Source organism: Kribbella endophytica (assembly GCF_054781295.1).
Genome location: NZ_BAAGUR010000001.1, coordinates 3,487,617 through 3,715,464 on the forward strand (window position 1 = coordinate 3,487,617; position 227,848 = coordinate 3,715,464).

204 protein-coding genes, 3 tRNA genes and 2 riboswitches (2 of these 209 only partly in view) are annotated in these 227,848 nt (G+C 68.9%); of the genes, 113 read left to right on the top strand and 94 right to left on the bottom strand.

Annotation, left to right across the window (positions count from 1 at the left end):
- From ACYVIO_RS16700 to ACYVIO_RS16715, 4 genes are all read right to left on the bottom strand, one after another.
- A protein-coding gene (locus ACYVIO_RS16700; RefSeq protein ID WP_460651684.1) for a DUF4139 domain-containing protein crosses the window boundary here: on the bottom strand, positions 1-1,442 show its 5' portion. 124 nt of this gene lie to the left of the window's left edge; the window shows 1,442 of its 1,566 coding nt (coding positions 1-1,442); it begins with the start codon at positions 1,440-1,442; its stop codon lies off the left edge, out of view.
- A 183-nt stretch (positions 1,443-1,625) separates the two neighbouring features.
- Positions 1,626-4,973: a S8 family serine peptidase gene (locus ACYVIO_RS16705; RefSeq protein ID WP_460651685.1), complete on the bottom strand. Its 3,348-nt coding sequence runs from the start codon at positions 4,971-4,973 to the stop codon at positions 1,626-1,628.
- A gap of 256 nt (positions 4,974-5,229) precedes the next feature.
- The gene (locus ACYVIO_RS16710) at positions 5,230-5,829 is read right to left on the bottom strand and encodes a hypothetical protein (RefSeq protein ID WP_460651686.1); all 600 of its coding nucleotides are present in this window, start codon (positions 5,827-5,829) and stop codon (positions 5,230-5,232) included.
- A 60-nt stretch (positions 5,830-5,889) separates the two neighbouring features.
- Positions 5,890-6,879 (bottom strand): YihY/virulence factor BrkB family protein, encoded by a 990-nt coding sequence (locus ACYVIO_RS16715; protein WP_460651687.1) that lies wholly within the window; start codon positions 6,877-6,879, stop codon positions 5,890-5,892.
- 61 nt (positions 6,880-6,940) lie between these two features.
- Here ACYVIO_RS16715 and ACYVIO_RS16720 point away from each other — a divergent pair, with 61 nt between their 5' ends.
- Entirely contained in the window at positions 6,941-7,765 is an 825-nt protein-coding gene (locus ACYVIO_RS16720; RefSeq protein ID WP_460651688.1) for a M55 family metallopeptidase, read from the top strand.
- On the opposite strand, the gene ACYVIO_RS16725 is transcribed toward ACYVIO_RS16720, so the two are convergent.
- The gene (locus ACYVIO_RS16725; protein WP_460651689.1) at positions 7,766-8,083 is read right to left on the bottom strand and encodes a hypothetical protein; all 318 of its coding nucleotides are present in this window, start codon (positions 8,081-8,083) and stop codon (positions 7,766-7,768) included.
- A gap of 117 nt (positions 8,084-8,200) precedes the next feature.
- On the opposite strand from ACYVIO_RS16725, the gene ACYVIO_RS16730 reads away from it, so the two are divergent.
- Positions 8,201-8,644, top strand: coding sequence for a ribonuclease H family protein (locus ACYVIO_RS16730; protein ID WP_460651690.1), 444 nt, complete (start codon positions 8,201-8,203; stop codon positions 8,642-8,644).
- A gap of 39 nt (positions 8,645-8,683) precedes the next feature.
- Here the strand turns inward: ACYVIO_RS16730 and ACYVIO_RS16735 are convergent, their stop codons facing one another.
- The 4 genes from ACYVIO_RS16735 to ACYVIO_RS16750 are packed head-to-tail and all read right to left on the bottom strand — an operon-like array spanning position 8,684 to position 12,175.
- Entirely contained in the window at positions 8,684-9,313 is a 630-nt protein-coding gene (locus ACYVIO_RS16735) for a response regulator (protein WP_460651691.1), read from the bottom strand.
- Positions 9,306-10,532 carry a sensor histidine kinase gene (locus tag ACYVIO_RS16740; RefSeq protein WP_460651692.1) on the bottom strand — a complete coding sequence of 409 codons (1,227 nt, stop codon included), beginning with the start codon at positions 10,530-10,532 and terminating at the stop codon, positions 9,306-9,308. Before ACYVIO_RS16740 ends, ACYVIO_RS16735 begins: the two co-directional genes overlap by 8 nt.
- Before the next feature lie 12 nt (positions 10,533-10,544).
- Positions 10,545-11,285 (bottom strand): ABC transporter permease, encoded by a 741-nt coding sequence (locus tag ACYVIO_RS16745; RefSeq protein ID WP_460651693.1) that lies wholly within the window; start codon positions 11,283-11,285, stop codon positions 10,545-10,547.
- A complete protein-coding gene (locus ACYVIO_RS16750; protein ID WP_460651694.1) occupies positions 11,282-12,175 on the bottom strand; it encodes an ABC transporter ATP-binding protein in 894 nt (297 codons plus the stop codon). The genes ACYVIO_RS16745 and ACYVIO_RS16750 overlap by 4 nt, the downstream gene beginning before the upstream one ends.
- A 102-nt stretch (positions 12,176-12,277) precedes the next feature.
- Here ACYVIO_RS16750 and ACYVIO_RS16755 point away from each other — a divergent pair, with 102 nt between their 5' ends.
- Positions 12,278-12,967: a hypothetical protein gene (locus ACYVIO_RS16755; RefSeq protein WP_460651695.1), complete on the top strand. Its 690-nt coding sequence runs from the start codon at positions 12,278-12,280 to the stop codon at positions 12,965-12,967.
- A 1-nt stretch (position 12,968) separates the two neighbouring features.
- On the opposite strand, the gene groL is transcribed toward ACYVIO_RS16755, so the two are convergent.
- From groL to ACYVIO_RS16800, 9 genes are all read right to left on the bottom strand, one after another.
- Positions 12,969-14,660 (bottom strand): chaperonin GroEL, encoded by a 1,692-nt coding sequence (groL, locus tag ACYVIO_RS16760; protein ID WP_460651696.1) that lies wholly within the window; start codon positions 14,658-14,660, stop codon positions 12,969-12,971.
- Positions 14,661-14,711: 51 nt separating this feature from the next.
- Complete coding sequence (locus ACYVIO_RS16765) at positions 14,712-15,737, bottom strand: NAD(P)-dependent alcohol dehydrogenase (protein ID WP_460651697.1); 1,026 nt, start codon at positions 15,735-15,737, stop codon at positions 14,712-14,714.
- Entirely contained in the window at positions 15,734-16,417 is a 684-nt protein-coding gene (locus ACYVIO_RS16770) for an iron-sulfur cluster assembly protein (protein ID WP_460651698.1), read from the bottom strand. Before ACYVIO_RS16770 ends, ACYVIO_RS16765 begins: the two co-directional genes overlap by 4 nt.
- Before the next feature lie 26 nt (positions 16,418-16,443).
- Positions 16,444-17,487 carry an amidohydrolase family protein gene (locus tag ACYVIO_RS16775; RefSeq protein ID WP_460651699.1) on the bottom strand — a complete coding sequence of 348 codons (1,044 nt, stop codon included), beginning with the start codon at positions 17,485-17,487 and terminating at the stop codon, positions 16,444-16,446.
- A gap of 19 nt (positions 17,488-17,506) precedes the next feature.
- Positions 17,507-17,878 carry a propane 2-monooxygenase effector subunit MimD gene (gene mimD, locus ACYVIO_RS16780; protein ID WP_460651700.1) on the bottom strand — a complete coding sequence of 124 codons (372 nt, stop codon included), beginning with the start codon at positions 17,876-17,878 and terminating at the stop codon, positions 17,507-17,509.
- Positions 17,875-19,059, bottom strand: a complete 1,185-nt coding sequence (locus ACYVIO_RS16785; RefSeq protein WP_460651701.1) for a ferritin family protein — start codon at positions 19,057-19,059, stop codon at positions 17,875-17,877. Before ACYVIO_RS16785 ends, mimD begins: the two co-directional genes overlap by 4 nt.
- Complete coding sequence (locus tag ACYVIO_RS16790) at positions 19,056-20,129, bottom strand: FAD-binding oxidoreductase (RefSeq protein WP_460651702.1); 1,074 nt, start codon at positions 20,127-20,129, stop codon at positions 19,056-19,058. Before ACYVIO_RS16790 ends, ACYVIO_RS16785 begins: the two co-directional genes overlap by 4 nt.
- Positions 20,130-20,212: 83 nt before the next feature.
- Positions 20,213-21,862: a ferritin family protein gene (locus ACYVIO_RS16795; protein ID WP_460651703.1), complete on the bottom strand. Its 1,650-nt coding sequence runs from the start codon at positions 21,860-21,862 to the stop codon at positions 20,213-20,215.
- Between the two features lie 158 nt (positions 21,863-22,020).
- Positions 22,021-22,266 carry a hypothetical protein gene (locus tag ACYVIO_RS16800; RefSeq protein WP_460651704.1) on the bottom strand — a complete coding sequence of 82 codons (246 nt, stop codon included), beginning with the start codon at positions 22,264-22,266 and terminating at the stop codon, positions 22,021-22,023.
- 132 nt (positions 22,267-22,398) lie between these two features.
- Between ACYVIO_RS16800 and ACYVIO_RS16805 the strand changes: the two genes are divergently transcribed.
- Positions 22,399-24,189 carry a sigma-54-dependent Fis family transcriptional regulator gene (locus ACYVIO_RS16805; protein WP_460651705.1) on the top strand — a complete coding sequence of 597 codons (1,791 nt, stop codon included), beginning with the start codon at positions 22,399-22,401 and terminating at the stop codon, positions 24,187-24,189.
- Positions 24,190-24,362: 173 nt separating this feature from the next.
- Here ACYVIO_RS16805 and ACYVIO_RS16810 read toward each other — a convergent pair whose 3' ends face one another.
- Positions 24,363-25,151, bottom strand: a complete 789-nt coding sequence (locus tag ACYVIO_RS16810) for an SDR family NAD(P)-dependent oxidoreductase (protein WP_460651706.1) — start codon at positions 25,149-25,151, stop codon at positions 24,363-24,365.
- A gap of 136 nt (positions 25,152-25,287) precedes the next feature.
- The gene (locus tag ACYVIO_RS16815) at positions 25,288-25,851 is read right to left on the bottom strand and encodes a TetR family transcriptional regulator (protein ID WP_460651707.1); all 564 of its coding nucleotides are present in this window, start codon (positions 25,849-25,851) and stop codon (positions 25,288-25,290) included.
- Between the two features lie 178 nt (positions 25,852-26,029).
- Here ACYVIO_RS16815 and ACYVIO_RS16820 point away from each other — a divergent pair, with 178 nt between their 5' ends.
- Together ACYVIO_RS16820 and ACYVIO_RS16825 are read left to right on the top strand one after the other, a co-directional pair.
- A complete protein-coding gene (locus tag ACYVIO_RS16820; RefSeq protein ID WP_460651708.1) occupies positions 26,030-27,187 on the top strand; it encodes an epoxide hydrolase family protein in 1,158 nt (385 codons plus the stop codon).
- Between the two features lie 555 nt (positions 27,188-27,742).
- The gene (locus tag ACYVIO_RS16825) at positions 27,743-28,273 is read left to right on the top strand and encodes a hypothetical protein (protein WP_460651709.1); all 531 of its coding nucleotides are present in this window, start codon (positions 27,743-27,745) and stop codon (positions 28,271-28,273) included.
- Positions 28,274-28,358: 85 nt separating this feature from the next.
- Here the strand turns inward: ACYVIO_RS16825 and ACYVIO_RS16830 are convergent, their stop codons facing one another.
- Both ACYVIO_RS16830 and ACYVIO_RS16835 read right to left on the bottom strand, forming a co-directional pair.
- Positions 28,359-29,099 (bottom strand): class I SAM-dependent methyltransferase, encoded by a 741-nt coding sequence (locus tag ACYVIO_RS16830; protein WP_460651710.1) that lies wholly within the window; start codon positions 29,097-29,099, stop codon positions 28,359-28,361.
- Positions 29,086-30,582, bottom strand: coding sequence for a hypothetical protein (locus tag ACYVIO_RS16835; protein WP_460651711.1), 1,497 nt, complete (start codon positions 30,580-30,582; stop codon positions 29,086-29,088). The genes ACYVIO_RS16830 and ACYVIO_RS16835 overlap by 14 nt, the downstream gene beginning before the upstream one ends.
- 319 nt (positions 30,583-30,901) lie before the next feature.
- On the opposite strand from ACYVIO_RS16835, the gene ACYVIO_RS16840 reads away from it, so the two are divergent.
- From ACYVIO_RS16840 to ACYVIO_RS16850, 3 genes are read left to right on the top strand one after another with little or no spacing between them, the layout of a single operon-like run.
- Positions 30,902-31,831, top strand: a complete 930-nt coding sequence (locus ACYVIO_RS16840) for a hypothetical protein (protein WP_460651712.1) — start codon at positions 30,902-30,904, stop codon at positions 31,829-31,831.
- Positions 31,818-32,513, top strand: coding sequence for a RibD family protein (locus ACYVIO_RS16845; RefSeq protein WP_460651713.1), 696 nt, complete (start codon positions 31,818-31,820; stop codon positions 32,511-32,513). The genes ACYVIO_RS16840 and ACYVIO_RS16845 overlap by 14 nt, the downstream gene beginning before the upstream one ends.
- Positions 32,506-32,964, top strand: coding sequence for a deaminase (locus tag ACYVIO_RS16850; protein WP_460651714.1), 459 nt, complete (start codon positions 32,506-32,508; stop codon positions 32,962-32,964). Before ACYVIO_RS16845 ends, ACYVIO_RS16850 begins: the two co-directional genes overlap by 8 nt.
- A gap of 167 nt (positions 32,965-33,131) precedes the next feature.
- On the opposite strand, the gene ACYVIO_RS16855 is transcribed toward ACYVIO_RS16850, so the two are convergent.
- The 3 genes from ACYVIO_RS16855 to bcp all read right to left on the bottom strand — a co-directional run bounded on the left by ACYVIO_RS16855 (position 33,132) and on the right by bcp (position 35,684).
- Positions 33,132-33,212: transfer RNA gene (locus tag ACYVIO_RS16855), tRNA-Leu, on the bottom strand.
- 42 nt (positions 33,213-33,254) lie between these two features.
- A complete protein-coding gene (locus ACYVIO_RS16860) occupies positions 33,255-34,856 on the bottom strand; it encodes a VWA domain-containing protein (RefSeq protein WP_460651715.1) in 1,602 nt (533 codons plus the stop codon).
- A 360-nt stretch (positions 34,857-35,216) separates the two neighbouring features.
- Entirely contained in the window at positions 35,217-35,684 is a 468-nt protein-coding gene (gene bcp / locus ACYVIO_RS16865) for a thioredoxin-dependent thiol peroxidase (protein ID WP_460651716.1), read from the bottom strand.
- A 175-nt stretch (positions 35,685-35,859) separates the two neighbouring features.
- Between bcp and ACYVIO_RS16870 the strand changes: the two genes are divergently transcribed.
- Genes ACYVIO_RS16870 through ACYVIO_RS16880 form a run of 3 tightly spaced genes read left to right on the top strand, consistent with a single transcriptional unit; the run spans position 35,860 to position 37,547 of the window.
- Complete coding sequence (locus tag ACYVIO_RS16870; protein ID WP_460651717.1) at positions 35,860-36,903, top strand: glucose 1-dehydrogenase; 1,044 nt, start codon at positions 35,860-35,862, stop codon at positions 36,901-36,903.
- A 45-nt stretch (positions 36,904-36,948) separates the two neighbouring features.
- Positions 36,949-37,212 (top strand): DUF3618 domain-containing protein, encoded by a 264-nt coding sequence (locus ACYVIO_RS16875; RefSeq protein WP_184804799.1) that lies wholly within the window; start codon positions 36,949-36,951, stop codon positions 37,210-37,212.
- Positions 37,209-37,547 carry a GroES family chaperonin gene (locus ACYVIO_RS16880; protein WP_460651718.1) on the top strand — a complete coding sequence of 113 codons (339 nt, stop codon included), beginning with the start codon at positions 37,209-37,211 and terminating at the stop codon, positions 37,545-37,547. Before ACYVIO_RS16875 ends, ACYVIO_RS16880 begins: the two co-directional genes overlap by 4 nt.
- 7 nt (positions 37,548-37,554) lie before the next feature.
- On the opposite strand, the gene ACYVIO_RS16885 is transcribed toward ACYVIO_RS16880, so the two are convergent.
- Entirely contained in the window at positions 37,555-37,932 is a 378-nt protein-coding gene (locus tag ACYVIO_RS16885; RefSeq protein WP_460651719.1) for a DoxX family protein, read from the bottom strand.
- Between the two features lie 85 nt (positions 37,933-38,017).
- Here ACYVIO_RS16885 and ACYVIO_RS16890 point away from each other — a divergent pair, with 85 nt between their 5' ends.
- The 9 genes from ACYVIO_RS16890 (at position 38,018) to ACYVIO_RS16930 (ending at position 46,719) form a co-directional block, all read left to right on the top strand.
- Positions 38,018-38,488, top strand: coding sequence for a MarR family winged helix-turn-helix transcriptional regulator (locus tag ACYVIO_RS16890; RefSeq protein ID WP_460651720.1), 471 nt, complete (start codon positions 38,018-38,020; stop codon positions 38,486-38,488).
- A 41-nt stretch (positions 38,489-38,529) separates the two neighbouring features.
- The gene (locus ACYVIO_RS16895; protein WP_460651721.1) at positions 38,530-39,126 is read left to right on the top strand and encodes a TetR/AcrR family transcriptional regulator; all 597 of its coding nucleotides are present in this window, start codon (positions 38,530-38,532) and stop codon (positions 39,124-39,126) included.
- Between the two features lie 34 nt (positions 39,127-39,160).
- A complete protein-coding gene (locus ACYVIO_RS16900; RefSeq protein WP_460651722.1) occupies positions 39,161-40,075 on the top strand; it encodes an alpha/beta fold hydrolase in 915 nt (304 codons plus the stop codon).
- Positions 40,072-41,193, top strand: a complete 1,122-nt coding sequence (gene dapC, locus ACYVIO_RS16905; protein ID WP_460651723.1) for a succinyldiaminopimelate transaminase — start codon at positions 40,072-40,074, stop codon at positions 41,191-41,193. The genes ACYVIO_RS16900 and dapC overlap by 4 nt, the downstream gene beginning before the upstream one ends.
- 76 nt (positions 41,194-41,269) lie before the next feature.
- The gene (locus tag ACYVIO_RS16910; protein ID WP_460651724.1) at positions 41,270-42,700 is read left to right on the top strand and encodes a M15 family metallopeptidase; all 1,431 of its coding nucleotides are present in this window, start codon (positions 41,270-41,272) and stop codon (positions 42,698-42,700) included.
- A gap of 7 nt (positions 42,701-42,707) precedes the next feature.
- A complete protein-coding gene (locus ACYVIO_RS16915; protein ID WP_460651725.1) occupies positions 42,708-43,505 on the top strand; it encodes a hypothetical protein in 798 nt (265 codons plus the stop codon).
- A gap of 44 nt (positions 43,506-43,549) precedes the next feature.
- On the top strand, positions 43,550-44,704 hold the full coding sequence (locus tag ACYVIO_RS16920) for an amino acid deaminase/aldolase (RefSeq protein ID WP_460651726.1): 1,155 nt from the start codon (positions 43,550-43,552) through the stop codon (positions 44,702-44,704).
- Positions 44,701-46,002 carry a D-arabinono-1,4-lactone oxidase gene (locus ACYVIO_RS16925; protein WP_460651727.1) on the top strand — a complete coding sequence of 434 codons (1,302 nt, stop codon included), beginning with the start codon at positions 44,701-44,703 and terminating at the stop codon, positions 46,000-46,002. Before ACYVIO_RS16920 ends, ACYVIO_RS16925 begins: the two co-directional genes overlap by 4 nt.
- Before the next feature lie 9 nt (positions 46,003-46,011).
- The gene (locus ACYVIO_RS16930; RefSeq protein ID WP_460651728.1) at positions 46,012-46,719 is read left to right on the top strand and encodes a PIG-L deacetylase family protein; all 708 of its coding nucleotides are present in this window, start codon (positions 46,012-46,014) and stop codon (positions 46,717-46,719) included.
- On the opposite strand, the gene ACYVIO_RS16935 is transcribed toward ACYVIO_RS16930, so the two are convergent.
- Positions 46,716-47,522, bottom strand: a complete 807-nt coding sequence (locus ACYVIO_RS16935; RefSeq protein WP_460651729.1) for an isocitrate lyase/PEP mutase family protein — start codon at positions 47,520-47,522, stop codon at positions 46,716-46,718. The genes ACYVIO_RS16930 and ACYVIO_RS16935 overlap by 4 nt on opposite strands.
- Positions 47,522-47,818 carry a putative quinol monooxygenase gene (locus ACYVIO_RS16940; RefSeq protein WP_460651730.1) on the bottom strand — a complete coding sequence of 99 codons (297 nt, stop codon included), beginning with the start codon at positions 47,816-47,818 and terminating at the stop codon, positions 47,522-47,524. The genes ACYVIO_RS16935 and ACYVIO_RS16940 overlap by 1 nt, the downstream gene beginning before the upstream one ends.
- Positions 47,819-48,050: 232 nt before the next feature.
- Here ACYVIO_RS16940 and ACYVIO_RS16945 point away from each other — a divergent pair, with 232 nt between their 5' ends.
- The gene (locus tag ACYVIO_RS16945) at positions 48,051-49,310 is read left to right on the top strand and encodes an AlkA N-terminal domain-containing protein (RefSeq protein ID WP_460651731.1); all 1,260 of its coding nucleotides are present in this window, start codon (positions 48,051-48,053) and stop codon (positions 49,308-49,310) included.
- A 138-nt stretch (positions 49,311-49,448) separates the two neighbouring features.
- On the opposite strand, the gene ACYVIO_RS16950 is transcribed toward ACYVIO_RS16945, so the two are convergent.
- Positions 49,449-49,901 (bottom strand): MarR family winged helix-turn-helix transcriptional regulator, encoded by a 453-nt coding sequence (locus tag ACYVIO_RS16950; RefSeq protein WP_460651732.1) that lies wholly within the window; start codon positions 49,899-49,901, stop codon positions 49,449-49,451.
- A gap of 55 nt (positions 49,902-49,956) precedes the next feature.
- Between ACYVIO_RS16950 and ACYVIO_RS16955 the strand changes: the two genes are divergently transcribed.
- Positions 49,957-50,784: an alpha/beta fold hydrolase gene (locus ACYVIO_RS16955; RefSeq protein WP_460651733.1), complete on the top strand. Its 828-nt coding sequence runs from the start codon at positions 49,957-49,959 to the stop codon at positions 50,782-50,784.
- On the opposite strand, the gene ACYVIO_RS16960 is transcribed toward ACYVIO_RS16955, so the two are convergent.
- Positions 50,758-51,408 carry a class I SAM-dependent methyltransferase gene (locus tag ACYVIO_RS16960; protein ID WP_460651734.1) on the bottom strand — a complete coding sequence of 217 codons (651 nt, stop codon included), beginning with the start codon at positions 51,406-51,408 and terminating at the stop codon, positions 50,758-50,760. The two genes, ACYVIO_RS16955 and ACYVIO_RS16960, sit on opposite strands and share 27 nt — an antisense overlap.
- 176 nt (positions 51,409-51,584) lie before the next feature.
- Between ACYVIO_RS16960 and ACYVIO_RS16965 the strand changes: the two genes are divergently transcribed.
- The gene (locus ACYVIO_RS16965; RefSeq protein ID WP_460651735.1) at positions 51,585-51,947 is read left to right on the top strand and encodes a hypothetical protein; all 363 of its coding nucleotides are present in this window, start codon (positions 51,585-51,587) and stop codon (positions 51,945-51,947) included.
- Positions 51,948-51,953: 6 nt separating this feature from the next.
- Here the strand turns inward: ACYVIO_RS16965 and ACYVIO_RS16970 are convergent, their stop codons facing one another.
- Both ACYVIO_RS16970 and ACYVIO_RS16975 read right to left on the bottom strand, forming a co-directional pair.
- Positions 51,954-52,523, bottom strand: a complete 570-nt coding sequence (locus tag ACYVIO_RS16970; protein WP_460651736.1) for a DUF6817 domain-containing protein — start codon at positions 52,521-52,523, stop codon at positions 51,954-51,956.
- 115 nt (positions 52,524-52,638) lie between these two features.
- Complete coding sequence (locus ACYVIO_RS16975; RefSeq protein ID WP_460651737.1) at positions 52,639-53,415, bottom strand: TetR/AcrR family transcriptional regulator; 777 nt, start codon at positions 53,413-53,415, stop codon at positions 52,639-52,641.
- Between the two features lie 79 nt (positions 53,416-53,494).
- On the opposite strand from ACYVIO_RS16975, the gene ACYVIO_RS16980 reads away from it, so the two are divergent.
- The 3 genes from ACYVIO_RS16980 to ACYVIO_RS16990 are packed head-to-tail and all read left to right on the top strand — an operon-like array spanning position 53,495 to position 55,899.
- Entirely contained in the window at positions 53,495-54,400 is a 906-nt protein-coding gene (locus ACYVIO_RS16980) for a DUF2306 domain-containing protein (protein WP_460651738.1), read from the top strand.
- Positions 54,397-54,591 carry a ferredoxin gene (locus ACYVIO_RS16985; RefSeq protein WP_460651739.1) on the top strand — a complete coding sequence of 65 codons (195 nt, stop codon included), beginning with the start codon at positions 54,397-54,399 and terminating at the stop codon, positions 54,589-54,591. Before ACYVIO_RS16980 ends, ACYVIO_RS16985 begins: the two co-directional genes overlap by 4 nt.
- A gap of 6 nt (positions 54,592-54,597) precedes the next feature.
- Positions 54,598-55,899, top strand: coding sequence for an NAD(P)/FAD-dependent oxidoreductase (locus ACYVIO_RS16990; RefSeq protein ID WP_460651740.1), 1,302 nt, complete (start codon positions 54,598-54,600; stop codon positions 55,897-55,899).
- Here ACYVIO_RS16990 and ACYVIO_RS16995 read toward each other — a convergent pair.
- Positions 55,851-56,462, bottom strand: a complete 612-nt coding sequence (locus ACYVIO_RS16995; RefSeq protein ID WP_460651741.1) for a TetR/AcrR family transcriptional regulator — start codon at positions 56,460-56,462, stop codon at positions 55,851-55,853. The two genes, ACYVIO_RS16990 and ACYVIO_RS16995, sit on opposite strands and share 49 nt — an antisense overlap.
- A gap of 70 nt (positions 56,463-56,532) precedes the next feature.
- Here ACYVIO_RS16995 and ACYVIO_RS17000 point away from each other — a divergent pair, with 70 nt between their 5' ends.
- Positions 56,533-57,942: an MFS transporter gene (locus ACYVIO_RS17000; RefSeq protein WP_460651742.1), complete on the top strand. Its 1,410-nt coding sequence runs from the start codon at positions 56,533-56,535 to the stop codon at positions 57,940-57,942.
- Positions 57,943-58,419: 477 nt separating this feature from the next.
- Here the strand turns inward: ACYVIO_RS17000 and ACYVIO_RS17005 are convergent, their stop codons facing one another.
- Both ACYVIO_RS17005 and gndA read right to left on the bottom strand, forming a co-directional pair.
- Positions 58,420-58,926 (bottom strand): DUF6319 family protein, encoded by a 507-nt coding sequence (locus ACYVIO_RS17005; protein ID WP_460651743.1) that lies wholly within the window; start codon positions 58,924-58,926, stop codon positions 58,420-58,422.
- A 127-nt stretch (positions 58,927-59,053) separates the two neighbouring features.
- A complete protein-coding gene (gndA, locus tag ACYVIO_RS17010; protein WP_460651744.1) occupies positions 59,054-60,490 on the bottom strand; it encodes an NADP-dependent phosphogluconate dehydrogenase in 1,437 nt (478 codons plus the stop codon).
- Between the two features lie 205 nt (positions 60,491-60,695).
- Here gndA and ACYVIO_RS17015 point away from each other — a divergent pair, with 205 nt between their 5' ends.
- The 7 genes from ACYVIO_RS17015 (at position 60,696) to ACYVIO_RS17045 (ending at position 68,768) form a co-directional block, all read left to right on the top strand.
- Positions 60,696-63,902, top strand: coding sequence for a DUF2961 domain-containing protein (locus tag ACYVIO_RS17015; protein ID WP_460651745.1), 3,207 nt, complete (start codon positions 60,696-60,698; stop codon positions 63,900-63,902).
- Entirely contained in the window at positions 63,902-65,566 is a 1,665-nt protein-coding gene (locus ACYVIO_RS17020) for a glycoside hydrolase family protein (protein ID WP_460651746.1), read from the top strand. The genes ACYVIO_RS17015 and ACYVIO_RS17020 overlap by 1 nt, the downstream gene beginning before the upstream one ends.
- A 300-nt stretch (positions 65,567-65,866) precedes the next feature.
- Positions 65,867-66,403: an isochorismatase family protein gene (locus ACYVIO_RS17025; RefSeq protein ID WP_460651747.1), complete on the top strand. Its 537-nt coding sequence runs from the start codon at positions 65,867-65,869 to the stop codon at positions 66,401-66,403.
- 104 nt (positions 66,404-66,507) lie between these two features.
- On the top strand, positions 66,508-66,924 hold the full coding sequence (locus tag ACYVIO_RS17030; protein WP_460651748.1) for a hypothetical protein: 417 nt from the start codon (positions 66,508-66,510) through the stop codon (positions 66,922-66,924).
- A complete protein-coding gene (locus ACYVIO_RS17035) occupies positions 66,921-68,150 on the top strand; it encodes an NRAMP family divalent metal transporter (RefSeq protein WP_460651749.1) in 1,230 nt (409 codons plus the stop codon). Before ACYVIO_RS17030 ends, ACYVIO_RS17035 begins: the two co-directional genes overlap by 4 nt.
- The gene (locus ACYVIO_RS17040; RefSeq protein WP_460651750.1) at positions 68,150-68,443 is read left to right on the top strand and encodes a hypothetical protein; all 294 of its coding nucleotides are present in this window, start codon (positions 68,150-68,152) and stop codon (positions 68,441-68,443) included. The genes ACYVIO_RS17035 and ACYVIO_RS17040 overlap by 1 nt, the downstream gene beginning before the upstream one ends.
- Positions 68,430-68,768, top strand: coding sequence for a hypothetical protein (locus ACYVIO_RS17045; RefSeq protein ID WP_460651751.1), 339 nt, complete (start codon positions 68,430-68,432; stop codon positions 68,766-68,768). Before ACYVIO_RS17040 ends, ACYVIO_RS17045 begins: the two co-directional genes overlap by 14 nt.
- A 60-nt stretch (positions 68,769-68,828) precedes the next feature.
- On the opposite strand, the gene ACYVIO_RS17050 is transcribed toward ACYVIO_RS17045, so the two are convergent.
- Positions 68,829-69,575, bottom strand: coding sequence for an SDR family NAD(P)-dependent oxidoreductase (locus tag ACYVIO_RS17050; RefSeq protein WP_460651752.1), 747 nt, complete (start codon positions 69,573-69,575; stop codon positions 68,829-68,831).
- A 92-nt stretch (positions 69,576-69,667) separates the two neighbouring features.
- Here ACYVIO_RS17050 and ACYVIO_RS17055 point away from each other — a divergent pair, with 92 nt between their 5' ends.
- Positions 69,668-70,267 (top strand): TetR/AcrR family transcriptional regulator, encoded by a 600-nt coding sequence (locus ACYVIO_RS17055; RefSeq protein ID WP_460651753.1) that lies wholly within the window; start codon positions 69,668-69,670, stop codon positions 70,265-70,267.
- Here ACYVIO_RS17055 and ACYVIO_RS17060 read toward each other — a convergent pair.
- Together ACYVIO_RS17060 and tyrS are read right to left on the bottom strand one after the other, a co-directional pair.
- Positions 70,260-71,096 (bottom strand): NAD(P)H-binding protein, encoded by an 837-nt coding sequence (locus ACYVIO_RS17060; RefSeq protein WP_460651754.1) that lies wholly within the window; start codon positions 71,094-71,096, stop codon positions 70,260-70,262. The two genes, ACYVIO_RS17055 and ACYVIO_RS17060, sit on opposite strands and share 8 nt — an antisense overlap.
- A gap of 34 nt (positions 71,097-71,130) precedes the next feature.
- On the bottom strand, positions 71,131-72,336 hold the full coding sequence (gene tyrS, locus ACYVIO_RS17065) for a tyrosine--tRNA ligase (RefSeq protein WP_460651755.1): 1,206 nt from the start codon (positions 72,334-72,336) through the stop codon (positions 71,131-71,133).
- A gap of 204 nt (positions 72,337-72,540) precedes the next feature.
- Between tyrS and idi the strand changes: the two genes are divergently transcribed.
- Positions 72,541-73,110: an isopentenyl-diphosphate Delta-isomerase gene (idi, locus tag ACYVIO_RS17070; RefSeq protein WP_460651756.1), complete on the top strand. Its 570-nt coding sequence runs from the start codon at positions 72,541-72,543 to the stop codon at positions 73,108-73,110.
- On the opposite strand, the gene ACYVIO_RS17075 is transcribed toward idi, so the two are convergent.
- Positions 73,099-74,094 (bottom strand): 2-dehydropantoate 2-reductase, encoded by a 996-nt coding sequence (locus ACYVIO_RS17075; RefSeq protein WP_460651757.1) that lies wholly within the window; start codon positions 74,092-74,094, stop codon positions 73,099-73,101. The two genes, idi and ACYVIO_RS17075, sit on opposite strands and share 12 nt — an antisense overlap.
- A gap of 109 nt (positions 74,095-74,203) precedes the next feature.
- On the bottom strand, positions 74,204-74,455 hold the full coding sequence (locus ACYVIO_RS17080; protein ID WP_184804913.1) for an amphi-Trp domain-containing protein: 252 nt from the start codon (positions 74,453-74,455) through the stop codon (positions 74,204-74,206).
- Positions 74,456-74,618: 163 nt separating this feature from the next.
- Between ACYVIO_RS17080 and ACYVIO_RS17085 the strand changes: the two genes are divergently transcribed.
- Positions 74,619-76,217, top strand: a complete 1,599-nt coding sequence (locus ACYVIO_RS17085) for an ABC-F family ATP-binding cassette domain-containing protein (RefSeq protein WP_460651758.1) — start codon at positions 74,619-74,621, stop codon at positions 76,215-76,217.
- A gap of 4 nt (positions 76,218-76,221) precedes the next feature.
- Here the strand turns inward: ACYVIO_RS17085 and ACYVIO_RS17090 are convergent, their stop codons facing one another.
- A complete protein-coding gene (locus ACYVIO_RS17090; protein ID WP_460651759.1) occupies positions 76,222-76,494 on the bottom strand; it encodes a DUF1905 domain-containing protein in 273 nt (90 codons plus the stop codon).
- A gap of 84 nt (positions 76,495-76,578) precedes the next feature.
- On the opposite strand from ACYVIO_RS17090, the gene ACYVIO_RS17095 reads away from it, so the two are divergent.
- Positions 76,579-77,091, top strand: coding sequence for a GNAT family N-acetyltransferase (locus ACYVIO_RS17095; RefSeq protein ID WP_460651760.1), 513 nt, complete (start codon positions 76,579-76,581; stop codon positions 77,089-77,091).
- Here the strand turns inward: ACYVIO_RS17095 and ACYVIO_RS17100 are convergent.
- Complete coding sequence (locus ACYVIO_RS17100) at positions 77,045-78,100, bottom strand: cation diffusion facilitator family transporter (protein ID WP_460651761.1); 1,056 nt, start codon at positions 78,098-78,100, stop codon at positions 77,045-77,047. The genes ACYVIO_RS17095 and ACYVIO_RS17100 overlap by 47 nt on opposite strands.
- Positions 78,097-78,507, bottom strand: coding sequence for an ArsR/SmtB family transcription factor (locus ACYVIO_RS17105; RefSeq protein WP_460651762.1), 411 nt, complete (start codon positions 78,505-78,507; stop codon positions 78,097-78,099). Before ACYVIO_RS17105 ends, ACYVIO_RS17100 begins: the two co-directional genes overlap by 4 nt.
- Positions 78,508-78,833: 326 nt before the next feature.
- Here ACYVIO_RS17105 and ACYVIO_RS17110 point away from each other — a divergent pair, with 326 nt between their 5' ends.
- Together ACYVIO_RS17110 and ACYVIO_RS17115 are read left to right on the top strand one after the other, a co-directional pair.
- Positions 78,834-79,088, top strand: a complete 255-nt coding sequence (locus ACYVIO_RS17110; RefSeq protein WP_460651763.1) for a hypothetical protein — start codon at positions 78,834-78,836, stop codon at positions 79,086-79,088.
- 49 nt (positions 79,089-79,137) lie between these two features.
- Positions 79,138-80,289, top strand: coding sequence for an epoxide hydrolase family protein (locus ACYVIO_RS17115; RefSeq protein ID WP_460651764.1), 1,152 nt, complete (start codon positions 79,138-79,140; stop codon positions 80,287-80,289).
- Here the strand turns inward: ACYVIO_RS17115 and ACYVIO_RS17120 are convergent.
- Positions 80,270-81,394: a MalY/PatB family protein gene (locus ACYVIO_RS17120; RefSeq protein ID WP_460651765.1), complete on the bottom strand. Its 1,125-nt coding sequence runs from the start codon at positions 81,392-81,394 to the stop codon at positions 80,270-80,272. The two genes, ACYVIO_RS17115 and ACYVIO_RS17120, sit on opposite strands and share 20 nt — an antisense overlap.
- A gap of 31 nt (positions 81,395-81,425) precedes the next feature.
- Here ACYVIO_RS17120 and ACYVIO_RS17125 point away from each other — a divergent pair, with 31 nt between their 5' ends.
- Positions 81,426-82,052, top strand: a complete 627-nt coding sequence (locus tag ACYVIO_RS17125) for a DUF2461 domain-containing protein (protein WP_460651766.1) — start codon at positions 81,426-81,428, stop codon at positions 82,050-82,052.
- A 3-nt stretch (positions 82,053-82,055) separates the two neighbouring features.
- On the opposite strand, the gene ACYVIO_RS17130 is transcribed toward ACYVIO_RS17125, so the two are convergent.
- Positions 82,056-82,925 carry a helix-turn-helix domain-containing protein gene (locus tag ACYVIO_RS17130; protein ID WP_460652090.1) on the bottom strand — a complete coding sequence of 290 codons (870 nt, stop codon included), beginning with the start codon at positions 82,923-82,925 and terminating at the stop codon, positions 82,056-82,058.
- A 447-nt stretch (positions 82,926-83,372) separates the two neighbouring features.
- On the opposite strand from ACYVIO_RS17130, the gene ACYVIO_RS17135 reads away from it, so the two are divergent.
- On the top strand, positions 83,373-83,567 hold the full coding sequence (locus ACYVIO_RS17135) for a hypothetical protein (protein ID WP_344174049.1): 195 nt from the start codon (positions 83,373-83,375) through the stop codon (positions 83,565-83,567).
- A 23-nt stretch (positions 83,568-83,590) separates the two neighbouring features.
- A complete protein-coding gene (locus ACYVIO_RS17140) occupies positions 83,591-83,782 on the top strand; it encodes a hypothetical protein (protein WP_012919557.1) in 192 nt (63 codons plus the stop codon).
- A gap of 323 nt (positions 83,783-84,105) precedes the next feature.
- Here the strand turns inward: ACYVIO_RS17140 and ACYVIO_RS17145 are convergent, their stop codons facing one another.
- Entirely contained in the window at positions 84,106-84,339 is a 234-nt protein-coding gene (locus ACYVIO_RS17145) for a DUF397 domain-containing protein (protein ID WP_184804947.1), read from the bottom strand.
- 430 nt (positions 84,340-84,769) lie between these two features.
- On the opposite strand from ACYVIO_RS17145, the gene ACYVIO_RS17150 reads away from it, so the two are divergent.
- The 3 genes from ACYVIO_RS17150 (at position 84,770) to ACYVIO_RS17160 (ending at position 87,440) form a co-directional block, all read left to right on the top strand.
- Positions 84,770-85,597: an SAM-dependent methyltransferase gene (locus ACYVIO_RS17150; RefSeq protein ID WP_460651767.1), complete on the top strand. Its 828-nt coding sequence runs from the start codon at positions 84,770-84,772 to the stop codon at positions 85,595-85,597.
- Between the two features lie 161 nt (positions 85,598-85,758).
- A complete protein-coding gene (locus ACYVIO_RS17155) occupies positions 85,759-86,577 on the top strand; it encodes a SigB/SigF/SigG family RNA polymerase sigma factor (protein WP_460651768.1) in 819 nt (272 codons plus the stop codon).
- A gap of 95 nt (positions 86,578-86,672) precedes the next feature.
- Positions 86,673-87,440, top strand: a complete 768-nt coding sequence (locus tag ACYVIO_RS17160) for a hypothetical protein (RefSeq protein ID WP_460651769.1) — start codon at positions 86,673-86,675, stop codon at positions 87,438-87,440.
- 91 nt (positions 87,441-87,531) lie between these two features.
- Here the strand turns inward: ACYVIO_RS17160 and ACYVIO_RS17165 are convergent, their stop codons facing one another.
- On the bottom strand, positions 87,532-88,992 hold the full coding sequence (locus ACYVIO_RS17165) for an alpha/beta hydrolase (RefSeq protein ID WP_460651770.1): 1,461 nt from the start codon (positions 88,990-88,992) through the stop codon (positions 87,532-87,534).
- Between the two features lie 376 nt (positions 88,993-89,368).
- On the opposite strand from ACYVIO_RS17165, the gene ACYVIO_RS17170 reads away from it, so the two are divergent.
- A complete protein-coding gene (locus ACYVIO_RS17170; RefSeq protein ID WP_460651771.1) occupies positions 89,369-90,475 on the top strand; it encodes an NAD(P)/FAD-dependent oxidoreductase in 1,107 nt (368 codons plus the stop codon).
- Positions 90,476-90,544: 69 nt separating this feature from the next.
- The gene (locus ACYVIO_RS17175; protein WP_460651772.1) at positions 90,545-90,685 is read left to right on the top strand and encodes a hypothetical protein; all 141 of its coding nucleotides are present in this window, start codon (positions 90,545-90,547) and stop codon (positions 90,683-90,685) included.
- On the opposite strand, the gene ACYVIO_RS17180 is transcribed toward ACYVIO_RS17175, so the two are convergent.
- Positions 90,669-91,586, bottom strand: a complete 918-nt coding sequence (locus ACYVIO_RS17180; RefSeq protein ID WP_460651773.1) for a GbsR/MarR family transcriptional regulator — start codon at positions 91,584-91,586, stop codon at positions 90,669-90,671. The genes ACYVIO_RS17175 and ACYVIO_RS17180 overlap by 17 nt on opposite strands.
- Positions 91,587-91,746: 160 nt before the next feature.
- Between ACYVIO_RS17180 and ACYVIO_RS17185 the strand changes: the two genes are divergently transcribed.
- Both ACYVIO_RS17185 and ACYVIO_RS17190 read left to right on the top strand, forming a co-directional pair.
- Positions 91,747-92,589: an ABC transporter ATP-binding protein gene (locus ACYVIO_RS17185; protein WP_460651774.1), complete on the top strand. Its 843-nt coding sequence runs from the start codon at positions 91,747-91,749 to the stop codon at positions 92,587-92,589.
- Positions 92,586-93,419 (top strand): ABC transporter permease, encoded by an 834-nt coding sequence (locus tag ACYVIO_RS17190; protein WP_460651775.1) that lies wholly within the window; start codon positions 92,586-92,588, stop codon positions 93,417-93,419. The genes ACYVIO_RS17185 and ACYVIO_RS17190 overlap by 4 nt, the downstream gene beginning before the upstream one ends.
- Positions 93,420-93,499: 80 nt before the next feature.
- Here ACYVIO_RS17190 and ACYVIO_RS17195 read toward each other — a convergent pair whose 3' ends face one another.
- Positions 93,500-93,991 (bottom strand): winged helix-turn-helix transcriptional regulator, encoded by a 492-nt coding sequence (locus ACYVIO_RS17195; RefSeq protein ID WP_460651776.1) that lies wholly within the window; start codon positions 93,989-93,991, stop codon positions 93,500-93,502.
- Between the two features lie 186 nt (positions 93,992-94,177).
- Here ACYVIO_RS17195 and ACYVIO_RS17200 point away from each other — a divergent pair, with 186 nt between their 5' ends.
- Entirely contained in the window at positions 94,178-94,669 is a 492-nt protein-coding gene (locus ACYVIO_RS17200) for a GNAT family N-acetyltransferase (protein ID WP_460651777.1), read from the top strand.
- 707 nt (positions 94,670-95,376) lie between these two features.
- On the opposite strand, the gene ACYVIO_RS17205 is transcribed toward ACYVIO_RS17200, so the two are convergent.
- Positions 95,377-95,850: a carboxymuconolactone decarboxylase family protein gene (locus ACYVIO_RS17205; protein WP_460651778.1), complete on the bottom strand. Its 474-nt coding sequence runs from the start codon at positions 95,848-95,850 to the stop codon at positions 95,377-95,379.
- A gap of 81 nt (positions 95,851-95,931) precedes the next feature.
- Entirely contained in the window at positions 95,932-96,357 is a 426-nt protein-coding gene (locus ACYVIO_RS17210; RefSeq protein WP_460651779.1) for a VOC family protein, read from the bottom strand.
- A gap of 87 nt (positions 96,358-96,444) precedes the next feature.
- Between ACYVIO_RS17210 and ACYVIO_RS17215 the strand changes: the two genes are divergently transcribed.
- The 7 genes from ACYVIO_RS17215 to lipA all read left to right on the top strand — a co-directional run bounded on the left by ACYVIO_RS17215 (position 96,445) and on the right by lipA (position 105,465).
- Positions 96,445-97,503, top strand: coding sequence for a helix-turn-helix transcriptional regulator (locus ACYVIO_RS17215; RefSeq protein ID WP_460651780.1), 1,059 nt, complete (start codon positions 96,445-96,447; stop codon positions 97,501-97,503).
- Between the two features lie 28 nt (positions 97,504-97,531).
- Positions 97,532-98,584: a mandelate racemase/muconate lactonizing enzyme family protein gene (locus tag ACYVIO_RS17220; RefSeq protein ID WP_460651781.1), complete on the top strand. Its 1,053-nt coding sequence runs from the start codon at positions 97,532-97,534 to the stop codon at positions 98,582-98,584.
- 82 nt (positions 98,585-98,666) lie between these two features.
- A riboswitch (glycine riboswitch) is annotated at positions 98,667-98,759 on the top strand.
- Positions 98,760-98,861: riboswitch (glycine riboswitch) on the top strand.
- A gap of 45 nt (positions 98,862-98,906) precedes the next feature.
- Complete coding sequence (gene gcvP / locus ACYVIO_RS17225; protein WP_460651782.1) at positions 98,907-101,687, top strand: aminomethyl-transferring glycine dehydrogenase; 2,781 nt, start codon at positions 98,907-98,909, stop codon at positions 101,685-101,687.
- 16 nt (positions 101,688-101,703) lie between these two features.
- Entirely contained in the window at positions 101,704-102,807 is a 1,104-nt protein-coding gene (gene gcvT, locus ACYVIO_RS17230) for a glycine cleavage system aminomethyltransferase GcvT (RefSeq protein WP_460651783.1), read from the top strand.
- A gap of 9 nt (positions 102,808-102,816) precedes the next feature.
- Complete coding sequence (gene gcvH, locus ACYVIO_RS17235) at positions 102,817-103,197, top strand: glycine cleavage system protein GcvH (protein ID WP_460651784.1); 381 nt, start codon at positions 102,817-102,819, stop codon at positions 103,195-103,197.
- Positions 103,194-104,486, top strand: a complete 1,293-nt coding sequence (glyA, locus tag ACYVIO_RS17240) for a serine hydroxymethyltransferase (protein ID WP_460651785.1) — start codon at positions 103,194-103,196, stop codon at positions 104,484-104,486. Before gcvH ends, glyA begins: the two co-directional genes overlap by 4 nt.
- Positions 104,487-104,490: 4 nt before the next feature.
- Positions 104,491-105,465 (top strand): lipoyl synthase, encoded by a 975-nt coding sequence (lipA, locus tag ACYVIO_RS17245; RefSeq protein WP_460651786.1) that lies wholly within the window; start codon positions 104,491-104,493, stop codon positions 105,463-105,465.
- Here the strand turns inward: lipA and ACYVIO_RS17250 are convergent.
- On the bottom strand, positions 105,406-106,161 hold the full coding sequence (locus tag ACYVIO_RS17250; protein ID WP_460651787.1) for an IclR family transcriptional regulator: 756 nt from the start codon (positions 106,159-106,161) through the stop codon (positions 105,406-105,408). The two genes, lipA and ACYVIO_RS17250, sit on opposite strands and share 60 nt — an antisense overlap.
- A gap of 190 nt (positions 106,162-106,351) precedes the next feature.
- Here ACYVIO_RS17250 and ACYVIO_RS17255 point away from each other — a divergent pair, with 190 nt between their 5' ends.
- The 9 genes from ACYVIO_RS17255 to rox all read left to right on the top strand — a co-directional run bounded on the left by ACYVIO_RS17255 (position 106,352) and on the right by rox (position 117,807).
- Positions 106,352-107,812 (top strand): nucleobase:cation symporter-2 family protein, encoded by a 1,461-nt coding sequence (locus tag ACYVIO_RS17255; protein WP_460651788.1) that lies wholly within the window; start codon positions 106,352-106,354, stop codon positions 107,810-107,812.
- Between the two features lie 161 nt (positions 107,813-107,973).
- Complete coding sequence (locus ACYVIO_RS17260) at positions 107,974-108,894, top strand: sugar ABC transporter substrate-binding protein (protein ID WP_460651789.1); 921 nt, start codon at positions 107,974-107,976, stop codon at positions 108,892-108,894.
- A gap of 87 nt (positions 108,895-108,981) precedes the next feature.
- Positions 108,982-110,286: an amidohydrolase family protein gene (locus ACYVIO_RS17265; protein WP_460651790.1), complete on the top strand. Its 1,305-nt coding sequence runs from the start codon at positions 108,982-108,984 to the stop codon at positions 110,284-110,286.
- Complete coding sequence (locus ACYVIO_RS17270) at positions 110,283-111,485, top strand: threonine aldolase family protein (RefSeq protein ID WP_460651791.1); 1,203 nt, start codon at positions 110,283-110,285, stop codon at positions 111,483-111,485. The genes ACYVIO_RS17265 and ACYVIO_RS17270 overlap by 4 nt, the downstream gene beginning before the upstream one ends.
- Positions 111,478-112,893, top strand: a complete 1,416-nt coding sequence (hydA, locus tag ACYVIO_RS17275; RefSeq protein ID WP_460651792.1) for a dihydropyrimidinase — start codon at positions 111,478-111,480, stop codon at positions 112,891-112,893. Before ACYVIO_RS17270 ends, hydA begins: the two co-directional genes overlap by 8 nt.
- Positions 112,894-112,909: 16 nt before the next feature.
- Positions 112,910-114,145 (top strand): hydantoinase/carbamoylase family amidase, encoded by a 1,236-nt coding sequence (locus tag ACYVIO_RS17280; protein ID WP_460651793.1) that lies wholly within the window; start codon positions 112,910-112,912, stop codon positions 114,143-114,145.
- Positions 114,145-115,539 (top strand): uracil-xanthine permease family protein, encoded by a 1,395-nt coding sequence (locus ACYVIO_RS17285; protein ID WP_460651794.1) that lies wholly within the window; start codon positions 114,145-114,147, stop codon positions 115,537-115,539. The genes ACYVIO_RS17280 and ACYVIO_RS17285 overlap by 1 nt, the downstream gene beginning before the upstream one ends.
- Before the next feature lie 53 nt (positions 115,540-115,592).
- Positions 115,593-116,246 (top strand): GntR family transcriptional regulator, encoded by a 654-nt coding sequence (locus ACYVIO_RS17290; protein ID WP_460651795.1) that lies wholly within the window; start codon positions 115,593-115,595, stop codon positions 116,244-116,246.
- 142 nt (positions 116,247-116,388) lie between these two features.
- Positions 116,389-117,807: a rifampin monooxygenase gene (rox, locus tag ACYVIO_RS17295; protein ID WP_460651796.1), complete on the top strand. Its 1,419-nt coding sequence runs from the start codon at positions 116,389-116,391 to the stop codon at positions 117,805-117,807.
- 4 nt (positions 117,808-117,811) lie between these two features.
- Here the strand turns inward: rox and ACYVIO_RS17300 are convergent, their stop codons facing one another.
- From ACYVIO_RS17300 to ACYVIO_RS17315, 4 genes are read right to left on the bottom strand one after another with little or no spacing between them, the layout of a single operon-like run.
- Positions 117,812-118,264: a PaaI family thioesterase gene (locus ACYVIO_RS17300; protein ID WP_460651797.1), complete on the bottom strand. Its 453-nt coding sequence runs from the start codon at positions 118,262-118,264 to the stop codon at positions 117,812-117,814.
- 10 nt (positions 118,265-118,274) lie between these two features.
- Entirely contained in the window at positions 118,275-119,234 is a 960-nt protein-coding gene (locus tag ACYVIO_RS17305) for a hypothetical protein (RefSeq protein ID WP_460651798.1), read from the bottom strand.
- Positions 119,231-120,475 carry an MFS transporter gene (locus tag ACYVIO_RS17310; RefSeq protein WP_460651799.1) on the bottom strand — a complete coding sequence of 415 codons (1,245 nt, stop codon included), beginning with the start codon at positions 120,473-120,475 and terminating at the stop codon, positions 119,231-119,233. The genes ACYVIO_RS17305 and ACYVIO_RS17310 overlap by 4 nt, the downstream gene beginning before the upstream one ends.
- Positions 120,476-120,487: 12 nt before the next feature.
- Positions 120,488-122,068 (bottom strand): discoidin domain-containing protein, encoded by a 1,581-nt coding sequence (locus ACYVIO_RS17315; RefSeq protein WP_460651800.1) that lies wholly within the window; start codon positions 122,066-122,068, stop codon positions 120,488-120,490.
- 157 nt (positions 122,069-122,225) lie between these two features.
- On the opposite strand from ACYVIO_RS17315, the gene ACYVIO_RS17320 reads away from it, so the two are divergent.
- Genes ACYVIO_RS17320 through ACYVIO_RS17330 form a run of 3 tightly spaced genes read left to right on the top strand, consistent with a single transcriptional unit; the run spans position 122,226 to position 126,203 of the window.
- Entirely contained in the window at positions 122,226-123,194 is a 969-nt protein-coding gene (locus tag ACYVIO_RS17320; protein WP_460651801.1) for an endonuclease/exonuclease/phosphatase family protein, read from the top strand.
- Complete coding sequence (locus ACYVIO_RS17325; RefSeq protein ID WP_460651802.1) at positions 123,194-125,770, top strand: tetratricopeptide repeat protein; 2,577 nt, start codon at positions 123,194-123,196, stop codon at positions 125,768-125,770. The genes ACYVIO_RS17320 and ACYVIO_RS17325 overlap by 1 nt, the downstream gene beginning before the upstream one ends.
- A 16-nt stretch (positions 125,771-125,786) precedes the next feature.
- Positions 125,787-126,203, top strand: coding sequence for a DUF805 domain-containing protein (locus tag ACYVIO_RS17330; protein WP_460651803.1), 417 nt, complete (start codon positions 125,787-125,789; stop codon positions 126,201-126,203).
- A gap of 53 nt (positions 126,204-126,256) precedes the next feature.
- On the opposite strand, the gene ACYVIO_RS17335 is transcribed toward ACYVIO_RS17330, so the two are convergent.
- A complete protein-coding gene (locus ACYVIO_RS17335) occupies positions 126,257-127,585 on the bottom strand; it encodes an FAD-binding oxidoreductase (RefSeq protein ID WP_460651804.1) in 1,329 nt (442 codons plus the stop codon).
- A 113-nt stretch (positions 127,586-127,698) separates the two neighbouring features.
- Positions 127,699-130,503, bottom strand: coding sequence for an AfsR/SARP family transcriptional regulator (locus ACYVIO_RS17340; protein WP_460651805.1), 2,805 nt, complete (start codon positions 130,501-130,503; stop codon positions 127,699-127,701).
- A 259-nt stretch (positions 130,504-130,762) separates the two neighbouring features.
- Between ACYVIO_RS17340 and ACYVIO_RS17345 the strand changes: the two genes are divergently transcribed.
- The 11 genes from ACYVIO_RS17345 to ACYVIO_RS17395 all read left to right on the top strand — a co-directional run bounded on the left by ACYVIO_RS17345 (position 130,763) and on the right by ACYVIO_RS17395 (position 152,116).
- Entirely contained in the window at positions 130,763-137,452 is a 6,690-nt protein-coding gene (locus ACYVIO_RS17345) for a LamG domain-containing protein (protein WP_460651806.1), read from the top strand.
- A 14-nt stretch (positions 137,453-137,466) separates the two neighbouring features.
- Entirely contained in the window at positions 137,467-143,187 is a 5,721-nt protein-coding gene (locus ACYVIO_RS17350; RefSeq protein WP_460651807.1) for an RHS repeat-associated core domain-containing protein, read from the top strand.
- A 20-nt stretch (positions 143,188-143,207) separates the two neighbouring features.
- A complete protein-coding gene (locus tag ACYVIO_RS17355) occupies positions 143,208-143,834 on the top strand; it encodes a DUF4304 domain-containing protein (protein WP_460651808.1) in 627 nt (208 codons plus the stop codon).
- 241 nt (positions 143,835-144,075) lie between these two features.
- Positions 144,076-144,351, top strand: coding sequence for a twin-arginine translocation signal domain-containing protein (locus ACYVIO_RS17360; RefSeq protein WP_425841594.1), 276 nt, complete (start codon positions 144,076-144,078; stop codon positions 144,349-144,351).
- A gap of 3 nt (positions 144,352-144,354) precedes the next feature.
- The gene (locus ACYVIO_RS17365; RefSeq protein WP_460651809.1) at positions 144,355-145,734 is read left to right on the top strand and encodes a DUF4331 domain-containing protein; all 1,380 of its coding nucleotides are present in this window, start codon (positions 144,355-144,357) and stop codon (positions 145,732-145,734) included.
- Positions 145,731-146,108 (top strand): hypothetical protein, encoded by a 378-nt coding sequence (locus ACYVIO_RS17370; RefSeq protein ID WP_460651810.1) that lies wholly within the window; start codon positions 145,731-145,733, stop codon positions 146,106-146,108. Before ACYVIO_RS17365 ends, ACYVIO_RS17370 begins: the two co-directional genes overlap by 4 nt.
- Before the next feature lie 163 nt (positions 146,109-146,271).
- Complete coding sequence (locus ACYVIO_RS17375; protein ID WP_460651811.1) at positions 146,272-149,727, top strand: NACHT domain-containing protein; 3,456 nt, start codon at positions 146,272-146,274, stop codon at positions 149,725-149,727.
- A gap of 142 nt (positions 149,728-149,869) precedes the next feature.
- Entirely contained in the window at positions 149,870-150,076 is a 207-nt protein-coding gene (locus tag ACYVIO_RS17380; protein WP_460651812.1) for a hypothetical protein, read from the top strand.
- Positions 150,077-150,154: 78 nt separating this feature from the next.
- Entirely contained in the window at positions 150,155-150,379 is a 225-nt protein-coding gene (locus ACYVIO_RS17385; RefSeq protein WP_460651813.1) for a hypothetical protein, read from the top strand.
- 230 nt (positions 150,380-150,609) lie between these two features.
- Positions 150,610-151,143 carry an EF-hand domain-containing protein gene (locus ACYVIO_RS17390; RefSeq protein ID WP_460651814.1) on the top strand — a complete coding sequence of 178 codons (534 nt, stop codon included), beginning with the start codon at positions 150,610-150,612 and terminating at the stop codon, positions 151,141-151,143.
- 64 nt (positions 151,144-151,207) lie between these two features.
- Entirely contained in the window at positions 151,208-152,116 is a 909-nt protein-coding gene (locus tag ACYVIO_RS17395) for a phosphotransferase (protein WP_460651815.1), read from the top strand.
- Here the strand turns inward: ACYVIO_RS17395 and ACYVIO_RS17400 are convergent.
- The 8 genes from ACYVIO_RS17400 to ACYVIO_RS17435 all read right to left on the bottom strand — a co-directional run bounded on the left by ACYVIO_RS17400 (position 152,113) and on the right by ACYVIO_RS17435 (position 161,351).
- Positions 152,113-153,840: a transglycosylase domain-containing protein gene (locus ACYVIO_RS17400; RefSeq protein WP_460651816.1), complete on the bottom strand. Its 1,728-nt coding sequence runs from the start codon at positions 153,838-153,840 to the stop codon at positions 152,113-152,115. The genes ACYVIO_RS17395 and ACYVIO_RS17400 overlap by 4 nt on opposite strands.
- 116 nt (positions 153,841-153,956) lie before the next feature.
- Complete coding sequence (locus ACYVIO_RS17405; protein WP_460651817.1) at positions 153,957-154,682, bottom strand: TetR/AcrR family transcriptional regulator; 726 nt, start codon at positions 154,680-154,682, stop codon at positions 153,957-153,959.
- A 24-nt stretch (positions 154,683-154,706) separates the two neighbouring features.
- Positions 154,707-155,924: a DUF418 domain-containing protein gene (locus ACYVIO_RS17410; RefSeq protein ID WP_460651818.1), complete on the bottom strand. Its 1,218-nt coding sequence runs from the start codon at positions 155,922-155,924 to the stop codon at positions 154,707-154,709.
- Between the two features lie 94 nt (positions 155,925-156,018).
- Positions 156,019-156,924: a phytanoyl-CoA dioxygenase family protein gene (locus ACYVIO_RS17415; RefSeq protein WP_460651819.1), complete on the bottom strand. Its 906-nt coding sequence runs from the start codon at positions 156,922-156,924 to the stop codon at positions 156,019-156,021.
- The gene (locus tag ACYVIO_RS17420) at positions 156,921-158,273 is read right to left on the bottom strand and encodes an ABC transporter substrate-binding protein (RefSeq protein ID WP_460651820.1); all 1,353 of its coding nucleotides are present in this window, start codon (positions 158,271-158,273) and stop codon (positions 156,921-156,923) included. Before ACYVIO_RS17420 ends, ACYVIO_RS17415 begins: the two co-directional genes overlap by 4 nt.
- Before the next feature lie 16 nt (positions 158,274-158,289).
- Positions 158,290-159,114 carry a carbohydrate ABC transporter permease gene (locus ACYVIO_RS17425; RefSeq protein ID WP_460651821.1) on the bottom strand — a complete coding sequence of 275 codons (825 nt, stop codon included), beginning with the start codon at positions 159,112-159,114 and terminating at the stop codon, positions 158,290-158,292.
- A gap of 10 nt (positions 159,115-159,124) precedes the next feature.
- On the bottom strand, positions 159,125-160,036 hold the full coding sequence (locus tag ACYVIO_RS17430; protein ID WP_460651822.1) for a carbohydrate ABC transporter permease: 912 nt from the start codon (positions 160,034-160,036) through the stop codon (positions 159,125-159,127).
- The gene (locus tag ACYVIO_RS17435; protein WP_460651823.1) at positions 160,029-161,351 is read right to left on the bottom strand and encodes an alpha-galactosidase; all 1,323 of its coding nucleotides are present in this window, start codon (positions 161,349-161,351) and stop codon (positions 160,029-160,031) included. The genes ACYVIO_RS17430 and ACYVIO_RS17435 overlap by 8 nt, the downstream gene beginning before the upstream one ends.
- Positions 161,352-161,427: 76 nt before the next feature.
- Here ACYVIO_RS17435 and ACYVIO_RS17440 point away from each other — a divergent pair, with 76 nt between their 5' ends.
- The gene (locus ACYVIO_RS17440; protein ID WP_460651824.1) at positions 161,428-162,339 is read left to right on the top strand and encodes a helix-turn-helix domain-containing protein; all 912 of its coding nucleotides are present in this window, start codon (positions 161,428-161,430) and stop codon (positions 162,337-162,339) included.
- Here ACYVIO_RS17440 and ACYVIO_RS17445 read toward each other — a convergent pair.
- Entirely contained in the window at positions 162,317-164,515 is a 2,199-nt protein-coding gene (locus ACYVIO_RS17445; protein ID WP_460651825.1) for a discoidin domain-containing protein, read from the bottom strand. The two genes, ACYVIO_RS17440 and ACYVIO_RS17445, sit on opposite strands and share 23 nt — an antisense overlap.
- A 111-nt stretch (positions 164,516-164,626) precedes the next feature.
- Here ACYVIO_RS17445 and ACYVIO_RS17450 point away from each other — a divergent pair, with 111 nt between their 5' ends.
- A complete protein-coding gene (locus ACYVIO_RS17450) occupies positions 164,627-165,298 on the top strand; it encodes an HAD family hydrolase (protein WP_460651826.1) in 672 nt (223 codons plus the stop codon).
- 7 nt (positions 165,299-165,305) lie between these two features.
- Here ACYVIO_RS17450 and ACYVIO_RS17455 read toward each other — a convergent pair whose 3' ends face one another.
- Positions 165,306-167,054, bottom strand: a complete 1,749-nt coding sequence (locus ACYVIO_RS17455) for a cytochrome c biogenesis protein CcdA (RefSeq protein WP_460651827.1) — start codon at positions 167,052-167,054, stop codon at positions 165,306-165,308.
- A gap of 209 nt (positions 167,055-167,263) precedes the next feature.
- Between ACYVIO_RS17455 and ACYVIO_RS17460 the strand changes: the two genes are divergently transcribed.
- The 5 genes from ACYVIO_RS17460 to ACYVIO_RS17480 all read left to right on the top strand — a co-directional run bounded on the left by ACYVIO_RS17460 (position 167,264) and on the right by ACYVIO_RS17480 (position 171,369).
- On the top strand, positions 167,264-167,926 hold the full coding sequence (locus ACYVIO_RS17460) for a fasciclin domain-containing protein (protein ID WP_460651828.1): 663 nt from the start codon (positions 167,264-167,266) through the stop codon (positions 167,924-167,926).
- A 120-nt stretch (positions 167,927-168,046) separates the two neighbouring features.
- On the top strand, positions 168,047-168,409 hold the full coding sequence (locus tag ACYVIO_RS17465) for a YciI family protein (RefSeq protein ID WP_460651829.1): 363 nt from the start codon (positions 168,047-168,049) through the stop codon (positions 168,407-168,409).
- Complete coding sequence (locus tag ACYVIO_RS17470; RefSeq protein ID WP_460651830.1) at positions 168,406-169,644, top strand: RNA polymerase sigma factor; 1,239 nt, start codon at positions 168,406-168,408, stop codon at positions 169,642-169,644. The genes ACYVIO_RS17465 and ACYVIO_RS17470 overlap by 4 nt, the downstream gene beginning before the upstream one ends.
- 34 nt (positions 169,645-169,678) lie before the next feature.
- Complete coding sequence (locus ACYVIO_RS17475) at positions 169,679-170,503, top strand: alpha/beta hydrolase (protein ID WP_460651831.1); 825 nt, start codon at positions 169,679-169,681, stop codon at positions 170,501-170,503.
- Positions 170,500-171,369, top strand: a complete 870-nt coding sequence (locus tag ACYVIO_RS17480) for an RNA polymerase subunit sigma-70 (protein WP_460651832.1) — start codon at positions 170,500-170,502, stop codon at positions 171,367-171,369. Before ACYVIO_RS17475 ends, ACYVIO_RS17480 begins: the two co-directional genes overlap by 4 nt.
- Here the strand turns inward: ACYVIO_RS17480 and ACYVIO_RS17485 are convergent.
- Positions 171,338-172,255 (bottom strand): LysR family transcriptional regulator, encoded by a 918-nt coding sequence (locus tag ACYVIO_RS17485; RefSeq protein ID WP_460651833.1) that lies wholly within the window; start codon positions 172,253-172,255, stop codon positions 171,338-171,340. The genes ACYVIO_RS17480 and ACYVIO_RS17485 overlap by 32 nt on opposite strands.
- A gap of 90 nt (positions 172,256-172,345) precedes the next feature.
- On the opposite strand from ACYVIO_RS17485, the gene ACYVIO_RS17490 reads away from it, so the two are divergent.
- A complete protein-coding gene (locus ACYVIO_RS17490; protein WP_460651834.1) occupies positions 172,346-172,855 on the top strand; it encodes a sugar O-acetyltransferase in 510 nt (169 codons plus the stop codon).
- Here ACYVIO_RS17490 and ACYVIO_RS17495 read toward each other — a convergent pair.
- The 8 genes from ACYVIO_RS17495 to tenA all read right to left on the bottom strand — a co-directional run bounded on the left by ACYVIO_RS17495 (position 172,823) and on the right by tenA (position 181,359).
- The gene (locus tag ACYVIO_RS17495; RefSeq protein WP_460651835.1) at positions 172,823-174,010 is read right to left on the bottom strand and encodes an MFS transporter; all 1,188 of its coding nucleotides are present in this window, start codon (positions 174,008-174,010) and stop codon (positions 172,823-172,825) included. The two genes, ACYVIO_RS17490 and ACYVIO_RS17495, sit on opposite strands and share 33 nt — an antisense overlap.
- Before the next feature lie 33 nt (positions 174,011-174,043).
- The gene (locus tag ACYVIO_RS17500) at positions 174,044-174,829 is read right to left on the bottom strand and encodes an inositol monophosphatase family protein (protein WP_460651836.1); all 786 of its coding nucleotides are present in this window, start codon (positions 174,827-174,829) and stop codon (positions 174,044-174,046) included.
- A 21-nt stretch (positions 174,830-174,850) separates the two neighbouring features.
- On the bottom strand, positions 174,851-175,633 hold the full coding sequence (locus ACYVIO_RS17505) for an AfsR/SARP family transcriptional regulator (RefSeq protein ID WP_460651837.1): 783 nt from the start codon (positions 175,631-175,633) through the stop codon (positions 174,851-174,853).
- Between the two features lie 322 nt (positions 175,634-175,955).
- On the bottom strand, positions 175,956-177,341 hold the full coding sequence (locus ACYVIO_RS17510; RefSeq protein WP_460651838.1) for a S41 family peptidase: 1,386 nt from the start codon (positions 177,339-177,341) through the stop codon (positions 175,956-175,958).
- Positions 177,342-177,489: 148 nt separating this feature from the next.
- Entirely contained in the window at positions 177,490-178,740 is a 1,251-nt protein-coding gene (locus ACYVIO_RS17515) for a chymotrypsin family serine protease (protein ID WP_460651839.1), read from the bottom strand.
- A gap of 248 nt (positions 178,741-178,988) precedes the next feature.
- Positions 178,989-179,064 (bottom strand) — tRNA-Lys (locus tag ACYVIO_RS17520).
- A gap of 76 nt (positions 179,065-179,140) precedes the next feature.
- A complete protein-coding gene (locus tag ACYVIO_RS17525; RefSeq protein WP_460651840.1) occupies positions 179,141-180,694 on the bottom strand; it encodes a phytoene desaturase family protein in 1,554 nt (517 codons plus the stop codon).
- A complete protein-coding gene (tenA, locus tag ACYVIO_RS17530) occupies positions 180,691-181,359 on the bottom strand; it encodes a thiaminase II (protein ID WP_460651841.1) in 669 nt (222 codons plus the stop codon). The genes ACYVIO_RS17525 and tenA overlap by 4 nt, the downstream gene beginning before the upstream one ends.
- Before the next feature lie 153 nt (positions 181,360-181,512).
- On the opposite strand from tenA, the gene ACYVIO_RS17535 reads away from it, so the two are divergent.
- Positions 181,513-183,219 carry an aminotransferase class V-fold PLP-dependent enzyme gene (locus ACYVIO_RS17535; protein WP_460651842.1) on the top strand — a complete coding sequence of 569 codons (1,707 nt, stop codon included), beginning with the start codon at positions 181,513-181,515 and terminating at the stop codon, positions 183,217-183,219.
- On the opposite strand, the gene ACYVIO_RS17540 is transcribed toward ACYVIO_RS17535, so the two are convergent.
- Positions 183,216-184,217, bottom strand: a complete 1,002-nt coding sequence (locus tag ACYVIO_RS17540) for a LacI family DNA-binding transcriptional regulator (RefSeq protein WP_460651843.1) — start codon at positions 184,215-184,217, stop codon at positions 183,216-183,218. The genes ACYVIO_RS17535 and ACYVIO_RS17540 overlap by 4 nt on opposite strands.
- A 204-nt stretch (positions 184,218-184,421) precedes the next feature.
- Here ACYVIO_RS17540 and ACYVIO_RS17545 point away from each other — a divergent pair, with 204 nt between their 5' ends.
- Genes ACYVIO_RS17545 through ACYVIO_RS17565 form a run of 5 tightly spaced genes read left to right on the top strand, consistent with a single transcriptional unit; the run spans position 184,422 to position 190,956 of the window.
- Positions 184,422-185,324, top strand: a complete 903-nt coding sequence (locus ACYVIO_RS17545; RefSeq protein WP_460651844.1) for a carbohydrate ABC transporter permease — start codon at positions 184,422-184,424, stop codon at positions 185,322-185,324.
- Complete coding sequence (locus ACYVIO_RS17550) at positions 185,314-186,192, top strand: carbohydrate ABC transporter permease (RefSeq protein WP_460651845.1); 879 nt, start codon at positions 185,314-185,316, stop codon at positions 186,190-186,192. The genes ACYVIO_RS17545 and ACYVIO_RS17550 overlap by 11 nt, the downstream gene beginning before the upstream one ends.
- Positions 186,193-186,215: 23 nt before the next feature.
- Positions 186,216-187,517, top strand: a complete 1,302-nt coding sequence (locus tag ACYVIO_RS17555; protein WP_460651846.1) for an ABC transporter substrate-binding protein — start codon at positions 186,216-186,218, stop codon at positions 187,515-187,517.
- Between the two features lie 38 nt (positions 187,518-187,555).
- Complete coding sequence (locus ACYVIO_RS17560; RefSeq protein WP_460651847.1) at positions 187,556-189,598, top strand: hypothetical protein; 2,043 nt, start codon at positions 187,556-187,558, stop codon at positions 189,596-189,598.
- 14 nt (positions 189,599-189,612) lie between these two features.
- The gene (locus tag ACYVIO_RS17565) at positions 189,613-190,956 is read left to right on the top strand and encodes a Gfo/Idh/MocA family protein (protein WP_460651848.1); all 1,344 of its coding nucleotides are present in this window, start codon (positions 189,613-189,615) and stop codon (positions 190,954-190,956) included.
- Positions 190,957-191,001: 45 nt separating this feature from the next.
- On the opposite strand, the gene ACYVIO_RS17570 is transcribed toward ACYVIO_RS17565, so the two are convergent.
- From ACYVIO_RS17570 to ACYVIO_RS17585, 4 genes are all read right to left on the bottom strand, one after another.
- Positions 191,002-191,505, bottom strand: coding sequence for a hypothetical protein (locus tag ACYVIO_RS17570; RefSeq protein ID WP_460651849.1), 504 nt, complete (start codon positions 191,503-191,505; stop codon positions 191,002-191,004).
- A gap of 154 nt (positions 191,506-191,659) precedes the next feature.
- Positions 191,660-191,732: transfer RNA gene (locus ACYVIO_RS17575), tRNA-His, on the bottom strand.
- Between the two features lie 46 nt (positions 191,733-191,778).
- Entirely contained in the window at positions 191,779-192,387 is a 609-nt protein-coding gene (gene orn, locus ACYVIO_RS17580) for an oligoribonuclease (RefSeq protein ID WP_460651850.1), read from the bottom strand.
- A 91-nt stretch (positions 192,388-192,478) separates the two neighbouring features.
- On the bottom strand, positions 192,479-193,393 hold the full coding sequence (locus tag ACYVIO_RS17585; protein ID WP_460651851.1) for a class I SAM-dependent methyltransferase: 915 nt from the start codon (positions 193,391-193,393) through the stop codon (positions 192,479-192,481).
- Between the two features lie 41 nt (positions 193,394-193,434).
- Here ACYVIO_RS17585 and ACYVIO_RS17590 point away from each other — a divergent pair, with 41 nt between their 5' ends.
- Positions 193,435-193,917, top strand: a complete 483-nt coding sequence (locus ACYVIO_RS17590) for a GNAT family N-acetyltransferase (RefSeq protein ID WP_460651852.1) — start codon at positions 193,435-193,437, stop codon at positions 193,915-193,917.
- Between the two features lie 90 nt (positions 193,918-194,007).
- Here ACYVIO_RS17590 and ACYVIO_RS17595 read toward each other — a convergent pair whose 3' ends face one another.
- Positions 194,008-194,211: a cold-shock protein gene (locus tag ACYVIO_RS17595; protein ID WP_012919747.1), complete on the bottom strand. Its 204-nt coding sequence runs from the start codon at positions 194,209-194,211 to the stop codon at positions 194,008-194,010.
- A gap of 233 nt (positions 194,212-194,444) precedes the next feature.
- Entirely contained in the window at positions 194,445-195,905 is a 1,461-nt protein-coding gene (locus tag ACYVIO_RS17600) for an MFS transporter (protein WP_460651853.1), read from the bottom strand.
- A gap of 48 nt (positions 195,906-195,953) precedes the next feature.
- On the opposite strand from ACYVIO_RS17600, the gene ACYVIO_RS17605 reads away from it, so the two are divergent.
- The 7 genes from ACYVIO_RS17605 (at position 195,954) to ACYVIO_RS17635 (ending at position 205,938) form a co-directional block, all read left to right on the top strand.
- On the top strand, positions 195,954-196,391 hold the full coding sequence (locus tag ACYVIO_RS17605) for a MarR family winged helix-turn-helix transcriptional regulator (protein WP_460651854.1): 438 nt from the start codon (positions 195,954-195,956) through the stop codon (positions 196,389-196,391).
- A gap of 77 nt (positions 196,392-196,468) precedes the next feature.
- Positions 196,469-199,735, top strand: a complete 3,267-nt coding sequence (locus tag ACYVIO_RS17610; protein WP_460651855.1) for a glycoside hydrolase family 97 catalytic domain-containing protein — start codon at positions 196,469-196,471, stop codon at positions 199,733-199,735.
- Positions 199,736-199,924: 189 nt separating this feature from the next.
- On the top strand, positions 199,925-200,743 hold the full coding sequence (locus tag ACYVIO_RS17615) for a hydroxypyruvate isomerase family protein (protein ID WP_460651856.1): 819 nt from the start codon (positions 199,925-199,927) through the stop codon (positions 200,741-200,743).
- A 16-nt stretch (positions 200,744-200,759) separates the two neighbouring features.
- Entirely contained in the window at positions 200,760-202,535 is a 1,776-nt protein-coding gene (gene gcl / locus ACYVIO_RS17620) for a glyoxylate carboligase (RefSeq protein WP_460651857.1), read from the top strand.
- A 12-nt stretch (positions 202,536-202,547) separates the two neighbouring features.
- Positions 202,548-203,594 carry a 2-dehydropantoate 2-reductase gene (locus ACYVIO_RS17625; RefSeq protein ID WP_460651858.1) on the top strand — a complete coding sequence of 349 codons (1,047 nt, stop codon included), beginning with the start codon at positions 202,548-202,550 and terminating at the stop codon, positions 203,592-203,594.
- Between the two features lie 258 nt (positions 203,595-203,852).
- Positions 203,853-205,064, top strand: a complete 1,212-nt coding sequence (locus tag ACYVIO_RS17630; RefSeq protein ID WP_460651859.1) for an MFS transporter — start codon at positions 203,853-203,855, stop codon at positions 205,062-205,064.
- A gap of 64 nt (positions 205,065-205,128) precedes the next feature.
- A complete protein-coding gene (locus ACYVIO_RS17635; protein ID WP_460651860.1) occupies positions 205,129-205,938 on the top strand; it encodes a class I SAM-dependent methyltransferase in 810 nt (269 codons plus the stop codon).
- A gap of 5 nt (positions 205,939-205,943) precedes the next feature.
- Here the strand turns inward: ACYVIO_RS17635 and ACYVIO_RS17640 are convergent, their stop codons facing one another.
- Genes ACYVIO_RS17640 through ACYVIO_RS17660 form a run of 5 tightly spaced genes read right to left on the bottom strand, consistent with a single transcriptional unit; the run spans position 205,944 to position 212,338 of the window.
- Complete coding sequence (locus ACYVIO_RS17640) at positions 205,944-207,692, bottom strand: glycoside hydrolase family 35 protein (protein ID WP_460651861.1); 1,749 nt, start codon at positions 207,690-207,692, stop codon at positions 205,944-205,946.
- A 33-nt stretch (positions 207,693-207,725) separates the two neighbouring features.
- The gene (locus tag ACYVIO_RS17645) at positions 207,726-209,078 is read right to left on the bottom strand and encodes an ABC transporter substrate-binding protein (RefSeq protein WP_460651862.1); all 1,353 of its coding nucleotides are present in this window, start codon (positions 209,076-209,078) and stop codon (positions 207,726-207,728) included.
- A gap of 44 nt (positions 209,079-209,122) precedes the next feature.
- Positions 209,123-210,559, bottom strand: a complete 1,437-nt coding sequence (locus ACYVIO_RS17650) for a ricin-type beta-trefoil lectin domain protein (RefSeq protein ID WP_460651863.1) — start codon at positions 210,557-210,559, stop codon at positions 209,123-209,125.
- A 10-nt stretch (positions 210,560-210,569) separates the two neighbouring features.
- Entirely contained in the window at positions 210,570-211,436 is an 867-nt protein-coding gene (locus tag ACYVIO_RS17655; protein WP_460651864.1) for a carbohydrate ABC transporter permease, read from the bottom strand.
- The gene (locus ACYVIO_RS17660; protein ID WP_460651865.1) at positions 211,433-212,338 is read right to left on the bottom strand and encodes a carbohydrate ABC transporter permease; all 906 of its coding nucleotides are present in this window, start codon (positions 212,336-212,338) and stop codon (positions 211,433-211,435) included. Before ACYVIO_RS17660 ends, ACYVIO_RS17655 begins: the two co-directional genes overlap by 4 nt.
- Before the next feature lie 130 nt (positions 212,339-212,468).
- On the opposite strand from ACYVIO_RS17660, the gene ACYVIO_RS17665 reads away from it, so the two are divergent.
- Complete coding sequence (locus ACYVIO_RS17665; protein ID WP_460651866.1) at positions 212,469-213,503, top strand: LacI family DNA-binding transcriptional regulator; 1,035 nt, start codon at positions 212,469-212,471, stop codon at positions 213,501-213,503.
- Between the two features lie 44 nt (positions 213,504-213,547).
- Here ACYVIO_RS17665 and ACYVIO_RS17670 read toward each other — a convergent pair whose 3' ends face one another.
- Genes ACYVIO_RS17670 through sucC form a run of 3 tightly spaced genes read right to left on the bottom strand, consistent with a single transcriptional unit; the run spans position 213,548 to position 216,508 of the window.
- Positions 213,548-214,432 (bottom strand): 2-hydroxy-3-oxopropionate reductase, encoded by an 885-nt coding sequence (locus ACYVIO_RS17670; protein ID WP_460651867.1) that lies wholly within the window; start codon positions 214,430-214,432, stop codon positions 213,548-213,550.
- A gap of 13 nt (positions 214,433-214,445) precedes the next feature.
- On the bottom strand, positions 214,446-215,339 hold the full coding sequence (gene sucD, locus ACYVIO_RS17675) for a succinate--CoA ligase subunit alpha (RefSeq protein ID WP_460651868.1): 894 nt from the start codon (positions 215,337-215,339) through the stop codon (positions 214,446-214,448).
- Between the two features lie 14 nt (positions 215,340-215,353).
- Entirely contained in the window at positions 215,354-216,508 is a 1,155-nt protein-coding gene (sucC, locus tag ACYVIO_RS17680; RefSeq protein WP_460651869.1) for an ADP-forming succinate--CoA ligase subunit beta, read from the bottom strand.
- Between the two features lie 153 nt (positions 216,509-216,661).
- Here sucC and ACYVIO_RS17685 point away from each other — a divergent pair, with 153 nt between their 5' ends.
- Together ACYVIO_RS17685 and ACYVIO_RS17690 are read left to right on the top strand one after the other, a co-directional pair.
- Positions 216,662-218,053 (top strand): OFA family MFS transporter, encoded by a 1,392-nt coding sequence (locus ACYVIO_RS17685; protein WP_460651870.1) that lies wholly within the window; start codon positions 216,662-216,664, stop codon positions 218,051-218,053.
- A gap of 65 nt (positions 218,054-218,118) precedes the next feature.
- Positions 218,119-218,616, top strand: coding sequence for a hypothetical protein (locus tag ACYVIO_RS17690; RefSeq protein WP_460651871.1), 498 nt, complete (start codon positions 218,119-218,121; stop codon positions 218,614-218,616).
- Between the two features lie 18 nt (positions 218,617-218,634).
- Here the strand turns inward: ACYVIO_RS17690 and ACYVIO_RS17695 are convergent, their stop codons facing one another.
- Positions 218,635-218,919 (bottom strand): hypothetical protein, encoded by a 285-nt coding sequence (locus ACYVIO_RS17695; protein WP_460651872.1) that lies wholly within the window; start codon positions 218,917-218,919, stop codon positions 218,635-218,637.
- A 259-nt stretch (positions 218,920-219,178) separates the two neighbouring features.
- On the opposite strand from ACYVIO_RS17695, the gene ACYVIO_RS17700 reads away from it, so the two are divergent.
- The 6 genes from ACYVIO_RS17700 to ACYVIO_RS17725 all read left to right on the top strand — a co-directional run bounded on the left by ACYVIO_RS17700 (position 219,179) and on the right by ACYVIO_RS17725 (position 227,686).
- Positions 219,179-220,915 (top strand): thiamine pyrophosphate-binding protein, encoded by a 1,737-nt coding sequence (locus tag ACYVIO_RS17700; protein WP_460651873.1) that lies wholly within the window; start codon positions 219,179-219,181, stop codon positions 220,913-220,915.
- Between the two features lie 59 nt (positions 220,916-220,974).
- Entirely contained in the window at positions 220,975-222,201 is a 1,227-nt protein-coding gene (frc, locus tag ACYVIO_RS17705) for a formyl-CoA transferase (RefSeq protein ID WP_460651874.1), read from the top strand.
- Positions 222,202-222,253: 52 nt separating this feature from the next.
- Complete coding sequence (locus ACYVIO_RS17710) at positions 222,254-224,398, top strand: acetate--CoA ligase family protein (RefSeq protein WP_460651875.1); 2,145 nt, start codon at positions 222,254-222,256, stop codon at positions 224,396-224,398.
- 124 nt (positions 224,399-224,522) lie between these two features.
- A complete protein-coding gene (locus ACYVIO_RS17715) occupies positions 224,523-226,022 on the top strand; it encodes an Nramp family divalent metal transporter (protein ID WP_460651876.1) in 1,500 nt (499 codons plus the stop codon).
- A gap of 1 nt (position 226,023) precedes the next feature.
- On the top strand, positions 226,024-226,572 hold the full coding sequence (locus ACYVIO_RS17720; RefSeq protein ID WP_460651877.1) for a hypothetical protein: 549 nt from the start codon (positions 226,024-226,026) through the stop codon (positions 226,570-226,572).
- Between the two features lie 130 nt (positions 226,573-226,702).
- The gene (locus tag ACYVIO_RS17725; protein WP_460651878.1) at positions 226,703-227,686 is read left to right on the top strand and encodes a TerC family protein; all 984 of its coding nucleotides are present in this window, start codon (positions 226,703-226,705) and stop codon (positions 227,684-227,686) included.
- A gap of 138 nt (positions 227,687-227,824) precedes the next feature.
- On the opposite strand, the gene ACYVIO_RS17730 is transcribed toward ACYVIO_RS17725, so the two are convergent.
- Positions 227,825-227,848, bottom strand: the final stretch of a protein-coding gene (locus tag ACYVIO_RS17730) for a GntR family transcriptional regulator (RefSeq protein ID WP_460651879.1). 732 nt of this gene lie beyond the right edge of the window; the window shows 24 of its 756 coding nt (coding positions 733-756); its start codon lies beyond the right edge, outside the window; its stop codon occupies positions 227,825-227,827.

Below are 227,848 nucleotides of genomic sequence, written 5' to 3' on the forward strand. Positions count from 1 at the left end.
TCGGTGGGGTCGGGGGAGGCCGTGATTGGCTTGATGGTGATCTCGTGGTCTCGGGCTACGGGTAGCTGGTCGAGGACCGTGACGCGGGCTGGGCGGGGGGTGTGGTTCTCGATCTTCGTTTCGTACTCGACCTCGCGGCGGCGGGTTGAGCCGAGGGTTGCTTTGCTGGCGGTACGGCGTACGAGCTTGCGCTCGACGCGGATGCGGTCGTCCAGGCCGAGGGCTAGTTCGACGTCCTCTCCGGGGGCCCACAGGGGGAGCGCGGTCGAGCCGACGAAGTCTGCCTCGTGGAAGACGGCGGCTCGGCCGGCGGGCAGCGTGTGCTGCGAGGAGTTCACGACCGTCGCGCGCAGATGGACGTCGGGCGAGCGGACGGGCGCGGTGACGTAGTCCAGTTCGGTGTCGAGCTCGACGGACGCGATCGTCGCTCGGTGCGAAGCGCCGTCAGCTGGTACGGCGACCGGCCGCGGTGGTGTGTAGGTCGCCGCGGTCACGCCCTGCTCGACGGTCGCGCTGAGATCGGCGAAGGCGGGAGCCGCGGAGAGGGCTTCGGCGCCGCCGAACGAGGCCTGCCGGGCCATGGGACGAGGAGCGCCACCAGGCGCGGCGGCAGCCACCGGCACCGGCGGGTGGTAGCGATCCAGGTACCAAGGATCTAGCTCGGGCACCTTCGCGCTGACCATCGGGCGCGCTGTCGACAACGTCAGGTCGCACTCGGGCCAGTCCTCACCCGTGTGCTGCGTGATCAGCCCGTACCAGCTCAACGTCAGCCGATCACCAGTCAGCCGTACGTCGTACGAGCTGCTCCATCCAGCTCCCGGTACGACGTACGAAAGCTCGATCTCCACCTCTGCCTCGGATTCCAGCGCCAACCCGACCGCAGCCGACCGGCGATCAGGAGCCCGCTGCTCCGAGACCGCGGCAAGCCGTCGATCAGCAGCCGCAAGACGCTCGTCAGCCTCGTGCCGTTGCCTGGCCAGCTCGCGTCGCTGAGCCCGTACGGCGGACAGCCGCCCGGCCAGCGACTCGGTGAACTCGCCCAGCTCGACCCCGGACTCACCGCTCGCAAGAGTCCGCGCGAAAGAGCCCCCGGCCCGCCGACCCAACTGCGCGAGGAACACATCGAGCTGCACCTGCACCTCGTCTGCGTCGGCCAGCTCCTCCACGAGAGCCAAAGCCTCGCGGCGTTGCCGCTCCAACTCCGCCACGGTCTCGTCCGGCGCCTGCGGATGATGCCGCACCGCCACGTCCACCCCGAGCACTGTCGCCGGGCCGCGCCCGGAGACCCGGACGGAGTCCTCCTGCAGACCGAGCGGCAACGACTCGACGTACACCGTCTGGTCACCGGCAGGCGCGGTGATCCGGCCGCGCCGGGTGACCCGGGCACGGTCGGGATACACGACGACGGCCACGATCGGGGCGTCCACCACGAGTTCGCTCATGCCCCGACAGTAGCCGCCGGACGGGCTCGTCTGCCGAGCGTCATCCACAGGCCCCGAGACCCGCCGGGACCAGGCCGAGACGCCCGGCGGGATCACCCCACGAGCGACCGGCCCCGGACCAGCCGGGACCACGAACAACCGGGCCGAACCCCGCGAGGGATCCGGCCCGGTCACCACGAAGTGCTAGTTGACGATGATCTTGTCGACCTCGATCGTGAGGCCCTTGACGAGTGGCGTCGAGGTCCCGGTCGTGACCGACCCGGTGCCCTTCTGCACACCCTTGATGTTCATCGAGTACGTCATCGAACCACCAGGTGCCCCCGGCGTCGACGTGATCCGGTAGTCCTCGGTCGGCGGTCCGGTGATCTGGCTGCCGCCCGTCCCCTCGCGGTTCTCGGCGCCGACAGTCAGGCCGTAGGCCGGACCCGGGTCACCGAGCTGACCGTTGTAGCTGTAGGTGATGTCCTCGACGCCGTTGACACCGATCCACTGCTGGAACACCTTCTGGGTGTTGGTGCCGAACAGGTTCACCCGCCACTCCACGACGATCCACGTTGCCACTCCGTCGGTCAGGAGGGTCGCGAAGACGCCCGGTGCGCCGGTCCCGTCCAGGTCGGTCCAGTACGGCGCCAGCACGTTGTTCGGACGCGCCGGATCGGGCAGCGTCTGAGGCGTGAACTGGACGTCCTCGGGCCCCGACGTACCGCCGGCCACCGAGTACCCGTTCGACGTCACGCCGATCCGGGTGTAGGTCTGCCCGGCGAACTGGAAGCCCGGAACGTTGAAGTTCAGCGACTCTTCGTCCCCGATCGGTGTCGGGGTCGCGAACGTGTCGAGTGGGATGTACCCGAACAACGACCCTGGTGCGATCACCGGCCGGTCGGGCTCGCGCCCGGCCAGCGTCGCGGTCTTGGTCGCGATCTGGGTTCCGACCTTGGTCGCGCCGGTGACGCTGTTCAGCCGCAGCTGCGAGCTCAGGGTGCTCGCGGCCGTCACCGACGTGCTCTGCAGGCTGTTGTTCTGCACGGTGACCGTGCAGGTCGACGCGCCGGTGTTGCGCGCGATCGTCGACGGCGTACAGGTCTGGTCGACCGGTACGACGCCTTCCTGGCGGAAGAACGCGACCGGCAGGTGCAGGGCCCGGCTGCCGCCGACCTGCTTGAGGTTGACCTGGCCGAAGTACTGGCCGTCGGGCAGGTCGGGTGCGGTGATCGCGATTGTCAGCTTCTGCGTCTTGCCGGGCTTGATCTGGAACAGCGGCGGCAGCACGGTGACGTTCGCGCCGTTGACCGTCGAGCCGACGGCGGTGAAGGTGAGCGTCTGGTTGGTGACGTTCTTGACCGTCCGCTCGGCGGTGATCAGGCCTGGCATCGTCGGCGCGTTCACCGACGGCAGGTTGAGGTCGATCCGGTTCAGCGCGTTGGTCGCCGAGGCCGCGTAGTTCGCGGCGGTCTCGTCGAGGGTCAGACCGGGGTCGCCGGCCTTGGTGAGGTCGATCCGGCCGCTGCCGTAGTCGAACGGGTCGGCGTGGGTGACCCGGTCCGGCTTCTTGACCGTGGTCTTGGCGGTCGTGCTGAGGGCGGACTTGATCTGCCCTGCTGTCCACGTCGGGTGCAGCGCGGCGACGAGTGCGCCCGCGCCGGCCACGTGCGGCGACGACATCGACGTACCGGCGATCGCCTGGTACAGCTGCCCGGGCGGTCCCTCGGACGCGGACTCCGGTGTCGGCGTCTGTCCGGCCAGGATGTGCAGGCCGGGCGCGGTGACGTCGGGCTTGAGGAAGTCACCACCGGGACCACGCGACGAGAACGACGTCATCACGTCGCCCTGCCAGGTGGTCTTGGTGCCTTGGGTGAACGACGCGTTGGTGGTCGTCGGGTGCGCCGCGAGGAACGCCAGCAGCGCGTCGCCGTCGGGCTTCTCGAGCTGGGCGGCCGGCAGCCAGTGGTTGTCGCTGAACACGTCGGACGGCGAGGTCGTGTTGTACATCAGCATGCCGGCCGCGCCGCCCTGCCTGACGTTGAACCCCTTCAGCACGCGCCCCGGCGTGAACTCACAGGCGACGATCTTGTTGACGAAGATCCCCGGTGGCGCCGGCGTGGTGCAGGCCGCGTTGCTGTACGGCGGGGCGGACGCGAGCACGACCCGCGTCGGCGTGCTGACGCCGCCCGTGACCGAGATCCCGGAGATCGACGCGGTCGCGCCGTCGCCGGTCAGCGTGATCGCCGAGCGGAAGGTCCTGCTCTGCGTCGAGGCCGCGACCGTGGTGACCCACGGGCTGCGGTGGTCGGTGGTGTTCGCGCCCGGACCGGAGTTGCCCGCCGAGGCGGCGACGAAGACGCCCGCGGCGTACGCGTCCAGGAAGGCGAGCTCGACCGGGTCGCTGTAGGGGTCGCTGCCGCCGGAGATCGAGAAGTTGATCACCTTCACGCCGTCCAGGACGGCCCGTCCGACGGCCGCGGCCGAGTCGCTCGGGAAGCAGCCGGTGGGTCCGCAGACCTTGTACACCGACACGGCCGCCGCCGGGGCGATCCCGGCGAGCGGGCCGCGGGAGATGCCCAGCAGGGTGGCGTTCGCGACCGGTCCACCGGCCGACGTCGTGGCGGTGTGCGTACCGTGGCCGTTGGAGTCCCGCGCGGTGCCGGCGTACGTGTCGTCGCCGACCACCGCGTCGTACGTGGACATGAACGCCTGCCCGCCGATCAGCTTGCGGTTGCAGTTGAAGACGTCGTGAGCGGGTGTCAGCGGGTTGTCGCCGAAGTTGCAGGCGCGCGGCGCGCCGTCGACGGTCGGCGGTGGCACCGGCAGCGTGCCGGGGTCGGCGAACGACGGGTGCTCGGCCCAGGCGCCGCTGTCGAGGATGCCGACGATGACGCCCTTGCCCGCGTTCGCGGCTCCGCCGAGCTGGTTGTAGATCGTCGGGGCGCCGATGAACGCGGCGCTGGAGTCGGTGAGCAGCTGCTGCGCGTTGTCCTGCTGGACCGCGGCCACGCCGGGCAGCTTCAGCAGGTCGCGGGCCTTGTTCGCCTCGATGCTCAGCGCGATCCCGCCGTACACGGTCTGCAGCTTCTGGCCGGCCCGCGCGCTCGGTACCCGGTCACGCATCGCGGCGAGGAAGGTGTCCTCGACCGCGGTCACGTGCTTCAGGTACTTGGCCGAGTTCGCGCTCTTCGGCTCGAGGCGCTTGCCGGTGACGGCCGGGCTGGTGCCGGGCAGACCCTTGAGTCCGCCGCGGTACGACGCCAGTGAGTCGTAGTCGAGCTTGACGACGACCCGGACCTGCTTGGCCGACGTGCTGTTGATCAGGGCCTGGTCACTCTTGGCGAGCTGACCACTCGGCGACTTCGCGCCGTTGACCCTGTCGGCGACCGTCAGTGGCGTCGCGGACCAGGTCTTGCCGTTGGAGACGATGGGGGACGGGTCGGCAGCCGCCGCGCCCAGGGCGGGCAGCGTGGCGGCGACCAGCAGGCCGGCGGACAGACCGGCGATGGCAGTACGTCGAGTCGTGCGGGTCCGGGCTCTGGACCTCATGGTTGGCCTCCTGTGAAGGCAGCAGACGCCGACACCTTCTGAAGGCCAGACATGGGACATCGGGCAACGCCGTACGACGCTGCAGGCCCTTCAGTCCTGTGACCGAACCCCCCCCGGGTTCCGGCGTACCGGCAGACACCCCCGCGGCACCCGCCTGAGGTGAGGCTAAGCCACAACCTCACCCTCGGCCAGACCTCGCACCCCACGGCAAATGACTCAAGCGTTTGCCGTCGACAACTGTGGCCCGCGGCCCCGATCAGTCGCAGGTGTCGCAGATCCCGTTGGCCGGCGTCTGCAGGTTGCACTTCGGGCACTTGTTGATCGGCCGCTCCGCGATCGCGGCCTTCCGCGCCCGGCCACGCGCCGCGCTCAGCTTCGACGGGATGATCGGAGTGCCGCCGTCGGCCGGCAGCCCGGCCGCCTCGAAGTGGCGGTAGACGAGGAGCCGCTCGTGCGAGGCGTGCACGTCCGCGTCCGCGGGAGTGGTCCCGGTCGCGGCGCCCACGATCGCGGCGTACCCGTCGAACACGCTCTCATCGGTGTTCACGCACAGCGCCGACAGCATCGGCTCCTCGCGGCGCAGGCTCTCCGCCGACACCTCGGCCAGCACGCCACCCATCCACTGCCGGGTCGGCTGCTTGGTCCGGATCCCCGTCAGCTCCTGGACGCCGAGAGCGACGTCCTTGTGCTGCACCAGCGCCTGGTACTTCCGGGCCGCTCCCAGCAGCAGCTCGCGAGCAGCGCCTGCCCACTCGGTCCGCGCGACGGCGATCCCGACATCGGACACCTCCCGCCACGCGCGTTCCTCGACATCGGTCAGTTCGTGATCGGGCGAAACAACATCAAAACTGGACACCCGGCTGACCTTAACCGCCGTACCACCCACCCACGAAACCCGCCGCCTGAACAGGTCTGGTCAGGAGCCGGGTTCGTGGGGGCCGAAGGTGACCTCGATCGTCTCGGCGGCTTTGTGGCGCTGGGCCTGGGCGTACATCGCGTAGGCGCGGTGGTCGGCCGGGGTCAGGTCGGCCGTCGAGTCGTTGAACAGGGCGAGCAGCGAGCGCGGGAAGAGGCGGTGGGCGAGCACCGAGTTGAGCTCGGCGCCGATCACGGCGATCGTGGAGGCGGCGTAGATGAGGCCGATCAGGCCGAGCGTCAGCGCGAAGACCCCGTTCACCTCGCTGGCCTTGGCGAGGACGTGCTCGACGTAGATCCCGCCCAGCCGCTCGAGCAGGTGCCAGCCGAGGGCCGTGAAGAACGCTCCCGGCAGGATCTTCCGGAATTTCGGACGAGGTTTGCTCCCTGGCCTCAGACACAGGGTCAGCAGTGCGGTCAGGACCAGAACCGAGCCGACCGAGACCAGCCAGCCCATGCCGTCCGCGACCTTGCTGGACATCGACATCTGACTACCCGCGAGCACCGTCAAGGTGGCGAAGCTGAGCACGGTCAGTCCCGCCAGCGACAGCAACGCGCCCGACCGCAGCCGCCCGTGGAACGGATTGGGCCGACCGTTGCGCGGAACACCCCAGGTCACGTTGACCGCGTTCTGCACCGCCTGCCCCAGCCCGATCACGCCGTACACCGCAGCCAGTGTTCCCACGATCACCGCCGGCGTACTGCCCTGCAGCCCCTGCGGCGTCGCCAACTGGGTCCCGACGATCGGGAACTCCTTGAGCGCCGACTCCAGGACGGCCTTCTGCAGATCCTCGTTGCCCTGGAGAACGAACCCGAGCACCGACGAGGAGATCAGCAGCAGCGGAAAGATCGCCGCGAACGCGTAGTACGTGACGATCACCGCGAGGTAGCTGCCCTGGTCGTCGAAGAACTTGTAGACCACGGCCAGCGGAAACCCCAGCCCCCGACGCCGCCGCTGCACAGCGTCCACCCGCTGCCCGAAGGTACCCACGCCCCTACCGTACGGTCCCTGTGCTTCGATCCCGTGCAGGTACCTATCGGAGGAGTCGGCTGTGAAGGTGTTCTTGTCCACGGACATGGAGGGGACGACGGGCGTCGTCGACTGGGGCCAGGTGCGCGGGCCCGCTGCGGAGTACGAGTACTACCGCGGGCTGCTGCAGGCGGAGGTCAACGCCGCGATCGACGGCGCGCTGGCGGCCGGCGCGACCGAGTTCGTGGTCAACGACTCGCACTCGACGATGCAGAACCTGCGCCCGGACGGGCTGCACGGTCGCGCGAGTTACCTGTCAGGGCGGCACAAGCCGCTGTACATGATGGAGGGGCTCGACGAGTCCTTCGACGCGGCGATGTTCGTTTCGTACCACGGGTCGGCGGGCGCGACGTCGTCCGTCCTGCACCACACGTACAACCCGAAGGCGATCGCCGAGGTGCGGCTCAACGGCGTGATCGCGGGGGAGGCGGGTGTCAACGCGCTGGCGGCGTTGGCGTACGGCGTACCGGTGGTGCTGATCTCGGGGGACCGGGTGACGATCGACGAGGCGCTCCCGTTCTGCCCGGAGATCGAGGGCGTCGTCGTGAAGGAGTCGGTGTCGCACAACGCCGCGCTGACCGTGCACCCGGAGCTGGCGCGGGAGCGGATCCGGGACGGCGCTGAGCGCGCGCTGGGTCGGTTGAGTGGCTTCCGCCTACCCGACATCACCCAGCCGGCCGAGCTCACGGTTCGGTATCACACCCGGGCGCTGGCGGAGCTGGCGTGCGCGCTGCGTGGCGTCGAGCGGGTGGACGAGAAGGTCGTTGCCATGCGCAATGATGATCCGCTGCAGCTGTTTCGGACGTTCATCGCCGCGGTGCTGCTGAGTCGTGGGGTCAGCGACTGATCACCAGGTCCAGCCGCGGGCGGCGAGTTCCTGTTCGTCGAGCCAGCGTTTGTCCTCGCCGCGCTCCGGGCCGTCCTTCTCCGGTACGCCGGCCAGGCGGCACGCTTCGTCGAGCAGTGCGTCGTACGCCGCCTCGACCGCCATCAACCGGTGCGCTCGCGCGTAGATCCGCGGCGCGGTCTCGATCCGTCGGATCTCCGTGGTGAGGTGGCCGAGCCTGGTCTGGAGCCACAGCGTGTCGAACGGGTCGGCGACCGCGACGGGGTGCCGGCGGAACCGGTCCGCCAGCTGACCCAGCGACGTCCGCAGACTCTCCATCGCTCTCACTCCCTCTCCCGAGGTTACGACGAGCAGGTCGCCGAGGGCGAGGGCCCGGTGCAGTACTGTTTCGGTCTTATGGCGACAACCCGCGTACGGCGTCCTCGACCGGCCGACATGACCGTTCCCGTCGGGGCACGCAGCGTGTTCACCGACGGAGCCTGCTCGGTGAATCCCGGCCCGGGAGGCTGGGCCTGGGCGCTGTCGAAGACCGAGTTCGCGTCCGGCCACGAGGCCGCCTCCACGAACCAGCGGATGGAGATCCGCGCCGCCCTCGAGGCCGCGCGAGCGAACGAAGGCCCGCTCCTGATCGTGTCCGACTCGACGTACGTCGTGAACTGCTTCCGCGACGGCTGGCACACCGGGTGGCTCGACCGCGGCTGGCTCACGTCGGCCAAGAAGCCGGTCGCCAACCGGGATCTCTGGGAGCCCCTCGTCGAGCTGGTGACCGAGCGCGGGGACATCGCGTTCCAGTGGGTCAAAGGCCACTCCGGCCACGAGATGAACGACTTCGTCGACGGCCTCGCGGTCGCCGCCTGCTTCCCACAGCCCCAGCCCTAGCCCCGGCCGCAGCCTTAGCCCGGTACGGCGTACAGCCCCCTAGTCCCGGCCGAGGATCCCCTGCTCGTACCCCTTCGCCACCGCCGCGGCCCGATCCGTCACCCCGAGCTTCGTGAACAGGTGACTCAGATGCGTCTTCACCGTCGCCTCGCTGATGAACAGCTCCCGCGCGATCTCCCGGTTGGAGGTGCCCTTGGCAACCAACCCGAGAACCTCACGCTCCCGAGCCGCGAGCGCGCTCGTCGGCGTACGAACAGCTGAGACGAGGCGAGACGCCACCGCAGGCGAGAGGACCGTACGACCAGCCGCCGCCTCACGGACCCCGGTGAACAGCTCCGGCCCCGGCGCGTCCTTCAGCAGATAGCCCGTCGCCCCAGCCTCGATCGCGGGCAGCGTGTCAGTGTCCGTATCCCACGTGGTGAGGACGAGGATCTTCGCCCGAGCACCCCGGCGGGTCAGCTCGGTGATGGCATCGAGCCCACTGCCGCCGGGCATCCGCAGATCCATCAGAATCACGTCCGGGTCGAGCTCCACCGCGAGCGCAACGGCCTCCACGCCGTTCGACGCCTCGGCGAGCACGGTGAAGCCCGGGACCGACTCGAACAGGCCGCGCAGGCCGTTCCGGACCACCGGATGGTCGTCGACGAGGAGCAGCGAGATGTCAGCCATGGGGAACCAACGGTACGCGCGCCGACAGCGCCGTACCGGCTCCGGCTTCGGACTCGACGGTGAGTGAGCCCGCGATGCGTTCGGCGCGCGCCCGCATGCCGTCCAGCCCGAAGCCACCGGTGCTGGTGCGCCCGCGCCGAGCCAGGGGATCGAAGCCCTTCCCGTCGTCGCGGATGTCCAGGGTGACCTCGTCGTCGATGAAGCTGAGGGTGACTCCGACGCGCTCTGCGGAGGCGTGCTTGGCGACGTTCGCGAGGGCTTCCTGGGTGATCCGCAGGAGGGTCGCCGAGACCTCCTGGTGGAGCTGCTGAGCCGTACCGGTGAGCGTGAAGTCAGCCCGTACGGCGGTGCGCTCGGCCCACTGGTCGACGGTCTTGCGCATCGCGACCGGAAGGGCGTCGTACGAAAGATCGATCGGGGCGAGGTTCTGCACGGACCGCCGCGCCTCGCTGAGGCTGTGCCGGGCCAGCTCGGTCGCGCGGCCGACGCGCTCCTGGACGGCCGGCTCGTCGGAGATGTTCGCGACGACCTGCAGCTGGGCGATGATCCCGGTCAGGCCCTGCGCGATCGTGTCGTGGATCTCCGCGGCCATCCGCCGGCGCTCGTCGGCGATCCCCGCTTCCCTGGCCTGGACCAGGAGCTGTGCCTGCAGGGCGGCGTTCTCGGCCTGGGCCCGCTCGAGCTCGACGATCGTCGCCGCCCGGGCCCGGGACCGCTCGTCCTCCTGCTCGGAGAAGTGCACGACACTCGTCAGCAACACGTTGTTCGCCACCAGGAGGCCGGCGAACACGATCCATTTCATCGTGTCGCCGACCGGGATCCCGCTGGTCTGCGCGGCGGCGACGGGGATCGAGCAGCCGAACAGGGCGACGTGCTTCCACCGCCGGCTCGCGATCTGCTCGTTGGTGTCGAAGTAGCCGATGACGGCGTAGAAGGCGAAGAACCCGTTCAGCAGCGTGAGCACGAAGCCGATCGCCAGGCGCACGGCGTAGTACGCCGAGGAGAGGCGGTTCGGTCCCGGGCGCCTGCGCTCGGTCCGGCTCCACGACACCTCGAGCGCGAGCGCAGCGGCGACCAGTACGCCGGCCAGGACCCGGTCGTCCGTGGCCGGCATGATCAGCCCGGCCGTCGCGATCGACAGGGACGTCCCGATGAAGAGCAGCCCGTACGGCAGCCATCTGCGGAAGGTCTGCTGCCGCCGCTCGATGTCCGTGTCCACGCGCCTAGTCTCCTACTCCCACCGGAACCAGCGCGCCGCCACAGCCGTCAGGACGACCGCCCACGCCGCCAGGACCCCGAGGTGCGACCAGTCCGGCCACTGCCCGGTCGACGCCTGATCGAGCGCACTCGCTGCCGCCCCGAACGGAGTCAGTACGACGATGTGCGCCATCAGGTCCGGCATCGCGCGCACCGGGATCCACAGCCCCGCGCAGAACAAGCTCGGGAAGAACACCACGGACCCGATAGCGCCTGCGATCTTCGCCGTACGGGCCAAGGCCGACACCAGCGCTCCCAGCGCCAACGCGGCCGCGGCCGTGAGCAGCAACGCGAGCACGTACCCGAACGCCTGCCGCGGCAACCGCACGTCGAAGACAACCCTGCCGATCGTCAGACACAGCAACGCCGACGCGACGGCAGCGGCGCCGTTGAGTCCCATCTGCGCGGCCAGCAACGCGCCCGGCCGAACCGGCGTCAGCGACATCCGCCGCAGAATCCCGCGCTCGCGGTACCCGGTGATCACCGGCGGCATCGTCTGTACGCCGGCCATGATCAGCGCGACCAGCACGAGCACCGGCACGTAGATGTCGATCAGCCGCAGCCCGCCGAGGTCCGAGCTCACCTCACGAAACGACGGGACAGCGCCGAGAATCCCCAGCAGCAGCGAGGGAAATGCGATCACCCAGAACAGGACTCCCGGCTCCCGCCGGAACAACCGAGCCTCAGCCTTGAACACAGCGGTGGTGGCACTCATTTCGCAGCTCCCGTCAGGTCGAGAAACGCATCGTCGAGGGTCGCGTCGGTCACCCGAAGCTGCAGCGCCGTCACCCGGTGCCGAGCCAGCAACGAGAGCAACGCGGTCACAGTCTCATCGGTCCCCCTGAGCGTGATCCGCCCGTCCCGCTGGTCAACGGACACCAGTCCCGGCAACGCCTCCAGCTCCACCGGAGCCGACGGCGTGAACGAAATGACCGTGCCGCCCGCCATCCGGCTGATCAGCCCGCGCGGCGTGTCCAGCGCAGTGATCCGCCCCTTGTCGATCAGCGCGATCCGATCGCACAACCGCTGCGCTTCCTCCATGAAGTGCGTGACCAGCAGCACGGTCACCCCCCGCGCCCGAACGTCCTCGACGATCTCCCAGGTGTCCCGCCGAGCCCGCGGATCCAGCCCTGTCGTCAGCTCGTCGAGCACCACCACCCGAGGATTCCCGATGAGCGCCAGCGCGATGAACAACCGCTGCTTCTGCCCACCGCTCAGCACGCCGAACCGCCGATCCAAGTGCGCGACCAGTCCAAGCCGCTCAGCCAGCGACATCCAATCCGCCGGCCGCGGATAGAACGCGGCGTACAACTCCAGCGCCTCCCGAACCGTGAGCTTCGCCTGCAGCTCACTCTCCTGCAGCTGAGCCCCCAGCACCCGACTCACCTCAGCGTGATCAGCCACCGGATCAAGCCCGGCCACCCGGACCCGCCCGCCATCGGGAACCCGCAGCCCCTCGACACACTCCACGGTCGTCGTCTTCCCGGCCCCGTTCGGCCCGAGGATCCCGAAGGTCTCGCCTTCCTCGACGCTGAAGGAGATCCCGTCGACCACCGCGCGGTCGCCGTACGACTTCCGCAACTCCTGCACCTTGACAACTGTCATACCGAAACCCTCGCGGAGGACGCACCCACCCCACATCGCCCATCAAGCTCGCCGTCCGTCACCCGATCGGCTGATCTCCCCGCGTGGGACAGTTGCCCGACGATGACGATCTTCACGTTCCACCTCGCGGAGCTCAGCCCGGCGACGACGGCGCGGGCACTGTGGAAGGCGCCGACCGCACCCGGTTTGCGGTACGCCGAGTGTCTGGCCCTGATGCGCCTGGGTGCCCCGACCATCTCGCCGGCTCGCATGCAGCTGCGCCGGATGGCGATGTTCGCGCGCTGGGAGGACGAGGCGGCGCTCACGACCTTCCTGGCCGACCATCGCCTCGGCAAGGAACTGGCGGCAGGCTGGCACGTCCGCATGCAGTTCCTCCGCCGCTGGTCGCGCCTCGCAGCACTTCCCGACCTGCCGGCCAGAGCGGGCGAGTGGGACCAGTTCGAGCCCGTCGTCGCAGTCACCCTCGCCCGGATGCGTCTCCCGGAGGTCCCGAGATTCCTCAAGTGGGGCAAGCCGGTGGAACGTCTGGTCCGCGATCACCCCGGGGCGACCCTGGCCCTGGCCGCGATGTGCCCACCCCGAACGATCTCCACGTTCTCGATCTGGCAGTCCGTCCAGCAGATGGAAGACATGGTCCACGGCCACAGCTCGGTCCCGAACCCCACCCGCCACTCCGCAGCCATGACCGAACGGCGGCGCCGGGACTTCCACCACGAATTCGCCACGCTCCGGTTCCGCCCGCTGTCGGAGCACGGCTCCTGGCAGGGACGGACCGGAATCGTTCCTCGCTAGGTCAGCCCACGGACGGCCCCAGGCCGAGCGACTGCGGCGTACTGGAGTCCGGTGAGGGCTGGTGCAGGCCTTCGTCCAGCGGCCCGAACTCGGTCATCAGCGACGCGCTGCCGCCCCACGGCGTCTGCTCCTCGGCGATCATCGCGTTCGTGGTGAGCAGCAGCCCGGCCACCGACGCGCCGTTCTGGAGGGCCGACCGGGCCACCCGGAGCGGGTCGACGATGCCCATCTCGAGCATGTTCCCGTACCGGCCGTCGAGTGCGTCGAACCCGTCGTCGGTGCCGAGCTTGTCGATCTGCGCCAGCACCTCGTCGCCGTTGTAGCCGGCGTTCGTAGCGATCAGGTACGCCGGTTCGCGCAGCGCCCGGCGGACGATCTCGACGCCGATCGCGTAGTCGTCCTTCACCTCGAGGTCGTCGAGCGCCGACGCGGCGTGCAGGATCGCCACGCCACCGCCGGCCACGATTCCCTCGGCCATCGCCGCCCGGGTCGCCGACAGCGCGTCCTCCACCCGGTGCTGGAGCTCCTTCAGCTCGGCCGGGGTCGGTGCCCCGACCGAGATCACCGCGACCTTGCCGGACAGCGCGCCGATCCGCTCGGTCAGCACGTCCTCGTCGACCCCGAAGGTGGCCCGGTCCAGCTCGGCCCGCAGCTGGGCGAGCCGGAACTCGACGTCCTTCTCGTGGCCGGGGGAGGCGACGATCGCGGTCCGCTCGGCGGTGACCCGGACCTGGTCGGCCCGGCCGAGCTTGTCGACGCCCATGCTCTCCAGCGTGAAGCCCGAGTGCCGACTGAGCACGGCACCACCGGTGATCGCGGCGATGTCCTCCAGCTTGTGCAGCCGCCGGTCACCGAACCCGGGCGCCCGTACGCCGACGCACTGGAAGTGCCCGTTGATGTGGTTGTGCACCAGCATGCTCAACGCGGTGCCCTCGAGGTTCTCGGCGATGATCACCAGCGGCCTCGGATCACGCATCACCTTCTCCAGCAGCGGCATCAGTTCCTGCACCTTGGAGATCTTCTCGCTGCAGAGCAGGATGTACGGGTCGTCGACCACCGCCTGCAGACTGCCGGGATCGGTCACCATGTACGGCGACAGGTAGCCGTTGTCGAACTCGAACCCCTCGACGAAGTCCACCCGGATCCCGTGCACCGCCGACTCCTCGACCGTGACGATGCCGCCGTCGCCGACCGAGTGCAGCGCCCTTGCGATCACCGAGCCGACCAGGTTGTCGTCGTTGGCCGAGATCGCCGCGACCCGGGCGAAGTCCTCCTCGGTGGCGACCGGGTGCGCCACCTGACGCAGCCGCTCGACCAGCCGGGCCACCGCGATGTCGATCCCGCGTTTGACCAGGACCGGGTTCCCGCCGGAGCCGATCGCCCGCATGCCCTCGCGGACGATCGCGTGCGCCAGCACGGTCGCGGTGGTGGTGCCGTCGCCGACGATGTCGTTGGTCTTGATCGCGGCTTCCTTGACCAGTTGGGCGCCCATGTTCTCGAACTGGTCCTTGAGGTAGATCTCCCGGGCGATCGTGACGCCGTCGTTGGTGACGACGGGGGAGCCGGTGATCTTCTCCAGCACCACGTTGCGACCCTTCGGGCCGAGCGTCGAGCTGACCGCCTCCGCCAGTTGCTCCACCCCCGCCAGCATCAGTTCACGCGCCTGTGCACCGAAGCGCAGTTCCTTGGCCATCGTTTGCTCCTCAGTACGGGCCCGGTCAGGGCGAACGGTGTGGTGGGTGCGCTACGGGACGAGGATCGCTCGCCCCCGCACCCGGCCGGCGTCGAGATCCGCGACCGCCTCGGCGGCCGCCTCCAACGGGTAGGTCCTGGTGTGCAGGGTGACTTTCCCGCCCTGCGCGAGCGCCATCAGCTCGGCCAGGTCGGTGTACGTCCCGACGATGTTGCCGATCACGTTGCGCTCGGTGGAGATGATGTCCAGGGTCGGCACCCGCAGCTCCCCGCCGTACCCGATGACGAAGTACGAGCCGTTCGGCCTGGTCATCGCGAAGCCGTCCTGCTCGGCCCCCTGCTCGGCGACGAAGTCCAGTACGACGTGCGCGCCCGCGCCGCCGGTCAGGTCCTGGACCGCCTGGACCTGGTTGCCGTCAGCAACGACACTGTGGTCGGCGCCGAGCTGCTCGGCGAGCTTGAGCGCTTCGGGGTTGCGGTCCACCACGATGATCCTGGTGGCGGTCAGCGCGGCCAGGCACTGGATTCCGATGTGACCGAGTCCGCCGGCCCCGATCAGCACGCAGGTGGTCCCGGGGTACAGCTGGGGGATCGCCTTGCGGACCGCGTGGTACGCCGTGATGCCCGCGTCGGCGAGCGCCGCGACGTCCTTCGGCTGGGTGCTGGGATCGAGCTTCACGCAGGCCCGGGCCGACGTCAGCAGGTACTCCGCCATGCCGCCGTCGGAGTCCAGGCCGGGGAAGGTGCTGTTCTCGCAGTGCATGTCGTTGCCGGCCCGGCAGGCGTGGCAGAGCCCGCAGGTCGGGGTCGGGTGCAGGATCACCGTGTCGCCGACCTGGACGTTGGTGACCGCGGAGCCGATCTCCTCGACCCAGCCGGCGTTCTCGTGCCCGATCGTGTACGGCAGGGTGGGGCTCATCGCGTCGGCCCACTGGCCCTCGATGATGTGCAGATCGGTACGGCACACGCCGGCGCCACCGATCTTGACGATCACGTCCAGCGGTCCGTTGATCTTCGGGTCGGGAACGTCCTCGACCACTGGTTGCTGGTGGTACCCGTGCAGCCGGACAGCTTTCATCCTGGTCCCTCCTCGCCGACCCCGGCGCCGGCGTACCGGTGCTGGAGCATTCCCCGGCAGATCCCGGTGTTGGCCTCGATGCCGGTCCGGGTGAGCCGGGCCAGGCCCAGGTGCTTCGGTACGCCGGCCGCCGCGACCGGCGTACCGGTTGCGGGATCGACCAGCAGTGCGGCTCCGTCGTCGGAGCGCAGGCCGAGCTCGGCCCGCCGGCGGCGGAGCCGGTCCAGGTCGGCCGACGGTGGTACGTCGCCCAGCGTCAGCCGGGACAGGTCGGCCGGATCGGTGCCTGCAGCAACCAACGGCCGGCAGACCTGGTCGGTGCCGGCGAGCATCGCCTTGGACACGAAGGTCCGGCGCAGCTCGTCCAGCTCGTCGGCGGCCTCGCCGTCGAAGGCCGCGACGAAACCGGCCCGGGCGGCGACGCCGGCGTTGATCTGCGCGGCCGCGAAGTGGTCCTCCAGCGTCACATCGACGCTGCGTACCTCGGGCAGGGCCGCCAGTACGTCGTACGCGTCGGCGACCATCAGGAACGCGAAGTTGGGCGCGCAGAAGTAGGTCGGCAGCCGGAGCCTGACGACGACGTCACCGGCCGCCGACACGTGGCAGGACGCGACGAACCCGAGCGTGGTGATCGGCTCGTCCAGCTCGGGATCGCGGACAAGGTCCAGGGCGCTCAGCACCCTGGACCTCTGCGTCGTCGTCGGCATTACTGGGAGACCAGCTTCGCGTCGTCCTGCGCCGCGGGCTCTGCGTCCTTGAGCTGCAGCTCGCCGGGCACCTTGATGTCGTACAGCTTGGCCGCGTTCAGCCCGAGGATCTTCTTCTTGCCCTCGACCCCGAGCCGCGGGTAGTCGGCGAACTCCGGCAGGTCCGGGAACTCCCAGTCCACGAAGCCCTCGATCTGCCACTTCGGCTCCCAGATGCCGTAGTCGCTGCCGAAGGTCATCTTGTCCTCGCCGACCCAGAACAGCAGCTCGCCCATCACCTTGCTGAAGAAGTGCGGCCGGGCGGCCATCAGCCCACCGATCACCACCGACAGACCGGCGTAGACGTTGGGCTCCTGGGTCGCCATGAAGCAGAAGTCCTCGATCCGCGGCAGCCCGACGTGCTCCACGATGAAGTTGAGCTCGGGGAAGTCGGTCGCGGCGTGGTCGACGTCGGAGACGTCGAACGCGTCCTTGTCCAGCGGCCAGATGGTGGGGCCCTTGTGGACGTGGATGTTCTTGATGCCGTACTCCTGGGCCTTCTCCAGGTACCGGTACGCCGACGCGTCGGTCAGCTTGTAGCCGCGCGAGCCGTTGTTCCACTCGGCGGTGTAGAGCTTGACGCCCCGGGACCCGTACCGCTCGATGTTCGCCTTCAGCTCGACCAGCCCGGCGTCGCCGTCGCGCGGGTCGAACCTGGTGTTCAGCACGAACATGCCGGGATGCTTCTCACCCAGGCCGGCGTTCTTCTCGGTGGTGTTGAACCCTTCCTTGTACCACTCCTTGAGGTACGTCGGCTGGAAGACCGCGACGTCCACGTAGCCGTCCTCGAAGACGTCCTTCATCAGGTCGTCCTCGGTGTAGCTCATGAACTTCTCGATCGGCCAGTGCGTCTCCTTCGGCGCCAGGCTCTGGTAGGCGTGGAAGCACTCGATCCACCCCTTGGCGTACTGCTCGGCGCCCGGCACCCAGTTGTCCGGGCCCGCGTTCCAGTAGTGCATGTGGCTGTCGACGACGAAGTACTTCTCACCGTTGTGCTCGTACACGATTCCCCTCCTGACGATCTCAGCGGCTGGTCAGATCGAAGCCGATGTACTCGGCGGCGTCCTCGGGGTTGGCGAACATGATCGTGCGGTCGTCGAGGTGGATCATCCGCCCGTAGTGGGTGGACATGTTCTCCTCGAACTGGGCCGCGTCGAAGTAGCCCTGCTCCTCGCCGAGCGCCTCGGAGACGTCGTCGTAGACGACCTCCATCTTGCCGATCGCGTCGACCCGGATCATCGACGGCAACGGCGTCACCGTGACGTTGTCCAGGCCGCTCATCACCTCGGCCACGACCGCGCCGACCTGGTTGTTCATCAGCGTGAACCCGCACTTGTTGGACGGGGTGCTGTCGGACTTGAACGGGCTCTCTGCGGTGGTGAAGGCGGTGCTCACAGTCCCAGCTCCTTGGGCTCTTCCAGGCCGAGCCCGACGACGATGCCGCGGAAGCGGCTCTTCACCCGGTCCAGCCCGTCCTCGAATCGTGGCGGCTTGGTGTCCGGCTGCGACCACAGCGGCTGCAGCTTGCGGGCGGCGGCGATCGACCGCTCGGTCCAGGTGGACGTCCAGTCCTGCAGGATCGACTTGTTGTGGTCGGCGAACTCCTTGTCGTTGGTGAGCAGCTCGAACATCGCCCGGGTGTAGCGCAGGTCGCGTTCGGCGAAGTCGTACTCGGCCGCGCCGACCACCGTCGGCGTCACGAAGTCGCCGTTGCCGGGCGCCGCGTGCTGGACCAGCTGGCTGCGGAACAGCTCGCCGACCAGCGGCTCGAACACGACGTTCGCGGCGAAGATCGCCTCGCACCAGTCGTCGATCGCGGTCAGCTGCTCGGCGACCTCCCGCACGCCCTGCCAGGCCGGGTCGGACTTCCAGGTCTCCAGGTGGGCCTTGCCGTCGAAGTCCTCGATCTCCTCGCTCAGCGTCAGGTTGTACAGCGCGAGGTCCTGCGCGGCCCGGATCCGGTGCATGCTGTTCACCGAGATCGCGTTGTTGTGCATGTTGGTGGGGGCCCGCCGGTTCGCGTTCGCGTACAGGTAGAGACCGAGCCCGTGGTCGACGTGCATCCAGGCGCCGACGTGCTGCTCGACGAACCGGATCCAGTTGCGGTTCCACTGCTCGAAGGCCTTCGACTGCCGGGCCGCCTCGACGTTCTGGGTGATCTGCCGGACGACGTTGGAGTTGTACCGGTAGAGCGTCATCTCCCACTCTTCGTTGGGATCACGGAACTCGTGCCACCCGGTGGCCGGCCACTCCTTGACCATCATTCCGCCGGAGCCAGGCCCGCGCTGCGGCGAGGGCTGGTCCGAACCCCAGGCCTTCAGCTGGGTCCAGTCCAGCGGGTAGCCGCCGCGGCCGTCGGCGAAGCCGTACAACCAGCCCTGGGTCAGGTAGTGCCGTGGGTCCGGCTGGACGTCGACCGTGACGTCCTCGTAGTGGCTCTGCTTGCGCTTCTGCGGCGTGTAGTAGTTGTACCGGCGGGCCGTCGAGTCCGGGAAGACCTTGGCGCCGGCCTCGGCGTCGGTGAAGACCGGCTGCGGCACGCTGCGTGCCTGCGGGGAGTCCTGTGTGGTCGTCATCTGGCTTCTTCCTCCAGCACCTCGGGATCACCGGCGTCGCCGGTGGTGGTGAACTTGTCGTAGAAGATGCGCTTCTGGGCGACCCCCAGCCGTTCCAGCAGGGGGAGCGCGGCCTCGACCATCGGCGGTGGGCCGCACACGTAGGCGTCGGCGCCGTCGAGATCGTCCTCGTACCGGGCGACCACGTCGGTGATCAGACCGACCTCGCCGTCCCACTCGTCCTCGCCGGCCGGTTCGGACAGCGCGGGCAGGTAGCGGAAGTCCGGCAAGGTGGTGGCCAGCGACCGCAGCTCCTCGTCGAAGCACAGGTCACGCAGACCGCGCGCGCCGTAGTAGAAGGTCGTCGGTCGGTCGATCGCCCGCTCGGTCATCGACCGCAGCAGCGACAGGATCGGGGCCATCCCCGCTCCGCCGCCGAGGAACACCAGCCGGGCGCCGGGGTTGTCGCGCAAGGTGAAGACCCCGAACGGGCCGGTCAGGTCGAGCCGGTCGCCGACCGTGACGCGCTCGTCGAGGTACGACGAGAACAGCCCGCCCGGGTAGATCTTGATCACGAACTCGAGCTGGCCGCCTTCGCGGCTCGACGTGTTCGCCATCGAGAACGACCGGGTGGCCCGGGTCCCGGGCACCGTGATGTCGACGTACTGGCCCGGGAAGTACTTCAGCTCGCCGGGCTCCAGCAGCCGCAGGACCAGGTGCCGCATGTCGTGGGTGACCGCGATGTTCGCGACCACCTCGGCGACGGCCTCCTGGATCGGCAGGCCGGACCTGATCATGTCCTCGTCGTAGTTGAGCAGCTCGATCGTGAGGTCCTCGTAGGCGTGCGCCCGGCACAGCAGCGTGTAGCCCTCGGCCAGTTCGTAGTCCGGCAGGGCGAACGTCGAGTACCGGTCGAGCTCGATGTCGTCACCGTCGAGCACGAACGACTTGCAGGACGAGCACTGTCCTTCCTTGCAGCCGTGCATCAGCATCACGCCCTGCTCGGCCGCGGCCCGCAGGATCGTCTGCTCCTCGCCGACCTCGATCTCGATGCCGACCGGTTCGAACCGCACGACGTGCTTGTCGCCCATGGCTCCTCGCAGCTGCGCCGACGGGATGGGGGAGGGACCAGGGGGAGGACGGGTGAGGGGAACCCGCCCTCCCGTGGCAGGGGTCAGTTGTCCTTCGGTGCGCGCCCGGCGGGACCGCCGCGCACGTACCGGGCCGCGAAGGCCGTCCGCTCGTCGTCGCCCATCTCGTTCAGCAGCACGTTCGGGCTCTGCAGCGGGGGACAGCGCCGCAGATGGTCGAGCGTCCACATCTTGTCCGGGTTCAGGTCGAGGTGGGGCTGCGCGACCATCGTCTTGCCGTCGTCGCGGACGAAGCCCATGTCGGAGACGACGTCGGCCCAGTTCCAGCCGTGGTACAGCGTCTCCCACTCGCGGTGACCGATCAGCTTGCCCATGTTCGGCGTCTGCCGGCCCTGGTACGTCGGCCGGAAGGCGGTCTCGTCGGTCCACTTGCACATCTCGTGGCAGTACGTGCGCCACTGGCCGTCGACCTTGCCCATCACCATGTCCTCACGGACCAGGCAGGGCACCATGCAGGTCCAGCAGCGGTGCGGGTACTCGTAGTCGACGTCCTCGAACACGATCGGCTTGTGCCCGTTCGGCTTCGAGAGCCGGTTGTAGTTCTCCCACCAGGCGCCGTACTTGTCGTACCAGCCCGGGTACTTGAACTCGAACCACTCGAAGTCCTTGTCGGTCATCGGGTCGATCCGCCAGTAGTTGGCCAGCCAGCCGGTGGCGAAGAACTGCGCGACCTCGTGCACGTAGCCCTTGTTCCAGATCTGGTTCCAGGACTCCTCGATCAGGTCGTGCGGGATCTCCAGACCGTACTTCTCCAGCGGCACCAGGTAGCTGCGGTAGTAGTCGTCGTAGATCCAGCGCCGCCACATCTCGGCGTAGCTCTCGCGGTCCTTGCGGCGGTCCTTCGTGCCGTACTCGATGAAGGTGCCGATCGCGGCGTCGACGACGCGGTGGTTGTTCCACCAGGCGTAGCGCAGGTCGCGGGCCAGCAGCTGGTGGTTGTTCTCGTCGGCCAGGGCCATCAGCAGCGTCGCGTAGCCGTTGCTGATGTGCCGCGACTCGTCGGACTGGACCGAGTGGAACACCGTCGGCAGCAGGTAGTCGCCGTTCGCGGCCGCTTCGGCCGGCATCGCGACGAACAGCGTGTTGGTGAAGGCGGTCTCGGCCACGATCGTGAGGTAGATGCTGGCCGCCGTGATCGCGTCGCCGGTGATGAAGCCTTCCGCGAACTGCCGGCCGATGGTGCCGCAGTAGTCGCTCTGGAAGTTGCGCAGGCTGGAGTTGAAGCCCGCCGGGTCGATGTAGTTGTTCATGTACAGGCGCTTGAGGTTCTGCTGGATCGTCGAGTGCCGGACCTCGTCGATCATCTGGATCGCCTGGCCGTTGTGCAGTTCCGGGTTCGGGACCGTGCGGAACAGCAGCGGCATCGCGCGGGCGGCCGAGATCTCGGGCAGCGGGATGATGCTCAGGAACAGCTTCTGCCACTCCAGCCAGCGTTCCTGCACCTGGCGGAACATGTTGCCGCGGATCGCGCCGTCGGAGGCGCCGTACACGCGGTGGTCCTTCTCCTCCTGCATCGGGAAGTACGACCGCAGGACCTGCTTGAGCGGGTCCTTCTTCTGCGCCTTCTGGAACGTGTAGTCGGTCCCGTACTGGGAGACGGGCTCGTGGTAGGCGGGCTCCCAGGACAGCTCCTGGATCTTCTGGTGGGCCTTCGCCACACTTTGGCGACTCATGGCACTCCCTTGTGGCTCGCTGTGGCCTCTGGCCGGGCCCCACCCCCACGGGGCCGTACGACGTGAACTGCGTCACGTCCTGCTTGCCCTTGCAGTACAACGCACCCGGCACGTGACGGAAGGTCTCAAATTGAGACTCCGTACTGCGCGGATCCGGGTCAGTGGTCCCCGAAGACCGCGTCGCGGAGCCTGGCCAGCTCCGCGGCGGCGTCCTGCAGGCTGCGGGCGTCACCCGGTACAGCCGGCCGGATGCCGAGCGTGACCAGCAGCGCGGCGGCCGCCTCGCCCGGATCGCCGGCCGAACCCAGCACGGGGTGCAGCCCGGCGTCGGCGAGCTGGTGGAAGACCGCGTTGACGATCGTCCACGGGTTGTAGGTCTCGTCGATGGGTTCCTGGCCGTCCATCCGGTGCCCCTCTCCGCTCCTCCCATCAGAACCCCTGCGCGCGCTGGTGGCTGTCTCAAATTGAGACAACCGGATGCGCGCGCGTGGCTACGCTGAAGAGAGCGATGCCACCCTCGACAGTGAGGCCTCGTCGTGGAGGAACTGGAAACCATCACAGGAGGAGACAGCGGCCGGGCCGAGAAGGCCCGGTTGAGTTTCCTGACCTACGACCCCTTCCCGGTCGGCGACGTCCGCCGTCCGGTCCTCGCCTCCTGGGTCCGTTCGCGCCGGCGCAACCTGCCCGCCGACAGGATCGACCTGCCGTACGTCTCCGACCCGGATCTCGACCAGCCGCTCGCGCGGAGCGCGGACCCCGTCCTGCTGCGGCTGCACGAGCATCTCGACGGGCAGCCGATCAGCGTCATCCTGACCGAGCGGGACGGACTGGTGCTGCGGCGGCTGACCTCCGACACCGGGCTGACCCGGCACCTCGACCGGGTGCATCTCGCACCGGGGTTCAGCTACTCCGAACAGTTCGCGGGCACCAACGGCATCGGTACGGCGCTCGAGCGCGGCGGCCCGATGCATGTGTTCGGGCACGAGCACTACGCGGAGGATCTCGAGGACCTCGCGTGCGCCGGCGTACCGATCAAGCATCCGATCACCGGCAAGACCGTCGGCGCCATCGACCTCACCTGCTGGCGCAAGGACGCGGGGTCGTTGCTGATCGCGTTGGCGAAGACCACCGCGGACCAGATCCGCGCGGCGCTGCTGCGCGACTGCACGGCGCGCCAGCAGGAGCTCGTCGAGCAGTACCTGCAGGCAGGACGTCGTACGGCGGACATGGTGCTCGCCTTCGACGGCGACCTCCTGGTGATGAACGCCAACGCCCGGCGCAACCTCGACAACAGTGACCAGGCGGCCATCCTCGCCCAGGGCTCCGAGTTGCTGGCCGACGGCCGAGCCGCCATCGCCGTGGAACTGCCGAGCGGCACCCGCGTCCGGATCACCTGCCGCCCTGTGCCCGAAGGCGTCCGCACCACGGCCGCAGTCCTCCAAGTGACGCCTCGCGCTCCCGGCCTTGGGGTGATGACTGTCCGAGCCAGCCGCCCGCCACCACGCCCCGAGCTCCCCGGCATGGTCGGCCGCAGCGGCCCCTGGCTCGCCTGCTGCCGAGACGTCGACAACGCCTACCGCGCCGGCCAGTGGACCGTACTCAGCGGCGAAGCCGGCAGCGGCAAGGCCGCCCTCGCCCGCGGCGCCCACCAGCAGAACAACCCCGCCGGCGCCCTCGCCGTCATGGACGCGGCCTCGTCAACGGACCTCGCGTCCGACGTAGAAGCAGAACTCTCCGACGACACCGTCCAGGCCCTGGTCATCCGCCACGCCGAGCACCTGACCCCACCCCAGCTCGACGACCTGGTCGGCGCCTTCTACACCGCCGTAGAACGCCGCCGCTCCGACCCACCCTGGGTCGCCTTGACCCTCACCACCACAGGCACCTCCGACCCAGACCTGGGCGACCTTCTCCCGCTCTTCCCTCTGACCGTCACCGTCCCACCTCTACGCCACCACTCCGAAGACATCCGAGAACTGGTCCCCTACTTCCTGAGCCAGCTGAGCCGAGGAGCCCTCCGCTCTTCCCCCGAGGCCCTCCACCAACTCCTACGGTCCTCCTGGCCCGGCAACACCGCAGAACTCCGCCAGGTCCTCAAACAAATAGTCGCCCACCGCCGCCGTACCGGCGTAGTGGTCCTGGGCGATCTCCCCGCCGACCTCCAGTCCATCAGCCGCCGAAGCCTCAGCCAACTGGAGTCCCTCGAACGCGACGCCATCATCCGCAGCCTCCTCGACAACAACGGCAACCGCCGAGAAGCCGCCCGAGCCCTGGGCATGTCCAGAGCCACCATCTACCGAAAGATCCACGACTACGGCATCCGCTGACGAAGCCCCTCGACCCAGGAACGCCCTGGCAGCGCTCACCCTCTGGTGAACACCACGCCGGCGTCGATGACGGCGGGTCCGACGATCATGCCGAGTTGGTTGCCGGAGGCACCGAACCGGGCCTGCGGCCGACTGGCGGCCCGCACGCCCGGCCATGGGCGCGGTGGGGTCGGTCAGCCGTTGTAGCGGTCGGCCGCGGTCGAGCGCGACAGGTTCGGGAGGAGGACCTGGCGGGCCTTCTCGAAGTTCTCGAGGTCGGTCAGGTCCGGGAGCGACAGCGGGGTGATCTGCTCGCCCGCGTCGAGTCCGGCCAGCGCGGCGGCGACCGCGACGTCGGCATCCATCACCCATTCCGGCGGGAACGCGCTGAGCTCGATGCCGGACCCGTCCCAGAACTCGGTCCGTACGGCGCCGGGCAGAACCGCCTGGACGCGGATCGCGCTCTCGGCCAGCTCCTGCTGCAGGGACTGGGTGAAGGTCAGCACGTAGCTCTTGGTGCCGCTGTAGACCGCGCTCGCGGGCAGGAAGTTGATCGCCAGGGCCGAGGAGACGTTGACGAGCGTCCCGGCGCCGCGGGCGGTGAAGCCGTCGACGGCTGCGGTGGCCAGCCTGGTCAGCGCGGTGACGTTGAGCGCGATGAGGTTGTCGTACGCCGCGACGTCGCCTCCCGCGACGGTCCCGAACAGCGAGCCGCCGGCGTTGTTGATCAGTACGCCGATGGAGCGGTCCTGGCGCAGCCGGTCCTCGACCACCGCGAGCTCGGCGGGGACGGTCAGGTCGGCGACGACGCTCTCGACCTTGCGGCCGGAGTTCTGGGAGATCTCGGCGGCGAGGTCGTCCAGGCGGGCCTTGTTGCGGGCGACCAGGACAAGGTCGTGGCCGCGCTCGGCCAGACGCCGGGCGTACTCGGCGCCCAGACCGGTGGAGGCGCCGGTGACGACGGCGGTGGTGGTGTCAGACATGGGGGTTCCTCGAGGTCAACGGCGTACAGCCGGATGAATAGATGATGGCCAACAGCTATCGGCTGTCAGTTAGAGTACACCCATCATCTAATCGAGGTGCGGCGCGGCCTTCCGTCGGCCCGCCGGACAGGATCGCTCAGTCGATCAGCGCGGTGCGGGCCGCCTCGAGGATGCGGTCCGAGACGTCGGATCCCTCGGTCGCCCGGGACAGGATCAGTGCGCCGACCAGCGTGCACATGGTCGCGATGTCCGGACCCTCGGTGGTCTCGTCGGTCAACCAGTCGGCGAACGCCTCGACGCCATCGGCGTACGGCGGACGGGCGGGACTGTCCAGCTCCTCGCGGCTCATGTCCGCTCCAAGGCCGGCGCTGGGGCAACCGCCGCCGGTGTCCTTGCGATGCTCGGGGGACAGGTAGTACTCGATCAGTTCTGTTCGAGCGGTCCGGTGGTCGCCCGGGTTCCGCTGGTCGTACCCGTCGAGGAACTCGCCCATCTGCTGGAACGCCTCGCGGGTGGCCTCGGTCAGCAAGGCTTCCTTGGACTCGAAGTGCCGGTAGAAGCCCCCGTGGGTCAGGCCGGCGGCGGCCATGATGTCCGCCACGCTGACGTTGCGGACCCCGCGCTCGCGGAACAAGCGGGCGGCGGCGGTCACCACCTGATCGCGGTGCTCCTGCGCCTGCGCACGCGAAACCCGTCCCATGACTCACCTCTCGGCATCAACCCAATAGATTACTCCAATCATCTTACGCGGCAGCTTCTCCACCGACCGGTCGCTCGCCAGGCGACAAGCCGGTGGTAGGCGCGGAGCCTGCCGTTAGGGTGACGTACGGACAGGCGTGCAGCGTCTACTGGTTGGCCACCACGGGGAGGAATCACTGATGACGCATGAGCCGCAGTCCTTCGACCCGGCTCCCGGTGGTCCGGCGACAAGTGAGCTCCGTGCTCGACTTCTGACCGCGAGGTTCCCGGCCGAGCAGCCCGTGGACGACTGGTCGGCCGGAACTCCGGTGTCCTTCGCGCGCGATCTCATCAACGAGTGGGCCACCGCCTTCGACTTCGACGAGTACGCCGCCAGGCTTCGGGCGCTTCCTCACTTCCGCCTGGAGATCGACGGTGCGTGGACCCATTTCCTGCACGTCCGCAGTCCGCACCCCCACGCCAGACCGATCGTCATCACTCACGGGTGGCCCAGTTCGTTCCTCGAGATCGTTCCTCTCCTCGAGCGGCTGACGAAGCCTGAACTGCACGGAGGACGACCGGAAGATGCCTTCCACGTCGTCGTACCGTCGATGCCCGGGTTCGCCTACTCCGACACGTTCAGGAAGCTCGACCAGCTGACCGCTGCCTCGATCGCGGACCGCTGGCGAGTCCTGATGTCCCGTCTCGGCTACGAGTCGTTCTTCGCCTCCGGCGGGGACATCGGAGCACGGGTGACGGCCTGGTTGGCCGTTCGACACCCTGACGCGGTCCTCGGTGCTCACGTCAGCACCAACGCGCTGAGCCCGGTCCGCACCCCGGCAGTTCACGACGGCACGCTGACTGCCGAGGAGAACGAATGGCTCGCCACGATGGCCACCCGGGCAGAGCAGGAGGGTGCCTATCACCATCTCCAGGCCACCAAGCCCCTGACCGTCGCACTCGCTGTCGCCGACTCCCCAGTAGCGCTCGCCGCCTGGGTCGTCGAGAAGTGGCAGGCGTGGAGCACCCTCGACCTGACCGATCCAGCCACCCGTACGACGTTGCTCACCCTTCTGACCCTCTACTGGACAACAGGTTCGTTCGGCTCATCAGTGATGCACTACCACGCCCACGACCTCTCCCCAGGATCCCGCCCGACCAGAGATCCCGCTGCGGCGCCCATGTCCGTGTACGCCAGTCAGTCGGAGATCGGCGGCGTCCCGCCGCGTTCCCTCGCGGAGCGCCAGTTCCACCACCCCCGATGGAGCGTCCTGCCCCGCGGCGGCCACTTCATGGCCACCGAGGAACCCGACCTGCTCGCCCAGGACATCCGAGAGTTCACCGCCGCCCTGCGCTAACCACGGTCCCTGCGCCGAATCAGTTACCCGTGCACTTGGCTGTCGTGCTTGAGGCAACCGACGTCCTTCCGCCTGGCCGGCTGTGGGGCGGTCACCCCCCGGGTGCTGCGAAGCGCGCCGGCGTGCTGCGATTCGCCGTCCGTCGGTCCGCCCGTCCGCCCGCCCGCGTGCTGTGCTCCGCCGCCCGCCGCCCGCCGCCCGCCGCCCGCCGCCCGCCGCCCGCCGCCCGCCGCCCGCCGCCCGCCCGCCCCCCGTCGCGCAGTTCGCGGTCGCGCTGCCCGCGGCCGCGCTGCTCCGGGGGAGCGAGCAGCGCCCTCGCGGCGTGGTCTGCGCTGACCACGTCACTGCGAAGCGCGTCTGCGTGCTGCGGTCGCGCTGTTCGCGGTCGAACTGCTCCGAGGAAGCGAGCGGACCAGGCGTCGTTCGTGACCGCGGCGACGCTCGCGGTCGACGGCGGCTGGACCACCGCGGCGACACGACTCAGATCAGTGAGAGGCGGGCGGCCAGGCGCTAGCCTTCCGGGAAGGAATCGATCTTGGCCTCCGGGGGGACATCGTGGCGAAGAAGCAAGCCGACCCATTGCCGCAACACACGGCCGAAGAGATCCGCGCCGCGTGTGAGGCCCCGCTCCCCACGGGCGTGACGATGGTCCTGCTGAAGAAGACAGTGACCGGCCTGTACGTTCACGAGGATGGCGTCTCGGTCCTCGACCGCCCCGACCGTCCATGGCGTCAACTGCCCGCGGTCACGAGGGTGTCCCGCGGCATGTTCATCCGCAGCCGCATCAGGCTCCGCTTCGCCGACGGCAGCAAGGCAACAGTGCGCCCGTACAAGCCCAAGTTCCGCTGCCTGCTCGAGACAGGCAAGCGCGACAGCCTGAACTTCTCCTCAACAACCAGCGGCGACGCCCGCAGCAACGACTCGCCCCTAGACAGCCTCACCGCCATCGTCGTAATCCTGGCAGCAATGGTGCTGTTCCCCATCTCCCTGATCATGCTGGCCCGCGAGATCTCCGGCACTTCCGCCCGAGCAAAACAGGCCGCCCTGCTCCTGCCCCAGCTGCAGTCCATCGCCCAGACCCAGTGAACCGTCGGGCAAGTCCGTGGTCGCGGCCAGCGCCGCATTGACGATGCCACAGTGATCTCCGCCTTCCGCTGAGGCAGCATTCGCCTCAGCGGAAGGCGACCACGAACTCGTCCATCGTCCGTGCAGGCCCCACAACCCCACGTGAGTCGGCAATCTCGACCCGCACGAACCCGACCCGCAGCAGCATCTCGGTCAGCACATCCATCCCAATCACCCTGCGGCGCAGCAGATCCCGGTCCACCCCGCCACGGTCATGCACCCACCGCCGCTCGGTGATCTGCACTCCGTCGACTGCATCCCAGTAGCTCTCCACCTCGACCGACGCCATCACCAAGTCGTTTTCGACCCGCAACTCCCGCCGCGACACCTCCGGAAGCGGCTGCATCAACGTCGAAATGATCACCACCGCCCCCTCGCCGGCGTGCACGGCAACTGTCGCCAGCGCGGCCTCCACCTCGTCCTCACTCTGCAAGTACGCAAGGCCGTTCCCCAAACAGGTGATCACATCGAACGTCCGCCCCAACCGAACGCTCCGCATATCACCCACCAGAAGCTCAACCCCGTACCGTCGGCGCCCGTACTCCACCAACTGCTCCTGCAGATCCACCCCGACGGCGTCCACCCCGAGCCGCGCCACCAGCTCCGCCAGATGCCGCCCAGTCCCACACCCAAGATCAAGCAACCTCCTAGGCCGGCTTCCCGCCGCACGCAAGATCCCCACAACCCCACCGACGACCCCGTCACCCTCGCCCATCAAGTCGTAAAGCCCAGGCCACCGATAAGCAAGATTCGCCTCTCTCAGGCCTTTCTCATCACTGTCGCCCACGTCTGAACTCCTCGCGACATCCATCCATACTCTGCAGACTTCTCTCCACGGCCAGCGTGTCGTAGAGCAGCGGCGAGATCCTGTCTGCCCCCACCGACCATCGCAACTCCCGCTCCAGTTCGCCGCGGTGCACGAATCCCTCATCGATCAGAATCGATTTCGCCAGCATCGCCCGCACCATCGCCAGACCATTCTTCCGAAGAGCTAGTTGCATCGTCTCATCGAAGCTCTCGGGGATCTGAGGCACTGTCACTGCTTCATCGAACCCGCGCCGCTTCAAGCGCTCTCGCAGCAATCGCTTGTCCTTGCGCCAGTGCAGTGGCAATGACTCCGAGAAACGCAGGACCTGGGGCGCGGCCAGCGGGGCGACAGGCCAGAGTCCTGAGTGCAGATACGCAGGACCACGTGCAGCAAACGCCATCAAGCAGGGAACTGCCGTAGCGGCCGCAGGCGCAACATTGGTTTCCAGGTCAGCCATCGCATCACGGGCGCGGTCCCCGAGCCAGGACGGAACGGAGGGCAGGCGCCTCGGGGTGGTCCGCTCGTTCGTTCGTAAACTCATCGCCTCGTCGCCGCCGAAGCCGGTCAGCATCACTGCGGTTCCCTGCTGGGCAGCGAGTCGCCGAAGTTCGTCGAAGGCCTCCCGGTAGACGTCGCCATCGGCGTAGTGGGGACGGCTGACTGACCGTGGTCCGCGATCGCAGAACGGCAGATGCTCGCTCGTCGCCGCGCTGGCATCCTTCAGGCCGAGCCTGCGAATCAAGGAGGCTCGGCGGAACCGCTGCGCGCTCTCTCCAGGCCCTGCCGTGACGAGTCCGTATGCCGACAGTTGCTCCAGTGTGCAGCCGTTCGCCGCTACGGCCACATTGGCCGAGTCAACCCCTCCGGACAGCTCCAACCCTGCTCGATGTCTTGTCAAGATCGGAGCGATCTGCTCCTCAAGCAGCTGATCGATCACCTCAACAGGGTCACAACTTCGCCGCAGTTGCCGGGCTTCCAGAATGTGTTCGGCGTCGGATGGATATATCAGAGCCAGGCCGTCCTGATTGAAGGATGCGAGCGCTCGCTCTGTCAGGCGACGGATCGCAACGAACAGGGTGTCCGATGAGTATCTGTGTCGCCGAGCCAGTAGCCGGGTCACCGCGCGATCGAGGAGATCGTTTTCGCTGACCGATCGAAGGTCAGCAGGCTCCCATGAACCGTGAAGTACCCCATCGTGCACCGCGAGATATACCGGCGCGACGCCACCGCTTCCCGCTCTCAGGGTCGCGCTGGTGCTGTCGATCTCGACAGTCAGTTCATCTTCCGGAGGAATGTTCGGTCGCACAACAAGACGTAGAGTTCCTGGTCGTACGCTGCCGCTGGTCTCCAGCGCACTGTGCGCGAGCGGTTCGATGAAGCTGCTTCCGGACCGCCATACGCCGCGATGATCTTGTCGCCACGAGCTGCCCAAGTCGCCCACCCGTATTCGCAGACGCAACATTCAGTCAGCTCCTCGCCGTCGTGGGCCACGGCGCCGATGCGCCGTGGCCCACAGTCGTCAGTTGCAGTGATCGCCGTTCGCATCTTGATGACCGGGCATCTTGCGCCCGTACTCGTCAGCAGCCTCGGGTACTCCAAGAACGCCTTCGCCGACGAAGAAGTCGTCGAAATCCATCCGTCTCACCTCCCTTGTTGGGTCGATGAATCAATAGTCGTGCGGATCTCGGAGTCTCGAAATCGACTGAGGCCGTGGACCGGTCCCACGGAATGGCTCCACCCAGCTACTCTCGGTACGTGACGAAGCGTCCTCGGAGCGGCTGTTGACCCGGCGGAAGGTGTTCGATCCCGCAAGTGTTCCAGCGTCCTTCTGGAGGGAACAGGCGGTACAGACAGCGTTGGCGCGCCGAGATATCGGCAACTTGCTCCGAACCTACCTGGCGGCATTCGCCGACTGCACTCAAACCCAGCTGGCCTTGCTGACCGAGCACGACCGGTCCGATATCTCGAACTGGGTTCGCGGCACCAGACTCGGTCAGGTCACCGACATCGGTGTACTGACCCGGATCGCCGAAGGTATGCAGTTGCCGGACGAGGCCCGAATGCTGATGGGTCTGGCGCCGGCCGACACTCTTGTCACATCGGTCCTCGATGAACGCGAGCTGGCTGGTGCGAGTTCCGGGGCCGGGCGTAGACGCCTGGATGGCTCCGGCCCGTCAAGTACCCGCATTGCCATCTGCGGAAGCCGGAGCGATGGAGTCGAGGATCGTGTGGTCGACGCGGCGGTCCGATCCCTCGCACGGCTGGTGATGATCCGCCGGCTGCGAGTCAATCACGGCCCGGTTGGCATCGGCATCGAAGTGATGACACACATTGCGGACCACTACCAACCTCCCGGCCTGCGTGGCGCCGTCGCCATCTTCGGTCGCCGCAACGTCGTCGCTGACGCCGCTTATGTCGTAGTCATAGGCGGTGGACCGGGCACTCGCGCAGAGACGGACCTGGCCATGGCGATGGGCAAGCAGATCCTTCCGCTTGGAGCCAGCGGGGGAACGGCTTCCGCGGTGCTGCACCAGTTGCTGAGGAGCGAATCCCGCAGCGATTGGTCGGAAGGGGACTACCTTGCTGCGCTGCGCCAGTTCGCCAGTCTGTCGTCCGGGGCCACCGCAACCGAGATCGAACAGATGTCCGATGATTTCGTCGAGATGATCGATCATCTCGTCCAGTCGAACCTAGGAGATGCGAGTGCCTGACCGTCCGTACGTCCTGCTGTCCGTCGCGGCATCGGTGGACGGCTATATCGATGACAACTCCGACCAGCGGCTACTGCTCTCGAACGACGAAGACTTCGATCGAGTCGACGAGGTGCGCGCGGGGGTCGACGCGATTCTGGTCGGCGCGAACACGATCCGCAGGGACAATCCACGTCTCCTGGTTCGTTCCCAGGAACGCAGGGACGCCAGAGTCGCGGACGGAAAATCTGAGTCGCCTCTCAAGATCACCTTGACCTCCAAGGGAAAGCTGGATCCGGCTGCGAGCTTCTTCGCGGCTGGCGATGTGACAAAGGTGGTGTACGCGCCGTCGTCTGCCCTCGCCAATGTCGAGGAGGCTGTCGGCGAGGTCAGTGACGTAGTCGCTGCCGGTGATCCCATCGATCTGAATGTTGTCCTCGACGACCTCGCCGCGCGCGGTGTCCGGCGTCTCATGGTCGAGGGTGGTGGAACAGTTCACACACAGTTCCTTTCGGCCGGTCTGGTGGATGAGCTCCAGCTGGTGGTGGCGCCCTTTCTCGTTGGCGACCGGCAGGCCCCGCGGTTCGTAGGCGAGGCGTTGTTCCCGCAAGACTCCAGCCATCGAATGAACCTGGCGGAGGTTCGGCAAATCGGAGATGTAGTGCTTCTCCGGTACCTTCCGAAGCGGGGTACCGATGTCTGAGCGCGACGATCTCCGCTGGTTGCGGGAGGCCATTGAGCTGTCCCGTTCTTGTCCGGTCTCCGCCACGGCCTTCTCGGTCGGCGCGGTCATTCTGGGAGCGGATGGACAGGTTCTTTCGACGGGCTACTCCCGAGAGGGGGACCCGCATGATCATGCGGAGGAAGCTGCACTCAGCAAACTTCCCATCGATGACCGGCGCCTACGCGAAGCGACGATCTACAGCTCCCTCGAGCCGTGTAGCAAGCGTGCGTCAAGGCCGCGAACATGCTCGGAGTTGATCATCGACGCGGGGATTCCGCGAGTGGTCTATGCCTGGCGGGAACCCGTGCTGTTCGTCGACGGCGAGGGGGACGAGAAGCTCCGCGAGGCGGAAGTCGCCGTCGTCCACCTACCTCAGCTGGCGGACCTGGTCATTGAGATCAACGCACATCTGATGGGGTCGGGCTCGTAGTAGTCGCCGACCTCAAGTTGACAGGCGGCCTCAGCCACAGACTGCCAAACTATATTTGTTCTTTGTGTCTATGTATTTCTGTTCTTTTTCTTTGCCTGGTTTGTTGCTGTTGGTTTCCCGACCTGCGTTTTGACCTGGCTGTCGGGTTCACCTGTTGTTCCGTTGGGTGCCAGAGGCGGGACTTGAACCCGCACGCCCGAGGGCACCGGCACCTAAAGCCGGCGTGTCTGCCGTTCCACCACTCTGGCTGGGGTTGCTCCCCAGGAGGTCATCCTAGGGAGCAACCGGTGTCAGCGGTTCTGCAGGGCGTCGATGAAGACGTCCTGGAGGTCCGTGGGGTTGCGGGCGACGTAGCTCTGGCCGCCGGTGGCTTGGGCCAGGCGCTTGAGCTCGGTCTCGTCCGCGTCGGGGCCGATGCCGAGGGCGATGATGCGGACCGGGCGGGCCGGGTCCTTCAGGCCTTCGAGGATCTGCAGGGTGCGGTCGAGGCTGTCGCTGCCGGGGTCGTCGTTCTTGCCGTCGGTGAAGAGCAGGACGGTGTTGACGGCGCCCGAGTCGTACTGGCTGCGGACTTCCTTGATCGCGGCGATGGCCGTGTCGTACAGACCGGTGCCGCCGCCGACCTGGGCCGACTGTGACGTCAGGTTGCTGATCATCGCCCGCCGGTGGGCCGGGGTCAGTTTGTCGATCGGGACCAGCTTCTTGAAGTCGGCCTGGAGGGGGCCGATCTTGGTGGAGAACACCCACAGGCCCAGTTCGGCCGACTCGGGGAACAGCTTGAGGCCGTAGGCGGCCGCCTCGATGGTCAGCTGCATCCGGGTCTTGGCGCTACCGGGGACCTTCTCGGCCATCGAGCCCGAGACGTCGATGACGGCCAGTGAGTGGGCCGACAGCGACAGCGTCGTCCAGCTCAGCAGGGCCTTCTCGATCGCGCTGGCGGTCGGCTTGGTCAGCTGGGTGATGTCGCCGACGCCGCGGCCTTCGCCGAGCGGGCTCATCAGGGCGTCGCGGAAGCCCGCGTCGTCCCGTGACTGGCCGACGGCGTCGGACAGCATCTGCTCGCCGAGCGCCTTGCCGGCGTCGGTGATCGCCTCCGCGTTGGTCTTGGCGGTGACCACGACCGGGTAGTCCATCAGTAGCGTCCCGCTGCGCGGCACGATCGCCTTCAGCTGCGCCGCCGGGTTCTCGTCCTGGTACTTGACGAACGCCTGCTCGGACATCGGTACGACGGTCGAGCTGCCGTCGGAGGCAGCCCGGCTGAGCGGCCCGTTCACCTCGGTGTACTGCTTCGGCATCGAGCCGAGGCGCTGCGCGAGCGGTACGAGCACCTTGGCGACCTGGCTGTTCGACGCCGAGGTCTTGGCCCGTTCGGCCTGGATCGCCAGCAGCGCGAGCGCTCCCGACGCCTGCTTCGCCGGGTCGAGCAGGGCCGGCTGGGTCGTCGCGAAGAGGCTCAGCCACGACGAGGTGTTCGCGAAGTTCTCGGACCGGCCGACCAGTACCAGAGGCGACGTGGCCAGTGACGGGACCGCGATGCTCGGGATGGACTCGCCGTCGTCGGCCCGACCCACCCACAGCGAGGAGTCCGGCACCCACAGGTCGGGCCGGCTGTCACCGCCGGCGGAGATCTCCGCGGCGACCGACGCGGACTGCGCGGCGGTGATGGTGAACTGCAGACAGGGGTTCCCGTCCTCGCCGCCCTTGGCCATCAAAGCCTTGGTCGCCTGGTCCAGCTGAGGCTGGAACTCGGGCGTCGTGCTGAGTTTGACCTGGGTCGGCTCGTCACACTTACCGCCCAGCAAACCGTCGGCGCCGGACTCGGATCCGAAGGAGCGGACCACGAACACGGCACCCAGCGAGAGCACCAAGAGACCGACGGCGGTCAAGTACACCGGACGGCGGTTGTTGTTACTTCGCGTTACCGCAGAGGAATGTTTTCCCATCGCGGCAGGTCCCTCCCTCCCAGAGGCAGACTGCGCGCGCAGATTACCCGGTTTGCACTGGTCAGGGCCAAGGTCGCCGACCACCGTGACCGCACCGGAATCAGGCCGTCATCGAACGCTGGGGCCTTCCGGAGTACGGCTACTCCTCAGGCAGGCCTGAAAACTCACGCTGGGTAGTGCAGGGAACGCGGTCCGCTCCGAGTGGAGTGTGATCCAGATCACAGCACGGATTTTGCTCAAACGACCGTTCCATGGACCGTGCCCATGAAACCTTCGAAGGTTTCCCTTCGCTGAACCGGTCGAGTCGTCTCAGAGACCGAGATCGCGGCGCAGCTTGGCCACGTGACCCGTCGCCTTCACGTTGTACTGCGCGACCGCGATCTTGCCCTCGCCGTCGACGACGAAGGTCGAGCGGATCACCCCGGTCACCTTCTTGCCGTACATCGTCTTCTCGCCGAAGGCCCCGTACGCCGTGAGGACCTCCTTGTCCGGGTCGCTCAGCAGCGGGAACGTCACGCCGTCGTGCTCGCGGAACTTCTGCAGCTTGGCCGGCTTGTCCGGGGAGATCCCGAGCACCGTGTACCCGGCCGCGGCCAGCGAGTCGAGCGAGTCGCGGAAGTCGCAGGCCTGCTTGGTGCAGCCCGGCGTCATCGCGGCCGGGTAGAAGTAGACGATCACGTTCTTGCCGCGCAGGTCGCGCAGCGAGACGTCGTTGTCGTCCGCGTCGGGCAGCGTGAACTCGGGTGCGGCGTCGCCGACGGACAGGCGCTCGGACATGACGGGGTCCTTCCCTCGACAACGGCACAGGACAACGGGCACGACTGGGTGATTGTCCGACATTCTGCCGTACGCCGGGAGCAGCGGCGCGAGGGGCTCCTGTGACGGGTGGGACAGCCATGAGGTACGGCGAGGGGACTTGCGCGCGGGGACCGCGCAGGAGTGGAGTGGGCGCATGCGGGCGATGACGGTGGTTCCGGGCAAGGCTGGCTCTGCGTCCGTCGGCGAGGTCGCCGAACCGCCCGAGGCCGACGGCACGATGCTCGTCGAGGGAGTGCTAGCCGGGATCTGCGGCACGGACCTGGAGCTCGTCGCTGGTGAGTTCGGCAGCGGCAGGGCCGGGGCTGACCAGTTGGTGCTCGGTCATGAGTCGCTGGGGCAGGTGCTGGAGGCTCCGGCCGGCTCAGGCTTCTCCAGCGGGGACCTGGTCGCGGGGATCGTCCGGCGGCCCGACCGGGAGCCGTGTCCGGCCTGTGCTCGTGGGGAGTGGGACTTCTGCCGCAACGGGCTCTACACCGAGCGCGGGATCAAGGGGAATGACGGGTACGGCGCTGAGCGGTGGCGGGTCGACCCCTACTTCGCCGTACGGGTGCCTGCTGAGTTGGGGCGGCTCGGCGTACTAGTAGAGCCAGCCAGCATCCTCGCGAAGGCGTGGGAGCAGGTGGACCGTGTTGGTGGGCGCTCCTGGTACGAGCCGAAGCAAGTGCTCGTCACTGGTGCTGGGCCGATCGGGCTGCTTGCTGCACTCATTGCTGCGCAGCGTGGGTACGCCGTACATGTGCTGGATCGGTCTGACGAGGGTCCTAAGCCGCAGCTGGTGCGGGACCTGGGTGGGACCTTCCTGACTGACCTGAGCGAGCTGGAGGTCCAGCCGGACGTTGTCATCGAGGCGACTGGGGCTGGACCGGTTGTGGTGGAGGCGGCCAAGTTGCTGGCGCCGGCTGGGGTGATGTGTCTGGCGGGGATCTCGCCTGGTCCGGACCGTATTGAGGTGCAGGTGGACGCGTTGGTGCGGCAGCTCGTCGTACGGAATGCGGCGCTGGTTGGGACTGTCAATGCGGCCAAGCGGCACTATGCCGACGCTGTGGAGGTGCTGATGGCGGCCGACAAGAGCTGGCTGGAGCGGCTGATCACTCGGACCGTCCCGCTGTCGGATTGGCCCAGTGCGCTGGACAAGAAGCCCGGCGACATCAAGGTGGTCGTGGACCTGCGCGCCTGACCTGCGAGGATGGGATCAGTTGCCGGTCAGTAACGAGGAGGACAGGTGTCGGACACGCAGGCTCGTGGTACCGAGCAGATCGAGGCGGACATCGCCGCCACCCGTGCACGACTGGCCGCGACCGTGGATGAGCTGGTCGACCGCACCAGCCCCAAGAACGTCGCCAAGCGGCAGGTCGAGCAGGCGAAGGCGCAGGTGTTCGACGAGCGCGGTGAGCTGCGGACGCAGAAGCTGGTCGCTGTCGGTGCGGCTGTGGTCGGCGTGGTCGGCGTACTGCTGATGATCCGCAAGCTGGTGGGCCGCCGGTGACCCCTCGCAAGCGCCTGACCGACGACAAGCTGCCGATCCGGATGCTGCACGACCGCGTCCTGGTGTCGCTGGAGGTCGAGGGGGAGCGCAAGTCCTCGGCCGGGATCCTGATCCCGGCGACCGCGCAGATGGGCCGCCGGCTGGCGTGGGCGAAGGTGGTCGCGATCGGCGCCAACGTGCGCACGGTCGAGGTCGACGACCGCGTCCTGTTCGACCCGGAGGACCGCGCCGAGGTCGAGGTCCGCGGCGACGACTACGTGCTGCTCCGCGAACGAGACCTGCACGCCGTCGCCGCCAACCGCCTCGAAGACGGCCAAACCGGGCTTTACCTCTAGAAGAAGCTCAGAAGCTGTTCGGGCCGAAGCGGAAGATCGCCAGTACGACGGCCAGGACGAGTACGACGGCGTTGATGCCGAGGACCTGGTACTCCTTGCGTCGTACGTGGACGACGATCGCGGCGGCCATGATGACCGCCAGGCCTACGGCGGCCAGCGGGACCAGGACCGGGGCGATGTCGAGCAGGGCCGGAAGGATCAGGCCGATGGCGCCGAGGACCTCGACGGCTCCGATGAACTTGAGGGTGCCGGCGGAGAAGTCCTCGGTCCACTTCATCTGAGGGTTCGCACCCAGCTTGGCCTTGGACTGGAGCAGCTTGTTCGCCCCGGCCCCGAGGAAGAAGGCGGCCAGGACCCCGGCGACGATCCACAGAAAGACGTTCATGTCCCACTCTCGGTAGTTGGTTGACGCTTCAACTCAAGGTAGCGCGGTTGAGTTGAAGCGTCAACCAAGCCGGTAGACTGCCCGGATGGCGGAGGATGTGCGGTGGCTGGATCCCGATGAGCTGCAGGGGTGGATGGCGCTGGCGGCCATGCTGTTCAAGCTGCCCGGGGCGCTCGACTTCCAGCTGCAGCGTGACTCGGGCCTGAATCACTTCGAGTACACCGTGCTCGCCGCCCTGTCGGAGTCGCCGGACCGGTCGCGCAGGATGAGCGACCTGGCCGGCGAGGCGAACGGCACGCTGTCGCGGTTGTCGCACGTGGTGAAGCGCCTGGAGAGCCGCGGCTTCGTGCACCGCCGTCCGTACGAGGAAGACGGCCGGATCACCGTCGCCACGCTGACCGACGAGGGGTACGCCTACCTGGTGGAGGCGGCGCCGGGCCATGTCGAGAAGGTCCGCCAGTACGTCATCGACGCGCTCACGCCGGAGCAGCTCGAGCAGCTCAAGGTGATCAGCCAGCAGATCCTCGCGAAGGTCGATCCCGGCAAGCCCTGCTAAAGCCCTTGCCGCGGACCGCACGGTCGTGCTCTTATTCAAGGGTGACGAAAGGTGAGGAGACCAGAGCGGCGGTGCTCGACGTCGCCGCGGCGCAGGTCAGCGTGATCGGGCTGAGCGCGCTCAGCATCGGTCTGCTCGCCGAGCGGACGCGGCTGTCGAAGAGCGGCCTGTTCTCCCACTTCAAGTCCAAGGAGCAACTCCAGCTCGACGTGATCGACTGGACCGCGGAGCTGTTCGCCGAGCGGGTCGTCCGGCCGGCGCTGAAGGCTCCGCGCGGCGAGGCCCGGCTGCGCGCGCTGTTCGACCGCAAGCTGCGCTGGGACAGCGGCGATCTCGCCCTGCCTGGCGGCTGCTTCTTCTACAGCGTCTCCGCCGAGCTGGACGACGCGCCGCCCGGGCCGGTCCGCGACCGCTTCCTGCAGGCGTACCGCGACTACATCGACGCGCTCGCGACGATCTTCCGGACCGGGATCACCGAGGGGCAGTTCCGCCCCGACGCCGATCCGGAGCAGTACGCCTTCGACATCCAGGGTGTGCTGATGGCCTTCCATCACGCCAGCCGGCTGCTCGGCGACGACCGCGCCGAGGCGCGGGCGCGCTCGGCCTTCGAAGCGCTGCTCGACGCGGCGCGGATCTAGACAACCAGGAACTTCGAGTGGGGGAGACGCAGCGGTGAAAAAAAGCACGATCGTTCGGTTCTATGCGACCAGCTTCCGGATTCTCGAGCGGGTCGCGCCGCCGATCGGTGCCCGGCTGCTCGAGCAGCTGTGGTTCCGGTTGCCGCCCGTGCCGGAGAAGGTCCGCCGATCGAGGGTCGAGCTTCCACCCGGTACGCCGTTCGAGGTCCCCTTCGAGGGCGGACTGATCCGCGGCCACGAGTACGGCGACGAGGGCCCGATCGTCTACCTCGTCCACGGGTGGGGCGGCTGGGGCTTCCAGCTCGCGGCGTTCGTCCCGCCGCTGGTCGCCGACGGATTCCGCGTGATCGCGTACGACGCACCGAGCCACGGCGAGTCCGCGCCCGGACTGGAGGGCAAGGGCCGCAGTTCGATGCCGGAGCTCGCGGACGCGTTCCAGGCCGTCGTCGCGGAGCGCGGTCCGGCGTACGGCGTGATCGCGCACTCGCTCGGAGCGGCAGCGACCACGCATGCGTTGCTGCACTTCGCCGAGCCGGAGCGAGTGGTGTACCTCGCGGCCGCGACGGACTTCGCGGACTGGATGGACGGGTTCCAGGCGGCGTTCGGGTTCGGGCCGCGGGTGCGGGCCGGGTTCCTGCGGCGGTTCGCCCGCAAGTTCGGGCCGATGGAGAGCTACGAGGGATCCCGCGTGGTGACCGACCTCGCGACCAGGCGGGAACTGCCGCCGCTGCTGGCGATCCACGACCGCGACGACCGCGAGACCGAGGCCGACGGGAGTATCCGGCTGGCGAAGGTCTGGCCGGGCGCGACCGTCGAGCTGACCGAGGGACTCGGGCACCGAAGGATCCTGGGCGACCCGGCGGTGATCGCGCTGGCGCTCGGCTTCTTATCCACAGATTGGGAAGGCGGCCACACGGCGAGAGCCGCGCAGGAGACAATGGAGGGGTGACAGACCTCTTCTCCAGCACCACTTCCAGCCGCCTGCCGGACTTCCCGTGGGACAAGCTCGCGCCGTTCAAGCAGAAGGCGGCCGACCATCCGGACGGCATCGTCGACCTGTCGATCGGCAGCCCGGTGGACCCGGTGCCCGACCTGGTGAAGAAGGCGCTGGCCGACGCGGCAGACGCTCCGGCGTACCCGACAACGATCGGTACGACGACCGCGCGGCAGTCGGCGGTCGACTGGTTGGAGCGTCGTCTCGACGTCCCGGGTGTGGACCCGCAGACCGGCGTGCTGCCGGTGATCGGGACCAAGGAGCTGATCATGCTGCTCCCGATGTTGCTCGGCGTCGGGGCCGGCGACACCGTGCTCATCCCGGACCTCGCCTACCCGACGTACGAGGCAGGGGCCGCGCTGGCGCGGGCCAAGAGCGTGCCGGTCGCCGACGTCACCCAGTACGACGGCCCGGTGGCCGTCGCCTACCTGAACTCGCCGCGCAACCCGTCCGGCGAGATCACCTCGGCCGCGGAGCTCAAGGCAGCGGTGGAGTGGGCCCGGGCGAACGACGTGCTCCTCGTGAACGACGAGTGCTACGTCGAGTTCGGCTGGGACGAGCAGCCGGTGTCCGTGCTGCACCCGGATGTGTGTGGCGGCTCGTTCGACAACCTGCTGGCGGTGCACTCGCTGTCCAAGCGGTCCAACCTCGCCGGATACCGGGCCGGCTTCGTGGCGGGCGACGAGCGGATCGTGACCGAGTTGCTGGCGGTCCGCAAGCACGCCGGGCTGATGGTCCCGTCGCCGATCCAGGCGGCGATGGCCGCGGCGTTCGCGGACGACCAGCACGTGGAGGAGCAGCGCGCGCGGTACATCCGGCGGCGCTCGGTCCTGCGCGAGGCGCTGACCGGCGCGGGCTGGGAGATCACGCTGTCGCAGGGCGGGCTGTACCTGTGGGCCGAGCACCCGTCGTACGACGCCTACAGCTCGGTGGCCGCACTGTCCGAACTGGGCATCCTGGTAGCGCCCGGGGCCTTTTACGGGACGGCCGGTGAGAGGAACATTCGAGTTGCGCTCACCGGGACCGACGAGCGGATCGACGCGGCCGTGAAAAGACTGCACACCCAGGTGTAACTTTTCTGGCGTCCAGGGCGTCTCCCCTGGTGAGGAGGGCGGGCCGGAATGGTCCCGTCCATTGGGGAGGACGGCCATGGCTCGGAGAGCTCTGCCTACAGTCGCGATGGTGGCGCTGCTCGCGCTGCTGCCGATCAGCGCGCACGCCGACGACACACCGAGCGTGCCGTCCGGTACGCCGGTGTCGACGCCTGTCGCGCCAGAAACAACACCGCCGGGCACGCCGGAAGACACGCCACCGAGCACGCCGGGGACCACAGTCACGACGACGGCGCCGCCCGAGAAGCCCGCTGACACGCCGTCGGGGACGCCAACCGGCGAGCCCACGGGGACGCCGACCGATCAGCCCACCAAGCAGCCGTCGCTCGCCGCCGAGGCCCTGGCGATCTCGCTCGACCAGCCCGCGACGACGTGGGAAGACCGGCCGATGACGTTCACCGGCAAGCTCAACAACGGCGCCACGAACTGGTACCTCTCGCTCTGGCAGGCACTGCCGAGCGGCTGGACCCTGCGCGGCGCGACCCAGTCCACGACCGGCGGCGCGTACAAGATCACCTACACCCCGACCGGCCCGATCCGCACCACCTTCCGGGTCGTCGTCGGCCCGAAGTTCTACGGCACGCCGGCGATGTCGCCGGCCCGGATCGGCACCGCTCAGGACCGCAAGATCCTGATCACCAAACCCGCCGCCTCGTACGTCGCGCTGACCGGCGTCGCCGTCACCGGGACGACCGTGCCGGCTCAGCCCGGGCTCGAGGTCGTCCTCCAGGACCTGCTCGGCAGCGGCGCCTGGCGCTGGCTGACCAGCGTCAAAACCGATGCCAAGGGCAACTACCGGCTCCCGTTCCCGGACAACTTCCCGTCCAGCCGGTCGGTCCGCGTAGTCAGCCGGGGCGTACCGACCACGGCCGTCGAGGTGTCGGCCTCGGCGTACGTCGTGGTCAAGGCCGGTCTCAACCCGAAGGTCTATGCCGTCGCCGCCAGCATGGTCCCGAAGACCTACCGAGCCGGCTGCCCGGTCGGCCCCGCGTCGCTGCGGCTGCTGACGATGAACCACTGGGGCTTCGACGGCCTCCTGCACAAGGGTGAGCTGATCGTCCGCGACGCCGCCGTGCAGAAGATGATCACGGTCTGGACCGCGAACCTGAACGCGAAGTTCCCGATCCGGCGGATGACGCGGGTCGACGTGTTCGGCGGCAGCGACGTCCGCGCGATGGAGGCCGACAACACGTCGATGTTCAACTGCCGCCAGGTCACCGGCGACCCGTACTCGCTGTCGCCGCACTCCTACGGCTACGCGATCGACATCAACACCGTCGAGAACCCTTACCTCGCGGCCAACGGCGTCTGGTACCCGAAGAACGGCCTGTCCTACCGCAACCGCTCAGTGGCCCGCCCCGGCATGCTGTTCGCCGGCAGCACGCTGACCAAGGCGCTGGACGCCCAGGGCTACTTCTGGGGAGCCCGCTGGGCCAAGCCCGACTACCAGCACTTCGAGCCGAAATGAGCGGGCAGTGAGAGCCGGTACGGCGCGCCGCGCAGCAGTCGCGGCGGCCGCGGCCGTCCTCGCCGCCGGCCTGCTAGCCGCATGCACCAGCGCACCGGCAGCTGAGCCGAGCCCCACGCCCGAGCTCAGCATCCCCAGCACCGTCGGCGGCACGGTCCCCGTCCCGACCATCACGCCGGACACCGCCAAGCCCACCGACGCCGCCAAGGCCCCGGCCACGCCCGACCAGGCCACAGCACCGCCGCCTGCAGCGGCCGGACCGGTCTCCAGCAAGAACCTGCCCCCGGCCGACAAGCTCGGAGCAGGCTGGAAGACGTACGTCGACGAGGGCGGCGCCGAGGCGGGCTGGCTGGGCAACAACACCTGGACCCGGGAGCGCAGCGCCCACCAGGCGGCGTACGAGGCTCTGCCGGTCGGCTGCGCCGGGAAGATGCCGGCCGGCTCGCTGCCCATCCCGCAGCACGCCCTGCAGGCGACGTACCGGACCGGCTCGGACCTGCCCGCCACAGCTCTCCTGCTCCGCTTCGCCGACCAGAAACAGGCCCAGCAGTACTACACCGGATACGAGGCCCGCATGACTGCTTGCGGCACCTCCGGTGACGCCCAGCTCGCAGTAGAGCCGCTCTGGTCGGAGCAGGACGCCGCAGCCCAAGTACGCCGGTACGCCGGCGCCGAGCCCTACGCCGAGACCGTCGTCCGCCAGGGCAGCACCGTGGCGCTGCTCGCCGCCCAGGACGCCAAACCGAGCGCCGACTGGGCGCACAGCGTCGTCCCGGTGCTCCGGGCTGTGATCGATTCGGCATGAAAGATGTACTACCTTTCAGTTTTAACCCGGCTTAGACTCCGGACATGGGTGACTTCGACCGGTACGGGCGGCTGACCGCCGAGCTGGATCCACCGTTCGCGGTGGTGGATCTGGCCGCCTTCCGCCGGAACGCCGACGACCTGGTCCGACGTGCCGCCGAGGTGCCGATCCGCGTCGCGTCCAAGTCGGTGCGCAACCGCGCGCTGCTCGCCGAGGCGCTGCAGCGGCCCGGCTTCCGCGGCGTGATGAGCTACGCCTTGCCCGAGGCGCTCTGGCTCGCGGGCAACGGCGTCGACGACATCCTGATGGGCTACCCGACCGTCCACCGCGCGGCGCTGCGCGAGCTGGCCGGCGACGCCGAGGCGGCCGCCCGAATCACGCTCATGATCGACGACGTCGAGCACCTCGCGTACATCAAGCAGGTCACCGGCGGCGGCGAGCGGATCCGGGTCTGCCTGGACGTCGACGCCTCGCTGCGGGTCTTCGGCCAGCACCTCGGCGTACGGCGTTCCCCGCTGCGTACGCCGGAGCAGGTGCTCGCGCTCGCGCGCCAGGTCGTCGACGACGACGCCTTCGAGCTGGTCGGCGTAATGTTCTACGAGGCCCAGATCGCGGGCCTGCCGGACACGTCGCCCGCGGTTCGCTGGGTGAAGCGGCGCTCCGCGGCCGAGCTGTCCGACCGCCGCGGCGCAGTCGTCGACGCGGTCAAGCAGGTCGCGCTGCTCCGGCTGGTCAACAGCGGCGGCACGGGCAGCATCGAGATCAGCAGCGCCGATCCCGTGGTCACCGAGGTCACCGCTGGCTCGGGCCTTTACGGGCCGACGCTGTTCGACAAGTACGACGTGTTCCAGCCCGAGCACGCGGTGGCGTACGCACTTGGCGTCGTACGGCGTCCGACGCCGCGGATCGCGACGCTGTTCGGTGGCGGGTACGTCGCCTCCGGCCCGGCGAAGAAGTCGCGGCTGCCCGCCCCGGCCTGGCCGCTCGGGCTGAAGCTGCTCGGGACCGAGGGCGCCGGCGAGGTGCAGACCCCGGTCGAGGGCGAGAACGCGCGCGGCCTGAGGATCGGCGACCGCGTGTGGATGCGCTACGCGAAGGCAGGCGAGATGCTGGAGCGGTTCGACCGGCTGTACGCGATCGACGGCAACGAGCTGACCGAGCTGGTGAGCTACCGGGGCGAAGGGAAGAACTTCGGATGAGCACCTGGCGGAACTGGGCGGGCACCGAGTCGGCGACCGGCGTGGAGGTGCTCCGCCCGGGTTCGACCGATGAGGTCGCCGCGGCGGTCAAGGCCGCGGCCGAGCAGGGCAAGAAGCTGAAGGCGGTCGGCTCCGGTCACTCCTTCACCGGCTGCTCGGTCCCGGAGCAGGTGATGGTCCGGCTCGACGGGCTGTCCGCGATTCAGGCCGCCGACCGCACGTCCGGCCGAGTCACGGTCGGCGCCGGCACCGGGCTCGCCAAGCTGAACGCCGGGCTCGCGTCGTTCGACCTCGCGATGGCCAACCTCGGCGACATCGACAAGCAGACGATCTCCGGCGCGGTCTCCACCGGCACGCACGGGACCGGCGCGAAGCTCGGCGGCCTGGCGACGCAGGTGGTCGGGCTCGAGCTGGTCACCGCCGACGGATCGGTGCTGCAGTGCTCGGCCGACGAGAACGCCGATGTCTTCGCGGCCGCCCGCGTCTCGGTCGGGGCGCTCGGGGTGATCACGTCGATGACGTTGCAGTGCGTCCCGGCGTACCTGCTGCGCGCGCAGGAGATGCCGCTGCCGCTCGGTGAGGTGCTCGCCGGGTTCGATGAGCTTGCCGATGGCAACGATCACTTCGAGTTCTACTGGTTCCCGCACACCGACGTCGCGCTCACCAAGCGGAACAACCGCGTCACGACCGGCGTCGGTGCGTCTCCGGTCAGCCGGATCCGCGGCTGGGTGGACGACGAGCTGCTGTCCAACAAGGTGTTCGAGCTGACCAACCGGCTCGCCGTACGACGGCCCGCGCTGGTGCCGCGGATCAACCAGCTCGCGTCGCGGGCGCTGTCGGCGCGGGAGTACGTCGATGCGTCGTACAAGGTGTTCTGCTCGGAACGGAACGTGGTGTTCCGGGAGTCCGAGTACGCCGTACCGCGGGAGCAGTTGGTCGAGGTGCTCGGGCAGCTGCGCGCGTGGATCGACCGGTCGGGGGAGAAGTTCCCGTTCCCGATCGAGGTGCGGGTCGCGGCGGCCGACGACATCTGGCTGTCGACCGCGCAGGGGCGCGCGACGGCGTACATCGCGATCCATCAGTACCACCGGCTCGATCACGGGCGGTACTTCACCGCGTTCGAGCAGATCGTCGCGGCGTACGGCGGCCGGCCGCACTGGGGCAAGCTGCACACGCTCGACGCGTCTCGCTTCGCCGAGCTGTATCCGCACTTCGGCGACTTCCTGGCCGTCCGCGATCGGCTGGATCCGCAGCGCGCGTTCGCAAACCCCTACACGCGGCAGGTCTTCGGCGACTAGCCTGCGCTCATGACCCCACTCGAACCGGTCGTTGAGGACTGGCAGAAGGCGCTCGCGATCGTGGCGCACCCCGACGACCTGGAGTTCGGGACGGCCGCGGCGATCGCGCGCTGGACCGGGCAGGGCAAGGAGATCGTGTACGTGATGGCCACGTCGGGCGAGGCGGGCATCGACGGGCTCGCTCCCGCCGAGTGCGGGCCGCTGCGCGAGGCCGAGCAGATCGAGTCGGCGCGGATCGTCGGCGTCGACGTGGTCGAGTTCCTCGGGCAGCCGGACGGCACGATCGAGTACGGCGTGGCGCTGCGCAAGGTGCTCACCGCGGTGATCCGCCGGCACCAGCCGGAGATCGTGATCACGAACAACTACCGCGAGACCTGGGACGGCGACGTCGTCCTGAACCAGGCCGACCACATGGCCGTCGGGCGCGCGACGCTGGACGCCGTACGGGATGCTGCGAATCGGTGGATCTTTCCCGATGACGGCGAGCGGTGGAACGGTGTGCGGCAGGTGTGGGCTGCCGGGTCGCCTTTGGGTAAGCACGGGGTCGACATCACCGACACGTACGAGACCGGGCTCGCGTCGCTGCGGGCGCACAAGGCGTACATCGACGGGCTGGGCGGGTTCGACCCGTCGGAGTTCCTCGAAGGAGTGTCGCGCGCCGGTGGCACCAGGTTCGGCACGACGTTCGCGACCTCCTTCGAGGTGTTCACTCCCTAGAACTTGGCGTTGAGCTCGCCGAAGTCGAGGGTGTTGGCGAGCTCTCCGTACGTGCCGTGGTCGAGGACTTCGCGGGCGGCGTCGAGGGCCTTCGAGTACGCCGCTTGGGCGATCGCCGTACCGACGCTGATCCGGCGTACGCCGTGGGCGACGAACTCGGCGACCGACGGTGCGCCTGGGCCGCCCATCACGTTGACCGGGAGCGGGGACTGCTCGGTCAGCTCGGCGACGGTTTGCAGGTCGGTGAGGCCGGGGACGAACAGGCCGTCGGCGCCGGCTTCGGCGTACTGCTTGGCTCGATCGAGTACGTCGCTGAGCCGGCCTTCTTCCGGACCGATGCCGAAGAGGAAGACGTCGGTCCGCAGGTTGATCAGCAGCTCCGGCAGGCCTGCCGCGGTCGCACCCGCGCGGGCCGCGGCGATCCGGTCGACCTGCTCGTCGACGGAGAACAGCGGGCCGCCGGGAGCCTTGGAGTCCTCGAGGTTGACGCCGACGGCGCCCGCCGCGACGACCTCCTCGACGGTACGCCGTACGTCGGCGGGTGCCGGGCCGTAGCCGCCCTCGATGTCTGCCGACACCGGTACGTCGACGGCCGCGGCGATCCGGTGTACCTGCTCGATCATCTCGTCGCGGGTGAGCACCTGGCCGTCGGGCTTACCCAACGACCAGGCCACGCCGCCGCTCGTCGTAGCAACCGCCTGCGCGCCGGCCGCGACGACCAGCACGGCGCTTCCCGCGTCCCAAACGTTGGGCAGCACCAACGGATCGAGCGCCCGGAGCCTTTGGGCTTTGTGGGTGAACATCAGTGGCTGACCAGCAGCTCGTGGTCGATCTCGACGAACTCGACGATCAACCCGGCGAACCGTCCCGCGACGAGTTCCTTGTACGCCGCCGAGCCGGTGTGCGCGTCGTACGCCGCCTGATCGGCGAAGTGCTCCACGAACAACAGATAGTCCGGCCGCGCCGGATCCCTGTACACCCTGAACGACAACGTCCCCGCCTCCTGCTCCGGCCCCCGAGGCGCAAACTCCGCCACGATGGCTTCCGCCTCAGCCTGCTTACCCGGCTTGAGCTCAATCGGAAAAACCTTGCTCAGCATCTTGGTGACCTCTCTGGTGTGTTCTGACCCGAGAAGCATCCGTCGGCACCACGGCCCAGGTCTGGCCAGATTCGGACAGCCACGTGAGATGCCCGCAGACCCGGACCCGAGCCAGCGCCGGCACGGGCGCAGTCCGTAGCCGTTTGGGGCGGGCAGGCTCCCCTCCCTCCCCATTTGTCACCGGTCCGAATATGGCTGGTTGGTGGGCTGGGGATGGCCTATACCTGTGGGTGTGACGACGTACTCGGCGGTGGTGACTACGGGGATCTACTGTCGGCCGGGGTGTGGGGCGAAGCCGTTGGCGGAGAACGTGCGGACGTTCGAGTTGGCGGCGGCTGCTGAGGCGGCTGGGTTTCGGGCTTGTTTGCGGTGCCGGCCGTACCGGGTGGCTTCGCCGGTGGATGCTCGGGCGCCGGAGATGGTGTGCCGGGCGGTGCAGTTGATCATCGACGGGGTGCTCGACGAAGGGACCGAGGTTGCGCTGGGGGAGCGGCTTGCGGTGTCGCCGCGGCATTTGCGGCGGATGTTTCGGGATCACCTGGGGGTGACGCCGGATCAGCTCGCTCGGTCTCGGCGGGCGCATTTCGCGCGGCGGCTGTTGGACGATTCGGACCTGACCGTCGCGGACATCGCGTTCGCCTCGGGCTTCGGGAGTCTGCGGCAGTTCAACCGGGAGATGCGGCAGGTCTTCCGCGCCGCGCCTCGCGAACTGCGCGATCGTCGGCGGCGGGCGGATCGCCTGACCGCGGACGGCGGTCTGGTGATGCGGCTTCCGTACCAACCGCCGTACGACTGGAATGCGATGCTCGACTTCTTCGCCGCCCGCGCGATCCCAGGCGTCGAGTCGGTTGCTGACGGCACCTACCGTCGGACGATCGCGCTGGACGGCGGGCCTGGGCTGCTCGAGCTCAAGGCGGGCACGGGTGATCACCTGATCCTCCGCGCGCACCTGCCGTACTGGGAGGGCCTGATCCACGTCGTCGAGCGCGCCGCCCGGATGGTCGGGCTCGACACTGCGCCGGCTGAACTCGCGCATGACCCAGTACTAGGACCGCTCGTACGACGGCGCCCGGGCCTCCGCGTCCCCGGCGCCTGGGGTCCGCTCGAGGCCGCCGTACAGTCAGTCCTTGCCCAAGGCAACTCTCTCGATGAAGCGCGCAAGCGGGCAGGTGAGCTGGTCGAAGCGTTCGGTCACCCAGTCCCCGGTCTGCCGGACGGCCTCACCCACCTCTTCCCTTCAGCCGAGGCCTTCACCACAACTGGCCTCCCACAACAAATCGCCGAGGCCTGCGTCGCCAACCCAACCTTCCTCGATCAGCCCCTCGACACCCTGATCACCAACCTCACCAGCATCCCCGGCCTGACCGCCGACACAGCACACACCATCGCCCTCCGCCTAGGTCACCAGGACGCGTTCCCACCAAGCCTTTACGCCGAACCAGCAGCCTGGCATCCACACCAAGCCCTGGCCGCCACCTACCTAACGACCTGAGTGAGGCGCCCCGGCCAACACCGGAGCACCTCAACAACTAAAGGGCTTCCGCGAACCTCAGCGCATTTCCGTACGGATCAGTCACCTCGCCGGCCGCCAGGACGTTCCAGCGCTTGGCTCCCTGCTGATGAGCCACCATCACCCGCGCAGTCGGGAAACCGCTGCCGGCGTGAGGTGCCGGGCAAGCTCCTCCAGCAGTACGACGACCTCCGCAACTAGCGCAGCATCCTCCGTCCCCAAGGCCGCCGCCAGCGCGCCGTCGACAGGCGCCGCCCGGACCTCGGCGACCCGAGCCGACGGCTTCGGCGAAGGATGAACAAGCTGCCGCCGCCGATCGCCACTGTCGGACTCGGTAACCACAGCACCAGCCTCGCGAAGCCGCGCGACAGCCCCCGACACAGCACTCTGCGGCAGCCCGGTCCGATCAGCGATCTGCCCGATCGCACTCCCCGGGTGAGCACGCACATCGCTGACCACGATCAGCACCGAACGCACACTCGTCGAGTGCTCGCCGATGCCCTCGGTCGGCAGGGCCTGCTCGCCGATCTTCATCAAGGTCCGCCCGAGCAGGAAGAGGTCGACACCGTTCATGACCCAAACTGTATCAGGATTGATGTATCAAAACTGATGCTTTACGGTGAAGCACATGACGACGATGAACGTGCCGGGAGCAGTCCTGTACTACGAGGTGCGAGGAACCGGCCCACTACTGCTGATCTCGCAGTCCGGCGAAGGCGACGCCGACCGCAGCCGGGATCTCGTGGACCAGCTGATCGACGACTACACCGTGATCACCTACGACCGACGCGGCCTCTCGCGCAGCGTCATCAAAAGCCCAGAGCAAGGCGTCACCCTGACCGAGCACGCGTACGACGTACACCTGCTGCTCCAAGAGCTCACCAACGAGCCCGTGACCATGCTCGGCTGCAGCCTCGGCGCCTCGATCGGGCTCCACGTTGCCGTCGACCACCCAGGTCAGCTCGGCACCCTGATCGCCCACGAACCAGTCACCCCGCGCTTGCTTCCCGCCGACGAGCGCGCCCGCCACGAGCACGAACTCGAACACATCCAGCAGGTCCATCGCCGCGACGGCTTGGCCGAAGCGCTCAAGGTCGTCGTCGAGGTGCTCGGCGTCGATCCGGCCAATCCCGACGCCGAGCCCGACCTCACCCCGCAGCCGATGAACGCCCAGCGGGTGAGCAACTTCGGCTTCTTCATCGAGCACGACTTCACCGCCGTCGTTCACGACACCCTGGACGTCGCCCGGCTCCACCAGGTGCCCACCCGCATCATCCCGGCCGTCGGCCGAACGACGCCGCAAACCGTGTTCGACCGCAAGTGCGCCGCTGCCCTGGCCGACCTGGTGAACGCCGACCTGCAGCAGTTCCCCGGCGGCCACAACGGGAACACGTCTCACCCTCGCGCGTACGCCGCCGTACTCAAGCAGCTAAGCCCGCGCCACCAGCACCAGTGACGGAACGCCCGCGACGCTCTCGGAGAGCCGGAGGTCGGCCACCGGAGAGAAGCCGGCCGCGGCCAGCAACGCCCACAGCGCGTCGGGCTGCCAGAGGTACGTCGTCCACGCGACCGGCACCCCGCCGTACGCCTGCGTCCGCTTGAGCTCGCCGTCGCCTTGGTGCATGCCGAGAATGAGGTGCCCGCCCGGCACCAGCGCGCGGGCGAAGGTCTCCAACACCTGCGGAAGCACCTCGCGCGGCAGGTTGAACAACGACCACCACCCGAGAATCCCGCCCAGCGAAGAGTCCGAAAGCTCCAGTTCGGTCGCCGAGGCGACTGCAAAAGAATGCCGAGGGTGCAGTCGCCGAGCATGCGAGATCATCCGCTCCGACAGATCGACCCCGGAGACGTCGAGCCCGCGCTCAGCCAAGTAGGCCGTGACATCCCCAGGCCCGCAGCCCACATCGAGCACCGGCCCAAGACCCTGCACCGCGGCGGCGAAGCCGTCGATCGCGGTCCGCAGCCACGGGTACGTCGTGATGTCCCCGAGGTTCATCTCGACGTAGTTGTCCGCGACGCGGTCGTACGACGTACGAACGGTCTCGAGGTCAGCCGGTTGCTCGATGCGGGAGGCAGTCATGCTGCCGGATGTTAGTGATCCCTGGTGGCACGCAGAGTCGGGGGAGTCGACCTCAGCCGCCGGAATGCCGAGCTGGGCGAGCGTGCGGTTGGCCGTCGCGGTCTACCGTTTCCAGGAAGGGTTCCGGACCTGTCAGACTCGTAGGCCGGGGGCAGCGCGTGAGGAGGCGCAGTGCCGTGTCGGAGAGCGAAACCGGACCTGAGGTAGCTCAGCCGGAAGTGTGGCAACCGCCGTGGTGGTTGCTCGTGTTCGCGCCGCTGCTGTGGCTGCTGGTCACCGCGCTCGTCGTGGACCACCGTGGCCTGGTGATCGGGCTGGTCGCACTCGTCCTGCTCGCCCCGATCGGGATGCCGGCGCCGCCGATCCTGCGGTTGCTCCGCAGGCACCGACGACTCGTCGGCGTCCATGCCGGCCCGCTGGCGTTCGCGGGCACGACGGCCTTCACCGACTTCCCGCTCTGGCTCTGTACGGCGGCAGGCGTCATCGCGCTCCTGCTCGCGCTGGTGCTCACCACCATGCGCGAGCTGGGCCACCAATAGGCGCGGCTAGGCGGGCGAAAGCTCCTCGCCGGCGGCGTGCGAAAGCTCCAGCGCCCGGCTCGCGTCGGCGAGGACCGCGGGAGAGGCGAGGGACTGCCAGCGCGGGACGAGCTCCTGCAGGTACGGGCGAAGCTTCCCGGCCAGCTGCGGCGCGTGGTCGAGAACGTCCAGCTCGTTGACGATCGTGAGATCGACGAACTCGCGCAGCTCGGCGGTGCTGAGCTCCTCCGACGTACCGGTGAACCGGTCCGTGACGGTGTGGTGCTCGGCCAGGTCACGCCAGGTGGTCTCGCGCTCGCACGCGCCGTACCGGTAGACGAGCTGCTCGGCCTCCGGCCCGATCACCGCTTCCAGGACCGGCCGTTCCTGCTGCCAGTCGAAGAGGTGGGTCGGGAATCCGTCGGTCCCGTACGCCGCGTGGGCGAGCCCGGCGATCACCAGGGTGTCCGAGGAGCCGAGGGTGGTGAGCCGCTTCGCGACCCGGTGCAGGTGGACGTAGAGCGTGCCGCCGGCGTGATCCAGCTCGTCAGCGCCGCGGACCAGTAGCAGCGATCCCAGGTCTTGGAAGGTGCTCATCTGACCTCTTCTGTTCGGAGCGGTCAGGGCCCGAAAGGTGAACCCAGAGCAAACACGGTACGGCGCACAGGAGGCCCCTGCCCAGGACACGGCGCGCCGACTACGTCACACGCGTTCAGTCTTGCTCTGTACGGCGATTCGCCGCGACCCAGCTCTCGACTCCGTCGAGGAACCGGTCCACCCCGAAGCTGAGCTCGAACGGCAACCCGTCGGACGGTTCCGGACGCTCGCCCGCGCGCTCGGCCGCCTGGACCGCGGTCAGTGCCGGGAACTGCTCCGGGTCGATGAACTCGGCGACGAGCTGCTCCACGTCGGCGTCCGTGCGCGGGATCCCGTCGTCGGTCTTGAGCTCCCTCGCCATGTTCATGCTGATCTGCGCCGCACCCCGGACGACCGCGGTCAGGTGCAGCGCGGCCACTCGCGCCTCGCCGCCGACCAGGCCGGCGGCGAGCAGCGGACGCAGCAGGCGCTCGAGCCAGGCGAGCTGGTGCGGGCCCATCGGCGCGTGGTCGAGCGGGACCCGCAGCATCCAGGGGCGTTGCCGGAAGCCGGTCCACAGCGCGTCGACCCAGCCGCGGACCGCCTGTCGGTAGTCCTCGGCGTCGTCGAGGTCGGGCGGAGCGCCTGCCCCGATGTCGGCGGCGACTTCCAGCAGGAGGTCCTTGTTCGGGATGTGGTTGTAGAGCGCCATCGTCGAGTACCCGAGCTCGGTGGCGATCCGCTGCATCGACAGCGCCTCGAGCCCGTCGGCGTCGGCGATCCGCACCGCGGCCTGCGCGATCTCCTCCACGTTGAGGCGGCGCCGGGGACCGCGCTGTCCTTCGGGTCGCCCCGCCCAGAGCAGCGTCACGCTGCGCTGGAGGTCCGGGTCCTTGCCGTCGCGTGTCGCCATCCACCATCCCGCCGTCGTTGTCCTGCGTCATCCTAAATCTATGTACGTCGTACGTTTTACGTATGCTATACATAGTTTCATGACCTCGACCCTGAACGCACCACCGACGTCTCCGCCCCGTCGCAAGCAGGTGTGGTGGCGCCGCACCTGGATCGTGCCGCTGATGTTCGCGGTCGCGGCGTTCCTGTCGTTCTCCGTGCCGCCGTACCTGACCTTCGATCCGGCGAACTCGCGCCTGGAGCCGCCGCCGGGCAACGAGCTCTACTACCCGTTCCTGGTCGCGCACGTCCTGCTCGGAACCGTCTGCATGACGACCGCCTGCTTCCAGGTCTGGCCGGCGTTCCGCACCAAGCACCGGCGCGGGCACCGGATCACCGGGCGGATCTACGTGTTCACCGTGATCCCCGCCGCGCTGCTCGGGCTCTACATCGGCTGGTACACCTCGGCCGGCCCGTCCGTCCGGGTCGCCAACCTCGTCGGGCCGACGCTGTGGCTGATCTTCACGGTCGGCGCGTTCCGGCTGGCTCGGCAGCGGCGGTACGACGAGCACCGCCGGTGGATGTCGCGCAGCTTCGCGCTGGCGATGTCGATCGCGTTCAGCCGGGTGATCAACATCCCGGCGATGATCATCCTGACCCCGCGGGTGGACGAATCCTTCGGCGGCAACGAGCAGCTGATGGAGAACACCGCGATCAGCATCGGCGTCTGGCTCAGCCCGCTGCTCCTGCTGGTGCTCACCGACTGGCTGCTCGAACGCCGCAAGCCCGGCGCGCGCCGTGCGGCCGCCGGCGGTGGACGGGACGCGCGGACCATCGGTGGACAGGACGCGCGGGCCGCCGGACAGGACGCGCGGGCCGTTGGACAAGACGCGCGGGCCGCCGGTGGACGGGACGCGCGGGAACAGCCGGGTGGTCGCTTCGACGCGCAGCAGGCCGGCGACTCCCTGACGACCGCCGGTACGGCGAACGGAGGGGTCGGCCGATGAAGGTGTTCGTGGACCAGGACCGGTGTGTTGCGTCCGGGCAGTGCGTGTTCGCGGCGGACGGGGTGTTCGACCAGCGCGACGAGGACGGGATCGCGGTCGTGCTGGACGACAGTCCGTCCGAGGACCGGCTCGCGGAGGTCCAGGACGCGGCGGCGGGTTGCCCGGCGCTGGCGATCACGGTCGAGGGCTGACCGCTGATGGTTCGCCAGGTTGTGGTTGTCGGTGCGTCGGCTGCGGGGTTGGCCGCCGCGGAAGCCTTACGCAGCAAGGGGTACGACGGCCGACTGACGCTAATCGGTGAGGAGCAGCATGCGCCGTACGACAGGCCGCCGCTGACCAAGCAAGTACTCTCCGGGCTGTGGGAACCGGACCGAGTGCTGCTCCGCGACGAGGCCGCGATCAGCCGGCTGGACGCCGACCTCCGGCTCGGGCAGACCGCGGTCGGGTTGGACGTCTCCCGACGCACGGTCCGACTTGGGCCGTTCGCCGGCAGGCCCGACGCTGCCCGGCGCCCGTCGCGGCCGGGCCCGTCGCTGCCCGGCGTCTCCGAGGGGTCGGCTGATGAGCTGCTGGCATTCGACGGGCTGGTGATTGCGACTGGTGTTCGGCCTCGGCGCCTGCCCGGCAGCGACCTGGCCGGCGTGCACACCGTGCGGACGGTGGACGATGCTCTGGCTTTGCGCACGATCCTGCTGACCGGACCGAAGGTGGTCGTCGTCGGCGCCGGGTTCCTCGGGACCGAAGTCGCTGCGGCCGCTCGTGGTCTCGGTCTCGACGTCACTCTGGTCGACCCCGCGCCGGCGCCTTTGCAGCGGCAGTTCGGCGTACGGATTGCAGAGCTTGTCGCGCAGACCCACAGCGATCACGACGTCCGGCTGCGGATGAACTCAGGCGTCGCGCGGTTCCTCTCCACGGACGGCAGGGTGAACGGCGTCGAGCTGACCGACCGAACGGTGCTCGACGCGGACGTGGTCGTGGTGGCGATCGGCGCGGTCCCAGCGACCGAGTGGCTCGCGGGCTCGGGTCTCCCGATCGGCGACGGTGTCGAGTGCGACGCTCACTGTCGCGCGGCGCCAGGGATCTACGCCGCAGGCGACGTCGCGTCCTGGTACAACCCGCGCTTCGACCGCCGGATGCGCGTCGAGCACCGCCTCAACGCGACCGAACAGGGCACGGCCGTGGCCGCCAACCTGCTCGGTGCAGACCAGCCGTTCACGCCCGTCCCGTACTTCTGGAGCGACCAGTACGACGTACGCCTGCAGGCCTACGGCATCTTCCCGCGCGATGCAGCGACGAGTGTGGTGCACGGGGATCCGGACGACCGTAGGTTCGCTGTCGCCTATATCGAGAACGACACGGTGGTCGGCGTACTCGGCTGGAACTGCCCGCCGCGTGACCTGCGCGATCTCCGCCAACTGGTCACCAAAGCAGGCCCCGAGTGGCGCAGGCTTCAGTGGTTCGATGCGCCAGGGCTGAGGCCGACGAGCTTCACCAGGTAGCGATCCACTTGCTCGCTCAGCGGCGGCCAGTCGAGATCCGGTTGGTTGACGCGCATCGACAGGACGCCGTGGACGGCGGCGCGCAGGTCGAAGGCGACGGCCGTGGGGTCGTCCGCCGGGGCCAGGCCGGCGTCCATGCAACGCCGTACGACCTCCGCGGTCTGCTCGCGGATCACGAGCCGGAACGACATGTCCGCACGCTGGTTCAGCGTGCTCTCGGTCAGCACCTTGTAGAGCCCGGGGTGATCACTGGCCCAGCTCCCGAGCACCAGGATGCGAGCTCGCAGTTCGACTGCCGGATCCAGACCCGCGGTCTGCTGAACCGCCTCGGCCAGCTCCGCGTGCGCGTGCTTCAACGCGGCGAGCACGAGTTCGTCGCGGTCGGCGAAGTGCAGGTAGACCGAGGTCGCCGCGACGCCGATCTCGCGCGCGACGGCGCGCATCGACAACGGCTGATCGTCACCGAGTTCGTCGAGCATCCGGACGGCGGTCGTGACGATCTCCTCGCGCAGCCGCTCGCCCTGCCCGCGCCGGTTGCGGTCCCGCGCCGTCGTCGTCTGCATGGCCGCCATCGTAGCGCTACGGCCGTCACGCTACAGTCGTAGCACTACATCTGTTCAGTTAAGGAACGTGATGACTCACGACCCCCGCCGCTGGTGGGCGCTTGCCGCCGTTACGACGGCCCAGTTGATGATCGGCCTCGACCTGACGGTGATGAACGTTGCGCTGCCGTCCGTTCAGTTGGATCTCGGTCTCTCCGATCCGGCGCGGCAGTGGGTGATCACCGCCTTCGCGCTCGGGTACGGCAGTCCGCTGCTCCTGGGCGGAAGGCTGTCGAACCTGCTCGGCCGCCGACGCAGCCTGCTGATCGGCCTGGGCGGCTTCCTGGTCGCCTCGGTGATCGGTGGCGCGGCGACCGGACCGGGGATGTTGCTCGGATCGCGAGCGTTGCAAGGGATCTTCGCCGCGCTGCTCACCCCGTCGATCCTCGCGACGCTCGCCGTCGCCTTTCCGACGCCGAGGGAACGCGGCAAGGCCTTCGGGATCTACGGCACTGCGATCGGGAGCTCGTCGGGTCTCGGTGTGGTGCTCAGCGGGGTCCTCACCGACTACCTCAACTGGCGCTGGTGCATGTTCGTGAACGTGCCGATCGCGCTCGCCGCCGGAGCGGGGGTGCTGTACGCCGTACGGCCCAGCCCGCGGGCTACCGGCGTACGGGTGGATCTGGTCGGCGTACTGCTCGCGACCTCTGGGCTGATGGCTCTCGTCGCCGGGTTCGCGCAGGCCGAGTCCGATGGCTGGGCGTCGGTGGTCACGATCGGTCTGCTGGCCTTCGGTGTTGTGGCGCTGGCGTTGTTCGTTTGGTCTGCAGGCCGGGTCGCCGCCCCTCTGCTGCCTCTGCGGGTGGTGCTGAATCGCCGCCGGGCCGCTTGCTACCTGGCCGTGTTCGCCTTGGCGGCCGGCATGTTCGGGGCGCTGTTCTTCCTGACCTTCTACCTGCAGAACGTCCTCGGCTACTCACCCGTCAAGGCCGGGCTCGCGTTCCTCCCGCTGACCGTCGGGCTGATGGTCGGCGTACGGATCGTGGGTGCGACGATCGCCCGTACGGCGGTCCGCCGGCTGCTGTCGCCGGGACTGCTGATTGTTGCCGTCGGCATGGTTCTGCTCGGGCTGCTGCGGGTCGACAGCCATTACTTCCCGCACGTTCTGGCGGTGTTCCTGCTGGTCGGGCTCGGTACTGGCCTGATGCTCGTGACAGCCAACAGCACCGCGACGCTCGACGCCGGACCGGACACCGCCGTCGCCGGCGCGATGGTGATGACCTCCCAGCAGATCGGCGCATCCCTCGGCACCGCCCTGCTCAGCACGATCGCCGGCACAGCGACCTCCGGCTACCTCCAAACGCACCCCGCCTCCACCCAACTCGCCACCGTCCACGGCTTCACCGTCGCCAGCTTCGGAGCCGCCACCTTCCTCTGCCTGTCCGCCACAGTGGTCTACCTCCTCGCCGGCCCCCGCCCCCCAGAGCCCGCGACACCCTGACCAAGGTTCACCCCCAACCACCCGTACGAGCGGGAGCATCCGCTGTTCACCTCGATGCAACTGGAGGTGTTGGACAGCGCCGCTCGTACGGCGCAACCCTCCGTGCCGCCCGCGGTCGGGGAGATGCACGCGTGGGTCACCTCGGGGCCGGTGGGTGAGGTGCTCACCCTTGGCTTCGGTGGTGGGGCGGCTGGAGCTGATGCTGCTAACCGGCTGACCGGCTGACCGGCTGACCGGCTGGGGGTCAGGTTGCTGGTCGGCTCACCGGTTGGGCCCGCGCGGCTGCGGCCGACCCGGCGGCCAGCGCAACCAACTGCCGACTAACCCCCGAAACGCGTCATGCCGGGCCGTTGGGAAAACGGCCCGGCATGCTCCTCAGTGCGTCTGGGTGGGGGCGGACGCCTCTGACCCCACCCAGGGGTTCCACGGCCGGAGTTGGGGGAAGACCGCGTCCGGCTGCGGGATCGTGGGGTGCTGCTAGTCGTCCAGCTCGGCGAGGGCGCGCTTGGCGGCTTCGAGCTCGGCCTCGAGGGCGGCGACCTTGGCGGCCTGCTGCTCGCGGGCGGCGTCGATGACCTCGTCGATCGGGCCGGACAGGTCCTCGTGCAGTTCCTTGGCGGCACGAGAGACGGCCGCGGCGGCGACGAGCAGGTTCTTGGCGATGTAGCTGTTGCCCTGCTTCAGCTCGGCCTTCCACTCGCCGTCGGCGGTGCCGGTGACGGTCAGCGTCAGCTCGAGGGTCTTGGTCTTCTTCGCCGGCGCCTTCTTGGCGGGAGCCTTCTTCGGCTTCTCGGCAACCGGGGCCGAGGTGGCCTCAGCCGGGGCGTCGGCGGAGGACGCGTCGTCCGCGGACGAGGGCGCCGTCGTGTCGGAGGAGGAGGCGGCCGCGTCGGGAGCCATCACGTCGGCCGGAGAGTCGATCGCCTCGGCGGGAGTGTCGACGGCGTCGGTCTGGGCTTCTGCTGCAAAAGTGTCTACGGTCATCGTTGCGGCGATCTCCCTGGGTGAACATGTCCCCGCCGAAGCGGGCTGGCGCTGAGAAAACATTAGAACATATGTTCGATCTCAGCGCCAATCCCACTGCCGCATCAACTACCTCAGATCAACGACCTCAGGCGTCGTGCTCCTTGCGGTCACCCGACCAGTCGAGGTGGAACGAACCCTCGCGGTCCACCCGGTGGTACGTGTGCGCACCGAACAGGTCCCGCAGACCCTGGATCAGCGCCGCCGGCAGCCGCTCCGCGCGCAGGCCGTCGTAGTACGACAGCGAAGCCGAGAAGCCAGGAGCCGGTACGCCGGCCGAAGCCGCTACGCCGACAACCCGGCGCCACGCCTCCTGCCCGTTCGCGACGGCCTCCTTGAAGTAGTCGTCGACCAGCAGCGACGGCAGGTTCGCGTCGCGGTCGTACGCCTCCTTGATCCGGTCCAGGAACCGCGCCCGGATGATGCACCCGCCGCGCCAGATCGTCGCCATCGCGCCCAGGTCGATGTCCCAGCCGTACTGCTCGGACGCCGCGCGGATCGCGTCGAAGCCCTGCGCGTAGGCGACCAGCTTCGACGAGTACAGCGCGTGCCGCACGTCCTCGATGAACGCGTCCCGATCGACGTCGACCTTGCCCGACGGACCAGGCAGTACGCCGGCCGCGGCCTCACGCCGTACGACGTCACCCGACAGCGACCGCGCGAACACGGCCTCCGCCATCCCGCTCACCGGGATGCCCAGGTCGAGCGCGACCTGCACGGTCCAGCGCCCGGTGCCCTTCTGCTCCGCCTGGTCCAGTACGACGTCCACGAACGGTCCGCCGGTCGACTCGTCGACCTGGGACAGCACCTCCGCGGTGATCTCGATCAGGAACGACTCGAGGTCGCCCGTGTTCCACTCGCGGAACACGTCGGCGATCTCCGGGGCGGACAGCCCGAGCACGTGCCGGAGCAGGTCGTAGGCCTCGGCGATCAGCTGCATGTCGGCGTACTCGATGCCGTTGTGCAGCATCTTGACGAAGTGGCCGGCGCCGTCCGGGCCGACGTGCACGCAGCACGACTCCCCGTTCACGTGCGCGGCGATCTTGGTCAGCATCGGCTCCAGCGCGGCGTACGCGAAGGTCGAGCCGCCGGGCATGATGCTCGGCCCGTTCAGTGCGCCCTCCTCGCCACCGGAGACGCCGGCGCCGACGAAGTGCAGACCCTTGGCCTTCAGGGCGTCCTCGCGGCGGCGGGTGTCGGCGAAGTGCGCGTTGCCGGCGTCGACGACGATGTCGCCCTCGTCCAGCAGCGGGACCAGCTCGTCGATCACGGCGTCGGTCGGCTCGCCGGCCTTGACCATGATGATGATCTTGCGCGGCGTCTCCAGCGACTCCACCAGTGCCGGGAGATCGGCGGCCGCGACGAACTCGCCCTCGTGACCGAACTCCTTGATCAGGGCGTCGGTGCGGCCCTGGGACCGGTTGTGCACGGCGACGCGGAAGCCGTTGCGGGCCAGGTTCCGGGCCAGGTTGCGGCCCATCACGGCGAGGCCGGTGACGGCGATCTGGGCTGGAGCAGAACTCATCGGTGTCTCCTGCGGGTGAGGACTGGAGGAACGGACTGCGGGGTCCAGTCTGTCGCGGATGGCAACACGGCGGCCCATCGGGTGACCAACTGGTGGAACCGCGGGTTCATTCCAGAATCTGCGTACCGAACTCTTCTCAAGGCGGCGACGCGGATGGTAGACACTGAGAAATCGATTTCCCAGGTCTCCCGGAAGGTCTCCGCCTATGACCAGGTTGCTGCGACGCACCGCCGCGGCTCTCCTCGGAGCAGTCCTCGTTCTTCCCGCCACGACAGCCCTCACCGCCTCAGCCACTCCGACCTCGTACGCCGGGCCGAGCGCGTCCAGCGGCAACGGCCCGGTCGGCTGGGACGTCTACCGGCGGCTCGACCGCCTGCCCGAGCTCCAGAACGGCGTCCGGACCAAGCAGTTCTCCAGCTTCGGCCGCGACGGCACCAACAACGACGGGTTCGACGGCAAGTACTCGTGCCTGCGCACGGACGCCTCCGGCTGCGTGATCGCCGAGGACGCCGGTCCGGGCGAGATCGCCTCGATCTGGTTCACCCGCGACGAGGGTGACGTCACCAAGACCGGCAAGATCACCGTCGAGCTCGACGGCAAGAAGGTGGTGGACGCGAGCCTGCAGGACCTGGTGGACGGCAAGCTCGGCGCGCCGTTCGTCTTCCCGCTGGTCGCGAACGCGCTGGAGACCAGCGGCGGCGTCTACATCCGGGTCCCAATGCCGTACAAGCAGTCGATGAAGGTCACCACGCAGAGCAACCCGTACTTCTACCACGTCGACTACCGCGAGTTCCCCGACGCGAACGGCGTGAGCACGTTCGACCCGGCCGACAAGGCCGAGGACGTCGTGAAGTTGCTGCAGGCATCGGGGACCAAGGACCCGAAGCCCAAGAACCCGGCGGCCAAGACCACCAGCAAGGCAGTGAACCTTGCCGCGGGCAAGCAGATGACGCTTGCCGACAGCTACGGTCCGGGTGAGCTCAGCGCGCTGCGGCTGAAGCTGCCGCAGATCGTCGGGCTCGACCTCGCGGCGTACGCCGACGACGGCCGCGCCTTCACCGGATCCAGCCAGTTCACCGTCAAGCTCGACCCGGCCAACACCGGCGTGAAGCTGACCCGGCGGATGGACCTGCGGATCGGCAACCAGCGCGCCAACGTGCTCGTCGACGGCGTCAAGGTCGGCGAGTGGGCGCCGCTGCCCGCGCAGGGCGCGCAGTGGAACGACCAGGTCGTCGACCTGCCGGCCAGCGCGACCGCGGGCAAGTCGCAGATCACCGTGAAGAACGAGTTCGTCTCCTCCGACCTGGACTTCAACGAGTTCACCTACTGGGCCGACTCGATGGTCGGCGGTACGGCGAAGCGCACGGACACCGTCGACGTCGGCCCGAACCACGTCGCCGACGAGCAGGCGCACGGGTACGTGATCGACAAGCAGGCCTGGTCGGGCACGCATTCGATGCCGTACGCCGTCACGCCCGAGGATGCGGCGCGGGTGAAGTCCTCCGACGCCCTGCTGGCCGGCGTCCGGGTGCAGGTGGTTGTCGACGGCAAGAAGCAGGTGGACGCGCCGATCGGTGAGTTCTTCGGTTCCGGTCTCGGTGAGAACCCGGTGAAGAGCCTGTTCTTCGCGATGGACCCGGACGGCTGGTACTCGTCCTGGTGGCCGATGCCGTACCTGGCGCGCGCGACCGTCACGCTCGTCAACACCACGCCGTACAAGCTGCAGGGCACGTCCGAGGTGACGGGTGCGCGTGACGCGAGCGCTGCCGTCGACCTGCTGACCGGCAAAAGCGGGTACTTCACTGCGATCTCGCACCGTGCCGAGCCGGTCTACGGCCAGGACTGGACGATCGCCGAGGCCACCGGGCGCGGCAAGTTCGTCGGCGTCTCGCACACCATGGAGGGGCTGCAGCCGGACGGCAACACCCGCGGCTACCTCGAGGGCGACGAGCGTGTGTACGTCGACGGCGAGCGCACCCCGGCGATCCACGGCACCGGGACCGAGGACTACTACGAGTCGGGCTGGTACTTCAACCAGGGCACGTACTCGACGCCGTTCCACGGCAACTCCGGGCACGAGGTGAAGGCCGGTGAGTGCGAGGTCGAGTGCGACAGCGCGTTCCGCCTGCACATCACCGACTCGATCGGGTTCCAGAATCAGTTGGCCTTCGGCATCGAGCACGGGCAGCAGAACGATCACGCGTCGATCTACGGCTCGACCGCGTTCCTCTACACCAGCGCCGCGTTCGGCGCCCGGGAGACGGACCGGATCGACACCGGCTCGGCGAGCAGCCGGGCCGAGCACAAGTACGCCGACTCCGGTGCGCAGACCGCGGACCTCACGTCGGTCTACGAGGGCGACCACGACGACACCGTGCTGACCGACCAGGTGCGGTCGGCAACGACTCCGGTCAAGTTCGACGTGAAGATCGACCCGGTCAACCGGGGCGTGACGTTGCGCCGGACCAGCGATCAGAACGTTGCCTGGCAGTCCGCGAAGGTGATTGTCAACGGCAAGGACGCGGGCACCTGGTTGCAGGCCCTCGGCAACGATCGGCAGCGCTGGCTGGACGACAACTACCAGCTCCCGGCGTCGCTCACCTTCGGGCGGACGAAGCTCAGCATCGAGCTCCGGCCGACCGCGGGAGCACCGGCGTGGACGGCGGCGGCGTACACCGTGCAGTCGCTCGTCATCCCGTACGCCGACCGCAAGGCGCCCGCGCCGGTGGCCAACCTGGTCGCGACCGGGCGGACCGACAACGCGATCGGGCTGACCTGGTCGGAGTCGTTGGACGACAGCGGCATCGCGGCGTACAAGGTGTACGGCGCGAAGGCCGGTGCGGCCGAGAAGCTGATCGGGACTAGCACCGTGCCGGGGTTCGTGCACAAGGCGCTCGGGTTGAAGGAGACCTGGAAGTACCGGGTCTCGGCGGTCGACCTGGCCGGGCACGAGAGCGCGAAGTCGGCGGTCGCGCAGGCGACGTCGGGCAGCACGATCCGGGTCGAGGCCGAGGCGCTGCTGCCGGCGGTGTCGGCGACGGTGCCGGTGGATCCGCAGGGCAGCTGCTGCGGAGTGAGCTGGTCCGGCGGGAGTCAACTGTGGATTCACGGGACGAAGGCAGGTGACAAGGTGGTGCTCGAGTTCTCGGTGCCGTCGGCCGGGACGTACAAGCTGTCCTCGGTGCTGACCAAGGCGGCCGACTACGGGATCGTGGACCTGGCGGTCGACGGCGGTACGCCGGTGTCGTTCGACGGGTACCAGGCGACCGGGGTCGCGACCCAGAAGGTTGACCTGGGCAACGCGGCGCTTGCTGCGGGCAAGCATCAGTTGAGCGTCACGCTGACCGGGAAGAACGCCGCGGCGACCAACTTCCTGGCCGGCGTGGACCTGCTGGATCTGGAGCTCGGCTGATGCGCGGGCGAAGGATCCTGGCGGCGTTGGCGGGAGCTGCCGTTCTGAGCGCGGCAGCCCTGCCGGCGTCGGCCGGACGAGGAGGCGGTGACGACCGGGTGCGCAGTACGCCGTACGTGCAGGTGGACCGGGTCGTTGCGGCCGGCAAGTTCGTGAAGGTGTACGACCCGAGCGTGGGCGAGAACGAGCAGTGGTACTACAACGACCACACGCTCGTGCAGGACCACGCGACCGGGACGTGGCACGTGTACGCGATCACGCACGCGGAGCCGGCGAACCCGTTGGACGAGAAGAGCTTCGGGCACGCGACGGCGCCGACGCCCAACGGACCGTGGACGAAGCAGGCGCCGGCGTTGTTCGCGGATCCGGCGGCGGGGGAGAGCCACATCTGGGCGCCGTACGTGATGTACGACGCCGGGACCTACTACATGTTCTACGCGGGTGGGACCGAGGACCACACGGCGTACAAGATGCAGCTGGCGACGTCCAAGGACCTGGTCAACTGGACCCGGGACACGGCGGCGAATCCGCTGTTCACGGACGGGTTCGACGGGCGGGACCCGATGGTGCACCGGGTCGGGAACCAGTGGGTCATGTACTACACGGCCAACTCGACGCCTGCCGGTGGGAATCACATCGTTGCTTATCGAACGAGCCCGGATCTGCGGCACTGGAGCGAGCGGAAGACGGCGTTCCAGCATCCGGCGACGGGGACGTTCGGCGGGCCGACGGAGTCGCCGTTCGTGGTGCAGCGGGGGTCGGACTGGTATCTGTTCGTCTGCTGTGACGGTGGGTACGAGTCGACGAAGGTCTACAAGAGCAAGGATCCGCTGAAGTTCACCATCGACCAGCTGGTCGGGACGATCGCGGCGCACGCGGCCGAGGTCGTGCAGGACGGGCGCAAGTGGTGGGTCACCGGCGCTGGGTGGGGCAAGGGCGGTCTGTACGTCGCTCCGCTGGACTTCGATGCGCTGCAGGTGACGAAGGGGCGGGTCGTCTCGACGAAGTACTACCGAGCGGACATCCAGAGTGCTCCTTCGTCGGCGTTGAAGTCGCTTGCTGTTGATCCGTCGGGGCGTGGGAAGTACAAGGCCGCGCTGGACTCGTCGTCGCGATCGACTGCGCCGTACTTGGCGGTGGGCAACTTCGGGGCGACGGATACTGCTGGGCCGGCGGCTCGGGTTGAGGCTCGAAAGGATCGGTTGACGTTGAAGGGGATCACCTTCAACGACGAGCCGGTGACGGCGGACTGGTCGTTCGCGTTCGGTGCTCGGACGTTCGACACGCAACTGCGGTGGAACGTCCGCGGTACGACGACCGCGCCGGTCTGGGAGGTCGCGCTGAACGTCGACTCGGCGCTGCCTGTGCAAGGTGACCCGGGTGGGTTCGACCGCAACGGTGATGTCGCCGGTCTGCCCGCGTGGTCGATGGCGACGGGCCCGGGCCTGAGCGTCGTCACGGCGTACAAGGCAGGCTCGGCCTGGTCGACCGACAACCACTGGTACGACGCCCCGAACGGTGCTGTCGCCTGGCAACCCCTGTGGCAACCCGGCGGCCGAGCACTCCCGCCAGGCACCTACGAGGGAGGCACCTACCGCTTCGGCTTCTCGGCCAAGGAGAAAGACACCCAGTACGCCGACCAACTGGCAGCTGGTCTGAAGTAGCACGAACCAAACCCCCAGGCCCCGCGCTGCGCGCGGGGCCTGGGTGTTTGGTGGGGGGAGGGGGCGGTCGCCCCCGGCGTCGCTTCGCTCGCCGGAGAAAGGCGAGCCCGCGCTGGGCCCCGCAGCCCGCGCCGCCCCACCGCGTCCCCGCCCCGGCGCGGGCCCTGCACCCCGCGCCGCGCGCCGCCCCACCGCGTCCCCGCCCCGGCGCGGGCCCTGCACCCCGCGCCGCGCGCCGCCCCACCCCGTCCCCGCCCCGGCTCCCTCGCCTGTGGGTTGGTTGGTGGCTAGGGTCGGGGGATGACTTCGTTCAGTTTGGAGCCTCGGCGGACGGCGCTGGTGTTGATTGATCTGATGCCTCGGATCATTGCTCTGGAAACCGGGCCGTTGGGTGGGGGTGAGGTGCTCGAGCGGTGTGTTGCGCTGGCGAAGGCGACGCGGTCCGTGGGTGGGCTGGTGGTGCATGTGCGGGTGGAGCGGCCGGGCGTCGGCGTACAGCCTGAGGGGAGTGAGCTGGCGCCTGAGCTGGATCCGCAGCCTGGGGACCTCGAGATCGTCAAGCGGACCGTGGGCGCCTTCGCGAACACCGGGCTCGACGAGGCGCTGCGGGGCAAGGACATCGACACGATCGTGCTCGCGGGCATCGCCACCAACTTCGGCGTCGAGTCGACCGGGCGCGCCGCCGACGACCTTGGCTACAACACCATCTACCTGACCGACGCGATGACCGGCCTCGACGCCAAGGCCCACGACTTCGCCGTCTCCTACGTCTTCCCCCGCTTCGGCACCGCCACCACCGGCGCCGAGTACGTCGCCGCCCTCAGCCCGACGGCCTGATGGGCATTGCCTGGGGGCCTTCGCGCAGGTAGTTGCCCGCAGGTTATATCCACCGCCGATGGGTACCGGGCCGAGTGCACGACTATCGGACCTGGGAGTGGCGGATGCGGTGGGTACTTGGGGTTCTGCTGCTCGTCAGCTTGACCGCCTGCGCCGGCCCTGAGCAGAAGCTTCAGGATGCCGGCGCTCAGGCGGCGCGGGAGGCTGCGGCCGAGGTGGGGACCGCGCGGGTCGCCGTACAGCAACTGCTGGACGGCAAGGTCTGGGCGCAACCAGCCAACCAGTTGGTTGCCGACTCGGAGAAGGCGCTCGACGGGATCGTCTCCGGCTTCGACAGCCAGCAGCCGACGACTGAGCAGGCCCAGAAGCTGTACGACGAGTACAGCAAGGCCCTGGACGACGCCGCGAAGGCGGTGACGACGCTCCGGATCGCCCTCAAGAACGACGACAAGGCCGCCGCGGCGCAGCAGGTCGGCGTACTGGAGAAGACCGCGGAGAAGCTGACGGAGCTGGCGCGGTGAAGAAGCTCCTCGCCGTCACGCTCGGCATCCTGACCGCTATCGGCGGGTTCGTCGACATCGGGGACCTGGTCACCAACGCGCTCGTCGGCGCCCGCTTCGGCATGCATCTGGCCTGGGTCGTCGTGGTCGGCGTGATCGGGATCTGCCTGTACGCCGACATGGCCGGCCGCGTCGTCGCCGTCTCGGGCCGGCCGGTCTTCGACCTGATCCGCGAGCGCCTCGGCCCACGCACGGGATTCGTCACGCTGGTCTCGTCGTTCCTCGTCACCGTGCTGACGCTGGTCGCGGAGATCGGCGGCGTCGCGCTCGCCTTCGAGCTGGCCAGCGGCGTGAACTACCTGCTCTGGATGCCGCTCGCCGCGATCGCGGTCTGGCTGGTGATCTGGCGGGTCAAGTTCTCCAAGCTCGAAACCACCTTCGGCCTGCTCGGGCTGCTGCTGATCGTCTTCGCCGTCGCGCTGTGGAAGCTCGGGCCGGACTGGGGGCAGCTCCTGCACCAAGCGACCAGCCCGCACCCGATCGGCCACGAGTCCTGGGCGACGTACGCGTACTACGCGATCGCGCTGTTCGGGGCCGCGATGACGCCGTACGAGGTGTTCTTCTTCTCCTCCGGCGGCGTCGAGGAGAAGTGGACGCGACGGGATCTCGCGACCGAGCGCACGAACGTGTTCATCGGGTTCCCGCTCGGCGGGCTGCTGTCGCTCGCGATCGCCGGCTGCGCGGCGGTGGTGTTCCTTCCGGCCGGCATCCAGGTGAGCACCCTCGGCCAGGTCGCCCTGCCGACGGCGGTCGCGCTCGGGAAGGTCGGGCTGGCGGTCGTCCTGATCGGGATGTTCGCGGCGACCTTCGGTGCGGCGCTGGAGACCGCGCTGTCCTGCGGCTACACGATCGCGCAGTACCGCGGCTGGCAGTGGGGCAAGTTTGTCCGCCCGCGCGAGGCCTCGCGGTTCCACCTCGTGATCATCATCTGCCTGCTGCTGTCGGTGCTGACCCTGCTGACCGCGGTCGACCCGGTGAAGGTGACGGAGTACTCAGTCGTCTTCGCTGCGATGGCCCTGCCGCTGACCTATTTGCCGATCCTGATCGTTGCCAACGACCCCGACTACATGGGTACGGCGAAGAACGGGGCCGTGCGCAACTTCCTGGCGCTGATCTACCTGGGGTTGCTGCTGGTGGCGTCGATCGCGGCGATTCCGTTGATGATCGTGACGAAAGCGGGGCAGTGATGAGTGGACGGGTACTGCACGCGCAGCTGCACCTGCTCGACCGGCAGCTGCTGGATCTGCACACCGGGCGCATGCTCGGCAAGATCGACGACGTCGAGCTCGACCTCGATGCCGACGTACCGGTGGTCACCGCGCTGATCTCCGGCCACCAGACGATCCCGGCCAACCAGATCACCGAGATCGGGTCCGCCGTGAAGATCCTCAACCAGGATCTCGACCTGGACCGCCACGACGACTGGGTCGAGCATCACGTGATCGACCGGATTCCAGGAGCCGGCGATGCGACTGAATGAGCTGCTCGGGCGCCGCGTGGTCGATGCCGAGGGCAATGACATCGGCGGGGTCGCCGACATCAGGCTGGTGCAGGACGGCCCTTTGCTCGCTTCCCAGCAGGCCGCGCTGCGGATCGACGGGCTGATCGTGGTGGAGAAGCGCGCGACCCGGCTGTTCGGGTACGAGCGGCACGTCGGTCCGGCGTTGCTGCGCTGGCTGGTCCACCGGCGGCTCGGGCAGGTCTGGTACCTGCCCTGGGAGGATGTCGCCGAGGTCACCGAGACGGTGGAGATCCGCCGCGGGCGGGACGAGCTGCGCTCGCTCGACGACGTCGCCAGGTACTGACAGCCCACGTTGAGCACGGCCCAGCCGTTGTCGAGGAGCCGGTGCTCAAAGTGGAGGCCGTCAGACCGCCAGGCGCCCGCCGTCCACCGGGAGGATCGCGCCGTGGACCAGGCTGGCGGTGTCGGAGGCGAGCCAGACGATCCCGGCGGCCACCTCCTCAGGACGGCCGACGCGGTTGAGCGGTGTGGTCAACGCGAAGCCGTCGAGGTTCTCACCGAGCACCGCAGTGCCCTCGGTGCGAGTAGGCCCAGGGCTCACCGCGTTCACCCGTACGCCGGCTGCCCCGAACTCCGCGGCCCACGTCTTGGTGAGCAGCTGCAGCGCCGCCTTGCTCGAGCCGTAGACCGCCATCCCGGCCATCCCGAACGTGGCCACCATCGTCGTCACGTTGACGATCGCGCCGTACCCCCGCTCGACCATCGCCGGCGCCAGCGCGGCGACCAGGAAGAACGGCGCGCGCACGTTCACGGCGTACACGGTGTCGAACTCGCTCGCCGGCACGTCCGGCGTGAGCGCGATCGGGAACAGGCCCGCGTTGTTGACCAGTACGTCGACCTGCCCGCCGAGCTCGACGGCCCGCGCCGCGAGGTGCGTCACGCTGGCGGGATCGGTCAGGTCGGCCTGGACGAAGTCGGCCTTGCCGCCGTCCGCGCGGATCGCCGCTACGGCGGCCTCGCCGCGCTCGGTGTCCCGCCCGCTGACGATCACGTGCGCGCCGCGGGCGGCGAGCTGGTTGGCCACCTCGCGCCCGATGCCGCTGGTGCTGCCGGTGACAAGTGCGGTCCGGCCGGTGAAGTCTGCAGTCATCAGAAGAGTCACTTCCGCTGGTTGGAGTAGTTGCTCCAATCCTGCGGATCCAAAATTGGAGTATCAACTCCAAAATCGGTACGCTCGATTCCGTGGCACTCACACGCAAGGGACAGGCGACCCGCGAGCGGATCGTCGCGGCAGCCTCGCGGCTGATGCTCGACCAGGGCGTCGCGCGCACCACCGTCGAGGACATCCAGGGCGCGGCCGCGGTCAGCCCGTCGCAGCTCTACCACTACTTCCCGGGCAAGAACGCGCTGGTCCTGGCTGTGATCGAGTACCAGACCGGCCAGGTGCTGGACGCCCAGTGCCAGGGCCTCGACACGCTCGACAACTTCGATGCCCTCGGCAACTGGCGGGACCTGATGGTCGGCATCCTCACCGCCACCCAGTGCGTCGGCGGCTGCCCGCTCGGCTCACTGGCCAGCGACCTGTCCGAGTCCGACCCGGTCGCCCGCGTCCAGCTCGCGAACGCCTTCCAGATGTGGGAAGCGCTGATCCAGGACGGCCTCACCCGCATGCAGGAGCGCGGCGAGCTCAGCCGTTCCGCCGACACCGCTCAGCTCGCCGTCGCCATGCTCGCCGCCGTCCAGGGCGGCCTCCTGCTCAGCCAGGTCCGCCGCTCACCGGACCCGCTGATCAAGTCCGTCGACACGATGATCGACCACCTGCGAACCCTCAGCGTCAGCTGAAGCGTCTGGCGTTCTCCACTACCCAATCCTTCAAGGTCCGTCCTTGGTGGCCGGTGACCTGCTCGACGGTGTCGTTGACGCTGGTCTCGTCGACGACACCAGCACCGAAGAACCCGTCGATCGCGTTCGCATAAGCCTCCGGCATCGCGGCCAGCAGTTCCGCGTGAGACTCCTCCCGCGACAGCTCGACAGCCCGCAACGGCCGCCCGAGCACCTCGCCGAGAATCCCCACCTGCTCGGCCGGCCGGAGCGCAACCGGTCCGGTCAACCGGTACGCCGTACTGCCGTGCCCGTCCTCCGTCAACGCCCGCACCGCGACGTCCGCGATGTCGTCCGGATGAATCGTCGAGATCGCCACCTCGGGGTACTGCACGCGGATCTCGTCACCCGCCCGAACCTGATCTAGCCACCGCAACGTGTTGGACATGAAGGTGTTCGGCCTCAGGAACGTCCACTCCAATCCGGACGCCTCGACGGCCTGCTCGGTCGCCAGGTGGTACGCCGCGATCGCGTTGTCGGTCGTCGTACCGACCACCGAACTGCTCGACAGCAGCACCACCCGCTCAACCCCAGCCGCCACAGCCTTCGCCAGCAACTCCTCGGTCCCCGCATACCCGCTCAGCAGAAAGATCCCACTCACCCCATCAAGCCCCGCCGCAAAGGACTCAGGCGCGTTGAGATCCCCTTGCAGGAGTTCGATTCCAGCCGGAAGCTCACGCGGGTTCCGAAGCAACGCCTTCCCGGGTACGCCCGTCGCCGCCAGGGCGCGTACGACGGCACCACCCGCATTGCCGGAGGCGCCCGTCACGAGAATCTTCTGTGGCTTCACCTCACCGATGGTCCGGCAAACCAGCGGTCGGCGCCTACGAATTACGCCGGACTCGATGCCATGTTCGTCGGCCCGAGCGAACCACCGTCCCGGCCTGTACGTCGACGAGCTGCTGGGAGTCGGTCAGTCGAGTCCCGTCGACACTCACGGCGCCCTGCCGCAGCAGCCGTCGTAGCTCCGACTTGCTGACGTCAGGCCGTACGGCGACCAGCAGCTCCAGCGCCGACAGTGTCGTCGAGTCGATCACCACCTCCGGCAGGTCGGCTGGCTCGGTCCGCTGCGAGAACACCCGCTGGAACGCGTCCAGCTCGGCTCTCGCCGTACCGGCTCCGTGGTAGCGAGTCACCACGGCCGCAGCGAGTCTGAGCTTGGCGTCGCGGGCCGCCGGACCACCGACCGCTGCTGCACTGCCGAGTGCGGAGACGGCGTCCAGCGGGAGCTCGGTGTAGACCCGTGCGTACGTCTCGACCAGGTCGTCCGGCAGGCTCATCAGCTTGCCGAACTTGTCCCGCGGTGAGTCCGTCAGCGCGACGTAGTTGTTCAGCGACTTCGACTGCTTCGGGCCGCCGTCGAGGCCGGGTGTGATCGTGCTGGTGATCACCACCTGCGGTTCGGCGCCGAGCCGCTGCTGGAAGTGCCGGCCTAGTTGCTCGTTGAACAGTTGGTCCGACCCCACGATTGTCAGGTCACTGTCGAGCGCGAAGCTGTCGTAGCCCTGCAGGACCGGGTACGTCAGCTCGTGCAGCGCGATCTCGCGCCCCGCCGCGACGCGGGAGCGGAACATGTCGCGCGCCATCAGCTGCGCCTGCGTCACCTGCGCGAACAGGCCGAGCAGCGTCGCGACGTCCATCGCGTCGTACCACTCGGAATTGCGGCGTACCTCGAAGACCTCGGGGTCGGTGCGCAGGACCAGCGACACCTGCTCGAGGAACGCTGCCGCGTTCACCTCGATCTCCGCGGGCGTCAGCATCGGGCGGGTCTCGCTACGGCCGGTCGGGTCGCCGATCCGCGTCGTCAGGTCGCCGAGCAGGAAGACGACGGTGTGGCCGAGGTCCTGCAGGCCGCGCATCATCCACAGGTTCACGGCGTGCCCGAGGTGCAGGTCGGGCGCGGTGCAGTCGACGCCGTACTTGATCCGCAGCGGGCGGCCGGACTGCAGCCGCGTGCGGAGGTCGGCCTCGCCGACGATGGTGTCGGTGGTCCGCCGTAGTCGGTCGATCACGACCTGGGCGTCGTTCATGGGGGTCCTCTCGGAGCAGACAGCGAGAGGTCACGGGTGAGCCTCCCGGCAACGGAAAGAGGCAGGAACCGAACGGTTCCTGCCTCGGAGGCTCTGGTGTGAAGCTGCTTCAGGGAACGACTAGCTCCCGGCTCCTCCCAGAGCCGGTCGATACGTCGCCTGCTGCTTCGTCACGTTCGCCAGGCTAGCACTACGCTTGACCGGGTGAACACCGAGAAGGTCGTCCTGCTGGACGAGGCAGGGCGGGCGATCGGCACCGAGGACAAGGCGACCGTGCACCACGCGTCGACGCCGCTGCACCTGGCCTTCTCCAGCTACGTCTTCGACCGTCACGGCCGCGTGCTGCTGACCCAGCGGGCGCACACGAAGACCACCTGGCCGGGCGTGTGGACGAACAGTTGCTGCGGACATCCGTTGCCTGGTGAGGCACTTCCGGACGCCGTACGACGACGCTTGTCGGACGAGCTCGGCGTCGTTGCGGAGCAGGTCGACCTGGTCCTGCCGGAGTTCCGCTACCGCGCGGAGATGCCCGCAGGCATCGTCGAGAACGAGCTCTGCCCCGTCTACCGCGTCACGTGGGACGGCGACCCCCAGCCGGACCCGACCGAGGTCGCGGCGTACGAGTGGGTGGAATGGCAGGACGTCGCTGCCTGGCCGGGCTTGTCGCCGTGGTGCCTGCTGCAGCTGGACGCACTGGCTGAGCTGGGCCCAAAGCCGGCCGAGTGGCCGATCGGTGACCCGAACCAGCTCCCACCTGCAGCTTTAACTCCGTAACTGCTTGTACAGCTCGTCGCCCGTCCACGCTCGGCGCGGACCGGCTTCTTCGGCGCGGATCAGCTCCACCAGCTTGGCGTTGATCGGCGCCGTGCGATTGAGGGACTCCGCCAAGCGGACTACTTCGCCGTTCAGGTAGTCGATCTCGGTGCGACGCCCCGCTTGCAGGTCCTCCCACATCGACGTGCGGGCGTACGGGTCGATCGCGAGCATCTTCGACGCCAGGCGGCGGAAGAGGAAGTCGGGGAGACGGAGCACCATCGGCATCCGCTCGGCGGGGAGTGCGGTGAGGCGGGCGGGCTGGATTCCCTTGGCCTGCAGGAGTTTCAGCGTCTCGTCCTGCGCGGCGGCGAGACACCGCCGATATCCACGTTGCGACAGCTCGTCGCGCAACGGCAGGTCGGACAGCGCGTTGACCGGGTTGTTGAGGTTGAGCAGCAGCTTCGCCCACTGCACCGGCAGGACGTCCGCGTGCTGCTTCAGCGGCAGGCCGGCGTTCGCGAACGCTTCGACGTACGGCGTCAGCGCCGCGTGCTCCTGCACATCGAGCCCGCCCTCGGTGCCTTGGTGGAACGCCCCGCCGCCCTTGTTCAGCACGTTGAACGGCACCATCCCGGAAAGCACGATCTGCTCCGGCAGCCGCTCTCGCAGCACTTCGCCGTTCCGCAGACCGTTCTGAAAGCTCACCACGACAGCACCAGGCTTCAGTACGGCGGCCAGCTCGTCGGCAGCACCCTCGGTCGCAGCCGACTTCACCGTCACCAGCACCAGATCTGCCTCGGCGACAGCCGCCGGAGAGGTCTCGAACCGCAGCCCGTCCACCCGCAGATCCGCACCCAGGTAGTCGGTCAGCCGAAGCCCGTGCTCCGCCAACTCGTCGCCCACCCGCTGCCGCCCGACGAAGACGACCTCGGCCCCACCGGCGACCAGCCGTCCTCCGACGTAACACCCGATCCCACCAGCGCCGTACACCGCGATCGTCACAGCGTTCTCCCTCCGGGCGTCACCTCTGCGTGAAGTATCGACCACCGGGCTCGGGGAGTGCCGCTTGCACGCGAGTCGTCGGGCACTCCCCGGCCAGGTACCGGGTCAGCTAGACCGCGTCGTCGTCCTCGGGGTCCTCGTCGGCGTCGGCCAGCTTCCACTTCAGCTGGAACTCCACCTCTTCCTCGTCCTCACCACGCTCGTGCTCGACGCTGATCGCCGCGTTGCGCGGCACGGTGAACCGCTCGCCCGCGATCTGGATCCGGAACGGCTTCCCGGCCTCCAGCGCGTCGGCCAGCCGGCGCAGCTTCGCCGCGAACTCCTCGACGGTGTACGTCTTCTCGACATCTCTCTCACTCATGCCGCACATCCTGGCAGCCGGTGGGGCGACCGAAAATCAGCTGCGCGCTGGTGAACCGCTCACCTATCGTGGAGGCATGGCTACTTGCCTCTGTGTCTAGCTGCGCGACCCGCTTCCGCACCCGAAGTGTGTCCCGCAGTCATCACAGAGAGTAACCAGCTTCATGATCACCGTTCACTCGGTCGACATCCGTGCCGGCGCGCAGCTGCTGCTGTCGGACCTGTCCTTCCACATCGGCTCCGGCGACAAGATCGGCCTGATCGGCCGCAACGGCGCCGGGAAGACCACGCTGCTCAAGGCGCTCGCCGGCGAGGATCGCCCGGCGACGGGCAGCATCACCACGACCGGCTCGGTCGGGTACCTGCCGCAGGACCCGCGCGCCGCCGATCCCGCGCTCACCGTCACCGCGCGGATCCTGTCCGCCCGCGGACTGGACGCCGTGGTCGAGCGGCTACGACGTGCCGAGGCGACGATGAGTACGGCGACCGGCGCCGAGCAGGAGCGCGCGATGGCGTCGTACGCGCGGGCCGAGACGGAGTTCCAGGCGGCCGGCGGGTACGCCGCTGAGGCGGAGGCCGGTCGGCTCGCGGCCGGCGTCGGGCTGCCGATCCGCGCGCTGGAGCAGCCGATCGGCGAGCTGTCCGGCGGGCAGCGGCGGCGCGTCGAGCTGGCGCGGATCCTGTTCGCCGAGCACGACACGTTGCTGCTCGACGAGCCGACCAACCACCTCGACGCGGACTCCGTCGTCTGGCTTCGGTCGTTCCTGCTTGGCTACTCGGGCGGACTGGTTGTCATCAGCCACGATCGTGACTTGCTCGCGGCAACGGTCAACAGGGTGTTCCACCTCGACCCGCAGCGGCGCACGATCGACGTCCACAACACCGGCTGGAAGAAGTACCTGACCCAGCTGGCGACCGACGAGCGTCGTCGTTCGCGTGAGCGGAACACGGCGGAGCGCAAGGCGGCAGTCCTGCATGCCCAGGCGGCGAAGATGCAGGCCGGAGCCAGTACGGCCGTTGCCGCGCGCAACATGGCGCGGCGCGCGGACAAGCTGCTCACCGACCTCGAGCCAGTACGCCGGGCAGCCCGTGTCGCGCGGATCCGGCTGCCCGACCCGGCGCCGTCCGGGCGTACGCCGCTGAGCGCTGCCGGCCTGACCAAGTCGTACGGCGCTCTGGAGGTGCTCAAGGGCGTCGACCTCGCTGTCGACCGGGGGAGTCGGTTGGTGATCCTCGGGCTGAACGGCGCGGGCAAGACGACGCTGCTCCGGATCCTTGCGGGGCGGGAGACGCCGGACAGTGGTGAGGTCGTGCACGGGTACGGGCTGCGGCTCGGGTACTTCGCGCAGGAGCACGACACGTTGGACCTGGCCAGTACGGTCCGTCAGAACCTGGCTTCGGTCGCGCCGCGGCTCACCGATGGTGAGGTGCGCAACGTACTGGGCTCGTTCCTCTTCAGCGGCGACGACGCGGACAAGCCCGCGCACGTCCTGTCCGGCGGCGAGAAGACCCGGCTGGCCCTGGCCGGCCTGGTCCACTCAGGCGCCAACGTGCTCCTGCTCGACGAGCCCACCAACAACCTCGACCCGGCCTCCCGCGACGAGGTGTTAGGAGCCGTCGGCAACTACCCCGGAGCCATCGTCATGGTCACCCACGACGAAGGTGCCATCGAAGCCCTCCGCCCCGACCGGGTCCTCCTGCTCCCGGACGCCGCGGAGGACCTGTGGACCGACGACTACTTGGAGCTGGTATCTCTGGCGTGAGCCGTCAGAGGCGTTCGGTGAGGTGGACCTCGATCTCGTCGCCGGTGGTTTTGGCGATGAGTTTGCGGAGGTCCGCCTTCACCGGGAGTTTGTGGGTGCCGTCGCCGAGGGCCATGAAGGCGCTCTCGAAGGGGTGGCCGTCCATCGTGCCGCGGACCTTGACCAGGCCGCGGGTGCCGAAGAACTCGGCGGAGCCGGGCATCACGACGTACGTCCAACCTCCCTTCGCGTCGCTGGTCAGGAGCTCGGCGGTGAAACTGTGGTCCAGGGTGCTCATCGGGTCCTCCTCGAATCGGTGCTTTGTCCACAGGTAGAAGCTGCCGGACCGATTTCGACACTAGCCGGGTGGCAGGATGGAACGGTGGAGATTCGTACGGGAGGACACGACGACGTACCGGCCGTTCTCGCGCTGCTCGACGGCGCGACCGAGTGGCTGGTCGCCAACGGGAGGACGGGCCAGTGGGGGACCGAGCCGCACTCGACCAACCCGCGGCGGATCGCGCAGATCACCGGGTTCGCCGAGGACGGCGGGCTGTGGATCGGTGAGCGCGACGGCCGCGTGGTCGGCGCGCTGGCCGTCGGTGCGCCGACGCAAGAGCAGATCCCACCCGCGCAAGAGCCCGAGCTGTACATCCGCCTCCTGGTCACCGACCGGTCGGCGAAGGGCAGTGGCATCGGCACCGCGCTGATCGACCACGCGCTGAAGCTGGCCAAGGACGAAGGCGTCGGCCTGGTCCGCGTCGACTGCTACGCGGGTGACGACGGCGCCCTCGTCCGGTACTACGAACGCCAGGGGTTCACGCCGACCGAGACCTTCGGCGTACCGGTCAATGACTCGGTGTGGCCTGGTCAGGTGCTGGCCCGGCGGTTGTGACCGCGCGGTGCACAGCGCCGTGCGCGTCACTGCAGTGAAGCTCCTGTACGTCGCCTGACGCGTGATCGACCTGCAGCGTCGAGTGGGTCAGGTGGTGCCGCTCGGCCAGCACCTGCTCGATCTGCTCGCGGATCAGATGGCAGTCGAGACCCTCGCGGACGAGGATGTGCGCGGACGCGGCCGGCTCTCCGGAGGTGATCTCCCAGACGTGCAGGTCGTGTACCTCGACGACGCCGGGGATACAGCACAGCTCCTTGCCGAGCGCGGCCGGGTCGACTCCGGCCGGCGCGGCCTCGAGGAAGATCCGGCCGGAGGCGCGGACCAGCTCGATGCCGGCCTTCAGCATCAGCGCGGCGACGATCAGCGCGGCGATCGAGTCGGCGCGGGTGAACCCGGTCAGCAGGACGACGAGTCCGGCGAGCGCGGTCGCGATGAACGCGAACAGGTCGTTGAGGATGTGCTGGAACGCGCCCTCGACGTTCAGGCTGGAACGGTTCGCCTTGCTGATCAGCCAGGTCGCGGCGAGGTTGACGAAGATGCCGACGACACCGGTGATCAGGACCAGGACGCCCTCGACCTCCGGCGGGTGGATCATCCGCTGGACCGACTCGTAGACGAAGAACGCCGCGAGCAGCAGCAACGTGATGCCGTTGGCCTGCGCGGACAGGATCTCGACCCGCTTGAAGCCGAACGTGAACCCACCGGCCGGCGGGCGCGCGGCCAGCCGGATCGCGACCAGCGCGAGTGCGATGGCGATCGCGTCGGTGAGCATGTGCGCGGCGTCGGTGATCAACGCGAGCGACCCGGCGGCGAAACCGACAACGACCTCGGCCGCCATGAAGGCGAGGATCAGCGCGAGGGCACCACTCAGAAGCTTCCGGTCGGCGTTGGCGCTGACTCCGTGCCCATGGCCATGACCGTGTCCGGCCGCAGCCGCCGGTCGAGCGCCCTCGACCGGCTCGCCGGTCGAGCGGAGCTCCGCCGGGCCGTGCCCCGTGCCCGCGCTCACGAGGTGCGCTCCGGGTGGATGGCGTCGGTGTGCTCGGTGTGCGCGACAGCGAGGTCGACGAGCATGCGGACGTGCGCGTCGTCGAGCCGGTAGTAGGCCATCCGGCCGTCCCGCCGTACGGAAACCACGCGGTGCGCGCGGAGCAGCCGAAGAGCGTGCGACGTGGCCGACTCGCTCATGCCCGTCACCGCGGCGAGGTCGCAGACGCAGAGTTCGCCGTCGAGCAGCGCGACGAGCAGCTTCAGCCGCCGCGGGTCGCCGAGCAGCCCGAACACGTCGGCCGTGTCGACGACGTCCTGCTCGGAAGGCATCCTGGCATTGACGGCCGCCACGCGCTCGGGGTCGACCAGCTTCACCGAACAGGCGTCGACCGCGGCAACGGACTGCACATCTGCAGAACTCTTCATATGTCACACGGTAGAGCACGGACGCTCCCGGAGCCAGCAACCGGAGTGTCGGAACCACTTGCACCGTGTCGGCGAAGTTGGCACTGGTATGCCACTGTCACTGCCCGTATCGTGCTCTGAGACCATCGTGACGAGCTGGTTTGTCCTGAGTAAGGACTCTGTGAAGAATCACTGCTGACGGCTCTGTCGGGGTGGATCAGCGCACAGCTGACCGTAAGTTCGTAGAGGTGTCGGTCGAAGTCGGGAGTGAACGAAGTGTTACGGGGCAGTCGGGTCGTGCCGTTGGCCGGCCCGCAGGGAACGGTGTCGGCGCGATCGTGACGACGATGAACAAGGTTCTGGCGTTCGCCGGAGTCGTGCTGCTGCTGGTCGGCCTGGGACTTGGGTTCCGGTCGGTCTCGGTGGGCAGTGTCGACTGCGGATCGGCGTTCTCGCCGGCTGGTGGGATCACTCCCATGGCCTGCGACGGACAGCTGAACAACTCGGTCACGTTGGTGACCGTCCTACTCGTGGCCGGCGTACTGGCGCTGCTGGTGGCGCTGGTGCTGAAGCTGGTTCACGATCGGAAGGTCGACGCCTGAGTCGGCAAACCGGGTGCGCGAAGGCCCCGGTCTGCGGCAGGCTGCGGCCGTGACCATCGAACCGTTCCGCCTGGCGATTCCTCAGCAGCAGCTCGACGACCTCGCGCTGCGGCTCGACCTGACCCGCTGGCCCGACGAGCTACCTGGCGTCGGTTGGGCGTACGGCGTACCGCGCGACTATCTGCGGGAGCTCGTCGAGTACTGGCGGCACGAGTACGACTGGCGTGCCGCCGAGGCGCGGCTGAACGAGTGGCCGCAGTTCACCACCACGATCGACGGCACGCAGGTCCACTTCGCGCGCGTCACCTCGCCCGAGCCCGACGCGATCCCGCTGCTGCTCACGCACGGCTGGCCCGGGTCGATCGCGGAGTTCGTCGACGTCGCCGGGCCGCTGAGCGATCCGCGCGGGCACGGCGCCGGGGGAGCGCCGGCGTTCGAGCTGGTGATCCCGAGCATCCCCGGCTTCGGCCTGTCCGGCCCGACCAGCGAACCGGGCTGGGAGATCAACCGGATCGCCCGCGCGTTCGCCGAGCTGATGGATCGGCTCGGGCATCGTCGGTACGGCGTGCAGGGTGGTGACTGGGGCGCCGGGATCTCGCGCGAGCTCGGACGGATCCGGCCGGACCAGGTGATCGGCGTACATCTCAATCTGCTGCCCGGCGGTGGCGCGACGGCCGAGCCGACCGAGCAGGAACTGGCTGGGCTCGACCCGGCCGAGCGGGCGCGGACGATCGCGTCCTGGCAGCGGATGCGCGGGTGGCAGCAGGAGAAGCAGGGGTACGCCGACCTGCAGTCGACCCGGCCGCAGACGCTCGCCTACGCACTGGTCGACTCACCGGTCGGTCAGCTGGCGTGGATCGCGGAGAAGTTCCACGAATGGGCCGACCAGCGGGACCCGATCAGCCGCGACCATCTGCTCACCACGGTGATGCTCTACTGGCTGACCGGTACGGCGGGCTCAGCCGGGCGCATCTACTACGAGCGCGCCCACCACGGCCGCCCGGTCGAGCCGTCCCGGACGCCGACGGCCGTCGCGGACTTCGCGCACGACAACTTCATCCCCCTCCGCGCGATCGCCGACCGCACCGAGAACATCGTCCGTTGGACGTCGTACCCGGACGGCGGCCACTTCGCCGCCCTCGAACAGCCGGCAGTCCTGGTCGACGACATCCGCGCCTTCTTCAGCGAATTAGCGCCCTAGTCATCCGGTCGAGGATCTCACCGAGCAGCTCGGGCCCGGTCCCGAAGTTGAGCCGCACGCGCTCGCGCCCCGCCGGGTCGTAGTCCAAACCGGTGCCCAGGGCAACTTTCGCTTCCCGCAGGAAGAATCCCGCGGGATCCGGCGCGAGGTCCAGCCCGGCGCAGTCCAGCCAGCCCAGGTACGTCGCCTGCGGCGGCGACCAGCTGATCCCGGCCGGCAGCCGCTCGCCGATCAGTCGGCGATTGTGGTCGAGCTGTCCCAGCAACGCACCGAGCCAGGGATCGCCGTCGGCGAACGCCGTCTCGGCCGCGATCACCCCGAGCAGCCCGACCTGCTCGGCCGAGAACGGCAGGCGCCGTACGACGTCCTGCCCGCGGTCCGAGGCCGTCACCATCAGCGCGCACTTCAGGCCCGCCAGGTTGAACGCCTTCGACGCCGAGGTCAGCGCGATCCCGCGCTCGCGCGCGGCGTCCGACACCTCCAGCCAGGGCACGAACTCGGCGCCGGGCAGAACCAGCGGCGCATGGATCTCGTCGGCGAGCACCCACGCGTCGTACTCGGCGCACAGCTCGGCGATCTGCTCGAGCTCAGCCCGCGGCAGCACTCGACCGGTCGGGTTGTGCGGGCTCGCCAGGATCAGCACCCGCAGACCGTCACGCAACTCCACGGTCAACTGGTCGAGGTCGAACGAGCCGTCGGCCCGCAGCGGGATCTGCCGAATCGTGAATCCGGCCGGCGGCAACTGCGTGAGGAACGGCGGGTACCCGGCTGTCGCGAACCCGACCTTGCCGCCCGGCGCGAGCACCCGGCACAACTCGATCAACCCGATCAGCACCTCGGGCACCAGCGTCAGGCGATCAGGATCGACCCGCCAGCCGAGCCGCCGATCGGCGAAGCCGGTGAAGGCCTCGCGCAGCCGCGGCGTCACCTCGTGCGCGTAGCCGAGATCGCTGCGGGCGATGGTGTCGTGCAGCACGGCCGCGATCGGTGCCGCGAGCTCGAAGTCCAGTTCGGCGACCGTCGCGCCGATCACACCCGGCGGGTGCCCGGACCACTTCTCGCTCCGTCGCTGCCGCAGGACGTCGAGGGTGGGAACCGTCAGCATCGCTTCAGGGTACTGACACTAAGGTGAACCCATGAGCTTCACCGGGTTCCCGGTCGCCGCGCTAGACTTCTACGACGACCTCGAGATGGACAACACCAAGACCTTCTGGGCCGAGCACAAGCACGTGTACGAGGAGTCGGTGAAGGTGCCGATGACCGCGTTGCTGGCGGAGCTGGAGGCGGAGTTCGGGGCGGCGAAGATCTTCCGGCCGTACCGGGACGTGCGGTTCGCCAAGGACAAGACGCCGTACAAGACGCATCAGGGCGCGTTCCTGCCGACCGGGCCGTCGACCGGCCGGTACGTCGAGCTGTCGGCGCCCGGCGTACGGGTTGGTGCTGGGTTCTACGAGGCGTCCGCCGACCGGCTCGGGCGGATCCGTACGGCGATCGACGAGGATCGTCGCGGCAAGGAGCTGGAGAACCTGCTCGCCGACCTGGTCGCCCGTAGCTGGACGATCGGTGGCGAGAAGCTCAAGACCTCACCGCGCGGGTACGACGCCGCGCACCCGCGGATCGAGCTGCTGCGGCACAAGTCGATCGCGCTGAACAAGTCGTACGGGTTCGAGCCGGTGATCCACACGGGCGAACTGGTCGACCGGATCCGCGAGGACTGGCGCGAGGTCGGGCCGCTGCTGGACTGGCTCGACGCCAACGCCTAGCGCTCAGAAGTTCTTGAGGATCGTCGCGATCCGGTCGCGCGTCCGGCTCGGCGGCGGTGCCGCGACGCACAGGGCTTCCATCGTCGCCGTGTACTGGTCGAGGTCCTCGAGCTTGTCCAGGTACAGCGCGCTGGTCAGGTGCTCGATGTAAACGATGTCGGGCAGGTCCTGCTCGGGGAAACGCAGGATGCTGTACGCGCCGCCGGTCGCCGCGTGGCCACCGGCCTCGAACGGCATCACCTGGAGCGTCACGTTCGGCATGTGGGTCGCCTCGATCAACGACTCCAGCTGGTCGCGCATCGCCTTCACCCCGCCGATCGGCCGCTGCAGGGCGGCCTCGTCGACGACGGCCCAGAGGCGGACCGGGTTGGCGGGGCGGTTCAGGACTTCCTGGCGGCTGATCCGCAGCGAGACACGACGGTCGACCTCGTCGGCCGGGATCAGGCCACGGCCGAGCTGGACGACGGCGCGCACGTACTCCTCGGTCTGCAACAGACCGGGCACGAACTGCAGCTCGTACGTACGGATCAGCTGCGCCGACGCCTCGAGCCCCAGGTAGGAGTGGAACCAGCTCGGCAGTACGTCGCCGAAGCGGTGCCACCAGCCGGGGTTGTTCGCGTCGCGCGCGAGAGAGAGGAGACGCTCACGCTCTTCGGGGTCGTCCAGACCGTAGAGGCGGAGCAGGTCGGCGACGTCGCGCTCCTTGAAGCCGACCCGGCCGAGCTCCATCCGGCTGACCTTCGACTCCGACGACCGGATCTCCCAGCCCGCGTCGGAACGGGTGATGCCGGCGGCCTCACGCATCCTGCGCAGGTGCGCTCCCAGGATGATGCGAAGCGCGGTCGGCCCGCTTTGCGCGCCCGACTCCGTCACACTCACCTCCGACGCCCCAGCTGTGCCTTCGTCTGACCCCGAGCCAAATCATCGCACGTTCGGCGGGTGATCTGTCGAAGTTCTTACTTATGAGTCGTGGTCGCAGCCGGACCACTACCCAGGGTCATTCCGGGCCCAGCATAGGTCACCTGGTCGAGCGACTTTGTCCGGACATAGTAGCGTCGATCCGGGCCGTCGGGAACGGCGAAATCACGCCTGCACCGCGCCTGCTGAGCCTGAAACAGGTCTCCGGAAGGTCACAAACGCAAAACGTGCGAATGCACGTGCATCGGGCGCTTGCATTCGCAGCGTGCCGACGCCATGATTACTTCATGCACAGAAGGTGAGCTGGATCTCGCGCCAAGTGACATCGCGAGAACTGGCAGGCCGGACCTTTGGCCCGTCGGCAGCACGCTGCCGGCATGACTGGTTGGGGTACCCGAGTCGATGAGTGACCACGACGCACAGCCCGTCGAGTACGTCGCCGCACAGACCGGCGAGCGTGCCCCCGACGAGCTCACCGAGCGGGAGATCCAGGAGTTGGTGGCGCGCTGCCCCGAGCAGCAGCGCTGGGCCTTCGAAGGATGGCTGCGCGGCGTCCGTCAGCTCGACGGTGACCCGATCGTGAGCCTGAGTCCATGAACAGCGATCGAGGAGGACGGAAAATGGTGCGGATCTGGTTGGGCGACCACCTGATCGCCGAGTACGTCGCGGAGCCGGACCGGGCCTCGCGCTACCAGCGGGTGATGACGCCCAAGTTCACCGGTCTGCGCATCACCGTCGACAACGCGGCCGGCCCCGGCAGCGCCTCGGAGCTGCCGCGCAGCGAGCAGCTCTGGCCGCTCACCGTGCAGTAGCCCCTAGTAGTAGAGCCACACTGATCGACCGTCCGCGGGCCAGTGATCGGGTCCGCCGGCGGTGCACCACCGCTCCACGGTTCCCGGAGCGCCTCGATGGAAGGCCGTCTCCCTCCTCAGGAGACGGCTGGGCAAAAGGCCGTCCTCCTCCTCAAGGGACGGCCTTTTGTCATGCCTGGGCCCGGGCTACCGCCGTACGGCGTCAGCAGGCGACGTACGGCGCTCAGAAGGCTGCCCTGGGCGATGTGTCCCGGACATGAAGAAGCCCCCTCACCGCTCGCCCGGTGAGGGGGCTTCTTGCCAGTGGTCCCGCGTCGGGCCGCTCAGGCGAGGTCGTCGAACTCGCCGTCGTGAACGCCGCCGAGGAACGCCTCGATCTCCGCGTGGGTGAAGACCAGGGCCGGGCCGTCGGAGTGACGCGAGTTCCGCATCGCCACGCCGCCGCCGGGAAGCTTCGCCACCTCAACGCAGTTGCCGTTGGGGCCACTCCGCTGGCTCTTGCGCCAGATCAGCTCGCTCATCGCGTCGCCGGGCATGCCGTTGTAGACAGCAGTCATCAGCTGCACCTTCCGTACGTCTTTGGCATATGCACGTGCATTTGGGCTTGCATTTGCATCGTACACGTTGGATGCCCTCGTGTCCGGTCCAATACGGAGCGTGGTCGAAGGCGTGTCGCGAGGGCCCCCGGCGTCGCTTTGGGTGATGGAAATCGGCGGCTTCGCGCCCCGCGGACGCCTGCCGCCGGGCGGGGTTGGTTGAGCCGCGCGCGGCTGGGCAGACTCCGGTCCGGGACCCCGGTACGCCGTACTCCCGTCCACCTGCTGGTACTGCACACCGGGCGGCCCGGAATCCCTTGCCTAGTTGAGAAATCAGGCTTTTCGGATTGGCCCGGACAAACCTCGTCGGAGCACTGATCCAGGGGTCCGAGTGGTATCAAAATGCACTACAGTGACCGGCACTGATCCCTACAACACAAAGGCTGCGTCGATGGCGAATCCCGACGGCTCGGAGGCAACTCCGGCGTTCGACACCTCCCAACCCACCATCGCGCGCGTGTACGACGCACTGCTGGGCGGCAAGGACAACTTCGCCGCCGACCGTGAGGGTGCGGCGACCTACCTGAAGTTCGTCCCGGACGCCGGCCGCTGCGCGATCGACAACCGGGCCGCCCTGGTCAGGGGTGTGCAGTACCTGGTCCGGGACGCGGGCATCGACCAGTTCCTCGACATCGGCAGCGGCCTGCCGACCCAGAAGAACACCCACCAGGCGGCGCAGGAGATCAGCCCCGAGGCACGCGTGGTGTACGTCGACGTCGACCCGATCGTGCTCGCGCACGGCCGGGCGCTGCTGGCGACCAACGACAGCACGATCGTGGTGACCGCGGACCTGCGCAAGCCGCAGGAGATCCTCGACCACCCCGAGATCAAGGACCACCTGGACTGGGACCGCCCGATCGCGCTGATGATCGTCGGCATCCACATGCACTTCCACGACGACGAGAAGCCGGACGAGTGGGTCCGCACGCTGATGGACAAGCTCGCCCCGGGCAGCTACCTGTTCATCACCGACTTCGTCGACACCGGTGAGCCGCTGCAGAAGGCGATCGAGCAGGCCGGCCTGGAGAGCCTCGGCAACGGCTGGATCCGGACGCCGGAGCGGATCGAGCAGCACTTCCTCGGTCTGCCGCTGATCCCCCCGGGCATCGACTTCCTCGAGCGCTGGAACCCGGCCGACCCCGACGGCGACATTCCCGACGTCGAGGAGCTGCAGCCGTACCAGCGCATCCTGATGGCGGGCATCGCGAAGAAGGTCTGACCCGTACGACGTACCGAAGGCGCGCGCTCCCGTTCCGGGACGCGCGCCTTCGCCGTTCCCGCGGCGTGCATGGCGTTGCCGGCTTTGGGGTACGGAGGGGCCAGCAGTGCTTGTGGTCCAGAGATGTGCCACGCCGTGACTCTTGTCGCGAGGTCGTAGAAATGGTCACCACCCTCAGTACCGTTCCGACCCAGTGTTCGACCGCGGCCGATCGGGCCGCGCGCGAGGCCGCCACTCACGAGCTACTGGAACGCCGTTCCGCCAGCACCGACGAGTTCGAGCGGCAGCAGCTGCTCGAACAGGTCGTCGAGCTCAACCTGGAGATGGCCAAAGGCATCGCCCGCCGGTTCCGCGGGCGGGGCGCCGAGGCCGACGACCTGGAACAGGTCGCGTCGCTCGGTCTGCTGAAGGCCGCGCACCACTACCGGCTGGACGCCGACACCCCGTTCATCGGGTTCGCCATCCCGACCATCCGGGGCGAGGTGAAACGCTACTTCCGCGACTGCGCGTGGACCGTACGGATCCCGCGTCGGCTGCAGGAGATGCAGGGCACGATCGCCGGCAAGCTGCCCGAGCTGGAACAGCGGCTGAACCGCGAACCCACACCGGCCGAGATCGCCGATCACCTGGACGTCGACCCGGCCGAGGTCGAGCAGGCGCTGGCCGCGCGCGGCTGCTTCAACGTGCTCTCGCTCGACCGCCCGGCCGAGACGGACGCCGATCTGACGCTCGCGGACGTGGTCGCGGACGACGAGGACGCGAGCATCGACCAGCTGGAAGCGGTCGACATGCTGCAGCCCGTGCTGGAGGACCTCGGTCCGCGAGAACGGCGGATCCTGCAGCTGCGGTTCGTCGAGGGCTGGACCCAGTCCGAGATCGGCGAGGACATCGGGGTCAGCCAGATGCAGGTCTCCCGGGTCCTGCGCCGCATCCTCGACGACCTGCGGGCCAAGCTGTCCCCGCTCCCGGCGGTCGCTTGAGGTGTGTGGTTGGCGTTCACTGCCGCCAGAGACGGGCACAATGGCAGTGAACGCTTGACGAGCCTGGGAAAACGAGGGCCTTGTACTACCGGTTGATGTGGACGTTGCCCAAGGATGCGATCGCCGTGGTGCGGTGGTATCCGCGGATGGTGGTGGGCTTCGCCGGGGCCCTGGCCGGTACGGCGTTGGTCTTCGACGTGTTCTACCTGGTCGCCAGTCCGGGACTCGCGCTCGCGCTGGTCTATACCGTGCCGGTGCTGGCCGGGCTGGTCGCCGGATTGGTTGCCGCGGCCGACGATGTCGGGCTGGAACGGCGCGAGCTGGTCTGGACCGTTGTGGCGACCGTCGTTCTCGGGCTCACGAACGCCGTGGTCGTGGCGATGCTGGCCGCGATGCGCCGGACCGATCCGTCGAACTGGAGTGCGGGCTGGCAGGCGGTGCTGTTCGCGGGCTGCAGCGTGTTCGCGGTGGCGTTGACGATCGTTGTCCTGGGCAAGCTCGTGCGGGTGCTGGGCATCGATGTGCAGACGCGATGGCCGGTGAAGGCGGTGCCGATTCCGGTCGCGGCTCCGGCGGTGGCGTTCGTGGAGGAGAAGCCGCGGGCCAGCAAGGAGGCCGCGGCCCGGGCGCCGGTACGGGTACCGAAGCCCGAGCCTGAGCCGGTCCTGGAGATCGAGCAGTACGACGACGATCCGCTTCCTGAGTACGTGCCTCGGGTGATCGACCTCGACGGGCCGCGGGAGATCACGCCGGTCGCCGAGGGGACCGGTCACGCCGACCGCCGGGTGGTGCGTCGCCGGACGCCGCCGAGCGTGCCGCCTGCCCGTCGTACGCCACGCAGCCGGCGACGCCCGGAGCGCTAGCCTTCCGAGTCGGGCGGAGGCTTGCAGGCGACGCCGCGTGCGGCAGCAGTCCGAGTCGGCGGGCGGAAGCTTGCCGGCGACGCCCCGTGCGTCAGCAGTTCGAGTCGGTGTGCGGAAGCTTGCCGGTGGCAAGGTAGTTGATCACCTTGCGGTCGGCGCAGGCGTTGCCGTACTCACCGAAGACGCCGTGCTTGCGCGCGTCCCGCACGGTGACCATTCGCGAACCGGTCAGGGCCTGATGCAACTTTCGCGCCATCGGGTAGGTGGCACGCGGATCGCCGTCGGCCGCGACGATCAGCGCCGGTACGGCGTTGCCGATCCGCGTCGGGGTCTCCCGCGGCTTGGGCGACCAGAACGCGCACGGCGTCACGGTCCGGGTCAGCGGGCCGAAGTGCGGCTCGGTCCTGCGGTGCTTCTGGATGTCCCGCCAGTAGGTCTCGAGGTTGCCGGACGCGGCCCGGTCCGCGCAGAGGATCGTGAGCTGCGCGCTGGCCAGTGCTGACATCTCACCGGTGAACATGAACTGCAGCATCATCGCCGTGTCGCCGGTCGGTTCGACCGGACCAGTCGTTGCCTGAGACAACATCCGGACGAGCTCGCTGAACCCGGCGCGCGCAGGGTCGCGGTCGTCGGCCAGGTTGGCCAGCAGCAGCGCCGGCACCCAGCCGTCGTCGAGGTCGTACTGGCCCACCTTCAGCCCGTGGGCGGCGACCTGCTGGATGCGGTCGATCGTGGCGATCACCTGCTCGCGTGACGTGCCGAGCCCGTACGTCGAGTGGCGCTTGGCGGCCCAGGCGGCCCACGCTCTCAAAGCGGCTTCGTTCTCCGGGCCGATCTCGCGCAGCAGCCCCGGACCGTACGCGTCGGGATCGATCGGCCCGTCGAGCACGACCCGGTCGAGCCGCTGCGGGAACAGCTGGGCGTAGACCGCGCCGAGGTAGGTCCCGTACGAGTAACCCAGGTACGAGATCTTCCGCTCGCCGAGTGCTGCGCGGATCCGGTCGATGTCGCGCGCGGTGTTCCGGGTGGAGGCGTAGGGCAGGTACGGGTTGCCCTTGCACTGGTCGGCCAGGCCGCGCGAGATCCGGACGCCGCGCTCGAAACTCGCACGCGATGCCCCGGCGCCGACGATCCAATTGCCGGTCGACCAGCCGCAGTCGATCGGCGTACTACGACCGACGAACCGGGGATCCATCCCGATCAGGTCGAACCGCCCGCCGGTCTCCTGCATGGCCTTCTTCAACCGCAGCGGCATGCCGAGGCCAGGTCCGCCCGGGCCGCCGTCGTTGAGGACCATCGCGCCGATGCGCCGGTCGGTCGCCTGCAGGCGCGACATCGCGACGGTGATCTGCGGGCCGTTCGGCCTTGCATAGTCGAGAGGGACTTTGAGATCGCCGCATTGCGCGCCGGCGTCGTCGAGGGCCTTGCCCTCCTGGTCGTCGGGTCCGGTCTGGCACTGGTGCCAGGTGATCGACGGCGTTGCTTCGGCGGCGGTCGGTACGGCGAGGACGGAACCGAGCAGCGCGATCGCTAGGGGGACAGTCAGCTTCATGAGGACTCCTTCGTGAGTGCCCTCGACGCTATGAGCGGCGCCGCCGCGGAACACTGGGCCTGACACCCGCGCCCGGGTAGCGCGGACGCGACCTGGGCTGGGCGGACCGGCGCCGCGCCCGTCCTTCAAGTCGGCACCACCGCTCACGGTTTGTCCCGCGGCGGGCGCGCGATCTGGGTTGGGCGGACCGGCGCCGCGCCCGTCCTTCAAGTCGGCACCACCGCTCACGGCTCGCCCGCGACGGGCACGCGTTCTGGGTTGGGCGGACCGGCGGCGCGCCCGTCCTTCAAGTCGGCACCACCGCTCACGGCTCGTCCCGCGGTGGGCGCGCGACGTGGGCCGGGCGCGAGGGCGGGATCCTGTCTAGGCTGGTTCGGTGAAGCCCGTGTGGGACTTGGCGATCGTCGGGGCCGGCCCGGCCGGGGCTTCGGCTGCGTTGGGGGCGCTCGCTGCCGATCCCACGCTGACGGTGCTGCTGCTCGATCGGGCCGACTTCCCGCGGGACAAGACGTGTGGGGACGGGATCGCGCCGCACGTGCTCGACCTGCTCGCCTCCGTGGGGGTGAACGGGCTGCTCGACGACTGGACGCCGGTACGGCGGTTGTCGCTCGAACGCGACAGGCTGGCGGTCGATCGGGAGATGCAGCGGGCGACCTGGGTGGTGCCGCGGGAGGTGTTCGACGCGCGGCTGGTCGAGGCTGCGGTCGCGGCGGGGGCGCAGTTGGTCAATCACCGGGTTCGGTCGGTGGAGGTCCGGCCCGACTGCGTGGTGCTGGACGATTCGATCGCGGCCAAGGTGGTGGTCGGGGCGGATGGTGCGCAGTCCGTCGTACGGCGTGGGCTGGGTTTGAAGGCGGCTCCGGCGGCGCTGGCGCTGCGCGGGTACGCGCCGACTCGGGCGGGGCGGGAGGAGCGGCAGGTGATCGTGTACGGGCCCGGGCGGCAGCCGTCGTACGCGTGGTCGTTCGATCGCGGCGACGGGTTGTCGAACGTGGGGTACGGCGAGGCGCTGCATCCGGGGCGGGCGCATCCGACGCGGGCGGACCTGCTGGAGAAGCTGGAGCGGCTGCTGCCGGACTCGACGCGGGACGGTGGGTCGTGGAAGGCGCATCATCTGCCGCTGACGACGTGGACCTGGCGGCCGCCGCGCGGGCGAGTGCTGCTCGCGGGGGATGCGGCGGCGCTGATCAATCCGATGACGGGCGAGGGGATCTACTACGCGGTGGCCACGGGCCTCCACGCGGGCCGGGCAGCTCTGGCAGGGGCGGAAGCAGGAACTACTTATAGAAGGCTTGTCAGACCTCTTGCTGTGCACTTCCGGCACGCGACGCTTGCTGGGCGGTTGTCCGGCGTACCGATGGTCCTCGATGCGGGGATCCGTGGTGCGGCTGCTGATCAGCGTGTGTTCGACGACCTGGTAGCGCTGGGGCTGGCGGATGGTCGGATCACCGGGCGAGTCCTGCGCGCTCTGGTCGGCCGGTGAGGTGTCTCAGGATTTGGGCGATTTGTCGATCTGCCCACTGGTCATTGATTTCCTTCTACGGTGGCTTCCATGCCGGACGAGACGAGAGTGCGCGAGGAGAAGCGGGTCAGCTGGCTCCGCTCCCGTGAGGAGTGGGCGGCGACCGTCGTCGGCCTCGTGCTGATCGTGCTCGTCCTGGCCGGCGTGATCCCGGTCAACCTGCTCCCGTGAGCGCCCGGCGCTGGTCGGGAGTCAGCCGATCAGGCGCCGCTCCGACGGCGTACGTGGTCGGCGTCGGACGGTCGAGGACCAGTGGGTCGGTGTACGGCGCGTAGGTCTCGGCGTCTTGAAGGGCTTGGGCTACTCGCGTGGCCGCCCAACTGAGAGCTGTCGTGAGTTCGTCGGCGGTCAACGGGCGACGAGCATGCAGCAGCGCGGCCAGTACGGTCGCAGCATCCTCCGCGGCCGCCGACGACGATCCGCCGGCCATGTCGTCGCTGAGCTGGGTGAAGAAGCGCGCCATCTGCTGCAGCCGCGCCCCCGCCGGCGTATCAGGATCGAACAGCGCCGCGCCCTCCCGCGCAGTCTCCGCCCAGCTGGCGTTGGACCGTGCGCTGGTCATCCACGCGCGCATCCAGACGTCGTCCGCGATGACGTAGTGCTCGCGCCGACTCTGCGGCTCGCGCCCGCGCTCGACCATCTCGAGCTGCTCCAGATAGCCGATCGCCTTAGAGATCGACGCCGGGCTCACCTGCAAAGCGCGGACCAGTTGCGCCGCGGTCAGGCTGCGCTCGTCGGTCGTGTAGAGCCGAGCGAGCACCCGCGCGGCCATCCGCGGTACGCCGTTCGCAACCATCGTCTCCGCCAGGCGATCGATGAACTCGAGGACCTTCGGCTCCTCACCCGGCGCTGTCGGCCGGTCCAGCGGCGTACGACGTCGTGCCCGGTACGCCGTCGCGTGGTGCGCGTGCTCGGCCCGGTAGCCGCGCGGTCCGCCGTTGCGGGTGACCTCGCGGCTCACCGTCGAGGTCGGCCGGTCCAGCCGGCGCGCGATCTCGGCGTACCCGAGACCGTCGGCCAGCCCGACGCCGATCGCGTGCCGCTCGTCCTGGCTCAGCCTGTCGCCCGGCATCCGCGTCTCCTTCCGGTGCATTAGCCGTCAGCTCATTGCAACGGTGGTTTGCATTCACCGTCAGTCCCATTGCATTGAATCCCCTGATCCTCTGAAAAACAAGGCTGATCTGGTCTTGAGAGCGTTGCCGGAGTGCTGAACGCAATCTACGTTCACGATCATGGAAACGATAGACGTCCGCGGCCTGCGGATGCGGTACGGCGTCACCGACGTCCTGCACGACGTGAGCTTCACGGCCGGATCCGGCGAGGTGCTCGCGCTGCTCGGGCCGAACGGCGCCGGCAAGACGACCACGATCGAGATCCTCGAAGGCTTCCGGATCCGCTCGGCCGGGACGGTCGCCGTACTGGGGACCGATCCCGCGCGCGGTGACGAGATCTGGCGCGCCAAGCTCGGCGTCGTACTGCAGTCCTGGCGCGACCACGGCAAGTGGCGCGTTCGCGAACTGCTCGCGCATCTCGGCAGGTACTACGCGGACCCGTGGGACGCCGACGAGCTGATCGAACTGGTCGGGCTCACCGATCGCGCGGACCACAAGCTCAAGACCCTGTCGGGCGGTCAGCGGCGCCGGCTGGATGTTGCCATCGGCATCGTTGGCCGGCCGGAGCTGCTGTTCCTCGACGAGCCGACGACCGGCTTCGATCCAGTGGCCCGGCACGCCTTTCACGCGCTGGTACGACGGCTCGCGACCGAGCTGCGCACGACGATCCTGCTGACGACGCACGATCTCGACGAGGCGAGCAAGCTGGCCGACCGGATCCTGATTCTCGCCGACGGCCGGGTGCTGGCGAGCGGGACGCCGGACGAGCTGACCCGGCAGATCGCCGGCCGCGACGAGGTCCGCTGGCGAGTCGGCGGTACGCCGTACGTGGAACTGACGGGGGAGTCGACCGCGTTCGCGCGCGAGCTGTTCACCCGGTACGGCGAGGCGGTGAGCGATCTGGAGGTGCGGCGGGCCCGGCTGGAGGACGCGTACCTGGCGCTGGTCGGAGGCGACCGATGAAGGCGTGGCGGTTGGGATGGGCGCGCGGCGTGATCGAGCTGCGGCAGTCATTCAGCAACGGCGGCGATCTGGTCAGCCATTTCCTGTGGCCGGCGCTGATGCTGGTGGCGCTGTTCTTCCTGCGCGATCGCGAGTTCGCGGGGACCGGAATCCTGCTGGGCACGCTGGCGCTGCCGAGCATTCTCGGGATGAACGCGGCGATGGGGATGGTCAGCATGAGCCAGCAGCTGACCGCCGACCGCGAGGACGGAACGTTGCTGCGGGCAAAGGCTACGCCGTACGGCGTACAGGCCTATCTGGTCGGGAAGGTGGTCTCGGTCGCCGGTGGGCTGATCGCGGACCTGGCGATCCTGTTCGTGCCGGCGATGTTCCTGGTGGACGGGCTGGTCTTCACACCGCTGTCGTTGCTCGCGTTGGTGGGTGTGCTGGTGCTCGGGCTGATCGCGACGTTGCCGATCGGCGCGATCCTCGGGTCGGCGTTCCCGAGCGCGCGGGCGCAGGGGCTGGTGCAGCTGCCGGTGCTGGGGATGATCGCGATCTCCGGGATCTTCTACCCGCTGACGGCGCTGCCCGGGTGGGTGCAGGTGGTCGCGCAGTCCTCGCCGATCTACTGGCTCGGCCTCGGGACGCGGTCGGCTTTGTTGCCTGATGCAACCGTTGTTGTCGAGGTGGGCGAGTCCTGGCGGCATCTGGAGACGGTGCTGGTGCTCGGGGCGTGGGGTGTGGTCGGTTTGCTCGTCGCGCCGGTTCTCCTGCGGCGGATGGCTCGCCGGGAATCCGGTTCGTCGGTCGCCGTACGCCGGGAGAAGGCGTTGCAGCGGATGGTGTGAGGCAGCGCTCGCTCCAACAGCAGCAATCGGCAGTTCGCGGACTTGTTGTGGTGGGCCTTGGGCTGGTTGGCGCCGTACGGCTAATCGATGATGCGGACCTGGGCCGACGGGCCGGGGGTGAAGGCGACCTCGCGGGGTTCGGGGTCGTGGCCGGCGGCGCAGTGCATGCTGACGGTGACCTCCTCGCCGCAGCCGCGGTGGCGCGCGATGAGCGGCGGGCCGTCGTCGAGCGGCAGGTGCTCGTCGCCCCACTGCACCAGGGCGACCATCACCGGGTAGAGGTCGAGGCCGGCCTGGGTCAGGCGGTACTCGTACCGCTCGCGCTGGCCGGGGAGCCGGTACGGGACGCGGCGCAGCAGACCGCGGTCGATCAGACGCGCCAGGCGGTCGGTGAGCACCTGCCGGGGGATCTCGGTCCGCGTCCGGATGTCCTCGAACCGGCGCAGCCCGACGAACACCTCACGCAGTACGTGGAACGTCCACTTCTCGCCGAGGATCTCCATCGTCCGCGAGATCGTGCAGTTCGCCGTAGACCACCGCAACGCCTCCGGGACCGTCTCCTGCTCGCTCATACCATCACGATAAGTCCACTTGACAGACTCAGCCAACCCAGCAACCCTAAATCTGTGAACCAGACTCAGCTAGCAGTGCCCGCCCAGCACCCGCACCAACTGCCCATTGCGCAGCTGAGCCCACCCACCCCAGCGCCGCCCGCTGGTTCACTTACCGCGCCGCTGCCCACCGCCCCCTCTTCTCTGGTGGCTGCGGCGCCCCGCCGTACGGATGACTTCCTCATCCGGCGGGCGGTCGCCGACGACCACTGCAGGCTCTCCGCGATGCTCGACGACCTCTCCGAGCTGAGCCTGTACTTCCGCTTCCAGACCGCCGTCGGTCACCCACCCCGCGCCGCCGTGATCGAGCCCCTCCTGAACTCGTCCGGCGAGTCCTGGGTTGCCGAGCACAACAATCACCTGGTCGCCCACGCAATGTGGGCCTGGGCGCACGGCACCACCGACACCCCCACCGCCGAACTGGCCGCGATCGTCGCCGACCCGTACCAAGGCCGCGGCCTAGGCACCCGAATGCTGGACCTAGCCGGCGCCCAGGCCCACGCCGCCGGCGCCCGCCAACTCCTCCTCGTCGTCAGCGCAGCCAACGACCGAACCCTCCGCCTCATCCGCCGCCGCTGGCCCACCGCCCCCACCGAACGCGACGGCCCTCTCATCAACTTCACCATCCCCACCACCTGACGGTCCCGAGCAAGCTTCTGGTGGTGAGTACAAGGGGCGGGAGAGAGCCGTTCGCCCCGAGCCACCAGTCGCCTCCGGCGACGGCGGGTCGCACTCCACCGCCCCGCTACCGCGCCCCGCGGTGCCGGGCAGGCTTCTGAGGGTGAGGCAAGGTCGGGGGAGAGGCCGGCCGCCCCGAAGCGCCAGTCGCCTCCGGCGACGGCGCGCTGTGCTCACCCCCGCGCTGTGCTCATCCCCGCGCTGTGCTCATCCCCGCGCTGTGCTCATCCCCGCGCTGTGCTCATCCCCGCGCTGTGCTCATCCCCGCGCTGTGCTCATCCCCGCGCTGTGCTCCACCCCGCTCACACGTGCGCCGCGCTCACACCGGCGCCCACGCGGCGGCGGTCCGCAGGCGCCGGAAACGCCTGCGGATGGCGCGCACCCAGCGGGTGGGGAGGTCAGCGGTGCGCGGGTGGTGCGCACCAGTGGGTGGAGAGGTCAGCGGCGCGCGGACGGCGCGCGCCAGCGGGTGGGCATGCCAACGGCCTGCGGGCGCCCGGAAGTTGCCTGCAGGCCGTTGCGTCGTACGGAAGAGCGGCGCGCGGACGGCGCGCACCGGTGGGTGGGGAGGGTCAGCGGCGCGCGGACGGCGCGCGCCAGCGGGTGGGCATGCCAACGGCCTGCGGGCGCCCGGAAGTTGCCTGCAGGCCGTTGCGTCGTACGGAAGATCAGCCGAACATGCCGGGCTCGTACGCTCCGGCGGGCTGCTGCACGATGACGTTGATTCGGTTGTAGGTGTTGATGATGGCGATCACGGAGATGAGGGCGACCAACTCGTCCTCGGTGTAGTGCTTGGCGGCGTTGGACCAGACCTCGTCGGGGACGCCGCCGGCGGCGTCGGCGATTCGGGTGCCTTCTTCGGCGAGTTCCAGGGCGGCGCGCTCGGCCTCGGTGAAGACCGTGGCTTCGCGCCACGCTGCGACGAGGTTGAGGCGTTGGGCGGTTTCGCCGGCGGCGATGGCGTCCTTGAAATGCATGTCGGTGCAGAACCCGCAGCCGTTGATCTGGCTGCAGCGCAGCCGGACCAGTTCCTGGGTCGCCAGCGGCAGGGTCGAGCCGTCGACCGCCCGTCCGGCCGAGTTCACGTACTTGAGAACCTTCCCGGCCAGCGCGTTGCTGTGAAGGTCGATACGGGCATCCATCAGGATCTCCTCCAGGGGTTTTCGTCTGTTACCCCTCTGACAGACGGCACCCACCCGGTTGTGACATGGCCGCCGTGTGACTCAGGTCTCCTGCGGCGCGACGGCCAGGTCGAGGACCCAGACCACCCCGAAACGGTCCTTCAGCATTCCGTAGAGCGGCGACCAGGCGGCCGGGCCGAGGTCCTGGACGACGTCCGCGCCGTCGGCCAGTTCCTTCCAGTACGCCGTGAGCTCGTCGGCGTCGGTACCGCGCAGGGACACGAAGACCGCGTTCACGCCGGGCTCGTACTGCATCCACGCCGGTACGTCGTACGCCATCACGTGAATCCCCTGGCCGCCCTGGACCTGGCCCCACATGATCTGGTCGGCGGCGGCCGGGTCCTGCGCCTGGCCCGCGTCGCCGTAGGTGACCAGCGCGATCTCGCCGCCGAAGACGGTTCGGTAGAACTCCAGCGCGGCGCGGGCCTGGCCACGGAAGTTGAGGTGTGTGGTGGTGGTGACGGACATCGTTGTTCTCCTCGAAGCTCGGTGTGCCACCCACGCTAGGAAGCATCGCGGCCACTTCCTGACCGCAATCCGAGCGAGACTCGACGCATGGCGAACACGAGTTCCCGCACGCTGCGGCTGCTGTCCTTGCTGCAGGCGCGTCGGTACTGGCCGGGCCCGTTGCTGGCCGAGCGACTCGAGGTGTCGCCCCGCACGCTGCGGCGCGACGTCGAGCGGCTGCGGGAGCTGGGCTACCCGGTCGACGCGAACCCGGGCGTCGACGGCGGCTACGCCCTGGCGCCCGGCGCGTCCCTGCCGCCGCTGGTGGTGGACGACGACGAGGCGATGGCGCTCGCGATCGCCGTCCAGTCGCACCTCGACGACCAGGCGGCGTTGCGCGCGCTGACCAAGATCGTCCAGGTGATGCCCCGCCGGCTGCGCGCCCGCTTGAACGCGGTCCGCGCGGCAACCCCGACCACGAACCCGAACCCGAACCCGAACCTGACCGCAACCGCGAACCCGAAACCGAACGCAACCGCGACCCCGGCCCTGACCACAACCACGAACCCGGCCCTCAACCCGACCACAGCCCCCTGGGGCACACCCCCGCTCGACCACGAGATCCTCACCACCCTCGCCCTCGCCTGCCGCGACTCCGAGCGGATCCGCCTCCGCTACCGCGCGATCGACGCCAAGCGAACGCAGCGCGAGGTCGAGCCCTACCACCTCGTCCCGCTCGGCCGCCGCTGGTACCTGGTCGCCTACGACCTCGAGCGCCACGACTGGCGGACCTTCCGCATCGACCGCATCACCGCCGCCGAAGGCGCCGGTACGTCGTACGGCCCGCGCCCTCTCCCGTACGACGACGTCACGGAGTTCGTCCGCGCCAACGTCCGGGGCGGAACACAGCAAGGCCGGTACGCCGTAGAGGTGGTCGCCGAGGCGCCGGCCGAGGCAGTCGCAGCGCACTTCGGCCGCTGGGCCGAGGTCCAGGTCGTCACGCCGACAAGCTCCCGAGTCCTGATGGAGACGGACTCGCTCGACGGCCCGCTGTTCTCACTCGGTGCCCTCGGCACCGAATTCCGCGTGGTCGGTCCGCCGGAACTCGCCGTGGCGGCGAAGGATTGGGCCACGAGGTTTGCGCGGGCGGTCAACGCAGCAGACTAGGCAAGGAACCCCACGCTGAGGAGTCCAGATGACGTTGGACCACCACTTCGTCCACCGGGTGGAACACTCGACGATCCAGTCCCGTTATCCGCGGACCATCGGGCGGAACGCCCGGCTCGGGAGCCATGGGAACGGCGGCGTCGACGACGTCGTGATCCTGCACACCGACACGGGCAAGACCGGCTGGGGCCTTGCGGCCGGGCCGATCCCCGAGGATGTGGTCGGGCGGTCGGTGGGCGAGTTGATCGATCCGGCAACGGGAGTCAGGGAGCCCGGCCTGCGCGGGCTCGACTTCGCGTTGCACGACCTGGCGGGACAGATCCTGGATCTGCCGGTGCACGCAATGCTCGGCAGCCAGGGCGCCCGGACGATCCCGATTTACGACGGGGCGATCTACTTCGCGGACCTCGATGATGAGCCCAGCGGAGTGGACGCCGTACTGGCGCACTGCGCGGCCGACGACGCGGCGGGCTATCGCGCGTTCAAGCTGAAGATCGGGCGCGGAAACCGCTGGATGGAACGCGCCGAGGGCGACGCGCGCGACATCGAGGTGACGCGGGCCGTGCGCGCGGCGTACCCGGAGCACGGGATCCTGGTGGACGCCAACGACGGGTACGACTGCGACGGGTTCATCACCTATCTGGAGGCGGTCGCGGACTGTGACCTGTACTGGGTCGAGGAACCGTTCCTCGACGACGCGGCCGATCTGGCGAGGCTCAAGAAGCACCTGCAGGGGACGCAGACCCTGATCGCCGAGGGAGAGTCCGACCCGGACCTCGAGCCCCTCCTGGAGATCGCGGCCAACGGCGACATCGACGTACTGCTGATGGACGTGGTGTCGTTCGGCCTGACCAGCTGGCGCGAGGTGATGCCGCGGATCACCTGCCAGGCGTCGCCGCACGCCTGGGGACTACCGCTCAAGACCCTGTACGCCGCACAGCTGGCCGCGGGCCTCGGCAACGTCCCGACGGTCGAGGGCGTGCCCGGTACGACGGACGGTGTCGACACCAGTGCGTACCGCTGGGAGGACGGCAATCTGACCGTCCCGGACCGCCCCGGATTCGGCCTGACACTGACCTGAGGCCCGTGCGCTGTCAGCACCACCGGCCTTGCGCGCCCGGCCGCGCCCCGCTTAAGGTGCGACCGACAACTGAACACGCTGTTGATCCGCGGCGGGAGAATTCTGCCGCCGTGCAGGTGCCGTAGGAGCAAATCCTCCCCGGGAATCTCTCAGGCCCCCGTACCGCCGCGGTCAGGCAACTCTGGAAAGCAGCCGGACGTCCGGCTCACCGACGGTGCAAGCGAGGCCCGTACGACGGCCGCGCGGAAACTCTCAGGTCCGATACAGAGCGGGGAGGAACCCCGATCTCGTGGCGCGTGCCACCCGGATTCTGGAGTTCCTCATGGCGGGTTCACCCTTCACCGACCGGCACCTCGGCGTGCGCCGGGCGGCCGACGTCGAGCGGATGCTCAAGGACGTCGGGTACGACAGCGTCGACAACCTGGTCGAGATGGCCGTCCCGGCGTCGATCCGGCAGGACAAGCCGCTCGCGCTCGGCGAGGCGCTGAGCGAGGCCGAGGTCCTGGCCGAGCTGCGGCGGATCGCCGCGCTGAACAAGCCGGCCGTCCAGCTGATCGGCCAGGGCTACTACGACACGATCACCCCGCCGGTGATCCGCCGCAACATCCTCGAGGCACCGGCCTGGTACACCGCCTACACGCCGTACCAGCCGGAGATCTCGCAGGGCCGGCTCGAGGCGCTGCTCAACTTCCAGACCATGGTCCAGGACCTGGTCGCGCTGCCGGTCGCGAACGCGTCGCTGCTGGACGAGGCGACCGCGGTCGTCGAGGCCGTCCTGCTGATGCGCCGCTCCAACAAGAACGACGGCAAGACGGTCCTCGACGCTGATTGCCTGCCGCAAACAATCGAGCTGGTCCGGAGCCGGGCCGAGGCGCTCGGTCTCGAGGTCGAGGTCGCCGACCTGTCCCGGGGCCTGCCCGAGGGCGACCTCAACGGTGTCGTCCTCCAGCAGCCCGGTGTCTCCGGCCGCGTCCGGGACCACTCCGCCGTGATCGCGGCCGCGCACGAGCGCAAGGCGATGGTCACCGTCGCCGCCGACCTGCTCGCGCTGACCCTGATCGTCCCGCCCGGCGAGCAGGGCGCGGACATCGCCGTCGGCTCGACGCAGCGCTTCGGCGTCCCGCTCTTCTACGGCGGCCCGCACGCGGCGTACATCGCCGTCCGCAAGAACCTCGAACGATCGTTGCCCGGTCGCCTCGTCGGCGTCTCGAAGGACGACGCAGGCCGTACGGCGTACCGGCTGGCGCTGCAGACCCGCGAGCAGCACATCCGCCGCGAGAAGGCGACGTCGAACATCTGCACCGCGCAGGCCCTGCTCGCCGTCGTGGCCTCGATGTACGCCGTCTACCACGGGCCGGACGGCCTGAAGGCGATCGCGGAGACCGTCCACGGCCATGCCAAGACCCTGGCCGCAGCGCTGTCCAAAGCCGGGTTCGACGTCCTGCACACGAGTTTCTTCGACACGATCACCGTCAGCACCCAAGGCCGTGCCCAGCAGTTCATCGCGAAAGCCGAGGCCGAGGGCATCAACCTGCGACACATCGACGACGACCTGATCGGGATCTCGGTCGACGAGACGACAACGGCCCAGATCGTGCGGGACGTGCTGGGAGTCTTCGGTGCCTCGGGCAACGATGACTTGGAAGGTTTCGAGCTAACGACGCAGCGGACCTCGGAATACCTCCAGCACCCCGTGTTCAACACGCACCGCTCCGAGACCCAGCTCCTGCGCTACGTCCGCAAGCTCTCCGACCGCGATCTCGCGCTGGACCGCACGATGATCCCGCTCGGCTCCTGCACGATGAAGCTCAACGCGACCGCCGAGATGGAGGCGATCTCCTGGCCGGAGTTCGCCTCGATCCACCCGTTCGCACCGGACTCCCAGACGGCGGGCTGGCGTGAGCTGATCGCCGAGCTCGAGGCGAACCTCGCCGAGATCACCGGGTACGACGAAGTCTCGGTCCAGCCGAACGCCGGATCGCAGGGCGAGCTGGCCGGCCTGCTCGCGATCCGCGGCTACCACCTGTCCCGCGGCGACGACCAGCGCACGGTCTGCCTGATCCCGGCGTCCGCGCACGGCACCAACGCGGCGTCCGCCGTACTGGCCGGCATGTCGGTCGCGGTCGTGGCGACGGCCGCCGACGGCAGCATCGACCGCGCCGATCTCGACGCGAAGATCGCCCAGCACCAGGGCTCGATCGCCGCGATCATGATCACCTACCCCTCCACCCACGGCGTGTACGACGCGGACGTGCGCGAGGTGTGCGACGCGGTCCACGCGGCCGGCGGTCAGGTGTACGTCGACGGCGCGAACCTCAACGCGCTGGTCGGTCTGGCCCAGCCCGGCCAGTTCGGCGGCGACGTCTCACACCTGAACCTGCACAAGACGTTCTGCATCCCGCACGGTGGTGGCGGGCCCGGCGTCGGGCCGGTCGCGGTCAAGCAGCACCTTGCGCCGTTCCTGCCCAACGTCTCGGCCGCGCCGTACGGATCGGCCGGCGTACTGCCGATCTCCTGGGCGTACGTGAAACTCATGGGCGCCGAGGGACTCCTGGAAGCGACGCGCTCGGCGCTGCTCGCGGCGAACTACGTCGCCAGCCGGCTCAACGAGTTCTACCCGGTCCTCTACACCGGACCCGGCGGGCTCGTCGCGCACGAGTGCATCCTCGACCTGCGCGCGCTGACCGCGAAGACCGGCGTCACCGCCGAGGACGTGGCCAAGCGCCTGATCGACTACGGCTTCCACGCGCCGACGCTGTCCTTCCCGGTGGCCGGCACGCTGATGGTCGAACCGACCGAGTCCGAGGACCTCGCCGAGCTCGACCGCTTCGTCGACGCGATGATCGCGATCCGCGCCGAGATCGACCAGGTCGCGGCGGGTGACTTCAGCGTCGCCGACAGCCCGCTGCGCAACGCCCCGCACACCGCCGCCGCGGTGATCACCTCGCACTGGGACCGGCCCTACACCCGCGAGCAGGCGGCGTTCCCGCTGCCGTCGCTCACCCAGGACCGCTACTTCCCGCCCGTCGGCCGCATCGACGGCGCCGCGGGGGACCGCAACCTGATCTGTTCCTGCCCGCCCGTCGAAGACTTCGCGAACTGAGGAGACCCGGAAACACATGGCCACCAAGTACACCGCACTCCGGACCGAGCACGAGCGGCTCGGCGCGAGCTTCACCGACTTCGGCGGCTGGCAGATGCCGCTCAAGTACCGCTCCGAGCTGGCCGAGCACCACGCCGTACGACGCTCTGCCGGCCTCTTCGACCTGTCCCACATGGGTGAGGTCTGGGTGACCGGCCCGGACGCCGCCGCGTTCCTCGACCACGCCCTGGTCGGCAAGATCTCGGCGATGGCGGTCGGCAAGGCGAAGTACTCGCTGATCTGCGCCGAGGACGGTGGCGTGATCGACGACCTGATCACCTACCGGCGCCCCGAGTCGTTCCTCGTCGTCCCCAACGCGGGCAACGCCGAAACAGTCGTCGCCGCGTTGAGCGAGCGGGCGAAGAACTTCGACGTCACCGTCGACGACGCCTCGGCGCGCACCTCGCTGATCGCCGTCCAGGGCCCGAAGGCCGAGGCGATCCTGCTCCGGCTGATCCCGGCCGAGCAGCAGGAGCTTCTGACCACGCTCAAGTACTACGCGGCGGTCGAGATCACCGTGACCGACCTGAACCTGCTGGTCGCGCGGACCGGCTACACCGGTGAGGACGGCTTCGAGATCTTCGTCGCGAACGACGATGCCACCGACGTCTGGCGCGCGATCGAGGCCGCCGCCGAGGACGGCGAACTGACCCCGTCCGGTCTTGCCGCCCGGGACTCGCTCCGGCTGGAGGCCGGGATGCCGCTCTACGGCAACGAACTCTCCCGCGACGGAGACCCGTTCGCGGCCGGCCTCGGCGGAGTCGTTGCGCTGAGCAAGGAAGACTTCGTGGGCAAGGAATCCCTTGCCCACCGCAAGGAAGCGGGCTCGGCCCGCAAGCTCGTCGGTCTGACCGGCGCCGGCCGCCGGGCGCCGCGCAGCCACTACCCGGTCCTCAAGGACGGCGTCGTCGTCGGCGAGATCACCTCCGGCCAGCCCAGCCCGACGCTCGGCGTACCGGTTGCTCTGGCGTACGTCGACGTCGAGCACGCCGAGCCGGGAACCGCACTGCACGTCGACCTGCGCGGGACGCCCGAGCCGTTCGAAGTGACCGCTCTGCCCTTCTACCAGCGCCAGAAGTGAGGACCGACCATGCCAACAGTCAAGGCTGGACTGCAGTACTCCGACGAGCACGAGTGGGTCGCCCGCGAGGAGGCCGGGACCGTCGCGGTCGGGATCTCCGCGATCGCCACCGACGCCCTCGGTGACATCGTGTACGTCGAGCTGCCCGAGGTCGGCAGCACCGTGACCGCGGGCGAGAGCTGCGGCGAGGTGGAGTCCACCAAGTCCGTCTCCGAGCTGTACTCCCCGGTCTCCGGCGAGATCACCGAGGTCAACCCGGCCGTCACCGAGGACCCCGCGGCGATCAACGAGGACCCGTACGGCGTGTGGCTGTTCAAGGTGAACGCCACCGAGGACGGTCCGCTGCTGTCGGCCGAGGACTACGCGGCCAAGCACGGCGGTGAACTGTGAGCACCTTCCAGCAGGTCGTTGCCCCGAGCCTCGATGCGCGGCTGGCCGACCTCGACCCGGAGATCGCGGCGAAGATCGCCGACGAGCTGACCCGGCAGCGCGACGGCCTGGAGATGATCGCCTCGGAGAACCACACCGCGGCGGCCGTCATGCAGGCGCAGGGCTCGGTGCTCACCAACAAGTACGCCGAGGGCTACCCGGGCCGCCGGTACTACGGCGGCTGCGAGCACGTCGACGTGATCGAGCAGCTGGCGATCGACCGGGTCAAGGCGCTGTTCGGCGCGGCGTACGCGAACGTTCAGCCGCACTCGGGCGCGCAGGCGAACGCGTCCGTCATGCACGCACTGATCCGCCCGGGCGACACGATCATGGGCCTCAACCTCGCCCACGGCGGGCACCTCACGCACGGCATGAAGATCAACTTCTCCGGCCGCCTGTACGACGTGATCCCGTACCAGGTGCGCCCGGACGACCACCGGATCGACATGGCCGAGGTCGAGCGGCTCGCGCACGAGCACCGGCCGAAGCTGATCGTGGCCGGCTGGTCGGCGTACGCGCGGCACCTGGACTTCGCCGAGTTCCGGCGCATCGCCGATGCCGTCGACGCCTACCTGATGGTCGACATGGCGCACTTCGCCGGTCTGGTCGCGGCCGGGCTGCACCCGTCGCCGGTGCCGCACGCGCACGTCACCACGTCGACGACGCACAAGACGCTGGCTGGTCCGCGCGGCGGGATCATCCTCACCAATGACGCGGACCTGGCCAAGAAGATCAACTCGGCGGTCTTCCCTGGCCAGCAGGGCGGGCCGCTCGAGCACGTGATCGCGGGCAAGGCGGTGTCGTTCAAGATCGCCGCGTCCGAGGAGTTCCGCGAGCGCCAGGAGCGGGTGCTGGCGGGCGCACGGATCCTGGCCGAGCGGCTGAACCGGCCGGAGGTCGCCAAGCACGGCATCTCCGTGGTCTCCGGCGGCACCGACGTCCACCTCGTGCTGGTCGACCTGCGCGACTGCGTGCTCGACGGGCAGCAGGCCGAGGACCGGCTGGCCTCGATCGACATCACCGTCAACCGCAACGCCGTACCGTTCGATCCGCGGCCGCCGATGGTGACGTCCGGCCTGAGGATCGGTACGCCGGCGCTGGCGACGCGTGGGTTCGGCGAGGAGGCGTTCGTCGAGGTGGCCGACATCATCGCCGAGGCGCTGACGGCCGACGCCGAGGCTGACCTGTCGGATCTGCGCCGGCGGGTCGCCGTACTGGCTGCCGCTCATCCGCTGTACGCCGGGGAGTAGGGCCGTGGCCGTACCGCCGGAAGGCCGCAAGCTGCTGCGGATCGAGCAACGCAACGCGGCTGTACCGGTCGCGCGCAAGCCGGAGTGGATCCGCACGAAGGTGAAGATGGGTCCGGAGTACGTCGGGCTCAAGCAACTGGTCCGCAAGGAAGGGCTCAACACGGTCTGCGAGCAGGCCGGCTGCCCGAACATCTTCGAGTGCTGGGAGGACCGAGAGGCGACGTTCCTGATCGGTGGGTCGGAGTGCACCCGGCGGTGCGACTTCTGCCAGATCGACACCGGACGGCCCTCGCCGGTCGACCTGTTCGAACCGACCAAGGTCGCCCGCTCGGTCGCGACGATGGGCTTGCGCTACGCGACCGTGACAGGCGTGGCCCGGGACGATCTCGAGGACGAAGGCGTCTGGCTGTACGCCGAGACCGTGCGCAAGATCCACGAGCTCAACCCGGGCACCGGCGTCGAGCTGCTGGTGCCGGACTTCTCGGGCAAGCCGGAGCACATCAAGGCGATCTGCGACGCGGCGCCGGAGGTGTTCGCGCACAACGTCGAGACGGTGCCGCGGATCTTCAAGCGGATCCGGCCGGCGTTCCGGTACGAGCGGTCGCTGGACGTCATCACCCAGGCGAAGGCGCTCGGGATGGTGACCAAGTCCAACCTGATCCTCGGGATGGGGGAGACGCGTTCGGAGGTCGCCGAAGCGCTGCGGGACCTGCACGGCGCGGGGTGCGACCTGATCACGATCACGCAGTACCTGCGGCCGTCGGAGCGGCACCTGCCGGTGGATCGGTGGGTGAAGCCGCAGGAGTTCGTCGAGCTGCGCGAGGAGGCCGAGGAGATCGGCTTCCTCGGCGTACTGAGCGGGCCGCTCGTACGGTCGTCGTACCGGGCCGGGCGACTGTGGGCCGAGGCCTGCCGGAAGCTAGGCCGCGGGACGAACGGACTGCTGGAGGACGCGGACCATCGCGAGGAGCTGGCCTGAGAACACCTTGATGTGCGGCTCGACGCGTGCCGCCGGGCCGGACAGGTTGACGGCTGCGGTGATGTGGCCGGAGCAGTCCCGGACGGCGGCACCGATGCCGACCAGTTCGGGGTCGAAGATGCGGTTGGCAACGGTGTAGCCGAGCGTGCGGGCGGACCGGACCTGCTGGAGGTAGTCGTCGGCCGCGCGGCCGACGATGCCGTGCGGACCACGGCGGACGATCTCGAGGATGTGGTCGTCGTCGTGGTCCAGCAGCAGGGCCATCCCGCTCGAACAGCGGCCCACCGGGACAGTGCGGCCGGCCCAGCCGGTGGCCTCGATCGACCGGTGGGCGCTCTCGGAGTGCACGGTCAGCACCTCGCCGTCGCTGAGCACGGTGAGGTAGCTGCGTTCGCGCACCATCGCGGTGAGCCGGAACATCAGCGGTACGGCGGTCTGCGTCAGCTGGCGGTCGCCGGCGCGCAGCGCGAGCGCGAACAGGCGCCAGCTCAGCTTGTAGCGGCCTTCCTCGTCGCGGGTGACCAAGCCGCTGTCGCGCAGGCTGCTGAGCTGCCGGGAGACGACGGATCGTTCCCGGCACAGGATCCTGGCGACGTCGGAGACGGTCATCCCGTCGGGGAACCGGCGGGGCTCGGCCGCACCGAGAGCCTCCAGTACGGCCATCACGCGGGCTGCGCCGCTCTGCTTGGTCTCCATGACAACTCCTGTGATTTGGGATCCCAAATCACGCTAGATCTCGCGGACCGGCCTGTCAACGACCTGGCTGTCGATCACCGGTCGCTGAAAGTAGCCGCAAAATAAGGGATATCCACGCAGGAGCTCGAGCCCTTGACGGTGACGCACGCCATACTTACTGTTTTGGGATCCCAAGCCTGGAGGTCCCCTGATGTCCCAGTTCGACCCGGCCCGGCCCGAAGACGAGCGGCTCCCGCTGGTGAGCACCTTCGCGTACGGCTTCCAGCACGTCCTCAGCATGTACGGCGGCATCATCGCCGTCCCCCTGGTCGTCGGCCAAGCGGCCGGCCTGTCCCCGGCCGACATCGGCGTCCTGATCGCCGCGGCGCTGTTCGTCGGTGGTCTGGCGACGCTCCTGCAGACGCTCGGACTGCCGTACCTGGGCTGCCGGTTGCCGCTGGTGCAGGGGGTGTCGTTCTCCAGCGTCGCCACGATGGTTGCCATCGTCACCGGTGGCGGCGGGCTGTCAGCGGTCTTCGGCGCGGTGATCGTGTCGGCGGTGGTCGGGCTGCTGATCGCGCCGGTGTTCTCGAAGGTGGTCCGGTTCTTCCCGCCGGTCGTCACCGGCACGGTGATCACGACCATCGGACTGACGCTGATGCCGGTCGCCGCGAACTGGGCGATGGGTGGCAACCGCCGGGCCGACGACTACGGCAGCGTCAGCAACCTCCTGCTGGCGGCGGTGACGCTGATCCTCGTGCTGGTGCTGAGCAAGGTAGGAATCGCCGCGATCTCGCGGCTGTCGATCCTGCTCGCTGTGGTGCTCGGGACGTTCATCGCCGTGGCCGTCGGCAAGACCGACTTCTCCGGGGTCGGCACCGGTGCGATCGTCGCGTTCCCGACACCGTTCCACCTGGGGGCGCCGACCTTCGAGGTGGCGGCGATCATCGCGATGCTGATCGTGATGCTGGTGATCCTGACCGAGACGATGGCCGACATCCTCGCGGTCGGCGAGATCATCGGCACCAAGACCGACTCGAAGCGGATCGCGGCCGGGCTGCGCGCGGACATGGCGTCGAGCCTGATCGCGCCGATCTTCGGGTCGTTCCCGCAGAGTGCGTTCGCGCAGAACGTCGGGCTGGTCGCCGTCACGAAGGTCAAGAGCCGGTTCGTGGTGGCGGCCGGTGGGTTGATCCTGGTGCTGCTCGGGTTGCTGCCGGTCCTGGGGCGGGTCGTCGCGGCTGTTCCCACGGCGGTCCTGGGTGGTGCGGGCATCGTGTTGTTCGGCACGGTCGCGGCGAGTGGGATCCGGACGCTGGCCAAGGTCGAGTACCGCGACAACATGAACCTGATCATCGTGGCGACGTCGATCGGCTTCGGGATGATCCCGATCGCGGCGCCGACGTTCTACGACAACGCGCCGGACTGGTTCGGCACGATCTTCCACTCCGGCATCAGTTCGTCGGCGGTGATGGCGATCTCGCTGAACCTCTTGTTCAACCACCTGAAGGTCGGCAACTCCCACGACCAGTCGTTGATGGTCGCCGGCACCGGGCGGGTGGTCACCGAGCAGGACCTGGACTGCCTGCTCGAGGGCGACCGCTACGAGAACGGCAAGCTGATCGACTGCAACGGCGTGGAAGTGCCGATCGCACCCAGCAACGCGCACTGAAAGACCCACCGGAAGGCACACCTCGGCAGAGGTGTGCCTTCTTTTCTGTTGCCCTCTACAACTAAAAAAAGTCTTGTGGTGCAGGGAATGCACGACCTTCTCGCTCTTCCTTCCCGCGGATGGTTTTCTCGTTCCACCAACCCCGGATCGAGGAGAGCACCATGAGTGTTGGCGACGGCAAGATCATCGCGAGCATGACCAACGGGTTCAACATCTACACCCGGTACCTGTCGAGCGGCGTGCAGAAGGCACTGGAGGGCACCGGCTACGGCTACGTCGGCCGGCAGTCCGGTTTCGACCAGAACCGCGAGCTGGCCAACTTCGAGGAGCTGATCGAGCTCGGCGTCGACGGCATCGTGATCATGCCGCACCAGCTGGAGTCCGGCGCCAAGGGCGCCCGGCTCGCCGCCGAGGCCGGCATCCCCGTGGTCAGCCTGCTGCGGTTCGGCCCCGGCCCGATGGACGACTACATCGTCGGCTCGGTCCGCCAGGACGCCCGCGTCGCGGACATCGCCGAGTGGGTCACCAAGAACACCGACCCGTGCGAGGTCCTGCTGGTCCCGAGCGTGCTCGGCCAGGGCTTCAGCGAGACCTACACCAAGACCCTGGAGGAAGCCTTCGCGAAGTTCGGGGGAGACCAGTGGAAGATCGTCGGTCAGGCCGAGGGCCGCTACGACCGGTTCAAGTCCCGCGCCGCTGTCGACGGCCTGCTCCGCGAGCACCCGAACGCCAAGGTGATCATCGACTACGCCGCCGAGATGGCGATCGGCATCGCGCAGTACCTGAAGGCGACCGGTCGCGACGACATCGTCACGATCACCAGTGACTGCACCGAGGAAATGGTGCCGTGGGTGAAGAACGGCGGGATCACCGCGACCCGCTACTACTCGCCGGCCTGGCACGGCCTGACCGGCGCCCAGGTGCTGCGCAACTACCTGGAGAACGGGCAGGTCAAGCAGCTGGAGGCGGTCGAGGTTCCGGTCGCCGACGTGATCGTCACCAAGGACAACATCGACGAGTGGACCACGAAGCAGCCGATCTGCTACGAGGAGTACTTCGCCAACGTGGTCCGGATCCCGTAGCCCCTGCCCGGACCGTCGATTCCCCCTGTGCTGCCGCGGGCTTCCGGCGCGGCAGCACAGGGCGGAAGCAAGAAAGGCGAAGACATCGTGAACGACCTGCTGCTCGAGGAAGCCCGCCTCTGGACGGGTGGTCCTGTGCAGAACCTCCGCATCCAGGACGGCCGCATCGCCGCGGTTCAGTCTGCGTCCGATCAGCAGCACCGGTTGACACCGGCGCGCACCATTCGGTTGGACGGGCGGCTCGTCTTTCCTGGGTTCGTCAACGCGCACGCGCACCTGGACAAGGCGATGATGGCGTCCCGGTTCGAGAACGCGAGCGGGACCATCGACGAGGTCCGCCGGAACATGCGGTCGGCCAAGGCCGCGTTCACCGCGGACGACGTACTGGAGCGTGCGACCAAGGCCCTGCGCCGGTGCGTCGCGCACGGGGTCACGGCGGTCCGCACCCACGTCGACATCGACCCGACGGTCGGGCTGACCAGCCTGCGCGCGCTGATGACGCTCAAGCACGAGTTCCGCGACGCGATCGACCTGCAGCTCGTCGCCTTCCCGCAGGAAGGGATCGAGGAGTTCCCCGGCACCGAGGACCTGCTGCGGTCGGCGCTCGAGCTCGGCGCCGACGTGATCGGCGGGCACCCGAGCATCTCGGCCGGTACGGCGATGCTGAGGAAACAAGTCGACATCGTGTTCCGGCTGGCCAAGGAGTTCGACGTCGACATCGACTTCCACACCGACTTCGGGATCGACCGCGACCACACCGCGGAGGTGTCCCGGCACGCCGACGGCCGCGAGTACCCGGACAGCCTCGGCGCGGTCTACATCGCCCGCAAGACGATCGAGGCGAACTACCAGGGCCGGGTCGTCGCGAGTCACCTGTGCGGACTGGACATGGTGCCGCCGAAGCTGCGGCACAACGTGTGTGAGCTGCTCAGCGAAGCGGGTGTCGCGGTGGTCGCGGCGCCGGCGAGCAACCTGTACGGCAACGGCCGGGACGACCGGGTCGGCGCTCGCCGCGGGGTCACGCGGCTGACGGACCTGCTGGCGGCCGGCGTACGGGTTGCTGTGGGGACCGACAACATTCGCGACCCGTTCGATCCGTTCGGGAACACGGATCTGATCCAGAACGCCGTACTGGCTTCGTTGGCTTGTCATCTGGTGACCGAGCAGGACTTCCTGAAGATGCTCGCGCTGCACACGGTCGGGGCGGCGGACGTGATCGGGCTGGCCGACTACGGGCTGACGCCTGGTGACGAGGCTTCGCTCGTCGTCCTCGAAGCACGGTCGCTGTCGGACCTGCTGGATGGAGACACCGCCAGGCGCTTGGTGCTGAAGCGTGGACGGTCGGTCGGACCTGAGCCGCTGCGTCCGTTGGAGGAGGTGACGCACGCATGAGCGAGAGGCACGACCTGGCCATGAGCAGTCCGCGCGGCGACACTACGGCCACGCTCGATCTGCGCAGCGACACGGTGACCAGGCCGACGGCTCGGATGCGGGCCGCGATGGCTGCGGCCGAGGTCGGTGACGACGTCTTCGGTGAGGACCCGACTGTTCGAGCGCTTGAAGAGCTGAGTGCTGGGCTGCTCGGCAAGGACGCCGGTCTGTTCGTTCCGTCGGGGACGATGGCCAACCAGTTGGCGATCCTTTGTCTGAGCGGGCGCGCCCGGGCGGCGATCGTGCTGGAACACTCACACCTGCAACGGATGGAACGTGCGGCGGTTGCCGTGTTGATGGGTGTGCCGCTGCTGCCGGTTGCTGTTGGCAACGGGGTGTTCGACGAGGCGGAGCTGGAGGACTCGCTCGCGCGGGTGGCGCCGATCCAGATGCCGAAGCTGGGGCTGCTCTGTCTGGAGAACACCTACGACCTCAATCGGGGGCTGGTGATCTCGGCCTCGGACACCGACGCGATGGCGTTGCTCGGGCGGAAGCTGCAGGTGCCCACGTTCCTCGACGGTGCGCGGATCTTCAACGCGGCCGTCGCGCTCGGGCGGCCGGTGGACGAGCTGACGCGGTCGGTCGACGCTGTGCAGTTCTGTCTGTCCAAGGGGCTGTCGAGCCCGATCGGCTCGGTGCTGGTCGGAGATCGAGACTTCATCGCCGAGGCGAGATGGCTTCGGCAGCAGCTCGGCGGCGGGTGGCGCCAGGCGGGCGTGATCGCAGCTGCCGGGCTGGTCGCGCTCGAAGAGATGATCCCGCGCCTGGCCGACGACCATGAGCGGGCCCGCCGGCTCGGGCAGTTGCTCGCCGGCGCAGGACTTGATGTCGACCTCGGACAGATCCACACCAACATCGTCCAAGCAGGCCTCGACCATCCCGCCGAGGAGTTCGTCGCGGCGATGCGCGCCCGCGGGGTGCTGGTGAAGCCGATCGGCTCGCGCGCCGTCCGGCTGGTGGTGCACCGGGAGATCACCGACGCGGACCTGCCCGTGATCGCCGCTGCCGCAGAAGCCGCGAGCAGCCGACGCGCAGCCGACGCGCCCGATGCCGCGAGCAACCGACGCGCAGCCGACGCGCCCGATGCGGCGACCAACCGACGCGCGGCCGCCGTACCGGATGTCGTCAGCAACCAACTGTCAGGAGTGGACCATGTTTGACCTCCTTGTCACCAACGGGCAGCTCGTCACCGCCGAGGAGGTCTTCTTCGGCGACATTGGCATCACCGGCGGCAAGATCGTCGAGGTCGGCGCCCCGGGGACGCTGTCGGGTGCGACAGAGACGATCGACGCCGAGGGGCTGCTCGTCCTGCCGGGGCTGGTCGACCCGCACGTGCACTTCGGGCACCGCGTGAAGCTCGAGCACGGCTGGGTCGAGGCACTGGACGACTTCGCGACCGGTACGGCGTTCGCCGCGACGGGTGGGACGACCACCGTGATCGACTTCGCCGTCCAGCGCGAGAACGACGTGGTAGAGGCGATCAACGGCCGTCGTGCGGAGACCGAGCCGGGAGCAGTCGTCGACTTCTCCCTGCACACGGTCCTGACCAGTTCGACGCCCGAAACGGTGAAGGACCTGCCCGGCCTGATCGCGACCGGCTTCCCGACGTTCAAGCTCTACATGCTCTACAAGGCACAGGGCCGGATGGGCGACGACGCCTTGCTGCTGGCGGCTCTGGAGGCGTCGGCGCGCTTCGACGGTATGACGATCGTGCACGCCGAGAACGCCGCGATGATGGAGTTCAACACCGCGAGCCTGGTCGCCGACGCGAGTACGAGCGCGGCCGACTTCGCCCGGACCAAGCCGAACATCGCCGAGGCCGAGGCGATCAACCGGGCGCTGTTCCTCGCCGAGCAGACCGGCGCGAGCCTGTACGTCTTCCACGTGTCGACCCGCCAGGGTGCCGAGGAGATCCGGCGCGCGCAGGACCGCGGGGTCGAGGCGTACGCCGAGACCTGCCCGCACTACCTGACCCTCACCGAGTCGGCCCTCGCCGGACCCAACGGCCACCGCTACCTGTGCAGCCCGCCGCTGCGGACGACCGAGGACTCGGACGCGTTGTGGCGGGCCTTGGCCGAAGGCGTGATCCAGGTCGTCAGCTCCGACCACTGCGGGTACGGCGCGGAGGTCAAGGACCTCGGTCGCGACGACTTCCGCCGCGGCGCGAACGGGCTGCCGGGGGCAGGCCTGCGGCTCCAACTCATTCACACGTACGGCGTACTGGCGGGCCGGCTCAGCCTGAGCGAGATGGTCAGCCTGCTCAGCACGAACCCGGCCCGGCTGTTCGGGCTCGCGCCGGCCAAGGGAACGCTCCGGCCCGGCGCCGACGCGGATCTCGTGCTCTTCGACCCGTCGTTGCGGCGGGTGGTGCGTTCGACCGAGCTGGAGACGCCGGTCGACTGGTCGCCGTACGAGGGCATGGAGCTGACCGGGTGGCCGGTCCTGACGCTGTCGCGCGGCGAGGTCATCGCGCGGGACGGCAAGTGCCTCGCCGAGCCCGGCCGCGGGCAGCTCGTCCATCGCAAGTCGGCCGGGGCCGCAGCCCTCGACGCCGCGCATCGACACTAGAGACAGGGAGATCGCGATGAGCGACACCATCGAGAACTTCGAGCACGCCGCCGCCAAGATGCTCGACCAGCTCTACGCACTCGGTGCGCAGGACGACGGCGGCACCTACCGGTCGCTCTACGACCCGGCCTGGACCGAGGCCCAGGAACTGATCAAGGGCTGGATGGTCGAGCGGGACCTGGAGGTCCGGGTCGATGCGGTCGGCAACATCATCGGGCGGTTGCCGGGGACAACCGACGAACCGGTCGTTGCCACCGGCTCGCACATGGACACGGTCCGCAACGGCGGCCGGCTCGACGGCGCGTACGGCGTGGTCGGCAGCATCCTCGCGGTCGGTGCCCTCGGCAAGTCGTCCGGCCGGCCCGCGCGCACGCTGGAGGTCGTCGTCCTGTGCGAGGAGGAGGGGAGCCGGTTCACCAACCATTACTGGGGTTCCCGGTCGATCGTCGGGCTGACCGATCGAGAAGAGGCCGAGCAGAGCATCGACAAGGCCGGGGTCTCACTCGCGACGGCGATGCGGGGGTTCGGGCTCGACCCGGGCAACATCGCGGCGGCCCGGCGTACGGACATCGCGTACTTCGTCGAGCTGCACGTCGAGCAGGGCGGGATCCTGGAGAGCGAAGGACTCGACCTCGCGGTCGTCACGGCGATCACCGGCATCACCCGCTGGGACGTCACGGTGACCGGCGAGGCCAACCACGCCGGGACGACGCCGATGAACCTGCGCCGGGACGCGCTGGCCGGAGTGGCCGAGATGGTGTCCGTGGTCGAGCGATCGGCCCTGAACGCGGGACCACCGGCGGTCGCGACCGTGGGTCGGCTGGCGGTGACGCCCGACCAGATCAACGTCGTACCGGGCAAGGTGCAGTTCACGGTCGAGCTGCGGACACCCGATCGCGAGCAGCAGGTCGCGACGCAGCAGGCGATCGAGACCGGTCTCGCCGAGGTGGCCGAGCGGCGAGGGCTCGGGATCGACCTGGTCCTGCAGCACGACCACGAGCCGGTGCTGATGAACGACGAGGTGATCGCGGCGATCACGCGGACGCTGGACGAGAGCGGGCTGCCGTACCGGCCGCTGTCGAGCGGTGCCGGGCACGACACCCAGCTGTTCTCGCAGATCGCGAAGGTCGGGATGATCTTTACCTCGTCGAAGGGCGGGATCAGCCACTCGCCGCTGGAGGACACCGATCCGCGCGCGCTCGGTGAGGGCGTCGCGATCCTGGCCAGCGCGCTGCGTCGCCTGGCGTACTGATGTCGCTCGGGTGGAAGGTCCACGGCGACGGCAAGCACCTCGCGCCCGACGAGTCGGTGGCGCCTGACGAGCGGTTGTCCTGGCCGCGGACGGCGGGCCTCGGTGTGCAGCACGTCGCGTCGATGTTCGGTCCGACGTTCGTCGTACCGCTGCTGATGGGACTGGACGCGCGGCTGGCGGTGATGATGAGCGGGATCACCACGATCCTGTTCCTGCTGGTCGTTCGCGGGCGGGTGCCGTCGTACCTCGGGACGAGTGGCGCGTTCGTCGGTGCGGTGGTCGTCGTACGGGCGCAGCCGGGATCGGGGTCGGCCGAGGTGACCGGCGCGATCCTGGTCGCAGGGGTCGTGCTGATGCTGCTCGGCGTACTGATCCATCGGGCCGGGACCGGCGTGATCAACCGGTTGCTGCCGCCGGCGGTGACCGGGGCGATCCTGATGATGATCGGGTTCAACCTCGCGCCGGTGGTCGCGCACACGCACTGGCCGCAGGACCAGTGGGTCGCGCTGCTGGTCATGGTGTTCACGCTCGTCTGCGCGGTCGGGCTGCGTGGGTTCCTGGGCCGGATCTCGATCCTGCTCGGACTGGTCTTCGGGTACGTGCTGTCGTGGGTGCTGGACATCGTGTCCGGTCCGATCACGTCGCTCGACCCCGCGCTCGGACAGGTCACCACGCACCTGCGGGTGAACTGGGACCAGGTGCGGTCGGTGGACTGGATCGGGTTGCCGACGGCAACGCTGCTCAGCCCGGACGGCCGGGAAGTCGTCGGCTGGCACCTGCCGAGCTTCTCGCTGGCCGCGATCCTGATCATCGTGCCGGCCGCCCTGGCGGTCACCGCGGAGACGGTCGGGCACGTCAAGGCGATCGCGGAGACGACCGGTGACGACCTCGATCCGCTGATCGGCCGCTCGGTGGTCGCCGTCGGACTCGGTACGGCGGTCGCGAGCTCGGTCGGCGGATCGCCGGTCACGACGTACGGCGAGAACATCAGCATCATGGCGGCGAACCGGGTGTTCTCGACCGCGACGTACTACGTGGCCGCGCTGATCGCGGTGCTGTTCGGGTTCTGCCCGAAGTTCGGGGCGCTGTTCGCGGCGCTGCCGGGCGGGGTGATGGCCGGGAGCACGGTGATCCTCTACGGAATGATCGGCCTGCTCGGCGCCCAACTCTGGAAGGAGAACAACGTCGATCTCGGCAACCTGATCAACCTGGTGCCGATCTCCGCCGCGGTGATCATCGGGATCGGCGACACCACGCTGCGGCTCGGGGACTCGTTCGCGCTGAGCGGGATCTCGCTGGGCGCGCTGGTGGCGATCGGTGGGTATCACCTGTGCCGGGCGATCGCTCCCCGGACCCTGGTGGACGGTATCGAGCGCGACGCGCGGACCCGATGAGGGCGCGGCCGCTGATCGACGCGCTGACGACCGGCGTACGGTTAGATGGAGCGATGGCGAGGTCCAGCAGCGTGTATCGGCACGAGGTGCCGCTCGGGGAGATCGTCGCGGACAAGATCCGGCGGCTGATCCTGAACGGGCACCTCCAGCCCGGCGCGCGCCTGGTCGAGCGGGACTTCGCGGCCCAGCTCGACGTGTCGCGGTCCCCGGTCCGCGAAGCGCTGCGGATCCTGGACCAGGAGGGCCTGGTCGAGAAGCTGCCGACCCGCGGGATCATCGTCAAGGAGCTGACCCGCCGCGAGGTGGTCGAGATCTTCGACATCCGCGAGGCGCTGGAGGGGATGGCGTCGCGACTGGCCGCCGAGCGGATCGCGGGCGGCGCGACCTGCAACCTCGAGCAGTTGGTCGCCGACTCCCGGGCCGCCCTGCAGGCCGACGACCTGGACGCCGTTCGCGAGGCGAACTGGGGTTTCCACGACGAGATCATCGCGTTCTCCGACAACGAGATCCTGCAGCAGATGCTGATCCCGCTGATGAGCCGGCTGCACTGGGTGCTGCGGCAGATCACGGACTTCCAGCGGATCGAGGTCGACCACCTGCGGCTGGCCGCCGCGATCGAGTCCGGCTATCCCGACCTGGCCGCGGCCGAAGCGCAGCAGCACGTCCGTACGTACCGGACGATCACGCTCGACCAGCTCTTCGGCTGACCCCGGGCGCGACAACGGCAGGAAGAAAGAATCTCCCTGCCGTAATTAGGTTATAGCGCAGGTGGGGACTTGCCGCAAGGCCCAGGTGGTGCTGCAGAATCCTGCGAGTTGCTGAACGACAGCTCGGGGAAATGGGGATTGTGTGACTGACGTACTGGTGGTGGGGAGCGGGCCGACGGGGTTGATGCTGGCGGCGGAGCTGCGGCTGCACGGGGTGGACGTGGTCGTGCTGGAGAAGGCCACCGAGCCGACCGAGGTGGTGCGGTCGTTGGGGCTGCACGCGCGGTCGATCGAGGTGATGGACCAGCGGGGGCTGCTGGAGCGGTTCCTCGCGGCCGGGCAGCGGCATCCGGTGACGGGCTTCTTCGCGGGGATCGCGAAGGCGTCGCCGCCGCGGCTGGACTCGGCGCACGCCTACACGCTGGGGATTCCGCAGCCGGTGACCGATCGGATCCTGGCCGAGCATGCGCTCGAGCTCGGGGCCGAGCTCCGGTACGGCTGCGAGGTGGTCGACCTGCGGCAGGACGAGCGGGGAGTGGACGTCGAGCTCGCGGACGGTCAGCGGCTGCGGGCCCGGTACGTCGTCGGGTGCGACGGCGGGCGCAGCACGGTGCGAAAGCTGCTGGGGATCGGGTTCCCGGGGGAGCCGTCGCAGGTGGACACGCTGCTGGGCGAGATGCGGGTGGGCGCGACGCTGGAAACGGTGAACGCCGTGCAGACCAAGATCCGCGAGACCGTGTGGCGGTTCGGGCTGATGCCGCTCCCGGACGGAGCCTGGCGGGTCGTCGTACCGGCCGAAGGCGTGACGGCGGACCGGTCCGTGCCGCCGGAGTTCGACGAGTTCAAGCGGCAACTGAAAGTTGTCGCGGGCACCGATTTCGGGGTGCACTCGCCGCGCTGGCTGTCGCGGTTCGGGGACGCCACGCGGCTGGCGGACCAGTACCAGGTCGACCGGGTGCTGCTGGCCGGCGACGCGGCGCACATCCACCCGCCGCTCGGCGGGCAGGGCCTCAACCTCGGGATCCAGGACGCGGTCAACCTCGGCTGGAAGCTGGCGGCCGAGCTGGACGGCTGGGCGCCGGCCGGATTGCTGGAGACCTACGAGGCCGAACGCCGTCCGGTGGCGGCCGACGTCCTGGACAACACGCGGGCGCAGGGCGTGCTGATGGCGCCGGAGGCCGGTCCGCAGGCGTTGCGGCGGCTGTTCGCGGAGTTGATGGACTTCGAGGAGGTCAACCGGCTCCTGACCGAGAAGATCGTCGCGACCAACATCCGGTACGACTTCGGCGACGGCCACGAGTTGCTCGGGCGGCGGCTGCGGGATCTGGAGCTGAAGGGCGGTCGGTTGTACACCCGGATGCACGAGGGGCGCGGTCTGCTGCTCGACCAGACCGGCCGGCTTTCGGTGGCCGGCTGGGAGGACCGCGTCGACCACGTGGTCGACGTCAGCGAGGAGTTGGACGCTCCCGCCGTACTGCTGCGACCGGACGGGTACGTCGCGTGGGTCGGTGAGGACCAGGCGGATCTGGCCGCTCATCTCACGCGCTGGTTCGGGCGCTAGCGGCTCATCGCTCCGGGCGGCCGGCCACCTGAATCAGAGTCTGCTGCCCGGCGGCGATGAGCTTGCGCTGCTCACCCCGTACGCCGAACACGTCCAGCCGGCAGATGGTCAACGTGCGGCCGGGCTTCAGCACTGTGCCGACCGCCTCCAGGTGGTCGCCCTCGGCGGGGGCCAGGAGGTTGATCTTGTACTCGACCGTGAGGACGGACGTGTCCTCGGGGAAGAGCGTGAAGGCGGCGTACCCGCCGGCGCTGTCGGCGATCGCGGTGGTCGCGCCGGCGTGGAAGTAGCCGTTCTGCTGGGTCAGCTCGGGGCGTTCGGGCAGCAGGATGTGGACGCGGCCCGGCCCGATGTGTCCGAGCCGGGCGCCGAGGTGCGCCATCAGGCCTTGCCGCGCGAAGCTCGCCGTGACGCGCGCCTGGATCTCCGGCGTGGCCGGCTGGTCGGGGTCGTCCATGCGCGCCAGGTTATGCGATGGCGGGTGAGGCGGCGTCGGGGATGAGGAGGGTCGGTCGGCCTTTCGCGATTGGAGTGGACCAGATGTCGGTGCCTTTGTCTGGGCGTTGCAGGGCGTAGAGGAGGGTGGTGTTGTCCCGCCAGAGGACCTGGTCGTCGAGGTGTCGGTCTTCGGGTGGGTAGGTCACGCGGCGGGTCGAGAGGTCCAGTACTGCGATGCGCCAGGTGCCGTCTTGGTTCTTCTGCTTGAAGGCGACTCGGCGGCCGTCGGGGGACAGGGACGGGCACTCGGCGTTCTCGAGGATCGCGGTGCCGCGGTAGGCGCGGTAGTCGGCTTCGATGAGGTACGTCTTGCCTTTGCTGCCGAGGGTTGCGTAGAAACGGTTGCCGTCGGCGCCGAAGGTGATGCCCCAGTAGTTGGCGTCGTGGGCGAAGTAGCGGTGGCCGTCGACGAAGACCGGTAGTTCCTCGATGCTCTTCACCAGCCTTCCGGTGTCGACCTCGTACAGGCCGCTGCGGGTGGAGAAGCCGGTGGCGGCGTACGAGTCGCCGGTGACGAAGAGCGTCCAGTTCACGATCTTGCCGTCGGGGGAGACGCGGGCTCGGCTCGGGGTGCCGGGCAATGTTTGCTTGTGCCTTGTCTGGAGATCAGGGCCCAGGACAAGGACTTCGGTGAGTGGGGGCAAGGATCCGGGTTTGGTGCGCAGGCAGATTCCGGTGCCGTGGGCAACGGCGATGCGGTCGCAGTGCAGGTCGGCGACTCTGCGCGGCGAGCCGGTCGCGAGTTTCCCGTACGACGGGCCGCTGGCTGTGTTGCGGAACAGGATGGTGCCGGGGGAGAGCGTGATCGGGCCGTTGGTCACCGGCTGGGCATCGACCGCTGGGCCGCTGCCGCGTGCCGATACGACGTACGCGAGTCCTCCGCCGATCAGCACGAGTACGCCGATCAGACCGAGCAGGAGCTTTCTCATCGGTTCACCTCCCAGGGTTTGAATGCCGCCGCTGCGACGGTGACGACGAGCAGGGCGATCGTGGTCGCGATTAGTGCGGGCCGTAGATCCCACAGCGTCCAGGCCAGGCCGACCAGCACTGCCGACACCATCCGCGCGAGTGCTTGGCCGGTCTGCAGCAGTGCGAGCCCGCTTGCGCGGAGGTGTTCGGGGAGCAACGGACCAGCAGTAGCAGGCAGTACGCCGTCGGTCGCCGCGTAGAAGCAGCCGTGCAGAGCCAGTGCGACGATCGCGATCCACGGACTGGTCGCCGGCCCGCAGATCAGCAGCAGCGCAACCACCAGCGCCGCGTGCCCGGCGAGGAACACCTTCCATCGCCCGACCCGGTCGGCCAGCCGCCCAAGCGGTACGGCAAGCAGCAGGAAGGTGCCGGTCGTCCCGAGCGCGAGCAGCGGGAACCAGGTGCTCTCGATCTCCCACCGCCGCTGCAGCGCGAGATAGACGAACGAGTCGGTAATCGTCACCAACCCAAGCCCCGCAGCCCACAAGCAGCAACGCCGAAAGGAAGGAATGGCGAGAAGCCCGATCATCGTCCGCAGCGGTACGACGGTCGGACGTGCCGCGCGAGGTTGGTGGTCCTTCACCAGAAGTACGAGCAGCAGGACGCCACACGCCGCGATGCTGAAGCTGAAGACGAAGACTGCGTTGTAGGAGCCCAGGCTTGCCCAGAGGACGGCGACGGCTACGAGGGGGCCTAGGAAGGCGCCGACGGTGTCTAGTGCGCGGTGGACTCCGAAGGATCGGCCGAGGGTTTCGGGGGGACTGCTCAGGGAGATCAGGGCGTCGCGGGGGGCTGTGCGGATGCCTTTGCCGGCTCGGTCTACTGCTAGGACCGCGCCGATTGCCGCTACCGACGACCCGGCTGCGAGTAGGCCTAGTTTGCAGATTGCGGAGAGGGTGTAGCCGATGCCGGCGACTGCTTTCAGGCGTTGCCAGCGGTCGGCGGCGTGGCCGCCGACCAGGCGGAGCAGTGCGGTTGAACCGGCGTACAGGCCGTCGAGCAGGCCGAACTGCAGCGGGTTCAGGCCGAGGCCGAGGACCAGGTAGAGCGGCAGGATCGCGGTCACCATCTCGGCGGAGATGTCGGTGACCAGGCTGACCACACCCAGAGCGAGGACGTTGGACGGGACGCGGTGCCACCGCGGGGTGCCGCCGACCCGGCGCGTGGCCTGGTCGGCGGCCCGGCTGTTCGCCAGATACATCAGCCGTCCCCGTCAGTGGCAGGTGTAGGTCGGGCTGCTGTCGAGCACCTTGCTGTCCAGCCCGATCAGCTGGCTGGAGAAGGTGGTGTCGGTCATCGAGAGCTTCAGCGCGCCGTACGTCGACAGGATCTTCGCCGTCGCCGGGTGGCCCGAGTGCACGTCGTACAAGGGTGCGCCGCCCATCCCGCCGATGATCTGGACCGGCCCGTTCGGGTCGACCTGGCCGTTGACGTTCTGTGGCAGGAAGCGCTCGTAGTGGTGGTCGTGCCCGTTGAGGACGAGGTCGACCTTCGCGCCGACCAGCGTCTGCCACAGCGCGATGCTGTCGGGGTTGTCACCGTGGTCGCCGGAGCTGAAGCGCGGGTGGTGGTAGTACGCCGCGACGCAGCCCTTGGTGTTCTTCGCGAGGTCCTGTTTGAGCCAGGTCAGCTGGGCCGGCTCGGCCTTGTCCTCGCCGGTGACGAAGTCGTTGGAGTCGAGGGCGACGAAGTGCCAGTTGCCCTTGTCCCAGCTGTAGTACTGCTTGCCCTGCGGCGTCGCGATCGCGCCGAAGTAGGAGCGGTAGCCCGCGAACGGGGTGTCGTCGTACGACTCGTGGTTGCCCGGGATCGGCTTGGTGATCGCCTTGAACTTGCCCCAGGTCTTGTCGTAGTAGGCCTTGAAGTCCGACAGGTGCGCGTCGTCGTACTGGTTGTCGCCCATCGTGATCACGTTGGCCGGGTTCATCGCCTGGACCAGACGCGCGGTCTTCGGGTGCACGCAGGCGGAGTCGGACTCGGTGCAGCGGTCGGCGATGTCACCGGCCGCGGCGAGCACGAACGCGCCGGTGCCGCCGGCGCTCGTCTGCACGCTGATGGCCTGGCTCAGGCCTGACTGGTTGCCCGCGAGGTCACGCGCGCGGACGGCGTACTGGTACGTCGTACTGGCGGTGAGACCGGTGTCGTTGTAGACCGGGGACTCGGTCGACGCGACGACGACGCCGTTGCGCAGTACGTCGTACCCGCTGACGCCGACGTTGTCGGTCGAGGCGGTCCACTTGAGCGCGGCCGAGGTCGCGGTGACCGCGGTGCTCTGCAGACCGGTCGGCACGGTCGGCGGCTGGGTGTCACCGCTGGAGTCGGCGGTGCCGTAGACCTCGAGTTCCCACAGGGAGTACCCGTACGCCGTGGCGCGCTGCGTGCCGACCAGGCGGACGTAGCGGCCGCGGGCGGTCAGCCCGCTCAGGTCGTCGGTCCCACCGTTGCCATTAGCAACATCTTGGACGGTCCGGAAGTCGGTGCCGTTGTCGGACACCTCGATCCGGTAGGCCTTGGCGTAGGCGGCTTCCCACGTGAGCTTCACCCGGCGGATCGTGGCCGGCTGGCCGAGGTCGACCCGGATCCACTGTGGGTCGGCACCTTCGGCGCTGGCCCAGCGGGTCGTCGTACTGCCGTCGACGGCGAGGGTCGCGGGCAGCGAGTCGTCTTCGGTGCTGGAGGCAAGGACTGGTTGTCGTTGGGAGAGCAAGGTGTCGGCGGCATCGGCCTGGGCGCCACCGAGTGCGACCAGGAGGGGGAGAGGTAAGAGGACGGCAAGGAACTTACGGAAGGACATCTGGACTCCTGACGGGGCGATCGGAGCTAACTAATAGGAAACTTACCTAACAATTAATCTCGGGTCCAGAGGTCGCCGCCCTTGACGGGCGCTCGGTGGTCGATCACGCTCGGTACAACGGTTGGGGTGGCCGGGTTTCGTTGTGGGGTGGGGGATCGTGGCGCGTGAAGTGGTGCGGCCACCGGCGGGTCCGGTGCCGAAAGCGGTGACGCAGGACCTGAACCGGTTAGGCGCTGCGTTGGACCAGCAGTTGCCGGCGAAGGTCAAGGACAACCTGCTGATCGGGACGTGGAACGTGCGCGGCTTCGGTGGGCTGACGCCGAAGTGGCAGTCCGGCCCGAAGGACAGCCCGCGGCGGGACTGGCACGCGCTGGCCTGCGTGGCGGCCGTCGTCGAGCGGTTCGACGTGACCGCGATCCAGGAGAGCAAACGGGACACGACCGCGCTGATGGCGTTGCTGCACCACCTCGGTCCGCGCTACCGGGTGATCGTCTCGGACGCGACCGAAGGTGCTCCGGGCAACGCGGAACGCCTGGCCTACGTCTACGACTCCGACCGGGTGCAGCCGTCCGGGCTGGTCGGCGAGATCGTGCTGCCGGCCGCGGCCGAGGACAAGGTCGAGCAGTTCGCGCGCACGCCGTACGCGGCGGCCTTCGTGCGCGGCGGCACCGACTTCATCCTCACGACCGTGCACGTGCTGTGGGGCAAGGGACCGAAAGACCGGCTCGGCGAGGTGCAGGCCCTCGCCGACTGGATGCGCAAGTGGGCCGACCGTCCGAAGGACTGGAACCACAACCTGCTCGTGCTCGGCGACTTCAACCTGGACCGGATCGACGACCCGCTGTACGCCGCCTTCGTCTCGACCGGGCTCTGGCCGCCGCCGGACCTCGGGCTGGTCCCGCGCACGATCTTCGACAACGACAAGGACCACCACTACTACGACCAGATCGCCTGGTTCAACGACCCGACCAAGCCCGACCTCCCGCCGATGCTCAACGGCCTGACCTTCAGCAACCGCTGCGGCAGCCTGGACTTCGTGCCGCTGGTCCTCACCGACCTGACCAAGACCCAGCTGTCCTTCCGGATCTCCGACCACTACCCGCTCTGGGTGGAGTTCACGGTCTGATGGACGCGGTCTCGATGGTGTTCACCGACATCGAGGGGTCGACCGTGCTGTTGCGCCGGCTCGGCGACAGTTATCTGGAGGCACTGGAAGGACACCGGCGGATCCTGCGCGCGGTGTGGCGCGAGTACGACGGGGTGGAGCAGGGGACCGAGGGCGACAGCTTCTTCGTGGTGTTCCCGACCGCTGCCGGTGCGGTCGGAGCCGCGGTCGAAGGGCAGCGGCGGTTGGCCGGCCACGAGTGGCCCGGCGGCGAGCGGCTACGGGTACGCATGGGAATCCACACCGGTACGCCGGGCATCTCGGACGGCGACTACTGGGGCATGGACGTCCACCGGGCGGCCCGGGTCGCGGCGTCGGCGCACGGCGGGCAGGTGATCGTCTCGGCGACGACCGGGGAGCTGATCCGCCAAGAGCTGCCTGACGGCGCCGTACTGCGGGATCTCGGAACCCATCATCTGAAGGACATTCCCGAGCCCGAACGGCTGTTCCAGGTCACCGTCCTCGGGCTGGAGGAGGAGTTCCCGCCGCCGCGGACGTTGGGAACGGCGACGAGCCTGCCCGTCCCGGCGACCGCGTTGCTCGGACGAGACGTCGACCTGGCTCGCCTCGGGGAGCTGATCAGGCAGCCCGACGTACGGCTGGTGAGTCTGGTCGGGCCCGGTGGTGCGGGCAAGACGCGGCTGGCGATCGCGGTGGCCGCGGGGGCGATCAACCAGTTCCCGGGCGGGGCGTACTTCGTTCCACTGGCCGACGCGGTGACCGAGGAGGTGATGTGGTCCTCGATCGCGGAAGGTCTCGACGTACCACCGCGCGAACGGACGCCGGCGCGGCTGACGGCATACCTGGCTCAGCGCACTTTGGTGCTGGTGCTCGACAACCTCGAGCAGGTCGACGGCGCCGACCGGGTGGTCGCGCAGATCCTCGACCGGGCGCCGCAGGTCAAGGTCGTTGCCACGTCGCGGCGTCCGCTCGGGCTGGTCGCGGAGCGGCAGCATCTGGTGACGCCGCTTGATCCGGGTTCCGCCGCGGTCGAGTTGTTCGTCCAGCGCGCGACCGCCGTACAGCCGGACTTCGATCCTGATCTCGGCATCGTCCGGGAGATCTGCGAACGGCTCGACGGTCTGCCGCTGGCGATCGAGCTGTGCGCGCCACGGATCCGCGTGCTCAGCCTGGAGGAACTGCTCGACCGGATCGACCATCCGCTCGACTTCGCGTCCACCAGCCGCGTCACGCCCGACCGGCAACGGACGCTGCGCGACACCATCGCTTGGTCGTACGACCTGCTCAGTCCCGAGCATCAACGCATCTTCCGCCGCCTCGCTGTCTTCTCCGGCGGCGCCGACCTCGCCGCGATCACGGCGATCGCCGCGGACACCGTCGACCCGCTCGACGCCGTCGCTGAGCTGCACGACGCGAACCTGATCACGGTGACCCAGGGCTCGCCGACCCGGATCGGGTTCCTGCAGACGATTGCCCAGTACGCCGAGGAGAAGCTGGCCGCGACCGACGAGTCCGACGCCCTGTGCACCGCCCACGCGGCGTACTACGCGGAGCTCGGCGCCAGCCTCCGCGACCTGCGCGAGTCCCGCCACGGGACCGCACTCGAACGCGTCGGGACCGAGCTCGGCAACTTCCGTGCGGCGTTGTCCTGGGCAACCACCACGGACCTTGCCCAAGGCATCCGGTTGTGTGCGGCCCTGAGCTGGCTGTGGGTCCTCACCGGGGACGTCGCCGAGGGCCGCCGCTGGCACGAGAAGGTACTGGCCAGGGCCGGTACGGCGGACCGGTCGACAGATCTCGCCGCCTGCCTGCGCGGGCTGTCGAATCTCCTGCTGGTCCAGGGTGAACCGCAGCGCGCGCTGTCCGAGGCCTCGAGGGCTCTCGAACTGTCCAGATCCCTCGACGACCGCTCCGGCGTCGCCTGGGCGATGAGCCTGGTCGGTACGGCGCAACGCCACGAGGGCGAGCTCGACGCGGCACAGCAGACCCTGACCGAGGGACTCGAGCTCCACCGGTACCTGGGCGACGACGGACGCCTGGCCAGGATCCTCGGCAATCTCGCCGGGGTCGAGGAAGAACTCGGCCGCCACGACCGCGCCGAGGCATTGCTGCGCGAATCCCTTGCCGTGCTCAACAAGATCGGCGACGCCCACGAAACCGCCGTCCAGGGCCAGAATCTGGCCTACCTGCTGGCGCTGACCGGGCGGGTCGAGGAGGCCGACACGCTGGCGCGCGGGCTGATTCCCACGGTTCTGAGCCTCGGCAGCCCTAGTCTGACCATGGCGTTCTCCAACACGACGATGACGATTCTGGCCCGGCAGGGCGACGCTGTCACCGCCGCGCGCCTGTTCGGCGCGGAGGAGGCGATGGGTGAGCGGCTGGCGATACCAAATCCTTACCTGGCCGAGGAACTCGAGGAAGCTTTAGGTCTTGTGGCGGGCGTGATGACCCCCGAGGATTGGCAGACCCACCGTCGGTACGGCCGCTCCGAGCGCGTCGAGGACCTGCTCGCACGTTTACCGCATGCGGCCGAGGGGGCATTGGAGCCATACGACCTGGGTCGGCCAGGCGGCTGATGATCGGAGTTCCACCATGCAGTGGTACGTGGATGTACTGAAGAAGTACGTCGTGTTCAGCGGCCGGGCGCGCCGCAAGGAGTTCTGGATGTTCACGCTGTTCAGCGCGATCATCTCGATCGTGCTGAACGTCATTGATCGCGCCATCGGCACGGACAACGCCAGCACGGGGACGGGACTGATCGGCGGGATCTACTCGCTGCTCGTCCTGCTGCCGACCCTGGGGGTCACCGTGCGGCGGCTGCACGACACCAACCGGAGCGGGTTCTGGATCCTCATCGGGCTGATCCCGATCATCGGGTGGATCGTGCTGCTCGTCTTCACCATCCAGGAGGGCACGGCCGGCGAGAACAGCCACGGCCCGGACCCGAAGGCCACCGAGCGGTTCGGCACCGCGGCAGGCAGTGCGGAGCCTGGGTACCCAACCGTCTGACGTTTCACCTCACCTGAGCCCGCGCGCCGATCCGGCGCGCGGGCTCACGTGCGTCAGGCCGGGGGGATGTTCTGGTTGAGGTGGAACACGTTGCAAGGGTCGTACGTCGACTTGACCGTGCTCAACCGGGCCCGGCTCGCCGGGTCGAAGGCGGTGTCGGTCCGCTCGTGGCTGGGAAGGTCGTGCAGCGCCCGGATCCAGCCCAGGACGTGGTCGTCGCGGGCCGGTGAGGCCCAGCGCGCGATCGGTGCGAGCACCCACGGCGCCTTGCGGAACGGCGCCGGCCAGCGGTCCGCGCCGTCCGCAACCGCGCCACCCCAGGGCGCGATCGCCATCCTGGCTACGGTCTCGTCGGGGACCTGGGCCATCCACCCGGCGTACTCGTCGATCGCCTGGTCGGACAGCGACTGGAGGTACTCCGTCCGCCAGTAGCTGCGCAGCCCGGCCGGTCCGTTCGGGCTCGGCTGGACGGCGGCGGACGGCGTCTCCGCGAGCCGGAGCGAACTGGGGCCGAGGGCAAGCAGCGGAGCGATCTGGTCGGTCAGCTCCTCCGACGAACCGGTGTGCACGGCAAGCACCTTGGTCACCAGCCCGCCGTTCAGCTCGGCCGGTACGACGGTGCCCGGCGGGTCGGTCATCGCGACCACCGCGCCGCCGAGCGCGTTCGGCGGGTTGCCGTCGAAGACCGAACGGAACGTCCGCAGGACTTCGCCGTACGCCGCCCACGGCCACAGCAGTGTCGCGCTCGCGACGGTCGGGATCGGGTGCAACCGGAACGTCAGGGCGGTCGCGACACCGAAGTTGCCGCCACCGCCGTGCAGCGCCCAGAACAGATCGGGGTGCTCGGTCTCGCTCACCGTGAGCTGCTGCCCGGCCGCGGTCACCAGCTCGACCGAGACCAGGCTGTCGCAGGCCAGGCCGAGTTGGCGTTCGAGCCAGCCCGAGCCGCCGCTCAGCGTCGGCCCGGCCACGCCGGCGCGATCGTGCCGGCAGCCGGTGGTCGCCAGTCCGTGCTCCTGCGCCGCGCGGCCGACCTCCGACCAGGTCGCCCCTCCGCCGACCCGGGCCAGTCGCGCGACCGGATCGATGTCGACCGAGTTCATCCGGCGCAGGTCGATCACCAGGCCGCCCTCGGTGGTGGAGTTGCCCTGGCGGCTGTGACCACCGGACCGGACCGCGATCTCCAGCCCGGCGTCGACGCCGTGCCGGATCGCTGCGGCGACGTCGTCAGCGGTCGCCGGCTGGGTGATCAGCTGGGGGAAGCGGTCGACCATGCCGTTGAAGACGGCACGGGCGTCGTCGTACTCGGGGTCCCCGGGACCGAGCACCCGGCCGCTGAAGGCGGCGCTCGAGGTGCTCGGCGGGAGGCCGGTGGTGGACATCAGGGGGGCTCCTTCGTGTACAGGGAACGGCTGCACGGGGGAGCGTGGTCAGCGCTCCGCCCCCAGTGTCCGCATTCTGGATAGACAACCGATGGACGACCGCCGCGCGTGGGTCAGCGCGGCAGGGTCGGCTCCAACTGACCGGCGAGCCGTACGGCGTCCGGGTGGTCGAGGTCGCGCAGGATCTCGACGGCCGACTCCCGCGCCCCGAGCGCGGCCCGGCAGTCGCCGAGCGCCTCGACGGCCGCCGCGTAGTTGATCAGCGTGCGGGCCTCGTTGTAGCGGTTCCCCAGTTCGCGGAAGGACTCGTACGCTTGCCGGTAGCAACCGGCCGCGTCCTCGTAGTGACCGAGTCCCCGGTGCGACGTCCCCAAGGTGTCCCAGCCGTTCGCGAGCGCGTGCTGGTCACCGGCGCCGTCCCAGAGCTCGATCGCCTGCAGACAGATCGGTACGGCGACCGCGTAGTCGCCGGTGGTGTTGTACTCGTTGGCCAGGTTGTTCAGCGCGCTGGCCCGCGACGACACGTCCGAGGACAGTTCCACGGCCTTCTGGAACTGCACGATCGCCTCGGCGGACCGGCCCTGGAAGCTGCGCAGGTTGCCGAGACTGTCCACCGCGTTGGCCTCTTCGGTGATCCGCCCGGCCGCGTGGAAGCCGGCGATCGCCCGGGTCAGGTGCTGGTCGGCGGCGTCGTACTGGTGCAGCCAGGTCTCGGTCTTGCCGGCCACCATGCTGGCGGTCGCGATCAGGAACTCGTCGTCCAGCCGGGTCGCGGCGGCCAGCGCCCGCTCGTACACGCTGAGCATCTCGGCCCACTGGCCGGAGCGCAGGAGATAGGTGTTGACCGTCCAGGCCAGCTGGCCGACGTACTCGTCGAGACCGGCCTCGGCCGCCAGCCGCTGGCACGTACCGATCATCGGCGACTCCGCGGCGAACCATGCCCACGCGGCCGCGCGATCCTCGATCGGACGGACGGTGACGTCGTCGAGCAGCGGGAGCAGCGGGAACGCCCGGCGGCTCGGATTCAGCAGTACGACGGCCGCCCGCGCGGTGTGCAGCGTGTGGTTGAGTGCGCGGATCAGGGCGTCGCGGCGCTCCTGCCGGTCGCCCGCGGCGGCCTTCTCCACGCCGTACGCGCGAACCAGGTCGTGGAAGGCGAACTCGCCCGGCCGTTCCTCGGTGATCAGGTTGACCCGGCTGAGCTCGGCGATCAGCCGCCGGGTCTCGCTGACCGGAAGACCGGCCAGGCTGGCTGCTCCGGTCAGGTCGTAACGAGGCCAGGGCGCTGGGCACATCGCTCGGAACAGTCGCGAGCTCTCCGGGCTGAGTGCGTTGTACGACCAGGAGAACACCGAGCGGACGTCCGCGCCGTCCAGGTCCTCGAACGCGTCCAGCCCGTCGCGATGGCTCAGCTCGGCGGCGATCGCGGACAGGCTGAAGCCGGGGTTGACGATCGCGCGGGCGGCGACCAGAGAGATTGCCAACGGCAACCGTCCGCAGCGCTGCAGGATCTCGTCGGCCGCGTCCGGCTCGGCGCTGACCCGGCGGGCGCCGAGCTTGCCGACCAGGAAGGTTCGGGCCTCGGCCGGCTCCAGGACGTCCAGCGTGATCAGGTCCGCGTCGTCGGTCACGAGCAGGCTCGTCAGCCGGTCCCGGCTGGTGATCAGCACCAGGGACGTCGCTTCGCCCGGCAGCAGCGGGCGGACCTGCTCGGCGTTCTTGGCGTTGTCGAGCAGCAGCAGGATTCGGCGGCCGGACAGCAGCGTGCGGAACATCGCCGCCCGGCCGGCCAGGTCTCTCGGGATCGTCTCCGCCGGTACGTCGAGGGCCTCGAGCAACGAACGCAGCGCGTCTTCCGGCGCGACCTGCTCGGCGCCCGAGGCGAAGCCGCGCAGGTCGAGGTACAGCTGGCCGTCGGGGTAGCGGGCGGCGAAGCGGTGCGCGAGATGGACGGCGAACGTCGTCTTACCGACGCCGGCCATTCCGGTGATCACCGCAACATTCGCGCGGTCGAGATTCTGCGCGGCTTCGGCCAGTTCGGTCTTGCGACCGCTGAAACCTCGGTGATCGGCGGGTAGTTGCGCGGGCATCGGACGGACAACAGTGGAGTCGGAGCTGGGACTGGTGCTGGGCTGTCGGGCCGGAGCCGGCGGGACCTCGCCGCGGAGGACCTGCTCGTGCAGTTCCTGCAGCGCCGGCCCCGGATCGATGCCCAGTTCGTTCGCGAGCAGCTTCTGGCAGTCCTGGTACACGGCCAGCGCCTCGGCCTGCCGGCCGGACCGGTACAGCGCGGTCATGTGCAGCTCGCGGAAGCGTTCGTCGTACGGGTGCTCCGCGGTGATCGTGGCCAGCTCGTTCGCCGCCTCGGTCGCCGCGCCCAGCTCGAGCTGCGCGGTCATCAACAGTTCCAGCGCGGCGAGCCGAAGCTTGCCGAGGTAGACCCGCTGCGTCTCGGCGAACTCGCCGGGGATGCCGGCCAGGGCGGTGCCGTGCCAGAGCGCGAGTGCCTCGCGGAGCAGTCGTTCGGCGCGACCCAGGTCGCGGAAGTTCGCGGCCGCCTGGGCGTCGGCGACGTGCTGCTTGAACACCCCGAGGTCGAGCGTCCCCGCGGCGGCCGTCAACGCGTACCCGTCACCGATCGACGCGATCACCGACTGCGAAGCCGGGCGGCCAGGATCCAGCACGCGGCGAAGCCGGTGCACGTAGGTCCGGACCGTCTGCGCGGCCGACTCGGGGAGATCGCCGCTGCCCCAGACCGCGTCGATCAGCTCGCCGATCGTGGCCTGCGCGCCCTCCCGGACCAGCAAGGCCGCCAGCACGGCCCGCTGCTGCGGCGACCCGAGCCGCAGCTCCGTCGCTCCCTGCCAGGCACGGACCGGCCCGAGCACGGTGAACCAGGATGCGGTCCGGTCGTCCACACCCCACCTGCCCCAGAGAGTAGTTCAGCTTTCAAGAACCATCGTCTCATGGTCTGTATACACGCCGCATAGACGCCCTGGACACGCGATCCGGTCGCGTCGGTGGGACATCGATTTCAACTCTTGATCCGTGATGGAAAGGCTGGCGGCGGTGCCCTGCCGCTCCCCATCCTTGCCCTGCGGTCCCTCGTGGGGGCGAGGTCCGCGGTGAGGTCAACGCTGACGGGCCGCTGGGGTGGGCCCGATGGGGAGGATTGCCGTGAGAGCACGGATGGCTGCTGTTGTGCTGGCTTCGGTGGGACTGGTGGCCTCGGGCTGCGGTCTGCTGCCGACCGACCGGGAGGCCGCGGGACCGGAACCCGCGCCACGGGCGGAGCCGCGCACCGAGAAGGCGACCGAGGAGACCTCGGCGCTGGCGACGGCGAAGGCCAAGGGCGCCCGGGTCGAGGTGATCGGCGGGCGCACCGAGACCAGGCAGCTGTACGCCGAACCGAACGGCACGCTGACGGCGGTGATCGGCACCACTCCGCAACGCGTGAAGCGCAACGGCAGCTGGGTCCCGGTGGACACCGGCCTGCAGCGCACGAGCGGCGGATCCGTTGTACCGAAGGCGTTGCCGATCGACCTGGCCTTCTCCGGCGGCGGCTCGACCACGCCGCTGGTGTCGTACGGCAAGGACGGCCATCGCATCACGCTGACCTGGCCCGGTCGGCTGCCCGCTCCGAAGCTCACCGGCGACAAGGCGACGTACGCCGAAGTCCTGCCCGGCATCGACCTGGTGATGCGCGCCAAGGCCGACGGTTACAGCCAGTACGTCGTCGTGAAGAACGCCCGGGCGGCGGCCCAGGTGGCGAAGATCGAGCTCGGGCTGAAGACGACTGGCGTCACGCTGACCGCGAACGCGACCGGTGCCCTGCAGGCGAAGGATGCCAAGGGCAAGGTTCTGTTCAGCGCGCCCGAGTCGCTGATGTGGGACGCGGGCAACCGTCAGTCCCGCGCCGCGGTTGCCGTCAGCAAGGACAGGCTGACCCTGGTCCCGGACAAGTCGTTGCTGCACGGTCGCGCGACCAAGTACCCGGTCACCATCGACCCGGACCTGTCGGCGATCGGCTGGAACTGGGGAGGTGGCGGCTGGACCTCCGTGCTGTCCGGCTCCGACCAGGCCCGGTGGAACAGCAGCGCCGCGCACCCGTGGGCGCAGACCGGTCAGTGCTGGAACGGCCGCGGCGAGTGCAACGGCATCGGTGAGGGCTGGTCGTACTTCCAGTACAACACCGGCGGCCTCGGCGGCACCCACATTCTCGGCGTCACGCTCGACACGATCATGGAGAGCGGCCCGGACTGCAACGCGCCGCGGAACCACCAACTGTTCATCGCCGGCGGCCGGATCGACGGTGGCACCCGCTGGGGCAACAAGCCGGCGGGCGGCCTGCTGTACACGCGATCCGTCCCGGGCTGCGGCCGGAACCCGGTCGGTTTCTCGGCCGGCACGAGCATCCACCACAACGACGGCGGCGGCATCTCGACGTACTTCCTGAAGGCCGAGAACAGCGGCGACCAGCTGGCCTGGCGCAAGTACGACTCCAACCAGACCTACCTGCGGGTGAACTTCAACCGGATCCCGAACCCGGCGTACTCGCTGTCCACCGATCCGGCGCTGCCGGCCGCGTGCAAGCACTGCGCCGGTACGCCGTACATCGGCGGCGACAGCATCCGGCTGATCGGGCACCTGTCCGACAACGACCCCGGCCAGCACCTGCGCCCGGAGTACGACGTCTACACCAACGGCGTGCGGGCCGACGTCGACCCGAACGTCTGGCAGATCACCGGTGCCGCGCACAGCACCACGCTCGACCTGAAGCAGAAGCACGGGACGACGATCGAGTGGTACCTGCGCGGCGCCGACGAGTACGACGTCGGCGGGTACGCCAAGGGACCGGGGCCGTTCGCGGTCGACCGGGACGCACCGGACGACGACAACCAGAAGCCCGGCATCGACGCGCGGCTGTACAAGGCAGACAACCGCTGGCACGGCGGTGAGGGCGTCAAGGACACCTTCACGCTGACCGCGAAGAACGCGACCGACATCGACCACTTCTACTGGGGCTGGACCAGCCCGCCGACGAACCGGATCGACGCCGACGCGCTCGGCGGGAAGGCGCTGCTCGAGCTGACGCCGCCCGGTGACGGGCCGCGCGACCTGTTCGTGCAGGCCGCCGACCGGGCCGACAACCGGTCGAAGACCAGCCAGCACCACTTCTACGTCCGTGCCGGCAACGGACCGCTCGCGCAGTACGCGCTCGACGGTACGGCGAAGGACTCCGCCTTCCTCGGCGACCGCGACGGCACGCTCACCGGCGGTACGACGTACACGCCGGGCGCGCTCGGCTCGGCGCTTCGGACCGACGGTGAGCACGCCTCGGCGATGACGGCTCCGCCCGCGATCCGCACCGACACCAGCTTCACTGTCTCCGCCTGGGTGAACCTGGACAAGCGTCCCGTCATGGACGACCACACCTACACCGCGGTGTCCCAGGACGGCGTCAGCGTCAGCGGCCTGTTCCTCGGCTACCGACGGCTTGCCACCGGCGATCAGTGGGAGTTCTACAAACCGGCGACCGACGACTACCAGAACGCCGGCGGTGCGGTGGTCCGGTCGACGATGCCCGCCCGGGTGAAGACGTGGACCCAGCTCACCGGCGTGTACGACGCCTACTCGGGCAAGATCGCGCTCTACGTCAACGGTGAGCCGGCCGGCACAGCGACAGCGCCCGCGAGCTTCAACGCGGGCGGCAAGTTCCAGGTCGGCGACAGCCGCTGGAACGCGCAGTCGGCGAACCCGTGGCCGGGGACGGTCGACGAGGTCAAGGTGTACGACCGGCCGCTGAGCGCCGACGAGGTGAAGGCCGCGGTCAGCCGCGACAACGTGCAGGCCGGGCAGTGGAAGTACGACGAGCTCGACGGCACCACCGCGGCGAACGGCCTGCTGGAAGGCGAGAAGCAGGTCCTGCAGAACGGCGCCAAGTTCACCGGCGACCGCGACGGTGACAAGGTCAGCGACGACGGCGCGGTGTTCGGCGGGCTCGACCTCGACGGCACCGACGACTTCGCGGCGACCAGCGGGCCCGTCGTACGGACTGATCAGAGCTTCACGGTGTCGGCGTGGGTCAACCCGCGCACGCTGGCGGCCGCCGGCAAGGCGACCACGTTCGCGTCGCAGGACGGCCAGCAGGGCAGCGGGTTCATGCTGCAGCAGCGCGAGACCGGCTGGAGCTTCGTGATGCCGGGCTCGGAGGCCGCTGCCGACTTCCCGATCTGGACGACGTCGTCGGGCAACGCGACGGTCAACACCTGGACGCACGTGACCGGCGTGTACGACGCGGTCGCGGGCAAGTCCGTCCTGTACGTCAACGGCCAGGAGGCGGCGACCGACACCGGCAAGGTCACCTGGAGCGCGGACGGAGCGTTCGCGGTCGGACGGGCCCGGTTGCACGGCGGCCTGATGGAACAGTTCCCGGGCCTGGTCGACGAGGTGCGGACCTACCACCGGGCGCTGTCCGCGACCGAGGTCCAGGGCATCGTCAGCCGCGACCACGTCCCGGTCGGCGAGTGGAAGCTCGACGGCAACGCCGACGGCCGGGTCCCGGTCCAGAACGGTGCCCTCGGCAACAGTCCGGAGTGGACCGCCGGCCAGAGCAACGTGCCGGACCAGACCGACCTCGCCGTCCGGCTGAACGGTACGAGCACGCACGTCACCGCGCCGCACTCGGTCGACGTCACCAAGAGCTTCTCGGTGGCGGGCTGGGCCAAGCTGGACAGCGACGGGCAGCTGCGGACCGTGCTGGCCCAGGACGGCACCCGGGTGAGCTCGTTCAAGCTGCGGGCGACGCCGGACAACCGCTGGTCGTTCGTGATGTTCGGCACCGACGTGGACGGCGGTGCGACCCGCGGCGAGATCTTCGGTGGCACCGCACAGACCGGCGTCTGGACCCACCTCGTCGCCGTGTACGACGCGGGCTCCGACCAGCTCAACCTGTACGTGAACGGCGTGCTCGCCGCGAGCAAGCCGTGGGTGCAGCCGTGGAACCACGCGGCCGGGAAGCTGCAGATCGGCCGCTCGCTGTGGGGCGCGCAGTACATCGAGTACTTCCCGGGTGCGATCGACGACGTGTCGGTCTACAGCCGGGTGCTGTTCGCCGAGGAGATCCGGGCGATGGCCGGGCGCGACTTGAGCCTGGTCCACCACTGGCAGCTCGACGAGCCGAGTGGGGCCAACGCGTCCGACACGGTCGGCGCCCGCGCCGGTACGGCGGTCGGCGGCGCCACCAGGTCGCCCGGCCGGATCGGCAACGCGATCCACCTCGACGGCACCGACGACGCCGTCCAGAGCACCGGGATCGACCTGCGCACCGACGACAGCTTCACCGTCTCGGCCTGGGTCCAGCTGGATCGCCGCAGCGAGCCGGAGTCGCAGTTCACCGCGGTCAGTGTCGACGGCACGACCGGGAGCAAGTTCCGGCTCGGGCATGTCGCCGACCTCGACCAGAACCTCTGCCTGGAAGGGATCGACCCCGACCCGAACAAGTGCGGTGCGTGGATCTTCGAGCTGCCGAACACCGACGGCGGGCCACCGCTCAAGGCCGCGGTCTCGACGTTGCCGGCCGAGATCACCAAGTGGACGCTGCTGACCGGCGTGTACGACCGCAAGACCGGGCAGATCCTGCTGTACGTCGACGGCAGCCGCGTCGGTGACGGCACGGTCGACAACGCCTGGGCCTCCACCGGCAAGCTGCAGATCGGCCGCGGCCTGGAGGGCGGCAACCGGACGCAGTACTGGCCGGGCAGCGTCGACGACGTCCGCCTGTACGCCGGGGCGCTCGACAAGAGCCGGATCTCCAACCTGTTCCGCGCCTACCCGGTGGCCAAGACGCCGGACACCGTGCCGCCGGCCGACGCCGGCCACTGGAAGCTCGACGAGAACTCTGGCACGACCGCAGTCGACACCGTGCGTGGGCAGAACGCGACGCTGAAGGGCGGCGCGACGTGGATCGGCGGCCGGACCGGCCCGGGTGGCTGGTTCGACGGCACGACCGGGTACGCCGAGACCGCGGGCAAGGTGCTCGACACGGACAAGAGCTTCTCCGCCTCGGCGTGGGTCTACCTGACCGGCACGACCACCGGCCACCGGACCGTGCTCGCCCAGGACGGTACCCAGTCGAGCGCGTTCCTCCTGCAGTACCAGGAGGAACGAGACAAGTGGGTCGCCGTCGTACCTGGTACGACGGGTGGCTGGGTGATGTCCACCGAGCCGGCCGCCAAGGGGGAGTGGACCCATCTGGCCGTCGTGTACGACGCCCTCACGCAGCAGCTCCGCCTGTACGTGCAGGGCTCGTTGTCGGGGGCAACGACCGGCATCAAGCCGGCGGCTTCCACCGGTCCGTTCACGATCGGACGGGGCAAGTGGGAGGGCGGCCCGGTCGACTACTTCTCCCGCGGCATCGACGACGTACGGACCTTCGGCAAGGCGCTGACCGACGGCGAGGTGAAGCTCGTCCACGACGACGTCAAGGCGGTCGGTCTGGACTTCTACCGCTTCGACGACGGCACGGCGCGCGACTACACGACGCGCAAGGCCGACGGCACCGCGAGCGGAACGGTCTCGTACGTCGAAGGCGTGAACCCGCAGGGCAAGGCGATCCAGCTGGACGGCAGCACGGGCTCGGTCCGGACCGCCTTCCGTACCGCGGTGATGGGCGACAGCTTCACCGTTTCGGCCTGGGCGCGGCTGACCAGCAAGAGCAAGGTCGCCACGGTGGTCGGCCAGGACGGGCAGCGCCGCAGCGGGTTCGTGCTGCAGTACCGGCCGGGTCTCGATCGCTGGGTGTTCGGCGGTCCAGCCGCTGACTCGGAACGCGCCGAGTCGTCGTACGCGGTCTCGGCCAAGCAACCGCTGACCAACCAGTGGGTGCACCTGTCCGGCGTGTACGACCGGCCGTCCGGCCAGTTGCGTCTGTACGTCGACGGCGAGTTGTCGGGGACCAAGAACCTCGTCAACCCGTTGCCGAACGCAACCGGCAGCACGACCATCGGCCGCGGTCAGTACGAGGGCCAGTCGGCCGACTTCTTCCCGGGCGCGATCGACGAGGTCCGGACCGAGCTGGGCGTGGCGACCGCCGCCGAGATCGCGCAGCGCGGTGGCTGGGCGGCACCGCCGACCGGCCAGCTCGGGCGCTACCTGAACGCGGCGGGCGATCACTACACCGACATTACGGACAAGCCGGTCCGGGCGGGCTACCGGTTCGAAGGGACGCTCGGCCTCCTGGCGCCGAACGGCCCCGACACGCGGGTGGTGTACGGCTGCCAGTTCAACGGGGACGGCTTCAGCTCGATCCAGGCCGACTGCGAGGGCAAGACCGTGGTCGGCCCGATCGGCCGGCTCTGGACCGCGAAGCCGGCGAACGTCGCCACGGTTCCGGTCTACCGGTGCAACCTCGGGCCCGACCACGTCGAGTCGCCGCAGGAGGCGTGTGAGGGCGGGACCAACGAGGGCCTGCTCGGCTACGCACCGGCGTACGCGCCGCTCGGTCGCTACTACAGCTCCGACAACCGGGACCACTGGACGACGGTCTTCGGCACAGCACCGTCGTACAAGCTCGAGGGGACGATGGGCTGGCTGCCGCGGGTGCAACTGCCCGGGACCCAGGCGCTGCGCAGCTGCATGGGTGACTCCGACGAGTTCACCTCGACCGACGCCGCGTGCGAGGGCAAGACCGTGGTGGTGTCGCTCGGCTACGTCTACACCGAGCCACCCGCCGACGTCGCGACCGTGCCGCTGTACCGCTGCGCGGTCAACGGGCAGAAGTTCGTCTCCCGCAGCGCGACCTGCGACGGCTACACCGTCGATCGCCTGCTCGGCCACATCCCCACCGCACCGCCGGTCCTTTCATGAGCACAGGAGGAAACGTGCGTCGTCTGCTCGGTAAGTACGGCCGTCGCGGAATGGTGACGGTCCTGGCCCTCGCCCTGCTCGCTCCCGTCGCGGTGACCAGTGCGCCGGCCGCCGCGGCCGGTGGAGGACCGTCGGTCCCGCTGCCGACCATCCCCACCGTGCCGGTGTCCGGCCAGTCGATGGGCGCCCGCGCGCAGGACGAGGCCAGCAGCAGGGCCCTGCGCGGCGACCAGCCGGTCGGGTCCCCGGCCCCGCCTGGTGGCGGTACGTCGGGCGCGACCGACCTGTCGCCGTCGGCGTACTGGGAGGTCTCCAAGCAGAGCGGCGACTTCCGCTGGAGCTACCCGCTCCGCGTGCCGCCGGCGCCCGGCGGCCTGGAGCCCGACCTCGCGCTGTCGTACTCGTCGTCGACCGTCGACGGCCGGACCAGCGCGACCAACAACCAGGCCTCCTGGGTCGGCGACGGCTGGGACCTGTCGCTGGGCTACGTCGAGCGCTCGTACGGCGGATGCTCGACGGACAAGGAAGGCGGCACGACCCCACCGGCAGTCGGCGACCTGTGCTGGAAGTCCGACAACGCCTCGGCGTCGTACGGCGGTGGAGGTGGTGCGCTGATCCTCGGCGCGAACGGCTGGCGGCAGAAGAACGACGACGGCTCGCGGATCGAGCGGCTGACCGGCACCGGCAACGGTGACGACAACGGCGAGAGCTGGAAGATCACCTCGGTCGACGGCACGCAGTACTTCTTCGGCTCCCGGCCGGAGGCGGACTCGACCTGGACCGTCCCGGTGTACGGCGACGACGACAAGGAGCCCTGTCACCAGAACACCTTCGACGCCTCGTCCTGCACGCAGGCGTGGCGCTGGAACCTGGACAAGGTGGTCGACCGGCACGGCAACGAGATGCTGCTGTCGTACCGCAAGGAGACCAACAAGTACGGGCAGAACGCGAAGGACGCCGCGGTCGGCTACGTGCGCGGCGGCACGCTCGCCAAGATCGAGTACGGCCTGCACACCGCGCGCAGCCTGCAGGCGACCGGCCGGGTCGTGTTCGACGTCGCGAACCGGTGCGTCCCGGGCAGCGAGTGCGTTGTCGAGAAGCCGGACAACTGGCCGGACGTCGCGCTCAAGGACCGCTGCGACGCCGCGACCTGCAAGGACAAGCACGTCCCGACGTTCTGGAGCACGCAGCGGCTCAGCACGATCACGACCCAGGTGCTGCGCGGTTCGTCGTACGCGGATGTCGACAAGTGGACGCTGGACCAGCAGTACCCCGACCCGGGCGACAAGGAGAAGGCCGCGCTCTGGCTGAAGTCGATCACGCAGACCGGCCTGGCCGGTGGGTCGATCACGCTGCCGGCGGTGACCTTCGAGGGCGCGAAGCTGCCGAACCGCGTGGCCCAGGTGGACGGCGTCGGTCCGCTCATCCGGTACCGGATCACCGGCATCGTGTCGGAGTCCGGCGGCGTCACCTCGATCCACTACGAGAGCGACTGCACCGCGACCTCGCTGCCGGCCAACGCCGAGACGAACACGCGGCGCTGCTTCCCGGTCCGCTGGAACAAGCCGGGCCTTCCCGAACGCACCGACTGGTTCCACAAGTACGTCGTCACGCAGGTGACCCAGTCGGACCGGATCAGCTCGAACCCGACCCAGCTGGAGAGCTACGAGTACCTCGGCGGCGCCGCCTGGCACTACGACACCTCCGAGTTCACCCCGGCCGACAAGAAGACCTGGAACGAGTTCCGCGGCTTCGGCAAGGTCCGCGTCCGCACCGGTACGCCGGACGACCCGTCCGGCCCGGTCACGCTGGTGGAGCAGCGGTTCCACCGCGGCATGAACGGCGACCGCGCCCGGCCGGACGGCGGCACCAAACCGGTCGAGGTCGAGGACTCCGAGGGCGCCAAGTACACCGACGACGACTGGCTCAGCGGGTCGGAGCTGGAGACGATCACCTACGACGGCGAGGACAAGATCGTCAGCAGGATGGTCAGCCGGCCGTCGGTGCGCGGCCCGACCGCGACCCGCGGTGACCTCAAGGCCTACATCGTCCGGCCGGGGACGAGCCGCGGCTTCACCAAGCTTGCCAACGGCAAGTTCCGGATCACCAAGACGGAGACGACGTACGACGACCTCGGGCTGCCGGTCGCGATCAACGACCTCGGCGACGAGGCCACCGCCGACGACGACCAGTGCAAGCGCACGACGTACCACCGCAACGAGAGCAAATGGCTGGTCGCGTTCCCGGCGCGGGTGCAGACGGTCGCGACCGACTGCGACTCGACGCCGTCCTTTCCGGCCGACGCGGTCTCCGACAGCCGGGCCGGCTTCGACGGCCAGGCGCCGGGCGTCGCGCCGACGACCGGTGACGTCACGCTCGACGAGCGGATGAAGGACCACCCGGCCTCCGGTCCGGTCTACTACGCGCACAGCCGGACGACGTACGACGTCCACGGCCGCGTGCTGACCGTCACGGACCCGCTCGGCAAGGTCAGCAAGGCGTCCTTCACCCCGGCCGAGGGTGGGCCGGCGACGGTCACCACGACCACCAACGCGCTGAACCACACCGGCACCACCGAGCTCGATCCCGCCTGGGGAACCCCGGTCAAGTCGGTCGACGTCAACGGACGGATCAGCGAGGTCGCGTACGACGCGCTCGGCCGGACCGTGGAGCTGTGGCAGCCGAACCGGTTGCGGTCCAAGGGGCTCGGCGGCAGCGCGAAGTTCACGTACCTGATCCGCAACGACGCGCCGACCGTGATCACCGCGAGCACGATCGGCCCGAACGGCCGGTACACCTCCAAGAACACCCTGTACGACGGGCTCTACCGGGTCCGCCAGGTCCAGCAGCCTGCGCCGGGCGGTGGGCGGATGATCGCAGACACCCGCTACGACAGCCAGGGCCGCGCGTGGAAGTCCACCCAGCCGTACTTCACCGACGGCGAGGTCGACACCACGTTGTGGGTGGCCGCCGACACCGCCGTACCGGGCCTGACCGAGACCTGGTACGACGGCGCCGGGCGCACCCTCGAGACGGTCTTCAAGGGCCACGGCTACGAGAAGTGGCGCAGCAGCACGCGGTACGAAGGCGACCGCGTGCACGTCACGCCGCCGCAGGGCGGTGTCGCGACCACCACGATCGCGAACGCCCGCGGCCAGGTGACCGCGCTGCGGCAGTACCACGACGGCACCACGACCGGCGCCTTCGACGAGACCAGCTACACGTACACGCAGGCCGGCAAGGTCGCGTCGGTCCGCGACGTGGCGGGAAGCACCTGGCGGTACAACTACGACGCACAGGGCCGCGCGATCCGGACCGACGACCCGGACAAGGGCGTCACGCTCACGACGTACGACCTCGCCGGTCACGCGGTGACGTCGACGGACGCCCGCGGCGTCACGCTGTCCTTCGGGTACGACGACCTGGGCCGGCGGACGGGCGTGTTCCAGGGCGGGCTCGACGGGACCAAGCTCGCCGAGTGGAGCTACGACACCGCGACCGGTGGCAAGGGCGCAGTCGCCGCGTCCACGCGCTGGGTCGACGGCCAGGCGTACGTGCAGAAGGTCAGCGCCTACACGTCGCTGAACCAGCCGCTGATCACGTCCACCGTCATTCCCGAGGTGGAAGGCGCGTTGGCGGGCACGTACCAGTCGGTCAAGAAGTACAACGACGACGGCAGCCCGAAGGGGGAGTCGCTGCCGGCCGCCGGTGGGCTGCCGCTGGAGAGCATGAACTACACGTACGACGACAACAGCCGGCCGCTGACCACGACCGGTGGCTTCGACGGCGGCACCACGACGTACGTGAGTGACACCCTCTACACCAGCCTCGGCGAGGCGCAGCGGATCCAGCTGGGCGAAGGCACCAACCGGGCCTGGTTGTCGTACTACTTCGACGACAACACCCGGCGGCTGACCCGGAACATCGTCGACGCCGAGACGCCGCAGCCGATGGTTGCCGACGTCAACTACACCTACGATGCCTCCGGCAACCTGACGCAGATCGCCGACCGGCCGCAGGACCGGCCGGCCGACGTGCAGTGCTTCCAGCACGACTACCTGCAACGGATGACGGAGGCGTGGACGCCGTCGTCGGGCGACTGCAGCGCGGTGCCTACGGTCGCTGGGCTTGGTGGGCCGGCGCCGTACTGGCAGTCGTTCCGGCTCGACAAGGTCGGCAACCGGGTGTCGGAGGTGCAGCACACCGCCGCGGGTGACGTCACGCGGGCCTACACCTACCCGGCTGCCGGAAGCCAGGAGCAGCCGCACGCGCTGGCCGCCGTACAGACCACTGGTGGTGGGCGGGACGAGTTCGCGTACGACGCCGCGGGCAACACCACGACGCGGACGGTCGGCGGGTCGACGCATCAGCTCAGCTGGAACCCGGAGGGGCAGCTCGGCAAGATCGTCGAGGGGCTGCAGTCGACGGAGTACCTGTACGAGGCCAACGGCACCCGGCTGATCCGCCGGGACCCGACCGGGACGACGCTCTACCTGGGCAGCCAGGAGCTCCGGCTCGACAAGGCCAGCGGCAAGGTCGTCGGCACCCGGTACTACGGGCACGGCGGTAAGCCGGTCGCGGTCCGGACCGGTGGGAAGCTGAGCTGGCTGGCGGCCGACCACCAGGGCACGCAGCAGATCGCCATCGCGGCCGACGGTCTCGGCGTGCAGCAGCGGCGGCAGACGCCGTTCGGTGGTCAGCGAGGTACGGCGGCCGCCGCGTTCCCGGGCTCGAAGGGGTTCGTCGGCGGGACGATCGACGAGTCCACCGACCTGCTCAACCTCGGCGCCCGGCAGTACGACCCGGCGACCGGACGGTTCCTGTCCGTCGACCCGGTGATCGACCCGAACAACCCGCAGCAGCTGAACGCGTACAGCTACGCGAACAACAGCCCGATCACCTACAGCGACCCGACCGGGCAGATGTGGGGCGACTTCCTCAAGGCGATCTTCGACATCATCGAAGAGATCAACATCGCGATGGAGAGGGCCGCCAAGCGACCCTGGTACGCCGACCTGACGCTGCGCCACAACGCGGTGGTGACGGAGTCGAAGAAGAAGATCATCGCGATGGGCCCGGCCAAGATCAAGGGCTTCGACCCGAAGTACCTGAAGACCACCGGGACCGCGATCCCGGGCGGCTCGAAGGCGAAGAACGGCAACGTCGGGTACGCCGACATCATGTACGACGACGGCACCCAGATGTACATCTGGGAGGTGAAGTCCGGGCACGCCTACACCCCGGAAGTGGTGCAGGCCGAGGTCACCGGCTACGTCACCGCGGCGCGGGCGGCGTTCCGGCGCGACGTCATCGACACCGGGTTCGCGCTCGGCGAGGACTGGACCTTCACCTGGAAGAACGGCCGGGGCAAGGACGAGCTGATCACCGTGCACCCGGGCGGGATCAACCCGGCGTCCAAGGGCCAGTACCCCGGGGCGATCCTCTACACCTACCGGGAGAAGGAGGAGCAGCCGGAGAAGCCGCCGATCCGGGTCCCGGCGCCGAAGGCGGACGGGAAGAAGGAGGAGCCGCGCAAGGTGCCGGCCCCGCGCGGCGGGACCCGCGGACCGAAGATGGGCGGGCCGCTGGGGATCATCCCGCTGATCCCCGACATCCTGCGCGGACCGCCGCCGGGACTGAGCCCGGAGGAGCAGATGAAGGAAGGCTTCTGCCTGTTCGACGTGGCCGGGATCTGCGACAGCATGCGCCGCAACCCGGGCGACATGGTGGCCTGATCCTGGGTGAGAATCGAGCCATGAACCCGTTGGACCAGCTGCTGAAGGACCACGTCACGCCGGTGCTCACCGAGCACGGGTTCGCCAAGGCCGGAAAGGTGTACCGGCGCGAGGCGGGCACCGGCGACCTGGCCTTCGTGGTCTTCCGGCGCTGGCAGACGGGTGTGGGCGAGCACGCCGAGTTCGTGGTGAACGTCAGCGTGCTGCCCACCACTCAGTGGGCCTGGCTCGTCCACGACCAGCCGAAGACGGCCGGCCGCAAACCGCAGTACGGCGACGGTCTGTGGCAGGGCCAGGTCGCGGCGCCGGCGGAGTTCGCCGCCGGCGAGTGGGACACCGAACGCTGGCGGATCGCGGACCCCTCCGACGTCGACCGCGTCGGCGCGGGGCTCGCCCAGGTCCTCACCGAGCAGACCGTCCCGATGCTGACCCGGATGCTCGACCGCAAGCAGTTCCTGACGATGATCGAGGACCCGGCGTACAAGCCGGGCCTGGGCCACGGCGAGGTCATGCTCCTCGTCGGGGAGGGCCCGTCACCCGAACTCGAAGCGGCTCTGGCCTGGTACGACGCCAAGGACCCCGCCGAATGGCCCGCCGCCGCCCGCCTGGCGCGCTGGGCGCGCGCCTACGCCGCCGGAAAGGCCTGACCCCCAGGCGAAGAGCTCGCCATCTGTCCATCTTTTCAAGTACCGACCCCCGATCGGTGGTCGGTACTTGAAAGAGGTTGCCCTCACCACGCCGTGAGTTGCACCCATCCACCGGCCGGCCCGCTCCGAAGGCCCTGCGGTTGGGATTGTGAGCCAGGTCACACCAGATGCGACTGGATCGCAAGTGCAGCACCTGTCGGCAGCCGTCGGCAGGTCGGCGTACGGGAGGGAAGGAACAGTCATGAGTGACGCATCACGGCGCGGATTCCTGGTGTTCGCGGGAGCGGGGACGGCGGCCGCGGTCGGCGCGGTCGCGGCGCCGAAGATCTTCAGCGAGCGCTCCGCCGAGGCGGCGGCACCGCAGCTCGAGGCGAGCGACCTGGCCGACGCCGAGTCGTTCGTGGTCCACGTCAAGGACGTGAAGTCCGGGCAGCTGGCGATCATGGTCGGCGAGCGCGAGGTCCTGGTGACCGATCGCGAGCTGGCCGCCCGCCTCGCCGGCGCGAAGGGGGCCTGAGCCATGTCCTCACACCGCGAAGCACCGGAGATCTCCAAGGACCCGGTCGCCGACAACACCGACGTCTACGCGTTCGTCAGCCCGGACAAGCCGGACACCGTGACGATCATCGCCAACTTCATCCCGTTCCAGAACCCGTACGGCGGCCCGAACTTCTACGAGTTCGGCGACGACGTGCTGTACCAGATCCACATCTCCAACGGCGGTCACGGCAAGGCGGACATCAGCTACCAGTTCCGCTTCCACGCCGAGATCCGGAACAAGAAGACCTTCCTCTACAACACCGGTCCGATCAGCTCGATCAAGGACACCACCTGGAACCGCCCGCAGTACTACTCGGTCACCCGGGTCGAGGACGGTCGCTCCCGGATCCTCGCCCGCGAGCTGGCCGCTCCGCCGGTCAACGTGGGGCCCCGCAGTACGCCGAACTACGCCAAGCTCGCCGGTCAGGCGATCCACACGATCGGCACCAACCGCAAGGTGTTCGCCGGCCAGCGCGCCGACGGGTTCTTCGCCGACCTGGGCAGCATCTTCGACCTCGGCACGCTGCGTCCGTTCCAGGCCGCGCACCTCATCCCGTCCGCCGCGGCGATGGGCGTCAACGGCCTGCAGGGCTCGAACGTGCACACGATCGCGCTGCAGGTCCCGATCTCGGACCTCACCCGCGACGGCAAGCGGCCGAAGGACGTGATGGACGCGAAGTCCGTCATCGGTGTCTACGCGACCGCGAGCCGGCAGCAGTCGAAGATCTTCGACGACCTGCTCGGGCTCTCGCTGTGGCACGGCCCGTACAAGCAGGTCTCGCGACTGGGCAACCCGTTGTTCAACGAGGTCATCGTGCCGATGGCCGAGAAGGACAAGTGGAACAGCCGGCCGCCGTCGGAGGACAAGAAGTACGCGCAGTACGTGACCAAGCCGGAGCTCGCCGGGCTGCTCCCGGTGCTCTACCCGGGGGTGTTCCCGAACCTGGCGGCGTACAAGAAGCCGCGCGCGGACCTGGCGGCGATCCTGCTGACCGGGATCCCTGCCGGTGTCGTACCGGGGTTCCAGAACTACACCGGTCCGGTGCAGGCCGACATGCTGCGGCTGAACGTCGCCGTCCCGCCGTCGAAGTCGCCGAACCCGCTCGGTCTGGTCGCGGGCGACGCGGCCGGATTCCCCAACGGGCGCAGGGTTTTCGACGACGTCGTCACGGTCGAGATCCGCGCTGTCGCGGGCTTGACGATCCCGCTGGTCGACCCGTCGTTCACGCCGGACGGTGCGGCGTCGGCGGTCCAGGACGGTACGTCGAACACGAACTCGGACTACCTCAAGGTGTTCCCGTACCTCGGTACGCCGGCCGGCGGCTACCAGTCCAAGCCCGGCCTCCCGGCCGTGTCATGACCACGCCACTGACCAACGCCGAGGAGAATCCCCATGCAGGGAAGGGGTCCTCGGTCCTGCTCGACATCGGCGACGACATCGGCGCGATCGTCGTCACGATGCCGGCGGCCCTCAACGACACCGAGATCGAGCGCCGCCCCCACGGCGTACCGGTCGATCACGGTCACGGTCACGGACATGGGCACGGGCATCACCACCTGCCGCACGTCGCCGTCGTCCCCCGTCCGTCCCCCGAGGGCATGACCATCCACTCGGCCGTCTTTCCCGACGTACCGGAGGGCAAGTACGACCTGTACGTCATGCCCGACGGCCCGATCCAACTGACCGTCGCCGTCACCGGCGGCCAGGTCACCGAGGCCACCTGGCCCCAGTAGCCGGGGGGACCGGACCGTCGGGCGTGTGCAGGGGCCACTCCCGCCGGTCCGCCTCCGTGGGGGGATGACAGGCATCTACAAGTACGGCCGACCGTTGAACTCCTCCGGCTGCCCCCGGTAGGTTGGCAGGTCCGTTCGCGATGGTCCGAGGAGTCGCTGCTGCATGACCCGCCCACCTTTCACCTTCGCCGGTGCGCTGGACCTTCTCGAGCAGGACCGGAAGAAGATCGCAGGGCTGGACAAGATCCTGGGGGGCCTGATCCTGGCCGGTGGTGCGGGGACGGCGATCGCCGGCGGCCCTGTGCCGGTCATCGGGCTGAGCGCCGCCGCGGTACTCAGCCTGGTCGATCCGAAGAACGAAGCGATCAGACTGCTCAACACGCTGGTCGACGGCGCCGTCGGCCGCATCAAAGGCGGAGTCGAGGCGAACCAGCACGAGCTGGTGGTGGCAGCGCACACGATCACTGTTCTGTCCTGCTTCTTCGACGCACTGCGGGACGGGCCGTTCAGCGGACTCGACCTGACGACGAAGGAGATCAAGCGACTGGCCGGTGTCGAGGGACAGGCCAGTCGCCGCAGACCCTCTGCTGAGGACCTGCTTGCGGCGGACGTTCCGCTGCCGTCCGCTGAGTTCGGCGTGCTGGAGAACCTCGAGCAGCGGATCATCCCCTACTACCGTCAACTGGCGGCGACCAGCTTCGAGTTCTTCAGAGGTCTCGACGCATGGGATCGGCAGGTTAGGCCGGAGGGCCACGGCCGTCTGGCTGAGCAGGTCGTCGACTACGCTGCGTACGTCTACCGCGGTCGCATGCTCAGTCTCAGCACCCGGGCGCCGTTCGCGCTCTGGGTGACGCTCAACGAGCACGCAGCCACCCGTACGGCGGTCCGGGCCGCAGGGGCCTCCGCGCTGGCAGAACTGCAAGCAGTACTACCGTTCGTTCTCCGCGGATCCCCGGTGCGGGCCCACGGCTATCGTGCGGAGCTTGCCCTTGCGGCCAAGGAGGTTCTCGCGGAACCCTTGCTTCGTTCTGGTTCGGCCGGAGTACGGTCGCCGACCGTCAAGGCGGGCTTCGTCGAGCCCGCCTTCAAGCTCGCGATCGCCGATGAGGGATCGCGGCCGGCCGACGACAGCTGGTGGCACGCGCTTCCGTCGCACGAGTCATTGGTGGACTACCTGGCCGGCTACCTCGCGGACAGATCCAGCACCGAACTGCCCCTACTACTTCTCGGCCACCCCGGCGCAGGCAAGTCTTTGCTGACGGAGGTGCTAGCCGCCGAGCTGCCGTCCGACTCGTTCTCCGTCGTCCGCGTACCGTTGCGCCGGGTCAACACCGACGACGATCTGACGGTGCAGATCACCAAGGAGCTGCAGCGGATCCTGCAACGCCCCCAAGCAGATCTGAGCGAGCTGCGCGACGAGTGCGGCAGCTGTACCGACTGCCGAGCGGTTAACGCCCCTCGGTGCGCGCATGAGTGCCGGCTGGTCGTCTTGCTCGACGGCTACGACGAACTGATTCAAGCCACCGGCGTGACCCAGTCCGGATATCTCAATAAGATCGTCGAGTTCCAGAAGCGGGCCCGGACACTCGGAGTACCGACATCGGTCGTCATCACCACCCGGACGGTTGTGGCTCAGCATGCCGACATACCCCGCAACACCCCGATTCTCAAGCTCTGCGAGTTCGGTGTCCCCAGGATCGATCGCTGGCTGACGGAGTGGAACACGGCGCACCGCGACGTTCCGCAGTACGAACCGCTGACAGCGGAGCTGTTCACCCAGTCGCCCAGCGTCGCGGAACTCGCCTGTCAGCCGCTGCTACTCCTCGTCCTGGCCGTCTACCTGACCGAAGCTGGCACCGCGCTGCTCGAGGCCGGGAGCCTAAGCCAAGCAGAGTTGTACCGGCGGATCCTTGATCGCTTCATCAGCCGCCAGGTGGAGAAAGGCGACGGCGACCCTGACTCCCGGCAGGAGATGGTCCTGGAGGCCCTGCAGCGCAAGCAGTTGCAGTACGCCGCCAGCGGCATGTTCAGCCGAGGACGCCAGCACATCACCGACCGCGAGCTCGACGCAGACCTCGCAGTCCTGCTGCCACAACCGGACCGGTCGACCGAAGTTGCCGCTCTCCGCCAAGCTCACCAGGTCCTCGGTGCGTTCATGTTCGTCCACAACGCCAAGGCCGATCGCGAACAGCGGGGAGCCTACGAGTTCCTGCACGCTACCTTCGGCGAGTACCTGGTCGCGGAGCTGACCTACGAGCAACTTCGCAGACTCGACGCCCTGCGCGCCGTCGAGGCTGCCGAACTCACTCCCGCCGCGGCACAGCTCGACGACCTGGCGCTGCGCCGAGTGCTCTCGCATCAGCCGCTGAGCACCAGGCAGCCGACCATCACCTTTCTGATCGAGCTGACCCGGGAGCTGGACAGCAACCGACGTGCCTCGTTGCTGGCGACGATCACCGAGTTGCTCCATGCCACACGGACCCGGCCGGATCTTCTCGACGATGTCTACGGACCCTCGCCGTACGACCCGGTCCGCCGCCGCGCCTGCTACTCGGCCAACCTCACCTTGCTTCGTGTCCTGCTCGACCCTGACCCCGTCACCCCAGCGGCGATCGTCGGGAGTTCGCGCGAGGCGGATTGGGAGAGCAACGTCTTGCTGTGGCGCGCAGGCCTGGACGGACAGGCGTGGGTGTCCGTGATCGAGTCCATCGGCGCTGCGCCCACACCATCACTGCAAATCTGTGCGCGGATCAGCGACTATCGTGGACTGATCGGCGAGGCAGAGCTCTTGGGGCACCGCGAGCACATGGCCACCCTCCTACTTGGTGGTCACCATGCCCACGCCAACACTTTCCCGACCTGGTCGAACGCGGAGCTGGAAGCCGTGACCGAGTTGGCGACGATTCACGCTGTGCGTACGGGAGTGCCCTTCCTGGGGAGGGTCCTGCCGATGGACCTCGGCTGGTACCAGTCCCTGGTCCTCAAGTTGGAGACAGGAACAGACAACGAGCAACTCGGCAGGCAAGTGGTGGCCTTGCTGTCGCGAGACGCTGAGTACCTCCCGGTTGACTTGGTCGTCCGACTTCTCCAGGCGATCCCTTCGGTGAGCGCGCCCCTTGGCGCCGAGCTGGCCGCGGTGGCCGCTGCACATCCGTCGGTACTGCAGCTTGTCCCGACTGTCCGCGAGGCGATCGGCGAGGTCGTTCCGGACGACGGGACGGTGGTTGTGGCTCTGCTGTGGCAAGCAGCGCAGAGATACTCAGGCGCTGACCGCGACCTGTTGACGGATTTACTCAACGACGTCGACGGGTCGATGGCGATGCATCCGAACCTCAGGTTTCGGGCCGATTACTTCGCGCCCCAGTTCGTGACCTATCTCCGCAAAGCGGAACCCGAGCACTGGTTCGGCCAGCACGCGAGGACCAGCATGTTCGACGCTCTCGAACCGTCGATGCTGGCCAACATTGATCCGAAGGATGCTTCGTACATCGCCGAAGCGTGGCCGGTGAACAGCGGCCGTTTCATCAGGAACTATCTTCTTGGCCGCGGAATCGATGTGATCCAGCTGGACCTTGATCCGTTGCTGGAGTTGCGAAACCTCGCAGCGCAAACGACCTGAGGTCAGCGATCGGCTGTCTGGCGCTGTGCCGGTGGAGGCGACACCCGGCGAGATCCTGCGCGGTCTTGTCGGCGGCGGGACGTAGCGTGCGGACAGCGTGGGGGAACCACGTGACATCTCGACGTTCCGTGGGGGGACACACATGCGATTCAGGACACTGCTGTCCGTGGTCATGGCCACCGGTTTGGCCGTGCTGACCGCGCTGCCCGCCGGCGCCGCCACCTTGCCGAAGAACTGTGACCTGGTGGTCGTCGAGTCCATCGACGGCATCGCCACGCAGTCGTCGGGTGCGGCGTACGTCGTACAGACCGACGGGGAGAACCCGAAGTTCTCGCCGAACGGGAGGTAGCTCGCCTTCGTTCGTGGCTACGGGGTGTGGGCGCGCACGCTGAGCACCGGCAGCGAACGACTCGTGCATCAGTACCCCGTGACGTCAGACAACAGCTGGATGAAGCTGGCCTGGTCGCCGGACGGCGAGAAGATCGCCGCGCTGCAGTTCAACCGCAACGCGTGGCCGGACGAGCAGGACAGCGACGAGCGGTTCAAGGTGCGCGGGTGCCTTCCGGACGGCTCGCACAGCTACTCGCTGACCGGGCCGATCAAGGGTGACGACGGGTCCGAGGGACTCGACTGGGCGCCGAAGCTCTCCTGACCGAGGAACTGCTCGGGGGCGTTTGGCAACCGCCTGCGACCCCGGACTTTTGACTGCCGACCACGAGTTTTTTCGATGTCGACCCCGGGTTTGATCGGACCGGACCCGGGGTTATTCGTGGGACGCGCACCGGTCGTTGCTCACCGCGCGCAACGGCCGGGTGACTCGTATCGTCTGAAACCGGACCACCGGCAACGGTGACGGCGCTTTCGGAGATATGGGGAGAACGCATGGCGAGTGAGTTTCAGCGGCAGAAGGTGGCCGGGGTGTTCCACGCGATGGACGCCGACGGCAACGGTTACCTGGAGGAGTCCGACTTCGAGACGCTGACCGCGCGCTGGGTCGGCATCCGGGGCTGGGAGCCGGGGACCGAGGACCACGACCGGATGCGGGCGATCATGATGGGCTGGTGGTCGGCGGTGGCGTCGATGTCGGACGCCGACCACGACGACCGGGTCTCGCTCGACGAACTGATGACGGTGGTCGACAAGCTCCCGCAGATCGACGACGCGGTGTACGCGACCGCGGAGGCGATGTTCGACGCGGTCGACCAGAACGGCGACGACCGGATCGCACTGGCCGAGCACCAGCAGGTCGTCGAGGCCTGGAAGGGGTCGGCCGACGGTGTCGACGAGGTCTTCCCGAAGCTCGACCAGAACGGCGACGGGCACCTGTCCCGTGAGGAGTTCCGCGAGCTGTGGGCGGGCTTCTGGATCGGCGACGACCCGAAGTCCCCGTCCCAGTGGGTCTTCGGTCCGTACTGATCCCGGCTGAGTGAACCCGCCGCCGGGCGCGCGGCGGCGGGCAGCCGGTGAGAGAGTCGAGGCCATGACCATCGAACCGTGGCTCGTGCGGTGGTGCTCCCGTGAGCTGGGTGCCTTGCCGGTCGAGCAGCTGCTGTCGGCGACGCTGATGTCCGACGTCCGGGCGTTCCGGCTCGACGACGGGCGTGAGGTCGTGATCAAGTCCCGGCCTGATCCGGGCGGTCGGGTGCCGACCTGCCTGGCGGTTCAGCGAGCTGTCGCCGAGGCTGGGCTTCCTTGCCCCCGGCCACTGACGGAGGCGACGCTGGTCGACGGGCTCGCCGTACATGCCGAGCAATGGGTGCCGGGTGGTGAGGTTGCCCGTGGCACCGACGTCGAGTCGGCGCAGCGGTCGGCTCGCCTGTACGCCGCTGTCATGGCGGTCACCAGCCGGGTGCAACTGCCGCCGCCGCTGCCCAATCCTGAGTGGGTGCGGTGGGACCACAGCGGTCCTGGTCACTGGCCGCCGAATGCTCTCCACGACAACCGCCCGGGCGCGGACTCGCTGCCGTCGGAACTGCTGGACATCGCTGCTCGAGCGCGGCGGCGTCTGCTCGCCTCCGCCGCGCTGCCGCATGTCCTCGGGCATGCCGACTGGGAGGCGCAGAACCTGCGCTGGAACGACACCGTCGTCCACGACTGGGACAGCATCGCCTGGCTCCCCGAGCCCGCTCTGGTGGGAGCCGCCGCAGGCGCCTTCGCCAGCACCGAGACCCCGACCTTAGCTCCGTTCGAAAGCTCAGAAGCTTTCCTCTCTGCCTACCAAGTAGAGGCCGGTGTCTTCACAAGCGAAGAGCTGGAGGTTGCCTGGGCAGCAAGCCTCTGGCCCGCTTTGCACAACGCCCGCGCCGAGCTCCTGTGGAACCACCCACCAGTCGCACTCACCGCATTGCTTGACCAAGCCGAGGCCCGCTTGAGTCAAGCCGCGGCTTAACGTCCGGCGGGGATCGGGCCGCCGGCGTACGCGGCCCACGTGAGGGTTGGCCACTGCTCGGCGCCCTTCGCCGGTAGTGCCGACTCGCCTTGTGGGCCCGCTCGATAGACGACCGCGGTGGACAGCTCCGGTGTGAACCCGACGTACCAGGACGCGAGCGGCTGCAGACCCTTCTGAGCCCGGCAGCGGCACTTGCTGTTGAGACGGCGTTTCTCGATGCTCAGCCCGTTGACCGTCGTGGACCTGCCCTCGCCGACGAGCTTGCTGGTCAGCCCGGCGACCTCGGATGTGAACGCCTGAACGGGTTTGAGCCCGGGATGCTTCGCGGCCGTCCACAGCACCTTGCCGCGCGAGTCCCGGACCTCCTTGATCACATGCGCCGGCACGCGCCGCCCATCGGCGACAAACGTGCTGTACGCCGTGGCGAGGTCCACCGGCGACGCCAACGCGTCCGGCCCCAGACCAGGCGCGGGCCGGTCCGCCGGAGGGATCGAGGGTATGCCGGCGTTCTCGGCGGCGGTCGAGACGAGGTGCCCGCGCTTGGAGTCGACGAGCTGGAAGTACGCCTTGTTCACCGAGCCTCCCGACGACCGTACGTCGAACGGCCCGGTCCGGTCGGACAGCCCGGCGGCGATCGCGAACGGCCGCAGCAGCTGACCGGGCGGCGCCTTGAGCGTCGCCCAGTTCTGCTGACTCTTGAGGAAGTCGTTGCCACCGACAAGCGCCGCGAGTTCACCAGTCCCGGGCCGGATCGACGCCAGCCCGACCTGCACCCCCGACGCCCGCCCGGCGTCGACCGCCGCGACGGCCCTGGCCTGCAGCGTGGCATCGAACGTGGTGATCACCCGCAACCCACCACCGCTGAGCCGATCGCCTTCGAACCCGTACTTCCCGAGCTCCCGGCGCGCGAGGTCGAGCAGGAAGCCGGTCGGCCCGGCGTACCGGTTGCCCTTGGGTTTCTTCCGCAGTGGCGGCACTGCCTTCCAGGCGTCGTCGTACTGGGAAGAACTGATGGTCGCCATCGACGCCATCCCGCTCAGCACGTACCGGTAGCGCCCGAGGATCAGCGGCGCGGCATCAGGGTCGTCGGCGTCGAACTTGGTCGGGTTGTTGAGCACCGTCGCCAGGTAGGCGGCCTGCGGCACGGTCAGATCCCGGGGATGGTCGACCCCGAAGTACACCTGCCCGGCCGCGCGGATGCCGTAGGCCCCTTCGCCGAAGTAGATCGTGTTCAGGTAGTTGCCGAGGATCGTGCGTTTGTCCTGGGTGCGCCCGATCTTGGTCGCGATGAACAGTTCGTCGAGCTTGCGGCGCATGGTGCGTTCCTGGGTGAGGTACATGATCTTCACGTACTGCTGGGTGATCGTCGACCCACCCTGCAGCTGCCGTCCGCGCGCGATCGCGAAGGCGGCCCGGGCCATGCCCGGCAGCGAGACGCCCGCGTTGGTCCAGAAGCTGCGGTCCTCGGCCGCGATCACCGCGTCCTGGACGTGCTTCGGGATCTCCTCGAGCGGGACCGACTTGCGGTTCTGCTCGTAGAACGACCCGATCTCGGTCTTGCCGTCGGCGTAGGTGACGATCGTGGTGTTGGCCTCGAACTTCGTGTTCGGGTCCGGGATGTCGGTCCGGGCGTACCCGACGAAGAACGCCGCGACGGTGCCGATCAGCACGACGAACGTCAAGCCCAGGCACCACCCCGCGATCCGCACGATCCTTCGGCGCACAGGAACCTCCTGGTGGGGAACAGGTCACCCACCAGGACGCCGCGACCACACTGAGTGGTGGACGCGATCCCGCGATTTCGTCCGGAAGGACGACACCCCTCCTCTGAAAGGCGGAGTCAGCCGATGCCGTCGAGGATCACGTCGAGGCTGTAGAGGAACTCCGGCGACACCGCCGGGTCGTCGACGCCGGACGGCATCGCCCCGAAGACGCCGGAGGCAACGAGTTCGGCGACCTCGGGGTACGTCTCCGGATCGATCAGCTGGGCCAGGCTGCGCCCGTACTGCGCCTCGGCCTCCGGGGTGTCCGCGCCGGTCTGGGCGAACCCGACGGCGAGCTGGGCGGCCTGCCGGACGTAGCCGCCGAGCAGACCGACGACGGCCAGCTTCTCGCTCCAGTCGAGTTTCGTCGGGCGCAGCAGCGCGAGCCCCTGGTTCATCCAGGCCACGCTGTAGGGGCCGAGCGGCGGCGAGGCCGGCGTGACTCCGGCCAGCCACGGGTGGGCGCCGTACATCCGCCGCATCGCGCCGGCCCACTGGCGCAGGCCGGCGCGGAAGTCGTCCCGGTCCGCCGTGACGTCCGGCGGCAGACCGATGGCGAGGTCCTGCATGAGCACGAGCAGTTCGTCCTTCGAACCGATGTGCCGGTACAAGGCCATCGTCGTCACGCCGAGGGAGGTCGCGAGCTTGGACAGCGCAACCGCGTCGAGCCCGTCCCGGTCGGCCAGGTCGACCGCCGTACGGACAACCCGCTCGGTGTCGAGCTCGGCCGGCCGGCCCAGCCGTGACGGACCGCTGGTCCGCCACAGCCGCGCCAGGTCAGCCGGATGGTCGTCGGCGCTCATCGGGTCTCGGCTCGCATGGTCCGATCATCGCCGATGGCGACCATGGGTGAACCACCGGATCAGCCGTTCCACCGGCCCGCGCCGCCCGTACCGCTGCAGGACCGAAGCGCCCAGCAGGCTGAGCAGCCAGACCGAGAACGCGCAGATCAGTGCCGTGTACGCCGGGCTGCTGGTCCGCTCGCCGAGGGCCAGCCCGTAGTGCGTCAGCAGGATCAGCCAGCACACCGACTGGAACAGGTAGAACGTCAGCGAACGCTGGCCCAGGGCAACCAAAGCCGCCACCGGAACGATCGTGTGCGGGTCCCGCTTCGAACGGGACAGCCGCATCCCGATCAGGCCGAAGACACTGGCGTAACCGACCGCGCCGAACAGGCCCGCTCCCTCGTACAGCTGCTTGGCGGCCCCGGCCAGATCCGCGTCCGGCCCGGCGATCCCGGCCGCCGTCAACGCCATCGGAAGGGCGCCGACGATCGCGACGGTGAACCCACCGATCGCTCCCCAGCGCAGCAGGCGGCGGTGCTTGTCCGGCTCGTCGAGGATCCGCTGCTTGGCCGCCCAGGCCCCGATCCAGGCGAACAGGATGGTCGTCAGCAGTACCAGCGTGCTGCCCGGCCAGTCCGTCAGCCGGTCGACGATCGAGTCCGGGTACGTCGCGATCGCGGCGGTCGTGTCCGCCGGTGCCGGTACGTCGGTCGTGCTGCTGCCGGACATCGTCGGGTAGACCCGCACCCCGAGGACGACGAGGTAGATCCCGCCGAACAGCAGGTAGACCAGCGCTCCGCGGAACGCCCAGTTCCCGCGCCGCAGCAGCAGGACGGTGAGTACCGTGCCGACCACCGCGAACGCGCCGAGCACGTCGCCCACGAACAGGAAGATCCCGTGCACCGCGCCGATCACGAACAGCCCGAGATGCCGGCGCAGCAGCGACGCCCGGGTCTGCTCCGCCGGTACGCCGAGGCTGTCCTGGCGGCGTACGAACTGGATCAGTCCGTAGCCGAACATCATCGCGAACAACGGCAGCGCGCAGGCGTGCACGCACAGGAACATCACCAGGTAGAAGACCTGCTCGGCACCCTGCGGCGAGAAGTCCACGCCCGGCACCGTCTGGTTCAGGATCCCGGTCGAGTGCGCGAGCGCGACCAGCAGGAGAGCGAACCCGCGCGCCAGGTCCGGCGCCAGGATCCGCTCCCCGACCGGCACCGGCCCGGCATCGCGCCCGGCCCGTTCGGTAGCTGTGGACATCTGCCCCTCCAGAAAGTATGCGAAAGAAACTATATGACGCACACTAACTGGGTCGAGGGGTCGCTACATCGGGGAGAACCCCTGCTCTGCCCCTTCAGGCAAACCGCGAGACCGGCGTCGGTACCTCGTCGAGCCGCGGGTCGAACCGCTCCACGAAGTTCACGCCCGGTGGGACCTCGATGCTCGCGGTCGACTCCCAGCCGCGGGTCAGCGTCGGGAAGTCCGGTACGTCGGGGTGGTAGTGCGGCTTGCCCGTCCCGAGCGCGTCCACGGCCATCGGCGCGCTCAGCGCCTGGTAGCGGAAGTCGGCCGACAACCGGAGCTGCCGCGTCCGGTTCGGCATCGCGCCGTGCACGGTCAGGCTGGTGAACAGCAGCACGTCGCCCGGCTGGTACGTCGCCGTACGCCACTCCGGATGCTCCTCGTCCGCCTCGGCACGCATCATCCCGGGTCCGTCGGAAGGCTTCACCGGAAGGACTCCCAGCCGCGGCGATCCCGACAGCACCCGCAGCCCGCCGATCTCGGGCGGCGCGGCGCTGAGCGGCAGCCAGGTCGTGAGCGTGTCGATGCAGCCCTGGATGAACCGGTAGTCCTGGTGGATCGGCGTCGGCTTGGCCCCGGGAGACGGCGGCGCGATCCGGCAGATGTGCGCGGGGTGCGCGAACGACGGCTCGCCCAGCAGCCGTGCCGACAGGTCCAGCAGCTCGGGCCGGATCGCCAGGTTGTGGAAGGCCTCGGTGCTCTGGATCGCCGTGTACGCCCCGAAGAACCCGGCCGATCCCTCCTCGACCGCCCGGTCCGAGGCCATCAGTTCCTCGGCCGCGGTCCCGGGCGCGAGCCAGTGGCTGTCGAACAGGATCCGCGCGATCCGCGTGCGCACGTCGTCCACCACGTCGGCCGGCAGCAGCCCGCGGAAGAACAGGTAGCCCTCGTCGGTCAGGCGGGCCCGCAGCGTTTCGGTGTCGTCGAGTGCCGGTGCGGAGTCGGTGAGTTCCTTCATCGGCCGTTCCCCTTCTCGTCCATCGCGGTGGCGACCTTCGCGGCGTCGCCCTTGTCCAGGTACAGCTCGTTGACCGCCTTGTTGATGTCGGCAACCTTCGCGGTCCAGCCGGTCGCGATCGGCATGTTCACCGTGCTGCCGGCGGCGGAGTCGAGGAACGGCTGCACGTCGATCCCCTTCTTCTTCCAGTACGCCGAGTAGCCGGCCGCCGTGTCGTTCAGCGCCGGGATGACGTAACCCGCGTCGCCCATCAGCTTCTGCGCCTTCTCCGACCCGAGGAACGTGATCAGCTTGCCGGCCGCTTCCGGGTGCTTGGTCTTGGCGAACATCACCTCGGCCAGCCCGTTGATCACCACCGTCCGCCCGCTCGGTCCGGCCGGCATCGCGGCGACGCCGATCGGGAACTTCACCTCCGGCAGCGCGAACGGCAGCAGCGCGTTGTTCGCCGGGAACATCGCCACCTCGCCGCGGTAGAACATCTCGGTCGCCTGCCCGGTCGGCGGGTTCGTCCGCGTCCCGTTCGGCGACACGTGCCACTTGAAGACCAGGTCACGCGCCCACTGCAGCGCCTCGACCGACTTCGCTCCGCCGAACTCGAAGGTCCCGTACGGCGCGTCCATCGCCTTGCCGCCGTTCGAGGCGATCCAGTTCAGCCACTGGGTCTGGCTGTGGTTCCAGGAGCAGAACCCCCACTGCTTGATCGCCCCGGCGTCGAACCCGCTCTGCCCGGCCTTGAGACCGGCCTTGTCCACCGTCAGCTTCTGCGCGACGTCGAGGAACGTCCCGCTGCCGTCCGGTGCCCAGGTCAGCTTCTCCGGCATCGTGATCCCGGCCTTGGCGACCAGGTTCTTGTTGTAGAGCAGCCCGACGACGCCGAGGTCCTTCGGTACGCCGAGTTGCTTGTCCTCGAACTTGTACGACTGGACGACGTTCGGGTGGTACGACGCCAGATCGAGCTTGGCGCTCTTGAGCAGGTCGTCGAGCGGCGCCAGCACGCCCTTGCTCGCCAGGTCCGGGAAGTTCTCCACGGTCAGCCAGAACACGTCCGGCGCCTTGCCGCTGGCCAGCTCCGTGGTCAGCTTGGTCCAGTACTGGTCCCACGGCAGCACTTCCATCCGGACAGTGATGCCCGGGTTCTCGGCGGTGAACGCGGCGAAGACCGACTTGTAGCCGACCTCCTGCTGCTCGTCCCACAGCCGGTACACGAGCTCGACCGGGCCGCCGGCCGCGTCGTCGTCCGACGAGCCGCAGCCCGCCGTACCGAGTACTCCGGCCGCGCCGATGATTCCGGCGCCACCGCGAAGCAGCGTCCGTCGAGACAGTGCTGGTCGAGACAGGGGATGTGACATGACGACCTCCGTTGAACTACTTGAGCCCGGTGACCGCGACCGAGCGAACGATGAAGCGCTGGAAGAACACGAAGAGCACCAGCAGTGGCACGAGTGCGATCAGGCTGCCGGCCATCACGGCGTTGTAGTCGACCCCGACCTCGCCCTTGAACAAGGCGATCCCGAGCGGGAGCAGGCGTTTGTCCTCGCTGCTGGTGATGATCAGCGGCCACAGGAAGCTGTTCCAGTTCGCGACCACGGCGAGCGTGGTGACGGTGACCAGGATCGGCCGGGACAGTGGCAGCACGATCGAGAGCAGGGTGCGGACCCGGCCGGCGCCGTCGATCCGGGCCGCGTCTTCCAGATCGGCGGGGATGCTGCGGAAGAACTGCCGGAGCAGGAAGATCGCGTACGGCGTACCGAGCATCGTGGGCAGCATCAGTCCGGCCCAGGTGTCCACCAGGCCGAGCTTCTGCATCATCAGGTAGAGCGGGATCATCGTGACGACCGGCGGCACCATCAGCGTCGACAGGTACACCCAGAAGAGCGCGTCCCGGCCGGGGAACGACAACCGTGCGAACGCGTACGCCGCCAGGACGGCGAAGACGATCTGCCCGGCGGTGATCCCGGCCGTGACCAGGGTCGAGCTGAGCAGGTAGCCGCCGAAGCCGGACGCGAACAACCGGTCGAACGCGGCCGTGCTCGGGGGCAGCCCCGGTTCCCACGGCATCGTCTCGGACAGTTGCCCCGGGCCCTTGAATGCGGTGAGCACGGTCAACAGGTAGGGAAAGACCGCGAGCAGGCAGCCGACCACCAGGACGCCGTAGCAGAGCAGGCTGACGGGCAGGCGAGTTCTGGACATGGTCACCTCCTCAGGACTGGTCGTACGTCGTACGACGCTCGAAGTAGGCGAACTGGGCAACGGTCACCGCGAGGATGACCAGGAACAGCAGGACCGAGATCGTGGCGGCGTAGCCGAAGTCGAACTTGCGGAACGCCTCGTCGTAGATCAGGTAGGTGGCGACCTCGGTGCTGTTGCCCGGGCCGCCCTCGGTCATCACGAAGATCGTGTCGAAGGCCTGGAACGAACCGATCACGTTGGTGATCAGCACGAACAGCATCGTCGGGCGCAGCAGCGGCAGGGTGATGCCGAAGAAGTGCGCGACCGGCGAGGCGCCGTCGAGCGAGGATGCCTCGCGCAACGACGCCGGGATGTTCTGCAGCCCGGCCAGGAAGAACAGCATGTTGTACCCGGCGAACTGCCAGATGTGCACCGCGGCCACGCTCGGCATCGCCAGCAGCGACGACGACAACCAGGCCGGCCCGTCGACGCCGAAGACGCCGAGGAACTGGTTGAGCGCGCCCTGGCCGGGGTCGAAGATCCACGCCCAGACCAGGCCCATCGCGACCGGGGTCGCCATCCAGGGGATCACCAGCAGCGCCCGGAAGTACTTCATCCCGCGCAGCTTGCGGTCGACCAGCAGCGCGAGTAGTAGCGACAGGATCGTCGTACCGGGCACGCAGATCAGCACGTAGTACCCGGTGACCAGGAACGAGTGCCACACCTCGCCGTCGCCGAGCAGCTCGCGGTAGTTCGCCAGCCCGATGAACTCCGGGGCCGCGAGCAACTTCCAGTCGAACAGGCTGAGCACGATCACGATGACGACGGGCGCGAGCAGGAAGCCGAGGACGCCGACCAGGCTCGGGGCGAGCAAGGCGTAGCCGGCGACGGCCTGCTGGCGTCGTTGCGTACGGCGTACTGGGGGTTTGGCCGGCTTAAGCATCGACGGCCCTCAATGGATGCGGCCGCTGCGAGGTCGGGGTCAGGAGTTCGCGGGTGCGGTCGAGACCCCACCGGTCCAGCGCGCCGATCGGGTCGCTGGACATCCGCAGGCCGGGGGAGTTCTCGACGTGGGCCGCCCACGCCTCGCGGTCCTGGATGTCGGGCTGGACGATCAGGCAGTCCGGGTCGTTCGCCCACCAGCGGCCGTGCAGGAACTCGCGCGCGACCGAGGTCGACCGGGCACCGCGTTGGCCGGGCTGGCTGATGTCGCCGGACGGTGGATCGACGAGCGGGTCGGTGTCGGGTGAGACCCGCATGCAGTCGACCAGTCCCAGGCTCGGCTGGATCGGGGCGCCGCAGCCGTGGAGGATCCTGTTCGGTCCGACGACCTCACGGATCAGCCGCAGTCCGTGCCGGTACGCCGTGATGCCGTCGGTCTGTTCGTGCCGCCGGCCCTCGATCGCGCCGGCGTAGCAGAAGTCGAGCTTGAAGTGGTCGTAGCCCTGGCGGCACAGCTCGGTGAACACGTCCTGGAGGTGCCGCGCCGCGGCGGGGTTCGTGACGTCCAGGACCAGTTGCTCCTGGCCCCAGTTCGTTCCGGCGGTGATGCCGGGGACGAGCCAGTCGGGATGCTTCCGCGCGGTCTCGCTGCGGCTGCCGACCAGGAACGGTGCCACCCAGATCCCGGCCCGCCGGCCGCTCGCGCGGATGTCGGAGGCAAGCCGGACGGTCGAGCCGAAGTCGTCTCGCGGGGTCAGCCAGTCGCCGATCTCGGCCTGATAGCCCTCGTCGAGCAGGACCAGGTCGACGCTGAGCGCGTGCTCGTCGAACTGGCGGACGTCGTTCATCACGTCCCGCTCGGTGACCTTGCCCCAGTACGCGTACCAGCTGCACCAGGACGGGCCGAACACGCGGACGGCGGGGTTGTACGGGGCGGCGAACGCGTCGGCCCAGTCGGCGAGGGCCTGGTTCGGGTTGGTGTGCGTGCTGGTGGTCAGCGCGACGTCGTCGCTGTCGGCGGTGATCCGGAGGCGGTCGCCGTCGACCTCGCAGCGGATCGACGGGACGACGTCGGGGGAGAGCGCCGCGACGACGGTGACCTCGCCGCCGGTGGCGACCGCGAGCAGGCCCTCGCCCTGGAACCGGCCGGCCTCGACGTCCGGGCGGTAGGCCATCACGTGGTGATTGGGGGCCGTCGGCCTCGGTGGACGATCGGTCACGGCGTACCAGCCGCTCGGGCTCCACGACTGCCACCCGTGCTCGAAGATCCGGGTGGTGGTGTCGTGCTCGAGCTCGGTGACGGTACGAAAGCCCACGGGATCCTCACTTCGTCGGGGTTGCAGGATCTTGCTGCTGGTTGGGTAATCTAGGGACCCGCACGAAGGGTGCACCATGACAGAGCCTGCTGACTACGAGCACGATCTTGCTACTCAGGTGCTGATCGAGCTCTACAGCGAGATCCCGCCGCCGAGCAAGCTGGTGACCGGCCACTTCCACAGCGGCGGCGACTACCGGGTGGTCCGGCCGGACGGCGTCGGCAGCTGGTACCTGCTCTACACGGCCGGCGGCACCGGGCGGTACCGGATCGGTGAGGACTCGCTCACGCTGCGCGTGGGCGATCTCGTGCTGGTGAGCCCGGGGACCGAGCACGACTACGGCACGGTCGGCACTTACTGGGAGACCTGGTGGGCCCACTTCCAGCCGCGGCGCGACTGGCACGCCTGGTGGTCGTTGCCGCAGGCAATGCCCGGGCTGTCGTACGTGCGGCTGACCAGGCCGTCGGAGACCGACCGGCTGGTGTCCGCCTTCGCGCGGTTGCACCGGGACGCGCAGCGCGCGGGGCTCTCGCCGACCGGCGACACGGAGCTTCACCTGCTCGAGCAGAACCTCGCCGTACAGCTCACGATGAACGGGATCGAGGAGGTGCTGCTCGTCGCCGCGAGCAGCCTGCGCCGGGAGACGCGTTCGCTCGATCCTCGCGTGCAACTGGTCCTCGACGCGGTGACGTCCGACCCGGCGCGGGCGCACACGCTGAACTCACTCGCCGGGCTGGCCCAGGTCTCGGTGTCCCGGCTCGCCCACCTCTTCAAGGAGCAGGTGGGCGACTCGATCATGAGCGTTGTGGTCGGGTTGCGGTTGCAGCGGGCGTCGGAGTTGCTCGGCGCGACCGACATGTCCGTCGGACAGGTCGCTCGCGCCGTCGGCTTCGAGTCGCCGCACTACTTCAGTCGCCAGTTCGGCCGCCGGTTCGGGGCCTCGCCGAGCGACTACCGGCGTACGGTCAGGAACCCAGAGCGATATTGAGTTCGGTCGCGGCCGCGTAGTTGGCGCCGCCGGCCAGGCCGACGAGCTTGACGTAGCGGGCCGTCGTACCGGTTGGGAAGCGGGCGATCTTGGCGTCCACCGTGCCGTCCCAGTTGCCCGTGGCCACCGATTGGAAGTTGGTGCCGTCGGCGCTCACCTGGACGTCGTACGAGTAGATCCGGCCGTTCGGTGAGGCGATGTCCTGGCGCGGGGTGTAGACGAGCGCCTCGATCGACCGGGTGCTGCCGAGGTCGAGCGTGATCGACTGCGGGAGAGGCGCGGGCGGGCTCCAGTTGGAGTGCCACATCGTCGAGCACTTGCCGTCGAGGGCGTACGGCGCGGCGTACGCGGCGGAGCCCTGACTGGTCGCGGTCGCCGTCATCTCCTGCTGGGGAAGGAGTTTCAGCGGTCCGAATGGGCCGTCGACGGGTTGTGACGTGCCGGGGATGGCGGTGACGCGGCCGAGTGCGGGGGCCTTGATCGACGGGTGGGTGCGAAGGTAATTGAGGAAGACCTCCTGGCCCATCCGTGGTGCGCGGACGAGGTTCTTGGGCTGCTCGAAGGCCGGGTAGCCGTACTGCGCGCCGTGCAGCGGCATCACGGCGGTCGTCGCGACGCGGTAGGTGCGGCGGAGATCGAGTCGGCGGCTGTCGATGAAGACCTGCCGTGGGTCGACGCGGTTGCCTGGTGCAGCGCCGAGGTCGTAGGTGTAGCGGACGTTCTTGGAGATCGCGAGCGAGGACAGTCGTTGGCAGCCGTACGCCGGTGGGATCCACTGCTGCTCGAGGATCGCGTCGATCTCCTGGCCAGTCAGGGATTGCGTCGTGATCGGCGAGATGCCGGCGACCGGCCACGCTTCGCCGTACAGGATGCGGCCGGGTGCGTCGGTGGGTTGGGTGCCGGGGGCATACTTCAGGCCGGCCGCGATCACGTCGACGCCGAGGTCGGCGGGGACGAGGGCGAGGTCGGCGTCGCCGTCGCGGTGCGCGGCGGCCTCGTCGTGGTACAGGTCGGCGACCAGGTTGCCGGTGCGGCTCTCGGCGGTGGTGGAGAAGTCGAGGTCGCGATCGACCTTGGCGAGCGGCTCGTTCTGGCGGGTGGCCCAGCGGTCGGTCCAGTACTTGACGATCTTCTGGACGCCGGGATCGGGGGTGAGGTCCTTGGTGACGGCGTGGTTCGTGGCGGTGGTCGCCGAGCGGATCACGTCGCCGGTCTCGGGGTCGAGCGACAGGTTGACCTCGCCGAGGACGCGGCCGTGGTTGGAGGCCTCGAGGACCGGGCGGGGGACGCCGTTCGGGTCGGGGATTATGCAGTTGAACGCGGTGTGCCAGTGGCCGCCGAGGATCACGTCGATGTCGGGCGACATCGCGCGGGCAGCGTCGAAGATCGGGCCGGTCGGGTTCAGGCAGTCGTTGAACTGGCCGCCCTGCTGTCCGCCTTCGTGCATGCTGACCGAGATCGCCTCGACGCCCTTGGCCTTGAGCTCGGCCGCGGCCTTGTTCGCCGTACCGACCAAGGCTTGGAAGTCGAAACCGGAGCCCTCGATCGAGAGCGTCTCGGTCGGCGTACCGGGGAAGGCGAGGCCGATCACGCCGAGCTTCACCGTGCCGCCGCCCGGCTTCGGCACCGAGGTGATCCAGTACGGCGGAAGCGCGGGCCGCTTCGTGCGGCGGTCGATGACATTCGCCGCGTGGTACGCGTAGTCGGTGCCGTGGAACGCGCGGCCGGTCGAGTCCTTGAAGCAGCTGTCGAAGCCCGGCTTGCCGTAGCACTTGCCGGACACCATCCGCTGCAGGAACGGGAACTCCCGGTCGAACTCGTGGTTGCCGGCCACGTCGAAGTCCATCCCGAACGCGTTCAGCACCTCGATCGTCGGCTCGTTCGCGAACGCCTGCGTGTAGTCGGGCCAGCCGCTGAACTGGTCCCCCGACCCGATCAGGAACGAGTTCGGCTGCCCTTCCCGCAGCCGGTCGAGATGCGCCTTGAGATACCCAGCCCCACCCACCTGCAGCCCGTTGATGTTCAGGTTCTCCGTCTCCGACAGATACCCGTGCAGGTCGGTGATGCTCAACAACTGCACAGGAATCGCCGCCTCGGCCTGCGCCGGTGCTGCCACCGCCGCACCACTCACCAGCGCCGCCACCACCGCCAGCGCCGTCCGAACCTTGACCCTCATCCGCTGCTCCCGTCCTCGAACCGGACTGCAACGTAGCCACCACGCATGAACACAAACCATCTCCGGAGTTGCTGACTCCCTGCACGATCCGGCTGCCGATAGGTTGAGCGCATGCGCCGTGCTCTGCTCGTGGACCTGTTCAGCACCCTGATCCCCGGCGGTCACGCCGAGCGCGACAAGGTGCACCGCGAGATGGCCCAGCTCCTCGGCGTAGAACCCGACGCGTTCGCGGCGGCCTTCCGCGCCACGGCGTACGAGCGCTTCATCGGCGCGTACGGCGACCTGCCCAGCACCCTGCGGGAGATCGCCCGCCGATGCGGCGGTCAACCAACCGACGAGCAGCTCCTCCAGGCGACCGACCTGCGCCGCGCCCTGGCCGGCCAACTCATCGCGGCCGCTCCGGCCTCGACGCTGAGTGCTCTCGCAACGCTGCGGGACCTCGGATGGCGGATCGCCCTGGTCAGCAACATCACCTCGGAGACCCAGCTGCAGTGGGCGGACAGCGCGCTGGCGCCGTACTTCGAGTTCACGGCGTTCTCCGCCGAGCTGGGCACGGCCAAGCCGGAGGCCGCGATCTACTTGGCGGCCTGCGAAGCACTCGGCGTCGCTCCGGCCGAGTGCGTCTACGTCGCCGACGGCGCGGATGACGAACTACCCGGCGCCGTTGCGCTCGGCATGCACGCCATTCGCACGACGGAGCACGCGGACAGCGACCCGACCTGGACAGGCCCGGCGATCAGTTCGTTCGCCGAGCTTCCTGCCCTGGTCGGATCGCCCGCTTGAGGCCGACTCAGCCGAAGGTGAAGGTGAAGGCGGAGACTCCGGCGCTGTAGGTGAGGGTCATGGTCTTGCGTTCCTGGGTCGGCTTGTCGACCAGTTGGTAGGCGTTCGGCGTACCGGCGACCCTGATGGTCTTGTCGGGTTCGCCGGGGATGGAGACGGTGACGGTGCCTTGGCCGGAGAGGACGTGGTAGACCTTCGCGGCGTTGTAGTTGAGGCGGGCCTGGGAGCCGTTCGTCGAAGTGACGTCCTGGGGGCCGACGAGCCAGTTGCCGCCGAGGCTGTAGGTGTCGTCGGGCTGGGCCGGGTTCAGGGCGAACGCGGTGGGGGTCTTGCGCGGGACGAGCTTGCCGGTGCCGTTCAGGTTGGTCGAGCGGGAGTACGCGAGGTAGGTCTCGGGCGTGGTCCCCGCGGCGCCGACGCTGTCGGCCTCGACCGTGCCGTCGACCGGCGCGGGCAGCTTCACGCCGGGGTTCGCGGCGGTCAGCAGTTCGCGGATCTGGTTCTCGGTCTGGTCGTACGAGCCTTCGCCGAACTTGATCGACCGAACGGTGCCCTCGGCATCGACCAGGTACTTGGCCGGCCAGTACTGGTTGCGGTACGCCGTCCAGGTGGCCAGGTTGTTGTCCTGTCCAACCGGGTAGCCGATCTTCTCCTTGCTGATCGCCGACTGGACGTTGCCCGCCGACTTCTCGAACGCGAACTCCGGCGAGTGGATGCCGACGATCCGCAGCCCGAGTGACTTGTACACCGCGTCCCACGCGAGCAGGTGCGGCGTCGCGCGCTGGCAGTTGATGCAGGAGTACGCCCAGAAGTCGACCAGGACGACCTTGCCCTTCAGTCCCGCCAGTGTCACCGGCGGACCGTTGAACCACTTCTGAGTCCCGGTGAACTCAGGCGCCGTACCGCAGGAAGCAAGCTCGGCGGCACCGGGCGTGCACTTCGCCAGCTCCTCACCACCGGCTCCGAGCGCGGGAGCCAGTGCGCCCTGGACGGTCTTGTTCTCGGCGACCTTCTTCTCCAGGCCGCTGGTGTAGCTCGGCAGCGAGCGCTGGATGACGTCGGTGACGTTGAAGGCCAGCGCGACCGCGAGCAGGATCATCACGACGCCACCGCCGATGCGGAAGCCTTTCTGGTGGTCGCGGTAGGCCTTGACGCGCTGGGAGATCCGCGACCCGGCCGAGGCGAAGATCAGCAGCGGCAGCGCCGCGCCCATCGCGAACGACACGGTCAGGACGACGGTCCGCCAGCCGACGTTGCCGGTGGCACCGGCAACGGTGATCGCCGCGAGCACCGGCCCGGCGCATGGCACGTACAGCGTGCCGAGTCCAAGGCCGAGCACGAAGGCGCCGTTGTTGTTGCGGTTGATCTTCGGCAGCCGGTAGAACGGCTTCTCGATCCAGTGCCCGAGCGCGGGGAAGATCAGGCCGAGGCCGACCAGCGTCAGGATGGTCAGGCCGCCCCAGCGCAGGAAGTCGTCGGGCAGTCCGAGCGCGGACAGGATGACCGAACCGGCCAGCGTGAACAGCGAGAAGCTGACCACGATCCCGGCGATGATCTTCAGCGGCCGGAAGTCGCGCGGCGGCTTGCCGACCTCGAGCTCCTCGACCAGGACGTCGCCGGCGGCCGTCGTACCGGCCTTTGAGGGGACCTTGGTGTTTGTTCCCGCGAAGAAGATGATCGGAAGCATCGGCAGGACGCACGGGGAGACTCCGGTGATCAGCCCACCCAGCAGTCCGATCAAGGCAAGCGTCAGCATGGGGATCTCCAACTCAGAGGGTTTCCGGCACGGTCATCTCCTCTTCGGTTCGGCGGTGGTCCGCGGATGGTTACGGCGCTCTTACCGCGCCGTACGGAAAAAGTTCCGCGCCGGACCCATCCGCCCCGCTGAGGGCGCCGAAGTACCGATGTCTGCTGCGGTTCGCAGGAGGCGGCTCAGGCTTCCATTCAGCGAAAGAGAGTTTCACCATGTCGAACACCCTCAAGCGCGTCACGATCTCGGCCGCCGCCGTGTCGTTGCTCTTCGCAACGGCTGCCTGTGGTGGCAGCGACGACGCCGGCAGCAGCCCGTCGACCAGCACCTCGTCCTCGGCGCCGGCCGAGACCCCGAGTGCGACCCCGTCGGCCGACAACATGTCCGGCCTCGTCGGCCCGGGCTGTGCCGACTACGCCAAGGCCAACGCCACCGGCGCCGGTTCGATCGACGGTATGGCTGCCGCTCCGGTCGCCAGCGCTGCCGCGGGCAACCCGCTGCTGAAGACCCTGGTGGCTTCGGTGTCGGGTCAGCTGAACCCGAAGGTCAACCTGGTCTCGACGCTGAACTCCGACCAGTTCACCGTGTTCGCGCCGGTCGACTCGGCGTTCGCGAAGATCCCGGCCGCGACGATCAACACGCTGAAGACCGACAGTGCGCTGCTGACCAAGATCCTGACCTACCACGTCGTCCCGGGCCAGCTCGACGCCACCGCGGTGGTCGGCAAGCACCCGACCGCTGAGAAGCAGGAACTGACCGTCACCGGCTCCGGCGACAACCTGAAGGTCAACAACGCCAACGTCATCTGCGGCGGCGTGAAGACCGCCAACGCGACCGTCTACCTGATCGACACCGTCCTGATGCCCCCGGCAGCCTGACGATCGTCCCGACGACAGTCCGGCCGAGATTTCTCGGCCGGACTGTCGATGTCGGTACCGTCGGTCTCGTCGTTCAGGTAGGCGGCTCACCCCGGGCGGCACCCCGAAGGGACGGACACGATGGCGAAGTACCTGATGCTCATCTACGGCGACGCGGCGCAGTGGGCGGCGATGACGCCGGAGCAGGAGAAGGCGCACTCCGCGGCGCACGAGCAGTTCGCGGCCGCGGCCGGGGACAAGGTCCTGTCGGCGCACGAGCTGGAGCTCTCGTCGATCGCGGCGACCGTCGTACGGACTGATGCCGCGTCCGGGCGGGTGACGACGACGGACGGGCCGTTCCTGGAGACCAAGGAAGCGGTCGGCGGGTACTACCTGCTGGAGGCCTCCGACCTGGATGAGGTGATCGCCCTGGCTGAGCTGTTGCCGGAGGTCCGTGCGGCGCACAGCGGGGTCGAGATCCGCCCGGTGGTCGGGCACGGATGACCGATGAGGTCGTCGCCGCGGTGGCGCAGGCCCACCGCGGCGAGTGGGCGCAGGTGCTCGCCACGACCGCGCAGGTGATCCGCGACCTCGACCTGGCCGAGGAGTGCACGCAGGACGCATTCGTCCAGGCGCTGGAGACCTGGCCGCGGATCGGGATCCCGCAGCGGCCCGGTGCCTGGCTCACGACCACGGCGCGGAACCGCGCCCGGGATCTGCTCCGCCGAGAGTCCGTCGTACGGCGTGCGCTGCCGTTGCTGGTGCCTGACGACTCCGTGCCCGGGCCCGAGGACGGGCTCGACGACGACCGGCTGCGGCTGATCTTCACCTGCTGCCACCCTGCGCTCGGCCCCGATGCGCGGGTCGCGCTGACGCTGCGGCTGGTGTGCGGCCTGTCGACGGCCGAGGTCGCGCGCGCGTTCCTGGTGCAGGAGTCGACGATGGCCGCGCGAATCACCCGGGCCAAGAAGAAGATCAGCCTGGCCGGCATCCCGTACCGCGTTCCGTCGGCGGATCACCTGGCCGAGCGGGTCCGCACGGTGCTCGACGTCGTCCATCTGATCTTCAGCACCGGCCACACCGCACCGATCGGCGCCGAGCTCGTTCGGCAGGATCTGGTCGAGTGCGCGATCGACCTGGCCCGATTGCTGCGGCTGCTGATGCCGACCGACGCGGAGGTCGGCGGGCTGCTCGCGTTGATGCTGATCGTCGACGCGCGGCGAGCTTCGCGGGTGTCGACCAGCGGGCAGCTGCTGCTGCTCGCGGAGCAGGACCGGGGGCTGTGGGACACCGCGCTGATCAGCGAAGGCGTCGCCCTGCTGACCGACGCGCTTCGGCGGCAACCGCCGACGAGGTACGCCGTCGAAGCCGCTCTCGCCGCGGTCCACGCCGAAGCTCCGACCTGGCAGGACACCGACTGGTCCGAGATCGTCGGCCTGTACGACGTACTGCTCACCCTGTGGCCGACTCCGGTTGTCGAGCTCAACCGCGCGGTCGCCATCGGCCTGCGCGACGGCCCACGCGCCGGCCTCGCCGAGCTCGATCCGCTGCTCGATCTCCCGGCGCTCGCGACGTACAGCTATCTCAGCGCGGCCCGAGCCGACTTCCTCCGCCAACTCCGGTCCTGGCAGCCGGCCGCCGAGGCTTACCAGGAGGCCCTGGCCCTCACCGACAACGACGTCGAACGCAGCTTCCTCACCGACCGGCTCGCCGAGGTCCAAGCTCACTTGCGCGACTGAGATTCCTTTTGGCCTCCGGCCGGGTCTAGTCCGTATGAGCAACCAGGACATCAACCGTGAGCACTGGCAGCGATCCGCTGCCGACGACCGTTCGATCCCGTGGGAGGAGCTGACGGCCGAGCCGAAGGCGATCCGCCAGGAGTGGGTGGGCGACGACCTCTGGCTGCGGCCGGAGGCGCCGGCGACCGACGCCGTGCTGCTGTCGATCCACGGCGGCGGCTTCGTCAGTGGGTCGGTCTCCACGCACCGCAAGCTGTTCGGGCACATCGCGAACGCGGCGGGGACTTCGGCGTACGCCGTGGAGTACGGGCTGGTCCCGGATCATGTCTACCCGAGCCAGCTCGATGCCGTGACCAGCGTCTACCGGCGACTGGCTGCGAAGCATCCGGTCGCGCTGGTGGGGGACTCCGCGGGCGGCACGCTCGCGCTCGCCGTGGCCTTGCGGGCGCGCGACGAAGGGCTTCCGAGGCCTCGCGCGTTGTACCTGATCTCGCCTTGGACGGATCTGGAAGCAGCCGGCGACTCGTACGAGACGAGCAGCGATCCGTTCTTCGCTCGGGAGTTGGTGCGCGGGCTCGCGGCCAGCTATCTGGCCGGAGCCGAGCCCCGTACGGCGTCGCCGTTGTACGCCGACCACCGCGGGCTGCCGCCGACGTACGTCCAGGTCGGCAGTGAGGAGAGCCTGCTCGACGACAGCCGGCTACTGGCCGAGCGGATGCGCGCGGCCGGCGTCGACGTACGGCTCGATGTGGTCCCAGGTGAGCTGCACACGTTCCAGATGACCGCCGGGAACACCACGGCTGCCGACGACGCGATCGGAAGGGCGGGCGGATGGCTGCGACAGATACTGGGAGCATGACCGACTTCGCGACGGCCACGGAGCCCCTCCGGCGGGAGCTCGTCGCGTACGCCTACCGGATGCTCGGGTCGTGGGCGGACGCGGAGGACGCCGTACAGGATGCGTTGCTGCGGGCTTGGCGGGCCTGGGACAAGTTCGAGCAGCGGTCGTCGGTGCGGACGTGGCTGTACCGGATCACGACCAACGTGTCGCTCACGGCGCTGGAGGGTCGGGGACGGCGAACGTTGCCGTCGGCAATGGACGCGTCGGAGCAGGTCGGCGCGTGGGTGGAGCCGTACGCCGCCACGCGCGACGACGTCCGGCTGGCGTTGGTCGCGGGCCTGCAGTTGTTGCCACCGCCCCAGCGAGCGGTGTGGTTGCTGCGGGAGGTGCTGGCCTTCCCGGCGGCTGAGGTCGGGGAGATGCTCGACCTGTCGGTCGCCGCGGTCAAGAGCAGCCTGCAGCGGGCCCGCGCGCAGTTGAAGGACGCCGACCTGCAGCCGGACGACATCGTCGAGCCGGACGCCGCCGAGGCGCGGCGGTTCCTCGACGCGTACGTCACGGCGTTCCAGAACGCGGAGGTCGACGTACTGATCGAAGTCCTGCGCGCCGACGTCAAGCTGGAGATCCTGCCCGGCCGACGCTGGTACGACGGCTTGTCCGAGTGTGTGCCGGTGTTCCAGGAGGCGATGGGCGAGCCGGGCGACTGGCAGATGATCCCGACCGTCGCCAACGGACAACCCGCCGCGATCGCCTACCGGAAAGGCACGCCGTACGGGCTGGCAGTGCTGGACGTTCGGCGCGACGGGATCGCCGGGGTGACGGTCTTCGATGGCCCGGAACTGGTCGAGCGGTTCAGGCGGGAACCCACGTGGACTGGTCGATGACGGCTGATCGAGCCGTGCGGAGGTGGTTGAGGAAGGCGGCCAGGCCCGGGTGGCGGTTGTCGGCTCGCCAGATGATCGAGTGCGGGTAGACAGGGACCGGGTCGGCGATCGGGATGCGGCGGAGGTCGTACGCCTCAGGCCAGAGGTAGCGGGTGCCTTCGCCGATGAGTGTGGCCAGGTCGGCGGAGACGGCGAGCTCGTCCAGTTGTACCTCGATGCCGAAGCTCGGTCCTGTGGTGTCGATGCTCAGGGCAAAGGCAGCCGCCAGGGCGTCGTAGTACGAACCCCACTCCGTGTCCGCCGGCAGGCCGGGCATCCAGATCCGGTACGGCGTGAGGTCTGCGAGCGTGAGCTGGGTTGCGGAGGCGAGTGGGTGCTGGGGGCCGACCAGCAGTTGGTGCCGATCGTCGACGACGCGCTCCGCTCGTACCGGCTGGGTGATCGGGGACCGCGGATACCGGAACGTCGCGTCAATGGTGCCGTCGGCAACGGCTTGGACGGCGTCGTCGAGCCCGGCGTCCGGCAGCTCGACGATGTCGAGCTCGATGTCGGGGTGCAGCTGGTGGAAGGCGTGGAGCGCGGCGGCCGGCGCGGTCCGGCGGTTGAGGACGTCGATGCGGAGCGGGCGTCGTACCGTCCGCACTGACGCCTCCGCCTGCTGCGCGACCTGGAGCAGCTCGCGGGCATGCGGCAGGAACGCATGCCCGTCAACGCTCAGCTGAGCGCCACGTGGGGACCGGATGAACAGCTGGACACCGAGATCCCGTTCCAGCGCCGCGATGCGCTTGGACACCGCCTGCTGCGTGATGCGCAACCGATCCGCGGCGGCCTGGAACTGACCGGCGTCGGTCGCGGTCACGAACGTCCGCACGGCCTCGAGGTCCACGCGGACACTGTAGGTGGACAACTGGACGTTGTGCGGCGGGGACTGACGGTTGTTTGCGCGCTTGTTCTGGCGGTTGCTTGGGTGGTTGCCATGGAACTTTCCTTTCGTGAGCGCGTGGTCCGAGCGATTCGCCTGACCGAACGACTCAACAAGCTGCCGTACGACGACCAGCCCGCGATCCTGACCGTCTGGGCCGAACTGACCGGGCAACCCGTCGACGAGACCTTTCACCTCATTCCGCCGGTGTACTCCGATCACGGGATCAACATTCGGCTCGGCCGCAACGTGTTCGTCAACCAGGGGTGCCGGTTCAACGACATCGGGGGGATCGAGATCGGGGATGAGGTGATGTTCGGGCCGGACGTCAGTCTGATCAGTTCCGGGCACCCGGTCGCGCCGGCGGAGCGGCGGAGAGGGATCACCGCGGCGCCGATCCGGATCGGGCGGAACGTCTGGATCGGTGCCTCGGCGATGATCCTGCCGGGGGTGACGATCGGGGACGACTCGGTGATCGGCGCCGGAGCGGTCGTCACGCACGACGTACCGGCAGGCACTCTTGCCGTGGGCTCACCGGCGCGGGTGGTGCGATCCATCCGCTAGGGCTCGACGATTGATCACCAGGAGGAACCCGGCCGCCAGTGCTGCGGCGGCGGTGAAGGTGGTCTGGGTGGAGGTCGCCGCGGCCAGGGGGCCGAGGAGCAGGGGGACGATCACCTGGCCGCCGAAGGTGATGGTCGCCAGTACGGCGGTCGCCCGGCCGCGAAGCTCGACGGGCGCGGTCTCGCCGATGAGGAGAGTCAGGGTCGGGACGACGATCCCCATCCCCAGGCCGAAGACCGCGGCGGCGCCGACCATCAGCGCGGGTTCGCGGGCGATGCCGAGGCCGGCCAGGGCGATGGCCCAGATCAGGAAGGCTGTGCGCAGCAGTCTGACGTCGCTGATCGCTCTGCGAAGCGTGGCGTACGAGAGGCCGACGACGGTCATGGCCGCGGACAGGATCGCGGTGCAGAGTGCGACCAGCAGCGGCTTCGTGACGCCGACTTCGCCGAGGCGTAGCGGGAGGAAGATCAGTACGGCGTACAGCAGGAACGAGCTGGCGAGCTGCATCAGGTAGTAGAGGATCACCGTCGGCCTTTTGAGGACGAATGCCATGAGGGATCCCTGAGCTGCCGCGCCGGGTTGCGATCCGTTCCGGCGGGGCAGCGCGGTGAGGCAGAGGATGCCGAGTGGTACGCCGACGAGGTAGATCGCGAAGGGCGCGTGCCAGGACAGGCTGCCGAGCGCGCCGCCGGCGATCGGCCAGATCAGGCCGCCGAGGCTGATGGCCGACGACCTCCAGCCCATCGCGCGATCCCGCGCGGCGCCGTCGAAGGACTCGAGCAGGAGCAGCGTGGTGCCGGTGAAGACCGCGGCCGCGCCGATGCCGAAGACCAGGCGGCTGATCAGCAGGGCGGGGTAGTCGCTCGTCACCAGGCCCGCGCCGCCGGCCACGCCGTACAGGACCAGCCCGGCGGACAGCGTCACCCGGACGCCGAAGCGGTCGATCGCGCGGCCGATGAACGGACTGACGATCGCCAGGGACGCCGCGTGCGTGGTCAGCACGAGGCCGGTCTGGGTCTCGCTCAGGTCCAGATCCCGGCGGACGAGCTCGAGGATCGGCGCCAGGATCGCCCCGGCCATCACCGTCAGCGTGGAGCCGAGAAGGAGGACGAGCAGCAGCTTCCCGCGGGCAGCCTGCTCCGGTTCGACCAGCATCGCCCGAGCATCACACCTGAACCAAAGTTGAGGTCAAGCCCACTGACGGGCGATGATCTCGAGAAGGGCCGCATGGGTCTTGTCGTCGGCAGCGGCGATGACGCCGGGGCCGGTGTGGAGGGGCTGGCCACGAAGGTCCGTGACGACGCAACCGGCCGCCTGACACAGCGCAAGACCAGCCGCGAAGTGCACGCTGTCGCGTAGGTCTCCGTCTGTCACGTACGCCGCGCGCCTGCCGTCGGCGACCCAGGCGACGGCCAACGTGGTCGACAAGACCCGCGGGCCGAAGGCCGTCCCCAACGCACGGTCCGCCAGCAGCCGCGCGCCGAGGAAGCCGCCGCCGGCGATCGGGTCGACGTTGACGTCCACGAGACGTGAGTCCGCCGACGGCTTCATCTGCGTGTCGGCACCTTCGCGCCGTACGCCCGTCGTCTGTCCATCCGTCCAGAAGATCTCGCCCGACATCGGATCGGCGACGGCTGCGACGACGGCCTCCCCGTCGACCTGTAAGGCGACGTTGACCGAGAAGAGCGGCGTCCGCGCAGCGAAGTTGAGCGTCCCGCACAAGGGGTCCACCAGCCAGCGCCTCCGCGCATCAACCTCCCCGGAAGCGCCGTACTCCTCGCCGACGACCGCATCCGACGGCCTGGCGATTCGGATCACATCGAGGATCGCCTGCTCGGCTTCGAGGTCAGCGTCGGTTGCGAAGTCCATCCCTGACTTCTCGTGCCGTTCCACTGAAGTCCCGTACTTGCCCCGTACCGCCGCGGCCCCGGCCTCAGCTGCCGCGATCGCCAGCTCGGCATCAGAAACACCCATGCCGCCATCCAACACCCCCGGTCAGCCGGCGCGTTTCGTGCAGTGGTGGTCGCAGCAGGCTGTGCCGACCGAGTTGGACAGGATGGAGCGGTGTAGTGATCGCAGCTCGGGGCCGGGCTCGATGCCGAGTTCCTGGATGAGGGCGTTGCGGGTCCGCTGGTAGACCTCGAGTGCTGACGACGGTCGTCCGTCGAGGTGCCAGGCGTGCATCAGCAGGCCGGCAACGCGTTCGTCCAAAGGGTCCTGGGTAGCGACCTCGACCAGTTCGGCGAGCGCGTCGTTGAGACCGCCGAAGCGGATGGCGAGGTCGATGCGTTCGCACTGGACCTGGCGGTGGAGCTCGCGCAGCTTGCGGCGTTGTGACTCCAGGTACCTGCCGGGCAGGCCGCCCAGAGGCTCGCCGCCGTACAGGTCGAGAGCTGACGTGAGGCGGCAGACGGCGTACTCGAGGTCGTTCGCAGCGCGCGCAGTCCTGGCCTCGGCAAGCAAGATCGCCAGTTGGCCGACATCTGTCTGGTCGGCCCGCAAGCAGAGCCGGTAGCCGTGCGGTGCCGTCTGCAGCAACTTGGGGCAGGGGAGCAGTCTGCGGATCCGATAGATGTACGAGGCAACGACCTTCGCGCCGGACGACGGCTGGTCCTCGTCCCACGCCGCGGTGAGCAGTTCGTCGCTGGTGAACTCACGATTGGCGTTCAGCGCCAGTACGGCGAGAACGCCCTGCTGACGCGCCGGACCCAGCTGTACCGGGAGCTCACCGCACCAAGCACGCGGCGGCCGGAGGAACTCGAACCTGATCTCGGACACTGCGTTCACCCCTCACCCGGCGAAGACTCACTGATCACACGTCGCCGCTCCGCCATCGGATCAACCGAACAGCAACTGTTCGGATACCGGGCGCCGCAGACGGCGGCGATTCAGCTCACGAGACCCGCAGGGACCAAGCTGAGCACGGTAAAGGCCGTCGGAAAGTACCCCGCGACGGTCACGACAAGCCTCCGGGTCACCGGCCGCGCCAGAGCTTCCGTCACCAGCGGCCGGGGAACGACAACGATCCGCTGGTTCCTGAAGCCTTCGTGAACGGGCATGCGCCCATCGTGTCAGCTGTGGGAGGGGCAGATGACACCAGCTAACGAAGCAGGTTGACGGCGGTGGTGAAGGCGGAGTCCTTGTGCCCGGTCAGCTCGGCTCGGGTGAAGACAGGGCGGCGGATGTCCGGCGGGATGCCTGGGCCGTCGTACGACTTCCAGTTGATGGTGCGGAACTCCTCGTTCGGGACGATGAACTCCCAGCCGTTGGGCAGGGTCCGCTGCAGGACGTCGGAGAAGACTCCCTGGGTGTTCTCGCCGATGCGCACCGGGCGCGGGGACCGGTTCATCATGGCCTGGGTGAAGGTTTCGCCGGCGCTCATCTGTGAGCCGCCGGTCAGCAGCGCGATCGGGCCGGTGTACGTCGTGCGCCCGGACGGGGTGACGAACAGCGGCTGCGGCGCGGTGAAGGCGCTCGCGTCGTACGGGTTGTTGCGGGCTCGCTTGAAGTAGGCGAAGTACGGGCGGTCGGTCAGCCGGGCCGCGACGTCCAGCGCGAGCTGGTCGGAACCGCCGCCGTTGAGGCGGAGGTCGACGACGAGGCCCTTCAGCTTGTTCGGTCCGGTGGTGCGGTCTTTGGTGAGGATCGTGTCGAGGGTCTCGGTCAGCGTCTTCAGCTCGGCGTTGTAGTCGGGGATGTTGCCGTAGCCGAGGAAGGCGATCACGCGCAGGTAGCCGATCCGGCCCGGCAGGTCGGCGTACCCGATCCGCTCGTTCGCGTAGGAGGTGAACTCGACACCCTTCAGCGCGGTCTGCTCGATGTAGGGACGGATCTTCGCCTCGAGGTCCTCGTCCGGCAGCACAGTCCCCGGACGAACACCGGGGAACGCCTTGCCGTCGGGGGTCCGGAGCGCGGTGTGCGCGTCGCCGAGCGGCTTGATCATCGTGACCAGCAGGTCGAACAGGGCGGCGTCGGGCATGGTCGCTCTCACCTGCGGCCGGTACTTGGCCCGGACGGCGTTCCAGTCGATCCCCTTCGCCTGGAAGAACGGGTAGTTCTCGGCGTACGTCGTCCAGAACTGGTCGAAGACCGCGAGCGGTCCTGTTGCCCCGGGCACCGTGCAGAGCTTGGGCAGTTTCGCCGTACGCCGCAACTGCTTGTCGCCGACGTTGCCTTCGACATGCATCACCGCGCGGTCGCGGCGGACCTGGATGGTGAAGGCCTGCTCTCCGTCCGCGGTGAATCGGTTGCCGGACTGCAGGTACTCACCCGCAGGGGTGCAGCTGATGCTGGTGGTCGAGTACAGGGTGGCCCGGCCTTTGCTGACGGCAACGGTTGTGCCGTAGCCGTCCATCTGCCAGATGCCGTCCAGCGAGGTGGACGCTGTGGCGGCCGACGAAGGGGACAGCGGGGTGGCCACCAGGCCGGCTGCGAGCCCGACGGCCAGAAGTACGCGACGCGACGGTCGCACAGTCTTGAGGTTCATACCGCAAACTCTGGTCGAGGCCGGTCGGCCGAGACAGGGAGCGACTACCCCAGCGGGGGTAGACCTAAGCCCACTAGACCAGAACTGCCACGGTGCACGCGCAGGAGGCGTTCCAGGATGTCTGGAACGCCTCGCTGCGCAAGGGGCTTCAGCCGGTGATCACGGTGAGGCCGGGGAAGTCGCGGGTGGCGGTGCCGAAGTCCTGGAACACCATCCAGTGGCCCCAGACATTGCTGATCGAGCCGGTGTGGGATCCGACCGCGACCAGCTTCGACCAGCTCGCGTCGGCCGGCGCGAACCAGGCGCCGCCGCTGTCCCCGCCGGCGGTGGGGTCGCCGCCCTTCGCCGAGATCAGGTCGTCGTAGCACTCGGACGGTCCGTGGATGTCGGTGCCGCACAGAGTGGTGTAGGCACTGTCGACCTTGTGCGCGCACCGCGTGCCGGTCGTCGCGCCCGAGTGGCACAGGTCCTGCCCGCCGTAGCTCCAGACCCAGCCCGCGATCGCCTTGCTGTAGCCCTGCTGGGCGGCGCCGCCGTCCCAGATCCGGCCGGTGGCATCGGCGGTGACGATCATCAGGTCATGGCCGACGTGCTCCGCGGCAGCCCGTCCCACCGCGCCGGTCGTGCTCAGGTTCGTGTTCCCGAAGTACTCCATCGGGCCGCCGCAGTGACCGGCGGTCAGCAGGTACTCGCGTCCGTTGAAGGTCACACCGAACGACGTCGAGCAGTGGTACACCCGTCCGGGCAGCCCCGGACAGCCGCTCCCGTTGCCCGCCACGCTCTGGTTGTAGATCGCGTTCCCGCCGTACCAGGGCGCGCTGTCGTCACACCGTCCCCACTCGAGATCCAGCATCTTCTCGGCCACCACCTGCACCGGTACGCCGACCCGGGCCGCCAGCACCTTCGAGTCCCCAGGCCCGACCACGGCGGTCAGCCCGCTGCCGTCGAACGGCAGCTTCACGGCGTGCACCTGGCCACCGTTCTTGATCCCGTCGGACTTCATCAGCTGCGTCGACGCCGACTTGAGCTCCTTCTTCGAGTACTGCGCCGCCTTCACCTCGACCTTGACCGGCGACTTCGTCGCGACCGCCTGGATCGACGCGGGCACGGCAGTGCCCTTCCACCACAACTGCAGTACGTCGCCGGCGGCCTGCAGCCCCGCGAACCCTTCACCCGCGCCGTTCTCGACCAGGTTCCTGATCTCGTTGGCCACCTGCGTCATCGGCACCTGCCGCTCGATCGACACCCGATCCGCCTCCGGCAGACCGGCCGGCGCCCCGGGCTTCTCCGCAGCCGGCTTGCCGTCTGCCGGGACCGCCCCAGCCGCTTCCCCCTGCACAAGCCCCACCGCAGCGACCCAAGCCACTGCCAGCAGCAACACCACACGATTGCGCCTCACGCGAATCCTCTCCAGCCCTCGCAGAAGGCTGCAGCGTCGCACCCGGCGCCAGCTCGTCCCATGTCTTCGAGCACCGTCTAACCGCCGCGGAAATCATCACCGACGACGGCGCCGAGATTCTCACCAGGAGGCGGCCGGCGCGACGATGCAGCGCAAGTGTGACGTGACCCACAGTGACGGCTTGTGAAAGCTCCCCGGAACGCACAAAGGCCCAGGAACAGATGCGATGTCTGCCTGGGCCTCGATGCTGGTGCGCCGCCAGGGACTCGAACCCCGAACCCGCTGATTAAGAGTCAGCTGCTCTGCCAATTGAGCTAGCGGCGCGTGTTGTTTCCTTCGAACGAAGAGAACAGTAGCAGGGGATTGGGGGAGAAGAAAAATCGGTATTGGGGTGCCTGGGTCAGGGGTGGAGGGAGAGGATCGCCTGGGCTGCGTTGTGGCCTCCGATGCCGCTGACGGCGCCGCCTCGGCGGGCTCCGGAGCCGCAGATGAGGAGGTTGGCGACGTCGGTTTCGACGCCCCAGCGGCCGGCGCCGGCGTCGTCGTCGGACCAGGGCCACTGGAGGTCGCCGTGGAAGATGTGGCCGCCGGGCATGCCGACCGAGGACTCGATGTCGACGGGGGTTTTGGCCTCGATGCAGGGGTTGCCGTCGGCGTCGAGGGCGATGCAGGACTCGAGGGGTTCGGCGAGGTGGTTGTCGAGGCCGGCGAGGACGCGGCGGACCGACTCGGCGCGGGCGGCTTCGTTGTCCTGGGCAAACAATCGGGTGGGGAAGTGGACGCCGAAGACGGTAAGGGTGTGGTGGCCCGAGGCCACGAGCGAGGGGCTCAGGATCGACGGGTCGGTGAGGGAGTGGCAGTACACCTCCGACGGCGGTACGGCGGGGAGCTCGCCGGCCGCGGCTTCGGCGTACGCGGTCTCGAGCTGGCTGTAGTCCTCGTCGATGTGGAAGGTCCCCGCGAAGGCCCGGCGCGGGTCGTCGCCGGACTTCAGCTGGGGGAGCCGGGAGAGCAGCAGGTTGATCTTCAGTTGCGAGCCCTCAGGCACAGGACCGGCGGCGCGGCCGCGGAGGCGGTCGAGGACCAAAGGCGCCACGTTCGCGAGCACGTACGAGCAGTCGACGGTTCGCTCTCCGTCACCGCCGAGCCAGGTCACCGCGGCGCGGGTGCCGTCGGCCTCGATCGCGGAGACGGCCGCGTCGGTCACCACCGAGGCGCCGGCCCGTCGAGCGGCGTCGAGCAGCGCGTCGGTCACCGCGCCCATGCCGCCGACCGGAACCCGCCACTCGCCGGTGCCGTTGCCGATCAGGTGGTAGAGGAAGCACCGGTTCTGCAGCAGCGACTCGTCGCGCAGCCGGGCGAACGTCCCGATCACACCGTCGGTCGCGACCACACCGCGCACGGTGTCGTCGGTGAACCGCCGCTCGATCGTCTCCCCGAGCGGCCGCTCGACGAGCTCCTCCCACAGCACCGGGTCGACCCGCTGCCGCAGGGACGCGGCTGACTCCAGCGGCTCCAGCAGGGTCGGCGCGATCACCGCGGCCAGCTCCGAGACCGACCCGTAGAACTGCTGCCACGCGTCGTACTCGGCATCGCTCCCGGTCAGGTCAGCGAAGGCGGCCCGAGTCGCAGCGCCCTCGGGGCGGTCGACCATGAGCCCGAGGTCGCGGCCGCCCCGGCGTACCGGCGTGTACGACGCGACCGAGCGCGACCGGAGCTGCAGCGACAGGCCCAGGTCGGCGACGATCTTGTCGGGCAGCAGGCTGACCAGGTACGAGTAGCGCGACAGCCGCGCGTCGACCCCGGGGAAGACCTGCTGGCTCACCGCGGCGCCGCCGGTGTGCGACTGCTGCTCCACGACGAGCGTGCTCAGGCCGGCGCCCGCCAGGTACCCCGCGGCGACCAGGCCGTTGTGCCCGCCGCCGACGATCACGACGTCGTAGAAATCCCTCATCGGACCGGCCACTCCAGTTCGTGGTACGCGGCGTCCCAGAACATCCACTCGTACCGGGTCGTGGTGGAAAAGTGCCGATGGCAACGATCGCGTTCGCCCGGGCCGACCTCGGCGCCGAGTGCGTCCGTCACCGCCAGCACCGACTCTACGACCGCGTCGAACTCGGGGGAACCGTACGACGCGATCCACTCGGCGTAGACCGGGTCCGGTGACGACTGCTTCAGCAGCTCCCGACCGACGTCGCGGTAGATCCAGTAACACGGCAGTACGGCGGCCACCGCCTCGGCGTACGTGCCGGTCGCGCAGACCGCCGTCAGGTACGACATGTACGCCGTGGTCGTCGGCCCCGAACCGGTCGCGTCGACATCGGCCGAGGTCAGCCCCAGCGACCCGAGCAGGGACGTGTGCAGCTCACGCTCGACGTCGATCGCCTCGGCCGCGTGCCGCGCGAACATGCTGACCGCGTCCTCGTCCGTGGCCCGGGCGGCGGTCAGCGCCAGCGAGCGCGAGTACGCGCGCAGGTAGTGGCTGTCCTGGATGATGAAGTACCGGAACTTGTCGTGCGGCAGCGTCCCGTCGGTGAGCCCGGTGATGAACGGGTGCCGGAGGATCTCGGCGTACACCTTGGCGGCCCCGGCGTCCCACAGTTCGGTGGAAAACGTCATCCTCGATCTCCTCGCGCTCGACTGCCACGACCCTAGCGATCGCGCGCCCGGCGTACACGAGACGAAAATCACTCCCCGGCCGTACCCTGAGCCATGGGGGAACAACGATCGGACGTCGACGCGCCGTCTATCCGGCCGCCGTACGGTCCTGCCATGAGCATGCCGCCCGACACCCCGCTGCTGCGCCGGATCCGCGCCTCCGTGATCGGCGACGACCAGGTGATGCCCGGCCCGTACGGACCACGCCGGGTCACGTACGCCGACTACACCGCGTCCGGCCGCGCGCTGACGTTCCTCGAGGACTTCATCCGCGAGGAGGTGCTGCCGCGATACGCGAACACGCACACCGAGTCCAGCGGCACCGGCCTGCAGACCACGCGGCTGCGCGAGGACGCCCGGCGGATCATCCACGACAGCGTCGGCGGTGACGACGCGACCGCGGTGATCTTCTGCGGCTCCGGCGCGACCGGCGCGATCGACAAGCTGATCGGCGTGCTCGGGCTGCGGATCCCGGCGCAGCTCGACGACGAGTACCACCTGAGCGACGAGATCCCGCGGGCGCAGCGGCCGGTCGTGTTCATCGGGCCGTACGAGCACCACAGCAACGAGCTGCCCTGGCGGGAGTCGATCGCCGACGTGATCGTGATCGGGCAGGACGCCGACGGGCACATCGACATCCCGCTGCTGGAGTCCAGGCTCGTCGAGTACGCCGACCGCCCGCTGAAGATCGGCTCGTTCTCGGCCGCCAGCAACGTGACCGGCATCGTCAGCAACACGCACCGGGTCTCCGCGCTGCTGCACCGGTACGGCGCGCTGTCGTTCTGGGACTTCGCCGCGGCCGCGCCGTACATCGAGATCGACATGTACGGCGGGCAGGCCGACGACCCGCTGGCATACAAGGACGCGATCTTCCTCAGCCCGCACAAGTTCATCGGCGGACCCGGGACGCCCGGGGTGCTGGTCGCGCGCCGGGAACTGCTGCGCAACCGCGTGCCCGACGTACCGGGTGGTGGCACGGTCGCGTACGTGAACCCGACCGAGCACCGCTACCTCGAGGACCCGATCCACCGCGAGGAAGGCGGGACGCCGGCGATCATCGAGTCGATCCGGGCCGGGCTGGTGTTCCAGCTCAAGCAGGCGGTCGGCATCGACGTGATCCGGGCGCACGAGGACGCGTACCTGCGGCGCGCGGTCGAGGCGTGGCGGGCCGAGCCGAACCTGGAGATCCTCGGCAACCTGGACTCCGAGCGGCTGTCGATCGTGTCGTTCGTGGTGAAGGCGCCGTCCGGTCGGTACCTGCACCACAACTACGTCGTCGCGCTGCTGAACGACCTCTTCGGCATTCAGTCGCGCGGCGGATGCTCGTGCGCGGGCCCGTACGGGCACACGCTGCTCAACATCGACCTGGCGCGGTCGGCGGAGTTCGCCGAGGAGATCGAGCACGGGTGCGAGGGCATCAAGCCCGGCTGGGTGCGGGTCAACTTCAACTACTTCATCTCGGAAGCGGTCTTCGCGTACGTCGTGGAGGCGGTCCGCCTGGTCGCGCAGGAGGGCTGGCGGCTGCTCGGCGACTACCGCTTCGACCCGTCGAACGGGCTCTGGCGGCATCACCGCGGCCCGGTCGAGCCGCCGATGCGGTTGTCGCAGGTCGGGTACGACCGGGACGGCGCGCTGCGGTATCCGCGGCACAACACCACGGCGCCGGAGTCAGCCCTGGACGGCTACCTGACCGAGGCCCGCGAGTTGCTGGAAGCCTGCCAGCACGCCGACACCGAGGCCGAGGGCACGGTCAACACGGACTTCGACCACCTCCGCTGGTTCGACCTCCCGAGCAGCTGCCTGTCCCCGGTGGTTCGCTAGCCGTTGGTCCGGCCGGTGCTGCCTCGGACCAGGAGGCGGGGGCGGAAGTCGGTGGCTTCGGGGGCGCCTTGGGCGGTGAGTTGGGCGTGGAGTTGTTGCCAGGCCTGGTTGCCGAGGGTGTTGCGGGGGACGGCGGCCGAGGTGAGGGGTGGAGTGGTGAAGCGGGCGAAGGGGATGTCGTCGAAGCCGGTGATGGAGATCTGGCCGGGGACGGAGACGCCCAGCTCGTGGAGGCCGCTGAGGGCGCCGAAGGCAACCATGTCGTTGAAGGCGACGGCCGCGGTCGCGCCGCTGCTGGCGACCGCGCCGGCGACGGCGTGGCCGTTCTCGAAGGTCGCTCCGCAGGCGACCTGGATCAGCTCGAACGCGCGGCCCTGCTCGGAGAGCTGGAGCAGTGCGTCGAGACGCTCGCGGTTCGACGTACTGGGTGGTGGGCCGGCCAGGTACACGATGCGGCGGTGGCCGAGTGAGAGCAGGTGGGCGACGAGATCCTGGATGCCGGCCGCGTAGTCGACGGACAGCGACGGTACGCCGGGGAGCTTGCGGTTGATCAGCACGAGCGGCGCGAGCTGCGGCACGAGTCGTTCGAGATCGGCCGTCGGCAGGCGAGGAGACGCGAGTACGACGCCGTCGCAGCGCCGACGGGCCTCGAGTGCGAGCACCTCCTCGTCCTCGACCTGCTCGTTCGACTCCGCGATCAACAGGCGATGCCCGTCGGCGCCGGCCGCCAGACTCAGGCCGCGCAGTACGTCCTGGAACATCGGGTTGGACAGGTCGGGCACGATCAGCGCGATCGTCGCCGTACGGCCGAGGGCCAGACTGCGGGCGACCTGGCTCGGCGCGTAGTCCAGCGCGCGAGCCGCCGTGAGCACCCGCTCGGCGAGCTCGGGCGCGACCGTGGCGCGGCCGTTCATCACCCGCGAGACCGTCGCCCGGGACACGCCCGCGGCCTCGGCGACCAGCTTGATGTTGGCCGACACCCTGGCGTTCTGATCCACCGCGTTCCTCCCCTCGGACCCGGCGACGCATGCCGCCGGGCACGGCCAAGATAGCCCCGGATAGCCGCGTTGGGAAACCGGTCTCTCGACGATCTGTGGACAACCAAACCCTTGTAACGAAACATTTTCGCTGTCGTTGGTGAGGCATTGACACGTTTCAAGCTGGCCTGCTAGAAACCGGTTACTCGATCCGGAGGTGAGGCGTTGAGCCCCTACACGCGGTACAGCCGGCGCCGTCGCGACGCGGTCACCGGCTACCTGTTCCTGACACCGTGGCTGATCGGCCTGGTGGCGATCACGCTCGGCCCGATCCTCGCCTCGCTGTACCTGGCCTTCACCGACTACTCGCTGCTGAAGCCGCCGGAGTGGGTCGGCCTGGCCAACTTCCAGGAGATGCTGACCGACCGGCGGCTGCACAAGTCGCTGCTGGTCACCTTCCAGTACGTGTTCATCTCGGTCCCGCTGCAGCTGCTGATGGCGCTCGGCCTGGCGATCGTGCTGAACAAGGGCATCCGCGGCCTCGGCTTCTACCGCTCGGTCTTCTACCTGCCGTCGCTGCTGGCCGGCAGCGTGTCGATCGCGATCCTGTGGCGGCAGATCTTCGGCCAGGAAGGCCTGGTCAACGACGTCCTGGCGAAGGTCGGCATCGAGGGCCAGAGCTGGGTCGCGCACCCCGACTTCGCACTCGGCACGCTGATCCTGCTGAACGGCTGGACCTTCGGTGCGCCGATGGTGATCTTCCTGGCCGGTCTGCGACAGATCCCGGCCTCGTACTACGAAGCGGCCGCCGTCGACGGCGCCGGCCGGTGGACGACGTTCGCGCACATCACGATCCCGCTGCTGACCCCGATCATCTTCTTCAACCTGGTGCTGCAGGTGATCGGTGCGTTCCAGAGCTTCACGCAGGCCTTCGTGGTGAGTGGCGGCACCGGCGGCCCGGCCGACTCGACGCTGCTCTACACGCTCTACCTGTACGACGAGGGCTTCGGTTCCTTCCACATGGGCTACGCGTCGGCGATGGCCTGGGTGCTGCTGGCGATCATCGCCGCACTGACCGCGATCAACTTCCTGTTCGCCAAGCGATGGGTGTTCTACGGTGACGAGTGAGACGCTGACCCGGGTCCGCGCAGGCCGCCCGCCCGGGACCGAACCGCGCGGCAAGGGCCTGCTCAAGCACGCGATGATCATCCTCTTCGGCTTCGTGATGCTCTACCCGCTGCTCTGGCTGCTGTCGAGCTCGTTCAAGCCGACCGAGGTGATCTTCCGCGAGCCGTCGCTGCTGCCTAGCAAGGTGCAGTTCAGCAACTACACCGAGGGCTGGACGGCGCTCGCGCACCCGTTCGAGCACTACCTGCTGAACTCGGCGCTGATCGCGGTGCTGGCGATCGTCGGCAACCTGCTGACCTGCTCGCTGGCGGCGTACGCGTTCGCCCGGGTCGAGTTCCCGCTGAAGAAGCTGTGGTTCGCGCTGATGCTCGGCACGATCATGCTGCCGATCCACGTGCTGATCGTGCCGCAGTACGTGCTGTTCTCGAAGCTGGACTGGATCAACACGATCCTCCCGCTGGTGGTGCCGAAGTTCCTGGCCCACGACGCGTTCTTCGTGTTCCTGATGGTCCAGTTCATCCGCGGGCTGCCGCGCGAGCTGGACGAGGCGGCCCGGCTGGACGGCTGTGGGCACTTCCGGATCTACGCGCGGATCGTGATGCCGCTGTGCCTGCCGGCGCTGGCGACGTCCGCGGTGTTCACGTTCATCTGGACCTGGAACGACTTCTTCAGCCAGCTGATCTTCCTCACCGACCCGGACAAGTACACGGTGCCGGTCGCGCTGCGCTCCTTCATGGACGCCCAGAGCGGGACGTCGTGGGGACCGCTGTTCGCGATGTCGGTGGTCGCGCTGGTGCCGATCTTCGGCTTCTTCCTGGCCGGCCAGCGCTACCTCACCCGCGGCATCGCCACCACGGGGCTCAAATGACCACCGGACAAAGGACCACGATCATGAAGCATTCGTCGTACCGGCGGATCGCCGCACTCGGTGTGGCCGGTCTGCTGCTCGCGCTCACGGGTTGTGGCGGAGACTCCGGCGGTGCTTCGGACGACCCGAACGCAGCGGTCACGCTGCGGTTCTCCTGGTGGGGTAACGCGGACCGCGCCGCGCTGACCCAGAAGGCGATCGACGCGTTCCAGACGGCCAATCCGGGCATCACGGTCAAGCCGGAGTACGGCGACTTCAACGGGTACTTCGACAAGCTGGCGACCAGCGTCGCGGCCAACGACGCGCCGGACGTGATCACGCTCGGCGGCGCGTACCCGCGGGAGTACGGCGACCGCGGCGCGCTGCTCGACCTGGCCGAGGTCAAGGACACGCTGAAGACCGACAAGATCGACGCGGCGTCGCTGTCCAACGGCAACTTCGACGACAAGCAGTACGGCGTACCGACGGGGGTGAACGCGTTCGGCGTGGTGGTGAACCCCAAGGTGTTCAAGGCGGCCGGGGTCGCGTTGCCGGACGACAGCACCTGGACGTGGGACGACTTCCAGCGGATCGCCGAGCAGATCGCGAAGGCGGCGCCGAAGGGGACGTACGGCGCGGAGGACCCGACGAGCGCCGACGTACTGGATCTGTACGCGCGGCAGCGGGGTGAGTCGCTCTACACCCAGGACGGCAAGGTCGGGGTGAGCGAGCAGACGCTGACCGACTGGTTCACGATGACGACCGGGCTGCGGGACGCGGGTGCGACGCCGCCGGCCGCGGTGACGTCGGAACTGGTCGGGCAGCCGGCGCCGGAGCAGAGCCTGATGGGGCGCGGGCTGGCCGGGATGCAGCTGGACTGGACGAACCAGCTCGGGTCGTTGCGCAAGGCATCGGGTTCGGAGCTGCAGCTGCTGCGCGCTCCTGGTGAGGGCGCGGCGACCAAGCCGGGGATGTGGTTGCAGGCCTCGCAGATCTACACGATCAGCGCGCGGACCAAGCACCAGGAGGCGGCCGCGAAGCTGGTCAACTTCCTGGTGAACGACCCGGCCGCGGGCAAGATCACGCTGGCGAACCGTGGCATCCCGGCGAACTCCGAGGTCCTCGCCGCGGTCAAGCCGTCGCTGCCGAAGGACGAGGCCGCGTCCGCCGACTTCATCGCGGCGATCGCGCCCAAGGTCGGGCCGGCGCTGATCATCGGGCCGACCGGGTCGACGGAGAGCGTGAAGATCCTGGAGCGGACGAATGCCGAGGTGTTGTTCAACCGGCAGACCCCGGCACAGGGCGCGAAGCGGTTCCTCGAGGACCTGGGGGCGGCGATTCAGTGACGGTCGACCCGTCCACGTCCCAGGCGCCGGTGGAGCCGGTGCCTGGGACGGTCGCGTCTGGTGCCGGGATCGATCGGCGGGCCTTGGTGGGGCGGCACGACGTACAGGTGCTGGGCGTCGTGCCGGAGTCACCGTTGTCGGTGGGGAACGGGGAGTTCTGCTTCACCGTGGACGTGACGGGGTTGCAGACCTGGCCGGAGCGGTATCCGGTGGCGCCTCGGACCGGCGACGATCCGGGCGGGTCGCTGCTGGGGACGCTGTCGCAGTGGGGGTGGCACAGCTTTCCGGGGTCGTACGAGCTGGACGAGACGCGGCGGACGTACTCGACGCCGCGCGGGCCGGTGCCGTACGTCGATCTGGGCGGCGAGATGGACCTCGGGACGACCTCCGAGCCGGGGCAGACGCCGGCCGAGGAGTGGTTGCGGGCCAATCCGCATCGGCTCGAGCTGGGGCAGATCGGGTTCGTGCTCCCGGGGGAGGTCGTCGATGCTCGACAGCGGCTGGATCTTTGGGGCGGAGTGGTCGACAGCTCGTTCGTCGTCGACGGGCATGCGGTGCGGGTGCGGACGGTGTGCGCGCCGGAGGACGACGTGGTCGCCGTACGGGTCGAGACGATGGCGCGACTCGGCGTGCGCTTCGCCTTCCCGTACGGGTCGGGGGCGTGGAGCAACGGCGCGGACTGGGACCGGCCCGGGGAGCACACGACGACGGTGGACGAGGTTGCCGGTGGCTGGCAGTTCGAGCGGCGGCTGGACGGCACGCGGTACTGGGTGACCGTCGGCGCGGAGGATGCGCGGCTGGAGCAGATCGGGACGCACGAGTTCTTGCTCAGGGCAACGGCCGAGGTTCTGGAGCTGCGGGTTCAGTTCTCGGGGGAGCGGCGGGAGGTGCCGCGCGGGTTCGAGGAGATCGAAGCGGACTGCCGCCAGTCGTGGGAGAGGTTTTGGGAGTCCGGGGCGGCTGTCTCGTTGGACGGGGATGCGCGAGCCGTAGAGGTCGAGCGGCGGGTGGTGCTCTCGCAGTACCTGACGGCGATCAACTGCGCGGGATCCTTGCCGCCGCAGGAGACCGGGCTGGTGTGCAACAGCTGGCGCGGGCGGTTTCATCTCGAGATGCACTGGTGGCACGGCGCGCATTTCGCCTTGTGGGGAAGGGGCGAGCTGCTCGTGCGAAGCCTTGGCTGGTACGAGCGGATCCTGCCGGTGGCGCGGGAGACCGCGCGGCTTCAGGGGTACGACGGCGTGCGGTGGCCGAAACAGGTCGCGCCGGACGGGCGGGAGAGCCCGAGCAGCATCGGGCCGTTCCTGGTCTGGCAGCAGCCGCATCCGATCTACCTGGCGGAGCTGATTCGGCGTACGGGATCGGCGGACGCGGTCGAGCGGTACGGGCAGCTCGTGCTGGAGAGCGCGGAGTTCATGGCGTCGTACGCGGTGAAGACCGCGCGCGGGTATCAGCTGGGGCCGCCGCTGATCCCGGCGCAGGAGTCGTACTCGGCGATCCGGGGCGAGTTGGTGAACCCGACGTTCGAGCTGGCGTACTGGCGGTGGGCGCTGATCGTTGCGCAGGAGTGGCGTGCGCAGCTCGGGCTGCCGCCGGAGCCGCGGTGGGCCGAGGTGGCCGACGGGCTTGTGCCCGCGCCGGTTCGCGATGGGTGCTACGCGGCGATCGACGGGGAGCCGTGGACCGTGCGCGGGGATCATCCGTCGATGCTCTACGCGCTCGGGCTGGTGCCGGACACCTCGTACGTCGACCAGGACGTGATGCGGCGGACGTTGTCCGGCGTACTGGCTGACTGGGACTGGGAGAGCACCTGGGGGTGGGACTACCCGGCGATCGCGATGACGGCCGCGCGGCTCGGGGAGCCGGAGCTCGCGGTCGAGGCTTTGTTGCTCAAGGCCACCAAGAACGACTTCCTGCCGAACGGGCACAACCGGCAGACGCCGTCGTTGCCGGTCTACCTGCCGGGCAACGGCGGTCTACTTGCTGCGGTCGCGTTGATGGCGGCGGGCGCCGACGGTGTCGCCCCCGCGTTCCCTCGCGACTGGACTGTCCGCCACGAAGGACTGCACCGCTCACCATGAATCCAAGGAGACTCGTGACGCTCACCAAGAACCGCCGCTACGCCCTGGTCGGGACCGGTTCGCGCGCCGGCATGTACGTCGGCGCCCTGACGGCGACGTACGCCGATGTCGGCACGCTCGTGGCCTGGTGCGACACCAACCCGACCCGGATGGCGTACTACGACCAGGTGGTGACGGCCGCGGGCGGGACCGCGCCGCCGCACTACGGACCCGACGACTTCGCGCGGCTGCTCGAGGAGCAGCGGCCGGACGTCGTGATCGTCACCTCGCCGGACGCGACGCATCATCGGTACGCGACGGCCGCGCTGGATGCGGGTTGCGACGTGGTGGTCGAGAAGCCGCTGACGACCTCGCTCGAACCGGCTCAGCAGATCGTCGAGGCCGTCGAGGGATCGGCGGGGGATCTGGTGGTGACGTTCAACTACCGGTACTCGCCGCGCAACAGCGAGGTCCGGCGGCTGATCGCGTCCGGGGCGATCGGCAAGGTCACCTCGATCCACTTCGAGTGGGCGCTGGACACCGTGCACGGCGCCGACTACTTCCGCCGCTGGCACCGCCGCAAGGAGATCTCCGGCGGCCTGCTCGTGCACAAGTCGAGCCACCACTTCGACCTGGTGAACTGGTGGCTCGCTGACGTGCCTGAGTTGGTCGTCGCGGCCGGTGGGCTGCGCTTCTACGGCGACAAGAACGCCGCCGAGCGTGGGCTCACGGATCGTCCGGCTCGCTCGGCAGGGTCTGCTGGGGTTTCTTCGGATCCGTTCGCGTTGGACATGGCTGCGGATGAGAAGCTTCGTGCGCTCTACCTCGACGCCGAAGGGGACGACGGGTACATCCGCGACCAGGACGTCTTCAGCCCCGGCATCAGCATCGAGGACAACATGGGGCTGCTGGTCACGTACCGGTCGGGTGCGATCCTCACGTACTCGCTGAACGCCCACGCGCCGTGGGAGGGCTACCGGGTCTCCATCAACGGCACCGAGGGCCGGCTGGAGCTGGAGGTCGTCGAACGCAGCTTCGTCGGCACCGTGGACCGAGCGGTGGATCCGAGCGTCAACCCCGACGACCCCACAGCCACCGCGACCAACCCGCGCCCCGCCGGCGAGCGCATCCTGCTGCAGCGTCACTGGGAGCCTGCACAGGAGATCCCCATCCCGGCCGGTGAGGGCGGGCACGGCGGCGGCGACAACCACCTGCTCGACGACATCTTCCGCCCCACCACCACCCCCGACCCCCTCCACCACCGAGCCGGGTATCAGGACGGCCTCCGCAGCGTGGCCGTAGGAATAGCCGCCAACCGCTCCTTGGAGACAGGCCTGCCGGTCAACATCAAGGAGTTCGGTCTGCCTCTGGACCGCTGACGTCGGCGCGCACCCTCAGCCACCTTGGGTGAGGGTGCGCGGTGGTCAGGTGCCGCTGGTGCGGGTGGAGTTGGCCAGGGCTTGCTGGTAGCCGCCGGTGGGGGTGGGGGTCCAGAGGGTGCCGTTGATGATTAGGGAGCGGGTGCCCAAGGGGCGGGTGGCGGTGGCTAGGACTGGTTTGCGTTGCCAGGTGCAGCCGGTGCGGTAGGCCTGTTGGGTGACTCGGACGGCTACTGCGCCGGGGCCCTCGGCGTACGTGGTGGCTCGGAGGGAGCGGGTGCAGCCGGCGGGGGTGGCGACGATGAGGACCAGCTGGCGATCGTCGGCTACTACAGGGCGGATCTCGAAGACCTTGACTGCGGTGGTCTTCGGAGTGGGGGTGGGTGCGGGGGCCGCCTGGGTGACCGCGGGTGGGGCGGGTGCGGGGTCGGGCTCGGAGGAGCCGAAGACCTTGGAGAGTACGAACACGCTGAAGGCGAGCAGGCCGATCAAGAAGGTCACCACCAGCGCAACCCCGTAGACGAACCACACGCTCCCCGACGACTTCATCCCGACGATCTTCTCAGGAGCACAAGCTCAACGCCGGGAGAGAAACGCGAACAGATGATTTGAGAGCTCGGGCTGGGGTTGGCAGAGAAGGCTGAGGTGCCGTACACATGCCGAAGGCGACTCGGTCCGCGGACACGAGTCGCCTTCGTCTGAGGGTGAGTAACGGGACTTGAACCCGCGGCCCCCTGGACCACAACCAGGTGCTCTACCAGCTGAGCTATACCCACCATTGCCGCCCTGACTGCGACGGCTGGGTAATCATAGCGAGGTTGGTCAGTTGTCGGAAATCGGGGTGGTGAGGAGGCTGGCGGCCGCTCGTGCGGTGTCGGAGTCGGGGCCTGGTTGGGGCACGAAGACGGTCTGCCGGTAGTAGCGCAGCTCGGAGATCGACTCGGTGATGTCGGCCAGGGCGCGGTGGTTGCCGGTCTTGGCGGGGGTCGCGTAGTACACGCGCGGGTACCAGCGGCGGACGAGTTCCTTGATGGAGCTGACGTCGACGTTGCGGTAGTGCAGGTGCGCCTCGACCTTGGGCATGTCGCGGACCAGGAAGGTCCGGTCGGTGCCGACCGAGTTGCCGGCCAAGGCGGCCTTGCGGGGCTCCTTGACGTAGCCGCTGATGAAGTCGAGCACCTGCTGCTCGGCGTCCGCGAGCGGGATGCCGGCGGGCAGCTCCTCGAGCAGGCCGGAGGCGGTGTGCATGTCGCGCACGAAGTCGCCCATCTGCTCCAGCGCCTGCGGGGGAGGGGCGATCACGAGGTCGATGCCGTCGCCGAGGACGTTGAGTTCGTAGTCGGTGACGAGCACGGCGACCTCGATCAAGGCGTCGTTCGCCAGGTCGAGGCCGGTCATCTCGCAGTCGATCCACACCAGCCGGTCATTCATGGGCACTCACCTTACGGCGCGTCCGCTGCGAGGTCGCGCCCGGCAGCCGAAATGCCGGGCGTGGCGGGGGTCTGCTGTACGCCGTACGCGGTCAGCTGGGTGCGTGCCCGAGGTGGATGCTGCGGGCGGACACCGAGGCCAGATCGGTACGCCGGCCGAGGAAGTGGGGGCTTTCCGGGTCGAGCAGTTGGTGCCAGACGGCGAGGTCGTCGGCGTCGAGCGTCGGCATCTCCGGCGCTGTCGACGTGGGGTCGGCATGTCCGTGTCCGTGCCCATGGCCGTGGCCGGCGGGTTCGGCGTCGGGGTCGAGGCGGGCTACTCGGTGGCGGAGTTGCTCGATGACCTGGTCGCGGTCGGTGTCCGAGAGTGGGACGGGCTTCTCCGTGAGGATGGTGCGGGTCGTGACGGAGGTCAGGCCGGCTCGCTGGAGAGTGTCGGTCCAGCCGTACGGCATGGGGACCGCGCCGGGGATGCCGTCGCGCATGGCGGCGAACCAGCGGTCCTGTACGGCGTCCAGACGCAGCTCGAGACCGGGCTCGCCGAGGCCGAGGTCCCACGGGAGCATGCGGGTTGGGAGGCCGCCTTCGGCGAGTGCCAGACGACCGCCCGGGCCGAGCAGGGACGCAAGAGCGGAGACGGCGGCCTGCTGGTCTGCGGCGTGGTGGACGGATGCGGATGCCCAGATGAGGTCGGCCGGTGCGCCGATCGCGGCGCGGAGGGGGTCGGGGCCGTCGTCCATCGAGACGAGTTCGCAGCGGACCAGGCCGGCGGTGTGTTCGCGGGCTTGTTGGAGGACTTCCTCGTCGGCGTCCAGGGCGACGACGGTGGCTTCCGGTACGGCGAGCGCCAGGGCCTTCGCCATGCCGCCGCCTCCGCAGCCGACGTCGACGATCAGCCGGTCGGTCGGGTGGACCAGCTCGGCGGCGACCAGGGCGTTCCAGCCGGCTTCGTCGGTGGCGGACTTGCGCAGGTGCTCCGCGTGAGCGGCCCAGTCGATCTCGGTCATGCGGCCAGTGTCGCGGATCACGCGGGTCGTACGGTGTGCGGATGATCGCGACGAAGTTCTCGACCGAGCGGCTGGAGCTGCTGCCGTTGGAGGTCGAGTACGCCGAGGAGATGGCGGGCGTGCTGGCGGCGCCGGAGCTGTACGGGTTCACCGGGGGTGAGCCGCCGTCGGCGGAGCAGCTCACGGAGCGCTACCGGAAACAAACGGCAGGGCCGGGGCGGCCGGGCGAGTACTGGCTGAACTGGGTGATCAGCCTGGACGGCGTACTGGTCGGCTACGTGCAGGCGACGGTGATCGGCGCGGAGGCGGAGATCGCGTGGGTCGTCGGCGCGGACTGGCAGGGCCGGGGGATCGCGCGGGAGGCGGCGGTCGGGCTCGCGGGGTGGCTCAGGGAGCAGGGAGCAGGCCAGCTGCTCGCTCATGTGCATCCGGAGCACGTCGCGTCGGCGAAGGTGGCCGCGGCGGCCGGCCTCAGGGCGACCGGCGAGCTGGACGACGAGGGGGAAGAGCGCTGGGAAGGCTGAACGCCGGAGAACAGGTCGAGCGACAACCCGCCGTACAAACGGAACAGGCCCGCTCCGACGTGCGGAGCGAGCCTGTTACGCGCTTGGGGTTCAGACCGGGCGGACGTTCTCCGCCTGCGGGCCCTTCGGGCCCTGGGCCAGGTCGAACTCGACCTTCTGGTTCTCATCGAGGGTCCGGAAGCCGTCCGTCGCGATCGCCGAGTAGTGCACGAACACGTCGGCGCCGCCGCCGTCCTGCGAGATGAAGCCGAAGCCCTTTTCGCCGTTGAACCACTTCACTGTTCCGCTAGCCATGATCTGCTCCTTTGGTGGGGCGGGTATCAGGTCCGACGGTTGCCGGCACCTGGGTTGCCGAACGAGCCCTCCCACCCGGACCGTGGCCCGGAAATGAGAAAAACGCCCTGCGGATCACAACCTCCGCGGGCGTTTCAAGAACGAACGTGGAACTGCAAAACTGCAACCGACGGAAACGGTAGCACGAAATCACTGCGAGTACAGAGGGTGCCGCCGCCGTGTCCGGAGACCGGCTACCAGGAGCCTCGGTGGTCCGGCACCATGAACGCGAACGGGATGATCAGCACCAGCACCGCCGCGAACACGATGAAGCTGTGCGCCTGCGCGATCCCCGGCGTCGCCGCGTGCGACAGGATCGCCGTCGTCACCGAGACCGCGATGATCCCGCCCGACTGCCGGAACATCCCGCGCAGCCCGGCGATCGCGGAGATCTGGTCCGGCGCGAGCTGCAGTGACGCGTTGTTCGACGCCGGGATCGACAGTCCCATCCCGATCCCCGTCACGGCGGCGGCAGCGGCCAGCCACGCGTACGGCGTGAGCCCGTGCGGCGCCAGCGACATGATCGTCATCCCGCCCGCGACCAGCAGGAACCCGCCGATCATCGGGGCCCGGTAGCCGGTACGGCGAAGCGCGAACACCGCCAGGCCGGCCACGCAGATCATCCCGACGGCCCTTGCTGTGAGCAACGTTCCGGCCTGGAGCGGCTGGATCCCGTAGCGGGCCTCGGCGTACAGGGGGACCAGGGCGCCGAAGCCGAGCACCGCGGCGCCGTACAGGAGGTTGATCGCGTTCATCACGCCGAAGCCGCGGCCGCGCAGCAGCCGGACCGGGATGAACGGGTCGGCCGCGCGGTTGGCGTGCCGGACGAAGAGGAAGCCGAAGAGCAGCGCGAGTACCTCGCTGGCGATGAACAGCGGATCGGTCGGCGAGGCGCCGCCGCTGCCGAGCGAGCTGATCCCGTACATGCCGAGCAGGATCGTCAGCGCGAGCAGGGCCGCGCCGACCAGGTCGATCCGGGCCGCCTTCTTCGGCGCACTGTGCGGGACGAACTTCCACGCCAGCAGGATCAGGAGAACGCCGGCCGGGACGTTGACCAGGAAGATCTCCCGCCACGACCAGTACGTGACGATCACGCCGCCGATGATCGGGCCGAGGATGCCGCCGATCGGGAAGATCGAGGTGAACATGCCGACCGCGCGGTCCCGGTCACGGCCGAACTGCTCGGCGACGATGCCGGTCGCGGTCGGCATGAACGCGCCACCGCCGATCGCCTGGAACGCGCGGAACACGACCAGCAGGTAGATGTTGTCGGCCAGGCTGCAGGCCAGCGAGGCGACGGTGAACAGAACGGCGGCGAGCAGGAAGATCTTCTTCCGGCCGAACTGGTCGCCGAGCCGGCCGGCCACCGGCATCACCAGGATCTGGCCGAGCGCGTAGATCGTGATCGTCCAGCCGCTCCAGTTCAGCTGGGCGCCGAGGTCGCGCTGGATCGCGATCAGCGCGGTGGCCACGATGGTCTGGTCGATCGAGGCCATCAGCAGGGCGATCGACACGATCGGGAAGACGACCCACCTGCGCGGCGACGGCTCGTCGCCGCCGAGTACGGGCTCGTCGGCGACGGTGGTCGGCCCATCGCTGACTGTCTGCCCATTGCTGGGAGGGCCGGCGGCGGCTGGGAGACTCTGGGGTTCCATCAGCAGTCAGAGTACATTGCTTGCCAGCAGGCAATAAAGGGGTAATGAATGTCCGACACCGAGACGTTGAACAAGCTGCGCGGCGTGATCTCGCGGCTCGCGCGCGAGCTCAACGCCACGGCCACCGACGAGGGCCTGACGCCGACCCAGGCGTCGGTGCTCGGCCTGATCGCGTTCCGCGGCCCGCTCGGCCTGACCGAACTGGCCCAGCTGGAGGGCCTGAACCCGACGATGGTGTCCCGCGTGATCGGCCGGCTGACCGAGCTCGGCCTGATCCAGCGCGACCCGAACCCGGCCGACCTGCGCGCGATCCAGGTCGAGGCCACCGCCCAGGGCCGCGAGCTCCAGCAGCGGATCAAACTGCTCCGCACCGAGGCGATCGGCAAGTGCCTCGACCAGCTCCCGGAGGAGTCGTCCCGCACGATCATCGACGCGCTGCCGGCCTTGGAGGAGCTCGCCCTCGCGCTGCGCTCGACGCACGGCTGATCACGAGGGGTAGACACCGACCGCCTGGCCAGGGAACCCTGTACAACGTTGTAACCCCTTGGACAGATGAGGCGTGCATGAACCGTGAGGGCTCCCAGCGGACACGACGGATCGGACTGCTCGCCATCGCGATGGCCGTCGTCGCTTCCGGACTCGTCGTGCCCCCGGCCCAGGCCGCCCAGCCGCCAGCCGGCCTGACGGAAGTCGCCGGGAAGCAGACCGAGGTCGTCAGCTCGCCGGACGGGAAGCTGCGGGTCACCGTCGGCAGCGAGGACGGCCGACTCGTCTACAGCGTGCGGAGCCGGAACAAGGTGCTGGTCGGCGCGTCCGGACTCGGGCTCGACCTCGCGGGACGGCCCAGCCTCACGCAGGACATGACGATCGAGTCGGTCGAACGCCGTACGGTCGACGAGACGTGGAAGCCCGTCTGGGGCACCTCGAGCCAGGTCAGGAACCACGCGAGCGAGCTCACCGTTCACGCCGTACAAGCCGGTACGGGGTTCAAGCTCGACCTCGTCTTCCGGGTCTTCGACGACGGAGTCGGCTTCCGCTACCACTTCCCTGACCAGCCTGAGTCGGACGACTACACCGTCACGGCCGAGCGGACCGAGTTCGCCCTCGATCCCGCCGCGCGGAGCTGGTCGATCGCCGCTGGCACGGACTGGAACGCCGACGAGAAGCACTACCGCGACCTGCCGTTGTCCGGCGTCGCCACCGCGCAGACGCCGATCACCGCGTCGCCGGCCGCCGACTCGTTCGTGGTGGTGCACGAGGCCGCGCTGATCGACTACCCGAGCATGACGCTGAAGGCCGTGCCAGGACGGCCGGGGACGTTCGCCAGCGAGCTGATCTCCCTGCCGGACGGCACCAAGGCCAAGCTGGCCGGGGAGTTCTCCACGCCCTGGCGCACCCTGACCGTCGGGCAGCGCGCCGGCGATCTGGGGGAGTCTCACCTGATCGAGAACCTCAACGACCCTTGCAAGATCTGCACCGACACGTCCTGGATCAAGCCGGCGACGTACGTCGGTGTCTGGTGGGAGCTGCAACGCCGGGACACGACGTGGACCGCCGGTCCGAAGCACGGCGCGACCACAGCCCGGGTCAAGCAGTACATCGATCTGGCCAAGCAGGCGGGCGCCAAGTTCGTCCTGGCCGAGGGCTGGAACACCAACGCCGGTGGGCAGTGGGCCGGCCAGGACTTCCTCACTCCGCAGGCCGACTTCGACCTTCCCGAAGTACTCCGGTACGCCGAGGCGAACGGCGTCGGCTACATCGCACACAACGAGACCCGCGGTGACGTCGACTACTACGACGCGCACCTGGAGCGGATCTTCTCGACGTACGAGCAGCTCGGCATCCACGCGATCAAGACCGGCTACGCCACCAAGTTCCTGCTCGGCGGGGTGAATCGCAGCCACTACGACCAGGAGGCTGTCCGGCACTACCAGCGGGTGGTCGACGCGGCGGCCCGGCACCGGATCACGGTCGACGCCCACGAGGCGATCAAGCCGACCGGCCTGGCCCGCACCTACCCGAACATGATGACCGGCGAGGGCGTCGCCGGCATGGAGCAGCAGAACTACATGGGGGCCCAGGGCAACCCTCCGGCGCAGGCCACGATCCTTCCGTTCACCCGCTTCATGGGTGGGCCTGCCGACTACACGCCCGGCGTACTGAACGTGACCTGGGACCCGGCCCGGCTCGGGACCCGGGTGCAGACCACGTCCGCCGCGCAGCTCGCGCTGTACCCGACGTTCTTCAGTCCGCTGCAGATGCTCGCGGACACCCCGGAGAACTACGCCGCCCATCCCGGATTCGCCTTCCTGAAGGACATTCCGGCCAGCTGGGACGAGACCCGGGTCCTGGACAGCGTCATCGGGGACTACACGACGACGGCCCGGCGTAGCGGTTCCACCTGGTACGTCGGGGCGATCACCGACGAGAACGACCGGGTCCTCGAGACGCCGCTGTCGTTCCTGCAGCGTGGCACCTTCGTGGCCGAGATCTACGCCGACGCCGAGGGGACGAGCTGGAAGGGCGACCCGCTGCCCGTCGAGATCAGCAAGGTGCTGGTCAACTCGTCGACCCGGTTGTCGATGGCGCTTGCCGGAGCTGGTGGCCAAGCGGTCAAGCTCAGGCCCGCGACCGCGACGGATCTTCGGACGCTCTCCTGGTACGCCGGGCCGCGCGCGGGCTACGGCACTCCCACGACCGCGCTGGACGCGGCGACGCAGCAGCTCGGCGTGAAGGTCCCGATCAGCAACTCGGGCAGCACCGTCGCCAACTTCCAGGCGCAGGTGTTCATCGACGGCCGCGCCGTCGGGCAGCCGCGAGGCGTTCGGGTCGCGGGTCGTGGAACGCGAACGGTCGAGTGGACCGTGCCCGCTTCCGACGTACCGGATCGGGACTTCCTGGTGGCGGCAGGTACGCCCGGTGGACAGCATGGTCGAGCGGTGCGAGTCGCGCAGCCGCGATCGCTGCTGAAGCTCGTGCCAGAGCTGAGGCGGTCGGGCAAGCTGACGACGTTCGCGATGGTGCGGCTCGAGGTTCCGCTGCTCAAGGCGGAGGGCGAGCTCCTTCGGGGCGATGTGACCGGGCGGCTGCTGGCTCTGCAGGACGCGCGGCTGACCCTCTACGGTCTGCCTGTCGCCGAGGTGAGTGCGCAGGCTCGTACGGCGATCGACGACCTGCTGACGACTCGACTCGGTGAACCGCAGGGATTGTTGTCCTTGGCACTGAAGGTGCGGCAGACGTCCGTGGATCCGGTGCTGTCGAGCCGGCTCTTCGCCGAGCTGAAGACCGCGATCACCGCGGCGGTTGCCGATGATCAGGTCGGGATGCAGGCGGCCGTCACCCGCTTCACTGCCCTGGTCGAGGCGGGGCCGATCGATCCTGCGGTTGGTGCGGAGCTGTTGGCCGCCGGTGGAGTGTTTGCCGTCGGCCCCCGCACGATCGAGGCGGAGTCAGCGGAGCTCGTCAGTGGCGCGTGCCGCCGTACCGATCACACGGGCTACACCGGCACGGGCTTCGTGGCCTGTCTGAAGACCAAGGCCAGCGGCGTACGGTTCGTCGCTCCGGTCGCGGCGGCGGGCCTCTACTTGGTTCGGCTCCGCTACGCCAACGGCATCGGCACGACCCAGACGATGACGCTGGCCAGTGGGCCGCAGTCGGTCCAGCTCCAGCTGCCCGCACTGGCGAACTGGGACACCTGGTCGGACCACGAGGTCGCGCTGCCGCTCGACCCGGCCGATCCGTTGACGTTCAGTTACGGCCCGAGTGACAACGGCAACGTCAACCTGGACTCGATCACGCTGGAAGCTGATCCTGGCGTCGTTCGTCGCTGAGGCGCCTGGCGATTGTCGTTGGACTGCGGGCCTTTCCGTAGGCCATCAGAACGGGTGAACGCTTTCCCGGTGCTTTGGTAGGCACGGCCTATCGGACGACGCCGAATGTGACGTTGGTCATGCCTTGACCCCTCTCCAACGCTCGGCCTACTGTATGCGGTATACCGAGCCCCTCCGAAAGGCGGGACCATGGAGACTGCTGTGCCCAAGTTCGCCGTGAACTGCTCGATCCTGTTCACCGAACTGCCTTTGCTGCAAAGACCTGCGGCTGCTCGTTCTGCCGGCTTCGAGGCCGTGGAGTTCTGGTGGCCGTTCGACTCCGCTCTGCCGGGGGACGCCGACGTCGACGCGTTCGAACGCGCGATTCTCGAGGCCGACGTCCAGCTGACCGGACTGAACTTCGCCGCCGGTGACATGCCGGGCGGCGACCGTGGCCTGGTGTCCTGGCCGCAACGATCGCTGGAGTTCCGCGACAACATCGCGGTCACGCTGGGGATCGGGGAACGCCTCGGCTGCCGTGCGTTCAACGCGCTGTACGGCAACCGGGTCGAGGGATTCGCACCCCAGGCGCAGGACGAACTGGCCGCCGAGAACCTCGCGCTGGCCGCCACCGCGGCCGGATCCTTCGGCGCCACTGTCCTGGTCGAACCGGTCAGCGGCGCCGAGCGCTACCCGCTGCTGACCGCGGCCGACGCGATCGCGGTGATCGACCGCGTGGTCGCCGAGTCCGGTGTCACGAGCATCGGGCTCTTGGCCGACCTGTACCACCTGACCGTCAACGGGGACGACGTGAGCAAGGCGATCACGACGTACGCCGACCGGATCGCGCACGTACAGATCGCGGACGCACCCGGGCGCAACGAGCCCGGTACCGGCACGATCCCGATCGGCCAGCACCTCGGCGAGCTCGCCGAGAGCGGCTACGACGGCTGGATCGGCTTGGAGTACAAGCCTTCCGGCCCGAGTGCCGACAGCTTCGGCTGGCTGACCGACCGCGAATCGTCCTGACCGACAAGGAGCTGGCATGCCACGAATGACTGCCGCCCGTGCGGCGGTGGAGATCCTCCGGCGCGAGGGCGTCTCCCACCTGTTCGGCCTTCCCGGCGCCGCCATCAACCCGTTCTACGCCGCCGTCCGGGCCCAGGGCGAGCTGAAACACGTGCTGGCCCGGCACGTCGAGGGCGCCTCCCACATGGCCGAGGGGTACACCCGCGCCACCGCCGGCAACATCGGCGTCTGCGTCGGGACGTCGGGCCCGGCCGGGACCGACATGATCACCGGCCTGTACGCCGCCTCGGCCGACTCGATCCCGATCCTGTGCATCACCGGGCAGGCGCCGGTGGCCAAGCTGCACAAGGAGGACTTCCAGGCGATCGACGTACCGGCCATCGCGCAGACGGTGACCAAGATGGCGCTCACCGTGCTGGAGGCCGCGCAGGTCCCGGGCACGTTCCAGAAGGCGTTCCAGGTGATGCGCGGCGGGCGTCCCGGCCCGGTGCTGATCGATCTGCCGCTGGACGTCCAGCTGACCGAGATCGAGTTCGATCCCGAGCTGTACGTGCCGCTGCCGATCGCGACGCCGCGCGCCAGCGTCGCCCAGGCCGAGAAGGTGCTGGACCTGCTGGCGGAGGCCGAGCACCCGCTGATCGTGGCCGGTGGTGGCATCGTGAACGCCGACGCGGCGGACCTCCTGGTCGAGTTCGCCGAGCTGCACGGCGTACCGGTGGTGCCGACCCTGATGGGTTGGGGCACGATCCCGGACGACCACCGGCTGATGGCCGGCATGGTCGGCCTCCAGACCGCGCACCGGTACGGTAACCAGACGCTGCTCGCCTCCGACCTGGTCGTCGGCATCGGCAACCGCTGGGCGAACCGGCACACGGGTGGTCTGGACGTCTACCGGGGTGAGCGCAAGTTCGTGCACATCGACGTCGAGCCGACTCAGATCGGCCGGGTGTTCGCACCCGATCTCGGCATCGTGTCGGACGCGAAGGCGGCGCTGGAGACCCTGATCCACGTCACCCGCACGCGGATGGCCGAGGGGTCGTTGCCGGATCGCTCCGAGTGGGCGGCGCAGTGCCGGGAACGCAAGCGCACGCTGGTACGGCGTACCGACTTCGACAGCGTGCCGGTGAAGCCGCAGCGGGTCTACCAGGAGATGAACAATGCCTTCGGACCCGACGTCCGGTACGTCTCCACGATCGGGCTGTCGCAGATCCAGGCCGCGCAGATGCTGCACGTCTACCGGCCCCGGCACTGGATCAACGCCGGCCAGGCGGGTCCGCTCGGGTGGACCGGTCCGGCCGCGCTCGGCGTCGCGGTCGCCGATCCGGAGTCGACGGTCGTGGCGCTGTCGGGCGACTACGACTTCCAGTTCCTGATCGAGGAGCTCGCGGTCGGCGCGCAGTTCAAGATCCCCTACATCCACGTGGTGGTGAACAACGCCTACCTCGGGCTGATCCGGCAGGCGCAGCGCGGGCTGGACATGGACTTCTGCGTCCAGCTCTCGTTCGACAACATCAACACCCCCGAGCTCGGCGGGTACGGCGTCGATCACGTGAAGGTGGCCGAAGGCCTCGGCTGCCAGGCGTTGCGGGTGTTCGAACCGGACGGCATCCTGCCGGCGCTGGAAGAGGCCAAGAAGCTGATGGTCGAGCACGAGGTGCCGATCGTGGTCGAGGTGATCCTGGAACGCGTCACGAACGTTGCCATGGGCACCGAGCTGGACAACGTGGTCGAGTTCGACGAGCTGGACGGCGTGGTCAACCCGATCCCGACCGCCTCCGGCCTACGAGACTGAAGGAGGGACACGATGAGAGTCGCAGTTCTCGGCGCCGGAGCGATCGGTGCGTACGTCGGCGCGGCCCTGCACCGCGGGGGGACCGAGGTCCATCTCGTAGCTCGTGGCGCCCATCTCGAGGCGATCCGGAAGAACGGCGTCCAGGTGCACAGCCCCCGCGGCGACTGGCTGGCCAGGACGCCGGCCACCGACGACCCGCAGGAGATCGGGCCGGTCGACTTCGTCTTCCTCGGCCTGAAGGCCAACTCCTACGCGACCAGCGGCCCGCTGCTGGAACCGTTGCTGCATGACAAGACGGCGGTGATCGCGGCCCAGAACGGCATCCCGTGGTGGTACTTCCACGGGCTGCCGGGCCCGTACGAAGGGCACCGGATCGAGTCGGTTGACCCGGGTGGTGAGGTGACCCGGGTCATCCAGCTCGAACGCGCGATCGGCTGCGTCGTGTACTGCTCGACCGAGCTGGACGGGCCGGGCGTCGTACGGCATCTCGAAGGCACCCGGTTCTCGATCGGTGAACCGGTCGGTGGACAGAGCGATCGGTGCCTGGAGTTCAGCGAGGCGATGATCGCGGGCGGGCTGAAGTGCCCGGTCGAGGACGACGTCCGCAACGACATCTGGATCAAGCTGCTCGGCAACGCGGCCTTCAACCCGATCAGTGCGCTGGCCCGGGCGACGATGGTCGAGATCGCCACCCACCAGGGCACCCGCGCGATGGTCAAGCTGATGATGGAGGAGACGCTGGAGATCGCTCGCGCGGTCGGCAGCACGCCCGAGATCTCGGTCGAGAAGCGGATCGACGGCGCCGAGCGGGTCGGCGAGCACAAGACGTCGATGCTGCAGGACCTGGAGAAGGACAAGCCGCTCGAGCTCGACGTGATCCTCGCCGCGGTGGTGGAGCTGGCCGACCTGACCGACACCAAGGCACCCACCTTGCGCGCGGTCCACGCCGTCGCCGACCTGCTGTCCAGCAAGGTCGGTACGTCGACCGAGAAGGTCGCGCACGCACCCACCTCGGGCCGGATCCCCGGTCTCGCGGTGGCACCGGCTCCCACCCCCTGACCAGGAGGGTCCGGAGGCGAGCCCTGCCGACAGCCCTCCGGGCCCACCTGTTCCACGCGCTGCGCCCGAAGGACTCCGCGAGGTCTTTCGGGCGCAGCGTTATTCCGGTTGCCCGGCCGGACGCCCGCTGGATACCGTGCCCGGCAGGTCCTTCGAGAGGGAGTTGAGTAATGCCCGGTCGTTCGCGCACGCGCTGACTTCGTTCCTGTCATCGCGTGCTGCCCAGGGTGGTGGTGCGTTGCCTCGAAGGGCTTTGCCATGCCACAAACCTTGTGGGCCGACCGTGAGTTCATCAAACTCTGGGTCGGTCAGACCGTTTCCCAGCTGGGCGCCCAGACCGCTCAGCTGACTCTTCCGCTCGTCGCGTTGACCGCGCTCGGCGGCGGTGCCGCGCAGATGGGGGTGCTGCGGGCCGCACAGCAGATCCCCGTCCTACTCTGCTCGCTGTTCGTCGGCGTACTGGTCGATCGGATGCGGGCGCGCGGGATCATGATGTACGCCGACCTCGGGCGGGCGCTGCTGCTCGCGATCGTGCCGTTCGCGTTCAGCCTGTCGTACCTGTACGTCGTCGCGTTCCTGCTCGGCGTCCTCAGCGTGTTCTTCGACGTCGCCTACCAGGCGTCGCTACCGCGGCTGGTCCCGCGGGATCAACTTGCTCAGGGCAACAGTTTGCTCGAGAGCAGCCGCTCGGTGACGCAGATCTCCGGGCCGGCGCTCGGTGGTGGGCTGGTGTCGTTGCTGACCGCGCCGATCGCGGTGGTGGCCGGGGCGGTGTTCTACCTGTTGTCGTTCCTCTCGATCCAGCGGATCCGGCGGCCGGAACGCCGTGGGCCGGTCGTGCCGACGAAGCTGACCGGTGGCCTACGACTGGTGTTCGGCACCAGCACCCTGCGGGCGATCGCCGTGGCGTCGGCGGTGGGCCACTTCTTCCTCGCGGGACTGATGACCGTCTACCTGGTCTATCTCGCGCAGGTGCTGGCACTGCCGGCCGGGATCGTCGGGCTGGTGATGGCGGCGCTGGGGCCGGGGGCGCTGATCGGTGCTGTCTTCTCCGCCGCGGTGCCGCGCAGGTTCGGCTACGGGCGGGTGATGATCCTGGCAGCGATCGGCGCCGATCTCGCGCTGCTGCTGGTCCTGGTGTCGCCGGGGGTGGCCGGGCTGATCGCGATCAACCTGGTGTTCGGGGCGCTCACCCAGCTGATCGACGTCGCGGCCACGGCGGTCCGGCAGGTCATCACGCCGCTGAACGCCCAGGGGCAGGTCGTCGCCACGCTCAACTTCCTCGGGATGGGCCTGACGCCGCTCGGTTCGCTGCTGGCCGGGGTCGTGGCGGAGGCGGTCGGCGTCCGGGAAGTGCTGCTGATCTGCGCGCTCGGAATGCTGCTGTCGCCGCTCGCGATGGCCCTGTCGCCGTTGGCGAAGCTGGGGCGGACCTTGCCCGACCAGCAGGACCAGTGGTCTTCTCAGTAGCCCACTGGTATCAGTGGTCCTGCCGTAGGGTCGAGGTGGAATCTCACGTCGCAAAGGAGCGAGCATGAGGCTTGACCACCAGACCCCCGCCCGGGCACCGGACGGTAGTGCGGGAGACGCCGACTACGGGCGGATCGGCGTCGACTACACCGCCTACCGCCGGCCCGAGCCGCAGATCGCCGCCGCGATCCGCGACGCGCTCGGGCCGGCCCGGAAGATCCTGAACGTCGGCGCCGGCGCCGGTGCGTACGAGCCGACGGACGTGGACCTGGTCGCGGTCGAGCCGTCGGCACAGATGCGCGCCCAGCGCGCGGCCGGTCTGGTCGAGGCGATCGACGCGACGGCCGAGGACCTGCCGTTCGCGGACGACACCTTCGACGGCGCGATGGCGACGTTCACGGTGCACCAGTGGCGCGACCTCGAGGCCGGGCTGACCGAGGTACGCCGGGTGACGCGCGGGCCGGTCGTCGTACTGACGTGTGACCCGACCCTGCTGCGGCGCTTCTGGCTGCATGAGTACGCGCCCGAGGCAATCGAGACCGAGGCTCGGCGGTACCCGCCCGTCGAGCGGGTCGCCGCCGCGCTGGGCGGTGGGCAGGCGTTCAACGTACCGATCCCGCTGCACTGCACTGACGGCTTCGGCGAGGCGTACTACGGACGGCCGGAGCGGCTCCTGGATCCAGGAGCTCGCCGGGCCAACTCCGCGTGGAGCTTCGTCCCGCCGGAGGTGCACGAGCGCTTCACCGAGCACCTCACCCGCGACCTGACCGACGGGACCTGGGACACCAAGTACGGGCAGCTGCGCAACCAGCAGCACTTCGACGGCTCACTGGTGCTGATCGTCTCGCCGGGCGAAACGATCTACCAGCGCTGAATCGCTCAGTCCTCCACCGGACCCAGCGACAGCCCGGCGGCGAACGTCGCCGTCGGATCGACCATGGTCTCCAGCTCCAGCACCACCAGTTCGTTGTCGCCGGGGCGGAGCAGGGGACCGGGGACGTAGAGGGTGTGCTGGGGACCGCGGTGCCAGTAGCGGCCCAGGCAGAAGCCGTTGACCCAGGCGATTCCCTTGCCCCAGGCATCGGTGCGCAGGAAGTGGTCGACGGGTTCGCCGGCCTGGAAGGTCGTCCGCCAGGCGGTCGGGCCGACGCCCACGGGAGGCGCCGGGGGTGCGGAGGTCCACAGGTTCGGTACGGCGTCGAGCTCCACGGCCCAGGCCGACCAGCCGGTGAGCGGGTCCCCGTCGATCCGGACCTCACCGAGCAGGCCCTTGGGTTCACCGATCCGGGGGCCGTAGTTGACCCGGCCTTGGTCCTCGACGACGAGCTCGAGGCGGCCCCGGCCGTGTGGAAGCATCAGGGCGCGGTCGCGACGTTCGCGTTCCAGGACGCCGACGGGGGCGCCGTCGAGAAGGACCAGGACCCGGTCCCGGACCTCGCCGACGGACAGCAGCGCCGGCCCGTCCACGGTGATCTCGGTCCGGAAGAGAGCCAAGCGGGTGTGCAGGTCGTCGAGCGAGGGCATCACCTCGTGGCGAGTCTCCGCGCCCCAGCAGGCCGGATCGGCCAGCAGACGGACCGGCTCGCCGAGTGCCACGGTGAACCGCGGTGCGGAAGGCGACGAAACCGGCAGGGACTCGGAGGGAACGGGTGCGTAGCGGGCGATGACCTCGCGGAAGGCGTGGTACTTCGCGGTCGGTCGACCCGCCTCGTCCAGGGGCGCGTCGTAGTCGTACGACGTGACCGTCGGCCGGAACACACCCTTGTCGTCGGCGCCGCTGGTCAGCCCGAAGTTCGTCCCGCCGTGGAACATGTAGATGTTCACCGACGCTCCCTCGGCCAGCAACGCGTCCAGCTCGCGGGCGGCCTCCTCGACGCCGGTCGTGTGGTGCGGCCCGCCCCAGTGGTCGAACCACCCGTCCCAGAACTCCATGCACATCAACGGCCCGGTCGGCTGGTGCTCCCGCAACGTGCGTAGCCGTTCCACACTGCGCGAACCGAACGACCCCGTCCGCAGTACGCCGTCCAGCCCACCGGCCGTCAGCATCTCCGGTACCGGCTGGTCGACGGTCACCAGCGGGACCGTGATGCCGGCCCCCCGGATCATCGCCGCCACGGCCTCCAGGTACTCCGGGTCGTCACCGAAGGCGCCGTACTCGTTCTCGACCTGGACCAGGAGCACCGGACCGCCCTGGTCGGCCTGGTGCGGCCGGACGACGGCGAGCACCTGCCCGAGGTACTCCTCGACGGCCGCCAGGAACCGCTTCTCGTACCGGCGGACTCCCACGCCCGGCTCCTGGAAGAGCCAGGCGGGGAGACCGCCGTTGTCCCACTCCGCGCAGATGTACGGGCCCGGCCGCACGATCGCGTGCAGCCCGGCCGCCGCCACCTGCTCGAGGAACCGGCCGAGGTCGAGCATTCCGCTGGTGTCGAAGACCCCGCGCCGTGGGCTGTGCGCGTTCCACGGCACGTAGGTCTCGATGGTGTTGAGCCCCATCCGGCGCGCCTTGTCGATCCGGTCCGCCCACAGGTCGGGGTGGACGCGGAAGTAGTGCAGCGCCCCGGACAGGATCCGGAACGGCTCGCCGTCGAGCAGGAAATCGGACTCACCGATCGCGAAGTCGGGCATGCTTCTCTTTCTGCCGTGAGGCGTGGACGCAGGTCAGCTGTTGGTCTGGAAGCCCTGCTGGCCGCCGTAGGTCACCAGCGCGTCCTGCCAGGACTTGAGCCCCGGGTCGAGGTCGGACTTCGCCTGGTACGACTTGCCGACGGTGTCACCGAAGATGCTGTTGGCGTAGAGCTGGAACGGCAGGTAGCTCCAGTCCTTGACGACCGTACCGGCTGCTGCGGTGAGCACCTGGTTGGCCGCCTGACCACCGAAGTACGCGCTCTTCTTGTCGACGAACGCCGGGTCCTTGAGGTCGGCAACGGTCGACGGGAAGCCGCCGCTGGCCAGGAACGGCTTGACGCCCTCGTCGTGGTTGAGCCAGCGCACGAAGGCCGCCGCGAGTGCCGGGTTCGCGCTCTGCTTGAGCACCGCCTGCGCGCTGCCGCCGTTCTCCGCGGTGGCCGGCTGTCCGTCGTACGTCGGCAGCGGAGCGACGCGCCACTTGCCCGCGCCGGCCTTGACCGAGGACTCCAGGACGCCGGGCATCCAGGCGCCGATCGGCAGTGTCGCGATGGTGCCGTCGCCGAGCGCCTTGAACCACTCGTCGGACCAGCCGGGGATGCTCGCCACCAGGCCGCCGGTGACCAGCTGGTTCCAGACCCCGGTCCACTTCTTGGTGCCGTCGTCGGCCAGGTTGATCGTCACGTTCTTGCCGTCGGTGACGAACGGCTTTCCACCGGCCTGCCAGATCATGCTGGTCGCGAAGCCGGCGTCACCGGTGTCGTTGGTGATGAACTTCTTCGGGTCGGCCTGGTGCAGCTTCTTGCCCTCAGCAACGAACTCGTCCCAGGTCTTCGGCACGGTCAGGCCGTACTTGTCGAAGACCTCCTTGTTGTAGAACAGCGCCATCGGCCCGGAGTCCTGCGGCAGTCCGTACAGGCCGTCGCCGGCGTGCACCGCGGTCCAGGTGGAGGCGGTGTAGGCGGACTCGAGGCTGGCGAAGCCGTACTCGCGCAGGTCGACCAGCGAGCCGGGCAGCGCGAACTGCGGGATGGCCTGGTACTCGATCTGCGCGACGTCCGGTGCCCCGGAGCCGGCCTTGATGACGTTCTGCAGCTTGGTGTAGTGGTCGTTGCCGGTCCCGGCGTTGACGTAGTTCACCTTGACGTTCGGGTACTGCTTCTCGAACGCCTTCACCTGTGCCTCGGCCGACGGCGTCCAGCTCCAGTACGTGATGGTGCCGCCCTTGGTCAGGGCCTCGTCGACCGCCGCGGCCGACCCCTGCGGGCTGCCGCTGCTGTCGGTCTTGTCCGATCCTCCGCACGCGGCCAGCAGGACCGACGCGGCGGTGACGGCGGCGGTGGCGAGCAGAAGCCGCCTCGCGCTGCGCCGATGAGTGGTCTTCATTGCGGTGTTCCTCTCGTTGTTCGACAGCTCAGGGGTCTTCATCGCTACGACCGCGTCCACTGCTGGTTCGGCTCGCCGTTGCACAGCCAGACATCGACCGCGGTCCCGTTGCCCGTGGCGGCTCCGGCGGCGTCGAGGCAGAGCTCGGGATGGGCGACGCTGCTGACGGACAGGTCGTCCTTCACCTGCCAGGCCTGGTTGGGCGCTCCCGTGCAGTCGGTGATGACGGCCGGGCTCCCGGCGCTCGATCCGTCGCCGCCGATCGTCAGGCACTTGGTGCCGTAGACGGTCAGCTGCTGCTCCGCGGTCAGGTTCCAGGACTGGTTGCCGCCGCCGTTGCAGTCCCACAGGTCGAGGGCGGTGCCGTTGCTCGTGGAGAAGCCCGGTACGTCGACGCAGCGGCCACTCGCCACCCCACGCAGCACCTCACCAGGTGGCGCCGGCGGCAAGTCGTTCACCGGCTCCTTCTTCAGCAGTCCCCAGCCCCACTGCAGCTGCGCCAGACCGGACGCGCTGTTGACCTCCAGGTCCCGCTCACCGACCAGCGTCGTCAGCGAGTACGCGTCGCCGGTCCGCAGTCCTGGCCAGTAGACGACGCCCATGCCGAGCTCCCGCGCGGTCTGGGTCAGCGCACCGAAGTACGACGTGTAGACGTTGCCCTCGTGGTTGCCGTAGTTCAGGCCGGTCGTCATCGGCGCACCGGCTTCGTCGATGATCGTGCGCGCGCCGTACGCGCCGATCCGTGGCCGCAGGTTGGCCAGCCACTCCGCCTCGGTGGTGGCGTCGTCCCAGAAGCCGTAGAAGTGCAGCGAGAGCAGCGTGCCCTTGAGTTGCCGGGCCGCGCCGACCCCGGTGACGTCGTCGTTGTAACCGGTGCCGGAGATGACCACCCGGCCCCGTGGGACGTTGCGGTGGCTCGCCAGCCAGGACGAGGTCAGCGAGACCCACTCGTCGAGCGAGTAGCCGAACGGCTCGTTCATCGGCTCGAAGTAGACCCGCGGGTTCGTCCGGTACGCCGTGACGGCGGTGTTCCACATCGCGTCGTACGCCGCCCGGTCGTCGACCCGGCCGTCCTTCGCGTCGTCGGCCTCCCAGTAGCTGAGGATCACCTTGAACCCCTGCCGGGTGGCCGCGTCGATCGCACCCCGGTACGACGTCCACCAGGCGGTGCCGACGCTGGACGGGTTGATCGGCATCCGGATCGTGTTCGCCTTCAGCTCGCGGCGGAACTCCCCGACGATCCCGGTGGCACGGCGGTAGGTCGTCGCGTAGCTGTCCGCGGTGCTGAGGCCGGACGGCACGACCTCGTCCGAGGCGTAGTTGTCGCGGGGGTCCGCCCAGTTCACACCGCGGAAGTCCTTGGTGTTCTGCTGCACGGTGGTGGACGTGGTGGTGGCCGACTGGGCCGTGGCGGGGACGGCCAGTGCCGCGGTCACCAGGACCACCGCGGCGACGGCGATCCGCCGAGCTGCTGTTCTCATGGGCTCCCTTTCACTGCTTGACGCTGCCCGCGGTCAGGCCGGACTGCCAGAACCGCTGGAGAAGGAGGAAGGCGACGACGAGGGGCACGATGGTCAGCAGCGACCCCGTGATCACCAGGTTGTAGATCGGCCGGGCGCCCACGCCAGTGGCCTGGTTGCTCCACTGGGTGAGGCCGACGGTGAGCGGGTAGAGACTCGGTTTGCTGAGCATGATCAGCGGCAGGAAGTAGTTGTTCCAGGTCGACACCACCGCGAACAGCAGCACCGTGACGACGCCCGGGGCCAGCAGTCGCAGGGCGACGGTGAAGAAGATCCGGATCTCGCCGGCACCGTCGATCCGGGCCGCTTCCAGCAGGTCGCCGGGGATGGCCTCGCCGGCGTACACCCACATCAGGTACAGGCCGAACGGGCTGATCAGCGACGGGATGATGATCGCCCAGACCGTGTTGGTCAGGCCGAGGTCGGAGAACATCAGGAACGTCGGTACGGCGAGCGCCGTCCCGGGCACGGCGACCGCGCCGAGCAGCACGGCGAAGACGATCCGGCGGCCCGCGAACTTGTACTTCGCCAGGCCGTAGCCCGCCGCGGTCGACAGCAGCGTCGCCCCGCCGGCGCCGACCACGACGTACAGCAGCGTGTTGCCGAGCCAGCGGACGAAGATACCGCCGTCGTAGGTGAGGGTGTCCTTGATGTTGCCGAACAGCGCGAAGTGGTCGCCGAACCACAGCCCCGGGCTGTCGAGCAGGTCGGCCTGCGTTTTCGTTGCGCTGAGCAACAGCCAGACCAGCGGGACCAGCGTGTAGACCAGGTACAGCAGCATCAGGCCGGTCAGCAGCGGCGAACGGCGGGGCCGCAGCGGCGACGTCGTCGTACTCACAGCGCCTCCCGGGAACCGCGCAGCTGCACGACGTACGCGATCACGGCCGTGATGACGCCCATCACCAGGGCGACCGTCGCGGAGTAGTTGAACTGCTGACCCGCGAAGGACAGGTTGTAGGCGTACATGTTCGGGGTGAAGTACGTGGTGATCACGTTCGGCGCCAGCGTGCGCAGGATGTTCGGCTCGTTGAACAGCTGGAAGCTGCCGATGATCGAGAAGATGGTGGCGATCACGATCGCGCCGCGCAGGGCGGGCAACTTGACCGCCAGCACGGTCCGGACCGTGCCGGCGCCGTCGATCGCGGCCGCCTCGTACAGCTCCTCGGGCACGGTCCGCAGCGCGGAGTAGAAGATCAGCATGTTGTAGCCCACGAACTCCCAGGTGACGATGTTCGCGATCGACGGCAGCATCCAGCGCTGGCTGAGCGGCTGGATGACCGTGCTGCCGAGCAGGTCGTTGAGATCGGCGGCGAGGCCGAAGTTGGTGCCGTACAGATAGCCCCAGAGCAGGACCGCGACGACTCCCGGTACGGCGTACGGCAGGAAGATCACGATCCGGAAGAAGCCCGCGGCGTGCAGCCGGGCGCTGTCGATCGCGAGCGCGGCCAGCAGGGCGAGCACCAGCATCACCGGGACCTGGACGACCAGGAACAGCAGCACCCGGCCGAACGACTCCCAGAACTTGGCGTCGCGCAGGACGTCGGCGTAGTTGCCCAGCCCGACGAACGCGGTGCCTCCGAAGAAGGCCTGCTCGCGGAACAGGCTGAGGTAGATCGCGTACCCGATCGGGGCGAGGAAGGTCAGCGCGAACACCGCCAGGAACGGGCCGACGAAGATCCAGCCCTTCGCATCACGGTGCGGCCGGCCACGCCGGGGACGCAGGACAACGGAGTCGGCCATCGTGCGCCGCCCTCCTTCTGCTCGATCGACGCGCGGAACACGTCGATGTTGACGTCAACATGAATCGCCGTGACGGTAGCGTGTTTACGTCAACATGTCTATGGTTCAGTTCTGAGCCGAGGAGAGTGCGATGACCGCAGGGGACAGTCCCGTCCGCCGCCGCCGGGGTTCGTCGATGGCCGACGTCGCCCGGCTCGCCGGCGTGTCCGGCCAGACCGTCTCCCGGGTGGCCAACGGCAAGCACAACGTCGACGCGGTGACCCGTGACCGGGTGCTGGCCGCGATGCGCGAGGTCGGCTACCGGCCGAACAGCGCGGCCCGCGCGCTGCGCAACGGGCAGTTCCACAGCATCGGCGTGATCGTCTTCGAGCTGTCCAGCTTCGGCAACACCCGCACGCTGGACGCCATCGCGACCGCCGCGACCTCCAGCGGGTACGCCGTGAACCTGCTGCCCGTCCTGGACGCGACGCAGGGCGCGGTGTCGACCGCGTTCACCCGGCTCGGCGAGCAGGCCGTCGACGGCGTCATCATCCTGATCGAGGCGCACGAGCTCGACGAGGCGGAGGTGATGCTGCCGGACGGTCTGCCGGTCGTCGTGGTCGACTCGAGCGCCCACTACGACTACCCGGTCGTGGACACCGACCAGGCCCAGGGCGCCCGGCTGGCCACCGAGCACCTGCTCGACCTGGGCCACGCCACGGTCTGGCACCTCGGTGGACCGCCGTCGTCGTTCGCCGCCGATCGCCGGGCGCGCTCGTGGCGGCAGACCCTCACCGCGCGCGGCTGCGTCGTACCGCCGATCATGGTCGGCGACTGGTCGGCCGGCTCAGGCTACGCAACCGGCCTGCGGCTCGTGGAGAATGACGACGTCACAGCGGTCTTCGTGGCCAACGACCAGATGGCTCTCGGACTGCTCCGGGCCCTGCACGAGAAGGGCCGCGCGGTCCCCGGCGACATCAGCGTGGTCGGCTTCGACGACACCGCCGAGTCGGCCCACTACTGGCCGCCGTTGACCACGGTCCGCCAGTCCTTCGCCGAGGTGGGCCGCCGCAGCGTCGACGCGCTGATCGGCCAGATCCGGGCCGGCGAGCACCACCACCAGCCGGTCGCCGTACCCACCGAACTGATCGTCCGGAGCAGTACCGCGCCACCGCGCAAGTCCTGACGACCGCTGGCGGGGGAGCTGGCGACCCCCACCAGCGGTCTGTGTCAGGTGTTCCGTCCTGACAGTTCCTCGACCACCTTCAGCAGTGCTGAGTGGTCGAGAGATCCGTGACCCATGGCGCGGGCCGCGGAAACCAGTTGGGCGACCAGGCCGGTCACCGGCAGCGCGATACCGGCCGCGCGAGCGGCGGACAGCGCGATGCCCATGTCCTTGTGGTGCAGGTCGATCCGGAAGCCCGGGGTGAACTCCCGGCCCAGCATCGTCGACGCCTTGAGGTCGAGGATGCGGTTCCCGGCCAGGCCGCCGGCCAGCACCTCGAGCCCACGCTCGCCGTCGACACCGGACGCCTCCAGCAGCACGATCGCCTCGCTGACCAGCGCGATGATCCCGGCCACCATCAGCTGGTTGGCCGCTTTCACCGTCTGGCCCGCGCCGTGACCGCCGACGTGCACGATCGTCCGGCCGAGATCCTCGAAGATCGGCCGCGCCTCGGCGAACACGTCCTCGTCACCGCCGACCATGATCGACAGCGACGCCTTGATCGCGCCCTGCTCGCCACCGCTGACCGGCGCGTCCAGCACCCGTACGCCGGTCTCCGCGCCGACCCGGGCAACCTCCAGCGAGGTCTCCGGCGCGATCGACGACATGTCGATCAGCAGCAGCCCGGCGGGAGCGGACTCCAGTACGCCGCCCGCTCCGAGCACCACCTCGGCCACCTGCGGCGAGTCCGGCAGCATGGTGATCACCACCTCCGCACCCGCGACCGCTTCGGCGATCGTCGGCGCGGGCTTGCCGCCGGCCTGCAGCAGCTTCTCGACCGACGCCGGTACGACGTCGTACCCGGTGACGCCGTACCCGGCCCGGACCAGGTTGGCCGCCATGTGCGACCCCATGATCCCGAGGCCGATGAATCCGATCCTCTTCGCCATCAGACGTCCTCCCTCACACCGGGTTGAGGCTCTGCTCGAGCGCGGCCCGCATCAGCCGGGCGGTCTCGGACGGCGTCTTGCCGACCTTCACGCCGACCGCCTCCAGGGCCTCCTGCTTCGCGACCGCCGTACCGGACGAGCCGGACACGATCGCGCCCGCGTGGCCCATCGTCTTGCCCTCGGGTGCGGTGAAGCCCGCGACGTACCCGACGACCGGCTTGGTCACGTACTCGGCGATGAACGCCGCCGCCCGCTCCTCCGCGTCGCCGCCGATCTCACCGATCATCACGATCGCCTCGGTGTCCGGGTCGTCCTGGAACGCCCGCAGCGCGTCGATGTGGGTGGTGCCGATGATCGGGTCGCCGCCGATGCCGATCGCGGTGGTGAAGCCGTACTCGCGCAGCTCGTACATCATCTGGTACGTCAGCGTGCCCGACTTCGAGACCAGCCCGATCCGGCCCGGACCGGCGATGTCGGCCGGGATGATGCCCGCGTTGGCGCGGCCGGGGCTGATCAGGCCGGGGGAGTTCGGGCCGATGACCCGGGTCCCGTTCGCCTCGGCGTGCGCGAAGAACGCCGCGGTGTCGTGCACCGGTACGCCTTCGGTGATCACCACGACCAGGCCGAGGCCTGCGTCGACGGCCTCGATCACCGCGCCCTTGACGAACCGCGGCGGCACGAACACCACCGACACGTCCGCGCCGGTCGACTTCACCGCGTCGGCGCAGGACCCGTAGACCGGGATCGAGCGCTTCGCGAAGTCGACCGACTGGCCGCCCTTGCCCGGCGTCACGCCACCGACGATGTTGGTGCCGGCGGCAAGCATCCGGGACGTGTGCTTCTGCCCCTCCGCGCCGGTCATGCCCTGCACGATGACCTTGCTGTGCTCGGTCAGGAAGATCGCCATCTGTCCAGCTCCTCTCAGGCCTGCGCGGCCAGCTCGGCGGCGCGGTCGGCGGCACCGTCCATCGTGTCCACCACCGTCACCAGCGGGTGGTTCGCCTTGGCGAGGATCTTGCGGCCCTCGTCCACGTTGTTGCCGTCCAGCCGGACGACGAGCGGCTTGTTCGCCGCGGGGCCGAGCAGCTCGAGCGCCTGCACGATGCCGTTGGAGACCGCGTCGCAGGCGGTGATCCCGCCGAACACGTTCACGAACACGCTCTTCACCTGCGCGTCGCCGAGGATGATCCCCAGCCCGTTGGCCATCACCTCGGCACTCGCGCCGCCGCCGATGTCGAGGAAGTTGGCCGGCTTCACGCCGCCGTGCGCCTCCCCGGCGTACGCGACGACGTCGAGCGTCGACATCACCAGGCCCGCGCCGTTGCCGATGATCCCGACCTCGCCGTCGAGCTTGACGTAGTTCAGGCCCTTGTCCTGCGCGGCGGCCTCGAGCGGGTCGGCCGCGGCCTTGTCCTCGAAGGCGGCGTGGTCCGGGTGCCGGTACGCCGCGTTCTCGTCCAGCGTGACCTTGCCGTCCAGCGCTTCCAGCTTGCCGTCCCCGAGCTTCACCAGCGGGTTCACCTCGACCAGCGAGGCGTCCTCGGCGATGAACACCGTCCAGAGGCTCTTGACCACCTCGGCGGCACCGTCCGGGAAGCCGGCCGCGGCGACGATCTCGGCGGCCTTCGCGTCGTCGACGCCGACCGCCGGGTCGATCGAGATCTTCGCGATCGCGTCCGGGTTGGTGTGCGCGACCTCCTCGATCTCGACCCCGCCCTCGGTGCTCGCGATGCACAGGTAGCCCCGGTTGGCCCGGTCGACCAGGAACGAGAGGTAGTACTCGTCGGCGATGTCGGCGGCCGGGGCGAGCAGCACCCGCCGTACGACGTGCCCCTTGATGTCCATCCCGAGGATGTCCCCGGCCCGGGCGGTCGCCTCGGCGGGGTCGGCGGCCAGCTTGACGCCACCGGCCTTGCCGCGGCCGCCGGCCTTCACCTGCGCCTTCACCACCACCCGGCCGCCGAGCGCCTCGGCCGCCGCGGCCGCGTCGGCGGCGTCCTCGACCACCCAGCCGAGGGTGACCGGCACGGCGTGCCGGGCGAAGAGTTCTTTGGCTTGGTACTCCATCAGGTCCACGGGGGCAGTCCTCTCCTCACAAGCACCTGCTCTGGTCAATATGGCGACTGTATGCTGTATGCAAGTTCACACACAAGGGCCTCGGGGCTGGACAAGAGGTAGCGGAGAGGAGTACCAAAGTTCCATACGGTATGCAGTAGTCAGGAGGCGATCATGAATGACGCGACCACCAGTACGCCTCCCCGGGACGTTCGGGACGTGTACGGCCGCCGGTACCGCATCGGCGAAGACGCAGCTGAACTGACCGGGCACTCCCGCCGGTGGCAACTCTGGGCGGCCTGGGCCTGCATGGCGGCGATCAGCCCGCTGCAGTACTCCTTCGGGTCGGCCGCACTCGGCCTCGACGCGGGCCGGGCCTGGGGCACGGTCCAGACGATGTGGCTGCTGGCCGTCTTCGTGGCCTTCCAGGCACTCGTCGCCATCCCGGCCGCCTGGCTTCAGCGCGTACGCCGGGTGACGCCGACCCAGCTCGTCGTACTCGGTGGGTTCCTCGCCGCTGCCGGGCTGGTGAGTCTGGCGCACGTCGGCAGCTACGTCGGCGCACTGCTCGGGTACGCCGTCGTCGGCGGCGCCGGCGCCGGGCTCGTCTACTCCGCGTGCATCACCACAGCGGCGCGCTGGTTCCCCGACCGGCGGACCTCGACGATCGGGTTCGTGACGGGCGGCTTCGCTGTCGGCGCCGTACCGAGCATCGCGCTGCTCACGATCTTCGACACCACGGGTGGTCAGCGGTACGTCTTCGACCTGACCGCCGTGGTCGCCCTGCTGATCGTGATGACCGCGGGCGGCCTGCTCAAGGACCCGCCGCGGCACTGGTGGCCGGCCGAGATCGACGCCCAGGCCTGGGCCGTCGACCGCACGCTGAACCGCAGCATCCCCAACAACCTGCCGGCCGTGCGCTACTACCGTCCGGCCGAGGCGATGAAGACCGGGGCGCTGCCGCTGATGTGGCTGACGCTGGCGATCAGTACGGCGCTGTCGCTGTTCGGGATCGCGTTCGTGGTCAGCTACGCGACCGAGGCCCGCCTCGGGGTTGCCGTCGCCGGACTGGCCGCCGGGATGCTTGCCGCAGTCAACGGTCTCGGTCGCTCCTTCGCGGGCACGCTGTCGGACCGGTTCGGCCGGCGGCGCGTGCTGGCCGCCGTACTGATGGTGGAGGGCTTCACTCACGTCGGTCTGGTGCTGGCGGGGGAGGCCGGTGCGGGCGTCGTGTTCGTCCTGTGCGCGATGTTCGCCGGACTCGGCGGTGGTGCCTTCTACGCGATCATGGCGAACCTCGTGCTCGAGTTCTTCGGCGAGAACAGTCTGCTGCAGAACCAGTCGATCCTGTACAGCGCCAAGGCCGTCGGTGGCCTGGTCGGTGTCGGCGTCGCCGCGGGCCTGGTGGCCACGGTCGGCTACCGTCCCGTCTTCCTGGCCGCCGGACTGCTCGGGCTGATCACCGCGCTGATCGTCCGCTTCCTGAAGCAACCCGGACGGCCCGCGCTGTCGGTGAGCTCCCACTTGGGTACGCCGGTAGCCGGCGCGATCAGGCCGGGCGAGTGAGCCGGACAGAGGTGGGCGCCGACCTCACATCTGAATATGTCTGGGTGAGGCGCCCAGAACCCTGCGTGCTGGAGCTCGTGTCCAAGCTTGCCCGGGAGCCCTGGACGGACCGGCCGACTTGCGTGCATCCGGTCCTCGGGTCGGTCGCGCGGGCCGTGCACGACCACTGCGGTCCGCGCGGCCGGCAGGCTTTGTTGCCGTTAGCCCCTTTGTTCCTCGACACCGCGCGGGCGGGTTTCGACCTGTCCGCGCGGTTGGTCGCGCTCTGCGTGTCGACCGCGCTCGCGGCGCCGGGGGAGGTGGCCGGGGACGAACGCACCCGGCTGCTGAACGCCCAGGAGACGGCGTCGTACCTGCTGGCCGGCCGGTCGGGCGCTCCGCCCGGCGGGCCGGCGCGTTGGTGGTTGCCCGCGCTGGACCGGCTGAAGCTCGGTGAGCCGTTCTACCGCACGGTCGTGGCCACGGAGCACGCCGCGGAAGCGGTCGTGGTCGCCGCGCGAGGCGGCGACCACGACGTACGGCTGAAAAGGCTTTTGCGGCAGTGCCTGTCGCTCGCGTCCTAAGCGGTCTGAGTCGGACCGCTAAGGGGCTCTGCGGCCCGGTGCGCCGAGGCCTTCGTGGTCGACGTCGCCGGCGCCCCACAGGCCGTGGTCGCGGTCGTCGTCGGGGATGACCATCAGCTCCTGCCGGCGCGGCGCCCGGACCTGCTCCTCGAGCCGGCGCAGGTCGGCCGTGCAGCGCGCGACGTCGTCCATCAGGCGCAGGACGTCGAGGTGCGGGCCGAGCCGGCTGCGCAGCCCGGCCACCGCCTGGTCGAGGGCCTGCAGCGCCGTACGGGTCCGGTCGAGTTCGTCGTGAATGCTCATCGCAGCTCCCCTGATCGCGGTTCTCCGCCGGTCGGTCTGTACAAGCATACGGGATACTGCATACAGTCGCCCTGACAAGTTTCTGCTGGGTGTCGAGGCCTGGACAACGGGTTCGGCGGTGCGATATGACTACGACTACACCATACGGTATGCAATCTACCGACCTCATAGCTCCACCGAAGCAGCAGCACAGGCAGTGTGGCCCGATTTTTCACAGGCGCAGCCCAGCCGGGCAGAGACCGGACCCTTCCACGAGGAGATGACTGCACAGATGGCCCAAACAGTGTCCGAATCGAACGCGGTCGCGAACCCGACCGAGCCGGAGCCGAAGACCGCCATGATCTCGGGCGGGCACCTGGTGGCCAAGGCTCTCAAGGCCGAGGGGATCGACGTGATCTTCACCCTCTGCGGCGGTCACATCATCGACATCTACGACGGCTGCGTGGACGAGGGCATCGCCGTCGTCGACGTCCGGCACGAGCAGGTCGCCGCGCACGCGGCCGACGGCTACGCCCGGATGACCGGCAAGCCCGGATGCGCCGTGGTGACCGCGGGACCCGGTACGACGGACGCCGTCACCGGTGTCGCGAACGCGTTCCGCGCGGAGAGCCCGATGCTGCTGATCGGCGGCCAGGGCGCGCTGAACCAGCACAAGATGGGGTCCCTGCAGGACCTGCCGCACGTCGACATGATGACCCCGATCACCAAGTTCGCGGCCACCGTGCCGCACACCGCGCGGGTCGCCGACATGGTGTCGATGGCCTTCCGCGAGTGCTACAACGGCGCCCCCGGCCCGTCGTTCCTGGAGATCCCCCGCGACATCCTGGACAACTCCGTACCGGTGGACTCCGCGACCGTACCGGAGGCCGGCCGCTACCGCGGCTCCACCAAGTCGATCGGTGACCCGGCCGCGGTCGAGGCGCTGGCCGACCTGCTGGCCCGGGCCGAGAAGCCGGTCGTGCTGCTCGGCACCCAGGTCTGGACGTCGCGCGGCAGCGACGCGGCGATCGACTTCGTCCGCAAGAACAACGTGCCGGCCTTCATGAACGGCTCGGCCCGCGGCACCCTGCCGCCGGGCGACCCGCACCACTTCCACCTGTCGCGCCGCTACGGCTTCAACAACGCCGACCTGATCCTGATCGTCGGGACGCCGTTCGACTTCCGGATGGGGTACGGCCGCCGGCTGCCCAAGGGCGCGACCGTCGTACAGATCGACATGGACTACCGCACCGTCGGCAAGAACCGCGACATCGACCTCGGTCTGGTCGGCGACCCGGGTGCGATCCTGGCCGCCGTCACCCAGGCCTCCTCGGGCCGGGTGCAGAAGGCCGGCGACCGCAAGGCGTGGTTCAACGAGTTGCGGGCCGAGGAGGACGCGGCGTACCAGAAGCGCCTGCCCAAGCAGCTGTCGGACGCCAACCCGATCCACCCGCTGCGGCTGGCCCACGAGATCAACGAGTTCCTCACCGAGGACTCGATCTACATCGGCGACGGCGGCGACATCGTCACTTTCTCCGGCGGCGTCGTACAGCCGAAGTCGCCCGGCCACTGGATGGACCCGGGCCCGCTCGGGACCATCGGTGTCGGCATCCCGTTCGTGATGGCGGCCAAGTACGCCCGTCCGGACAAGGAGGTCGTCGCGCTGTTCGGTGACGGTGCCTTCTCGCTGACCGGCTGGGACTTCGAGACGCTGGTCCGGTTCAAGCTCCCGTTCGTCGGGGTGGTCGGCAACAACTCCTCGATGAACCAGATCCGCTACGGCCAGGAAGCCAAGTACGGCCACGACCGCGGCCGGATCGGCAACACCCTCGGCGACGTCAAGTACGACGAGTTCGCCAAGATGCTCGGCGGGTACGGCGAAGAGGTCCGCGACCCCAAGGACATCGGGCCGGCCATGCAGCGGGCCCGCGAGTCGGGGCTGCCGTCGCTGATCAACGTGTGGGTCGATCCGGACGCGTACGCGCCCGGAACCATGAACCAAACCATGTACAAGTAGCGATCCCCGGTGGCGGTCCGTTCCCCTGGCGGGCCGCCACCCAGTACTGGAGGACCACTATGGGTAAGGCCCTTGAAGGTGTCCGCGTACTCGACATGACCCACGTGCAGTCGGGACCGTCCTGCACCCAGATTCTCGCCTGGCTCGGCGCCGACGTCGTGAAGCTCGAAGCGCCGACCGGTGACATCACCCGCCAGCAGCTGCGCGACCTGCCGGACGTCGACAGCCTCTACTTCACCATGCTGAACTGCAACAAGCGCAGCATCACCTTGAACATGAAGTCCGAGCGTGGCAAGGAGATCTTCACCGACCTGGTGAAGAACTCCGACGTCCTGGTGGAGAACTTCGCCCCCGGCGCGATCGACCGGATGGGCTTCACCTGGGAACGGCTGCAGCTGATCAACCCCGAGCTCATCTTCGCCTCGATCAAGGGCTTCGGCCCCGGCAAGTACGAGGAGTTCAAGGCCTACGAGGTGGTCGCCCAGGCGATGGGCGGCGCGATGAGCACGACCGGGTTCGAGGACGGCCCGCCGCTGGCCACCGGAGCTCAGATCGGTGACTCGGGCACGGGCATCCACCTGGTCGCCGGCATCCTGGCCGCGCTGTTCCAGCGGACCGTCACCGGCAAGGGCCAGCGGGTCAGCGTGGCGATGCAGGAAGCCGTACTGAACCTGACCCGGGTCAAGCTGCGCGACCAGCAGCGGCTCGCGCACGGCCCGCTGAAGGAGTTCCCGAACGACAACTTCGGCGACGAGGTGCCGCGCTCGGGCAACGCCTCCGGCGGTGGCCAGCCCGGCTGGGCGGTCAAGACCGCGCCCGGTGGCCCGAACGACTACATCTACGTGATCGTCCAGCCGCCCGGCTGGGCCCCGATCGCGACCCTGATCGGCAAGCCCGAACTGGCCGACGACCCCGACTGGTCCACGCCGGCGGCACGGCTCGACAAGCTCGACAAGATGTTCGCGCTGATCGAGCAGTGGACCGAGCAGCACACCAAGTTCGAGGTGATGGAGAAGCTGAACGCGCTGAACGTGCCGTGCGGCCCGATCCTGTCCACCAAGGAACTGATCGAGGACGAGACGCTGGCCGAGCTCGGCGCCGTGGTCGAGGTCAAGCACCCGGCCCGGGGCGCGTTCAAGACCGTCGGCTGCCCGATCAAGCTGTCCGACTCGCCCGTCCAGGTGGAGACCTCACCCGGCCTCGGCGAACACAACTCCGTGATCTACGGCGGCCTCGGCATCGACACCGCCGAGCTGGAAGAGCTCAAGGCCGCCGGCGTCGTCTGAATCGTCAAAAACGCCAGCAAGCCTACAACCCACGCTTTAGGGAGCTTCAGGCATGACCTATGACAAGGCAGCTGTCCAGTCCATCCTCGACCAGGCTCTGGCGGAAGGCCGCACCTCGCTGAGCGCACCCGAGGCCAAGCTGGTCGCGGACGCGTACGGCATCCCGACTCCGGGAGAGGGGCTGGCCACGACTGCCGAGGGGGCCGCGGGGCTCGCGGCCGAGATCGGTTTCCCGGTCGTCCTGAAGATCGTCTCGCCCGACATCCTGCACAAGACCGAGGCGGGCGGCGTGGTGGTCGGTGTCGACAGCGCCGAGGCCGCGAAGTCGGCGTACGACAAGATCGTCGCCAACGCCGAGGCGTACGACGCGAGCGCGTCGATCACCGGCGTGCAGGTGCAGAAGATGCTGGTCACCGGCGGTGACGTGCAGGAGGTCATCGTCGGTGCGGTCACCGACCAGACGTTCGGCAAGATCGTCGCCTTCGGCCTGGGTGGTGTCCTGGTCGAGGTCCTCAAGGACGTCACCTTCCGGCTCGCGCCGACCTCGCCGGACGAGGCCCGCTCGATGATCGAGGGGATCGGCGCGCACGAGATGCTGAACGGCGTCCGCGGCGCCAAGCCGGTGGACAAGGAGGCGATCGCCCAGATCATCACCAAGCTGTCCGACCTGGTCGAGGACTTCCCGCAGTTCGCCGAGGTGGACCTGAACCCGGTGCTGGCCGGGCCGGACGGGGCCACCGCGGTGGACTTCCGGATCATCGTGGACGCCGAGGCCGGTAAGCCGGTGGAGCGCTACACCCAGGAACAGATCCAGACCGCGATGACCCGGATCATGAAGCCCCGGGCGGTCGCTGTGATCGGCGCCTCGAACGAGGACGGCAAGATCGGCAACTCGGTGATGAAGAACCTGGTCAACGGCGGGTACAAGGGCGACATCTACCCGGTCAACCCCAAGGGTGGCGAGGTCCTCGGGCTGAAGGCGTTCCCGAGCATCACCGACATCCCGGGTGACGTCGACGTCGCGGTGTTCGCCGTACCGGCCAAGTTCGTCGGCGGCGCGCTCGAGCAGTGCGGCCAGAAGGGCGTCGCGGGCGCGATCCTGATCCCGTCCGGGTTCGCCGAGACCGGTGAGCAGGAGCTGCAGGACGAGGTCGTCGCGATCGCCAAGAAGCACGGCGTCCGGATCCTCGGGCCGAACATCTACGGCTACTACTACCTGCCGGAGAACCTCTGCGCGACGTTCTGCACGCCGTACGACGTGAAGGGCAGCGTCGCGCTGTCGTCGCAGTCGGGCGGGATCGGGATGGCGATCCTCGGGTTCAGCCGGTCCAGCCGGATGGGCGTCTCCGCGATCGTTGGGGTAGGCAACAAGGCCGACATCGACGAGGATGACCTCCTGACGTTCTTCGAGACCGACGACAACACCAACCTGATCGCCATGCACCTGGAAGACCTCAAGGACGGCCGGGCCTTCGCCGAGACCGCGGCGCGGGTGTCGAAGAAGAAGCCGGTGATCGTGCTGAAGGCCGGCCGTACCGACATGGGCGCCCGGGCGGCGAGCTCGCACACGGGCGCGCTGGCCGGCAACGACAAGGTGTACGACGACATCCTGCGCCAGAGCGGCGTCGTCCGCGCGCCGGGCCTGAACGAGATGCTCCAGTACGCCCGAGGTATCCCGCTGCTGCCGACGCCCAAGGGTGAGAACGTCGTCATCATCACCGGCGCCGGCGGCTCGGGCGTCCTGCTCTCGGACGCCTGCGTCGACAACGGGCTGCAGCTGATGGCGATGCCGGACGACCTGGACGCGGCGTTCAAGAAGTTCATCCCGCCGTTCGGTGCCTCCGGCAACCCGGTCGACATCACCGGCGGCGAGCCGCCGTCGACGTACCGGAACACGGTCGCGCTCGGCCTGCAGGACGACCGGATCCACGCCCTGATCCTGGGCTACTGGCACACCATCGTCACCCCGCCGATGGTGTTCGCGAAGCTGGTCGCCGAGGTGGTCGAGGAGTACCGGGCCAAGGGCATCGACAAGCCCGTGGTCGCCTCGCTGTCCGGCGACGTCGAGGTCGAGGAGGCCAGCCAGTACCTGTTCGAGCACGGGGTGGTCGCCTACCCCTACACCACCGAGACGCCCGTCCAGGTGCTCGGCGCCAAGTACCGGTGGGCCCGCAACGCGGGACCGCTCGGTTCTTGACCACACACCACAACAGAAAACCGATCCGCAGACTGTAGAAAGCCGGTGATGCGTTTGGGCCGGGGGGAAGTGCACGGGGGAGCGAAAAGTCTCGTCAAGCTGGCGTCGATATAAGGAGTCCGCCTTGGACGTCACAAGCAAGACCTCAGAAGTACCCGAAGAGCCGGCCGCGTCCGCGGCCACCGAGCGGGTCTGGCGCGCGGGCAGGCTCGAACCGATGCCGATCCGGCCGTTGCCGGCGGCACCGCCCTCCCTGCACATCCTCGGTCCGACCGTGTTCCTGGTCGCGCTGGGCGTCGGCATGGGTGAGTCCTACATGTGGCCCCGGCTCGTCCTGGTGTTCGGTCCGGACATCCGGTGGCTGTTCCTCGTGGGTGTGACCCTGCAGGCGTTCGTGCTGCTGGAGATGGCCCGGTACGCGATGGCGACCGGAGAGTCGATCTTCTTCGGCGCGGCCCGCATCTTCAAACCGATGATGTGGTTCTTCTACGTCGCGGCGATCCTGATCTACATGTGGCCGGGCCACCTGTCGGCCGGAGCCTCGGCGTTCGAGGAAGTCAGCGGCATACCCTGGCAGGCGACAGCCTGCGTCGCACTGGTCTTCGTGGGTGTGCTGTTCAGTCTGCTGTCGGTGATCTACAACTTCCTGGAGAAGTTGCTCGGCTTCCTGATCGGCCTGCTGGTGGTCGGGACGTCGGTGATCGCGGCCATCGTCGGCCAGTGGGGCGATCTGGCCGACACCATCCAGGGCATGTTCGCCTTCGGGTACTTCCCCGACAAGGCGCTGACCTCGGCCTGGTTCCCGGTCGTGGTCGGATCGATCGCCTTCGCCGGCCCGTCCGGCATGCAGCAGATGTGGTACACCCTGCAGCTGCGCGACTCCGGTGCCGGCATGGGCGCCCACATCCCGAAGATCCGCGGTCTGCGGGCCAAGGGCGAGGTCGAGGCGATGCCGTCGCGCGGCTACATGTTCGACACCGAGGACCCCGAGGAGATGAAGAAGTGGAAGGGGTGGCGCAAGTGGGTCACCTTCGACGCTCTGCTGCTCTTCTGGGGCATCACGATGCTGGTCACGATCTCGTTCACCGTGCTCGCCCTGTCGGCGGCCCGGGAGAACCCGAACGTGGCCGGGCTGATCGAGGGCGGCGACCGCGAGGCCGCGCTGAAGGCGATGTCCGACGCGTTCGCCTCGGCCGGCAGCCCGTTCCTGGGCAGCCTGTTCTTCGGCTTCATCGCGCTGATCGGTCTCAACGCGACGCTCGGTCTGTTCGACTCGTTCAGCCGTGGCCAGGCCGACATGACGTACTACTTCATCCCCGGTGCCAAGCGGTTCTCGATGTCGAGGATCTACTTCGGGTTCCTGTGGGGCGTCATCGTCTTCGGCATCCTGATCCTGCTGTTCGGGCCGGCTGACGGGCCGGCCGGAATCCTCGACGTCCTGGCCTTCCTGTCCACGTTCGCGATGGGCGCGTACTGCATCGTGTTGCTCCTGGTGAACAACAAGTTGCTGCCCAAACCGATCCGGCCGGGACCGATCCGCAACGTCATCATCGGGTTCGGCGCGGTCTTCTACCTCGGCATGCTGTTCTACAGCCTGATCCGCTTCGGCGTGGTCCTGGACTGACATGACCACCGAGACGAAGATCCACCAACTCGTGGAGTTCACGCTCCCGGCCTCCGTGGTCGGGATCTGCGCCGGCCTGATCGCCGCGCTGCTGGGCGGTTTCGCCGGCCAGCCGCTCGGCTGGGCCGCGATCACCGGACTCGGCCTGGCGGTGCCGCTCGTCGTCCTCGGAGTCGGGTACTCGGCGCTGGTCGGGCTCGGCAAGGCGCCGGCCGGGGTGTTCGCCCCGGCCGCCGCCTACTGGGCGATCGGGTTCCCGCTCGCGATGATGGCGCACGCGATCACCACCGAGTGGGCGGTCACCGGTACGCCGGGACTGCCCGACCAGCCGCTGCAGTTCCTGGCCTTCCGGGCGCTGCTCAGCATGGGGTTCGCGATCGGGTTCCTCTGGATGCACGAGCAGGTCGGCCGGCACTGGTGGCCCCGCATCATGGAGCACAACGTGTACGCCCAGCGCACGGTGGAGCAGTACGTCCACCTGGCCGAGTCCATGGAGGCCCGCAAGCAGGCCGCCGCCCGGAACCGGAAGAAGAGGAAGGCGCACGCCTGAGTAGGCCCCTACTGGGGTGTCCCACCCTGTTCCCGCATCACACGCCGCCCGCGACTGCCCTGTCAGCCGCGGGCGGCGGCGTACCCGGCCCTGCCCGCCGGGTGTGCTCGAGCACCGTGGAGGAGAACTCATGAACGTTTCGTTGTCGGCGTGGATCATCACCATCGCCGCCCTGCTGGCCCTGCTGGTGCTGGACTTCCTGATCGTGGCGAGGAAGCCGCACGAACCGTCCCTGCGAGAGGCGACCCTGTGGGTGTCCTTCTACGTCGGCATCGCGCTGCTGTTCGGCGTCGGACTGACGCTCGTCGCCGGCGGTGAGTCCGGCGGGGAGTTCTTCGCCGGCTGGTTGACCGAGTACTCGCTGTCGGTCGACAACCTGTTCGTCTTCATCATCATCATGGGCAAGTTCGCCGTCCCCCGGCAGTACCAGCAGAAGGTGCTGCTGGTCGGGGTCGCGCTGGCACTGGTGATGCGCGGCATCTTCATCGCCGTCGGCGCGGAGGCGATCGCGCACTTCAACTGGGTGTTCTACATCTTCGGCGCCTTCCTGCTCTACACCGCGTGGAAGCTGGCGACGTCGCACGACGACGAGGACGAGTTCAAGGAGAACGTCGTGCTCGCGAAGGTGCGCAAGGTGATGCCGACCACCGAGACGTACCACGAGGCGAAGCTGACCACGCGGATCGACGGCAAGCGGTTCGCGACGCCGATGCTGATCGTGATGATCGCGATCGGTACGACGGACCTGCTCTTCGCGCTGGACTCGATCCCGGCGATCTTCGGGCTCACGCAGGAGCCGTACCTGGTGTTCACCGCCAACGCCTTCGCGCTGATGGGGTTGCGGCAGCTGTTCTTCCTGATCGGTGGGCTGCTCGACCGCCTGGTCTACCTGTCGTACGGGTTGTCGGTGGTGCTTGGGTTCATCGGTGTGAAGCTGATCCTCGAGGCGCTGCACCACAGCGGTGTGAAGTGGGCGCCGGAGATCCCGATCGTGGTCTCGCTGTCGATCATCCTCGGCACGCTGATCGTCACGGCGGTGCTGAGCCTGATGAAGTCGGCGCGCGTCGCGAAGGAAGAGAAAGCGAAGGAAGAAGAGGTCGCTGGAGTCGAGTGAGGTCACCACAGAACGCGCCCCGGCGGACCTGCGGTCCGCCGGGGCGCGGGGGTAAGGGAAAGCGGGGGACGCGGGGCCTGGCCGCCGGGGCTCGTCGGCTTCGCCGACGTCGATCAGTCGGTAGTTCGCCGACGTCGATCAGTCGGTGGCGCGGCGGCGTCG

Bases quoted from the DNA above. Each gene is read 5' to 3' on its own strand.
- ACYVIO_RS17595 (WP_012919747.1), bottom strand. From the start codon at position 194,211: ATGGCTAGCGGAACAGTGAAGTGGTTCAACGGCGAAAAGGGCTTCGGC.
- gcvP (WP_460651782.1), top strand. From the start codon at position 98,907: ATGGCGGGTTCACCCTTCACCGACCGGCACCTCGGCGTGCGCCGGGCG.
- ACYVIO_RS17650 (WP_460651863.1), bottom strand. From the start codon at position 210,559: ATGAGAACAGCAGCTCGGCGGATCGCCGTCGCCGCGGTGGTCCTGGTG.
- ACYVIO_RS17475 (WP_460651831.1), top strand. From the start codon at position 169,679: ATGAGCAACCAGGACATCAACCGTGAGCACTGGCAGCGATCCGCTGCC.
- ACYVIO_RS17285 (WP_460651794.1), top strand. From the start codon at position 114,145: ATGTCGCTCGGGTGGAAGGTCCACGGCGACGGCAAGCACCTCGCGCCC.
- ACYVIO_RS16995 (WP_460651741.1), bottom strand. From the start codon at position 56,462: ATGCAGACGACGACGGCGCGGGACCGCAACCGGCGCGGGCAGGGCGAG.
- hydA (WP_460651792.1), top strand. From the start codon at position 111,478: ATGTTTGACCTCCTTGTCACCAACGGGCAGCTCGTCACCGCCGAGGAG.
- ACYVIO_RS17330 (WP_460651803.1), top strand. From the start codon at position 125,787: ATGCAGTGGTACGTGGATGTACTGAAGAAGTACGTCGTGTTCAGCGGC.
- ACYVIO_RS17525 (WP_460651840.1), bottom strand. From the start codon at position 180,694: ATGAGGGATTTCTACGACGTCGTGATCGTCGGCGGCGGGCACAACGGC.
- ACYVIO_RS17695 (WP_460651872.1), bottom strand. From the start codon at position 218,919: ATGAGCATTCACGACGAACTCGACCGGACCCGTACGGCGCTGCAGGCC.
- ACYVIO_RS17570 (WP_460651849.1), bottom strand. From the start codon at position 191,505: ATGAAGTCGTCGGGGAGCGTGTGGTTCGTCTACGGGGTTGCGCTGGTG.
- ACYVIO_RS17395 (WP_460651815.1), top strand. From the start codon at position 151,208: ATGACCATCGAACCGTGGCTCGTGCGGTGGTGCTCCCGTGAGCTGGGT.
- ACYVIO_RS17110 (WP_460651763.1), top strand. From the start codon at position 78,834: ATGAACAAGGTTCTGGCGTTCGCCGGAGTCGTGCTGCTGCTGGTCGGC.
- ACYVIO_RS17725 (WP_460651878.1), top strand. From the start codon at position 226,703: ATGAACGTTTCGTTGTCGGCGTGGATCATCACCATCGCCGCCCTGCTG.
- ACYVIO_RS16845 (WP_460651713.1), top strand. From the start codon at position 31,818: ATGCGAGTGCCTGACCGTCCGTACGTCCTGCTGTCCGTCGCGGCATCG.
- ACYVIO_RS17415 (WP_460651819.1), bottom strand. From the start codon at position 156,924: ATGAAGGAACTCACCGACTCCGCACCGGCACTCGACGACACCGAAACG.
- ACYVIO_RS16725 (WP_460651689.1), bottom strand. From the start codon at position 8,083: ATGGAGAGTCTGCGGACGTCGCTGGGTCAGCTGGCGGACCGGTTCCGC.
- ACYVIO_RS17280 (WP_460651793.1), top strand. From the start codon at position 112,910: ATGAGCGACACCATCGAGAACTTCGAGCACGCCGCCGCCAAGATGCTC.
- ACYVIO_RS16935 (WP_460651729.1), bottom strand. From the start codon at position 47,522: ATGTTCACCCACAAAGCCCAAAGGCTCCGGGCGCTCGATCCGTTGGTG.
- ACYVIO_RS16750 (WP_460651694.1), bottom strand. From the start codon at position 12,175: ATGACAGTTGTCAAGGTGCAGGAGTTGCGGAAGTCGTACGGCGACCGC.
- ACYVIO_RS17455 (WP_460651827.1), bottom strand. From the start codon at position 167,054: ATGCTGACGCTTGCCTTGATCGGACTGCTGGGTGGGCTGATCACCGGA.
- ACYVIO_RS17020 (WP_460651746.1), top strand. From the start codon at position 63,902: ATGCGCGGGCGAAGGATCCTGGCGGCGTTGGCGGGAGCTGCCGTTCTG.
- ACYVIO_RS16730 (WP_460651690.1), top strand. From the start codon at position 8,201: ATGACCGTTCCCGTCGGGGCACGCAGCGTGTTCACCGACGGAGCCTGC.
- ACYVIO_RS17645 (WP_460651862.1), bottom strand. From the start codon at position 209,078: ATGAAGACCACTCATCGGCGCAGCGCGAGGCGGCTTCTGCTCGCCACC.
- ACYVIO_RS17625 (WP_460651858.1), top strand. From the start codon at position 202,548: ATGAGAGTCGCAGTTCTCGGCGCCGGAGCGATCGGTGCGTACGTCGGC.
- ACYVIO_RS16820 (WP_460651708.1), top strand. From the start codon at position 26,030: ATGACGCATGAGCCGCAGTCCTTCGACCCGGCTCCCGGTGGTCCGGCG.
- ACYVIO_RS16810 (WP_460651706.1), bottom strand. From the start codon at position 25,151: ATGTCTGACACCACCACCGCCGTCGTCACCGGCGCCTCCACCGGTCTG.
- ACYVIO_RS16950 (WP_460651732.1), bottom strand. From the start codon at position 49,901: ATGAACGGTGTCGACCTCTTCCTGCTCGGGCGGACCTTGATGAAGATC.
- ACYVIO_RS17640 (WP_460651861.1), bottom strand. From the start codon at position 207,692: ATGCCCGACTTCGCGATCGGTGAGTCCGATTTCCTGCTCGACGGCGAG.
- ACYVIO_RS16850 (WP_460651714.1), top strand. From the start codon at position 32,506: ATGTCTGAGCGCGACGATCTCCGCTGGTTGCGGGAGGCCATTGAGCTG.
- ACYVIO_RS17710 (WP_460651875.1), top strand. From the start codon at position 222,254: ATGACCTATGACAAGGCAGCTGTCCAGTCCATCCTCGACCAGGCTCTG.
- ACYVIO_RS17510 (WP_460651838.1), bottom strand. From the start codon at position 177,341: ATGAACCTCAAGACTGTGCGACCGTCGCGTCGCGTACTTCTGGCCGTC.
- ACYVIO_RS17585 (WP_460651851.1), bottom strand. From the start codon at position 193,393: ATGACCGAGATCGACTGGGCCGCTCACGCGGAGCACCTGCGCAAGTCC.
- groL (WP_460651696.1), bottom strand. From the start codon at position 14,660: ATGGCCAAGGAACTGCGCTTCGGTGCACAGGCGCGTGAACTGATGCTG.
- ACYVIO_RS17310 (WP_460651799.1), bottom strand. From the start codon at position 120,475: ATGTATCTGGCGAACAGCCGGGCCGCCGACCAGGCCACGCGCCGGGTC.
- ACYVIO_RS16975 (WP_460651737.1), bottom strand. From the start codon at position 53,415: ATGGCGACACGCGACGGCAAGGACCCGGACCTCCAGCGCAGCGTGACG.
- tenA (WP_460651841.1), bottom strand. From the start codon at position 181,359: ATGACGTTTTCCACCGAACTGTGGGACGCCGGGGCCGCCAAGGTGTAC.
- ACYVIO_RS16970 (WP_460651736.1), bottom strand. From the start codon at position 52,523: ATGAGCACCTTCCAAGACCTGGGATCGCTGCTACTGGTCCGCGGCGCT.
- ACYVIO_RS16960 (WP_460651734.1), bottom strand. From the start codon at position 51,408: ATGACTGCCTCCCGCATCGAGCAACCGGCTGACCTCGAGACCGTTCGT.
- ACYVIO_RS17165 (WP_460651770.1), bottom strand. From the start codon at position 88,992: ATGAAGCTGACTGTCCCCCTAGCGATCGCGCTGCTCGGTTCCGTCCTC.
- ACYVIO_RS17120 (WP_460651765.1), bottom strand. From the start codon at position 81,394: ATGCTGACGGTTCCCACCCTCGACGTCCTGCGGCAGCGACGGAGCGAG.
- ACYVIO_RS17090 (WP_460651759.1), bottom strand. From the start codon at position 76,494: ATGAGCACCCTGGACCACAGTTTCACCGCCGAGCTCCTGACCAGCGAC.
- ACYVIO_RS17410 (WP_460651818.1), bottom strand. From the start codon at position 155,924: ATGTCCACAGCTACCGAACGGGCCGGGCGCGATGCCGGGCCGGTGCCG.
- ACYVIO_RS17145 (WP_184804947.1), bottom strand. From the start codon at position 84,339: ATGACTGCTGTCTACAACGGCATGCCCGGCGACGCGATGAGCGAGCTG.
- ACYVIO_RS17305 (WP_460651798.1), bottom strand. From the start codon at position 119,234: ATGAGAAAGCTCCTGCTCGGTCTGATCGGCGTACTCGTGCTGATCGGC.
- ACYVIO_RS17375 (WP_460651811.1), top strand. From the start codon at position 146,272: ATGACCCGCCCACCTTTCACCTTCGCCGGTGCGCTGGACCTTCTCGAG.
- ACYVIO_RS17440 (WP_460651824.1), top strand. From the start codon at position 161,428: ATGACAGAGCCTGCTGACTACGAGCACGATCTTGCTACTCAGGTGCTG.
- ACYVIO_RS17085 (WP_460651758.1), top strand. From the start codon at position 74,619: ATGATCACCGTTCACTCGGTCGACATCCGTGCCGGCGCGCAGCTGCTG.
- gndA (WP_460651744.1), bottom strand. From the start codon at position 60,490: ATGAGTTCTGCTCCAGCCCAGATCGCCGTCACCGGCCTCGCCGTGATG.
- ACYVIO_RS17590 (WP_460651852.1), top strand. From the start codon at position 193,435: ATGATCGCGACGAAGTTCTCGACCGAGCGGCTGGAGCTGCTGCCGTTG.
- ACYVIO_RS17495 (WP_460651835.1), bottom strand. From the start codon at position 174,010: ATGCTGGTCGAACCGGAGCAGGCTGCCCGCGGGAAGCTGCTGCTCGTC.
- ACYVIO_RS17465 (WP_460651829.1), top strand. From the start codon at position 168,047: ATGGCGAAGTACCTGATGCTCATCTACGGCGACGCGGCGCAGTGGGCG.
- bcp (WP_460651716.1), bottom strand. From the start codon at position 35,684: ATGTCCGAGCGCCTGTCCGTCGGCGACGCCGCACCCGAGTTCACGCTG.
- ACYVIO_RS17635 (WP_460651860.1), top strand. From the start codon at position 205,129: ATGAGGCTTGACCACCAGACCCCCGCCCGGGCACCGGACGGTAGTGCG.
- ACYVIO_RS16755 (WP_460651695.1), top strand. From the start codon at position 12,278: ATGACGATCTTCACGTTCCACCTCGCGGAGCTCAGCCCGGCGACGACG.
- ACYVIO_RS17270 (WP_460651791.1), top strand. From the start codon at position 110,283: ATGAGCGAGAGGCACGACCTGGCCATGAGCAGTCCGCGCGGCGACACT.
- ACYVIO_RS17260 (WP_460651789.1), top strand. From the start codon at position 107,974: ATGAGTGTTGGCGACGGCAAGATCATCGCGAGCATGACCAACGGGTTC.
- ACYVIO_RS17610 (WP_460651855.1), top strand. From the start codon at position 196,469: ATGAACCGTGAGGGCTCCCAGCGGACACGACGGATCGGACTGCTCGCC.
- ACYVIO_RS17660 (WP_460651865.1), bottom strand. From the start codon at position 212,338: ATGGCCGACTCCGTTGTCCTGCGTCCCCGGCGTGGCCGGCCGCACCGT.
- ACYVIO_RS17155 (WP_460651768.1), top strand. From the start codon at position 85,759: ATGGTCACCACCCTCAGTACCGTTCCGACCCAGTGTTCGACCGCGGCC.
- gcl (WP_460651857.1), top strand. From the start codon at position 200,760: ATGCCACGAATGACTGCCGCCCGTGCGGCGGTGGAGATCCTCCGGCGC.
- ACYVIO_RS17220 (WP_460651781.1), top strand. From the start codon at position 97,532: ATGACGTTGGACCACCACTTCGTCCACCGGGTGGAACACTCGACGATC.
- ACYVIO_RS17150 (WP_460651767.1), top strand. From the start codon at position 84,770: ATGGCGAATCCCGACGGCTCGGAGGCAACTCCGGCGTTCGACACCTCC.
- ACYVIO_RS17185 (WP_460651774.1), top strand. From the start codon at position 91,747: ATGGAAACGATAGACGTCCGCGGCCTGCGGATGCGGTACGGCGTCACC.
- ACYVIO_RS16800 (WP_460651704.1), bottom strand. From the start codon at position 22,266: ATGGACGGCCAGGAACCCATCGACGAGACCTACAACCCGTGGACGATC.
- ACYVIO_RS17720 (WP_460651877.1), top strand. From the start codon at position 226,024: ATGACCACCGAGACGAAGATCCACCAACTCGTGGAGTTCACGCTCCCG.
- ACYVIO_RS16925 (WP_460651727.1), top strand. From the start codon at position 44,701: ATGAGCACCTGGCGGAACTGGGCGGGCACCGAGTCGGCGACCGGCGTG.
- ACYVIO_RS17445 (WP_460651825.1), bottom strand. From the start codon at position 164,515: ATGAGGGTCAAGGTTCGGACGGCGCTGGCGGTGGTGGCGGCGCTGGTG.
- ACYVIO_RS16835 (WP_460651711.1), bottom strand. From the start codon at position 30,582: ATGTTGCGTCTGCGAATACGGGTGGGCGACTTGGGCAGCTCGTGGCGA.
- ACYVIO_RS17195 (WP_460651776.1), bottom strand. From the start codon at position 93,991: ATGAGCGAGCAGGAGACGGTCCCGGAGGCGTTGCGGTGGTCTACGGCG.
- gcvT (WP_460651783.1), top strand. From the start codon at position 101,704: ATGGCCACCAAGTACACCGCACTCCGGACCGAGCACGAGCGGCTCGGC.
- ACYVIO_RS17300 (WP_460651797.1), bottom strand. From the start codon at position 118,264: ATGGACGACCCCGACCAGCCGGCCACGCCGGAGATCCAGGCGCGCGTC.
- ACYVIO_RS17380 (WP_460651812.1), top strand. From the start codon at position 149,870: ATGCGATTCAGGACACTGCTGTCCGTGGTCATGGCCACCGGTTTGGCC.
- ACYVIO_RS16870 (WP_460651717.1), top strand. From the start codon at position 35,860: ATGCGGGCGATGACGGTGGTTCCGGGCAAGGCTGGCTCTGCGTCCGTC.
- ACYVIO_RS16985 (WP_460651739.1), top strand. From the start codon at position 54,397: ATGAAGGTGTTCGTGGACCAGGACCGGTGTGTTGCGTCCGGGCAGTGC.
- ACYVIO_RS17605 (WP_460651854.1), top strand. From the start codon at position 195,954: ATGTCCGACACCGAGACGTTGAACAAGCTGCGCGGCGTGATCTCGCGG.
- gcvH (WP_460651784.1), top strand. From the start codon at position 102,817: ATGCCAACAGTCAAGGCTGGACTGCAGTACTCCGACGAGCACGAGTGG.
- ACYVIO_RS16765 (WP_460651697.1), bottom strand. From the start codon at position 15,737: ATGAAAGCTGTCCGGCTGCACGGGTACCACCAGCAACCAGTGGTCGAG.
- ACYVIO_RS17365 (WP_460651809.1), top strand. From the start codon at position 144,355: ATGTCCTCACACCGCGAAGCACCGGAGATCTCCAAGGACCCGGTCGCC.
- ACYVIO_RS17700 (WP_460651873.1), top strand. From the start codon at position 219,179: ATGACTGCACAGATGGCCCAAACAGTGTCCGAATCGAACGCGGTCGCG.
- ACYVIO_RS17535 (WP_460651842.1), top strand. From the start codon at position 181,513: ATGAGCATGCCGCCCGACACCCCGCTGCTGCGCCGGATCCGCGCCTCC.
- ACYVIO_RS17290 (WP_460651795.1), top strand. From the start codon at position 115,593: ATGGCGAGGTCCAGCAGCGTGTATCGGCACGAGGTGCCGCTCGGGGAG.
- ACYVIO_RS17135 (WP_344174049.1), top strand. From the start codon at position 83,373: ATGAGTGACCACGACGCACAGCCCGTCGAGTACGTCGCCGCACAGACC.
- ACYVIO_RS17040 (WP_460651750.1), top strand. From the start codon at position 68,150: ATGAGTGGACGGGTACTGCACGCGCAGCTGCACCTGCTCGACCGGCAG.
- ACYVIO_RS17050 (WP_460651752.1), bottom strand. From the start codon at position 69,575: ATGACTGCAGACTTCACCGGCCGGACCGCACTTGTCACCGGCAGCACC.
- ACYVIO_RS16735 (WP_460651691.1), bottom strand. From the start codon at position 9,313: ATGGCTGACATCTCGCTGCTCCTCGTCGACGACCATCCGGTGGTCCGG.
- ACYVIO_RS17140 (WP_012919557.1), top strand. From the start codon at position 83,591: ATGGTGCGGATCTGGTTGGGCGACCACCTGATCGCCGAGTACGTCGCG.
- ACYVIO_RS17160 (WP_460651769.1), top strand. From the start codon at position 86,673: ATGTGGACGTTGCCCAAGGATGCGATCGCCGTGGTGCGGTGGTATCCG.
- ACYVIO_RS17600 (WP_460651853.1), bottom strand. From the start codon at position 195,905: ATGGAACCCCAGAGTCTCCCAGCCGCCGCCGGCCCTCCCAGCAATGGG.
- ACYVIO_RS17205 (WP_460651778.1), bottom strand. From the start codon at position 95,850: ATGGATGCCCGTATCGACCTTCACAGCAACGCGCTGGCCGGGAAGGTT.
- ACYVIO_RS17460 (WP_460651828.1), top strand. From the start codon at position 167,264: ATGTCGAACACCCTCAAGCGCGTCACGATCTCGGCCGCCGCCGTGTCG.
- ACYVIO_RS17215 (WP_460651780.1), top strand. From the start codon at position 96,445: ATGGCGAACACGAGTTCCCGCACGCTGCGGCTGCTGTCCTTGCTGCAG.
- ACYVIO_RS17490 (WP_460651834.1), top strand. From the start codon at position 172,346: ATGGAACTTTCCTTTCGTGAGCGCGTGGTCCGAGCGATTCGCCTGACC.
- ACYVIO_RS16920 (WP_460651726.1), top strand. From the start codon at position 43,550: ATGGGTGACTTCGACCGGTACGGGCGGCTGACCGCCGAGCTGGATCCA.
- ACYVIO_RS17000 (WP_460651742.1), top strand. From the start codon at position 56,533: ATGACTCACGACCCCCGCCGCTGGTGGGCGCTTGCCGCCGTTACGACG.
- ACYVIO_RS17360 (WP_425841594.1), top strand. From the start codon at position 144,076: ATGAGTGACGCATCACGGCGCGGATTCCTGGTGTTCGCGGGAGCGGGG.
- ACYVIO_RS17030 (WP_460651748.1), top strand. From the start codon at position 66,508: ATGCGGTGGGTACTTGGGGTTCTGCTGCTCGTCAGCTTGACCGCCTGC.
- ACYVIO_RS16940 (WP_460651730.1), bottom strand. From the start codon at position 47,818: ATGCTGAGCAAGGTTTTTCCGATTGAGCTCAAGCCGGGTAAGCAGGCT.
- ACYVIO_RS16815 (WP_460651707.1), bottom strand. From the start codon at position 25,851: ATGGGACGGGTTTCGCGTGCGCAGGCGCAGGAGCACCGCGATCAGGTG.
- ACYVIO_RS16790 (WP_460651702.1), bottom strand. From the start codon at position 20,129: ATGGGCGACAAGCACGTCGTGCGGTTCGAACCGGTCGGCATCGAGATC.
- ACYVIO_RS17370 (WP_460651810.1), top strand. From the start codon at position 145,731: ATGACCACGCCACTGACCAACGCCGAGGAGAATCCCCATGCAGGGAAG.
- sucD (WP_460651868.1), bottom strand. From the start codon at position 215,339: ATGGCGATCTTCCTGACCGAGCACAGCAAGGTCATCGTGCAGGGCATG.
- ACYVIO_RS17685 (WP_460651870.1), top strand. From the start codon at position 216,662: ATGAATGACGCGACCACCAGTACGCCTCCCCGGGACGTTCGGGACGTG.
- ACYVIO_RS17390 (WP_460651814.1), top strand. From the start codon at position 150,610: ATGGCGAGTGAGTTTCAGCGGCAGAAGGTGGCCGGGGTGTTCCACGCG.
- ACYVIO_RS17555 (WP_460651846.1), top strand. From the start codon at position 186,216: ATGAAGCATTCGTCGTACCGGCGGATCGCCGCACTCGGTGTGGCCGGT.
- ACYVIO_RS17355 (WP_460651808.1), top strand. From the start codon at position 143,208: ATGAACCCGTTGGACCAGCTGCTGAAGGACCACGTCACGCCGGTGCTC.
- ACYVIO_RS16955 (WP_460651733.1), top strand. From the start codon at position 49,957: ATGACGACGATGAACGTGCCGGGAGCAGTCCTGTACTACGAGGTGCGA.
- ACYVIO_RS16890 (WP_460651720.1), top strand. From the start codon at position 38,018: ATGGCGGAGGATGTGCGGTGGCTGGATCCCGATGAGCTGCAGGGGTGG.
- ACYVIO_RS17665 (WP_460651866.1), top strand. From the start codon at position 212,469: ATGACCGCAGGGGACAGTCCCGTCCGCCGCCGCCGGGGTTCGTCGATG.
- ACYVIO_RS16795 (WP_460651703.1), bottom strand. From the start codon at position 21,862: ATGAGTCGCCAAAGTGTGGCGAAGGCCCACCAGAAGATCCAGGAGCTG.
- ACYVIO_RS17105 (WP_460651762.1), bottom strand. From the start codon at position 78,507: ATGAAGAGTTCTGCAGATGTGCAGTCCGTTGCCGCGGTCGACGCCTGT.
- tyrS (WP_460651755.1), bottom strand. From the start codon at position 72,336: ATGAACGACGCCCAGGTCGTGATCGACCGACTACGGCGGACCACCGAC.
- ACYVIO_RS16910 (WP_460651724.1), top strand. From the start codon at position 41,270: ATGGCTCGGAGAGCTCTGCCTACAGTCGCGATGGTGGCGCTGCTCGCG.
- ACYVIO_RS17025 (WP_460651747.1), top strand. From the start codon at position 65,867: ATGACTTCGTTCAGTTTGGAGCCTCGGCGGACGGCGCTGGTGTTGATT.
- ACYVIO_RS17190 (WP_460651775.1), top strand. From the start codon at position 92,586: ATGAAGGCGTGGCGGTTGGGATGGGCGCGCGGCGTGATCGAGCTGCGG.
- ACYVIO_RS16980 (WP_460651738.1), top strand. From the start codon at position 53,495: ATGACCTCGACCCTGAACGCACCACCGACGTCTCCGCCCCGTCGCAAG.
- ACYVIO_RS17425 (WP_460651821.1), bottom strand. From the start codon at position 159,114: ATGTCCAGAACTCGCCTGCCCGTCAGCCTGCTCTGCTACGGCGTCCTG.
- ACYVIO_RS17430 (WP_460651822.1), bottom strand. From the start codon at position 160,036: ATGCTTAAGCCGGCCAAACCCCCAGTACGCCGTACGCAACGACGCCAG.
- ACYVIO_RS16930 (WP_460651728.1), top strand. From the start codon at position 46,012: ATGACCCCACTCGAACCGGTCGTTGAGGACTGGCAGAAGGCGCTCGCG.
- ACYVIO_RS16885 (WP_460651719.1), bottom strand. From the start codon at position 37,932: ATGAACGTCTTTCTGTGGATCGTCGCCGGGGTCCTGGCCGCCTTCTTC.
- ACYVIO_RS17670 (WP_460651867.1), bottom strand. From the start codon at position 214,432: ATGGCGAAGAGGATCGGATTCATCGGCCTCGGGATCATGGGGTCGCAC.
- ACYVIO_RS17175 (WP_460651772.1), top strand. From the start codon at position 90,545: ATGCCGGACGAGACGAGAGTGCGCGAGGAGAAGCGGGTCAGCTGGCTC.
- ACYVIO_RS17125 (WP_460651766.1), top strand. From the start codon at position 81,426: ATGAGCTTCACCGGGTTCCCGGTCGCCGCGCTAGACTTCTACGACGAC.
- ACYVIO_RS17250 (WP_460651787.1), bottom strand. From the start codon at position 106,161: ATGGAGACCAAGCAGAGCGGCGCAGCCCGCGTGATGGCCGTACTGGAG.
- ACYVIO_RS17420 (WP_460651820.1), bottom strand. From the start codon at position 158,273: ATGTCACATCCCCTGTCTCGACCAGCACTGTCTCGACGGACGCTGCTT.
- ACYVIO_RS17630 (WP_460651859.1), top strand. From the start codon at position 203,853: ATGCCACAAACCTTGTGGGCCGACCGTGAGTTCATCAAACTCTGGGTC.
- ACYVIO_RS17325 (WP_460651802.1), top strand. From the start codon at position 123,194: ATGGACGCGGTCTCGATGGTGTTCACCGACATCGAGGGGTCGACCGTG.
- ACYVIO_RS16705 (WP_460651685.1), bottom strand. From the start codon at position 4,973: ATGAGGTCCAGAGCCCGGACCCGCACGACTCGACGTACTGCCATCGCC.
- ACYVIO_RS17005 (WP_460651743.1), bottom strand. From the start codon at position 58,926: ATGACCGTAGACACTTTTGCAGCAGAAGCCCAGACCGACGCCGTCGAC.
- ACYVIO_RS17080 (WP_184804913.1), bottom strand. From the start codon at position 74,455: ATGAGTGAGAGAGATGTCGAGAAGACGTACACCGTCGAGGAGTTCGCG.
- ACYVIO_RS17470 (WP_460651830.1), top strand. From the start codon at position 168,406: ATGACCGATGAGGTCGTCGCCGCGGTGGCGCAGGCCCACCGCGGCGAG.
- ACYVIO_RS17255 (WP_460651788.1), top strand. From the start codon at position 106,352: ATGTCCCAGTTCGACCCGGCCCGGCCCGAAGACGAGCGGCTCCCGCTG.
- ACYVIO_RS16990 (WP_460651740.1), top strand. From the start codon at position 54,598: ATGGTTCGCCAGGTTGTGGTTGTCGGTGCGTCGGCTGCGGGGTTGGCC.
- ACYVIO_RS17015 (WP_460651745.1), top strand. From the start codon at position 60,696: ATGACCAGGTTGCTGCGACGCACCGCCGCGGCTCTCCTCGGAGCAGTC.
- ACYVIO_RS17315 (WP_460651800.1), bottom strand. From the start codon at position 122,068: ATGTCCTTCCGTAAGTTCCTTGCCGTCCTCTTACCTCTCCCCCTCCTG.
- ACYVIO_RS17045 (WP_460651751.1), top strand. From the start codon at position 68,430: ATGCGACTGAATGAGCTGCTCGGGCGCCGCGTGGTCGATGCCGAGGGC.
- ACYVIO_RS17210 (WP_460651779.1), bottom strand. From the start codon at position 96,357: ATGTCCGTCACCACCACCACACACCTCAACTTCCGTGGCCAGGCCCGC.
- frc (WP_460651874.1), top strand. From the start codon at position 220,975: ATGGGTAAGGCCCTTGAAGGTGTCCGCGTACTCGACATGACCCACGTG.
- ACYVIO_RS16785 (WP_460651701.1), bottom strand. From the start codon at position 19,059: ATGACGACCACACAGGACTCCCCGCAGGCACGCAGCGTGCCGCAGCCG.
- ACYVIO_RS17335 (WP_460651804.1), bottom strand. From the start codon at position 127,585: ATGTCCACCACCGGCCTCCCGCCGAGCACCTCGAGCGCCGCCTTCAGC.
- ACYVIO_RS17180 (WP_460651773.1), bottom strand. From the start codon at position 91,586: ATGCCGGGCGACAGGCTGAGCCAGGACGAGCGGCACGCGATCGGCGTC.
- ACYVIO_RS17480 (WP_460651832.1), top strand. From the start codon at position 170,500: ATGACCGACTTCGCGACGGCCACGGAGCCCCTCCGGCGGGAGCTCGTC.
- ACYVIO_RS17450 (WP_460651826.1), top strand. From the start codon at position 164,627: ATGCGCCGTGCTCTGCTCGTGGACCTGTTCAGCACCCTGATCCCCGGC.
- ACYVIO_RS17405 (WP_460651817.1), bottom strand. From the start codon at position 154,682: ATGAGCGCCGACGACCATCCGGCTGACCTGGCGCGGCTGTGGCGGACC.
- orn (WP_460651850.1), bottom strand. From the start codon at position 192,387: ATGAATGACCGGCTGGTGTGGATCGACTGCGAGATGACCGGCCTCGAC.
- ACYVIO_RS17500 (WP_460651836.1), bottom strand. From the start codon at position 174,829: ATGGGTGTTTCTGATGCCGAGCTGGCGATCGCGGCAGCTGAGGCCGGG.
- ACYVIO_RS17615 (WP_460651856.1), top strand. From the start codon at position 199,925: ATGGAGACTGCTGTGCCCAAGTTCGCCGTGAACTGCTCGATCCTGTTC.
- ACYVIO_RS16745 (WP_460651693.1), bottom strand. From the start codon at position 11,285: ATGAGTGCCACCACCGCTGTGTTCAAGGCTGAGGCTCGGTTGTTCCGG.